Source organism: Kribbella sp. CCNWLW201 (assembly GCF_037203805.1).
Lineage (GTDB): Bacteria > Actinomycetota > Actinomycetes > Propionibacteriales > Kribbellaceae > Kribbella.
Genome location: NZ_JBBCBQ010000011.1, coordinates 1 through 230686, shown reverse-complemented (window position 1 = coordinate 230686; position 230686 = coordinate 1). Strand labels below are relative to the sequence as shown.

Annotated in this window: 212 protein-coding genes and 1 tRNA gene (1 of these 213 cut by a window edge); 116 read left to right on the top strand and 97 right to left on the bottom strand. The window is 67.1% G+C overall.

Going from position 1 to position 230686, the window contains the following annotated elements; all coding sequences use genetic code 11:
- From V9K99_RS35480 to V9K99_RS35460, 5 genes are all read left to right on the top strand, one after another.
- Window positions 1-777 carry the 3' portion of an ABC transporter substrate-binding protein gene (locus tag V9K99_RS35480; protein ID WP_337011965.1) on the top strand. The gene continues 72 nt to the left of window position 1, outside the view, so only the last 777 of its 849 coding nucleotides appear in the window; the start codon falls outside the window, past its left edge; it ends in the stop codon at window positions 775-777.
- A complete protein-coding gene (locus tag V9K99_RS35475; protein WP_337011963.1) occupies window positions 774-1601 on the top strand; it encodes an amino acid ABC transporter permease in 828 nt (275 codons plus the stop codon). Before V9K99_RS35480 ends, V9K99_RS35475 begins: the two co-directional genes overlap by 4 nt.
- Window positions 1601-2353, top strand: coding sequence for an amino acid ABC transporter ATP-binding protein (locus tag V9K99_RS35470; RefSeq protein WP_337011961.1), 753 nt, complete (start codon window positions 1601-1603; stop codon window positions 2351-2353). The genes V9K99_RS35475 and V9K99_RS35470 overlap by 1 nt, the downstream gene beginning before the upstream one ends.
- Window positions 2354-2478: 125 nt before the next feature.
- A complete protein-coding gene (locus tag V9K99_RS35465; RefSeq protein WP_337011959.1) occupies window positions 2479-2871 on the top strand; it encodes an ATP-binding protein in 393 nt (130 codons plus the stop codon).
- Window positions 2872-2947: 76 nt separating this feature from the next.
- Window positions 2948-3742 carry an RNA polymerase sigma factor SigF gene (locus tag V9K99_RS35460; protein WP_337011957.1) on the top strand — a complete coding sequence of 265 codons (795 nt, stop codon included), beginning with the start codon at window positions 2948-2950 and terminating at the stop codon, window positions 3740-3742.
- Window positions 3743-3796: 54 nt separating this feature from the next.
- Here V9K99_RS35460 and V9K99_RS35455 read toward each other — a convergent pair whose 3' ends face one another.
- On the bottom strand, window positions 3797-4207 hold the full coding sequence (locus V9K99_RS35455) for a hypothetical protein (RefSeq protein ID WP_337011955.1): 411 nt from the start codon (window positions 4205-4207) through the stop codon (window positions 3797-3799).
- Between the two features lie 494 nt (window positions 4208-4701).
- Here V9K99_RS35455 and V9K99_RS35450 point away from each other — a divergent pair, with 494 nt between their 5' ends.
- The gene (locus V9K99_RS35450) at window positions 4702-4953 is read left to right on the top strand and encodes a WhiB family transcriptional regulator (RefSeq protein WP_012922773.1); all 252 of its coding nucleotides are present in this window, start codon (window positions 4702-4704) and stop codon (window positions 4951-4953) included.
- A gap of 168 nt (window positions 4954-5121) precedes the next feature.
- On the opposite strand, the gene V9K99_RS35445 is transcribed toward V9K99_RS35450, so the two are convergent.
- Window positions 5122-6600: a sensor histidine kinase gene (locus V9K99_RS35445; protein WP_337011948.1), complete on the bottom strand. Its 1479-nt coding sequence runs from the start codon at window positions 6598-6600 to the stop codon at window positions 5122-5124.
- Window positions 6601-6704: 104 nt separating this feature from the next.
- Between V9K99_RS35445 and V9K99_RS35440 the strand changes: the two genes are divergently transcribed.
- Entirely contained in the window at window positions 6705-7610 is a 906-nt protein-coding gene (locus V9K99_RS35440) for a DUF2785 domain-containing protein (protein ID WP_337011946.1), read from the top strand.
- Here V9K99_RS35440 and V9K99_RS35435 read toward each other — a convergent pair.
- Entirely contained in the window at window positions 7597-8574 is a 978-nt protein-coding gene (locus tag V9K99_RS35435) for an endonuclease/exonuclease/phosphatase family protein (protein WP_337011944.1), read from the bottom strand. The two genes, V9K99_RS35440 and V9K99_RS35435, sit on opposite strands and share 14 nt — an antisense overlap.
- A 152-nt stretch (window positions 8575-8726) precedes the next feature.
- Here V9K99_RS35435 and V9K99_RS35430 point away from each other — a divergent pair, with 152 nt between their 5' ends.
- The 3 genes from V9K99_RS35430 (at window position 8727) to V9K99_RS35420 (ending at window position 11393) form a co-directional block, all read left to right on the top strand.
- A complete protein-coding gene (locus V9K99_RS35430; protein ID WP_337011942.1) occupies window positions 8727-9008 on the top strand; it encodes a DUF3311 domain-containing protein in 282 nt (93 codons plus the stop codon).
- A complete protein-coding gene (mctP, locus tag V9K99_RS35425) occupies window positions 9005-10660 on the top strand; it encodes a monocarboxylate uptake permease MctP (protein WP_442914774.1) in 1656 nt (551 codons plus the stop codon). The genes V9K99_RS35430 and mctP overlap by 4 nt, the downstream gene beginning before the upstream one ends.
- Before the next feature lie 115 nt (window positions 10661-10775).
- On the top strand, window positions 10776-11393 hold the full coding sequence (locus tag V9K99_RS35420; protein WP_337011940.1) for a DUF5317 domain-containing protein: 618 nt from the start codon (window positions 10776-10778) through the stop codon (window positions 11391-11393).
- Here V9K99_RS35420 and V9K99_RS35415 read toward each other — a convergent pair.
- Complete coding sequence (locus V9K99_RS35415) at window positions 11355-12629, bottom strand: HD-GYP domain-containing protein (RefSeq protein WP_337336421.1); 1275 nt, start codon at window positions 12627-12629, stop codon at window positions 11355-11357. The two genes, V9K99_RS35420 and V9K99_RS35415, sit on opposite strands and share 39 nt — an antisense overlap.
- Complete coding sequence (locus V9K99_RS35410; RefSeq protein ID WP_337011934.1) at window positions 12630-13982, bottom strand: HD-GYP domain-containing protein; 1353 nt, start codon at window positions 13980-13982, stop codon at window positions 12630-12632.
- Between the two features lie 261 nt (window positions 13983-14243).
- Between V9K99_RS35410 and V9K99_RS42815 the strand changes: the two genes are divergently transcribed.
- On the top strand, window positions 14244-14318 hold the full coding sequence (locus V9K99_RS42815) for a 50S ribosomal protein bL37 (RefSeq protein ID WP_369759046.1): 75 nt from the start codon (window positions 14244-14246) through the stop codon (window positions 14316-14318).
- Between the two features lie 343 nt (window positions 14319-14661).
- Window positions 14662-17103, top strand: coding sequence for a helix-turn-helix domain-containing protein (locus V9K99_RS35405; protein ID WP_337011932.1), 2442 nt, complete (start codon window positions 14662-14664; stop codon window positions 17101-17103).
- 13 nt (window positions 17104-17116) lie between these two features.
- On the opposite strand, the gene rsrA is transcribed toward V9K99_RS35405, so the two are convergent.
- The 5 genes from rsrA to V9K99_RS35380 form a co-directional block, all read right to left on the bottom strand.
- Window positions 17117-17395 (bottom strand): mycothiol system anti-sigma-R factor, encoded by a 279-nt coding sequence (rsrA, locus tag V9K99_RS35400; protein ID WP_337011930.1) that lies wholly within the window; start codon window positions 17393-17395, stop codon window positions 17117-17119.
- Window positions 17392-18006 (bottom strand): sigma-70 family RNA polymerase sigma factor, encoded by a 615-nt coding sequence (locus V9K99_RS35395; RefSeq protein ID WP_132207908.1) that lies wholly within the window; start codon window positions 18004-18006, stop codon window positions 17392-17394. The genes rsrA and V9K99_RS35395 overlap by 4 nt, the downstream gene beginning before the upstream one ends.
- A gap of 129 nt (window positions 18007-18135) precedes the next feature.
- On the bottom strand, window positions 18136-18768 hold the full coding sequence (locus V9K99_RS35390) for an alpha/beta hydrolase family protein (RefSeq protein WP_337011928.1): 633 nt from the start codon (window positions 18766-18768) through the stop codon (window positions 18136-18138).
- A gap of 52 nt (window positions 18769-18820) precedes the next feature.
- Window positions 18821-19621, bottom strand: a complete 801-nt coding sequence (locus tag V9K99_RS35385) for an SOS response-associated peptidase (RefSeq protein WP_337011926.1) — start codon at window positions 19619-19621, stop codon at window positions 18821-18823.
- A 130-nt stretch (window positions 19622-19751) separates the two neighbouring features.
- Complete coding sequence (locus tag V9K99_RS35380) at window positions 19752-20567, bottom strand: hypothetical protein (protein WP_337011924.1); 816 nt, start codon at window positions 20565-20567, stop codon at window positions 19752-19754.
- Between the two features lie 273 nt (window positions 20568-20840).
- On the opposite strand from V9K99_RS35380, the gene V9K99_RS35375 reads away from it, so the two are divergent.
- From V9K99_RS35375 to V9K99_RS35350, 6 genes are all read left to right on the top strand, one after another.
- Window positions 20841-23078 carry a sigma-70 family RNA polymerase sigma factor gene (locus V9K99_RS35375; protein WP_337011922.1) on the top strand — a complete coding sequence of 746 codons (2238 nt, stop codon included), beginning with the start codon at window positions 20841-20843 and terminating at the stop codon, window positions 23076-23078.
- Window positions 23079-23181: 103 nt separating this feature from the next.
- Window positions 23182-23628 (top strand): hypothetical protein, encoded by a 447-nt coding sequence (locus tag V9K99_RS35370; RefSeq protein ID WP_337011920.1) that lies wholly within the window; start codon window positions 23182-23184, stop codon window positions 23626-23628.
- Between the two features lie 226 nt (window positions 23629-23854).
- Window positions 23855-25144 carry an aspartate--tRNA(Asn) ligase gene (aspS, locus tag V9K99_RS35365; RefSeq protein ID WP_337011918.1) on the top strand — a complete coding sequence of 430 codons (1290 nt, stop codon included), beginning with the start codon at window positions 23855-23857 and terminating at the stop codon, window positions 25142-25144.
- Between the two features lie 155 nt (window positions 25145-25299).
- A complete protein-coding gene (locus tag V9K99_RS35360; RefSeq protein WP_337011916.1) occupies window positions 25300-26562 on the top strand; it encodes an ArgE/DapE family deacylase in 1263 nt (420 codons plus the stop codon).
- Between the two features lie 55 nt (window positions 26563-26617).
- A complete protein-coding gene (locus tag V9K99_RS35355; protein ID WP_337011914.1) occupies window positions 26618-29206 on the top strand; it encodes an ATP-binding protein in 2589 nt (862 codons plus the stop codon).
- 127 nt (window positions 29207-29333) lie between these two features.
- Window positions 29334-30047: an alpha/beta fold hydrolase gene (locus V9K99_RS35350; protein WP_337011912.1), complete on the top strand. Its 714-nt coding sequence runs from the start codon at window positions 29334-29336 to the stop codon at window positions 30045-30047.
- 12 nt (window positions 30048-30059) lie between these two features.
- Here V9K99_RS35350 and V9K99_RS35345 read toward each other — a convergent pair whose 3' ends face one another.
- Window positions 30060-30758 (bottom strand): GAF and ANTAR domain-containing protein, encoded by a 699-nt coding sequence (locus tag V9K99_RS35345; protein ID WP_337011911.1) that lies wholly within the window; start codon window positions 30756-30758, stop codon window positions 30060-30062.
- 247 nt (window positions 30759-31005) lie between these two features.
- On the opposite strand from V9K99_RS35345, the gene V9K99_RS35340 reads away from it, so the two are divergent.
- Complete coding sequence (locus V9K99_RS35340; RefSeq protein ID WP_337011909.1) at window positions 31006-31587, top strand: TetR/AcrR family transcriptional regulator; 582 nt, start codon at window positions 31006-31008, stop codon at window positions 31585-31587.
- Window positions 31588-31614: 27 nt separating this feature from the next.
- On the opposite strand, the gene V9K99_RS35335 is transcribed toward V9K99_RS35340, so the two are convergent.
- Window positions 31615-32439 (bottom strand): aminoglycoside phosphotransferase family protein, encoded by an 825-nt coding sequence (locus V9K99_RS35335; protein WP_337011907.1) that lies wholly within the window; start codon window positions 32437-32439, stop codon window positions 31615-31617.
- Window positions 32440-32523: 84 nt separating this feature from the next.
- Here V9K99_RS35335 and V9K99_RS35330 point away from each other — a divergent pair, with 84 nt between their 5' ends.
- From V9K99_RS35330 to rsgA, 4 genes are all read left to right on the top strand, one after another.
- Window positions 32524-33249 (top strand): DsbA family oxidoreductase, encoded by a 726-nt coding sequence (locus V9K99_RS35330; protein WP_337011905.1) that lies wholly within the window; start codon window positions 32524-32526, stop codon window positions 33247-33249.
- 46 nt (window positions 33250-33295) lie between these two features.
- Complete coding sequence (locus V9K99_RS35325) at window positions 33296-33874, top strand: DoxX family protein (RefSeq protein ID WP_337011903.1); 579 nt, start codon at window positions 33296-33298, stop codon at window positions 33872-33874.
- Window positions 33875-33956: 82 nt separating this feature from the next.
- Entirely contained in the window at window positions 33957-35228 is a 1272-nt protein-coding gene (aroA, locus tag V9K99_RS35320; protein ID WP_337011901.1) for a 3-phosphoshikimate 1-carboxyvinyltransferase, read from the top strand.
- Complete coding sequence (gene rsgA / locus V9K99_RS35315) at window positions 35228-36226, top strand: ribosome small subunit-dependent GTPase A (protein WP_337011899.1); 999 nt, start codon at window positions 35228-35230, stop codon at window positions 36224-36226. The genes aroA and rsgA overlap by 1 nt, the downstream gene beginning before the upstream one ends.
- On the opposite strand, the gene V9K99_RS35310 is transcribed toward rsgA, so the two are convergent.
- Window positions 36219-36710, bottom strand: a complete 492-nt coding sequence (locus V9K99_RS35310) for a hypothetical protein (protein WP_337011897.1) — start codon at window positions 36708-36710, stop codon at window positions 36219-36221. The two genes, rsgA and V9K99_RS35310, sit on opposite strands and share 8 nt — an antisense overlap.
- Before the next feature lie 304 nt (window positions 36711-37014).
- Here V9K99_RS35310 and hisN point away from each other — a divergent pair, with 304 nt between their 5' ends.
- The gene (hisN, locus tag V9K99_RS35305; RefSeq protein WP_337011895.1) at window positions 37015-37794 is read left to right on the top strand and encodes a histidinol-phosphatase; all 780 of its coding nucleotides are present in this window, start codon (window positions 37015-37017) and stop codon (window positions 37792-37794) included.
- On the opposite strand, the gene V9K99_RS35300 is transcribed toward hisN, so the two are convergent.
- The gene (locus V9K99_RS35300; RefSeq protein WP_337011892.1) at window positions 37778-38998 is read right to left on the bottom strand and encodes an RNA polymerase sigma factor; all 1221 of its coding nucleotides are present in this window, start codon (window positions 38996-38998) and stop codon (window positions 37778-37780) included. The two genes, hisN and V9K99_RS35300, sit on opposite strands and share 17 nt — an antisense overlap.
- On the bottom strand, window positions 38991-39338 hold the full coding sequence (locus V9K99_RS35295; RefSeq protein WP_337011890.1) for a YciI family protein: 348 nt from the start codon (window positions 39336-39338) through the stop codon (window positions 38991-38993). Before V9K99_RS35295 ends, V9K99_RS35300 begins: the two co-directional genes overlap by 8 nt.
- Before the next feature lie 115 nt (window positions 39339-39453).
- Between V9K99_RS35295 and V9K99_RS35290 the strand changes: the two genes are divergently transcribed.
- Genes V9K99_RS35290 through V9K99_RS35280 form a run of 3 tightly spaced genes read left to right on the top strand, consistent with a single transcriptional unit; the run spans window position 39454 to window position 42506 of the window.
- The gene (locus V9K99_RS35290; RefSeq protein ID WP_337011889.1) at window positions 39454-40740 is read left to right on the top strand and encodes a M16 family metallopeptidase; all 1287 of its coding nucleotides are present in this window, start codon (window positions 39454-39456) and stop codon (window positions 40738-40740) included.
- Complete coding sequence (locus tag V9K99_RS35285; protein ID WP_337011888.1) at window positions 40737-42086, top strand: M16 family metallopeptidase; 1350 nt, start codon at window positions 40737-40739, stop codon at window positions 42084-42086. Before V9K99_RS35290 ends, V9K99_RS35285 begins: the two co-directional genes overlap by 4 nt.
- A gap of 51 nt (window positions 42087-42137) precedes the next feature.
- Window positions 42138-42506 (top strand): DUF4190 domain-containing protein, encoded by a 369-nt coding sequence (locus V9K99_RS35280; protein ID WP_337011887.1) that lies wholly within the window; start codon window positions 42138-42140, stop codon window positions 42504-42506.
- On the opposite strand, the gene V9K99_RS35275 is transcribed toward V9K99_RS35280, so the two are convergent.
- Complete coding sequence (locus tag V9K99_RS35275) at window positions 42493-43299, bottom strand: DUF4190 domain-containing protein (protein ID WP_337011886.1); 807 nt, start codon at window positions 43297-43299, stop codon at window positions 42493-42495. The two genes, V9K99_RS35280 and V9K99_RS35275, sit on opposite strands and share 14 nt — an antisense overlap.
- 40 nt (window positions 43300-43339) lie before the next feature.
- A complete protein-coding gene (locus V9K99_RS35270; protein ID WP_337011884.1) occupies window positions 43340-43765 on the bottom strand; it encodes a CBS domain-containing protein in 426 nt (141 codons plus the stop codon).
- Between the two features lie 256 nt (window positions 43766-44021).
- Between V9K99_RS35270 and V9K99_RS35265 the strand changes: the two genes are divergently transcribed.
- Window positions 44022-45503 (top strand): PxKF domain-containing protein, encoded by a 1482-nt coding sequence (locus V9K99_RS35265; RefSeq protein ID WP_337011882.1) that lies wholly within the window; start codon window positions 44022-44024, stop codon window positions 45501-45503.
- A 73-nt stretch (window positions 45504-45576) separates the two neighbouring features.
- On the opposite strand, the gene V9K99_RS35260 is transcribed toward V9K99_RS35265, so the two are convergent.
- Together V9K99_RS35260 and V9K99_RS35255 are read right to left on the bottom strand one after the other, a co-directional pair.
- Complete coding sequence (locus tag V9K99_RS35260) at window positions 45577-46227, bottom strand: response regulator transcription factor (RefSeq protein WP_337011880.1); 651 nt, start codon at window positions 46225-46227, stop codon at window positions 45577-45579.
- The gene (locus V9K99_RS35255; RefSeq protein WP_337011878.1) at window positions 46224-47627 is read right to left on the bottom strand and encodes a sensor histidine kinase; all 1404 of its coding nucleotides are present in this window, start codon (window positions 47625-47627) and stop codon (window positions 46224-46226) included. Before V9K99_RS35255 ends, V9K99_RS35260 begins: the two co-directional genes overlap by 4 nt.
- 79 nt (window positions 47628-47706) lie before the next feature.
- Here V9K99_RS35255 and V9K99_RS35250 point away from each other — a divergent pair, with 79 nt between their 5' ends.
- Complete coding sequence (locus tag V9K99_RS35250) at window positions 47707-48390, top strand: hypothetical protein (RefSeq protein ID WP_337011877.1); 684 nt, start codon at window positions 47707-47709, stop codon at window positions 48388-48390.
- 109 nt (window positions 48391-48499) lie between these two features.
- On the opposite strand, the gene V9K99_RS35245 is transcribed toward V9K99_RS35250, so the two are convergent.
- From V9K99_RS35245 to V9K99_RS35230, 4 genes are all read right to left on the bottom strand, one after another.
- Complete coding sequence (locus tag V9K99_RS35245; protein ID WP_337011875.1) at window positions 48500-49327, bottom strand: carbohydrate ABC transporter permease; 828 nt, start codon at window positions 49325-49327, stop codon at window positions 48500-48502.
- A complete protein-coding gene (locus V9K99_RS35240; protein ID WP_337011872.1) occupies window positions 49324-50262 on the bottom strand; it encodes a carbohydrate ABC transporter permease in 939 nt (312 codons plus the stop codon). Before V9K99_RS35240 ends, V9K99_RS35245 begins: the two co-directional genes overlap by 4 nt.
- Before the next feature lie 33 nt (window positions 50263-50295).
- A complete protein-coding gene (locus tag V9K99_RS35235; protein WP_337011870.1) occupies window positions 50296-51693 on the bottom strand; it encodes an extracellular solute-binding protein in 1398 nt (465 codons plus the stop codon).
- A 181-nt stretch (window positions 51694-51874) separates the two neighbouring features.
- Window positions 51875-52918, bottom strand: a complete 1044-nt coding sequence (locus tag V9K99_RS35230; RefSeq protein WP_337011868.1) for a hypothetical protein — start codon at window positions 52916-52918, stop codon at window positions 51875-51877.
- 108 nt (window positions 52919-53026) lie between these two features.
- Here V9K99_RS35230 and V9K99_RS35225 point away from each other — a divergent pair, with 108 nt between their 5' ends.
- From V9K99_RS35225 to V9K99_RS35215, 3 genes are all read left to right on the top strand, one after another.
- Window positions 53027-53623, top strand: a complete 597-nt coding sequence (locus V9K99_RS35225) for a TetR/AcrR family transcriptional regulator (RefSeq protein WP_337011866.1) — start codon at window positions 53027-53029, stop codon at window positions 53621-53623.
- Between the two features lie 167 nt (window positions 53624-53790).
- A complete protein-coding gene (locus V9K99_RS35220) occupies window positions 53791-54633 on the top strand; it encodes an ABC transporter ATP-binding protein (protein WP_337011864.1) in 843 nt (280 codons plus the stop codon).
- Window positions 54630-57101, top strand: coding sequence for an FtsX-like permease family protein (locus V9K99_RS35215; RefSeq protein ID WP_337011862.1), 2472 nt, complete (start codon window positions 54630-54632; stop codon window positions 57099-57101). The genes V9K99_RS35220 and V9K99_RS35215 overlap by 4 nt, the downstream gene beginning before the upstream one ends.
- A 211-nt stretch (window positions 57102-57312) precedes the next feature.
- Here the strand turns inward: V9K99_RS35215 and V9K99_RS35210 are convergent, their stop codons facing one another.
- Together V9K99_RS35210 and V9K99_RS35205 are read right to left on the bottom strand one after the other, a co-directional pair.
- Window positions 57313-57927 (bottom strand): NADPH-dependent FMN reductase, encoded by a 615-nt coding sequence (locus V9K99_RS35210; RefSeq protein ID WP_337011860.1) that lies wholly within the window; start codon window positions 57925-57927, stop codon window positions 57313-57315.
- Between the two features lie 58 nt (window positions 57928-57985).
- Window positions 57986-58663, bottom strand: coding sequence for a DedA family protein (locus V9K99_RS35205; protein ID WP_337011858.1), 678 nt, complete (start codon window positions 58661-58663; stop codon window positions 57986-57988).
- 133 nt (window positions 58664-58796) lie between these two features.
- On the opposite strand from V9K99_RS35205, the gene V9K99_RS35200 reads away from it, so the two are divergent.
- Window positions 58797-59981 (top strand): sensor histidine kinase, encoded by a 1185-nt coding sequence (locus V9K99_RS35200; protein WP_337011856.1) that lies wholly within the window; start codon window positions 58797-58799, stop codon window positions 59979-59981.
- Window positions 59972-60631: a response regulator transcription factor gene (locus V9K99_RS35195; protein WP_337011854.1), complete on the top strand. Its 660-nt coding sequence runs from the start codon at window positions 59972-59974 to the stop codon at window positions 60629-60631. Before V9K99_RS35200 ends, V9K99_RS35195 begins: the two co-directional genes overlap by 10 nt.
- Window positions 60632-60660: 29 nt before the next feature.
- Here the strand turns inward: V9K99_RS35195 and V9K99_RS35190 are convergent, their stop codons facing one another.
- Window positions 60661-61338 (bottom strand): TetR/AcrR family transcriptional regulator, encoded by a 678-nt coding sequence (locus tag V9K99_RS35190; RefSeq protein WP_337011851.1) that lies wholly within the window; start codon window positions 61336-61338, stop codon window positions 60661-60663.
- 113 nt (window positions 61339-61451) lie between these two features.
- Between V9K99_RS35190 and V9K99_RS35185 the strand changes: the two genes are divergently transcribed.
- Window positions 61452-61829, top strand: coding sequence for a DUF4267 domain-containing protein (locus V9K99_RS35185; RefSeq protein ID WP_337011849.1), 378 nt, complete (start codon window positions 61452-61454; stop codon window positions 61827-61829).
- A gap of 173 nt (window positions 61830-62002) precedes the next feature.
- The gene (locus tag V9K99_RS35180; RefSeq protein WP_337011847.1) at window positions 62003-62308 is read left to right on the top strand and encodes an ArsR/SmtB family transcription factor; all 306 of its coding nucleotides are present in this window, start codon (window positions 62003-62005) and stop codon (window positions 62306-62308) included.
- Window positions 62309-62353: 45 nt separating this feature from the next.
- Here the strand turns inward: V9K99_RS35180 and V9K99_RS35175 are convergent, their stop codons facing one another.
- A complete protein-coding gene (locus V9K99_RS35175) occupies window positions 62354-62977 on the bottom strand; it encodes an antibiotic biosynthesis monooxygenase family protein (protein ID WP_337011845.1) in 624 nt (207 codons plus the stop codon).
- Between the two features lie 120 nt (window positions 62978-63097).
- On the opposite strand from V9K99_RS35175, the gene V9K99_RS35170 reads away from it, so the two are divergent.
- Entirely contained in the window at window positions 63098-63862 is a 765-nt protein-coding gene (locus tag V9K99_RS35170) for an AlkZ-related protein (RefSeq protein ID WP_337011843.1), read from the top strand.
- A 33-nt stretch (window positions 63863-63895) separates the two neighbouring features.
- Here the strand turns inward: V9K99_RS35170 and V9K99_RS35165 are convergent, their stop codons facing one another.
- The 4 genes from V9K99_RS35165 to V9K99_RS35150 all read right to left on the bottom strand — a co-directional run bounded on the left by V9K99_RS35165 (window position 63896) and on the right by V9K99_RS35150 (window position 68562).
- On the bottom strand, window positions 63896-64243 hold the full coding sequence (locus V9K99_RS35165; protein ID WP_337011841.1) for a VOC family protein: 348 nt from the start codon (window positions 64241-64243) through the stop codon (window positions 63896-63898).
- Window positions 64244-64245: 2 nt separating this feature from the next.
- Window positions 64246-65067 carry a MerR family transcriptional regulator gene (locus V9K99_RS35160; RefSeq protein WP_337011839.1) on the bottom strand — a complete coding sequence of 274 codons (822 nt, stop codon included), beginning with the start codon at window positions 65065-65067 and terminating at the stop codon, window positions 64246-64248.
- Between the two features lie 229 nt (window positions 65068-65296).
- Window positions 65297-66667: a ricin-type beta-trefoil lectin domain protein gene (locus V9K99_RS35155; protein WP_337011837.1), complete on the bottom strand. Its 1371-nt coding sequence runs from the start codon at window positions 66665-66667 to the stop codon at window positions 65297-65299.
- Window positions 66667-68562: a ricin-type beta-trefoil lectin domain protein gene (locus V9K99_RS35150; protein ID WP_337011835.1), complete on the bottom strand. Its 1896-nt coding sequence runs from the start codon at window positions 68560-68562 to the stop codon at window positions 66667-66669. The genes V9K99_RS35155 and V9K99_RS35150 overlap by 1 nt, the downstream gene beginning before the upstream one ends.
- A gap of 236 nt (window positions 68563-68798) precedes the next feature.
- Between V9K99_RS35150 and V9K99_RS35145 the strand changes: the two genes are divergently transcribed.
- Window positions 68799-70013, top strand: coding sequence for a ricin-type beta-trefoil lectin domain protein (locus V9K99_RS35145; RefSeq protein WP_337011833.1), 1215 nt, complete (start codon window positions 68799-68801; stop codon window positions 70011-70013).
- 96 nt (window positions 70014-70109) lie between these two features.
- Here the strand turns inward: V9K99_RS35145 and V9K99_RS35140 are convergent, their stop codons facing one another.
- The gene (locus V9K99_RS35140) at window positions 70110-71303 is read right to left on the bottom strand and encodes an ROK family transcriptional regulator (RefSeq protein ID WP_337011831.1); all 1194 of its coding nucleotides are present in this window, start codon (window positions 71301-71303) and stop codon (window positions 70110-70112) included.
- A 231-nt stretch (window positions 71304-71534) separates the two neighbouring features.
- On the opposite strand from V9K99_RS35140, the gene V9K99_RS35135 reads away from it, so the two are divergent.
- From V9K99_RS35135 to V9K99_RS35105, 7 genes are all read left to right on the top strand, one after another.
- On the top strand, window positions 71535-72584 hold the full coding sequence (locus V9K99_RS35135) for a LacI family DNA-binding transcriptional regulator (protein WP_337011829.1): 1050 nt from the start codon (window positions 71535-71537) through the stop codon (window positions 72582-72584).
- A 164-nt stretch (window positions 72585-72748) separates the two neighbouring features.
- Window positions 72749-74431 (top strand): ABC transporter substrate-binding protein, encoded by a 1683-nt coding sequence (locus V9K99_RS35130; protein ID WP_337011827.1) that lies wholly within the window; start codon window positions 72749-72751, stop codon window positions 74429-74431.
- 63 nt (window positions 74432-74494) lie between these two features.
- Window positions 74495-75532 carry an ABC transporter ATP-binding protein gene (locus V9K99_RS35125; protein WP_337009607.1) on the top strand — a complete coding sequence of 346 codons (1038 nt, stop codon included), beginning with the start codon at window positions 74495-74497 and terminating at the stop codon, window positions 75530-75532.
- A complete protein-coding gene (locus V9K99_RS35120) occupies window positions 75529-76509 on the top strand; it encodes an ABC transporter permease (RefSeq protein ID WP_337009605.1) in 981 nt (326 codons plus the stop codon). Before V9K99_RS35125 ends, V9K99_RS35120 begins: the two co-directional genes overlap by 4 nt.
- Window positions 76509-77522, top strand: coding sequence for an ABC transporter permease (locus V9K99_RS35115; RefSeq protein ID WP_337009603.1), 1014 nt, complete (start codon window positions 76509-76511; stop codon window positions 77520-77522). Before V9K99_RS35120 ends, V9K99_RS35115 begins: the two co-directional genes overlap by 1 nt.
- A 106-nt stretch (window positions 77523-77628) precedes the next feature.
- Complete coding sequence (locus tag V9K99_RS35110) at window positions 77629-78633, top strand: ABC transporter ATP-binding protein (RefSeq protein ID WP_337009601.1); 1005 nt, start codon at window positions 77629-77631, stop codon at window positions 78631-78633.
- 85 nt (window positions 78634-78718) lie between these two features.
- Window positions 78719-80116 (top strand): GH1 family beta-glucosidase, encoded by a 1398-nt coding sequence (locus V9K99_RS35105; protein ID WP_337009599.1) that lies wholly within the window; start codon window positions 78719-78721, stop codon window positions 80114-80116.
- A 684-nt stretch (window positions 80117-80800) separates the two neighbouring features.
- Here V9K99_RS35105 and V9K99_RS35100 read toward each other — a convergent pair.
- Window positions 80801-81109 carry an AzlD domain-containing protein gene (locus V9K99_RS35100; protein ID WP_337009597.1) on the bottom strand — a complete coding sequence of 103 codons (309 nt, stop codon included), beginning with the start codon at window positions 81107-81109 and terminating at the stop codon, window positions 80801-80803.
- On the bottom strand, window positions 81106-81786 hold the full coding sequence (locus tag V9K99_RS35095; protein ID WP_337009596.1) for an AzlC family ABC transporter permease: 681 nt from the start codon (window positions 81784-81786) through the stop codon (window positions 81106-81108). Before V9K99_RS35095 ends, V9K99_RS35100 begins: the two co-directional genes overlap by 4 nt.
- 67 nt (window positions 81787-81853) lie before the next feature.
- On the opposite strand from V9K99_RS35095, the gene V9K99_RS35090 reads away from it, so the two are divergent.
- Both V9K99_RS35090 and V9K99_RS35085 read left to right on the top strand, forming a co-directional pair.
- Window positions 81854-83131, top strand: coding sequence for an NAD(P)/FAD-dependent oxidoreductase (locus tag V9K99_RS35090; protein WP_337009595.1), 1278 nt, complete (start codon window positions 81854-81856; stop codon window positions 83129-83131).
- A 19-nt stretch (window positions 83132-83150) separates the two neighbouring features.
- Window positions 83151-83720, top strand: a complete 570-nt coding sequence (locus V9K99_RS35085; RefSeq protein ID WP_337009593.1) for an OsmC family protein — start codon at window positions 83151-83153, stop codon at window positions 83718-83720.
- Between the two features lie 76 nt (window positions 83721-83796).
- Here the strand turns inward: V9K99_RS35085 and V9K99_RS35080 are convergent, their stop codons facing one another.
- The 8 genes from V9K99_RS35080 to V9K99_RS35045 all read right to left on the bottom strand — a co-directional run bounded on the left by V9K99_RS35080 (window position 83797) and on the right by V9K99_RS35045 (window position 96417).
- Complete coding sequence (locus tag V9K99_RS35080) at window positions 83797-85344, bottom strand: alpha/beta fold hydrolase (protein WP_337009591.1); 1548 nt, start codon at window positions 85342-85344, stop codon at window positions 83797-83799.
- Between the two features lie 76 nt (window positions 85345-85420).
- Window positions 85421-87196, bottom strand: coding sequence for a bifunctional metallophosphatase/5'-nucleotidase (locus V9K99_RS35075; RefSeq protein ID WP_337009616.1), 1776 nt, complete (start codon window positions 87194-87196; stop codon window positions 85421-85423).
- 433 nt (window positions 87197-87629) lie between these two features.
- On the bottom strand, window positions 87630-89171 hold the full coding sequence (locus V9K99_RS35070; RefSeq protein ID WP_337009589.1) for an FG-GAP-like repeat-containing protein: 1542 nt from the start codon (window positions 89169-89171) through the stop codon (window positions 87630-87632).
- A gap of 92 nt (window positions 89172-89263) precedes the next feature.
- Window positions 89264-91321, bottom strand: a complete 2058-nt coding sequence (locus tag V9K99_RS35065) for an NPCBM/NEW2 domain-containing protein (RefSeq protein WP_337009587.1) — start codon at window positions 91319-91321, stop codon at window positions 89264-89266.
- A gap of 32 nt (window positions 91322-91353) precedes the next feature.
- On the bottom strand, window positions 91354-93378 hold the full coding sequence (locus V9K99_RS35060) for an alpha-galactosidase (RefSeq protein ID WP_337009585.1): 2025 nt from the start codon (window positions 93376-93378) through the stop codon (window positions 91354-91356).
- A complete protein-coding gene (locus V9K99_RS35055; RefSeq protein WP_337009583.1) occupies window positions 93375-94196 on the bottom strand; it encodes a carbohydrate ABC transporter permease in 822 nt (273 codons plus the stop codon). Before V9K99_RS35055 ends, V9K99_RS35060 begins: the two co-directional genes overlap by 4 nt.
- Window positions 94193-95137: a carbohydrate ABC transporter permease gene (locus V9K99_RS35050; protein WP_337009581.1), complete on the bottom strand. Its 945-nt coding sequence runs from the start codon at window positions 95135-95137 to the stop codon at window positions 94193-94195. The genes V9K99_RS35055 and V9K99_RS35050 overlap by 4 nt, the downstream gene beginning before the upstream one ends.
- Window positions 95134-96417 (bottom strand): ABC transporter substrate-binding protein, encoded by a 1284-nt coding sequence (locus tag V9K99_RS35045; protein ID WP_337009579.1) that lies wholly within the window; start codon window positions 96415-96417, stop codon window positions 95134-95136. Before V9K99_RS35045 ends, V9K99_RS35050 begins: the two co-directional genes overlap by 4 nt.
- A gap of 203 nt (window positions 96418-96620) precedes the next feature.
- Between V9K99_RS35045 and V9K99_RS35040 the strand changes: the two genes are divergently transcribed.
- Genes V9K99_RS35040 through V9K99_RS35025 form a run of 4 tightly spaced genes read left to right on the top strand, consistent with a single transcriptional unit; the run spans window position 96621 to window position 100040 of the window.
- On the top strand, window positions 96621-97343 hold the full coding sequence (locus tag V9K99_RS35040) for an SDR family NAD(P)-dependent oxidoreductase (RefSeq protein ID WP_337009577.1): 723 nt from the start codon (window positions 96621-96623) through the stop codon (window positions 97341-97343).
- Window positions 97340-98101 carry a FadR/GntR family transcriptional regulator gene (locus V9K99_RS35035; protein ID WP_337009574.1) on the top strand — a complete coding sequence of 254 codons (762 nt, stop codon included), beginning with the start codon at window positions 97340-97342 and terminating at the stop codon, window positions 98099-98101. Before V9K99_RS35040 ends, V9K99_RS35035 begins: the two co-directional genes overlap by 4 nt.
- Window positions 98098-99243: a galactonate dehydratase gene (gene dgoD, locus V9K99_RS35030; RefSeq protein ID WP_337009572.1), complete on the top strand. Its 1146-nt coding sequence runs from the start codon at window positions 98098-98100 to the stop codon at window positions 99241-99243. The genes V9K99_RS35035 and dgoD overlap by 4 nt, the downstream gene beginning before the upstream one ends.
- Complete coding sequence (locus V9K99_RS35025; protein WP_337009570.1) at window positions 99237-100040, top strand: hypothetical protein; 804 nt, start codon at window positions 99237-99239, stop codon at window positions 100038-100040. The genes dgoD and V9K99_RS35025 overlap by 7 nt, the downstream gene beginning before the upstream one ends.
- Before the next feature lie 5 nt (window positions 100041-100045).
- Here the strand turns inward: V9K99_RS35025 and V9K99_RS35020 are convergent, their stop codons facing one another.
- The gene (locus V9K99_RS35020) at window positions 100046-101920 is read right to left on the bottom strand and encodes a sialidase family protein (RefSeq protein WP_337009568.1); all 1875 of its coding nucleotides are present in this window, start codon (window positions 101918-101920) and stop codon (window positions 100046-100048) included.
- A 146-nt stretch (window positions 101921-102066) separates the two neighbouring features.
- On the opposite strand from V9K99_RS35020, the gene V9K99_RS35015 reads away from it, so the two are divergent.
- The 3 genes from V9K99_RS35015 to V9K99_RS35005 all read left to right on the top strand — a co-directional run bounded on the left by V9K99_RS35015 (window position 102067) and on the right by V9K99_RS35005 (window position 104816).
- A complete protein-coding gene (locus V9K99_RS35015; RefSeq protein WP_337009566.1) occupies window positions 102067-102696 on the top strand; it encodes a bifunctional 4-hydroxy-2-oxoglutarate aldolase/2-dehydro-3-deoxy-phosphogluconate aldolase in 630 nt (209 codons plus the stop codon).
- 52 nt (window positions 102697-102748) lie between these two features.
- Window positions 102749-103681, top strand: a complete 933-nt coding sequence (locus V9K99_RS35010) for a sugar kinase (RefSeq protein WP_337009564.1) — start codon at window positions 102749-102751, stop codon at window positions 103679-103681.
- A gap of 316 nt (window positions 103682-103997) precedes the next feature.
- Window positions 103998-104816 carry a poly-gamma-glutamate hydrolase family protein gene (locus V9K99_RS35005; protein WP_337009562.1) on the top strand — a complete coding sequence of 273 codons (819 nt, stop codon included), beginning with the start codon at window positions 103998-104000 and terminating at the stop codon, window positions 104814-104816.
- 362 nt (window positions 104817-105178) lie between these two features.
- Here V9K99_RS35005 and V9K99_RS35000 read toward each other — a convergent pair whose 3' ends face one another.
- The 4 genes from V9K99_RS35000 to V9K99_RS34985 form a co-directional block, all read right to left on the bottom strand.
- Window positions 105179-105511: a hypothetical protein gene (locus tag V9K99_RS35000; RefSeq protein ID WP_337009560.1), complete on the bottom strand. Its 333-nt coding sequence runs from the start codon at window positions 105509-105511 to the stop codon at window positions 105179-105181.
- A gap of 333 nt (window positions 105512-105844) precedes the next feature.
- Entirely contained in the window at window positions 105845-107314 is a 1470-nt protein-coding gene (locus V9K99_RS34995; protein ID WP_337009558.1) for an ATP-binding protein, read from the bottom strand.
- A complete protein-coding gene (locus V9K99_RS34990) occupies window positions 107314-108975 on the bottom strand; it encodes an FAD-dependent oxidoreductase (RefSeq protein WP_337009556.1) in 1662 nt (553 codons plus the stop codon). The genes V9K99_RS34995 and V9K99_RS34990 overlap by 1 nt, the downstream gene beginning before the upstream one ends.
- 94 nt (window positions 108976-109069) lie before the next feature.
- Entirely contained in the window at window positions 109070-110830 is a 1761-nt protein-coding gene (locus V9K99_RS34985) for a chitinase (RefSeq protein ID WP_337009554.1), read from the bottom strand.
- A 116-nt stretch (window positions 110831-110946) separates the two neighbouring features.
- Here V9K99_RS34985 and V9K99_RS34980 point away from each other — a divergent pair, with 116 nt between their 5' ends.
- Window positions 110947-111717 (top strand): class I SAM-dependent methyltransferase, encoded by a 771-nt coding sequence (locus tag V9K99_RS34980; protein ID WP_337009553.1) that lies wholly within the window; start codon window positions 110947-110949, stop codon window positions 111715-111717.
- Between the two features lie 34 nt (window positions 111718-111751).
- Here the strand turns inward: V9K99_RS34980 and V9K99_RS34975 are convergent, their stop codons facing one another.
- From V9K99_RS34975 to V9K99_RS34920, 12 genes are all read right to left on the bottom strand, one after another.
- Window positions 111752-112219 carry a hypothetical protein gene (locus V9K99_RS34975; protein WP_337009551.1) on the bottom strand — a complete coding sequence of 156 codons (468 nt, stop codon included), beginning with the start codon at window positions 112217-112219 and terminating at the stop codon, window positions 111752-111754.
- Window positions 112220-112410: 191 nt separating this feature from the next.
- Window positions 112411-112584 (bottom strand): hypothetical protein, encoded by a 174-nt coding sequence (locus V9K99_RS34970; RefSeq protein ID WP_337009549.1) that lies wholly within the window; start codon window positions 112582-112584, stop codon window positions 112411-112413.
- A gap of 265 nt (window positions 112585-112849) precedes the next feature.
- Window positions 112850-113446: a hypothetical protein gene (locus V9K99_RS34965; protein ID WP_337009548.1), complete on the bottom strand. Its 597-nt coding sequence runs from the start codon at window positions 113444-113446 to the stop codon at window positions 112850-112852.
- 335 nt (window positions 113447-113781) lie between these two features.
- Window positions 113782-114288, bottom strand: coding sequence for a hypothetical protein (locus tag V9K99_RS34960; RefSeq protein WP_337009547.1), 507 nt, complete (start codon window positions 114286-114288; stop codon window positions 113782-113784).
- Between the two features lie 327 nt (window positions 114289-114615).
- Window positions 114616-115290, bottom strand: a complete 675-nt coding sequence (locus tag V9K99_RS34955) for a Hint domain-containing protein (RefSeq protein ID WP_337009546.1) — start codon at window positions 115288-115290, stop codon at window positions 114616-114618.
- Window positions 115291-115324: 34 nt separating this feature from the next.
- Window positions 115325-115852, bottom strand: a complete 528-nt coding sequence (locus V9K99_RS34950) for an RHS repeat-associated core domain-containing protein (RefSeq protein ID WP_337009545.1) — start codon at window positions 115850-115852, stop codon at window positions 115325-115327.
- 575 nt (window positions 115853-116427) lie between these two features.
- Window positions 116428-116742 carry a hypothetical protein gene (locus V9K99_RS34945; RefSeq protein ID WP_337009544.1) on the bottom strand — a complete coding sequence of 105 codons (315 nt, stop codon included), beginning with the start codon at window positions 116740-116742 and terminating at the stop codon, window positions 116428-116430.
- Window positions 116743-116782: 40 nt separating this feature from the next.
- Entirely contained in the window at window positions 116783-117127 is a 345-nt protein-coding gene (locus tag V9K99_RS34940) for a hypothetical protein (protein ID WP_337009543.1), read from the bottom strand.
- A 334-nt stretch (window positions 117128-117461) separates the two neighbouring features.
- Window positions 117462-118424, bottom strand: a complete 963-nt coding sequence (locus V9K99_RS34935) for a hypothetical protein (protein WP_337009542.1) — start codon at window positions 118422-118424, stop codon at window positions 117462-117464.
- Window positions 118421-127006, bottom strand: coding sequence for a DNRLRE domain-containing protein (locus tag V9K99_RS34930; protein ID WP_337009541.1), 8586 nt, complete (start codon window positions 127004-127006; stop codon window positions 118421-118423). The genes V9K99_RS34935 and V9K99_RS34930 overlap by 4 nt, the downstream gene beginning before the upstream one ends.
- A gap of 57 nt (window positions 127007-127063) precedes the next feature.
- A complete protein-coding gene (locus tag V9K99_RS34925) occupies window positions 127064-129964 on the bottom strand; it encodes a S8 family serine peptidase (protein ID WP_337009540.1) in 2901 nt (966 codons plus the stop codon).
- A 155-nt stretch (window positions 129965-130119) separates the two neighbouring features.
- Window positions 130120-130482 (bottom strand): hypothetical protein, encoded by a 363-nt coding sequence (locus tag V9K99_RS34920; protein WP_442914762.1) that lies wholly within the window; start codon window positions 130480-130482, stop codon window positions 130120-130122.
- A 152-nt stretch (window positions 130483-130634) separates the two neighbouring features.
- Here V9K99_RS34920 and V9K99_RS34915 point away from each other — a divergent pair, with 152 nt between their 5' ends.
- The 3 genes from V9K99_RS34915 to ligD are packed head-to-tail and all read left to right on the top strand — an operon-like array spanning window position 130635 to window position 134022.
- The gene (locus V9K99_RS34915) at window positions 130635-131864 is read left to right on the top strand and encodes a helix-turn-helix domain-containing protein (protein ID WP_337009539.1); all 1230 of its coding nucleotides are present in this window, start codon (window positions 130635-130637) and stop codon (window positions 131862-131864) included.
- A gap of 10 nt (window positions 131865-131874) precedes the next feature.
- A complete protein-coding gene (locus tag V9K99_RS34910; protein WP_337009537.1) occupies window positions 131875-133002 on the top strand; it encodes a branched-chain amino acid aminotransferase in 1128 nt (375 codons plus the stop codon).
- Window positions 133003-133041: 39 nt separating this feature from the next.
- Window positions 133042-134022: a non-homologous end-joining DNA ligase gene (gene ligD / locus V9K99_RS34905; protein ID WP_337009535.1), complete on the top strand. Its 981-nt coding sequence runs from the start codon at window positions 133042-133044 to the stop codon at window positions 134020-134022.
- 84 nt (window positions 134023-134106) lie between these two features.
- Here the strand turns inward: ligD and V9K99_RS34900 are convergent, their stop codons facing one another.
- Complete coding sequence (locus V9K99_RS34900; protein ID WP_337009533.1) at window positions 134107-134715, bottom strand: TetR/AcrR family transcriptional regulator; 609 nt, start codon at window positions 134713-134715, stop codon at window positions 134107-134109.
- Window positions 134716-134799: 84 nt separating this feature from the next.
- On the opposite strand from V9K99_RS34900, the gene V9K99_RS34895 reads away from it, so the two are divergent.
- Entirely contained in the window at window positions 134800-136176 is a 1377-nt protein-coding gene (locus V9K99_RS34895) for an FAD-dependent monooxygenase (RefSeq protein ID WP_337009531.1), read from the top strand.
- Window positions 136177-136393: 217 nt separating this feature from the next.
- On the opposite strand, the gene V9K99_RS34890 is transcribed toward V9K99_RS34895, so the two are convergent.
- From V9K99_RS34890 to V9K99_RS34880, 3 genes are read right to left on the bottom strand one after another with little or no spacing between them, the layout of a single operon-like run.
- Window positions 136394-136792, bottom strand: a complete 399-nt coding sequence (locus tag V9K99_RS34890; RefSeq protein ID WP_337009529.1) for a hypothetical protein — start codon at window positions 136790-136792, stop codon at window positions 136394-136396.
- Between the two features lie 29 nt (window positions 136793-136821).
- Window positions 136822-137874: a substrate-binding domain-containing protein gene (locus V9K99_RS34885; protein ID WP_337009528.1), complete on the bottom strand. Its 1053-nt coding sequence runs from the start codon at window positions 137872-137874 to the stop codon at window positions 136822-136824.
- 51 nt (window positions 137875-137925) lie between these two features.
- Window positions 137926-138057 (bottom strand): hypothetical protein, encoded by a 132-nt coding sequence (locus tag V9K99_RS34880; protein ID WP_337009526.1) that lies wholly within the window; start codon window positions 138055-138057, stop codon window positions 137926-137928.
- Window positions 138058-138145: 88 nt separating this feature from the next.
- On the opposite strand from V9K99_RS34880, the gene V9K99_RS34875 reads away from it, so the two are divergent.
- From V9K99_RS34875 to V9K99_RS34835, 9 genes are all read left to right on the top strand, one after another.
- A complete protein-coding gene (locus V9K99_RS34875; RefSeq protein WP_337009524.1) occupies window positions 138146-138541 on the top strand; it encodes a MarR family winged helix-turn-helix transcriptional regulator in 396 nt (131 codons plus the stop codon).
- Window positions 138542-138641: 100 nt separating this feature from the next.
- Window positions 138642-140294: a purine-cytosine permease family protein gene (locus V9K99_RS34870; RefSeq protein WP_337009523.1), complete on the top strand. Its 1653-nt coding sequence runs from the start codon at window positions 138642-138644 to the stop codon at window positions 140292-140294.
- Window positions 140291-140593 (top strand): urease subunit gamma, encoded by a 303-nt coding sequence (locus V9K99_RS34865; protein WP_337009521.1) that lies wholly within the window; start codon window positions 140291-140293, stop codon window positions 140591-140593. Before V9K99_RS34870 ends, V9K99_RS34865 begins: the two co-directional genes overlap by 4 nt.
- A gap of 10 nt (window positions 140594-140603) precedes the next feature.
- Complete coding sequence (gene ureB / locus V9K99_RS34860; protein ID WP_337009519.1) at window positions 140604-140975, top strand: urease subunit beta; 372 nt, start codon at window positions 140604-140606, stop codon at window positions 140973-140975.
- Complete coding sequence (locus V9K99_RS34855; protein WP_337009517.1) at window positions 140968-142671, top strand: urease subunit alpha; 1704 nt, start codon at window positions 140968-140970, stop codon at window positions 142669-142671. The genes ureB and V9K99_RS34855 overlap by 8 nt, the downstream gene beginning before the upstream one ends.
- Window positions 142671-143702, top strand: coding sequence for an urease accessory protein UreF (locus V9K99_RS34850; protein ID WP_337009515.1), 1032 nt, complete (start codon window positions 142671-142673; stop codon window positions 143700-143702). Before V9K99_RS34855 ends, V9K99_RS34850 begins: the two co-directional genes overlap by 1 nt.
- The gene (gene ureG / locus V9K99_RS34845; protein WP_337009513.1) at window positions 143695-144420 is read left to right on the top strand and encodes an urease accessory protein UreG; all 726 of its coding nucleotides are present in this window, start codon (window positions 143695-143697) and stop codon (window positions 144418-144420) included. Before V9K99_RS34850 ends, ureG begins: the two co-directional genes overlap by 8 nt.
- A gap of 130 nt (window positions 144421-144550) precedes the next feature.
- Window positions 144551-145138: an urease accessory protein UreD gene (locus V9K99_RS34840; protein WP_337009511.1), complete on the top strand. Its 588-nt coding sequence runs from the start codon at window positions 144551-144553 to the stop codon at window positions 145136-145138.
- A 17-nt stretch (window positions 145139-145155) separates the two neighbouring features.
- A complete protein-coding gene (locus V9K99_RS34835; RefSeq protein ID WP_337009509.1) occupies window positions 145156-145788 on the top strand; it encodes a nucleoside/nucleotide kinase family protein in 633 nt (210 codons plus the stop codon).
- Here V9K99_RS34835 and V9K99_RS34830 read toward each other — a convergent pair.
- Window positions 145776-146516, bottom strand: a complete 741-nt coding sequence (locus V9K99_RS34830) for a TetR/AcrR family transcriptional regulator (protein ID WP_337009612.1) — start codon at window positions 146514-146516, stop codon at window positions 145776-145778. The two genes, V9K99_RS34835 and V9K99_RS34830, sit on opposite strands and share 13 nt — an antisense overlap.
- A gap of 87 nt (window positions 146517-146603) precedes the next feature.
- Between V9K99_RS34830 and V9K99_RS34825 the strand changes: the two genes are divergently transcribed.
- The 7 genes from V9K99_RS34825 to V9K99_RS34795 all read left to right on the top strand — a co-directional run bounded on the left by V9K99_RS34825 (window position 146604) and on the right by V9K99_RS34795 (window position 152282).
- Window positions 146604-147503, top strand: a complete 900-nt coding sequence (locus V9K99_RS34825; protein ID WP_337009507.1) for an ATP-binding cassette domain-containing protein — start codon at window positions 146604-146606, stop codon at window positions 147501-147503.
- Window positions 147504-147516: 13 nt separating this feature from the next.
- The gene (locus tag V9K99_RS34820; RefSeq protein WP_337009505.1) at window positions 147517-148290 is read left to right on the top strand and encodes an ABC transporter permease; all 774 of its coding nucleotides are present in this window, start codon (window positions 147517-147519) and stop codon (window positions 148288-148290) included.
- Between the two features lie 385 nt (window positions 148291-148675).
- Window positions 148676-148894 (top strand): hypothetical protein, encoded by a 219-nt coding sequence (locus V9K99_RS34815; protein WP_337009503.1) that lies wholly within the window; start codon window positions 148676-148678, stop codon window positions 148892-148894.
- A gap of 187 nt (window positions 148895-149081) precedes the next feature.
- Entirely contained in the window at window positions 149082-150311 is a 1230-nt protein-coding gene (locus V9K99_RS34810) for a sensor histidine kinase (protein WP_337009501.1), read from the top strand.
- Complete coding sequence (locus V9K99_RS34805; protein ID WP_337009498.1) at window positions 150302-150955, top strand: response regulator transcription factor; 654 nt, start codon at window positions 150302-150304, stop codon at window positions 150953-150955. The genes V9K99_RS34810 and V9K99_RS34805 overlap by 10 nt, the downstream gene beginning before the upstream one ends.
- Window positions 150955-151941, top strand: coding sequence for a proline racemase family protein (locus V9K99_RS34800; RefSeq protein ID WP_337009610.1), 987 nt, complete (start codon window positions 150955-150957; stop codon window positions 151939-151941). Before V9K99_RS34805 ends, V9K99_RS34800 begins: the two co-directional genes overlap by 1 nt.
- A 17-nt stretch (window positions 151942-151958) precedes the next feature.
- Complete coding sequence (locus tag V9K99_RS34795) at window positions 151959-152282, top strand: putative quinol monooxygenase (protein ID WP_337009495.1); 324 nt, start codon at window positions 151959-151961, stop codon at window positions 152280-152282.
- On the opposite strand, the gene V9K99_RS34790 is transcribed toward V9K99_RS34795, so the two are convergent.
- Both V9K99_RS34790 and V9K99_RS34785 read right to left on the bottom strand, forming a co-directional pair.
- Entirely contained in the window at window positions 152275-153360 is a 1086-nt protein-coding gene (locus V9K99_RS34790) for a flavin-containing monooxygenase (RefSeq protein ID WP_337009493.1), read from the bottom strand. The two genes, V9K99_RS34795 and V9K99_RS34790, sit on opposite strands and share 8 nt — an antisense overlap.
- Window positions 153361-153445: 85 nt before the next feature.
- On the bottom strand, window positions 153446-155014 hold the full coding sequence (locus V9K99_RS34785; protein ID WP_337009491.1) for a LuxR C-terminal-related transcriptional regulator: 1569 nt from the start codon (window positions 155012-155014) through the stop codon (window positions 153446-153448).
- A 414-nt stretch (window positions 155015-155428) separates the two neighbouring features.
- Here V9K99_RS34785 and V9K99_RS34780 point away from each other — a divergent pair, with 414 nt between their 5' ends.
- The 3 genes from V9K99_RS34780 to V9K99_RS34770 all read left to right on the top strand — a co-directional run bounded on the left by V9K99_RS34780 (window position 155429) and on the right by V9K99_RS34770 (window position 157487).
- The gene (locus V9K99_RS34780) at window positions 155429-156031 is read left to right on the top strand and encodes a helix-turn-helix domain-containing protein (protein ID WP_337009489.1); all 603 of its coding nucleotides are present in this window, start codon (window positions 155429-155431) and stop codon (window positions 156029-156031) included.
- 3 nt (window positions 156032-156034) lie between these two features.
- On the top strand, window positions 156035-156577 hold the full coding sequence (locus V9K99_RS34775; RefSeq protein ID WP_337009487.1) for a DUF6036 family nucleotidyltransferase: 543 nt from the start codon (window positions 156035-156037) through the stop codon (window positions 156575-156577).
- Between the two features lie 133 nt (window positions 156578-156710).
- Window positions 156711-157487, top strand: a complete 777-nt coding sequence (locus V9K99_RS34770; RefSeq protein ID WP_337009484.1) for an endonuclease/exonuclease/phosphatase family protein — start codon at window positions 156711-156713, stop codon at window positions 157485-157487.
- Here V9K99_RS34770 and V9K99_RS34765 read toward each other — a convergent pair.
- The 4 genes from V9K99_RS34765 to V9K99_RS34750 all read right to left on the bottom strand — a co-directional run bounded on the left by V9K99_RS34765 (window position 157484) and on the right by V9K99_RS34750 (window position 161918).
- Window positions 157484-158050, bottom strand: coding sequence for a hypothetical protein (locus tag V9K99_RS34765; protein ID WP_337009482.1), 567 nt, complete (start codon window positions 158048-158050; stop codon window positions 157484-157486). The two genes, V9K99_RS34770 and V9K99_RS34765, sit on opposite strands and share 4 nt — an antisense overlap.
- 33 nt (window positions 158051-158083) lie before the next feature.
- Window positions 158084-158998, bottom strand: a complete 915-nt coding sequence (locus tag V9K99_RS34760) for a WxL protein peptidoglycan domain-containing protein (protein ID WP_337009480.1) — start codon at window positions 158996-158998, stop codon at window positions 158084-158086.
- A gap of 58 nt (window positions 158999-159056) precedes the next feature.
- A complete protein-coding gene (locus V9K99_RS34755; RefSeq protein WP_337009478.1) occupies window positions 159057-160604 on the bottom strand; it encodes a metallophosphoesterase family protein in 1548 nt (515 codons plus the stop codon).
- Between the two features lie 117 nt (window positions 160605-160721).
- On the bottom strand, window positions 160722-161918 hold the full coding sequence (locus V9K99_RS34750) for a HupE/UreJ family protein (RefSeq protein ID WP_337009609.1): 1197 nt from the start codon (window positions 161916-161918) through the stop codon (window positions 160722-160724).
- Window positions 161919-162045: 127 nt separating this feature from the next.
- On the opposite strand from V9K99_RS34750, the gene V9K99_RS34745 reads away from it, so the two are divergent.
- A complete protein-coding gene (locus V9K99_RS34745; protein ID WP_337009476.1) occupies window positions 162046-162708 on the top strand; it encodes a hypothetical protein in 663 nt (220 codons plus the stop codon).
- A 47-nt stretch (window positions 162709-162755) separates the two neighbouring features.
- Here the strand turns inward: V9K99_RS34745 and V9K99_RS34740 are convergent, their stop codons facing one another.
- Together V9K99_RS34740 and V9K99_RS34735 are read right to left on the bottom strand one after the other, a co-directional pair.
- On the bottom strand, window positions 162756-162926 hold the full coding sequence (locus V9K99_RS34740; RefSeq protein ID WP_337009474.1) for a hypothetical protein: 171 nt from the start codon (window positions 162924-162926) through the stop codon (window positions 162756-162758).
- A gap of 138 nt (window positions 162927-163064) precedes the next feature.
- Window positions 163065-163946: an alpha/beta fold hydrolase gene (locus V9K99_RS34735; protein WP_337009472.1), complete on the bottom strand. Its 882-nt coding sequence runs from the start codon at window positions 163944-163946 to the stop codon at window positions 163065-163067.
- Between the two features lie 64 nt (window positions 163947-164010).
- Here V9K99_RS34735 and V9K99_RS34730 point away from each other — a divergent pair, with 64 nt between their 5' ends.
- Window positions 164011-164565: a TetR/AcrR family transcriptional regulator gene (locus V9K99_RS34730; RefSeq protein ID WP_337009470.1), complete on the top strand. Its 555-nt coding sequence runs from the start codon at window positions 164011-164013 to the stop codon at window positions 164563-164565.
- 718 nt (window positions 164566-165283) lie between these two features.
- On the opposite strand, the gene V9K99_RS34725 is transcribed toward V9K99_RS34730, so the two are convergent.
- Window positions 165284-165772 (bottom strand): DUF1269 domain-containing protein, encoded by a 489-nt coding sequence (locus V9K99_RS34725; protein ID WP_337009468.1) that lies wholly within the window; start codon window positions 165770-165772, stop codon window positions 165284-165286.
- A 439-nt stretch (window positions 165773-166211) separates the two neighbouring features.
- Here V9K99_RS34725 and V9K99_RS34720 point away from each other — a divergent pair, with 439 nt between their 5' ends.
- From V9K99_RS34720 to V9K99_RS34700, 5 genes are all read left to right on the top strand, one after another.
- A complete protein-coding gene (locus tag V9K99_RS34720) occupies window positions 166212-166523 on the top strand; it encodes a transposase (RefSeq protein WP_337009467.1) in 312 nt (103 codons plus the stop codon).
- Window positions 166520-167599 carry a tyrosine-type recombinase/integrase gene (locus V9K99_RS34715; protein WP_337009465.1) on the top strand — a complete coding sequence of 360 codons (1080 nt, stop codon included), beginning with the start codon at window positions 166520-166522 and terminating at the stop codon, window positions 167597-167599. The genes V9K99_RS34720 and V9K99_RS34715 overlap by 4 nt, the downstream gene beginning before the upstream one ends.
- Before the next feature lie 730 nt (window positions 167600-168329).
- Window positions 168330-168815 (top strand): hypothetical protein, encoded by a 486-nt coding sequence (locus tag V9K99_RS34710; RefSeq protein WP_337322851.1) that lies wholly within the window; start codon window positions 168330-168332, stop codon window positions 168813-168815.
- Between the two features lie 7 nt (window positions 168816-168822).
- Window positions 168823-171123, top strand: coding sequence for a caspase, EACC1-associated type (locus tag V9K99_RS34705; protein ID WP_337009461.1), 2301 nt, complete (start codon window positions 168823-168825; stop codon window positions 171121-171123).
- A 103-nt stretch (window positions 171124-171226) separates the two neighbouring features.
- Complete coding sequence (locus V9K99_RS34700; protein ID WP_337009459.1) at window positions 171227-171397, top strand: hypothetical protein; 171 nt, start codon at window positions 171227-171229, stop codon at window positions 171395-171397.
- Between the two features lie 226 nt (window positions 171398-171623).
- Here V9K99_RS34700 and V9K99_RS34695 read toward each other — a convergent pair whose 3' ends face one another.
- From V9K99_RS34695 to V9K99_RS34685, 3 genes are all read right to left on the bottom strand, one after another.
- The gene (locus tag V9K99_RS34695; RefSeq protein WP_337009458.1) at window positions 171624-173546 is read right to left on the bottom strand and encodes an ATP-binding protein; all 1923 of its coding nucleotides are present in this window, start codon (window positions 173544-173546) and stop codon (window positions 171624-171626) included.
- Window positions 173547-173722: 176 nt separating this feature from the next.
- Window positions 173723-174949 carry a hypothetical protein gene (locus V9K99_RS34690; protein WP_337009457.1) on the bottom strand — a complete coding sequence of 409 codons (1227 nt, stop codon included), beginning with the start codon at window positions 174947-174949 and terminating at the stop codon, window positions 173723-173725.
- A 463-nt stretch (window positions 174950-175412) separates the two neighbouring features.
- Window positions 175413-175970 (bottom strand): hypothetical protein, encoded by a 558-nt coding sequence (locus V9K99_RS34685; RefSeq protein WP_337009455.1) that lies wholly within the window; start codon window positions 175968-175970, stop codon window positions 175413-175415.
- Window positions 175971-176478: 508 nt separating this feature from the next.
- Here V9K99_RS34685 and V9K99_RS34680 point away from each other — a divergent pair.
- The gene (locus V9K99_RS34680) at window positions 176479-177693 is read left to right on the top strand and encodes a hypothetical protein (protein WP_337009453.1); all 1215 of its coding nucleotides are present in this window, start codon (window positions 176479-176481) and stop codon (window positions 177691-177693) included.
- Between the two features lie 117 nt (window positions 177694-177810).
- Here V9K99_RS34680 and V9K99_RS34675 read toward each other — a convergent pair whose 3' ends face one another.
- The 4 genes from V9K99_RS34675 to V9K99_RS34660 all read right to left on the bottom strand — a co-directional run bounded on the left by V9K99_RS34675 (window position 177811) and on the right by V9K99_RS34660 (window position 182402).
- Window positions 177811-179478: an AIPR family protein gene (locus tag V9K99_RS34675; RefSeq protein ID WP_337009451.1), complete on the bottom strand. Its 1668-nt coding sequence runs from the start codon at window positions 179476-179478 to the stop codon at window positions 177811-177813.
- 823 nt (window positions 179479-180301) lie between these two features.
- Window positions 180302-180865 (bottom strand): cysteine hydrolase family protein, encoded by a 564-nt coding sequence (locus V9K99_RS34670; protein ID WP_337009449.1) that lies wholly within the window; start codon window positions 180863-180865, stop codon window positions 180302-180304.
- 503 nt (window positions 180866-181368) lie between these two features.
- Window positions 181369-182031, bottom strand: a complete 663-nt coding sequence (locus V9K99_RS34665; RefSeq protein WP_337009447.1) for a hypothetical protein — start codon at window positions 182029-182031, stop codon at window positions 181369-181371.
- 119 nt (window positions 182032-182150) lie between these two features.
- Window positions 182151-182402, bottom strand: coding sequence for a hypothetical protein (locus tag V9K99_RS34660; protein ID WP_337009445.1), 252 nt, complete (start codon window positions 182400-182402; stop codon window positions 182151-182153).
- Window positions 182403-182569: 167 nt separating this feature from the next.
- On the opposite strand from V9K99_RS34660, the gene V9K99_RS34655 reads away from it, so the two are divergent.
- The 11 genes from V9K99_RS34655 (at window position 182570) to V9K99_RS34605 (ending at window position 192568) form a co-directional block, all read left to right on the top strand.
- Window positions 182570-182818: a DUF6284 family protein gene (locus V9K99_RS34655; protein WP_337009443.1), complete on the top strand. Its 249-nt coding sequence runs from the start codon at window positions 182570-182572 to the stop codon at window positions 182816-182818.
- Window positions 182815-183066, top strand: coding sequence for a hypothetical protein (locus V9K99_RS34650; protein ID WP_337009442.1), 252 nt, complete (start codon window positions 182815-182817; stop codon window positions 183064-183066). The genes V9K99_RS34655 and V9K99_RS34650 overlap by 4 nt, the downstream gene beginning before the upstream one ends.
- On the top strand, window positions 183063-184028 hold the full coding sequence (locus tag V9K99_RS34645; RefSeq protein ID WP_337009440.1) for a hypothetical protein: 966 nt from the start codon (window positions 183063-183065) through the stop codon (window positions 184026-184028). Before V9K99_RS34650 ends, V9K99_RS34645 begins: the two co-directional genes overlap by 4 nt.
- Window positions 184029-184047: 19 nt before the next feature.
- Window positions 184048-186315 carry a cell division protein FtsK gene (locus tag V9K99_RS34640; RefSeq protein ID WP_337009437.1) on the top strand — a complete coding sequence of 756 codons (2268 nt, stop codon included), beginning with the start codon at window positions 184048-184050 and terminating at the stop codon, window positions 186313-186315.
- Between the two features lie 247 nt (window positions 186316-186562).
- Window positions 186563-186895 (top strand): hypothetical protein, encoded by a 333-nt coding sequence (locus V9K99_RS34635; protein WP_337009435.1) that lies wholly within the window; start codon window positions 186563-186565, stop codon window positions 186893-186895.
- 14 nt (window positions 186896-186909) lie between these two features.
- Window positions 186910-187899 carry a DNA cytosine methyltransferase gene (locus V9K99_RS34630; RefSeq protein ID WP_337009433.1) on the top strand — a complete coding sequence of 330 codons (990 nt, stop codon included), beginning with the start codon at window positions 186910-186912 and terminating at the stop codon, window positions 187897-187899.
- Window positions 187896-188318, top strand: a complete 423-nt coding sequence (locus V9K99_RS34625) for an RRQRL motif-containing zinc-binding protein (protein ID WP_337009431.1) — start codon at window positions 187896-187898, stop codon at window positions 188316-188318. Before V9K99_RS34630 ends, V9K99_RS34625 begins: the two co-directional genes overlap by 4 nt.
- Before the next feature lie 22 nt (window positions 188319-188340).
- Complete coding sequence (locus V9K99_RS34620) at window positions 188341-189213, top strand: bifunctional DNA primase/polymerase (RefSeq protein WP_337009429.1); 873 nt, start codon at window positions 188341-188343, stop codon at window positions 189211-189213.
- Window positions 189210-190850, top strand: coding sequence for a YfjI family protein (locus tag V9K99_RS34615; protein ID WP_337009427.1), 1641 nt, complete (start codon window positions 189210-189212; stop codon window positions 190848-190850). The genes V9K99_RS34620 and V9K99_RS34615 overlap by 4 nt, the downstream gene beginning before the upstream one ends.
- 90 nt (window positions 190851-190940) lie before the next feature.
- Window positions 190941-191135 (top strand): helix-turn-helix transcriptional regulator, encoded by a 195-nt coding sequence (locus V9K99_RS34610; RefSeq protein WP_199237133.1) that lies wholly within the window; start codon window positions 190941-190943, stop codon window positions 191133-191135.
- Window positions 191132-192568 (top strand): site-specific integrase, encoded by a 1437-nt coding sequence (locus tag V9K99_RS34605; RefSeq protein WP_337009421.1) that lies wholly within the window; start codon window positions 191132-191134, stop codon window positions 192566-192568. The genes V9K99_RS34610 and V9K99_RS34605 overlap by 4 nt, the downstream gene beginning before the upstream one ends.
- Window positions 192569-192665: 97 nt before the next feature.
- On the opposite strand, the gene V9K99_RS34600 is transcribed toward V9K99_RS34605, so the two are convergent.
- Window positions 192666-192739 (bottom strand) — tRNA-Met (locus tag V9K99_RS34600).
- Window positions 192740-192855: 116 nt separating this feature from the next.
- On the opposite strand from V9K99_RS34600, the gene V9K99_RS34595 reads away from it, so the two are divergent.
- Together V9K99_RS34595 and V9K99_RS34590 are read left to right on the top strand one after the other, a co-directional pair.
- On the top strand, window positions 192856-193821 hold the full coding sequence (locus V9K99_RS34595; protein ID WP_337009419.1) for a GNAT family N-acetyltransferase: 966 nt from the start codon (window positions 192856-192858) through the stop codon (window positions 193819-193821).
- Window positions 193822-193936: 115 nt separating this feature from the next.
- Entirely contained in the window at window positions 193937-194521 is a 585-nt protein-coding gene (locus V9K99_RS34590; RefSeq protein WP_337009417.1) for a hypothetical protein, read from the top strand.
- 128 nt (window positions 194522-194649) lie between these two features.
- Here the strand turns inward: V9K99_RS34590 and V9K99_RS34585 are convergent, their stop codons facing one another.
- Genes V9K99_RS34585 through V9K99_RS34565 form a run of 5 tightly spaced genes read right to left on the bottom strand, consistent with a single transcriptional unit; the run spans window position 194650 to window position 200258 of the window.
- Window positions 194650-197631: a UPF0182 family membrane protein gene (locus V9K99_RS34585; protein WP_337009415.1), complete on the bottom strand. Its 2982-nt coding sequence runs from the start codon at window positions 197629-197631 to the stop codon at window positions 194650-194652.
- A complete protein-coding gene (locus V9K99_RS34580) occupies window positions 197628-198245 on the bottom strand; it encodes a PPA1309 family protein (protein ID WP_337009413.1) in 618 nt (205 codons plus the stop codon). Before V9K99_RS34580 ends, V9K99_RS34585 begins: the two co-directional genes overlap by 4 nt.
- A 43-nt stretch (window positions 198246-198288) precedes the next feature.
- Window positions 198289-199326 carry a YlbL family protein gene (locus V9K99_RS34575; protein WP_337009411.1) on the bottom strand — a complete coding sequence of 346 codons (1038 nt, stop codon included), beginning with the start codon at window positions 199324-199326 and terminating at the stop codon, window positions 198289-198291.
- Window positions 199323-199802, bottom strand: a complete 480-nt coding sequence (locus V9K99_RS34570) for a hypothetical protein (RefSeq protein WP_337009410.1) — start codon at window positions 199800-199802, stop codon at window positions 199323-199325. Before V9K99_RS34570 ends, V9K99_RS34575 begins: the two co-directional genes overlap by 4 nt.
- A gap of 30 nt (window positions 199803-199832) precedes the next feature.
- The gene (locus V9K99_RS34565) at window positions 199833-200258 is read right to left on the bottom strand and encodes a molybdenum cofactor biosynthesis protein MoaE (protein ID WP_337009408.1); all 426 of its coding nucleotides are present in this window, start codon (window positions 200256-200258) and stop codon (window positions 199833-199835) included.
- A 546-nt stretch (window positions 200259-200804) separates the two neighbouring features.
- Here V9K99_RS34565 and V9K99_RS34560 point away from each other — a divergent pair.
- From V9K99_RS34560 to V9K99_RS34550, 3 genes are all read left to right on the top strand, one after another.
- Window positions 200805-202106 (top strand): zinc-dependent metalloprotease, encoded by a 1302-nt coding sequence (locus V9K99_RS34560; protein ID WP_337009406.1) that lies wholly within the window; start codon window positions 200805-200807, stop codon window positions 202104-202106.
- Window positions 202107-202528: 422 nt separating this feature from the next.
- Window positions 202529-203095: an NUDIX hydrolase gene (locus V9K99_RS34555; protein WP_337322852.1), complete on the top strand. Its 567-nt coding sequence runs from the start codon at window positions 202529-202531 to the stop codon at window positions 203093-203095.
- 151 nt (window positions 203096-203246) lie between these two features.
- Complete coding sequence (locus tag V9K99_RS34550; protein WP_337009402.1) at window positions 203247-204044, top strand: ferritin-like domain-containing protein; 798 nt, start codon at window positions 203247-203249, stop codon at window positions 204042-204044.
- A 742-nt stretch (window positions 204045-204786) separates the two neighbouring features.
- Here the strand turns inward: V9K99_RS34550 and V9K99_RS34545 are convergent.
- Both V9K99_RS34545 and V9K99_RS34540 read right to left on the bottom strand, forming a co-directional pair.
- A complete protein-coding gene (locus tag V9K99_RS34545; RefSeq protein ID WP_337009400.1) occupies window positions 204787-205398 on the bottom strand; it encodes a DUF2064 domain-containing protein in 612 nt (203 codons plus the stop codon).
- Entirely contained in the window at window positions 205395-205802 is a 408-nt protein-coding gene (locus V9K99_RS34540; RefSeq protein WP_337009398.1) for a winged helix-turn-helix transcriptional regulator, read from the bottom strand. The genes V9K99_RS34545 and V9K99_RS34540 overlap by 4 nt, the downstream gene beginning before the upstream one ends.
- Before the next feature lie 106 nt (window positions 205803-205908).
- Between V9K99_RS34540 and V9K99_RS34535 the strand changes: the two genes are divergently transcribed.
- Entirely contained in the window at window positions 205909-206841 is a 933-nt protein-coding gene (locus V9K99_RS34535; protein ID WP_337009396.1) for an NADP-dependent oxidoreductase, read from the top strand.
- On the opposite strand, the gene V9K99_RS34530 is transcribed toward V9K99_RS34535, so the two are convergent.
- The gene (locus tag V9K99_RS34530; RefSeq protein WP_337009394.1) at window positions 206797-207546 is read right to left on the bottom strand and encodes a response regulator transcription factor; all 750 of its coding nucleotides are present in this window, start codon (window positions 207544-207546) and stop codon (window positions 206797-206799) included. The genes V9K99_RS34535 and V9K99_RS34530 overlap by 45 nt on opposite strands.
- Before the next feature lie 245 nt (window positions 207547-207791).
- The gene (locus V9K99_RS34525) at window positions 207792-208496 is read right to left on the bottom strand and encodes an A24 family peptidase (protein ID WP_337009392.1); all 705 of its coding nucleotides are present in this window, start codon (window positions 208494-208496) and stop codon (window positions 207792-207794) included.
- Window positions 208497-208768: 272 nt separating this feature from the next.
- On the opposite strand from V9K99_RS34525, the gene V9K99_RS34520 reads away from it, so the two are divergent.
- From V9K99_RS34520 to V9K99_RS34475, 10 genes are all read left to right on the top strand, one after another.
- Entirely contained in the window at window positions 208769-208954 is a 186-nt protein-coding gene (locus V9K99_RS34520) for a Flp family type IVb pilin (protein ID WP_337009390.1), read from the top strand.
- Between the two features lie 101 nt (window positions 208955-209055).
- On the top strand, window positions 209056-209235 hold the full coding sequence (locus V9K99_RS34515; protein WP_337009388.1) for a Flp family type IVb pilin: 180 nt from the start codon (window positions 209056-209058) through the stop codon (window positions 209233-209235).
- Window positions 209236-209436: 201 nt separating this feature from the next.
- Window positions 209437-209805: a TadE/TadG family type IV pilus assembly protein gene (locus V9K99_RS34510; RefSeq protein WP_337009386.1), complete on the top strand. Its 369-nt coding sequence runs from the start codon at window positions 209437-209439 to the stop codon at window positions 209803-209805.
- Complete coding sequence (locus V9K99_RS34505; protein ID WP_337009384.1) at window positions 209793-210899, top strand: TadE/TadG family type IV pilus assembly protein; 1107 nt, start codon at window positions 209793-209795, stop codon at window positions 210897-210899. The genes V9K99_RS34510 and V9K99_RS34505 overlap by 13 nt, the downstream gene beginning before the upstream one ends.
- A gap of 25 nt (window positions 210900-210924) precedes the next feature.
- A complete protein-coding gene (gene cpaB, locus V9K99_RS34500; RefSeq protein ID WP_337009382.1) occupies window positions 210925-211746 on the top strand; it encodes a Flp pilus assembly protein CpaB in 822 nt (273 codons plus the stop codon).
- A gap of 11 nt (window positions 211747-211757) precedes the next feature.
- The gene (locus tag V9K99_RS34495; protein WP_337009381.1) at window positions 211758-212933 is read left to right on the top strand and encodes an AAA family ATPase; all 1176 of its coding nucleotides are present in this window, start codon (window positions 211758-211760) and stop codon (window positions 212931-212933) included.
- Window positions 212933-214339, top strand: a complete 1407-nt coding sequence (locus tag V9K99_RS34490) for a CpaF family protein (protein WP_337009379.1) — start codon at window positions 212933-212935, stop codon at window positions 214337-214339. The genes V9K99_RS34495 and V9K99_RS34490 overlap by 1 nt, the downstream gene beginning before the upstream one ends.
- Window positions 214336-216291, top strand: coding sequence for a VWA domain-containing protein (locus V9K99_RS34485; RefSeq protein WP_337009377.1), 1956 nt, complete (start codon window positions 214336-214338; stop codon window positions 216289-216291). The genes V9K99_RS34490 and V9K99_RS34485 overlap by 4 nt, the downstream gene beginning before the upstream one ends.
- Window position 216292: 1 nt before the next feature.
- On the top strand, window positions 216293-217207 hold the full coding sequence (locus V9K99_RS34480) for a type II secretion system F family protein (protein ID WP_337009375.1): 915 nt from the start codon (window positions 216293-216295) through the stop codon (window positions 217205-217207).
- A gap of 6 nt (window positions 217208-217213) precedes the next feature.
- Window positions 217214-217867, top strand: coding sequence for a methyltransferase family protein (locus tag V9K99_RS34475; RefSeq protein WP_337009373.1), 654 nt, complete (start codon window positions 217214-217216; stop codon window positions 217865-217867).
- A 10-nt stretch (window positions 217868-217877) separates the two neighbouring features.
- On the opposite strand, the gene V9K99_RS34470 is transcribed toward V9K99_RS34475, so the two are convergent.
- The 4 genes from V9K99_RS34470 to V9K99_RS34455 all read right to left on the bottom strand — a co-directional run bounded on the left by V9K99_RS34470 (window position 217878) and on the right by V9K99_RS34455 (window position 222584).
- Complete coding sequence (locus V9K99_RS34470; RefSeq protein ID WP_337009372.1) at window positions 217878-218630, bottom strand: AAA family ATPase; 753 nt, start codon at window positions 218628-218630, stop codon at window positions 217878-217880.
- A gap of 121 nt (window positions 218631-218751) precedes the next feature.
- Window positions 218752-220518, bottom strand: a complete 1767-nt coding sequence (locus V9K99_RS34465) for a helix-turn-helix domain-containing protein (RefSeq protein ID WP_337009370.1) — start codon at window positions 220516-220518, stop codon at window positions 218752-218754.
- Between the two features lie 17 nt (window positions 220519-220535).
- Window positions 220536-221837, bottom strand: coding sequence for an MFS transporter (locus V9K99_RS34460; RefSeq protein ID WP_337009368.1), 1302 nt, complete (start codon window positions 221835-221837; stop codon window positions 220536-220538).
- An 18-nt stretch (window positions 221838-221855) separates the two neighbouring features.
- Window positions 221856-222584 carry a 3-hydroxybutyrate dehydrogenase gene (locus V9K99_RS34455; protein ID WP_337009366.1) on the bottom strand — a complete coding sequence of 243 codons (729 nt, stop codon included), beginning with the start codon at window positions 222582-222584 and terminating at the stop codon, window positions 221856-221858.
- Window positions 222585-222730: 146 nt separating this feature from the next.
- On the opposite strand from V9K99_RS34455, the gene V9K99_RS34450 reads away from it, so the two are divergent.
- Window positions 222731-224992 (top strand): FdhF/YdeP family oxidoreductase, encoded by a 2262-nt coding sequence (locus V9K99_RS34450; RefSeq protein WP_337009364.1) that lies wholly within the window; start codon window positions 222731-222733, stop codon window positions 224990-224992.
- On the opposite strand, the gene V9K99_RS34445 is transcribed toward V9K99_RS34450, so the two are convergent.
- A complete protein-coding gene (locus tag V9K99_RS34445; RefSeq protein WP_337009362.1) occupies window positions 224967-226142 on the bottom strand; it encodes an MFS transporter in 1176 nt (391 codons plus the stop codon). The two genes, V9K99_RS34450 and V9K99_RS34445, sit on opposite strands and share 26 nt — an antisense overlap.
- Before the next feature lie 112 nt (window positions 226143-226254).
- Between V9K99_RS34445 and V9K99_RS34440 the strand changes: the two genes are divergently transcribed.
- Complete coding sequence (locus V9K99_RS34440) at window positions 226255-226809, top strand: CGNR zinc finger domain-containing protein (RefSeq protein WP_337009360.1); 555 nt, start codon at window positions 226255-226257, stop codon at window positions 226807-226809.
- Window positions 226810-226930: 121 nt separating this feature from the next.
- On the opposite strand, the gene V9K99_RS34435 is transcribed toward V9K99_RS34440, so the two are convergent.
- Window positions 226931-229120, bottom strand: a complete 2190-nt coding sequence (locus V9K99_RS34435; RefSeq protein WP_337009358.1) for an MMPL family transporter — start codon at window positions 229118-229120, stop codon at window positions 226931-226933.
- A gap of 241 nt (window positions 229121-229361) precedes the next feature.
- On the bottom strand, window positions 229362-229898 hold the full coding sequence (locus V9K99_RS34430; RefSeq protein ID WP_337009356.1) for a M48 family metallopeptidase: 537 nt from the start codon (window positions 229896-229898) through the stop codon (window positions 229362-229364).
- 522 nt (window positions 229899-230420) lie between these two features.
- Between V9K99_RS34430 and V9K99_RS34425 the strand changes: the two genes are divergently transcribed.
- Complete coding sequence (locus V9K99_RS34425; protein ID WP_012922897.1) at window positions 230421-230579, top strand: DUF5679 domain-containing protein; 159 nt, start codon at window positions 230421-230423, stop codon at window positions 230577-230579.
- The last annotated feature ends 107 nt before the right edge of the window (window positions 230580-230686 follow it).

Sequence of the window (230686 nt, the reverse complement as noted above, 5' to 3'; positions counted from 1 at the left end):
ACGCTCGCAGCCTGTGGCAGCGACGAACCGAGCAGTAGCGGTGGAACCGAGGACAAGGCCGCCGCGGCCGGGATCACCCTGGTGAAGCCCGGCAAGCTGATGGTCTGCACCCACCTGCCGTACAAGCCGTTCCAGTCCAAGGAAGGCTCCGAGGTGGTCGGCTTCGACGTGGATCTCCTCGACCTGGTCGCGAAGGATCTGGGCCTGGAGCAAGAGGTCGTCAACATCGAGTGGGCCCAGGTCACCTCCGGTGCCGGCTTCAAGGCGAAGAAGTGCGACATGGGCATGGGCGCGATGACGATCACGCCGGAGCGGCAGGCCGCGATCAGCATCACCGACCCGTACATGGACGCCACCCAGGTGCTGATGGTCAAGAAGGACTCCGGCATCAAGGGCCTGGAGGACCTGAAGGGCAAGAAGATCGGCGCCCAGGCCGACACCACCGGGAAGAAGTACGCCGACGACAACAAGGCCCAGTTCGGCTACACGGTGATCCCGTTCCCGGACCTGGCGATCCAGACGAACAACGTGAAGTCCGGCCGGGTCGATGCCGCCATCAACGACAACGGCGTGCTCTACGACTTCGTCAAGGCGAACCCGGACATGGCGATCGTCAAGGAGTTCAACACCGGTGAGCAGTACGGCTTCGCCGCCCAGAAGGACGGCAGCGGCCCGAAGCTGGTGGCGAAGTTCAACGAGGTGCTGGCCAAGGCCAAGTCGGACGGTACGTACAACGAGATCTACAAGAAGTGGTTCGGGGTTGAGCCGAAGAAGTGAGCGCGCCCACCACAACCGACACCGTTGAGCGGAAGGGGCTGAGCCCGCGGCAGCGGGCTCAGCGCTCCCGCTGGATCCAGTACGCGATCCTCGTCGTCGTCATCGCGATCGCGGCGTTCGCCGCGGACTGGGGCCAGATCCGCGACGTCTTCTTCAAACCGGAGTTCATCAAGGGCGCGTTCCAGGACGGCCTGCTGACGGCGCTGGTGAAGACGATCGAGTACACCGCGGGCGCCTTCGTGATCGGCCTGATCGGCGGCACCGTGCTGGCGCTGATGAAGCTGAGCTCGGTCGGCCCGTACCGGTGGCTCGCGACGGCGTACATCGAGTTCTTCCGCGGCCTGCCGGCGATCGTGGTGTTCATCGCGTTCAGCCTGCTGCCGCTCGCCTTCGAGGGCCTGACGATCCCCTGGGATCCGTACGGCGTCGTCTGGCTGGCACTCGGGATCGTCGCCGCGGCCTACATGGCCGAGGTGGTCCGGGCCGGGATCCAGGCGGTCCCGAAGGGGCAGGTCGAGGCGGCCCGCTCGCTCGGGATGCCGCCCGGCCTGGCGACCCGGAAGATCGTGCTGCCGCAGGCGTTCCGGATCGTGCTGCCGCCGCTGACCAACGACCTGATCCTGCTGGTCAAGGACTCCTCGCTGGTGTTCATGATCGGCGTCGCCGCGGACGGGTACGAGCTGACCGGGTTCGGCCGGGACCTGGCCAACACCAACTCGAACCTGACCCCGCTGGTCACCGCCGGCTTCTGCTACCTGATCATCACCCTGCCGCTGGGTATCCTGGTCCGCCGGCTCGAGGCGAGAGGGGCGAGGACGCGCTGATGGCTCTGGTCGAGATCAAGAACCTGCACAAGTCCTTCGGCAGCAACCACGTCCTGCGCGGGATCGACTTCACCGTCGAGCAGGGCGAGGTCGTCTGTGTCATCGGCCCGTCCGGCTCGGGCAAGTCGACGTTGCTGCGCTGCGTCAACCTGCTCGAGCAGCCGCAGGAAGGGCAGGTGCTCGTCCGCGGTGAGGACATCACCGACCCGGACTGCCACCTGGACGCCGCCCGGCAGCAGATCGGGATGGTGTTCCAGTCGTTCAACCTGTTCCCGCACCTGTCCGTCCTGGGCAACTGCACCGTCGCCCAGACCACGGTGCTGAAGCGCAAGCCGGCCGAGGCGGACAAGATCGCCCGGGCCAACCTGGACCGGGTCGGCCTGAACGACAAGGTGACCGCGTATCCGGCCCAGCTGTCCGGCGGTCAGCAGCAGCGGGTGGCGATCGCCCGGGCGCTGTCGATGGACCCGTTGCTGATGCTGTTCGACGAGCCGACCTCGGCGCTGGACCCGGAGCTGGTCGGCGACGTCCTCACGGTGATGCGCAAGCTGGCGCTGGACGGGATGACGATGCTCGTCGTCACCCACGAGATGGCCTTCGCCCGCGAGGTGGCCGACCGGGTCGTGTTCATGGACGGCGGTGTCATCGTCGAGCAGGGACCGCCGGCCGACGTGATCGGGAACCCGAAGGAGGAGCGCACCCGCACCTTCCTGCGCCGCGTCCTCGACCCCACCCACGTCGAACCGACCTGAGATTCACCGCGAAGGCCCGGTCTTGTCCACAAGGCCGGGCCTTCGCCGTGCATTGACGGCTTCCAGAGTGGAAGATGTACGGCGTGGTGGGGCGATCGCCCGGCCCGACACGAGGGAGGCAGCGCGTGGGCAGCACCGGACGATCCGCGGAGGTCCGTCTGAGCATTCCGGCGGACAGTGCGTACATCGCCGTACCGCGGTCGGTGGTCGGCAACCTGGCGGCACGCAACGACTTCACCGTGGACGCGATCGACGACCTGCGGATCGCGGTCGACGAGGCGTGCGCGCTGCTCCTGCCGCAGGCGTCCGACGGCGTGCTGGACTGCGTGTTCGAGATCGACCCACCACAGCTGACGGTGCGGACCAGCGCCGTCGTACCGAACGGATGGCGTCCTGACACCACGTCGTTCGGCTGGACCGTGCTGACCGCACTGGTCGAGTCCGCCGCCGCCGAGACGATCGACGGCCGGCTCACCATCACCGTGACGGCAACCGCCACCGCCGCGGAGAAGCCGTGAGCGAGCGTAGCGAGCGAACAAAGGGTAGAGCACTGGTGTCAGTCGCGCCGGAGCCGAGCGCCAGCGAGGCGGAGGCGTGACTGACGAAAGAACCCTGGGCGAGCCCCAGGAAACCCCCGATCTGCGGACCCGGACGGCCGGCCTGTTCCGGGCGATGGCGGCCGCCGATCCGGGCGACCCGGCCCATATCGGCGCCCGGGACGGCCTGGTCTCGCTGCATATGCCGCTGGTGGAACACCTGGCCCGCCGGTTCCGCAACCGCGGCGAGCCGTACGACGACCTCGTCCAGGTGGCCACCATCGGGCTGATCAAGGCGATCGACCGGTTCGACTCCGATCGCGGTGTCGAGTTCTCGACGTACGCGACGCCGACGATCCTGGGCGAGATCAAGCGGTACTTCCGGGACAAGGGCTGGGCGATCCGGGTGCCGCGGCGGCTGCAGGAGCTCCGGCTGTCCCTGACTGCGGCGACGGCCGAGCTGACCCAGGAGCTGGGCCGTGCGCCCACCGTCGCCGAGCTGTCCGACCGGCTGGGCCTTTCCCCGGACCTGGTGATCGAGGGGCTCGAGTCCGCGAACGCGTACAACACGTTGTCGCTGGACGCGCCCGATCAGAACGAGGCGGACGCCACCACGGTCCTGGACGGCCTCGGCGGCGAGGACGAGGCGCTGGAGAGCGTGGAGTACCGGGAGTCCCTGAAACCGCTGCTGGCGCAGCTGGACACCCGGGAGAAGCGGATCCTGACGCTCCGGTTCTTCCGCGGCATGACACAGTCCCAGATCGCCGAGGAGATCGGCATCTCCCAGATGCACGTCTCCCGCCTCCTGGCCCGCACCCTCACCGAACTGAGAGCCGGCCTGCTCAAGGAGTGACCCGTTGCGTCCGAAGATCTGTGGCTATAGGCCACAGATCTTCGGACGCAACGTTCAGAGGACCGGGTGGTCCTTGGTGGGGTCGTCGGCGAGGGCTTCGGTGGAGGCCTTCTGGAAGATGCCGACCAGTACGCCGATGGCCGCCAGGGCGAGCGCGATCGCGACCGCCTTGGTGGAGCCGCCCCAGAAGCTGTACGCCACCAGGATCTGGATCAGCTGAGCGAACACGGCCGGCCCGCGGCTCCAGGTCGACGCGCGAGACAGGCCACGGGCGACGATCATCAGGCCCCCGCCGTACAGGATGAAGAAGGCGGTGGTGGTCAGTCCGAGGACCAGCCGGGAGCTTTGGATCGTAAATGCTTCGGCAATTCCGAGAACGACCAGCACGAGCCCTTCCGCAGCGACCACAGCCGCGGCTAGCTTGAGCGGTCTCGGTACGGCGGCAGCTGGGGGGTCGGTCGGCATGTCCGTCAGCTTAGGGCGTGTCTCCTGAGTCCGTGCAGCGTGATCTGCGCGGGGTGAGGAGACACTCCCTGGGTGCTCCGTGCCGAACTGTTTCGGGCGCGCGGGTCGACCACCCTGCTCTTCCTGCGTTCCCGCACGGGCCGCAGGAACCCCAGCCCCACAGGGATTTGAGGTCGCGCGTAACCCGAAGGCTGTTGGATCGGTTACTTGCAGTGAACGGGTGATTGCGGGAACGGTCCTCTGTCCGGTTACCGGACGGGGAGAACCGCTGCGCACCGGTTCGTAGTGTTAAGGAAGTGTTGTGATCTGATCGACAACTCCAGAACCCTTGTTTCACTCACCTGAGATTGGGAACATGGGCTTGTTCGTGAAAACGTTCACAACACCTCGCACCGCTACCCCCCGTGCGAAATGAACCACGAGTAAACCCGCGCTGAGTGGGCACAGACCAGGCTCACAGCGTATGACAACTACTGAGAGAGATGGGATCCGCCATGGATTGGCGCCACCGGGCCGTTTGCCTCGATGAGGACCCGGAACTGTTCTTCCCCATCGGCAACACCGGGCCCGCGATCATGCAGATCGAGGAGGCCAAGCAGGTGTGCCGTCGCTGCGACGTGCGCGAGCAGTGCCTCGCGTGGGCGCTGGAAGCCGGCCAGGACCACGGTGTCTGGGGCGGCCTGAGCGAGGACGAGCGCCGCGCCCTCAAGCGCCGTAATGCGCGCGCCCGCATCCGCACCGCCTGAGCAAGTACTTCGAGGCCCCGCGGACCATCCCGCGGGGCCTTTCGCTTTCCCCGCAGACCCGCCACGCCTTCGCCTCTGGTTGGCGGACCCACGAGAGTGTGGGTTGACTCACCGGATTCCGGTGTGCGAACCCACCCTCGGGTGGGCTGACCCACGAGAGGGAGCGGGTCAGTCCTTGACGGGGATGTCGAGGGTGACCTGGGTGCCTGCCCTGCCGTCGTGGCGGGGGCCGAAGTCGAGGGTGCCGTCGAGTTCGCCGATGACGAGGGTGCGGACGATGGACAGGCCGAGATTGCCGGACAGCTCCGAGTCGAAGTTCGGCGGCAGGCCATGCCCGTTGTCGAGGACGGTGACGTGCAGCCGGCCGACCGACCGCTCGGCGGCCAGCTCGATCGTGCCGCTCGCCTCTCCCCCGTCCCGGGACCGGAACGCGTGCTCGACCGAGTTCTGCATCAGTTCGGTCAGCACCATCGCCAGCGGGGTCGCGATCTCGGAGTCCAGTACGCCGAAACTCCCGGACCGCTTGGTCTCGACGGAGGTAGCGACCGTGGACACATCCGCGACCATCGCGGCGACCCGGTCGGCGACGTCGTCGAAGTCCACGTGCTCGTCGAACGACTCCGACAGCGTCTCGTGCACGATGGCGATCGACCCGACCCGCCGGACCGCCTCGGCCAGTGCCGCCTGCGCTTCCGGCACGGTGATCCGCCGGCCCTGCATCCGGAGTAACGCGGCGACGGTCTGCAAGTTGTTCTTGACGCGATGATGAATCTCCCGGATGGTCGCCTCCTTGGTGACCAGCTCCCGCTCCCGGCTGCGCAGCTCCGTCACGTCCCGGAGCAGGATCAGTGCCCCCACGTGCTGGGCCTCGGCGCGCAACGGGATCGCGCGCAGGAACAGCGTCGCCTCCGGGTTCTCGATCTCGATCTCCTTGGCGGCCCGCCCGGTCAGCACCGACGCGAGCACGTCGTCGACCTTGTGCCCGCTGTGCAGCAGCTCACCGGTGACGTCCTTCAGCCGGCTCCCGACCAGGTCGGTGACCAGGCCCATCCGCCGGTACGCCGACAACGCGTTCGGACTGGCGAACGTCACCATCCCGTGCCGATCGACCCGGATGCAGCCGTCGCCGACCCGTGGCGTGGTGGACAGCAGCCGCTCCCCGCCGTACGGGAAGATGCCGTCGGTGATCATCCGGGCCAGGTCCGTGGCGCTCTGCAGGTAAGCGATCTCCAGCCGGGACGGGGTCCGGACACCGAGCAGGTTGGTGTTCCGGGCGATCACCGCGATCACCCGGGTGCCGCGTCGTACCGGGATCGTCTCGACCCGGACCGGGACGTCGTCGCGCCACTCCGGGTCGCCCTCGCGGCAGATCCGGCCGCCGTCGTACGCCTGGTCCAGCAGGTGCCGGCGGCCGCGCGGGATGAAGCTGCCGACGATGTCGTCCAGGTACGCCGTCGGTCCGGTGGTGGGCCGCATCTGCGCCCCGGCCCAGAAGCCGAGGCCGTCTGTGTCCGGCAGCCAGAGCACGAGATCGGCGAACGACAGGTCGGCCAGCATCTGCCAGTCCGAGACGAGCAGTTGCAGGCGGTCCAGGTCGGCCTGGTCCAGGGTGGTGTGGTTCCGGGCTACGTCGGTCAGAGACGGCACGCCTCGATGCTACCGACGGCTTGTACCAGTACCTGCGGTGGTCCGCTCGACAAGTGGGTGTATGTAGGTGTTGATTGATCAGGCACGGATGAAAGGATGCTCGGGTGGAGTCGACGTACTGGCAGGACGTGATGGCCGCGGATTACGCGGTACCGCGCGACCGTGCGCTGACCGACCTCACCGAAGAGCTGGTCCGCGGCCTCGCCAGTACCAACCCGCAGGTCCGCGACGCGCTGGCGTACCCGACGCTGGCGACCTGGCTGGAGCGCGGCGTGTACGACGACCTGCTGCCAGGATTCGGTGACGGCCTGTGCGCCGGACTCGCGTACGGACTGGGTGAGGACGGCACTGACACCGTCTTCCGCCGGTCCTTCACCGCACTGACGCTGGCGGAGGTGATCCACCGCGACAACGCCGAGTTCCTGGTGCACGACGAGGTGGTGATGCGCTGGGGCGACCGGCTGGCCACCTGGCTGCTGCGGGAGCGCGACCTGCGCGGGTACGTGCCGGACTGCGGCTGGGCGCACGCCGTGGCCCACGGTGCGGACGCTATCGGCGCTCTGGCCCGGTCGCGGCACTGCGACGCTGGAGTGCTCCGGGCGCTGCTCGACGTACTGGCTGACCGGATCGTGAAGGACACGCAGTACCGCTGGGTGCACGAGGAGCACGACCGGGTCGCACACGCGGTGATGACGATCCTGCACCGGAACATGCTGACCAGCGACGAGTTGGAGCGCTGGCTGAAGCCGATCGCGGCGACCGCCGCCCAGCAGCCGTTGATGCACGAGACGCTGCCCGAGTGGCCGACTCCCTCGGTCTTCAACGCCCGCGGCGTACTGCACGTCCTGCTGAGTCAGCTGGCGATCGGCGTGAAGGGCTTTCCGATCCCGGGCGACGACGAACTGTTCGGCCGGCCGATCGAGGCCCGGGCCGACATGCTGCTGATGCTCACCGAGGCCGTGCAGGCCTCACAGCCCTACATCTACCGACCGGCCTCTACTCAGTCTTAGGTACGGCGATCGTCGCCACCACGGCCCGGTGATCGCTGCCCTCGATCGCGTACGTCGTGAAGCTGCCCGGCTCGAGCTGCCGGGTGAGCAGCACGTGATCGATCTGGGTCCGTGTCACCGCAGGCTGATCCGACGGCCACGTGCCGATCAATCCGCCGCCGGTCAGCGAAGCCACACTGCGACAGTTCCCACCGAGCGCGTGCCGGAAGTCCGCATGATCCGTCGTCGCGTTGAAGTCCCCCGCCACGATCGTCGGCGGATTCTGCGCACACCAGTGCCGCAGCACCTCGAGATCCTTCTTCCAGGTGGTCACCGCGGACGGCAGCGGCGGGAACCCGTGGTACGCGATCAACCGCACCTCCCCCAGGTTTCCGCCGGTGACGATGATGTGCCCGAACGTCGTCGCGGACCCGTCCTGGGTGAACTGCACCGCACCGAGTGACGACGACACCAGCACGCTCGTCGCGCTCTCCACCGCCGCACTCGGTTGCAGCGTGTAACCGTTGTAGGTAAGGCCTTGCAGGTGCGCGCGGATCTCCTCGCGGACGTCGGCCTGTGCCTCCGGCAACGAAACCAGATCGGGCTTGCGCTCCCGGATCACCTCGGCCACCCTGCCCGCATCGGCACCGCCGCCGAGCACGTTCGCGACCATGATCGTCAGCACCCGGGACCCGGCCGGCGGTGGATCCGCGTCGGAGAACTGCCGGGGAGCGGTCAACGCCGCCCCGGTCAGCGCGAGGATCAGCACGAGTACGGCGGCTATCCGCCATCCCCGCCGTACCAGCATCAGAATCCCCAGCACCAGAAGTACGGCCAGGCCCTGCGGGCGAAACGCCACGAGTTGCGCGAACGGGGTGACCTCGTCCAGGCCGACCAGCTCCGGATACAGCGGGACGGCAACGATCAGCAGGAACAGCACCGACAACACGACCCGCCGGATCAACCATGCGCGTTCGTTATCCATGAACCACCCTGAGCATCGCCTGTGTGATGTTACTTGAGCGATGGACACGTCCAGCGCCAAGGAACATTACACAGGCGATGCTTTAGATCTGGTCGCTTGTCCGGACGAACGGTAGCGTGCTCCGTTGCGCCTGTGTCCCGAGGAGGTTTGCAGTGTCCCGATTGTCCGCGGTCAAACCCGCGTACTGGATCTCCGGCGTCCTGCTGGCGATCGCGATCGTCGTACCGCTCCTGGTCTCCACCTATGCCAAGGACGAGCCCCGATTGTGGGGCTTCCCGTTCTTCTACTGGTACCAGTTCCTGTGGGTCTTCCTGTCCGCGATCATCGTCAGCATCTGCTACAAGCTGGTGATCACCGAGGAACGGAAGCGACGAGCGACACAAGGTCTCGGCAACCCGGACAAGCCGGGTACGGCGGATGGGGGCGACCAGTGAACACCAGTGTCGACTGGGTCCAGCTGATCATCGTCATCGTGATCTTCGGCGCCGTCACCGTGATGGGCTTCATGGCGGCCCGGTGGCGGAGTTCGGGCAGCCTCGAGAGCCTGGACGAATGGGGTCTGGGCGGCCGCGGGTTCGGCACCTTCATCACCTGGTTCCTGCTCGGTGGCGACCTCTACACCGCGTACACGTTCATCGCCGTACCGGCCGCGATGTACGCCACCGGCGCGATCAGCGGCTTCTTCGCGGTGCCGTACACGATCGTGGTCTATCCGATCATCTTCATCTTCATGTCCCGGCTCTGGTCGGTCTCGCACCGCAACGGCTACGTCACCCCGGCGGACTTCGTCGGCGGGCGGTACGGCAGCCGCGCGCTGTCCCTCGCCATCGCGGTGACCGGCATCCTGGCGACGATGCCCTACATCGCCTTGCAGCTGGTCGGTATGCAGGCAGTGTTCGAGACGATGGGTCTCGGCGGCGAGAACCTGCTGGCCAAGGACCTGCCGCTGCTGATCGCGTTCGCGGTGCTGGCGGCGTACACCTACTCGTCGGGCCTACGGGCGCCGGCGATGATCGCGTTCGTCAAGGACGGCTTGATCTACCTGGTGATCGCGGTGGCGATCTTCTACCTGCCGCACGTGCTCGGCGGCTGGGGAGCGATCTTCGACGCCGCGGAGACCAAGCTGACCGCGACCAACCCGGCCACCGGCAAGCCGGTCGGCGCGTTCATCCCGGGTGAGTCGGGATATTCGGCGTACTGGACACTGGCACTGGGTTCGGCGATGGCCCTGTTCATGTACCCGCACTCGGTGACCGCGGTGCTGTCGACCAAGAACCGCAGCATCGTCCGGCGGAACGCCGCGATCCTGCCGGCGTACTCGCTGCTGCTCGGCCTGCTCGCGTTGCTCGGCTTCATGGCGATCAAGGCGAACGTGAACGTCAAGGGCCTGGACGGGCTGACGAACCCGCAGCTGGCGATCCCGCGGCTGTTCGACCAGGAGTTCCCGTCCTGGTTCGCCGGGATCGCGTTCGCGGCGATCGCGGTCGGTGCGCTGGTGCCGGCGGCGATCATGTCGATCGCGGCGGCGAACCTGTTCACCCGCAACATCTACCGCGACTTCATCAAACGCGACGCCACCCCGGCCCAGGAGGCGAAGGTCTCCAAGCTCGCGTCGCTGGCGGTGAAGCTCGGTGCGCTGGCGTTCGTGCTCACGCTGGACAAGACGCTTGCGCTGAACTTCCAGCTGCTGGGCGGGATCTGGATCCTGCAGACCTTCCCGGCGATCGTGGTCGGCCTCTACACCCGGTGGTTCCACCGCTGGGCGCTGCTGGCCGGCTGGGCGGTGGCGATGTTGTTCGGCACCATCGAGGCCTACAACGTGATCAACCCGGCGACGAAGAAGCACTTCGGCGGTTCGCTGGCGAACGTCCCGTTCACCGACACCCAGTCCTACATCGCACTGACCGCGTTCGGGCTCAACCTGATCGTGGTCGTCGTACTGACGCTGGTGTTCCGGGCGCTGAAGGTGCCGGACGGCGTGGACAGCACGCACGCGTCGGACTACCGGGCCGACCAGGGCGACCCGGGTGTGAAGGACCTGCCGGAACTGCTCGACGAGGGCGGCGCCTCACCGGCCAAGTCCTAGTTCGTTGATGGCGGCCCCTTTCTTGAGGGGCCGCCATCACTCTTTGCTGCTATGTCGACACGCTGCGGGATCAGCTTGCCCGGGATTCCGGTGCGGGCGCGGCAGAATCGCGAGGGTGTTGCTGGTCCTCCTCGTCATGGTGCTCGCCGCGGGTGCGGCCTGGGCGACCGGCGGACGCTTCACCCAGTTGGCCGCCAACTCCCTGACCGGTCTGCATTGGCTGGCCGCCGCGGCGATCGGCCAGTTCCTCGGCTCCCTCGTCGGAGGTACGGCGTACCCGGTCGGCCTGATCGGCTCCGCGGTCTGCATCGCGGTCTTCCTCCGGCAGAACCTCAGCCATCCGGGCGTCGGCCTGCTCGCACTGGGTTTCTTCTGCAATGCCTTGGTGGTCGGCCTGAACGGCGCGATGCCCGTCGCGGCCGACGCCCTGGCCCGCGCCGGCGTCGGGCCCTTCGCCGGCGATCCACGCCACGAACTGTCCGACGCGTCGACCACGCTGCCTTGGCTCGGCGACGTCGTACCGGTGGCCCTCCCCGGCCTCGGACAGGCCGTCAGCCCGGGAGACGTCCTGATCGCCGCCGGTGCGGGCCTTCTGCTGTACGCCGGAATGGGCGGAACGCACCGTATACCGGCCGAAACCGCACCGGTGTGGGACGAACTGGTGCCCTGCGAGGGAACGCCCGCACTGCTCCGGCTAAAAGCGGAAACCCCGGCCGATCACCCTTCTGAGTGACTCGACCACGACCGGGTCGTACTCCGCGCCGATGCCCAGGCCGATCGACTCCATCGCCTTGCCCGGCGACTGTCCGGTCCCTTCGCCGACCAACTGCTCGTAGGCCAGCGCCACGTTGACGATCCCGCTCTCCACCGGGATGTCCGCGTTGTTGGCCCGACCGTGCCGGTACGGATCGTTCGAGTGCCGGACGATCTCGGCGACGTGATCCAGCACGCCCGACCGTTCGATGACCGAGGCACCGATCTCCGCTGCCCGCTGCCGCTCCGCCCGGGTCCGCAGCAACGAAGCCCCACCAGGACTGGGATCCGCCAACGCCAACTGGCCGACGCCCGACAACAAAGCGGCGTACTCCAACGCCTCCATCCGCGCCGGCGTCAGCCCCAGATCGTGGCCCAGGGCAACCGCCAACTGCGCCGTCCGCGCATTCTGCCCAGGACTGCTGAACCCCGCGATCTCCGTACTACGCGCCATCGACCGAACCGTCGTCCGATACGTCCGCTGCGCCGAAGCAAACCGCCGGAAAGCGAACTGCGTCAGGAACAGCGGAACGACGACCAGCGGCGGCCCCCACAGCCCGAGCAACGACGTGCCGATGGCCAGCAGGATTCCGCTGATCCCCATCGCCATCCCGATCCGGGCGGCGACCACGGTCTCGTCCCGCAGCGCGGCCGGGAACGGCTGGTTGAACCGCTCAGTCGCCTGCCCCGCTCCGATCAGCGCGTCCATGGTCGCGGCGGTGAGGACGGCGAGGAGCATCGCACCGGTCAGCGAGATGGCGTTGACCCACGAACCGTCCCAGTACAGGTCAGACGGCGTCACCGCCGAGAACACCGCCGCTGCCGCGGACACCGACAACACCCGCCGGCAGGAGACGATGATGTCCCAGCGCAGGCCGGCGAGGATCCTCGGCAGCACACCAGCCACCGTCGCCAGGCCGGTGACCGCGATGACCAGCGCGACATCGGGTGGTATCGAAACCTCCGGTGGCCGGAGCAGCGCATATCCCAACGCCGCACTGGTCGCGATGGGCGCCCGGTTGCGGCTTCGATCGACCCGGAATTGCACCATCTCGCCGATCGCCACCAGAACGCCGAAGGTGACGGCGTACGGCCATTCCGTGACACCCCGGCGGACCGTGAGGGCCAGCGCTGCCAGGCCCACCACGCCGCAGGCGAGCACGATGACGAAGCCGCTGCCCGGCCGTCGCAGCTCGGCCCCTTCTGAACTGTTCATCTAGGCATCCGGTCCGGCCGCCGAGCCGGAGGCACCGCCACCGCTGCCGAGGCTCAGGTCGTCGTGATCGATCGCCACCTGCACGCTGCCGTCGGGAGCGGGCTGGTCGGCCGCTGCCGCCTTCCAGCCATCCTTCCGGATCACCTCGACGAACGCGTCGACGAGCTGCGGGTCGAAATGGGTGTAGCGATCCTCGAGCAGGATCCGCAAAGTCTCCTCCACGCCCCGGGCCGGCCGGTACGAGCGGGTCGAGGTCAGGCAGTCGAACGCGTCGACGATGCCGATGATCCGGGCGAAGTACGGGATGTTCTCACCGGCCAGACCGGCCGGGTACCCAGTCCCGTCGTACTTCTCGTGGTGGTGCAGGACGGCGGACTTCACCTCTTCCAGGAACGGGATGTTGCCGATCAGCTCGACACCTCGGGCCGGGTGCAGCCGGATCGCATCCATCTCGGTGTCATCGAGCCGGCCCGGCTTCCGGATGATCCGGGTGGGCACACCGACCTTGCCGACGTCGTGCAGCAGACCGGCGTGCTCCAGCGCCGACTGCCGGTCGTCGGTGAGTCGCAGGTATCTGCCGAGCATGCCGACGCCTTCGCTGACCCGCTCCGAGTGTCCCCGGGTGTAGAGGTCCTTCGCCTCGATGACCTGGATGAAGGCCCGCATGGTCGCGGCCTGCGCGTTGCGCTCAGCCTCGTAGAGCGAGAGCGCCCAGCGGGCGACGAGAAGTGGGACGACCACGAGGAAGATCGCGCCGAACCCGAGGCCGGCGATCCAGACCACGGCGAGCAGCACACCGAGGAGTCCGTAACCCATCATCGGCAGCACGGTCGGCGCGGCGACCTTGCGGAGGAAGTCGAGCGGCGACGTGGCACCCCGATCCAGCCACAGCACGAGGCACATCAAGACGGCACTGACCGCCAGCCAAGTGATGATCGCAGCCGTCGCGGCAACCAGAGCGCGGCCGGGCGCATCCAAGACCTCGGTGCCACGGACATCGCCGGCCCAGACGAAGACGAGTCCGGCGGCACTGGCGCACAGCACGGCCATGGCGCCGTTGAAGACCCGCCGCATCAGGGGAAGGCGCCGGTCCTGGGTCAGAGGAAGCAGAACCGATACGACGACCGCGGCCGCCGGACCGGACAAGAGGAAAAGAGCAATGCCAACGACGTAGTCGAGCGAGGCACGAACCGGACCTACCTTGGACCGCAGCAGGACGCCGACCAGCAACAGCAGACCGAGCGTGATCGTGGCTGCGTCAGGCCGGGTATGAAACAGCGCGACAACGAGCGCGACGACAGCAATACCAGCACAGAACGCCACAGTCAGGCGCAACGGCCAGCGGCTGTTCACGCATGAACTCTAACGTTCACCACTCCCAAGCGTCACTACCTAGCACGACAGGTCACCTCCGATCAGCGGTCGCGTCTTGTGCCTTGCCGACGGCAAGGACACAGGGGGGCAGACAGCACATCGCTGACTCGTCATGATTTTGCTTCATCAGGCGCGCCGCGAAACACTGTAAGCCAGACCGTGACCCGCCGCACGACATGAAGGTGGGGGCATGGTATGAGAGACTGTGACTCTTTGCAGTTGTTTCAAGGAGGCTTAGGAATGGGCAAGACCGGACGCAAGCGCCGTGCACGCAAGAAGAAGGGCGCTAACCACGGTAAGCGCCCGAACGCCTGACAGTAGGCGGCTACAGACAGCGAGGACCCCGGCCAAAACCGGGGTCTTTGCAATTTGGTCACAGGTGACACCAGACCACCATTGCCAGAGGTTTCGTATTCGGAGCGTCCGCACCCGAATACCGAATGCAATGTTCAAACGATCGTTGGGGATTCCGCGTGTTGTGATCTCCGGCACTCCGCCGACACCAGCCAAACCGGTCAAGTCGCTGTTGTGGATAACGCCAGCGCGTAGTCGGTGGCTCCTCCTAGAGTTAGCTCCGACGTCCGGAACCGAACGTAGCCGGCCGGGACACGAGGAGTGAGGGAGGTGGGATGCGCTGACCACGGAGAGTCTGAGCGAGTTGCTGCGTCGGTATCGCACTCGTGCCGGCCTGACGCAGGCCGCCCTCGCCGACAAGGCCGGCCTGAGCGAGCAGGCGATCAGCGTCCTCGAACGCGGCACCCGAAGCCGTCCCCGCCTCGACACGATCCGGGCGTTGACCGCGGTCCTCGGTCTCACCCCGGCGGAGGCTGCGGCGTTCCAGGCCGTTGCGCGGAGCAAGGGCCGCAAGGTCCAGAGCGCCGTACCAGGTGCGGAGGCTCCGGCCCCGGTCGACTCCCTGCCGATGCCGTGGCAGCTGCCGCCGGCCGTCCCGGACTTCACCGGGCGCGCCGCGCAGATCGACGCGATCCTGTCGGCGCTGCGGGACCCCTCCGGGCGCAACGGCGCGGTCGGGCTGGTCACGGTGACCGGGATGGGCGGCATAGGAAAGACCGCGCTGGCCGTTCAGGCCGCACACAAGCTGGCGGCCAGCTACCCCGACGGCCACCTGTATCTCAACCTGCGGGGGTACGGTCCGGGCAAGCCGATGAACACCGGCGACGCCCTGCGGCAGTTGCTGCGTTCGCTGGCTCTGGACCCGCAACTGATCCCCGAAGGTGTCGAGGAGGCCGCCGGCCTACTGCGATCCCAACTGGCCGGTCGCCGGGTGCTCCTGTTGCTGGACAACGTGACCGACGTGGCGCACGTCATGCCGCTCCTGCCGGGCAGCCCGGGATCGGCCGCGATCATCACCAGCCGGGGCTCGCTGGCGGCCTTGGCCGGCGCGCGGCAGATCCGTCTCGACGCGTTGTCGGAGACGGAATCCGCCGAACTGCTCTCCGGAGTCATCGGGCCGGACCGGGTCGCGGCCGAGCCGGAAGCCGCTGAGAGCCTTACGCTGCTGACCGGCCGGCTGCCCCTGGCGGTCCGGCTGATCGGTGCCCGGCTGGCGGCCCGGCCGAGCTGGCCGATCAGCCACCTGGTCGACCTGCTTCAGGACGAGGGACGGCGGCTCGACGGCCTCGGCTCGGACGAAACCGGCGTACGGGCCAGCATCGCCAGCTCCGTGCGCTTCCTGGAGACCAGCGATCGCGGCCACGATCGCGAGGCCGCCCAGGCCCTGCCGATGCTGAGCGTCCTCGACGGCCCCGATCTGCTCACTCTCGTCGCCGCCCACCTGCTCGACGTTCCCGTCCGCCGGGCCGACGCCGTCCTCGAGCGCCTCGTCGATCTGAACCTGCTCGAGGCCGTCGCCCCCGAGCGCTATCGCTTCCACGACCTCATTCGCGCCTACGCCCGCGAGCTGGCCGACGAGGCCCTGACCCCGGACGACCGCGACGCCGGCCTCGAACGCGTGCTGCGCTTCTACACCAGCGTCGGCTGGGCCTGTCAGGCCGTCACCCACGAAGCGAGTCCGCGACTGGCGCTCGCGACCAGCCGGGTCAAGCCGATCCCGGCCTTCGCCGACATGGCCACCGCGCTGCACTGGTTCGACGAGGAACAGCGCAACCTGATGGACAGGTTCGCTCAGGCGTCCGCCTCGACGCTGGCCGGATCCGCCCTGTTCCCCGAGCTCGCCCTCGCGTTGTTCGGCTACAACGAGCCGCGCGGACGCTGGACCGAGATGCGCGAGCTGGGTCGTGGCGCCGTCGAGCTCGCCCAGCAGCTGAACCTGCCGTTGATGGCGGCCTGGCTCCAGCACGACAGCGCCATCCCCGAGGTCGAGAACGGCGATGTGGAGTCGGCCGTCGGCTATCTGTTCAAGGCACTGGCGATGTTTCGCGAGCAGGCCGACATGGTCGGTCAGGCCCGCTGCTGCTCCTCCCTGACGTACGTCCTCGGCCACATCGGCCGTGTCAGCGAGGCCTTGGAGTTCGGCAACGAATCACTGCGGCTCAGCCAGCAGCTCGGCGACACGACGCTGGAGGGCGTGGCCTACACCGCGGTCGGCGGGCTCTACAACCGGGCCGGCGATCACGCGCGAGCCGACGAAGCCTTCGCCCACGGCGCCGCGCTCGCGGAGAAAGCCGGTGACACCCGGTCTTTGTTCAAGCGCCACATCAACGCGGGCTTCTCGCACCTTCTGGTCGGCCGCTACAGCGACGCCGTTGTCAGTTTGCAGCAAAGCCTGACCCTGGCCGAGAAGTCCCAGAACGACATCGGCCACACCGAAAGTCATCACACGCTCGCACTGGCATTCGCGGCGCAGGGCGATTACGAAACCGCCGCGCGGCACGCCGAGGCCGGACTCGAGCTGGCCCGGCGCCTCGACAACCGGATTCGCGAGGGTCGTCTGCTGCTCGAACTGGCCAGGATCAAGGCTGCCGCGGGTGATCGTTCAACTGCTGTCACGAATGCCGCCGCGGCCGCGGTTTTGCTGACCGGAGTCTCCCCGATCCATGAAACGTACGCCAAGGATCTAAGCGCTCTGCTGCAGCGCGGCGATCCTTACACGTACACCTTTACCACGCACTCGATCTGAAATACCGGACGTGTCAGTCGGTGCTGGTGATGCGGGTTTCGACCTGGATTTGGGTGAGGCGGAGGAGGATTTTCTGCCGGAGCGCGTCGGGGGCGTGGTCGGAGCCGCAGGAGCGGTGGACCAGCTTCTTGACGCAGCGTTCCAGGTCGTATTCGTCCAGGCAGGGGGCACACTCTTCCAGGTGCTGCCGGATCTCGTCGGTGCTGGCGTCCTGGAGTTCGTTGTCGATGAACAGGTACGCCCGCTGCAGGATCTCGCTGCAATCGACGTCGTGGTGCTCGCCGCAGCTCACGACTCCTCCTCGGTTCCGGTCTCGTCGGACGGGATCAGGCCGCGGTCGCGCGCGTAGTCGCCGAGCAGGTCACGCAACTGGCGGCGGCCACGGTGCAACCGTGACATCACGGTGCCGACCGGCGTCCCCATGATGTCGGCGATCTCCTTGTACGCAAAGCCCTCGACGTCGGCCAGGTAGACGGCCAGCCGGAAGTCCTCCGGGATCGCCTGCAGGGCTTCCTTGACGTCGGAGTCGGGCAGATGCTCGAGCGCGACCGCCTCGGCCGACTTCAGGCCGCCGGGAGTGTGCGACTCGGCGGCGGTGAGCTGCCAGTCCTCGATCTCCTCGGTCGGCGACTGCGTCGGCTGGCGCTGCCGCTTGCGGTATCCGTTGATGAAGGTGTTCGTCAGGATCCGGTACAGCCACGCCTTCAGGTTGGTGCCGGGCGTGAACTGGTGGAACGAGCTGTACGCCTTCGCGAAGGTGTCCTGGACCAGGTCTTCGGCGTCTGACGGATTACGGGTCATCCGCATCGCCGCGGCGTACATCTGGTCGAGGAAAGGCAGCGCCTCGCGCTCGAAGCGCGCGGTTCGCTGCTCGGGTGTCTCAGTCGTGGTGGGAGTCGGCATCGTGATCGAGAATACCGGGGTCTTCCCGGTGTCCCGCGCCGGAGCCTCTCTCGTCGCCATCATGCCTGCCACAACACGCCCGGGCGCGGGGGCATTCCCGCTCAGAACCGGGGTCTCAGCCGCTGACCACTATCCGGACACTTCGCGGCTGACCCATTCGAACACGGCTTCGACCAGCACGTCGTACGCCTCCTGCTGGCTCAGTTCGGCCCGCTTCGGCACCTTGAACGAGTGCTCGGCCTCCGGTACGACGGCCATCTCGGTGAGCGGAGGGAATTCCTCGGGGGTCCCGAACGGATCCCGCTCCCCCTGCACCACCAGCGTCGGCAGCCCAGCGCCCTGCAACTCGTCGACCCTGGACTTCTCCGGCTTGCCGGGCGCGTGCAGGGGAAAGGCGAGAGCCAGTACGCCGGAAGCACCCAAGCTGCTCGCGGTCCGGCAGGCCACTCGGGCGCCGGCACTGCGGCCGCCGATCACCAGCGGGGTGCGGATCCGGAGCTGGCCGATGATCGCGATCCAGGCCTCGTCGAGGATCTTCGGCCCGGGTGCGAGTTTCCGCCCGGCATGGCGCCAGGGCTGCTCGATCAGGAACACGTTGATGTCTTGTTTCGGCAGCCGGGCGGCCAGCGCGGCGAGGTCACCCGACTCGATCCCGCCGCCGGCGCCATGACCGAGCGCCAGCGTCGCCACCGGCCGCCGGGCCCGATGCGCCACGATCCGCGCGTCCCCGTGCGGCGTCCCCACAATCCGTTCGTCGGTCACCGCCCCATCCTGTCATCACCCGGCAACGGATCGGCGATGTCCGCGCGGTGCGTCAGAAGAGAGTGGTTTCCTCCGGGGCGTCTGGCTTGTCGATGGGGTCGACGCCGTCCGGTGGGAGCGGATCGATCAGGTGGGGGCCGTTGTTCTTCACCGAGCTGACTGCCTTGGAGACGGCGTACGCCTCCAGCCGGCCGGGCGCGGCCGGCACCAGCAGGCCGAGGAGGTCGTCGGGGTCGGAGCTCAGTGGGTCGAGCCAGGCGTCGTACCGCTCCCGCTCGACCAGCAACGGCATCCGGTCGTGGATGCGGCCGAGGTCATCGGTAGCTGTCGTGGTCAACACAGTGCAGGTCCACAGCCAGGCCTCGTCCCGGTCCGGGTCCTCGACCGACTTGTCCCGCCAGATCTCGTACAGCCCGGCCATCGCGAGCACGCCGCCGTCGGCCGGGTGGATGAAGTACGGCTGCTTGACCGGCTTGCCGTTCACCTTCTGCTCGGACTTGTACCACTCGTAGTATCCGTCGGCCGGAAGGATGCAGCGCCGGGTCGCGAACGCCTTCTTGAACGCCGGCTTCTCCGCGACCGTCTCCATCCGGGCGTTGATCAGCCGGCTGCCGATCGAGGTGTCCTTGGCCCACGACGGCACCAGCCCCCACTTGACCGTGGTCAGCTTCCGCACCGTCTCGTCCGGGACCTCCCGGTTCTTCCGCTCGACCACCGCGATCACGGAGTCGGTCGGCGCGACGTTGTAGTTGTCCGGCAGCTCCTGCACGGACCCGCGCACATTCCCCGCCTCGATCTCGAACTCGACGACGAGATCGGCAGGGTCCCGGCTGGACGCATATCGACCGCACATGCGACCAGCCTAGTCAGCCCCACCGACAGTTGTGACGGACAAGCGGCGGCGGATCGCCCACCCCGTGATGGTCGATCCGCCGCCGGCCTATGCGTCCGGGCGCCCCCCTGTAGGCGTCCGGACGCAGGTCCTAAGGTCTGGCCAGTTCGTCGAGCACCCGCCCGGCCATGGCGTCGGTGGTCGGAAGTCCTTCGATCCAGATCCGGGCCAGCTGGGGTACGTCGGTGTCCAGCCGCCACTGGGTGATCAGGGTTCGTACCGTCTCGACCTGCTCCGGCAGGTTCGGCTCGCGGCCGACGAGCGCCGCCGCGCGGTGTGAGCCGACGCGACCGAGTACGTCACCGCCGTAGAAGACGATCCGCAGGCACTCCGCCACGTCGACCAGCCGGAGTTCGCGGTCGAACGGCGACGTCCCCGCCGCAGTGAGCGGCTCGACAACCACCAGTGCGTGGGTCTGCGGTACGGAAGTTCCACGGAACTCCGCCTCTCGATAGAGCTCGCCGAGGCGGGACCGCAGATGCGACAGGCTGGACAGCCCGGTCAGCGGGTCCTCGCAGGAGAGCGAGTGGAGATAGACCAAAGAGGCCTCGGCCCAGCTGGAACTGAGTGCGCGTACCGCGGCGAAAGCCGGCTCGCCCCCGGCGATCGAGCGGTACAACGCACTCAGCCCATCAAGTGCCTCGAGCAACGAGACTCCGTCGGCCGCCAACTGCCGGCCGACCTCGTCACTCGCAGGCACGACATCGGCACCGTCGTGGAGCGCCTCGGCGATCGCGAGATAGGCGCTGTGGTCGGTGCCAGCTGTGCCGTGCGAGTCCCTCCACTCGCACGGTTGCTCATCGGGGGACGACGCCTCCGGCCGGGTCCGGGCGGGCGACCCCGCCAGGTTCAGGGACTTGGCCGGACGCAGGTCGAACCGTCTGCGGATGTCCGCGAACAGCGACATGGCCCTCCTCGAATAGCCCCGTCAGTCTCCCGACCGGTCGGCCGGAAGCGTCGTTCCAGGAGTGAGACAGAGCACGCAAGAGTTCATGACGCGGATTCGCCAAACTTTTTTCGCGTAACTTCCGCGTAGGCGTCGTCGTCAGGAAAGGAGCACCGTTCCGCGTCAGGAATGATGCGCACAGCCGTCCCACGTGGGAACCTTGTTCCCGGCAACGGTGTGACGGACCGTGACAACGTTGCACGGACAGTCGTGACAGAGCCCGCGGGGAGACCGATGGAGACGCCGGAAGGACCGAGCGACGCCGAACTGATCGCGCGCGTCCGCAACGGCGATCTCGAGGCGTACGGCGAACTGTTCGGCCGGCACCACCACGCCGCCGAGCGGATGGCCCGCCAACTCGTCCCCGCCAATGACGCCGACGACCTGGCCAGTGACGCGTTCGCCAAGGTGCTCGACGCGCTGCGCTCCGGCGGCGGCCCCGACATCTCCTTCCGGGCCTACCTGCTGACGACGGTACGGCGCGTGCACGTCGACCGGATCCGGTCCGGCCGGAAGGTCCAGGCCACCGACGACATCGCGGCGTACGAACGGGAGCCGGAGACCTTCGACGACCCGACCGTCACCGGCTTCGAGAGCGGCGCAGCGGCCAAGGCGTTCGCGAGTCTGCCCGAGCGGTGGCAGGCCGTGCTCTGGCACACCGAGGTCGAAGGCGAGAAGCCCGCGGCCATCGCTCCCCTGCTCGGCCTGACCGCGAACGGCGTCTCCGCTCTCGCCTACCGCGCCCGCGAGGGTCTGCGGCAGGCGTACCTCCAGCAGCACCTGGCCGACGTCGCCGGTGACCGCTGCCGCTGGACCACCGAGCGCCTCGGCGCGTACGTCCGCGGCGGCCTGACCAAGCGGGAGAACCGCAACGTCCGCGAGCACCTGGACGACTGCGTGAAGTGCACCGCGGTCTACCTCGAGCTCGTCGAGGTCAACAGCGCGCTGCCGGCCCTGCTCGCCCCGGCCCTGCTGGGCACCGCGGGTCTCGGCTACCTGGCCGCCGCCTCCGGTGCGAAGGTCGGCCTGGTCGGCTTCTTCGTCACCGGCTGGAAGAAGGCAACAGAGAACAGCACCCGTACGGCGGTCGGCGCCGGAGCGGTCGTGGTCGTCGCGGTCGCCGCCGTACTGGCCGCGATGGCGCTCACCGGCAACGACACTCCCCCGGCGGCGATCAACAATCCGCCGGCGCAACAGCCGACCCAGCCGCCGGGCAATCCGCCGACGGTCCCGCCGGTGAAGCCGCCGACGGTCAAACCGCCGTCCGCGAAGCCGACCACGGCTCCGACCACCGCACCGACGACCGAACCTTCTGAGCCTCCGGCAACGACCGCGCCAACCCCGACGCCACCGGCGACGACGACCACCACGCCCACACCACCGGAGCCGACGACGCCGATCCTGGACGAGGGCCTGCTGACCATCAGCATGCCGGCGGGCGGCGGTGGGCCCGCCACCCGTGCTGAGGGGACCGCGGCCGAGGGCGTGCGGTTCGTCATGACGATCAAGGCCCCGGCGGCGAACGAGAAGCCCGTGGTCGTCGGCCTCAAGTTCGGCAAGGCGCTCAAGTGGCCGCTGAGCGGCAACCCGCGCGGCTGGACCTGCACCCCGGCGACCGGCACCTGTACGGCGAACAACTCGGCCGCGCCCGAGCCGCTCCCGGTCACCTTCGACGCCCCCACTGGCGGATCCGCGGCCGACCGGACGTTCACGGCTTCGGCGAAGACCGGCCGGTACTACGACGATGACTCCGAGACCCTGACCGCCCCGCCGCGGGTCGACGAGAACCTGCTGAAGATCGTCGCCGGCAAGCCCGACCCGGACGTCCACCACCGCATCCTGACCGTCGCTCCCGGCACGGACCGGCCGAGCGTGACGCTGAAGATCACGTACGGCGCCTCGCTCGAGTGGCCGATCGCGGCGAACCCGGCCGGCTGGAAGTGCTCGGCCAAGACCCAGACCTGTACGGCGCTCACCCCGGCCAAACCAGCTCCGTTGCCGGCGAACTTCGACGTACCGTCGGGTGGATCGGCGACTGCCAGGACATTCACCGTGGCCGCGCAGGCCGGGCTGGTGAGCGACACGGACTCCGAGGTGCTGCCGGGGATCCAGCTGGACGAATCGCTGCTGCAGATCATCACGCCGACGCCGCAGACCGACCCGAACCCGTTCGTCTACAACCGGTTCCTGAAGGTGAACGGCGTCGCGAACCGCCGGGTCACCCTGGACATCTCGTGGGGACGCAACCTGTTGTTCCTGTCCGCGCTCGACAAGGGCTGGACCTGCTCACGGTCGACCGACGTCCGGCGCGCGACCTGCTGGACCGACGACTACCGCACGCCGTTCAACTCCGAGTGGTCCGCGTGGCTCCCCGGCACCGGCACCGCCAACCAGATCACCGTCCACGCCCAGGTCGGCGGCCGCCAGGACACCGACACCGCCCAGATCCCGCCCTCCACGACACGGCGCTAAGACCCTCTGTCTCGCTACCGTCTCCGACGGTGCAGCCCTCTCCGGTTCTCGACTCCTGGTTGAAGCGACCCCACACTGTCGCCGCGGCTCGTTCACCGCCATCATGATCGGCGGCGTGATCGTCGTCGGCGGTCTGCTCCTCGTGTTCCTCGCCGGCGTGCTTCTCGTCAGTCCTGATTTTCTCCGCGGCTGGACGGGACCGGTGATCAGCACGGTTGACGCAGCCCGCGTCTTCGTGGTCCTCAGCCTTGTCACCGTCGGCTTCCCCGCCCTCGCCTGGGGCGGCCTGCTGATCTGGATCTCAGCCAAGGCGTACCGGGGCAGGAACTGGGCTCGGGTGATCGCCACCATCCTCCTGGCGATCGCTGCCTTCCTCAGCCTCCCCTTGGTGCTGCGGCACGACGCGAGCGGCGTCGAGGTGCTCCTCGGTTCGCTCGGGCCGATCCTCATGGCGATGTCAGTTCTCCTGTTCTGGTTGCCGTCGTCCAACGCGTGGTACCGGCAGAGCTCAGCGGAAATGGTTTTGCCGGAGGCCGGTCGCCGGCCGTAGGCTGATCGTGTTCGCGCTGACGGAACCGAGTAGCGCCGTACGCCATGTTCGAGAGAGTCGCCGGTTGCTGTGAGGCGATACATGGAGCGGTGGCGAAGACACTCCTGAGCGAAATGCACGGCAAGAGGCCGGGTCCGTCGGATCCGGTGAAGGTGTGGTGGCACCGCGAGATCCCCTTCGCCCACACCTCCGGGGTACGAGACACGACCTGGAGGTGAAAACAGCGATGCGCATTCTCAGCCATGAGATCCCCTCAGCAGTAGGCCAAACCGTCACGGTGGCCGGCTGGGTGCACCGAAGACGACGGCTCGCCGCCGTCAGTTTCCTGATCCTGCGCGACCGGTCCGGCCTGAGCCAGATCGTCGTGAAGGCGTCGGAAACCCAAGCATTACTGGACGAACTCGGTGAAGAGACCGTCGTCCAGGTGACCGGTACGGTCGCCGCCAACCCGCAGGCGCCGGGTGGCGCGGAGATCGTCGACCCGGTGATCGAGCCGCTGACCGAGCCGGCCCAGACGCCGCCGATCGAGCTCTGGCGTCCCACGGTCGGCGCGGGACTGCCCGTCGTACTGGACAACGCGCCGGTCGCCCTGCGGCATCCGGCGGTCCGGGCCGGCTGGGAGATCGCCGCGGCGGCGCTGCACGGGTTCCGCACGGCGCTGGACGGCCAGGGTTTCACCGAGATCCAGACGCCGAAGATCGTCGGTACGGCGACCGAGTCCGGAGCCAACGTGTTCGCGCTGGACTACTTCGGTGGCCCGGCGTACCTGGCTCAGTCGCCGCAGTTCTACAAGCAGACGATGGTCGGAGTGTTCGAGCGGGTCTTCGAGGTCGGCCCGGTGTTCCGCGCCGAGCCGCACGACACGGTCCGGCATCTGGCCGAGTACGTGTCGCTGGACGCCGAGTTCGGGTTCATCCAGGACCATCGCGACGTTCTCGCCGTACTGCGGTCGACCATTGCCGGAATGCTGGCCGCGGTGGGTGAGCGGGCCGGCAGTGCGTTGGAGCGGCTCGGGGTGGAGGTGCCCGAGATCCCGGTCGACGTGCCGGTGCTGCATTTCAGCGAGGCGCTGAAGATCGCCGGGGCGGACCCGGACGAGCCGGACCTTTCGCCGGCCGACGAGCGCGCTGTTGGTGCCTGGGCGCTGCGCGAGCATGGCAGTGACTTCGTCGCGGTCGAGGGCTATCCGATGGTGAAGCGGCCGTTCTACACGCATCCGCAGCCGTCGGACCCGCGCTGGTCCAACTCGTTCGACCTGCTGTTCAGGGGCGTCGAACTGGTGACGGGCGGCCAGCGACTGCACCGCTACAGCGACTACGTGGCGGCGTTGGCGGCGCGGGGTGAGTCGGCGGAAGCACCGGCGTACAGCTCGTATCTGCAGGCGTTCAGGCACGGGATGCCGCCGCACGGCGGGTTCGCGATCGGGCTCGAGCGGTTCGTGGCGCGGCTGACCGGCGCGGAGAACGTCCGCGAGGTCACCCTGTTCCCCCGCGACCTGCACCGGCTCACGCCCTAGTGGACACCACCAGTTAGGCCGTCGCAGACCTGAGCGTTGCCAAGAGCACCGGATTCAGCCGCGGGTCCGGCGGGCGAACTCGTCCGCCGGGCCCGACGCGGCCGGGTACGGTGCGGCCAGGTACGGCGCCGCGCGGCGGATGCTCGGGTGGCTCGATGCATGATGAGCTCATGGTGAGTGAGGTCGAGCGGCGGGTGCTCGCGGCGATTGACGATGATCGGATTGTCGACGATCTGCGGGAGCTCGTGCGGATCCCCAGTGTTGACGGGACAGCCGCCGAGGGCGACGTCCAGGCATGGTGTGCGGACCGGCTGTCGGGGCTCGGTTTGATTGTCGACAATTGGCGGATCGACATTCCTACGGTGAGCGCCGACACGACGTTCCCCGGGATGGAAGTGGCGCGCGACGAGGCGTGGGGGTGTGTCGGCGTCCTCGGCGGGGACGGGACGCCGGGGCTGATTCTCAACGGGCATGTGGACGTGGTGCCGGCGGGAGTGTGGCCGGACGGGAATCCGTTCTCGGCGCGGGTCGAGGACGGGATCATGTGGGGCCGCGGGACCTGCGACATGAAGGGCGGTGTCGCGGCGATCCTCGGCGCGGTCGCGGCGATCGTTGCCTCTGGCATCAGCTTGCGCAGGTCGCTGGCCGTGCACACCGTGATCGGCGAGGAGGACGGCGGCGTCGGTACGTTCGCGACCCTGCGCCGCGGTCACACCGGCGAGGCGTGCCTGATCGCCGAACCGACCGCGGGCTGTGTCATACCGGCCAACGCCGGGTCGCTGACCTTCCGGCTGGAGGTGCCCGGACTCGCGACGCACGGCTCGACCCGGACCCGCGGGGTCAGCGCGATCGAGAAGTTCGTCGTGATCCAGGCCGCGTTGCAGGCCCTGGAGACCGAGCGCAACCGTGATCCACACCCACTCCTCGCCCACCTCGACCTGGCGAACCCACTGTCCGTCGGCACGATCCACTCCGGCGACTGGGCCAGCACCGTCCCCGACGTACTCGTTGCGGAGGGCAGGTACGGCGTACGCCTCGGTGAGTCCCTGGCCGACGCCCGGACCGCCTTGGAGTCCGCGGTCGCCGAAGCCTGCGCCAAGGACGACTGGCTCCGCGACCACCCGGTCAAGGTCACCTGGCCCGGCGGCGCCTTCGCGTCCGGTCTCCTCCCCGACGACCACCCACTCCTCGCCGACACCCTCCAGGCCGCCACTGACGCCGGAGGCCCAACTCCGAAGGTCAAAGGCGCACCGTACGGCTCGGACCTCCGCCAGTACGCCGCTGCCGGCATCCCCACACTCCAGTACGGCCCAGGCGACGTCCGCTACGCCCACGCCACCGACGAGCATGTCCGTCTCTCGGAGGTCCTCCACACAGCCCGCGCCTACGCCCTCCTAGCCCTACGCCGCTGCGGCTAGCCCTCTCGTCTTTGCAGCTCCCTTGGCCCGGCCGAGCAGGTGATAGAAATCCCCCATGAAGCCGTTGCGGGGGCGTGCGGAGGAGCTCGGCCGGCTCCTGGACGCACTGCGGGCAGCTGAGGGCGGGACAGCATCTCTGGCTGTCGTCACAGGCGAGCCCGGCATCGGCAAGTCCGCTCTGCTGGCGGCAGCTGTCGAGCAAGCTGAGCGGCGTGGCTTCCTGGTGGCCAGCGCAGCAGCACACCAGACCGACAACATCAGCCCACTCGCCTCCCTCGCACCAGCCCTCAGAGCCGGCCAGCACGCTCTCATCGACACAGCCCAGTTCCTGGAGCTCGGAAGCCTCAACACCCAACCACTCTGGCTGGCCGAGCGCCTGGCCGACCTCATCGGCCGCCGCCTCGAGGGCACGTCCGCACTGATCGTGCTGGACGACGCCCAGTGGTCCGACCCCCTCACAGCCTTCGTACTGCGCGTGGTCATCGCCCGTCTCTCCACCACGAAGCTCCTCTGGCTCCTGGCGACCCGACCGACCCCCGGCGGCATGACCGACCAGCTGACTGAGGCAGTCGGCCCACAGGTCCCGGTGCACTCGATTGCCCTGACCCCACTCGCCCCGGACGCCATCCAGGACATCGCCGCAGACCTCTTGAACGGCCCAGTCGACCCTGCCCTCGCCGTGCAGCTGGCTGGTGTACAAGGCATCCCGTTCCTCGCCGAGCAACTCATCGCCGGCCTCTACCTCGACAACCCCGCAGACTCGACCGGTCCGCTGCCCACCGGCCTGGTCGAGGGCGTACGGCGTCGTACCAGCGGACTGAGTGAGCTCGGCCGCACCCTGGTGCGGACGGCTGCGGTGTTCGGCAGCGAGTTCCGGCTGGAGGACGTCGCCGTACTCATGGCTGAGCCGGTCGCCAAGTTGGCCGTGCCGTTGGACGAGGTGATCCAGGCCGGGCTGCTGACCGACTCCGGTTCGGTACTGCGGTTCCGCCACGAGCTACTGCGGTCCGCAACGCTGGCCGACGTACCGCCGTCTGCTCAGCGCGCACTCCATGGCGCCATCGCCGAGCAGCTCATCTCGGCCGGACGTGGACCGGCCGCAGCGGCTCCACATGTGGTGGCGGTCGCACAGCCCGGCGACGCGGCCGCAGTACACACCTTGCGTGAGGCGGCCTGGGACCTCCTCGCAACGATGTCGACGACCGCGGCCGAGGTTATCCAGCAGGCATTCGACCTGACCCTGGTCGACGATCCACTCCGGGCCGAGGTCGGTGACGACGTGGTCAGTGTCCTACTCGCCGCCCGCCAGTACGACCGTGCAAAGGCCTTCGCCGACGACCTGCTCAGCGGTACGGCGCTCTACCGCGGTCCCATCACACCTGACCTCCGGGCGTCACTCCGACTGCTGTTGGCCCCACAGCAGTGGGCAACCGGCCGACTGGATGTCCAAGAGCTCACCGTCGACAACGCAGCACCGCACCTCGCTGAGCGGCTGGCCGCCTACCGAGTCCTGACAGGCGCAGAAGCTCCAGGCACACCGGACGATCCCGAAGCGACCGCACTGCTCCAGGTCGCTGCCGCCGAGCGCGCCCGCGCCGAGGGCAGGTACGAGGTAGCCCGCGACCTGTACGTCGAGGCGCGGCGGGCAATCACTGATCTGCCAGACGCCCTGGTCGAGGTAGGTGAGCTCTACTGCCGTGCGGAGGCTGACGAGCTTCCGACGGCGTTGGAGCGCGTGCGCGAGTTGCTGAGCGCCGGCGACTCGTGGTCCGCACCTCAACTCGCAGTACTCCGGGCAAGGCTCGAACTGGCAGCAGGCAACCTGCAAGACGCGGAAGACGCCGCCAAGACCGGTCTGCGGTGGATGACCGACCTCCACGACACCACACACGCACCAGTCGCGCAGCAAGTGCTCGCCCTGATCGCTCTGCTACGCGGCCACCTCACCGAGGCCCGGGAACTCGCGGGGCACGATCCGACCATCAACGCGCTGCTCGCCATCGCCGACGGCGACACCAAGGCCGCCACCCGGTTGTACGACGTACCACTCGACTTCCCCCAACGGACCGACATACTCGTGCAGGCAGACGCCAAGGACCAGCTGGCCGCCCAGGCCGCGGCAACTGCCTCGACAGCCTTCCGGGGAGCTGCCGAGTTGGTGGCCGCTGGCAACGACCTGAAGAGGCTGGCGGCAGCGACAGAGCTGTTGCGCGAGGCCCACCGACCAGTGCTCCTGGCACGAGCCGAGGAACGCTACGGCCGGGCCGAACTCGAGATCGGCGACCGGGCGACCGGCATCGCGACGCTGGAGCACGCCCTCGACACCTTGACCACGCTCGGCGCCACCGCGCCCGCCAGCCGGATCCAGGCCGTGCTCCAGGCAGCCGGGGTACGGCGACGTCGCTGGGCCGCTGTGGCACCCCGTGCCGAGGAGGGCTGGGAGGCGCTCACCCCGATGGAGCGCCGGGTCGCGCTGCTCGTCGCAGAGGGCCACACCAACCGCTCGGCCGCCGAGGAGCTCGTCCTCTCCGCCAGCACCGTCGGCACCCACCTCCGCTCCGCCTTCGGCAAACTCGGCGTCAACTCGCGGGTCCAGCTGACCCGCCTGGTGCTGGAAAGGTTCAGTCCTCCCCCGAACGCATGAGTTTTGGGTGCACCCAGGCCGGCAACGGCGCGATCCGAGGCCGGCAAGTTCAGCTGTTCAGTCGATCCGCCGGACCGGCCGCACGCGGTTTCCTTCTTGCAACGTCAACCGAAGGAGATCGAGAACAATGACTGACAAGACCCCGACCGTCGTCCTGGTGCATGGTGCGTTCGCGGACGGTTCGAGCTGGTCCGGCGTGATCGAGGAGCTGACCAACCGCGGCATTCCCGCCCTGGCGGTGGCGAACGAGCTGCGCGGCGCCGGCATCGACGGCAGCCGGGTCGCCGCCCAGGTCCGCGAGATCGACGGCCCGGTCGTCCTGGTCGGGCACTCGTACGGCGGCGCCGTGATCACCAACGCCGCGAACCAGGCCGACAACGTGGCCGGCCTCGTCTACGTCGCCGCGTTCGCCCCGGACGAGGGTGAGAGCCTGCAGGATCTGCTCGGCAGCTTCCCCGCCAACGACTTCGCCTCCGGTCTCGTCCCGCACCAGCTGCCGACCGATGACGGCGGTGCGGAGACGTTCCTGAGCATCGCGCTGGACAAGTTCCCGGCACTGTTCGCGGCCGACGTACCGACCGCGGAGCTGCTGGGCCGGTTCCAGCGCCCGATCGCGGCCGCGGCCTTCGAGGAGAAGTCCGGCCCGGCGAGCTGGAAGAGCCTGCCGGTTCACGCGTTGGTGGCCACCGGCGACCAGGCGATCCACCCCGACGGCCAGCGCACGATGGCGGCCCGCGCCAACGCCACCACGATCGAGGTCAACGCCTCCCACGCCGTCGCGGTGTCCCAGCCAAAGGCCGTCGCCGACCTCATCGCCACCGCCGTCGAGGCAACTCGATAAGACGGTGACAGCTCAGCCGGGGAGCTGGCCGGTGTCGAGCACATGCTCGGCGACGTCGCGCAGTTTGGTGTTGTTGTCCTGGGAGTAGCGCCTCAAGATCTCGAAGGCGCGGACGTCATCGATGCTGAACCGTTCTCTGAGGATGCCGACGGCCTGGCCGATCCGTTTGCCGGACTCCACCGCCTCGAGCAGCGAATCGTGCTGTTGGGCCGAGGCGATCGCCACGGCGCCGTAGGTGGCGAGGCGAGGCGCTCTGATGTCGGCGGCGTCGAAGGTGTGCGGTTGGTCACCGGTCAGGTTCAAGGCGCCCAGGGTGGAGCCGCCCGCGTTGAGGGGGATGCTGAAGACCGAGCGGCCCCGAGGCGTGACTTCGCGACTCCACCGTGGCCAGCGGGTCTCAGCGGCGGTGTCCGGGACGAGAACGCTCAAGCCGGTCGAGATCGCCGTAAGGCAGGGGCCCTCACCGACCTCGAGCTGAGCGGTCAGTGCGGCGCGGGACGCGTGGTCGGTCGCCGCGGCCGGTGCGATGCCGGTACGGCGCTTCAGCGCGACGGTCGCGTGGTCGCATTCCAGGAACTCGACGGCGAAGGACAGGAAGCGATCGACGGTCTCTTGGGTGTCCGAGGCCTCGTACAGCTGGACGACCAGGTTCTCCAACCGGTCTTCGTCGGGCACGAACACCGACCTGGCGGCCGGGGGCACGCTGATCATCGGCTCTGCCCCGGGATTCGCCGATGGATCTCCGGGGACGGCTTCGGGGAAGTTCATTGGCTTCTCCAAGTCGGAACCGGGGCTCCATCCCGCTGATGCTCGTCCGGCACACCCACCGTTGGTGACGTGCTGTACCGGGTCAGACGAGGCCGGGAGGCTCCGACTGCCATCCACTCGGAAAGCAGATAGGAAGACAGCTCTTTCTACCTCCTGTCCGAGCCGAAGTCCAGGGCGTAGGGTGCGCAGCATGGCAGTCAATGGGATAGCGGAGCGCACGGCGTCACCACGGCAACGCATCCTGGACACCGCCTACCAGCTGATAGCGACCCGCGGTGTACGCGACGTCGGAGTCGAAGAGGTCATCGCCAAGGCGGGCATCGCCAAAGCAACGCTCTATCGTCACTTCCCGTCGAAGAACGACCTCGTCCTGGCCGTTCTCGAGCACCGCGAACAGGTCTGGACCCTCGGCCTGGTCGAAGCCGAAGCGCGACGGCGTGGCTATACACCGGAACAGAAGCTCCTGGCGGTCTTCGATGTGTTCGACGAGTGGTTCCACAGCGACGGGTTCGACGCCTGCACCTTCGTCAACGTGCTGCTGGAGATGCGTGCGACGCACGTCCTCGGCGAGGCCAGCATCCGCCACTTGAAGAACATCCGCACGATGATCGCCCAACTGGCCGCCGAAGCCGGCCTGCGCGAGCCCGAGGAGTTTGCCCGCTCCTGGCACATCCTCATGAAGGGATCCATCGTGTCCGCCGTCGAAGGCGACACCAACGCGGCCCGCCGCGCACAGGCCATGGCGGCCGGCTTGATCGACCGGCACCGCTGAACCGCGGCGCTGGTCGGCCGGCGTTGCTCAGCGGAGCCGCTCCAGGGTGCGGCGACCGGCGGGGCCCCAGGTCGGCTTTCCGCCGGGCAGGCCCTTGTCGCCGGCGTCGCCGACCGAGATGAGGGCGAGTGCCTTGACGACCGCCAGGCCGCGGGCGCGGGTGATCGTCGCGTCGTCCGCCACCTCGTAGGCCTTGAAGAAACGGTCGGCCGTGCCGTCGGGAAGCAGGATCCAGGCGGCGGCCAGGTCGACGGCGGGATCGCCCACACCCAGGTCGCCGAAGTCGATCACCCCGGTGAGCGTGCCGTCCGCGACGACGACGTTCGCGGGATGCAGGTCAGTGTGAAGCCACACCGGCGGCCCGGCCCAGTCCGGTGCCGCGACCGCCTCGGCCCAGATCTTGCGCAGGGCAACATCCTCGATGCCGGCCTCGTCGACTTGCAGACTCTTCAGCGGAACACCCCGACCCGGACTGAGCGGAGCATCGGCAGGCGCCTCCACGTGCAGCGCCCGCAAGAAGCCGGCCAACGTGTCCGCGGCCTCCTCGGCTCTGATCGGCGTACGGTCGGCCGGTTCGCCGTCGACCCAGGTGGTGACGAGCCAGGTGCGCGGGAAGCGTTCGGTCGGCTCGCCGAGCCGCTGCGGTACCGGCGCCGGCAACGGCAGGCGCGGCGCGAGCTCCGGCAGCCAGCGGTACTCCTTCCGCAGGAGCTCCGGTCCGCGCTCCGTCCGCGGCAACCGCACCGCCAACTCGTCGCCGAGCCGCCACATCGCGTTGTCCCAGCCTCCGACCACCTTGCGGAGCTCCAGGTCCGCCAGGTCTGGGTGTTGCTCCTGCAAGAGTCCGCGCACCAGTTGATCGTCCATGCGGCGTCAGACGCGTCACACCGGCGGCTGGTTGGGAATAGGTCCGGCACAACCGAGGTTGCCGCGAGCATGCGTATTGATGTGTGGTCCGACGTGGTGTGTCCGTGGTGCTACATCGGCAAGCGCCGCCTCGAGCAGGCACTGGCGGAGAACGGCGACCAGGCCGAGATCGTCTGGCACAGCTTCCAGCTCGACCCGTCGTCGACCAACGACGACCCCCGGGACCTGCCGACCCGGCTGGGTGAGAAGTACGGTCGCGGCCGCGAGTGGGGCGTGCAGGCCAACGCGCACGTGACCGAGATCGCCGCCGAGCTCGGGCTCGAGTACCACCTCGACCAGGCCAAGTCCGCCAACACCGTCGACGCGCACCGCCTGCTGCACCTCGCCCGCGAACTGGTCGACGCCGGCCAGGTCCCCGCCAACACCCAGGACCGCCTCAAGGAGCGCCTGCTGAAGGCCTACTTCACCGACGGCCTCCCGGTCGGCGACCACGCGACCCTCGCGAGCCTGGCCGAGGAGACCGGCCTGCCGGAAGACCGTGTCGCCGACGTTCTCGCGGGTACGACGTACGCCGAAGAAGTAGCCGCCGACCAGGCCCAGGCGCTGGCGTACGGCGCGAACGGGGTGCCGTTCTTCGTCATCGACGAGAAGTACGGCGTGAGCGGTGCACAGCCGGTCGAGGTGTTCCGCGAGGCCCTCCGCCGGGCGAACGCCGACCGCAAGCCGGTCACCCTGATCACCAGCCCCGGCACGACCGACGACGCCGCCTGCGGCCCGGATGGGTGCGCCATCTGACAGTTGGGTACCGGGAGTCACACAACTCTTGGTGTATGAAGGAGGCATGACTGTCGTGCGCGCACTGGCCAGGCCGTTGCTCTCGATGATCTTCGTCGTCCAAGGTGCGAATTCGATCCGGAACCCGGAGCCGTTGGTACCGAAGGCCCAGCCGGTGACGGACCGGTTGGTGCCGATGGTGAAGAAGGTCGCGCCGCCACAGATCGGTGATCGCATCCCCGAGACCACGGTCAACCTGGTCCGGCTGAACGGCGCCGTCCAGATCCTCGGCGGTCTCGCCCTGGCGAGCGGCAAGGGCCGGCGGCTGGGTGCCGCGACGCTGGCGGCGACGCTCGTTCCGGTGACCGTCGCCGGGCACCCGTTCTGGCAGGTGAAGGACAAGGAAGCCCGGGCCGTCCAGCGGATCCAGTTCATGAAGAACCTCGGCCTGCTCGGCGGGCTGCTGCTCGCGGTGGTCGACACCGAGGGCAAGCCGGGCGTCGCCTGGCGCGCCTCGCACGGCGCCCGGGCCGCCAAGCGCGAGACCAAGCGCGGCGCGAAGGCGGCCAAGCGGGAGGCCAAGCAGTTCGCCCACGACGCCAAGCAGGCCGCCCGGCTCGCAAAGGCGGAGCTCCACCTCGGCTGATCCAGACTCCGATACGCTCCCGGACAGCGCCCAGCTCCGGTGACGCTAGGCTCAGTGCTGAGAATCGAGCCGAAGGAGTGGGATGAGCGAGGAGCAGGGCTGGGCGGCGCCACGGGCGGAAGGACCGGTCAGTGGCCGGGTCACGGTGCCCGGATCGAAGTCGATCAGTAACCGTGCGCTCATCCTCGCCGCGATCGCGGACGGCCCGTCCCACCTGACCGGCCTGCTCGCGGCCCGCGACACTTCGCTCATGCGTGCCGCGCTCACCGCCCTCGGCGTCGGCATCACCGAGAACGGCAGCACGGTCACCGTCACCCCCGGCTCGCTCAAGGGCCCGGCGAGCGTCGACTGCGGCCTGGCCGGCACCGTGATGCGGTTCGTTCCGCCGGTGGCGGCGCTGGCCGACGGCGTGATCGAGTTCGACGGCGACCCGTACGCTCGCGAGCGCCCGATGCACGTCATCCTCGGCGCCCTGCGCTCCCTCGGCGTGCAGATCGACGACCACGGCACCGGCCGGATGCCGTACGCCGTCTCCGGCGCGGGCTCGGTCCGCGGCGGCAAGGTCACCCTGGACGCGTCCGGCTCCAGCCAGTTCGTCTCCGCCCTACTGCTCGCCGGCGCCCGGTACGACGAGGGCGTCGACATCCGCCACGACGGGAAGCCGGTGCCGTCGCAGCCGCACCTGGACATGTCGGTGGCGATGCTGCGCGAGCGCGGCGTCCAGGTCGACGACAGCGAGCCGAACCGCTGGGTCGTTGCCCCTGGCCCCATTCGGGCCCTGGATACCGCGATCGAGCCGGACCTGTCCAACGCCGCACCGTTCCTGGCCGCGGCCGTCCTCACCGGCGGAGAGGTCACCGTGACCGGTTGGCCGGCCGAGACCACCCAGCCGGGCGATCAACTGCGTGACATCTTCACCCGCTTCGGCGCCGAGGTGACCCGCACCGACGACGGGCTGACCGTGCGCGGGACCGGCCGGGTGCAGGGTGTCGACCTCGATCTGAGCGAGGTCGGTGAGCTCTCGCCGGTGATCGCCGCGGTGGCTGCGTTCGCGGACGGTCCGTCGTACCTGCGCGGGATCGCTCATCTGCGCAACCATGAGACGGACCGGCTGGCGGCGCTGGAGGCCGAGTTCAACGCGCTCGGCGGTGACGTGACGCAGACGGCGGACGGTCTGGAGATCCGGCCGAAGCCCTTGCATGGTGGACTTTTCGGCACGTACCACGACCACCGGATGGCGCACGCGGCCGCCGTACTCGGGCTGCTCGTCCACGGCCTGCAGATCGAGAACATCGGGACCACGGCAAAGACGCTGCCGGAGTTCCCCGAGCTCTGGTCGGGGCTCGTCAGCTGATGTCGCGGTACGACGAGGAGGCCCGGTACGACCGGCCGAAGCGCCGGACCCGGCCGCGGACCAAGGACCGCCCCTCGTACGACGACGCCGCCACCGGCTTCGTCATCACCCGCGACCGCGGCCGCTACACGTGCTGGGTCGAGCCCGGCGATCGGGTCGTCACCGCGATGAAGGCCAGGCAACTCGGCCGCAAGGGCGTGATCGTCGGCGACCAGGTCAAACTCGACGGCGACGCGAGCGGCGACGACGGCACCCTCGCCCGGATCGTCGAAGTCCTCCCCCGTACGACGCTGCTTCGCCGCTCGGCCGATGACGACGACCCGATCGAACGCCCTCTGGTGGCGAACGCGGACCAACTCGTCATCGTCGTCGCCGTCGCCAACCCTGAACCCAGGACCGGCCTGATCGACCGCTTCCTCGTCGCCGCGTACGACGCCGGGATGCGTCCACTGCTCTGTCTGACCAAGACCGACCTCGCCGACCCGGATCCGTTGCTGTCCATCTACCGCCCCCTCGGCGTGGAATCGGTCGCAACCCAGCAAGGCGGCGACCTCAGCGCTCTCCAGGAGCAGCTGGACAACCGCACCAGCGTCTTCGTCGGCCACTCCGGCGTCGGCAAGTCGACCCTGGTCAACGGGCTCATCCCGGGCGCGGACCGGGCGATCGGCGTGGTCAACGAGGTGACCGGTCGTGGCCGCCATACGTCGGTCACCGCCCTGGTACTGCGGTTGCCGGCCGGCGGCTGGATCATCGACACCCCGGGCATCCGCTCGTTCGGCCTGGCCCACGTCGATCCGGACAAGCTGATCCACGCGTTCCCCGACCTGGCCGACGTCGCCGAGGACTGCCCGCGCGGCTGTACCCATACCGAGACCGCACCCGACTGCGCCCTGGACGAGGCCGAGGGCGTCGACCGCGAACGCGTCGCCTCCTTCAGGCGCCTCCTCGCCAGCCGCGAAGGTCGTGAGAGTCCCCCACCGGCCGCAGAGGCTACTTAGGCAACTGCCCGTCCCAGACCGCCCTCGCACCCGCGTCACCGGTGCGGATGGTCTGCCAGATGACCAGTACGCCGATCACCACGACGGCCGCGCTGGTGAGCAGCTCCAGCGGCCTGCTCTTCGTTGCCTTCGCACCCTTTCCGTTGGCCAGCGCGGACGTGCCGCCGAGCAGCAGGAAGGCGGCGACGGCGATCACCGCGAAGATCAGGCAGTACCAGAACAGCAGGTTGCCCCGGTCCTTGTGCACCCGCACCGCCTGCTCCAGCGTCGGCACGGCGGCGACGAACGCCTCCCCGCTCTCCTTCGCGACGTACGCGAGGACCAGCGAACCGAGCCCGAGCAGCAGGGCCGGCCAGCGGAGCAGCCAGCGCCAGCCCGGCAGGACCGCGAAGGCGATCGCGGTGAGGGCAGCCACCGGCAGCACGATCACCGCGGCGTGAATCACCAGCACATGCAGTGGCAGGTCCCCGATGCGCTCGAACATTGACGCCTCCATGGCAGTCGTCGACGTGATCAGACACTAACTGCACGTTCAACGACCCCGTTCGGTTCAATCCACGCCGCAACCGTTCCGCAACCTTTGCGGACACCTGTGCCTCCTCGAGAGACGTTGGTGCGACTGGCGGTGGTCCAGTCGTTCGCTGGCAAGGCGGAGGAGGAGAGCAATGCGGAGCATTGCGCGACGACGACAACGCCGCCAGCGGGCGTCTGGGGCGCCGCCAGGCGTGCCGAACGTTTCTTGAGGAGGCACTACCCCGTTGAGCGGGCGATCAGGCTAGCCTTCCGGCATGCCTTCGCACACGGATGACCTGCGGCTCGCCCACATCCTGGCCGACGACGCGGACTCGACCACGATGGACCGCTACAAGGCGCTCGACCTGCACGTCGCCACCAAGCCGGACCTCACCCCGGTGAGCGAGTCGGACAAGAAGGTCGAGGATGTAATGCGCAAGACGCTCGCCCGGGCCCGGCCGCGGGACGCGTTCGTGGGCGAGGAGGACGGGACCTCCGGCTGGGGTGTGCGCCGCTGGGTGGTCGACCCGATCGACGGCACCAAGAACTACATCCGCGGCGTCCCGGTCTGGGCGACGCTGATCAGCCTGATGATCGAGGACCAGGTGGTCGTCGGTGTGGTCTCCGCCCCGGCCCTCGGAAAGCGCTGGTGGGCGTCGTACGGCGACGGCGCCTGGACCGGCCGCGCCCTGCACTCGTCGCAGCCGTGCCGGGTCAGCGACGTGAGCAAGATCGAGGACGCGTCCCTGTCGTACGCCTCCCTCAAGGGGTGGGAGAAGCTCGGCAAGAAGAACCAGTGGGCCGACCTGATGGACTCCTGCTGGCGGACCCGCGCGTACGGCGACTTCTGGTCGTACATGCTGGTCGCGGAGGGCGCCGTCGACATCGCCGCCGAACCCGAGCTCAACCTGTACGACATGGCCGCGCTCGCCATCATCGTCGACGAGGCCGGCGGCAAGTTCACCTCGGTCGACGGCGTCCCCGGCCCGAACGGCCCCAACGCCGTCGCCACCAACGGCCGCCTCCACGACGAGGTCCTCAAGCGCCTCGAGTAATCCGCCGTACCAAGAAATCAGCCTCGACACCGTTGCTGGTGAACGCCAGCGCCTCTTCGTAGGCGGCGACGGCCTCCGTCCAGTTGCCGGTACGGCGCAACAGTTCAGCGCGCGTGGATGCCAGGTAGGGGTAGGTGGCGAGCGTCGGGTCGTCGGCCAACGAGCGGAGCTCTCGCAGCGCGGCCTCCGGACCGTCGACGTAGCTGAGGGCCACCACGCGGTTGAGTGCGACGACCGGTGACGGCCAGCGGGCCAGCAGGAGGTCGTACAACCCGAGGATCTCCTGCCAATCGGTGTCCTCCCACCGCTCCGCCTCGGCATGCACGGCAGCGGTAGCAGCCATCAGCCCGAACCGACCCACCGGCCACCCCAAGGCCTCATGCACCAGGGCGAGGCCCTCCTCGATCAGCGACCGGTCCCACACAGAACGGTCCTGGTCCTCCAATAGCACCAACTGCCCGGCAACGTCGACCCGGGCAGCCTGCCGCGCTTGCGTCAGAAGGAGCAACGCGAGCAGCGCCGTAGCCTCACCGCTGTCCGGCAGCAGCAGTCGCACCATCCGCGCCAGATCAAGCCCACGCTGCGCCAGGTCCGGCCGTGACAGCTCCGCCCCATCCGCAGCCGTGTGCCCGGCCGTGTAGACCAGGTGTACGACGTCCAGCACCGCGTCGATGCGCTCCGGCAGCTCGGTCAGCCGCGGGATCCGGTAAGCGATCCCCGACTTCGAGATCTTCTGCTTCGCCCGGGTGATCCGGGCCTGCATCGCGGTCTCCTTGACCAGGAACGCCTTCGCGATCTCCGCCGACGACAGCCCGCACACCAGCCGGAGCGTGAGCGCGATCTGCGTCTCCTGCGCCAGCGCCGGATGGCAGCAGGTGAACACCAGCCGCAACCGGTCGTCCGGGAACACCTCCGCGCCGAGATCGTCGACCGGGTCCGGCATCAACAGCGGCAGCTTCCGCTCCGCCACTCCGGCCCGGCGCCCGAGTTCCAGCGCCCGGCGAGTGGCAACGGTCGTCAACCACGCACCCGGCCGCCGTGGGATGCCCTGCTCCTGCCAGTGCACAAGGGCCTTGGCGTACGCGTCCTGCACACAGTCCTCGGCCAGATCCAGGTCCGCCGCCACCCGGGCCGTGGCGGCCAGAACGAAGGCCCACTCACTCGAATGGGCCTCCGCCACAGCCTGGGCGACCGAGTCATCCACCGTTGATGATGGGCCGAACCTCGACCCCGCCCATCGGCGCCGGCACCTGCTTGGCGATCGCCAGCGCCTCGTCAAGGTCGGCCGCCTCGATCAGGTAGTAACCGCCCATCACTTCCTTGGTCTCGACGAACGTCCCGTCGGTGACCACGAACCCGCCGCTGCCGTCGGAGCGGATCGACGTCGCGGTGTCGCTCTCACCCAGCTGAGCACCGCCGCGAAGTGCGGCCCCGTTGGCCGCGGCGAACGCCTGGTGCCGCTGGTGGTTCGCCTCGGCGACCGAAGGGTCGGCAGCCGCCCACGCCGCCTCGTTGTCGTAGATCATCACCAGGCACTTGCCCACTGATGTCACCTCTCGTGTGTCGGTCTGAATCCAGCATCTACCACTCCGATGCGCGAGCCTGGGCGAGATCGACATCTCAACGCGAGGAATTCGCGGACCACGTAGGGTGGCTGGCATGCCCTTGACCTACCCCATCGCCGAGCAGACGCTCGACAACGGCTTACGGGTCGTCGTCAGCTCGGACCGCGCCGTACCGATCGTTGCCGTGAACCTCTGGTACGACGTCGGATCACGGCACGAGCCGGCCGGACTGACCGGGTTTGCGCACCTGTTCGAGCACCTGATGTTCCAGGGGTCACGCAACGTCGCGTCCGGTCAGCACTTCAGCCTGCTGGAGACCGCCGGCGCGAGCCTGAACGCGAGCACCTTCTTCGACCGGACCAACTACTTCGAGTCGTTGCCCAGCGGCGGACTCGACCTGGCCCTGTGGCTCGAGGCCGACCGGATGGGCTACCTGCTCGACGCGGTCAACCAGGAGAACCTGGACAACCAGCGCGACGTGGTGAAGGAAGAGAAGCGGCAGAGCTACGACAACCGCCCGTACGGCGACTCCTACGAGCGACTGGTCAAGCTCACCTTCCCGGCCGACCACCCGTACGCGCACATGACGATCGGCTCGATGGCCGACCTCGACGCCGCCTCGGTGGAGGACGTGCACGCGTTCTTCCGCAAGTACTACGGCCCGAACAACGCCGTCCTGACCATCGTCGGTGACGTCTCCGAGGAGGACGCCTTCGACGCGGCCAAGCGGTACTTCGGCCACCTGCCGGCGATCGCGAAGCCGCCGGCCGCCCCGGACGGGACGATCGGCCCGCTGACCGACGTACTGCGTGACGACGTCGTCTCCGACGTACCGTCCGACCTGATCACGATGATGTTCCGGCTGCCCGTCGACGGGACGCCGGAGCTGGACGCGGCCGGTCTCGCGCTCGACATCCTCGCCGCCGGTCAGAGCGGCCGGCTGAACCGGCGCCTGGTCCGTGACGAGCAGATCGCGCAGTCGGTGTCCGGCGGCGCGCTGCCGCTGATCGGCGGGGTCTCGTTCGGCACGCTGACCGGGATCGCCTCCGACGGCGTGGACCTGCAGAAGGTCGAGGACGCGCTGCTCGAGGAGATCGAGAAGCTGGCCGAGGGCGGGATCACCGAGGACGAGCTGGCCACCGTTCAGGCGCAGGCCGAGCGGGACTGGCTGGAGCAGCTGGCGACCTGCGCCGGCCGGGCCGACGAGATCTCCCACCACGCGCTGCTGTTCGGCGACCCGAACCGGATCAACACCCGGATCGACCAGGTCCGCGCGGTGACGGTGGAGCAGGTCCAGAACGCGGCATCACAGTGGATCCGCGCTTCCGGCCGCGCCCAGGTGACCTACCGCCGTACCGAGACGGCAGGAGAGCAAGCATGAACCAGGTTCTGACCACTCCGCCGTCCGTCGGCGCTCCCCGCCCGTGGAAGTTCCCGGACGCGATCACCACCACGACCGCCGCCGGCACCCCGGTGCACGTCTTCGACCGCCCCGGCCAGTACGTCGCCACTGTCCGGGTGACGATCGCGATGCCGCTGATCGCCGAGCCGCGTGAGGTCGAGGGCGTCGCGACGATCATGTCCCGGACCCTCGACGAGGGCACCGAGCTGCGATCGGCCAACGAGTTCGCCGCCGCTCTCGAGCGGCACGGAGCGGCGTACGGCGTGGATGTCAGCTCGGACGCGCTGCACGTGGAGATCTCGGTGCCGGTGTCCCACCTGGCCCCGGCGGTGAAGCTGCTCGCCGAGGCGGTCACCCGGCCCGCGTTCAACCAGGCCGATGTCGGCCGGCACGTGACGATCCGGCTCGGCGAGATCAACCAGGAGCGGGCGAACGCCGGCTACCGGGCCCGCGAGGCGTTCGCGGCGAACCTGTTCGACCAGTCGACGCGGCGGTCCCGCCCGACCGCCGGTACGCCGGATACGATCCGGCCGCTGACCAACGTGCGGGTGGCCGAGTTCTACCGCGACAACATCGGCCCGGGCCGGGCCCAGATCCTGTTCGCAGGTGACGCGACCGGCGTGGACGTGGCCGGGATCATCGACGAGGCGTTCGGCGGCTGGACCTCCGCGTCCGGGCCTGCGGTGGACACACCCGAACCGCTCTACATCCCGGGCGATCGCGTCGTACTGGTCGATCGGCCGGGGTCCGTGCAGAGCCAGCTCCTGATCGGCTGCGCCGGTCCGGACCGCCGCGATCCCGCTTGGGGCGCGGCCGCGGTCGCGAACCACGTGGTCGGCGGCACGATCACCTCGCGCGTCGACACCGTGCTGCGCGAGGAGAAGGGCTACACCTACGGCACGCGGACCAGCTTCGCCGCGCCGCGCAAGGGCGGCACGTTCAGCCTGGGCGGCGCCGTCCGCACCGAGGTGACCGGCGCCGCGATCAGCGACGCGCTCCGGATCCTGCGGGAGGCGCGTGACGGGCTGACCGAGCTGGAGGTCCAGGAGGCGAAGGACAGCCTGATCCGGACCGCCCCGCTGCGGTACGAGCAGGCCGACTCGGTCGCCCAGCAGGTCGGCAGCAACATCGCGAACGGCGTACCGATCGGCTTCGCCGACACCTACCTGGCCCAGATCGCCGCCACCACCGCCGACGAGGCCACCGAGGCCTACCGCCGGTACGTCGGAACCAACGGCCTACTGGTCGTCGTCGTAGGAGAAGCGAAGGACGTCCGGCCGCAGCTGACCCAGCTGGCGATGGGCGACCTGATCGAACTGAGCTGACGGCCTGCCCTCCTCTGCTCAGTACCCGGGGGCACTGAGCAGAGGAGCAGCATGTCGTTCACGGATCGTCCCACCGACGCGACGGACCGGACCCACACCTTCTGGTCGCCGTCATACCCGCTCCAGCCCGGATTCCCGAACCAGCCCGCGTACGGCATCCTCCGGGACCACTCGCAGGCCACCGTTTCCCTGGTGCTCGGCGCGATCGCGCTGTGCACCGGCCTGCTGGTCGTCTCGCCGGTCGCCTGGTGGCTCGGCAGCCAGGCCCTCGCCGAGATCGACGCGTCGCCCGGCGTCTACAACAACCGGGGCATGGCCCAGGCCGGGCAGATCTGCGGCCTGATCGGGACCGCTCTGCTCGGCCTCGGCCTGCTCTTCGTGCTCGGGATGGTGTTGCTGGCCTTCGCTACTTCGGTGTGACCAGGCAGGTCGCGCCGCGGTCGCCGAGGCTCCAGCCGGTCTCGATGGGGTGCAGGTAGATGATGTCCTCGTTGTCGGCGAGCTGCTTGCCCGTCGCCGTCCACCGGTCGACGCAGCCCTTCTCCGCGGCCGTCTGGACGGCGGTCAGCCCCGGCCACTTTCCCGCGGGCAGCTCGAACACGGCGAACACCTTCCCGCCGTTCGGCTGGTCGCAGGGCACCAGCTCGAGATTGCGGACCTCCGCGGCCTCGCTGATCGATTTCACGCAGTCACCGACGCGGAGCTTGTCCGCTCGGGCGTTCTGCGTCGTGGTGACCTGACCCGAGGCGTCCCGGTCCGGCTCACCGTCGCCGAACACGGCCGCCAGTACGACGAGCCCGACCAGCCAGACGCCGGAGATGACCAGGCCGGCGATGGCCAGCCCCTTGCCCTTCTGGTTCTTCTTGGGGATCTGGGCGAGCGCGACGACGCCCAGGATGACGCTGATCAGGATCCCGCCGATCACCCCGAACACGAGCGACAGGATCGCCGGCACGCTCGTCTTCTGCGGGCCGGTGTACTGCTGGCCTTGGTACGGCGGTTGGCCCGGGTACTGCTGACCCGGGTACTGCTGACCCGGGTAGGGCGGCTGGCCTGGGTACGGCGGTTGACCGTACGGCTGGCCGCCGTACCCAGGGCCTGGTTGTGCGGGCCCCGGCTGCTGCGGTGAGCCAGGGTAGGGAGGCCCGGCGTGCGGAGGCTGCCCGGACGACGGCGTACCGGAGTCCCCGCCCGTGGGAGGTGTCGGTTCCATGGACGGACTGTAGACCTCTGGCGGCGCCTACGCGGGGGATTTAGCGGCTGATGTAGTTCGACAGTTGCTCGCGCTCGAACTCGAGCTCGCCGATCCGGGACTTGACCACGTCGCCGATGCTGACCAGACCGGTCAGTGCACCGTCGACCACGACCGGGACGTGCCGGATCCGGCGGTCCGTCATCAGCCGCATCAGGTTGTCGATGTGGTCGTCCGGCGTACAGGTGTGGACCTGGGACGTCATGATCGAGCTGACCCGGACGTCACCCGCGTCCGGGGTGCCGTTCATGAGCCGGACCACGTCCCGCTCGGAGACGATGCCGGCCACGGAGGTTCCGTCCGGGCTCACCACGACGGCGCCGATGTTGTGGTCGGCCAGCAGGGCGAGCAGTTCGGTGACAGTGGCTTCTGGGGAGATGGTGACGACCTGGTTGCCCTTGCCGCGCAGTACGTCGTTGATCTTCACGGAGCCTCCTGCAAATCGAGGGACCAATACCCAAAGGTAGCGAAACCGGGCCCGAAGCGGCAGCCCTCGAACTGCGCATCGTGACCATCCCGTGCCGTGCCCGGCGCCTCCCCCGCCGGTGCCTCCGCCGCGAGCGTTTAGGTGTTTGAACGCTCAAAGGGACTTTGGTCCCTGGCCTGGGCGGAGATTGTTACCTAGCGTTACCGCCAACTGGTGTGCGCGGAGGGGTGCACATCAATCACGGGGAAGGCAACACATGACCAAGCACGGCACGATGGCGCGGCGAGCGGCCACGGGGGCGGCAATTGCCGCGGCCGCCGCCCTCACTGTCAGTGGCATCGCGCACGCTGACAACATCAACGACACGGTGGAGGGCACCGCCAGTGTGTCACTGGTCGCCGGCGACCCGGCGTCGACCGGATCGGCCGACGTCCGGGTGGTCGCCAACAGCGGGGACAGCGAGCCCGGCTGCAACATCGATCCGGGCGAGCAGTTCGTCATCACCTTCATCACTCCGGCCGGTGTGACCGCCTCGCCGGCGGCGCTGAGCTTCACCGGCTGTGGAGTGGCCCAGACGGTCAGCTTCACCGCCGCGGCCGGCGCGGTCGACGGCACCGTGACCGCGACGATCAGCACCAACACCACCGGTTCCGGGACCTTCAACAACAACGTCCGGATTCCCATCGACGTGACGACCCCGGTGGTCGTCGACCCTGACGGCGACAACGACGGCGTACCGGACGCGTCCGACAACTGCCCGGCGGCGGCCAACGCCGACCAGGCCAACGCGGATGGCGACGCCCTCGGCAACGCCTGCGACCCGAATTCCTACGCCCCGGCGGCAGCCGCGGCACCGGCCGACGGGAACGGCGACGAAGGCTCCGCGCTGACTACGGCCGGCGCCTTCACCGATGCCGATGGCAACCAAACTCTGACGATCAGCAAGGTGAGCGGCGCCGGAACCGTCACCGACCACGGCGACGGCACCTGGTCGTGGTCGCACAGCACCACCGACGATGCGACCGGCAGCGTGGTCGTGCAGGCCAGCGACGGCGAGCACGCCGCTGCGACCGAGACCTTCGACTGGACCGCGTCCAACGTGGCACCGACGGTCGGCCCGGTCACCGCGACGAGGATCAGCGCCTGCGCGGTCTCCGTCAGCGCACCGTTCACCGACCCGGGCACCGGCGACACCCACACCGCCGCCATCTCCTGGGGCGACAGTGCAACGACGGTCGCCGACCCGGCCACCGCCGCGGTCGCCGGCACCCACACGTACGGCGCGAACGGCACCTACACGATCGGTGTCTCGGTCATGGACGACGACGGCGGCAACGACGCGGCCACCGCGTCCTTCGCCACCCAGAACACGCCCAGCGCGATCATGCAGCCGATCAACTCCACCGGAACCAAGAGCGTGTTCAAGCTCGGCAGCACCATCCCGGTCAAGATCACGGTCACCGGTTGCGACGGAGCCGCCGTCTCGACGCTGACCCCGACCGTCGCGTTGTCCAAGCTCGACGCCACGCCGGACGGCACGCTGAACGAGACCGCGCTCGAGACCGTGGCCACCAACGGACTGCAGATGCGTTGGTCGGACACGCAGTACATCTACAACCTGTCGACCAAGCTCAGCCAGCACACCGGCGCTGCGCTGACGGCGGGCAGCTACAAGGTCACCGTCTCGGACAGCAGCTTCACCAGCGCTGTCTCGGCGCAGTTCGACCTGCGGAAGTAGGACTTCGGGGAGGAGCAGACCGATCGTGTGGGCGGCGGGGAGGGGGAGCCGCCCCCACGGTCGGTCTTGGTCGTCACGACCGGTCGTCGCGCAGCAGGTCGATGGCCGACTGACGGTCCTTGACGCGAAGCTTGCGCAGTACGGACGAGATGTGCACCCGGACCGTGGTCGGCGACAGGAACAGGCGCTTGGCGACGTCGTCGGTGGTCAACCCTTCACCGAGCAGGGCCATCACCTCCCATTCGCGTGACGTCAGCAACCCGGCCGCCTTCGATCGCCGGCCCAGCCGCCGCCGGCCCGGCTCCCGGAACTCGTCCAGGATGCGGGCCACCAGCGACCGCGGGATCGCGGCCTCGCCGGACAGCACCCCGCGCAGCGCGGCGGGCAGCCGATCGGGGTCGGTGTCCTTGAGCAGGTAGCCGGACGCCCCGGCCCGGAGCGAGTCGAACAGATCGTTGTCGTCCCGGGAGACGGTGAGCATCACGATCGCGATCTCCGGCAACAGCCGGGCGATCTCCGCCGCGGCCCGGATCCCGCCGCCGGGCATGTGGATGTCGAGCAGGACGACGTCCGGCTGGTGCTCCTGCGTGAACCGGACGGCCTCCGGTCCGTTGGCTGCCTCCGCGCACACCTCGAAGCCGCCCGCCTCCAGGGCCTGCCGGATATGCGCCCGCAGCCGCGGATGGTCGTCGGCCATCACGACCCGATGCGGTTCCGGGTTCACCACCTGATCATCACCGTCGTCCCCCTGCCTGGCCGCGAGCTGAGTTCGAAGGTCCCGGGCAGAGCCTCCGCACGCTCGCGCATACTGATCAGCCCGAATCCGGTCTGCCGCACCCCTGGGTCGAAACCGGCCCCGTCGTCGGCGACCCGCAGATAACTCCCCTCGGCATCGCGGCCCAGCTCGAGCTTGACCCGTTCCACCCTGCCATGACGTACGGCGTTCAGCATCGCCTCCCTCGCGATTCGGACAAGCGCGTGCCGCTGCGGCCGGTCGACCACGATCGACTCGTCCAGCTCCAGGTCGAGGGTGACGCCGTACCGCTGCGCCACCTGTTCGACGGCGCGGTGCAGCACGAGACCGAGCGGCTCGTTGTCCGGCCGGCCGAGTGCCTCGAGCATCTGCCGCGCCTCGTCGAGCGCACGTTCGCTGGCCCCGAGGACCCGCTCGACCCGTGGCCGGTCCTCGACCGTGAAGGCCGCGATCTCCGAGCGGATGTAGCCGAGCTCCTGCAGGACGCCGTCATGCATCTCGCGGGCCACCCGCCGCCGGTCCTCGGCCACCGCGGCCTCGGCCTGCGCGGCCCAGTGCCTGCTGATCTCCCGGCCGGCGGCGATGAGCAGGAGGAAGTAGGAACCGGTCCGCAGTACGTCGCCGCTGTACAACCAGTCAGGGTGATCCGAAGGAAAGATCAGGTAGTTCAGCCGCGCGAACGCACCCAACGCGCACGCCGGACCGAGCCAGCGCAGCAGTACGTCGTCTCGACTTCGTGCCTGGATGGTGAACGCCACTGCAGCCACGGCGAAACAGGTGAGCGTCACGATCTGCGCGACCAGCAGAGCCGCGTGCCCGTCCGTACTCGAGGAGAACCCCGCGCCGCCACCCAGCGCAGCCCGCGGCAGCGAGTCCCTTCGCCACGACAACACCGCACCGAGCACTGCTACCGCCACGACAACCGGCGCGAGCGCCCAGTACCGCGAGCCGCGAAGACGAGCCGTGCGGCCTGGGAGCAGGGCGGACGCTGCGATCAGCAACGTTCCGAGGATCCGCAGGGACGGCGGCAGCCACAAGCCGACCGGGCCTACCGGATCGGCCTCCACGAGCGTGACACTGAGCAGCGCGTTCGCCGTTCCGAGCAGCGTAAGTCCCTGCAGCAGCAGGAGATCCTGCCACTTGTTGCTCCGCCGGAACCGCCCATAGACCAGGTAAGCAAGCAGCAGCGCGACGCAGGCGTTGACGGTCTCGAGCACGAGATGTGCGGCCGGGCTCTGATACCCGAACACCAACTCCCGCCCACCCACGGCCACCGCCACCGCGGCCACCCCGACCACGAGCACCACAAGCGCCACGGGCCCACGCGCCGCACTGAACCCGATCCACCTCCGGGCAACCACACCACCCATGGTCACAGACCGTACGCCGAACCGTCACTCCCCGAAACCCACAACCCAACCGACACCGGAACCTGCGTAGGGTGCATGGGTGAGCTCAATCGTTCCGGGTCCGCAGAAGAAGCTCGAAGAGGAGATCACCGCGGCGCGCTCCGGCGCCAAGCCGCTCAACGCCGGTGACCTCAACCCGTCCGCGCCGCGGCAGGAACAGCTCGTCGGCCTCGACGACTGGCCGCCGACCGTACGGAAGGTGGTCGAGGCTGACCACGACCGCGTCACCGCGTTGGCCAGCAGCCGGCGGAAGACCGCCGATCTCGCCCTGCCCGAGGTCGTCCACGGCCTGGACGAACTGCTCGACCAGATCGCCGAACGCCTCCAGGCCGACAAGCCCCGCCTACTGCGCAAACCCGCCGCCACCGAGGTCCCGCTGGACGACGTAGCAGAGCTCCTCGGCATCCCGCCCGACGACCTCGCCCCGGCACCCGGCAGGGCCGAACGTCGCACGGCCCTACGCACGATCAAACAACTCCGCGCTCAGCTCAAGGAACTCGAGACCTCACACGACCACCCCCGTCTCACCCGCCTGGTCACCTTCGTCGTCCGACTGTCCCTAGTCCTCGACCGCGTCCCGGAAGCCACCGGCCCCTTGGCGCCGATCGCCCTCGACCGCTACGCCAACGCCACGCCAGACACCCAATGGGACTGGACCTTCCAACAAAAACTCACCTTCTGGCAACAAACCCACAAGACCCTGCCAACGAGGTCCGACAACTGACCAACGCGCCGCCCGCAACCCCGATCGGTCACACCGGTCCGCGCGCGCCGCCGGAGGCGGCCGACTAGGCGGCCGCCTCGCAGCGGTGTCGTTTGCTCGGGCCGTCGTACTAGCCCTTGATGGCGCCGCCGAGGGCGAAGGCTCCGCCGAGTTTCCTGCTCAGCAAGAGGTACAGCAGGAGGACGGGCGTGGTGTAGATGAGGGAGTACGCCGCCAGTTGGCCGTAGTTGGGTTCGCCGTACTGGCCGAAGAAGGTGAAGATGCTGACCGAGGCGGGGAGGCGTTCCGGGGAGAGCAGGAGCATGAACGGGACGAAGAAGTTGCCCCACATGCCGATGAAGGTGAAGATCAGCACCACCGCGATCCCCGGCCACATCAGCGGCAGCACGATCCGCCGGAGCGCCTGCATGTTGCTCGCGCCGTCGACCCAGGCCGCTTCCTCGAGGGAGATCGGCACGCCGTCCATGAACGTCTTGGTCAGCCAGATCGCGAACGGCAGCGCGCTGGTCGCCATGAACATGATCGTGCCGCCGAGCGTGTCGACCAGGTTGAGCTGCACGAACAGGCCGTACACCGGCACCATGACCGCGGTGATCGGCAACCCGGTGCAGAACAGCACGGTCAGCAGGAACGGCCGGTTGAACTTCGACTTGAAGCGGGACAGCGGGTACGCCGCCAGCACCGCACACACCATCGTGAGCAATGCCGCACCACCACACAGCACCACGCCGTTCAGAACGGGCCGGTACGTCGTGTCAGTGTTCAGCACCGCCCGGAAGTTCCCCAGCGTCGGGTTCGTCGGGAACTCCACCCGCAGCCCGGCGGTCCGGTTGATCGACGCGAACAGCACCCAGAGCAGCGGCAGAACGAACAGCACACCAATCGCCAGCAGGATGAGGTTGGCGGACAGCTTGCTGATCCGGTCGCGGGCAATCATGCGGCCTCCGAGTTCAGTCCACGCAGGTAGATCAGCGAGAAGACCGCGCCGATCAGCAGCATCACCAGGGCGATCGCCGTACCGTAGCCGATCTGGGAGAAGCTGAACGCCTGCTCGTACATGTACAGCGGCAACGTCTGGCTCTTCGTCCCCGGGCCGCCGCGGGTCATCGCGTAGATCAGGCCGAACACGCTCAGCGTCTGCAGCGTGATCAGCATCAGGTTGGTCATGATCGCCCGGCTGATCATCGGCAGCGTGACGAACAGCAGCCGCCGTGCACCCGACGCACCGTCCATCTCGGCCGACTCCTCGATCTCCTTCGGTACTTCGCTCAGCGCCGCCGAGTACACCAGCATCGAGAACGCCGTACCGCGCCAGATGTTGGCCAGCGAGACCGCGATGATCGGTGCCGCGTACAACCAATCCTGGCCGGGCAGGCCGACCGCGTGCAGCATCACGTTCAGCGTGCCCTCGTCGTTGAAGAACGCACTGAGCAGGTACGCCGCCACGACTTCGGGCAGCACCCACGCGCCGATGACCGCCGTACCGACGAAGTTGCGGACCACCTTGGTCGACTTACGCATCAGCAGCGCCAGGCCGAGCCCGAGGGTGTTCTGGCCGATGATCGCGGAGATCAGCGTGAACACCAGGGTCAGCCAGATCGCGTTGGTGAACGCGCCGCTGCCGAAGGCCTTGCGGAAGTTGTCCAGGCCGACGAACGTCACGTTCGCGGCACCGGTGCCGGTGAGCGCCATGTTGGTGAACGCGGCGTACAGGCAGTAGATGATCGGGCCGGCCAGGAAGACCAGCATCAGTCCGATCGCCGGTGTCAGCGGCAACATCTTGAACAGCTGGGCCGCGCGCGGCCGCCCGTTCCGCCCGGACTTGCCGGACGGAGCGGGCTTGGACGCGGTCGGGGCGACTGTCGTCGTCACAGGGGCAGTTCCTTCGTCAGACGGGGACCGGGGCTACTGTCCGCCGCTGTCTGTGGTCGTCTTGTCCTTGCCGACGATTCCTTCGACGGCTTCGTCGTAGTTCTTCGCGGCATCGTCGGTTGACGACTGCCCGGTCATCACCGCCTCCATCGCGGTGATGATCTCGTTGGAGACCTTCGGGTACTCGGCGTACGCCGGCCGGTACACGGTGACCGAGACCAGGTCGGTGAAGAACTGGGTGCTCTTCGCGGACGACTTGTACGTGGGGTCGGCGGCGACGTCCTTGCGGACCGCGATCTGCGCGCCCTCGGTGGCGTACTTGGCCGCGTTCTTCTGCGTCTGCAGCGTCTTGATCAGGTTCCAGGCCGCGTCCGGGTTCTTCGACTTGGCCGGGATCGCCCAGGTCCAGCCGCCGGAGAGGCTGACCTTGCCCTTGCCGCCGCCGTCCTGCGTCGGCATCGCGGTCTGGCCGAGCACCTCACTCCACTGCGGCCACGGCTTCGCACCGGTCTTCTGCCAGTTCCCGTAGATCCAGGAGCCGTCCAGCGCGATGCCCAGCTTGCCGCCGGGCAGCAGTTCGGTGCCGACCTTGCTGCCCATGTTCGGGTCCAGCGCCTGCTTCGGCGTCGGCGCGATGCCTTCGGTGTAGATCGTCTTGATGAAGTTCAGCGAGTCCTTGAAGCCCTGGCTGCCGACGACCCACTTCTGCTGATCGTTGTTGTACAGCGTGTCCTTGGTGCCGTACAGCAGCATCTCGAAGCCCTGCATCGCGGAGGCCTCACCCATCGGCTTACCCGAGTACACGTTCATCGGGATGACGCCGGGGACCTTCTGCTTGATGGCACGAGCGGCGGTGAGCACGTCGTCCCAGGTCTTCGGCTGCCAGTCGGTGGGCAGTCCGGCCTTGGCGAAGATCTGCTTGTTGTACCAGAGTGCACGCGTGTCGGTTCCGTCCGGGACGCCGTACGTCTTGCCGTCGAGCGCCTTGGCCGCACCCTTGGCCGTGTCCTCGAACTGGCTCCACTGGTCCCAGTTCTTGATGTAGTCGTCGAGCGGCCGCAGGTAGCCGGCGGTGATGTCGGAGTTGATCAGGAACGTGTCCTCGTAGACCACGTCCGGCGCGGTGTTCGGCGACCGCATCATCAGCTGGAGCTTGGTGTAGTAGTCGTTCTCACTGGCCACGATGGGCAGGATCTCGACCTTCGAGCCGGGGTTCGCCGCCTCGTACTCGGCCTTGACGCCGGCGAGGAAGTTCTTCATCACCGTGCCCGGGCCCCACTGCTGGTACGCGATCTTGATGTTCGCCGGACCGGCACTCTGCGAGCCGCCGGCCTCCGGCTCTTTGGTCGTCGACCCCTGGCTGCAGGCCGAGACCGCCAGCAGCAACGCCGTCACCGCGGCGGCTGCTTTGAAACGTTTCCTTGTCACCATCACGTCCACCTTCGGGCAATCGTTGTCATCCCGGCACCCCGACCCACAACCGCTGGGCCTCTCGCGACCGTAGGAGGCCGGAGGCGCCGAAGTCAATGCTTGACAGACAACGTTGTCGCGGTTTCCACGCGGTGACGCGGTGACCGGCATGTAACGATACGGTCACCGCGCTGTCATACATTCAGACAGTAACCGGCTTCGCTTCGTGACGGGGGTGGACGACGCGCTGGGCCTTGAGCGCTCCCAGACCACACAGGGTGAGGCCCGCCAGCAGCCAGCAAGCCAGTACGACGAGGGGCCCGCCCGCTCCGGCGCCGTCGAAGAAACTCACCGAGCGAAGCGCCGTACCCGCGGCTCCCGGCGGAAGCAGTTGACCCAGCGCGCCCCAGCCGCTCGGCAGCATCTCGGGCGCACTCGTCAGACCGGACAGCGGGTTGCCGAGCAGCATCATCACGGCCGCACCGAGCGCGAGCCCCGCTCTGCCGAGCAACCATTCCAGTCCGAGCAACGTGAGACTGACAGCCGCGATCGACAGTGCGATCACACTCGAGTTGGCGAGGTAGCTGCCCTCGAAGGACCCGAGCCAGAACTGCAGTACGGCGGCCAACGCGAGACCCCCGGTGATCGCGAACGTCACCGCACCCACCATGCGCTTCGGCCCGCTTCGCACAAGCTGGGTCAGCAGGGCTGCCGCGATGATCCCGCCGAGCACCAGCGGCAGCGCACCCGCGGCGAGCCCGGCACCACGCGGGTCGTCCGCCGGCAGCGGTACAACGTCCGTCACCTTCGCCGGCGCCTCAGGAGACAGCCGCGTCGACAACTGGGTGAGGATCTGCGCGACCGCGGGACCACCGGCCGACGCGGTCAGCACCTCCGGCTGCTGCGGGTCGAGCACGATGGCGCCGTACACATCCCGATCCTCGATCTTCTGCACCGCGGCAGCCCGATCCGGTACGGCGGTCAGCTCGAAACCACCGGGCATCGCTTGCTCGAGCCCCTTCGCGACCTGGGCGACAGCCGCCTCGGGCCCGACGACAGCGAGCGGGACATCACGAGGTTCGGAGCGCGCCGCCGGCCACGCGAACGCGATCAGCAACACGGTGAGCAGCGCGGTCAGCAGGGTGACGACCGCGACCAGCGGCGGCCGCTGACGGTTGTCGGCGGCGTGTTCGGGGGTGTGCTCGGGCCCGTGATCGGGGTGGTGCCCGGTCAGCTGAGCGGACATGGTGGACTCCTCGTTTCCCTAAAACCGAATGACCGTTCTTTATTGCTTCGAGCGTGGACCAGAGAGTGGCGACTTGTCAAGAACGGACATTCGTTTTATGTTCCGGGCATGCCGAAGGTCACCGAGGAACATCGCCTGGCCCGCCGTCAGCAGATCGTGGCGGCGGCTCGCCTGTGCGTGGTCGAGCAGGGTTTCCACAAGACGACGATGGCCGACGTGATCCGCGAGTCCGGTCTGTCCGCGGGTGCCGTGTACGGGTACTTCAAGAGCAAGGAGGAGATCGTCGCGGCCATCGCGGAGGAAGCACTCAGCTCGGTCGACGAGCTCTTCGAGAAGATCCTCGCGACCGAGGAGCCGCTGTCCCCGCTCGCCGCCCTGGAGACCGCGCTCAACCACATCGTCTCGGTCGCCGAGCGCCCCGGCGGTGACGTCACCAAGGTCGCGATCCAGGCCTGGGGCGAGGCGCTCCGCAATCCCGCGATCATGGCGACCGCGCAGAGCAAGTACACGCAGCTCCGCGGCCACTTCGAGGACGTCGCCCGGCGCGCCCAGGCCGACGGCACCGTGGACGCCTCGGTCGATCCTCGCCACATCGCCCAGGTCCTCTTCGGCATCCTCCCCGGCTTCATCCTCCAACGCCTCCTCATCGGCGACGTCTCCCCCGACTCTTACACGGCCGGACTGCGCGCACTGCTCCACCCCTGAGCCGTTGCGTCCGAAGATCCGTGGCCTATAGGCCTCGGATCTTCGGACGTTGTGAGACGGAGGTGGAGTTTCGTCCACCTTGGGGGGCGGTCCAGCACCATGGGGGTTCCGGCTCGCGCTCCGTAGCGTCATTGGCGTCCACCTGAAAGACGCAAGGAGCCGAACGCATGAGGCGCAAGAGCGAAGTTGTCCGCAGGACCGATCACTCGGTCGTCCTGCACGACGTACGACGGGTCTACGGCCGTGGCGGGAACGCGGTCACCGCCCTCGACGGCATCTCCATCAGCTTCGCCTGCGGCACCTTCACCGCGGTCATGGGTCCCTCCGGCTCCGGCAAGAGCACCTTCCTGCACTGTGCCGCCGGCCTCGACCGCCCGACCTCGGGCACCGTCCACATCGACGACCAACCGCTTGCCGACCTCAACGAACGCAAGCTCACCGAACTCCGCCGCGAGCGGATCGGTTTCGTCTTCCAGTCGTTCAACCTGCTGCCCGCACTGACCGTCTGGCAGAACGTCTGCCTGCCGCAGGAACTCGACGGCCGCCGCGCCAATCGCCAGGCCGTCCGCGAGGTGCTCGACCGCGTCGGCCTCGGCGACCGCCACAAGCACCGTCCCGGCGAACTCTCCGGCGGTCAGCAGCAGCGCGTCGCGATCGCCCGTGCCCTGGTCGCGCAACCTGCGGTGATCTTCGCCGACGAACCCACCGGCGCTCTCGACACCCAGACCGCCGCGGACGTCCTCGAGTTGCTCCGCGAACCAGTCCGCACCCAGGGCCAGACGGTCGTGATGGTCACCCACGACCCGGTCGCCGCCTCGTACGCCGACCAGGTCGTCTTCCTGGCCGACGGCGTACTGGCCGGCAGTCTCACCGCCCCGACGGCCGAGCAGGTCGCCGACCGCATGACCCACCTCGGCGCTCGCGCCCGGATGGACGCCATCACTCGCGCTGCCCGCGTCGCCGATCTGGCCCGCGCCGGCCGTTCGCTGCCCGAGGCGGTAGCCCGATGATGCGCCTGGCTGTCCGCACTCTGCGGTTCCGCAAGGGCGGCTTCATCGCCACCTTCGTCGCGGTCGTCTTCGGTACGGCGATCGTGATGGCGTGCGGTGGTCTGATGGAAACCGGCATCCGCTCCAACGTCGCACCGGAACGCCTCGCCGCCGCACCGATAGTTGTCACCGGCAAGCAGACGCACCTCCGCCCCGGCGCCGAGGACGCAACCCCACTGCCCGAACGCGTCGGCGTCCCTGCGTCTCTGGTCTCGAGAATCCGTTCTGTAGAAGGCGTTTCGGCCGTGATCGGTGACTACACGTTCGCGGCCGTCGCGCCGGGTGTCACCGAAGGCCACAACTGGTCGAGTGCGGGCTTGGCGCCCTATCGGCTGACCTCGGGCCATGCGCCTCGGGCCGGTCAGGTCGTCTCCACAACGTCTGATTCGAAGGTCGGCGATCGCGTCACCTTCCTGATCAAGGGCGAGCCCGCGACCTTCACCGTCAGCGGGCTGGCCACCGGCCCGGCGGGGCACAGCTTCTTCTCCGACCGCGACGCCGCCCGGCTTGTCGACAATCCGACGAGATTTGCGGACGTCGGCGTACTGGTTGCCCCTGGCACCTCTGTCGAGGCGGTGAAGGACCGAATCAAGGCGCTCGACGGCGGGATCACCGTCCACGCCGGGATCGACCGCGGTCTGGCCGAACACCCCGGCACGGATGCGCAGCGGGTCGCGTTGATCTCGATCGCCGGCTCGTTCGGCGGTATCGCGACGATGACGATGATGTTCGTCGTCGCCTCGACGCTGGCCCTGTCCGCTCAACACCGCGAGCGCGAGTTCGCCCTGCTCCGCGGCATCGGTACGACGCCAGGTCAGGTACGGCGGATGATCCTCGGCGAGGCCCTGCTCGTGTCGATCCCGGCCGTGCTGCTGGGCGCCGTACCCGGCACCTTCCTCGGCCGCTTCCTCTTCGACGAACTCGGTTCGCACGGAGTCGCGTCGCCGTTCATCGAGTTCTCCCAGGGCTTGATCCCGTTCGCGGCCGGCGCGGGAGCCGCCGTACTCGCGACCATCGGCGCTGCTCTGATCGCGGCCCGCAGGTCGGCCAAGATCCGCCCGGTCGAGGCGCTGATGGAGGCGTCACTGCAGCGGAAGTGGTTCAGCTGGGTGCGTCTGCTCTTCGGTCTGCTCTTCCTCGGCGGCGGTCTGGCTCTGCTGATCGTCACTGCGACAGTGATGACCGGTCCGCTCGCGGGTGCGACTGCCGGCCCGTCGATCCTGTGCTGGGCGATCGGTGTCGCGTTGCTCGGCCCGTTCTGGACCAAGGCCGTCCTGATGCTCTGGCGATGGCCGGTGCAGGCCCTGACCAGGGTCAACGGACGGCTCGCGATCCTCAACGTCACCGCGCGATCGGTGGCTATGTCGGCCGCGGTGATGCCGGTGATGCTTGCCGTCGGCATCTCGACCGCCAACCTGTACATGCAGACGACGCAGGTGCACGCCGCCTCCGAAGCCTTCACGCGGGATCTGCGCGCGGACGCCGTACTGGTGTCCGAAGCAGGCCTGTCAGCTGAGCTGCTGACGCAGGTGCGGGAAGTGCCTGGGGTGGCGAGCGCTTCGGCCTTCATCCGCAGTACGGGCGTCATCGACGAACCGCGCAACGCTCCCTTCGACGAGGAGGGCGCGCCTCTGCTGGGGGTGGACGCCCAAGGCGCCAACGGTACGGCGCCGGTCCGGTTGACCGCTGGATCACTGTCCGGCCTGGTTGGGTCGACGGTGGCACTACCTGAGTACGTGGCAACCAAGATCGATCGCGGTGTCGGCTCGGAGATCACCATGACGCTCGGCGACGGAACGTCGGTGAACTTGCGGGTGGTGGCGTTGTTCGCGGCCGAACGTGGCTACGAATCCATCGTCCTTCCTGCTTCACTGCTCGCTGCTCACACGACGGACGGTCTGACCAAACAGATCCTGGTTCGTTCGGAGTCTGGCAGCGACGTACGTCCGGCTTTGGCTGCGCTCGCTGCCAAGCACCCCGGCGTACAGGTCGCGGACCGCGACACCCTGGTTGCCTCGAACGCCGAAGACCTGCAGACACAGGCCTGGATCAACTACATGCTCGTCGGCATGCTGATCGCGTACACGGCGGTCTCGGTCGTCAACACCCTGGTGTCGACCACTCTCCGCCGGCGCCGCGAGTTCGCCCTTCAACGCCTCACCGGATCCACCCGCGCGCAGGTCCTCCGCATGCTGACCACCGAAAGCACCCTGGTCTGGCTGACCGGTATCACTCTGGGCACCTTGGTAGCCCTGGCCTGCCTGCTCCCCTACGCGGCCACTGTCTCGGACTCGTCTCGCCCCACCGGCCCACTCTGGATCTACCTGGTGATCGTAGGAGCCGCAGCCTTCCTCACCTTCGGCTCAACCCTCCTCCCCGCCACTACCACCCTCCGCCACTCCCCCACCCAACCCACCCACGCCGACTGACCAGACCGGTGGGTGTTCTCAGCCGAGAGCACCCACCGGACTCTTACTCGCCAAACACGCGAGCAGCAACGCAATCGGATCCCCCGGCAACTGCACGCTCATGCAGACCCAGGCCCAACACCGACAGCAGCACGATCACACACACCCACGCGGACCACATAACCGTCGGGCGACCATCACGACACGGCTCTCGCTGCCGTGCACTGTCCTGCTACTGGGCTGGGGTTGGCTCTGCGACTGGTTGCAGGGCGATCGTGGTGGCCTGGACGATGCCGGCGTTGTTCCGGAGCCAGCCGGACAGCACCACCTGCAGATCCTCGAGGTCCCGCTCCTCCAGGATCACCCCGGGCACCGGCACACTCGCACCGAGCTCCGCCAGCACCGGCCGCAGATGCTGATCCGCCAGCAACTTGTGGCTCGGCGCGGCCGACACCGTCACCGGCACCACCACCGCACCCGCCAGCGCCTGTGGCCGCAGTACGTCGAGGAAGCTCTTCAGCAACCCCGTATAGCTCCCCTTGTAGACCGGCGTCGCGACCACGATCACGGACGCCGACGACACCAGATCGACCGCGTTCTCCAGCGCCGCCCGCTCCTCCTCGCCCGCGCTCTCCCCCTGGAAGATTGCCGGCGCGAAGGTCACCAGGTCGACCAGTTCGTCGATCCGGTACGGCGTACCGAGCTCAGACGCGAGCAGTTCGGCGACGGACGCGGCCGCTACCGCCGTCCGCGAACCCGCCCTGGGGTTGCCCACGACGGTGACGACAGACTGCGGCCACGCCGGCGGATCCGGCACGACCTGCGGTTCGAACGCGACTGAGGGCATCTGACCCAACTCCTGAGCTTCGGCAGTGATGGATCGAGCGTAACCAAAGTCGAGCGCCTTACTTGACTTTCTCAGATTCCGAACGCCTGGCCCTGACCTTGACCGCCACGAACCACCCCACAGCCGCCACCGCACCCGCGATCACGAACCATTGCAGGACGCCCACCGAGGACTCCACCAGATGCCACCGCTCACCGAGTTGGTACCCGGCGACGATCAGCGCTGAGTTCCAGAGCATGCTGCCCATTGCCGTGAGCGTCAGGAAGAGTGGCACCGACATCCGCTCCACTCCGGCCGGCACCGAGATCAGGCTTCGCACCACCGGCACCAATCGGCCGATGAGCACCGCCTTCGGCCCGTGCCGGGTGAACCAGTCCTCGGCCTTGTCGACGTCGTCGATCTTGACCAGCGGCAGCTTCCCCGCCAGCGCTCTGGTCCGATCACGGCCCAGCCCCGCACCCACGCCGTACAGGGCGAGCGCACCGACGATCGACCCGATCGTGGTGAACACGATCGCGCTGATCAGGCCGAGGTCACCGCGGCTGGCCGCGAATCCGGCCAGTGGCAGGATCACCTCGCTGGGCAGGGGTGGAAAGAGATTCTCCAGCGCCACCGCGAGCCCGGCACCCGGCGCACCGAGCTTCTCCATCAGGCTGATCGCCCATCCGGCCACACCTCCGGTCGGTTCCTGCGTCGCCTGCAGCGCGGTCATCATCACCTGATTCGTCGTGAACATGCCGACGACGGTAGGCCCGCGAACCGAGTCCGCACATTGAGGCAAACCGCCGTCTTTCGAAGGGGTTTTCCACAGTACAGAACTGCGGAAAACCACAGTTTCTTCTTGCTCTGTGCCCATTACTCTTGCGGGCATGCAGCAACGACACAGCCTCCCCCGACGGAGCATCGCGACCCTGGCGGGTCTGATGTCCGGCGCGCTCACGGGTGTCGTCGAGCTGCTGTTCGTGCTGTTCTCAGCGCTCGCGCTCGTTCCGGTCGTCGCAACCCCGCGTCTCCGGCGCTCGGTGGAGCGCTCCATCCATCGTTGCGCACGGCAACTTGCGGCGATGGAGCGGCGCCGCCTCGCCACCTTCCACGACATCCGGGATCTCGGTCCGTACTCCGACCGTTCTGCGTACGACTACATCCTCAGACGCTGGGCGATCGGCGGACTCGGTGGCCTCGTGGTGCTGTTACTTCTGTACGGGCTCGTCGTCGCGGGGACGATGATCAGCGCCTGGGCCCTGGGCGGGAGCTGGGGCTTCATCGAGAGCGCCGGCCGGGTCAGCACCGCGACGCTGCTGGTGGCCGCGGTCCCCGGCGCCCTGCTGCTGTACTTGAACGTGATGGGCCTCATCGGCATCGTCGACCTGGACGCCCGGCTCGCCCGTCGCCACCTGACGCCGTCCGTCGAGGAGGCGCTCACCCGCCGAATCTCGGAGCTGGCCGTCAGCCGGGCCGAGGTCGTCGAGGTGGTCAACGACGAGCGCCGCCGGATCGAGCGCGACCTCCACGACGGTCTGCAACAACGACTGGTGGCTCTCGGGCTCTTGCTCAGTCGCGCCCGGCGTACCCGCGACCCCGATCGAGCCGCCGAGTTGGTCCGTCAGGCGCACGAGGAGTCCGAGCAGGCGTTGGCAGATCTCCGCGAGGTCGCGTGGCGCGTGTACCCGACAGTGCTGGATCATCTCGGCCTTCGCGACGTACTGGCCGTCCTCGCCGAACGCTCCAGTATCCCCGTCCACCTGCACTACGACTTGCCGAGCCGTCCGCCCGCCGGCATCGAAACAGCCGCCTACTTCGTCATCTCCGAAGCGCTCACCAACGCCACGAAACACTCCACCGCCAACCAGATCGACATCACCTTGACCCGTCCCGTACAGACAGCCGGGCTGCTCACGGTCACCGTCGCCGACGATGGCCGCGGTGGCGCCGATCCGAGCGGGCGCGGACTCACCGGCTTGGCGGGCCGGGTAGCCGCCAGCGACGGACGGCTCACCATCACGAGTCCGCCCGGCGGACCAACGACGATCCACGCGGAGTTCCCATGCGAGTGATCCTGGCCGAGGATTCGACCCTGCTCCGCGAAGGGCTGGTCCGCCTGCTCCTCGAGGAAGGCCACGAGATCCCGGCAGCCGTCGGGGACGGCGACGCGCTGGTCGCCGCCGTCCGTGCGGCGGCCGACTCCGGCTCGTTGCCCGACGTGGTGTGCGTCGACGTCCGGATGCCACCGACCCACACCGACGAAGGGCTTCGCGCCGCAATCGCCATCCGCGAGAGCTGGCCGTCCGTCGGCGTTCTCGTCCTCTCGCAGTACGTCGAGAAGTCGTACGCGAGCGAGCTGATCACGTCCGGCCAGGACCGGATCGGCTACCTGCTGAAGGATCGGGTGATGCGCGTCGAGGAGTTCCTCGAGGCTCTCGACCGCGTCGGTTCAGGCGGTGTCGCCCTCGACCCCGAGGTCGTCCGCCAACTCCTGTCCCGCACCACTCACACCGATCCCTTACAGAAGCTCACGGCCCGCGAACGCGAAGTCCTCGCCACCATGGCCGAGGGCCACAACAACACCAGCATCGCCAAACGCCTCTACATCACCCCGAGCGCCGTTGAGAAACACGCCAACTCGATCTTCGACAAACTCGGCCTGACCCACACCCCCGGCTACAACCGCCGCATCCAGGCCGTCGTCACCTACCTGACCACCTAGTGGCGTGACTCAGATCCTTGGCCTGCCCCTCATGGTGTGGTCGGCCCGCTGGGAGTGCCGGCGATCTGAGTGATGAGGAAATCCAGCCGTTCCTCCTGGCCGGCCGGGGGGATGCGGCCGCTGTCCGATAAGACGGCCATGCCGTGCAACGCACTCCAGATGACTTCGGCGAACAGTTCGCGTCGTTCGTTGTGTGGGTCGAAGCAGTTGACGAACTCGTCGAAACCGGCCCGTAGCGGGGGCGGTGTCTCGGCGCTCGCGAACTTCAAGTCGGTGGGCAGCACGAACATGGCCTGATACAGGGCAGGTCGCTCCGTCGCGAACTCCAGATAGGCGCGGCAGACGGCGCGCAGCGCCTGCCCCGGCTCAGCTGCCGCCTGACCCGGCTCGGCTGCGGGCTGATCCGACTCGGCCGCGGGCTGACCCGGCTCGCCTGTGGGTTGACCTGACTGGGTGGCGGCCAGGCGCGCGCGGCGCAGGTGAGCTGCGAGTTCGCCGAAGCCGTCGATGGCGACGGCGGTCACGATGGCGTCTTTGCCGTCGAAGTGGCTGTACAGCACCGGCTGGCTGTACTCGACGCGTTCGGCCAGCCGTCGCGTCGTCACCGCCTCCCAGCCTTCGGCCTCCGCGAGTTCGCGCGCGGCGGTGACGATCAGCCGATGACGGTGGACGCGTTCACGTTCACGGCGCTCGTTGATGGCGGACATGACGACATCCTAGCAGCGCTAGACATTCTGTCGAGGACAGAGTTATCGTTGCTATCACTGCTAGCGCCGCTAGGAAGTCCTGCGGACTCCGCCACCGAGAAGGGAAGCAACCCATGCTCACCAACGTCGCCTATGTGCTCGCCGGACTGATCGGCGCAGGCATCATCGTCATCGGCGCCCGCGCTCTCTGGACACCGCAGGCCGCAGCCGGCTTTGGCATCCCCGGCACGCCGACCGACAACCCGAACTTTCAGGCCTGGCTGTCCGTCAAGGCGGTGCGCGACATTGCCTCGGGTCTCTTCGTCTTCGTCCTCCTGGCTGGAGCGACGCCCCACCTGCTGGGCTGGTTCATGCTGGCCGCGACCGGCATACCCGTCGGCGACGCGCTCATCGTGCTGCGCAGCAACGGACCCAAGGCCACCGCGTACGGCGTCCACGGGGCCACCGCCGTGGTGATGCTGGCGGTCAGCGTGCTCCTGCTCGTCGCGTGACCCTTTGCCACGCCGCCGGCGGCCACCCCACGGTCAAGCGGACGCTGCCAACCAATGGGATAGGCAGGCGCCGTCCCACAGACCATGAGTGGCACGAACCTGCTCGGATTCTGCCGTGAACTGCCGTCGCGGAGAGCGGTTCAGGGGGTGTGAGAGCGGGTTATATTCCTGGTATGGCAACTACGTTCGAGGTTCTGGCGGAGCCGCGGCGGCGGGAGATCCTCGACCTGTTGCGGGCCGGGGAGCGACCGGTCGGGGAGCTGGTGGACCAGTTGTCGTTGAGCCAGCCCGCGGTGTCGAAGCATCTGAAGGTACTGCGGGACGCCGGGCTGGTGGAGGTACGGCAGGACGCCCAGCGGCGGTGGTACCGGCTCCGTCCCGCACCGCTCGCGGAGATCGACGCCTGGCTCGAGCCGTACCGCGACCTGTGGCGGTCCCGCCTGGACGCCCTCGAAGCCCACCTCGAAACGATGGACTGACGACGGCCCGGACCGTGGTCCGGGCCGTGCTGGGCGATCGGGGTGTCAGGTGAGTTCGGGGACCCGGAGATGGGCGATGGCGAGTTCGAACTCGCAGACGTCGAGGACTTCGGCGCCGGCTTCCTTGGCGGTGGCCGAGCGCATCGAGGCGGCGGCTTCGCGGTTGCTGTCCATCGCCTCCTGACTGTCGTACGTGACCGAGGAGACCGCGCGACCCGTGGCGCGGTCGACCAGCAGACTGGCACTGCAGAAGCCGGCCAGGTCCTCGAGCCTCGGCAGTGACGCCATCTTGTAGACGTCGATCGCCCGGTCCAGGCTGGCCGGGTCGACCTTCACCCAGGTCGCACGAACGCAGGCGCCCTCGGCAGAGCGGTGGTCACGGTGCAGTACTGCGATCTCCCACTCCTCGACCTTCGGGCTGCCACCGCCCATCGACTGAGTGACCCGCTCGCGGATCGGGCGGAGCTCCTCGTCGGAGGCCCGCATCGCCTCCTCCGACTGCCAGGCGCTGGTGGCGATGCACCGTCCCGACTCCCGGTCGGCGAGCATGGACAGCCCGATACAGCCGTCCATCTCCAGGATCCTGGGCATCACTTCGTCACGCAGCTGCGCGATGCCGGCGTCGATCGACCCCGGCTTGGCGTTGATCGTGGTGGAACGCGCGTACACGGTCCACCCCCTTACCCATCAGGGCAGCGCCCCGATAGCGCCACCGGTCGCAACCCACATTGCTCCGCTCATCCGCACCTGGCAATGCCCCGCGCAACGCACCGATGATTGACTGGCCCGATGACAGAGCTCGGTCAGGCACGCGCTACCCGCTGGTGGGTCCGGGGACGACGAATCGGGTCGATCGAGCGGGCCGGGGCGTTCGTCGACGACGTCGGGTTCGCGTTGTTGTTTCCGGCACCGCGTGCCGTCGTACCGTCACTGTGGGAGGCGGTAGCGGGCGAGGACGCGGAGCCCTTCGGCGCCGGGATGGGGAAGAACGAGCAACGCGTCTGGACCTGGAAGGACGAACTGCCCCGCAGAGGTCTTGCCTGGTACGGCGCCTATCTCGGCGGCCGTGGCACCTTCCTCTCACCGGAGCTGCTCCGAGCGCTCTACCCGGCCGCGGGCGACCCGAGTGACCACCAGTCGCTGCAACTGTCGCCGGCGGCCCACGAGATCGCCAAGGCCATCACCGACGAGCCGTTGCCGAGCGCAACCCTGCGCGCACTGATCGGTGACAAGAGCCGCTACCAGCGCGCGATCACCGAACTCCAGCGGAATCTGCTGGTCACCAACGCAGGCGTGCACGAGTCCGGATCCGGCTGGCCCGCGGCCGTGATCGCGCTGACTTGCGAACTGTTCGACGTCGGCGGCGGCACCGATCACGCCTTTGCGACCGAGCGGTTTCTGGACACCATGCTGGAAACCACGCCAGGCGAGCTCGGCCGCGCCTACCGTTGGCCGGTGCCACAGGCCCGAGCCCACCTGAACGAGTTGGTCGACGACGGCCGAGCCACTTTCGACGGCACCAGGTACCGCGGACCGCTCGACGGAGCCAGGTAGCGAGGACCGGTCGGCGGCTCCCGGTTGCGATCCTTAGCGGATCTCGGCGAGGTCGAAGAGGTTGCCTTCGGGGTCGGCGAGGGTGACCCAGTGGATGCCGTACTCGTCGTACTCGTCGAGCCGTTTGCCGCCGAGGCCGACGAGCCGGTCGACCTCGGCGGCCCAGTCCTTGGTGGCGAGGTCGAGGTGGATGCGGTTCTTGCCGTTGCGGCCTTCGGGGACCTTGATGAACATCAGCGCCGTACCGGTGTCGCCGGACACGGTGGCGACGAACTCGTTGCCGTCGTCATCGACCTTCCGGCCGAGGACGTCGGCCCAGAACGCGGCGAGGGTGTGCGGGTTGTCGCTGTCGAAGGTGACTTGCTCGATGGAGATGGACACGTTCAGCCTTTCAGTGCAGGGATTCGCTGGATCGGCCAGCAGATCTCGGTTCGCCAGGCGGCCGGGTCGTCCACGTCGCCCGGACTGACGACGTACAGCTCCCGGATCGGCCCAGGTGCGACCTCGCAGTGTTCCGCGACGTGGCTGCCGAGCGCGCCGTAGCTGCGGTCGAAGTCGGTGAGTGGTCCGGTGTGTACGGCGATCGCGAAGAACCCACCTGGGATGTCGACGAGTTCGACGCCGTCGGCCGGTTCCTGATCCGGTGCGACCGGGAGGAACGCGACCACCTCGCCGGCGTCCTCGGTGAAGAAATCGTCGCTGTACGTCGCTCCGGACGTGGCCGTGATGCCGTGCGTCTCAGCCACGGCCCCCAGCCGGCGGAAGACCTGATCGCACCAGGGGCCGATCTGCTCGCGTTCGACCTGATCGCGGACGCCGTACGCACGGAACGCGGGGATGAAGCGGTAGTCAACGTCCAGTGCCGGTTGCCCAGGGGTCAGCATCTCGCGCAACGAGGTGACGACGTCGCGGGTGTGCGCGAGCTCCTGCTCCATCCGCTCGAGGTGCGTGCGGAGGGTCTCCTCGCGCCGCGAGTCGTCGGTCGTCTCGACGAGCTCGCGGACCTCCGGCAGCGGCATCCGGAGCTCCCGGAGTCGCCGGATCAGCAACGCCGTCTCGACCTGACTGGTCCCGTATCGCCGGTAGCCCGAGGTTGGGTCAACCGATGCTGGGGCCAGCAGGCCGATGTCGTGGTAGTGATGCAGCGTCTTCACGCTGAGATGCGTCAGGCGGGAGAACTCCCCCACCGTCACCAGTGCCGCCATGCCTGAACTCTCCACCCTCCGGTAGCCGGAGGGTCAAATCAAACACGAACCGGCCCCGCGACGCTGCACGCCGCGGGGCCGGTGAACGAGATGAAGCGGGCCTAGAGGTCCCCGGGGGGTGGCGAGGCTCCCGGACTGGTCGGGCCCCCGGGCTGGTGGAGCTTCCGGGGTGGGGTCCGGGGGCGGTGGTTGGTGGGGCGGGCGGTGTGGGCTCGCCCCACCGGGGGGGTCAGCCGCGGTAGCGGCCTATGACCTTGGTGTAGTCCCAGAGTTGCTGGGGTACGCCGCTGCAGCTGTCGGCCGGGCCGCCGGTGCACGGGCGGTCCCGGTTGACCGACCAGAAGGTGAACCGGGCCAGGTGGTGCTCGGAGGCGTAGGCCAGCATCGACTCGAAGTCGGATAAGTTGACCCGCTCGCCGGCGACGTCGGTCAACCCGTTCATCGACGAGATGCCGATCTTCCGGTACGCCGCGTCGTCGCTCAGCCCGTACGCCGCCTTCACCTGGTTCTTCAGTCCGTCGGCCGCCTGCCGGGTCAGTGCACCCATGTTGGTCGACCCACCACCGAAGTCGAACGGCATGATCACCCAGCCGTCCAGATTCAGCCCGGAGGCCGCGCCGCGCCGGATCAGGTCCTGCCCGTTGCCGTCCGGCCCCGACGTCGTCGTACCGAAGGTCAGGTACGTCGCGATCCCCGGGTTGTTCTGCTCGACGATCTTCAGCGCGTCGATGACCCGCTGCCGCACGGTCGCGTTGCTGAACTCGGTCGCCTCGATGTCCACGTCGAACGCCTTCAGCGACAGCGCGTTGATCACCTTCTGGTACGCCGCCGCCAGTTCACCCGCGCTCCCGCAGCTCTCACCGAGTTTGTTCCCGGACCAGCCGCCGACCGAGACGACGACGTCACCGCCGTTGGAGCGGATCGTGTTGATCGCCTGCTGGTCGACGCCGCCGGTCAACGGACGCTGACCGTCCCACATCGGGTTGCAGTACCCGTTGGACAGGATGAACGCCATCGTGAACCACTTCACCCCGGTCGCGTTCATCACGGTTGCCGGGTTCGGCGGGCTGCCCCAACCCTGATACAGGTACGGCGCTGCCGCCATCGGCGCACCACCGGTCGGCGGCGGCCCGTCATCGGCAGCCGGGACGTTCCACTTCTGGTTCGCGGCACCGGTGCACGACCACAACTGCAAAGGCGTCGCGTTGGCCGAATTGTTGCCGGTGACATCGAGACACTTGTTCGCCTGCGGGTTTACCAGATCGCGCGCGGACGTGTAGGTCCACTGCTGAGCAGCACTCCCGTTACAAGTCCATAGCTGGACCCGAGCACCGTTGGCCGTCGAACCACCGCTGACATCGAGACACTTGCCGAGGGCACGGATCGTCCCATCACCCGACCGGCTCCACGACTGCGCGGCCGTTCCGTTGCAGTCATACAGCTGTACGGCCGTCCCGTCCGCACTGTTGGCACCGGCAACATCCGCGCACTTCCCGGCCAGCCCGGTGATCGTCCCGGTCGCAGCCTGCGCGGGCCCTGCCATGACCAGCAATCCCGCACCGACTGTCACCGCCGCGGCAAGAGCCGCTGCCCGGCGCATCAGACGGTCCACTTCTGGTTCGCCGCACCCGTGCAGGTCCAGATCTGCAACGGTGTCGCGTTCGCGGAATTGTTGCCGGTGACATCAAGACACTTGCTCGCCTGTGGATTCACCAGATCACGTCCTGACGTATAGGTCCATTGTTGTGCGGCACTCCCGTTGCACGAATACAGCTGCACCCGAGCGCCATCGGCAACGGATCCCGCGTTCACGTCCAGACACTTGCCCAGGGCCCGGATCGTCCCGTCACCAGGCCGGGTCCACTGCTGAGCCGCCGTACCGTTGCAGTCATAAAGCTGTACGGCGGTCCCGTCGGCACTGTTGGCTCCGGCAACATCGATGCACTTGCCGGCCAGCCCGGTGATCGCCGTACCCGTGCCACCGCCGCTCTGCGAACCCGACCACGTGAACGTCGCCGAGGTCTTGGTCGGCAGCGTGTAGATGAACGACTGCGATCCCCAGTTCACTCGCACCGACTGCGAGCTGCCGGTCGTGTTGAACGCGATCAGCGCCTTCGACCCGTCCGGGTTCTTCCAGGCCACGTTCTTCACCGAGTTGTTCGCGGACGAGTCGATCCGGACCGCGCCCGGCTTCACGAACTTGGTCAGGTGACCCATCGTGTAGTACTCGACCGTCTTGTCCACCTGACCGGCTCGACTGCCACCGCGCTGCACCGTCACCAGACCTGTGCACACGTTGCAGCCGGCACCGACATACGGCAGGTGGTTCTGGTCGAGTGCGAGGCTCCACTTCACCCAGGACTTGCTCCAGTTGCGGGTGTAGTCGATCAGGTTGTTCATGTCCTCGACCTGCTGGTTCGCGATCCAGGTCCCGCCCGAGTGCTCGGTCATGTAGTGGTTCACGGTCGGGTACTGGTTGTGCACCTGCGTCTGCAGGTTCACGTCGCCGCCGTACCCGTGCCAGGCGATCCCGCCGAACAGCGGGTCGTTCCGGAGCGCGGCGTCGGCCAGCGGGACCGAGCCGAGGTCGTTGTAGTTGCCCCAGTTGTAGTCCAGGATCATCACCTTCGTGGTGATGCCGGCTGCCCGGAACGCGGGGATCAGGTGGTTCTTGGTGAACTCGAGCAGGCCGGAGCCATTCCAGTTCATCGACGCGTAGCCGGTGTCGTCGGTACCGCAGCAGGTCGGCTCGTTCTGCACCGACACGTAGTCGATGTGGTTGCCCTGGGCCTCGTTCTGCTGGACGTACTTGACGAAGTACTGGGCGTACATCGGGTAGTACTCCCACTTCAACCAGCCGCGGTTGGTGAACTTGTTGTTGTCCTTCATCCAGGCCGGCGAGCTCCACGGCGCGCCCTTCACCTTCAGCGCCGGGTTCAGCTGCTTGGCCTGTTTGGTCAGCGGTACGACGTCCGCCAGGTCATGGTTGATGCTGAAGTCGTTGAGATCGCAGCACGTGTCGTCGTACGAATAGTTGAACCGGGCCAGGTCGGAGGCGCCCATCGGGTTGCGGGTGAAGGCCAGCCCGATCCCGTTGACCGGGTCGAACAGATCCTTCATCACCTGGTTGCGAGTGGTGGCCGTGATCGTGTTGCTGCTGTTCAGCAGCCAGGCGGCGCTGTCGGTGAACGACGCACCGCCGCCTTCGAACGACTGGTACGTCGTGTTCTCGTTGACGGTGACGATCTGGTTCGCCGTACCTCCGGCCGGGCCGAAGTTGACCGGCGTCTGCTGCTGCAGGCCGCGAGTGACGTTGCGGCCGGCCGAGTCGTTCGTGGTGGTCAGCCAGATGTTGACCTGCTCACCGGCGGCCTGGGCCGGTGGCGGATTGCCGACAGTGAATCCGATGGCGGCGACGCACGCAGCCGCAACCGCGGCCGGCAGGAGGCGTCGTCGCCAGGGGCGGACGCGACGAAGTTCCCTGTTCGCGGGCATGGGGCGGTTCTCCCTTGTTCTAAAGGGTTCTGAGGACAGCGGGGAGTTGACGGCGTCTGCCCGCGCCGCAACAGGTGGTCACCACGAGGTAACCATCGGTGAATCCGCCTGTCAACGCTGAACCCGAACTTTTTTCACGTCTTTTATTTAGTCCCGACCTTGACGTGGGAGCGTTCTCACACGAGGATCCGGCCGAGCCCTGTCTCCCGACCGCCCCCGCGAGAAATGAGGCATCCATGAAGCGTTCCCGCATCACGGCGCTCGTCGCAATCGGCGCAGCACTCCTAGGCGCCGCCCTCCTGCAGTCCCCGGCCACCGCTCAACCTGAGTCCGCCACGGCGACCATCTGGGAGGACAACTTCGACGGCCCGGCCGGCCAGGCACCCGACCAGTCCAAGTGGCGCTACGACATCGGCGGCTCCGGCTGGGGAAACAACGAGCGCCAGTACTACACCAACAGCACCCGCAACTCCGCCCTCGACGGCAACGGCAACCTGGTGATCACCGCCCGCCGGGAAAGCGGCGGCCACCAGTGCCACTACGGCACCTGCGAGTACACGTCGGCCCGGTTGCTCACCGCGCAGACCTTCACCCAGACGTACGGCCGGTTCGAGGCACGGATCAAGATCCCCAGGACACAAGGGATCTGGCCGGCGTTCTGGATGCTCGGCGGCGGCAACTGGCCGAACGACGGCGAGATCGACATCATGGAGAACATCGGCCGCGAGCCCGCGACCGTGCACGGCACGATCCACGGACCTGGGTACGCCGGTGCCGGTGGCATCGGTGCGGCCTACAACCATCCGAACGGGTGGGCGTTCGCCGACGACCTCCACACCTTCCGGGTCGACTGGGAGCCGAACGCGATCACCTGGTTCGTCGACGGAGTCCAGTACCAGCGCCGGACCCCGGCCGACCTCGGCGGGAACGCCTGGGTGTTCAACCACCCGTTCTTCATGATCATGAACGTCGCGGTCGGCGGGAACTGGCCGGGCTACCCCGACGGGACGACGGTCCTGCCGCAGACGATGACGATCGACTACGTCCGCGTCTCCACCCTGGGCAGCACTTCAGGTGGTACGCCGATCACCGGCCTGGCCGGCAAGTGCGTCGACGTCGCCGCCGCCAACACCGCGGACGGTACGCCGGTCCAGCTCTACGACTGCAACGGCACCAACGCCCAGCAGTGGACCCGACCGGGTGACGGCACGATCCGGGCCCTGGGCAAGTGTCTCGACGTGAACGCGGGATCCGTTGCCGACGGCGCCAAAGTCCAGCTCTGGACCTGCAACGGAAGCGGTGCCCAGCAATGGGTCTACACGGCCGCCCGGGACCTGGTGAACCCACAGGCGAACAAGTGCCTCGATGTCACCGGCAACAACTCCGCCAACGCAACACCACTCCAAACCTGGAGCTGCTCCGGCGCAGCCAACCAGAAGTGGACCGCCTGATCCCGCTCTGATGGGTTGGCCCACTGGAAGGTGGGTTGGCCCACCGGAATCCGGGTGGGAAACCCACACGCTGGTGGGTCAGCCCACCAGAGGGAGCTAGCTCCGCGACGGCACAACGCCGCCGTCGCGTAGCAATCGGAGCACCGGCAGGGTCGCGGCGCCCAGTGCGACCGCGTCCCTGCCGAGCTCGCACAACTCGATCGACACCTGCGCGTACGGCTGACGCAACGCGTGCTCACCGACCGCCTCGCGCAATCGCGGTAGATACCGCTTCCCCAGTAGCAGTCCGGCCCAGCCGCCGAGCACGATCCGCTCCGGGTTGACCAGGTTCACCAGGTTCGCGACTCCGGCGGCCAGATACCCGACCGTGTCGTCCACGATCGTTGCCGCGACTTCCGACGTACCGACGGCGTCGAGCAACTCGACGAAGGCCGTCTCCTCGTCGGCGGCTTCCAGAACACCGCCGGCCTCCCGATACCGCTCGAGGATGGCCTCGGCACCGACGTACGCTTCCAAGCATCCGACCGCGCCACACCGGCACCGGCGACCGCCGTACGCGATCGTCATGTGGCCCCACTCGCCTGCACTGCTGCGAGTGCCGCGGTAGCTGGATCCGTCGGCCACAAGGGCCGCGCCGACACCGGAGCCGATCAGGGCGACCACTGCGTCCGTCGCACCGCGGCCGGCGCCGAACCACATCTCCGCCTGGCCGAGCATGTTCGCACCGTTGTCCACCTCGATCGGGATATCGGTGCCCTCGGCAAGCATCTGCCGCAGCGGTACGGCGTCCCACCCGAGTGTCTGCGCGTCGACGACAGCGTTGCCCTCGACAACGCCGGCGACCGCGACACCGAGACCGAGGATCAGGTCGGGCCGTACGCCGGACGAGGCGATCACCGCCATAAGCCCTTCCAGCACGTGTTTCACGACCACCGCGGGCGTCGGTGTGTCGATCGGATAGTCCGCTTGAGCAAGCACCGTCATCGAAAGGTCGAACAACTCGACCCGGACCCGTGTCTCGCCGACTTCTGCGCCCACGACGTACCGGAATGTCGGTGAGACTCGCAGCAGGATGCGCGGCCGGCCGCCCTCGGAGTCGACCGAGCCGGCCTCCTCGACGACACCTTCGGCGATCAGTTCGCTGACCAGGTTGCTCACGCTCGCGGCACTCAGTGACGTCCGGTGACCCAGTTCGTGCCGGCTGAGCGGACCCTCCCGGTAGATGGTGGTCAGCAGCGCCGACCGGTTGGACCGCCGCATGTCGCGCACAGTGGTCCGCCGAACGTCCATGCCTTCTACCCCTACCTGGTCCGGCCTCAGGCAGGCCGCTCACGCAGAGTTCATCACGCCGTACCGGCAGGCCGGAAGACTGACCTTTTTCCAGGTCATGAACTAAGTGGTGATTCGTTACCGTTCCGTGATTGACGGTTGCCGACGCCCTCGGCTTCACTCTACGGAACCGCTTCCGAAACCGGTTCCGGCCTCAGCTGGAGCCAACACCCGCCCGAGGGGAGCAGTGCAGTGTCGATCACCATCGCCGATGTCGCGGCGCGTGCCGGCGTCAGCAAGACGACCGTTTCGCGCGTCCTCAACGGCAAGGGCGAGCTCGACCTGCGGACCGCCGAGCGGGTTCGCCAGGTGATCGCAGAGCTCGGCTACGTGCCGAGCGCCCGCGCGGTCGGGCTGGCCCGCGGCCGGACCCGGATCGTCGGCATGCTCGTCCCGTCACTGACCTGGCCCTGGATGGGCGAGGTGCTGCAGGGCGCCGTCGACGTGGTCGAGAGCGAGGGCTACGGGCTGCTGCTCTTCACCTTCAACCGGGGTGAGGAGTCGATGCACCAGTTCGCGTCCCAGGTCTCGGCCCAGTCGTTCGACGGCCTCCTGGTGATCGAGCCCGAGGGCACCCTGACCTACATCGAGCAGTTGCACGCGCGCGGCCTGCCGGTCGTCCTGATCGACGACCGCGCCAAGCGCCCCCAGTTCCCGTCCGTCGCCACCACCAACCGGGCCGGCGGTGAGTCCGCCGCCCGGCACCTGCTGGAACTCGGCCGGCACCGGCCGCTGGTGATCACCGGCGTCGAGCGGTTCGGTTGTACCCACGAACGCCTGGACGGCTTCCGCGACACCTACGCCGAAGCCGGCGTCGAGCTCGACCCGAAGCTCGTGTTCGAAGGCGATTTCACCCACGAGAGCGGCCGCCGCGGCGTGCAGTACGCGCTCGACCAGCGGCTCGAGTTCGACGCGATCTTCGCCCACAACGACCTGTCCGCCGGCGGTGCCATCCAGGCCGTCCGGGAGTCGGGGCGGAACGTGCCGGACGACGTCTCGGTGGTCGGGTTCGACGACATCCCGTACGCCGAGCACACCGAGCCGCCGCTGACCACGGTGCATCAGCCGATGCGCCAGATGGGTCAGGCGGCGGCCCGGATGCTGATGGGGTACTTCGGTGGCACGCCGCTGCCCGAGGACCCGCAAGTGCTGCCGACGACGCTGATCGTCCGCGGCTCAACCGCCCCGAAAGTCAGCCCGAGGCCGGCGCCGAAACCCGCCCCCAAGCACCGGCGTCACTAGAACTCCGGCGGCGGGGCAGCTGCCCCTGTCCCGCCGCCGGTGAACCCCCCGATATCGATCCGTTAAGGCGTCCGCTCTTCCCATGAGAGCGTTCTCACGCCACGATGCACCTGCCCGCGCGGCTCAGGCGCGAGCATCCGCCAACAGATTCACAGGAGGAACCGATGCGAGCACGACGCACAGTCGCGCTGGCCCTCACGGGCCTGCTCGCGGCAGCCACCCTGGCTGCCTGTAGTAGCGGGGACGGGAACACCACGACCAGCGGATCCAGCAACGCCGCGACGGTGCTGAACGTCGGCATGCCGAACGGCCCGCAGACCGAGAACCACAACCCGTTCCTCGGCTCCTCCTCGGGTGCCTCGCTGGGGTACCGGTGGATGATCTTCGAGCCGCTGGTGATGATCAACGGCATCAAGCCGACCGAGCCCGGCAAGCCGTGGCTGGCGACCGAGTGGAAGTGGGACGCCAACTTCACCAAGCTGTCGTTCACCATCCGCGACGGCGTCAAGTTCTCCGACGGCAAGCCGATGACGGCCGAGGACGTCGCCTACTCGTTCCAGTTGCGCAAGGACAACGAGGGCCTGAACCAGGACGCCATCCCGTACGGCACCATCACCGCGTCGGGGAACAAGGTCGACCTGACCTTCACCCGGTCCCAGTTCGTCAACCAGAACAAGATCCTGACCGTGTTCGTCGTACCGAAGCACCAGTGGTCGACGTTGAAGGACCCGTCCCAGGACACGCTGAAGAGCCCGATCGGCACCGGGCCGTACACGGTGAAGTCGTTCACCCCGCAGACGACCACGCTGGTCGTGCGCGACTCGTACTGGCAGGACCTGCCGAAGGTGAAGGAGCTGCGCTACACGTCGTACAACGACAACAACGCGCAGACCACCGCGCTGTCCAACGGCGCGTCGGAGTGGAGCTTCGTCTTCGTCCCGAACGTGAAGGCCGTCTACCAGGACAAGAACCCGAAGCACCACAAGCTCTGGTTCCCGGCGAACCTCGGTATCCACGGTCTGTGGATCAACACCACCCGCAAGCCGTTCGACAACCCGGCGCTGCGGCGGGCGATGGACAAGGTGATCAACCGCGACGACATCTTCATGCAGGGTGAGGCCGGTTACTTCTACCCGAAGGTCGAGTCGATCACCGGTATCCCGACCCCGGCCGGTGAGTCGTTCATCGCGCCGGAGTTCAAGGACAAGAAGCACTCGGTCGACGTCGAGGCCGCGAAGAAGGAGCTGACCGACGCCGGCTTCAAGCTCGAGGGTGACGTCCTGAAGGACCTGACCGGCAAGCCGGTCACGATCACCCTGACCGACCCGGCCGGCTGGTCCGACTACATCACCGACCTGGAGATCATCAAGGACAACCTGTCCACGATCGGGATCAAGGCGACCGTCGACAAGGCCAACCAGGACGCCTGGTTCAAGGCGTTCGACGAGGGCAACTTCGACGCCGGGATGCACTGGACCAACGGCGGCGCGACGCCGTACGACATCTACCAGAACATCATGGACGGCAAGATCCTGAAGCCGGTCGGCAAGGGTGGGGTGAGCGGCAACTACGGCCGGTTCAACAGCCCGGAGGCGACCAAGGCGCTGGACCAGTACGCGAACGCGACCGACGACGCGACGCGGACCGCGGCGCTGAACACGCTGCAGAAGATCATGGTCGAGCAGATGCCGGTGATCCCCACCTCGGCCTCGAACGTCGGCGGTCTCTACAGCACCAAGAACTGGGAGGGCTGGCCGGACGAGCAGAACCAGTACGCGCCTGCGCAGCCGACCCAGCAGAACGCGCTGCAGATCGTCCTGAACCTGAAGCCCGCCGGCACCCAGTAACTGCCTGGCCGCGGCGCCGGGTGGCCCCGGCGCCGCGGCTGCCATGATTGGAGTCCGAACACCATGACGGTGACCGACACCGAGGTGGTTCTCGAGGCCGAGGGCCTCACCAAGCATTTCCCGGTACGGCGGGGAGTCCGCGACCTACTCACCAAGGACCGCAAGGTCGTGCACGCGGTGGACGACATCCGGCTCACGTTGCGCCGGGGCCGGGTCACCGCTCTCGTCGGTGAATCCGGCTCGGGCAAGTCGACCGTCGCCCGGCTGCTCGCCCAGTTGTACAGCCGTACGTCGGGAGACATCCGGCTGCACGGTGAGTCCGTCACCGTGAAGGGCGGCCGCAAGTTCCGCGCGTACTGCCGCCGGGTGCAGATGATCTTCCAGGACCCGTTCGCATCGCTGAACCCGACGCACACCGTCCGGTACCACCTGACCCGCGCGCTGAAGATCCACGGCCGGGCCGGCAACAATGCGACCGAGCTCGAGGAGAACCTCCGCGATCTGCTGCTCCGGGTCCAGCTCACTCCCCCGGAGCGCTACCTGGACAAGTTCCCGCACGAACTGTCCGGCGGTCAGCGCCAGCGGGTGTCGATCGCCCGTGCCCTCGGCGCCGATCCCGAGGCGCTGCTGGCCGATGAGCCGGTGTCGATGCTGGACGTGTCGATCCGCCTCGGCGTACTGAACCTGCTGCGGGACCTGAAGGAACGGCTCAACCTCGCCATCCTCTACATCACCCACGACATCGCGTCAGCCCGATACTTCGCCGACGAGACCCTGGTGATGTACGCCGGCCGGATGGTCGAAGGTGGTGACTCGGAGACGGTCACGCAGAACCCGGCCCACCCGTACACCCGGCTGCTGATCGAGAGCGCCCCCGATCCGGACCGGCTGGACCGGGTCGGCGACCTCCAGACCGAGGAGGATCGAGGCAGTGGCGAGCCGCCGAGCCTGATCGCCCCGCCGACCGGCTGCCGGTTCCACCCGCGCTGCGTGCACGCGATGCCGAAGTGCACGACCGACCTTCCGCCGCGCTTCGAGCTGCCGACCAATCACGGGCATTGGGCGGCCTGCTGGCTGTACGAGGAAGGAGCGGCGAAGTGAAGTTCCTGCTGCAGCGGATCGCGTTCTACCTGTTCACCGCGTGGGCAGCGCTCACCATCAACTTCTTCATCCCGCGGATGATCCCGGGCGACCCGGTCACCTCGCTGATCAACAAGTTCCAGGGCCAGCTCAGCACTGAGGCGATCAACTCGCTCTACGTGCTGTTCGGCCTGGACAAGAACGCCGGCCTGTGGAGCCAGTACGTCGACTACTGGGGTCAGGTGTTCCGCGGCGACCTCGGGTTGTCGTTCACCTTCTTCCCCACCCCGGTCTCGGAGATCCTGAGCCAGAGCCTGCCGTGGACGATCGCGCTGGTCGGCATCACCACGTTCGCCAGCTTCATGATCGGTACGTCGCTCGGCGTGCTGGCCGGCTGGCGACGCGGCTCCTGGCTGGACGGACTGTTGCCGGTGACAACATTCCTCTCGTCGATCCCGTACTTCTGGCTCGGTCTGCTGGCGATCACGCTGCTGGCCGGCCCGGACAGCATCTTCCCGTCGTCCGGCGGTTACGAGCCCGGCCTGGTGCCGTCGTGGAACGGTGAGTTCATCGGCAGTGCGATCCAGCACAGCCTGCTGCCGGCCGTCACCATCCTGATCTCGTCGGTCAGTGGTTGGATCCTGAGCATGCGGAACATGATGGTGACGGTCGCCTCGGAGGACTACATCACCGTTGCCCATGCCAAGGGTCTGCCCGAGCGCCGGGTGATGGTCAGCTACGCGGCCCGCAACGCGCTGCTGCCGAACGTCTCCGGCTTCGCCTTGTCACTCGGCTTCATCGTCGGCGGCACGCTGCTGGTGGAGATCGTCTTCTCCTACCCGGGCATCGGCTACAACCTGTTCCAGGCGGTCGGGGCGAAGGACTACCCGTTGATGCAGGGCATCTTCCTCGTCATCACGCTGTCGGTCCTGGTCGCCAACCTGATGGCCGACATCGCCTACCTGCTGCTCGACCCGCGGACCCGGAAGGAGGGCTGATGACAGCCACCATCGCGGCGGTGACCCCCGCCGAGACCCCGGTCGCCGCCAAGCGCCGCCGGTTGAGATTCGTCGCCAACCCGAAGGCCGCGACCGGCCTGATCGTGCTCGCGTTCTTCTGCCTGATCGCGATCATCGGCCCGTGGATCGCGCCGTACGATCCGTCCGCCCGGAGCAGCGACCTGATCCAGCCACCGTCCGGCAAGCACTGGTTCGGTACGACGCACCTCGGGCAGGACATCTTCAGTCAGGTCCTCGTGGGGACGCGGGGCGTGATGTTCGTCGGTCTGCTGGCCGGCATCGTCGCGACCGCGTTGTCCGTCCTGATCGGCGTCAGCGCCGGCTTCCTCGGCGGCGCCGCCGACGAGAGCCTGTCGGCGTTGTCCAACGTCTTCCTGGTCATCCCGGCGCTGCCGCTGATCATCATCGTCGCCTCGACGATCCCTTCGGCCGGCGATCTCATGGTTGCCTTGGTCATCGGTCTCACCTCGTGGGCGTGGGGCGCGCGAGTGCTCCGGGCGCAGACGCTGTCGTTGCGCCGCCGCGACTACGTGGAGGCCGCGCGGGCAACCGGTGAGAGCACCTGGCGGATCATCACCGCCGAGATCATGCCGAACCTGACCGCGATCATCGCCTCCGGATTCGTCGGCACGGTGATCTTCGCGGTGATGTCCGAGATCACCCTGGCCTTCATCGGGATCTCCACCATCTCCGAGTGGAACTGGGGCACGATCCTGTTCTGGGCGCAGAGCCAGCAGGCACTGGCCCAGGGCGCCTGGTGGTGGTTCGTCCCAGCCGGTCTGGCGATCGCGATCCTCGGTACGGCGCTGTCGCTGATCAACTTCGGGATCGACGAGTTCGTCAGCCCGCGGTTGCGCAGCAGCGGTCACACCCGGGTCAAGACGAAGGACGGTCACTCGGTTCGGATGCGAGTCGGGTTCACGCCGGTGCTCGGCAACAAGGCCGGTCCTGCGACTCCCGTCGTACGCCGAAAGAAGGAGGAGGCCGCATGACTGTACACATTGCCTCGCTACCGCTCGGCGGGTCATCGGGCTGGAACTCCCGGCCTTCCCTCGTCGCTCCAGTCGCTTCGCTCCTCAGTCCAGGCCGGGAGGCCCAATGACCAGGCCAGTGCTGGAGATCAAGGACTTCTGCGTCGACTACGGTCTCGGCGACGAGGCTGTGCAGGCGGTCCGCGATGTCACGCTCACCCTGCATCGCGGTGAGGTGCTCGGGCTGGCCGGTGAGAGCGGCAGCGGCAAGTCGACCCTCGCGTACGGCGTCACGCGGCTGCTCCCACCGCCGGGCGTCATCAGTGGTGGGTCCGTCGTCTACCACCCGCCGAGCGGTGACGCGTACGACGTGATGGCGCTGACCGACCCCGAGTTGCGGGCGTTCCGGTGGGCCGAGACGTCGATCGTGTTCCAGGGCGCGATGAACTCGCTGAACCCGGTGCACAAGGTCTCGACTCAGATGCTCGACGTGATCAAGGCGCACGAGCCTGGGTTGACCCCGCAGGCCCGGACCGCGCGGGCGAAGGAGATGCTCAAGCTGGTCGGGATCTCGGCCGACCGGATGGACGCGTACCCGCACCAACTGTCCGGCGGGATGCGGCAGCGGGTGATGATCGGGATGGCGCTCGTCCTCGAACCGCAGATCGTCATCATGGACGAGCCGACCACCGCGCTCGATGTGGTGATGCAGCGGCAGATCCTCGCCCAGCTGGTCGAACTGCGCGAGCGGCTGGGGTTCTCGGTGCTGTTCATCACCCACGACCTGTCGCTGCTGGTCGAGTTCTCCGATCGGATCGCGATCATGTACGGCGGCCGGATCGTGGAGGAGGCGCGGTCGGCGGACCTGTACAAGGACTCGTTGCATCCGTACAGCGAGGGGCTGCTGAAGTCGTTCCCGGCGTTGCGCGGTCCGCGCCGGGAACTTGCCGGGATCCCCGGCTCACCGCCCGATCTGCGCGGGATGCCGGCCGGGTGCTCGTTCCATCCACGCTGCCCGCACGCGTTCGACCGCTGCTCGGAGGAGATCCCGATCCTCGGCGTCCCGTCCGCCCGCAACGATCCCAGCCGTTCCGTCGCCTGCTGGCTGCCGGGCCGCGTTCCGGTCGGCTGATCCCATCCCCTTGCGTCCGAAGATCCGTGGCCTATAACCCTCGGTTCTTCGGACGCAAGACCACCACTTCTGCGAAGAGAGTCAGATGAGCACAACTTCTGTTTCGGGGGACGCCGAACTGATCGCGGGCCTACCGGCCGGATTCCGGTGGGGTGTCGCGACGTCGGCGTACCAGATCGAGGGCGCGGTCTCCGTTGACGGGCGGACGCCCTCGATCTGGGACACTTACTGCCGGGTGCCCGGTGCGATCGACAACGGCGACACCGGCGACATCGCCTGCGACCACTACCACCGGATGCCAGCCGATGTTGCCTTGATCAAGGAACTCGGACTGGACACGTACCGGTTCTCGGTCGCGTGGCCGCGGGTCCAGCCGCGCGGGAAGGGCCCGGTGAACCCGGCCGGGATCGCGTTCTACGACCGGCTCGTCGACGAACTGCTTGCCCAGGGCATCGATCCGTGGGTGACGCTGTACCACTGGGATCTGCCCCAGGAGCTCGAAGACGCAGGCGGCTGGCCGGTGCGCGACACGGCGTACCGGTTCGCGGACTACTCGATGCTCGTCTTCGACGCGTTGAGCGATCGCGTCGACACCTGGACCACTCTGAACGAACCGTGGTGCTCAGCCATGCTCGGCTACGCGTACGGCGCACATGCGCCAGGCCGGCGTGAGTACCCGGCGGCTCTCGCGGCCGTGCATCACCTCCTGCTCGGGCACGGTCTCGCCACAGTCCGGATGCGCGAGGCGGCCCCGCGCAAGGTGGACATCGGGATCACGTTGAACGTGGCAACGGCGTACCCGGCCTCGCCTGCCGACGCGGACGTGGATGCGGCCCGACGCGCCGACGGTATGGGCCGGCGGATCTATCTCGATCCCTTGGTTTTCGGGCGCTACCCCGCCGACGTGGTCGCCGACCTGGCTGCTGAGGGTGTCGAGCTCCCCGTCCTCGATGGCGATCTCGAGCTCATCTCGGCGCCGATCGACGTACTCGGGGTGAACTACTACTTCAGCCAGAAGTTCACCGGGTACGACGAGGACGGCCGGACCGTGGACGACGACGGCCGGCCGGTCAGCCGCACCATCCCGCTGGACAAGCCCCGCACCGCGATGGACTGGGAGATCGTCCCCGAAGGCTTCACCGACCTCCTGCTCAGCATCGCCCGCGACTACCCCGGCCTCCCGATGGTCATCACCGAAAACGGCTCCGCCTTCGAAGACACCCCCGACGAGTCTGGCTTCGTAGCCGACGAGGACCGCACCGCCTACTTCACCACCCACCTCGCCGCCGTCGCCGAGGCCATCCGCCAAGGCGCCGACATCCGTGGCTACCTAGCCTGGTCCCTGCTCGACAACTTCGAATGGGCCTACGGCTACGCCAAACGGTTCGGCATAGTCCGAGTCGACTACCAAACCCAAACCCGAACCCCCAAACAAAGCGCCCTCTACCTCAAGGGCTTGGCCCAACAACACCGAGCCCAGTAGCCCACGCCGCCGCTCACCCGACCACACCGGCGTGGTCCCGGCCACCCTGGTCGGGACCGCGCCGGCGCTACGCTCGGCTCCTACGTCGCGAGCACGCGCCTGCTGAACCGCCTGTCGCCAGGAACAAGCAGGTGTGAGAGCAACGGCGGAGTTGGCCAACCGCCGGCCCTGCGCTCCCACCACCTCCTGCGCGGCCAACGCCGTGGTACCGGGCACCGTTGCCGGGACCACGCTGCTGCTTAGCCCGCTCTACGTCGCGTGCACGCGCCCGCTCAACTGCTTCGGCATTGTCGGAGTCGAGGTTGATGCGAGCGTACCGAACGACGGGTAGTAGTCGACCCCGGCGAGCTTCGGTCACGAAGTCCAGGCGGGGAGCCGACGGCTTGACCCGACCACTACCCGTCCTTCGGTACGCACAGCGTCGTGAACATGTCGTCCCAGTGGCCGAAGACCGTGGTGCCGTGGCCGTCGCCGCCACGGACGGTGAAGGTCGACTGGGGGATACGTTCGGCGAACCACTGGCCGCCTCGGCAGCCGCGGCACCGAGTCTGGCCTGCAGCCGACCCGACGGCGTGCCGTGGTGAAAGACCACAGGCGTCCCAGCGCGATCGCCGCCCTCCCACACCTCAACAACCCGCCGCCCCGGAAGAACAACCTCCCGCCCCGCCATAAGCCGAGGGTAGTTCACAAGGTCAGGATGAGTACGGCGGCGACGCCGAGGGTGCAGGCGATGGAGATGTTCCGGGTGTGAAAGGCCACCACGGCGATCGTGGCTCCGGCTCCCAGGAGTACGGCGGCGTCGAGCGGCTCGGCGTCGCGGACCAGGGCGATGAGCTCGACCGCCACGATGGCTGCGAGCACTGCCGGTGCGAGGTACTCGAGGTGGTTGTGCAGGCGGGCCGGCAGGCGGTCGGCGGGCAGCAGCGTGATGAACGCGATCCGGAACACCCAACTGACCGCGCCGAGCACCAGCATCGACACAAGCGCGATCATCGCCGTACCGCCGATCCGGCCATCACGCCCGCGATCGCTCCACAGACGATGCCGAGCTCCGGCCGAACAAGACCAACCACAGCGGCCACGAGTCCCCCGGCGACTGCGGCCGCGACGGCTGGACGGTTCGTCAGCCGAGGCGCCAGCATGCCCAAGAACATGGCAGTTCCGACGAACACAAGGTGCGGCAGGTCAGGCAGAGCAGGGCCGGCGACCATGCCGAGGGCAACCGACGACGACCAGACCACCAGAACGAAGGACCCGAGCCAGCCCCAGTACCGTCGGAACGTCCGCAGGTCGAGGTCCGGCCGGGCGTTCGACAGCAGGTACGTCTGGTCGATGAGGAAGTGCGGTGCCAGCCATCGGAACCACACCGGCTGACCGCTGAACCGCCGCGCCAAGGACGCGCTATACAAGAGCAGTCGCGAGTTCACGAGGGCAGCCGATGCAACGACGACTGCCAGCCCGGCGCCTTGGTCGACCAGCGTGACCGCGGTCAGTTGAGCACTTCCGGCGTACACGACTGGTGCACCGACCAGCCCGGGCAAGGCGCCGAAGCCGAGCAAGGACATCGTTACGCCGAGCGTCACGCCGAACGCGACCAGGCCGAGTGCGATCGTGACGGTGTCGCGCAGCGCGAGCACAGCCGGCGACTCCTTGATCAGTACAGACTTCATGACCACAACGGTCCGCCCGCGGCCACCCACCGGCTTGGCGGCCGAGCGGCGGAATTGTGGAGAAATCGTGGAGACCGCACCTCCATCCGGCCTCCACCTCGCCGCCAAGCTTCCGGCCGCGACCCGTCGCAGAGTCGTCTCCATCGGAAGACCGGGGAGTTGGGGGCGGATCATGTACGACGTAGTCGTGGTCGGAGCGCGGTGCGCTGGAGCGGCCACCGCGATGTTGCTGGCGAGGATGGGCCACAACGTCGTGATGGTGGACAAGGCGCGACTGCCGAGCGACACACTCTCGACGCACGGACTCATTCGCGGCGGTGTGGTCCAGCTGCACCGCTGGGGACTGCTCGACCGCGTCTTCGCGAGCGGAGCGCCCGAGGTCACGCACGTGAAGTTCGCGATCGAGGGCGACACGAAGGTACGGCGAATCAAGGAACGCGCCGGCGTGGATGTGCTGGTCGCCCCGCGCCGCCACGTGCTGGACAGCTTGCTCGCCGAGGCCGCGCTGGAGTCCGGCGCGGAGCTGCGAACCGGCGTCACTGCAACCGGTCTACTGCGCTCAGACGACGGACGCGTCACCGGCATCACCGGCCGGTCCGCGAACGGCGACCGGGTCGAGTTGTCCGGCCGCATCGTCGTCGGAGCGGACGGTCGCCGGTCACGGATGGCCGAGTACTTCGGGGCTGAGACGCTGGAGCAATTCATCTCGCCGTGCGCGGTCTTCTATACGTACGTGACCGTTCTGCGCTCGGACACCTACGAGTTCCACATCGCACCGGATGCCTTCGCCGGCGTCTTCCCGACCAACGACGGCGAGGCGTGTGTCTGGCTGATCCGGCCGACCCCGCTGCTGGAGTCGATCCGTACGGCGGGCTCCGAACGGACCGCGGCGTTCGTCGAGCAGCTCGAACTGCTCGTGCCCGACCTCGGCCGGCGAGTCCGCGCCGGCCGCGTTATGGCACCGCTGCGCGGGACCGCTGATCTACAAAACTATCGTCGACAATCCTACGGTCCAGGGTGGGCGCTTGTCGGCGATGCCGGCTACCACCGGGATCCGATCACCGGCCACGGCATCACCGATGCCTTCCGTGATGCGGAGTTGCTGGCCGCCGCGATCGACGACAGCCTCCGCGACGCAACGGACGAGCCGGCCGCGATGACGTCGTACCAGGAAACCCGTGACGCGATGGCGCGCGAGGTCTTCGGCCTGACCCGTGGGCTGACCGCCTTCCCACCGCCAAACCGCTTCGTCGAGCTGCAGCTCCAGCTCAGCGAGGCACTCGAGCACGAGGCCGACCGGCTGGCCTCGTTTCCCGGCCGCGAGGCCACCAGTTCAGCCGCCTGATCCGGAAAGGAACAGCACCATGACCACCACCGCAACCCGCAGTCCGCGCAACGGCGTGGACACCCCGACGCTCTTCGCCACGCTCGACGCGGTCAAGGCACAGCCGGAGATCGCCCGCTTCCAGTTCCGCGCCACCAACCGGTGGATCAGCGGCACCCACAATCGCGGCACGATCAACGGGTACTACGGCGCCGGACAGGAACACGAGCGCCCATCAGCCTTCACCTTCGACGCGGACCACCCGCCGGTCCTGGTCGGCAACGACAACGGCCCCACCCCGGCCGAGTACTTGCTGCAGGCACTGGCCGCCTGCCTCACCAGCGGTCTGGCGAACATCGCCGCCGCTCGGGGCATCGACCTCGAGGAGGTCACGTCGACGGTCGAGGGCGACATCAACCTGCTCGGCATCCTCGGCCTCGACCCGGAGGTGCGCAACGGATACGAAGCGATCCGCGTCGTCTTCCACGTCAAGGGAGACGCCGAGGCCGAGAAGCTGGCCGCCTTGGTCGAGCAGTCGCGCATGCGCTCGGCCGTGTACGACGTGATCACCCACGGCGTCCCGGTCACGATCGACGTCGCGACCGGCTGATCCCCACCGGCCGCCACTCGCACCTCGGGTCGCGGTCGCCACCGGCCGGTCTGCCCTTCCCCGGGCAGGCCGGCCGTCATTGCGCGGCGACCGCGCGGAACACCGGTTCGCCACCATCGACTGCAGGCTCGGTCACGACACCCGAGCCCGCCAGCAGGTCACGCACGCCCGGCGTAAGCCACAACGACCCCGGCGCGGCCTTGTCGGCCAGGGAGATGGCGACCTGTACGCCGTACGCGTCGAGCTCGATCTCGTCCCGCGGGACCTCCGCGATCGCGACCCCGAGCTGGTCGGCGCCGTGCAAGTGTGCGAGTCCGGCGCGCACTGCCGTGGCGGGACCGTCGAACAGCACCACCGTCCGGCCACCCCGATCAGAGCACCGGCGTCCGCCCGCTTCCACCAGTCTCGATGCCAGGTCACCGACTCGTGGTCCGGCCGGCGCAGCCACGGCGGCAAGAGCCAGCGGGCCGGCTGCCGGCGCAGGCAGGTCCCGCACGAACCGCTCGATCGGGTCGAGGATCTGGTCCGGGTTCCCGGAGACGAAATGGTCGGCACCGTCCAGCAACTCCAACCGTGCGCCCGGAATGCGCTCGGCGATGTAGTGGGCTCCTCCGACATCGATGAGCGCGTCACCGACCCGATGGAGCACCAAAGTCGGTACCCGAACCGCAGGCAAGGCGTCCCGCACGTCCACGAGCGAGTTCATGTCGAGCAGCGCACGCACGGTCGACGGCGTCGCGGACGCTCGCATGCGCTGGGCCCACCACCGCTGCATCGGTACGTCGGCCGACGGGCAGCGCATCCGCATGTCCGCCTCCCAGTCCCACCGGTTCACCAGCTGATCGGTGTAGACCCTCCACACCTCCTGGGTCTGCGCCCACGGATAGTCCTCCGTCCAGACCCGCTTGGCGTAGCTGCCGTACAGGACCAGTCCCGCGACCCGCTCGGGATGGGTCGCCGCACACAGGATCGCCATCGGCCCACCCTCGGAGTACCCGACGAGGACCGCCCGGCGCGATCCGACCGCGTCCATGACCGCGAGTACGTCGTGCATCCGCGTCTCGAGGTCCGGCAGACCCGATGGCCGATCCGACATCCCGGTGCCGCGCTTGTCGAACCGGATCAGCCGGCCGAACGATCCCAACCGGTGCAGGAAGTGCGCATGCCGGGGATCGCCCCAGTCCAGCTCGAGATGCGACACGAACCCCGAGATCAGCACGATGTCGAGCTCCCCGCCGCCGGTCACCTGGTACGCGATGTGGAGACCGTCGCTGACGGTGTAGCGGATCGGATCGATCGCCCGGAGCTCGGCCCGTGCCTCGACCGGCGCCACGAAACGGTAGCCCCGGCCGTGCAAGGTGCGGATCAGCCGCTGACTGTGGCCGTCGTCCCCGAGCGCCCGCCGTACCTGCTTGATCCGGCTCGTCACCGCCGTCTCGCTGACGAACCGCCCACCCCAGACGGTGTCCATCAGTTCCTCTTTCGCGACCACCCGGTCACGGTGCGAGACCAGATAGGCGAGCACATCGAACGCCTGCGGCTCCAATGGCACCGGCACACCGGCCCGGCGTACCTCGAACAAGGCCGGGTCGAACTCCAGGTCTCCGTCGAACGCGAGCACCACATCTCGACTATGCCACCGGAACCCCTCGTTCGGCCCGGGCTCGTGAACGAGTTGTCCTCGAGCCCGGGCCGAACGGTCAACCCTTCTGAGTCATCCGGGTGAGCGGCGCCGGGGTCAGGGTGTTGTGGGTCCTGAGGTAGTCGGCGAAGGTCTCGTGGTCGGTGTTGTTGCGAACCGGGTTGGTGTAGTTCGCCTTGAACGCCGTGTACCCGTCTCCACCGATGACCGTGTAGGCCAGCGTCGCGACGCGGTAGGTCTTGCCCGGGTCCAGCGCGACACCGTCGATCTTCACGTCCGCCGGGTCGACCCGATCGCCGACTGGACGGCCGGCGTCGTACGAGTAGGCGACGTTCCCCGACACCGCGAGCGGCGCGAACTTCACCGTCCCGTCGGCCTGGGTCTGCCACTGCTGCTCGAGTACGGCGTCCAGCGCTTCACCGGTCAGGCTCACGGTCAGGACCGGGTTGCCGTACCCGTAAGCCTCCCACGACTCACCGAGCAGCACCCGGCCGTCGGCGTCGCCCGGCTTGTTGCTGTTCGCAACCAGGAGGTCGCCGCGCAACGCCGTACTGCCGACCGCGGGCTTGGCGGCGACCAGGCCGAGGTCGGCGGGGCCGTTCCGGCGGGCGGTCCACAGGTGTACGTCGGCCGCCAGGTCAGCGAAGGTGCTCTCGCCCGCGGCGTTCGCCGTACGCGTGAAGTCACCGGTGATGGTCGCGACGGGCTCGGCGTATTTGCGGGCTCCGGCGGTTGTCCAATAGTCGACAATCCTCTGGAGCTTGGCGTCCGGGGTGACGTCGCGGGTGACGGGATGGTTGGTCGACGTGGTCTGATCGCGGAGGACCTCACCGGTACGGCGGTCCAACTGCAGGTTGATCTCGTTGATCAGCCGGCCGTGGTTGGCCGCCTCGACCACCGGGCGCGGGTTGCCGGCCGGGTCGGGGATGCTGCAGTTGAACGCCGTGTGCCAGTGACCGGTGACGATCGCGTCGACCTCCGGCGTCACTCTGCGAGCCAGCTCGATCGCCGGACCGCTCGGGTTGACGCAGTCATTGTACGTCGCCGACGCGTCGGTCCCGCCCTCGTGCATGTTCAGCACGATCGCCTTCACGCCACGCTTCGTCAGCTCCGCCGCGGCCGCGTTGGCCGCCTTGAGCGGTTCGAGAGCCTTCAGATCCGGCTGGAACGACGTCGAGCCGACAGGCGTGTCGGGGACGGTCAGGCCGATGAAGCCGACCGGATACGAGCGGCCGTGGTCCTGGACCCAGCGGATCGTGTACGGCGCCACGATCGTGCGGCCCTTGGCGTCGACGATGTTGGCCGACTGGAACGAGAAGTCGGCACCGTGGAAGCGGCGGCCGGTCGAGTCGGTGAAGCAACTGTCCACGCCGATCGTTCCGAAGCACTTGCCGTTGGCCATGTGGTCGACCAGGAAGCTCTTCGACACGTCGAGCTCGTGGTTGCCGACGCTGTCGAACTCCACCCCGAGCGCGTTCATCACCTCGATGGTCGGCTCGTCGGCATGGACGTCGACCTCGAACGGCCAGCCGGCGAAGCTGTCGCCCGCGGCGAAGAAGACCGAGTTCTGCTTCCCGGCCCGGAGATTCTTCAGATGCGTCGCCAGGTACGCCGCTCCGCCGACGGTGAGCTGTTGACCGTTGGGCCCGGCGATGGTGCCGCCGTCAGCCGGCGACGGGGGCCGCAGGTAGCCGTGGAAGTCGGTGATCGAGACCAGCTGCACCGGTACCGATGTGGTAACAGCGTCCGCGGACGAGCCGAACGCGGCGGGGCTCAGGCCGGCCGCGAGCACCGCGGCGAGGGCGGCGGCGCGGGCACGTCGGGGGCGAAGCATGCGCACAAGTGTCTCCTCAACTGTCCGGACAAGCATTTTCCGACAAGATGAGACTGCCCTACGATGAACGCCGCGTCACCAGCAAACGGCGAGTCGCCGAATCCGGAAAGAATCTGCCCACCCGGCCCTGAGACACCCCCTGCCCACCACCCCGGCGATCTGATCAAATACCAAGGTGGTGGCCGGCGGTCCCGCGAAGCCGCCGGTCACCACCCACCGGGGCGACCCCCAAACTCAGTGGTCATCCCCTCAGTTCGGGGGTTGCCCACCGAGATTCCGAGTAGGCAACCCCCAACCCCGACAGTCATCCCTCCAAACCGGGGGTTGCCCACCGAGATCGGGGGTTGCCCACTGAGATCGGGGGTTGCCCACCGAGATTCTGAGGGGGCCACCTCCCAGCTCAGTGGTTATCCCCTGGGATTGGGGTTGGGGCTCAGCTGTTCCAGCCGGAGCCTTCGAGGGTGCGGGGGCCCAGGGCGTTGGGCTTGCCGGTGTAGAGGTACATCTGGCCGGTGGTGTTGAGGACCGTGATCAGGTCGGGGATCTTGTCGCCGTTCAGGTCGCCGACGCCGGTCAGCGAGCGCATCCCGTTCCACCCGCCGGTGCCGATCTCGACTCGCGCCGTACCGCCGGAGAACGACAGGCCCTTGTAGAGCCACAGCTTCCCGGTCTTCGAGTCGACGGCGACGAAGTCCGGCTTCCCGTCGCGGGACAGGTCGCCGACCGCGGTCAGCTTGGTCAGCCCGGCCCACTTGCTGCCGATCTGCTTGCGCGGGCCGAACCCGTTCGCCTTACCCGGGTACGCCCACAGGATGTTCGTCGCCTTCTCGATCGCGACCAGGTCCCGCTGCGAGTCGCCGATGATGTTCCCGATCCCCATCAGGTCCCGCATCCCGTTCCAGCCGCTGCCGGCGACCAGCACCCGGGTCGAACCGGACATGCTCGGCCCCTTGAACAGCCACAGCTTGCCGGTCGACTTCTCGACAGCGGTCAGATCCGGTACGCCGTCACCCGTCAGGTCGCCGACCGGCGAGAGCTCGGTCATCGCGTTCCACCCGGTGCTGAGCTTGACCGCGCTGCTGCCACCGGAGAACGCGCCTTTGCCGTTGTTCGTGTACCGGTACAGCGCCCCGTCCTGACGGTCGACGGCGACCATGTCGTCGAGGCCGTCACCGCTCAGGTCACCGGCGTTCGTCAGGTCCACATCGGAGTGCGCGGACACGTACGACAGGCCGTACTGCTGCATCGTCTTGTTCAGCGCCGCGGCCGACAGCGTGTGCGTACCGCCGGTCGGCTTCCACGGGTCCCACACCGTCAGCGTCTTCTTGTTCAGGTCGTACCCGTAGACCAGGATCGCGTGACCGTAGTGCCCGCTCATCCCCTTGTTCCAGGGCAGCTTCTCCATCCAGACGCCGATCTTGGGCGCCCGCTTGAGGATGCCGATGTCGTGCGCGGCCCAGTTCAGCAGGTTGGTCGCGCTGTCGGTGGTGTTGGTGTCCCAGACCGAGTACCCGAGCGGGTTGACGTAGCTGTTGATGACCGGCAGCGCGGTCTTGTCGTACGTCCCGGATGTCGTCGTACCCATCTTCTTCGCGAGCGTCTGCTGGGTGACGTTCACTCCGAAGGTCCCGAGGCTGACCGCGCTCGACGCCGGCACGCAGTTGTAGTTGGTGCTCTGGTAGACGCCCTTGATCTTCAGCTTGCCCGTAGTCGGCAGCGCAGCGACAGCGGTCTGTGGCGTCGCCATCGCTGCCTTCCGGGGCTGCCCGGCAACGGTTGCGGGTTGCATCGACCCGCTGGCGATCATGGGCGCGGCGGCCGCGACGTCCTCGGTGCTCAGGGCAACAGAGCCGGTCTCCGGCGGCGTCTCCGCCCCCGCCTTCGTGTCCGCCGTCGCGACGTGCACCACGCCGCCGACGACGAGCCCGAGGCTCACCACCACTGCACTACCGAGCTTCAACTGCCGACGCGTCATCCAGTCCTACCTTGGCGGATCGATAAACAGACGCCAACCCAAACACACCGAAGGGGCAGACCGGTCACCGGCCTGCCCCTTCGGATCGTGACTCAACAGGTAGCTGTCGGAGCAGCCCAATCGGCGCGATCGTTGTAGCCGCCGTCTCCCGCATCGCCGACGAACAGGTCGAGTACGCGTACGCCGGTCAGGTCCACATCGACCGCCTTCGGGTGGTCCCGATCGACCACACCGCTGTCGTACAGAACCTTGCCGTCGCCAATCACCTGGAACGTCGCCGTGCCGCCTTCCGGCCCGACGTTGCGCACGGCATCGTCGATCCCGACGGTCCCGGTCAGCCGGGTGCACGCCTTGCCCAGGTAGTACCGGACGGTCGACGGCGAGGCGACACCGATGCCTGTCGGGTACGTCGTCCCGACCAGGCTGATCGGGGATCCGCCGCCGACGCTCTCGTCCACGGTCGGCGACATCCAGCCGCTGGTGGCGCTGATCCAGTCGTGGTGGGACAGCGCGACCGTCCCGTCCGGGGGCTCCGGTGCGACCACGACCGGTGACACGGTCGTCTGCCGCTGGACGCCGTACCCGATCGTCTCGTACGACGTCGACGCGGTGAGGCTCGCGGATCCGGGTGCGGCGCCGGCGGGGAGCTTCACGGTGAAGGCGAAGGTCGCCTGCCTGCCGCCGGCAAGGTACGTCGGTGCCGCGGTCAACGACTTCACGGTCCACCCGGTGCCACCGGCAACAGTCACGGCCGGCTTGAACACGGGTACCAACCCGTCGTTGCGGACAGCAACCTGAACGGTCAGTTCGTCGCCACCGGCAACCACCGGCGCGACACCCTCGGGTTGCGGGTCGATGCCGACCTTGGTCACCTGCGGGATCCCCGCGGTCACATGCGGGATCCCGGGTACGCCGGTGGCCGGCGTCACCCGGAAGAGCGCCGTACCGTGAGCCGGGACGGCCGCGCTGATCGTGCCGGCGCTCTCGGTGACGGAGTTCGTCCAGGCGTTCTTCAGCGTGAACCGCGCACCCGACAGACCGACCGCGGCGGCCGTCGTGGTCAGCGTCTTCGCGCTGTCACCACGGTTCAGCAGTACGACGGCACGCCCGCCGTCCGCGAGTCGCTTCACCCAGGTCTCCGTCGTACCCGCCGCGCCGACTCGAACGGCCTGGACCGCGGCCCGGTCCTGGTTGATCGCGATGACGTCAGGATCGGTCAGGGTGGCGATCGACGTCGCGCTCAGCTTGCGCACGTCGCTGCCGATGACGAGCGGCGCCGCGGCCACGGCCCACAGGGTGAACTGGCTGCGGAACTCCTCGTCCGACATGCCGAGCTCGGGACCGAGGTAGTCGGGATCGCTGAACGCACCAGGCTTCACCACCTCAGGGTGCCGCGCGTTGGCGTCGTAGTTGCGCAGTACGTCCTTGAACTTGATGTCACCGAGGAAGCCGACATCCGTGTAGGTTCGCCACGATTGCGCGATCCCGGGCGCGTACGACCACGAGTTGATCGACTGCTGGGACTCCGGATAGTTGCCCCAGTCCGGCGAAGTGACCGGGTTACAGAGGTTGAAGATCATCGGCCGGTGGCTCGCGTTGTTCCGAAGCGCCTGGGCGAACTCGGTGAACACCGTCTTCGGGTCGAGGTCCGCCGCGATACCGCAGAGGTAGTCGACCTTGACCGCATCGAAGCCCCACGCGGCGAACTGGTCCGCGTCGCGCTGGTAGTAGCCGCCACTGCCGAGCCCGCACTTGCCGGGGATGTACGGACCGGCGTCGGTGTAGATGCCGGCCTTCAGCCCCTTGCTGTGGATGTAGTCGACGAGCGGCTTCAGCCCGTTCGGGAACTTGGCCGGATTCGGCTGCAGGTCGCCGGCCGCACTCCGCGGTACGTCGGCCTGCCAGCCACCGTCGAGCCAGACGATGTCGTAACCGGCCTTCGCGAGACCGCGGCTGACCAGTGAGTCGGCCACGGACTTGACCGAGTCTTCGGTGAAGTCACCGCCGAGACCGTAGTACGTGTTCCAGCCCATGTACGGCGTCGGGCTGAGCACGTCGGCCTGTGGCGATGCATTGGCTGTTGTGGCGGTGGTGACGAGCGAGGCGGTCACCAAAGCCGCCGCGATCACCCCGCCGAGAAGTCGCTTCATCTGTTGTCCTTTGCTGCCGTTGAGCGGAACGGTCAGTCGACTGCTTCGACGACCAGGCAGTTCGAGTCGGTCGATCCGTCCCAGCGGACGCCGACCTGCAGCAGATAGCTGCCCGGGTGGATCTCATCGCCCACCCGGTAGTTCGTCGCGGGATCCAGCTGGACGAGCGGCACGCGTCGCGGCCTGGTCGGCAACGTCCCGCGTACGTTGCCGTCACCCGTCTCCCACAGAAAAACCACGGACCGTTCGGCGCCGACGTACTGCAGGCCGGCGCTCAGTTCATGGACGTTGCCGTTGACAACCACATCGCGGATCGTCTTGTACTGCGCGATGTGTCGTTGTGCCGTCTTGAGTTGATCGTCGGTCCACCGCGAGAGGTCGGCGCCGATCCCGAGCACACCCGACATCGCCACGTGGAACCGGAAGTCGAGCGACCGCTCGCGGCCGTCATGGGTGCCGACGGCATCGGTCACCCACGAGCTCATCAGGTGCGGCGCGTAACCGGTCAGGAATCCCCGCTGGATCCTGAGCCGATCCAGCGGGGCAGTGTTGTCACTCGGCCACAGCGTATCGACCCGGGCGGCCATCCCGAGGTCGACCCGTGCGCCGCCGCCCGCGCATCCCTCGACGTACACGCCGGGATGCTCGGCCCGCAGCCGGTCGAGGATCGCGTACAGGTTGGCGACGACACGACCGTCGAGGTCCCGCCGCTGATCGCCCGCGTCGAGCCGCGGCCGGTTCGCGTCCCACTTCAGATAGCTGATCCGGTACGACGACAGCAGTCGATCGAGCGTGGTCCAGATGAACTCGGCCACGTCGTCGCGACTCAGATCGAGCAGCAACTGATTGCGGACCAGGAGCGGCTCACGACCGTCGGTGCGCAGGATCCAGTCCGGATGCTCGGCCGCGAGAGCCGATCCCGGGCTGACCGACTCCGGCTCGACCCACAGCCCGAAGTCCAGCCCGACGTCCTCGAGTTGCGCGATGAACGTGTCGAGGCCATCCGGGAACTTGGCCGGGTCGACGTCCCAGTCGCCGAGTCCGTGGCGATCGTCGGTCCGCCCGGTGAACCAGCCGTCGTCCACCACGAACGTCTCCACGCCGATGGACGCAGCCCGCTTCGCGAGCTCCAACTGGTGTTCGGCGCGGACGTCGAACTCGGTCGCGAACCAGGAGTTGTACAAGACCTTCGGCGTACTTTGGCGGGAGAAGGATCGCTGATACTCGTGGAAGACGCGCGCCACGCCCTCGGCTCCCTCGACGCTGCACGCCCCGACGGCCTTCGGTGCGACCCATGACTCCCCCGGCGCCAGCTTGAGGCCGAGGGTGGACGGAGCTCGGCCGGCCTGAATCCGGGTCTGCCCGGTCGTGTCCACCTCGGCCGACATCTCCCAGGACCCGGTCCATGCCAGTTGGACGCCGTACCCGCCCACCGAAAGGAACGGTGAGTAGGAATGGCCGGTGATTCCCTGGTGACTCCCGATACAGAATCGTCCCCGGTCGAGGCTCACCTCGCCCTGCTGGAACTCGCTGTTCCACTCACCCCACAGATAGCGGACCGGCCCATGTGTCGGGATGACGAAGGCGGCGGAGTCGTGCCGATGCAAGGTGAGCTCTTCGGAGCTGTCGTTGTGCACCGACACCCACCGCTCCACCACATCCCCGACCATCCGGTAATGCAGCACAACCCACACCGACCGCACATCATCGACAAACTCCAATTGCAACTCCCCACCCGAGCGAGGGGCATCCGCAGGTTCAAGCGTCCTCGCCGGGGTCTTGGCTGCTCCGGCGAAGACTGGGCGGAGTTCGTCGGAGCCGTCCGGACCACTCACCACCAGCTCAACGGGAGCGCCGTACCGGACTCCTCGGACGGCGTACTCCAGCGGCTCCACGTCCGCGCGAGGAAGGAAGTGTTCAGTGCCGACCGGGGCAACCGTAGAAGGGCCTTCGGCAACCGTATGTGGGCCCCAGGCAACCAGCTCTGCCCACCGGCCGTGGTCCGGGACGCCGACGACATACGACGTGGTGGCACCGCGCAACGTCCAGGTCTTCACTTGACGGCTCCGATCGCGAGACCGCCGACGAAGTGCTTCTGGAACCGGAGGAACACGGCGACGGTCGGGACCGCTGCGATGACAGTGCCGGCGGCGATCACGTTCCAGGACGAGACGAACAACCCTTGCAGACCGAGAAGCGCCGGCGTGACCGGCATCTTCTCGCCGGAGCGGATCACAGTGATCGACCAGAGCAGGTCGTTGAAGATCCAGGTGAACGACAGCGCACCGAGCGCCGCCAGCGCCGGCCGGGTCAGCGGCAGGATCACACTCGCGTAGATCTTCCCCGGCCCGGCCCCGTCGATCGTCGCCGCCTCCTGGATCTCCCGCGGCAGATCCCGCATGAACCCGTGCAGCACGAAGGTGTAGAACCCCAGCCCGAACCCGACATGTACGGCGATCAGCGCGATGAGTGTGTCGTAGTACCCGATCAGTTCCACGAACCGCGAGATCGGGATCAGCAGGATCTGCGGCGGCAGCAGGTTCCCCATCAACATCAGCAGCAGCACGGTCCGCCGGAACGGGATGTTGTACCGGGCCAGCCCGTACGCCGCCAACGACGCGAGCCCGAGACTCAGCAGCACCGCCGGGATCGTCACCAGCAGACTGTTGATCAGGGCCCGGAACTCGTCCGCGTCCTCCCACGCCGATTTGTACGTCGAGAACGTGAACGAATGCGGCAACGACCCGAGCCCGTTCGCGGCGACGTCGTCGAAGCTGCGGAACGAGATCACGATCACCCAGAGGATCGGCGCGACCCACAGGAACGAGATAAGCCCCATCGCCACGTGGTAGCCGGACGTCTTGAGGCGATTCATGTCTCCTCCCGGAAGGCACGGATCAGGTAGCCGAGGATCACGGCCAGTGCGAGCAGGAAGATCACCACGGCCAGCGCGGACGCGTAGCCCAGCTGGGTGGATTGGAACGCGGTCGAGTACATGTAGGTGCTGAGCAGCTCGGACGAGTGGTACGGACCGCCCTTCGTCATCGACCAGACGATGTCGAAGGATCTCAGCGAGTCGATCACGATCACCGACAGCACGACCGAATTCACGCCCTTGAGCTGCGGGATCGTCACGTACAGGGTCCGCTGCCAGGCACTCGCGCCGTCGACCTTTGCCGCTTCGTAGAGCGCGGGGTCGACCGCCTTCAGGCCGGCCAGATACAGCACCATCACATAGCCGATCTGACGCCACAGGGCCGGCACGATGACGGCGTACAGGGCGGTGTCGGGGTCGGCGAGCCACGGCCGGACGAAGTCGCCCAGGCCGATGGTCCGCAGGATGGTGTCGACCAGTCCGTCCGGCTGGTAGAAGACACGCCAGATCAGCGCGGTGACAACCAGCGAGAAGACGACCGGGGTGAACAACGCGGCGCGGTAGATGCCGACGCCGCGGCGCTCCCGCTGCAGCAGCAACGCCATCCCGAAGCCGCCGATCACACTCAGCCCGCCGAACAGCACGAGCCAGATCGCCGTGTTCTTCAACGCGGTCCGGAAGATCGGATCCGACACCATGTCGCTGAAGTTCCCGAACCCGACGAACGTCGGCGCCGACAGCCCGTCCCAGTCGGTCAAGGCCAACCAGAACCCCTGCAGTGCGGGCCAGAACACCCACACCGCCTCGACCGCGAACGGCACGAAGACGAACACGAGGATGAGCGGCGAAACGCGTCGCGGCCCATTTCTCGGCGTACGGCGAGGTCCGGCGGCCGGACCGTCACCGGTCCGGCTGCGCGGCTCCACTGCTGTAGCGGTCACGCCTTGAAGACCTTCTCGGCCGCGGTCTGCCAGGTCTTCAGGATCTGGTCGATCTGGTCCGGCTTGTCCAGGAACTTGGTCAGTGCGGCGTCGGCGGTCGGCTGGAGCGCGTCACTCGAGTCCCGGTTGAAGAACTGGGTCAGCTCCGCCGCGCTCTCGATCATCGCCTTGCCCTTCTTCACCAGCGGCGTGTCGGCGGCCTTCCCGTCCGGGTTCGCCGGGATCGCCGTACCGGAGGAGTTCTGCACGTAGATCTCCTGCGCCTCGGCCGTCGCCAGCCAGGTCATGAACTTCTTCACCGCCTCCGGATCCTTCGCCTTCTTCGACGCGAAGTACCCGTCGGTCGGCGCCTCTTCGGCCACGGGTACGGCGGGATCGATGATCGGGAACTGGAAGAAGTCGATGTCGTCCAGCGCGTCCTTCGGTGCCGAGTCGGCGAAGAACGTGCCGATCAGGAACATCCCGGTCTTGCCGCCCAGCAGCGCCGACGTCGCCTCCTGGAACGGGAACGACTTGCCCTTCGGGTCGAAGTACGGCAGCACCTCGCGCCACTTGGTGAACACCGCCTTCACCTTCGGGTCGTCGAAGCGGCCCTCGCCGGCCAGCAGTTGCCGGTGGAACGGCGCACCGTTGATCCGGATGTTCAGGTAGTCGAACCAGGCCGACGCGACCCACGGGGTGTCGCCGAGCCCGATGCCGATCGGCGGGATGCCCTTGCTCTGGATCGTCTTGCACACCTGGACGAACTCGTCCCAGGTCTTCGGCGGGGTGACGCCCCACTTGGCGAAGTTCGACTTCCGGTAGAACATGCCCCACCAGTAGTAGCTGGTCGGCACGAAGATCTTCTGTCCGTTGCTGCTGGTGGACAGCGTCTGCATCGACTGCGGGTAGTTCTTCAGGCCGTCCCAGACGCTGGTGACGTCGAGCAGCAGGTCCTTCTTCGCGTACGAGTCGGCGACCGAACCGGCGTACCAGGTGTAGACGTCCGGCGGGTTCGCCGAGGTGAGGTAGGTCGGCAGCTGGGTCCGGAAGATCTCCGACGCGACCGTGTTCAACTTGACTTGAGATCCGCCGGTTTTGTTATAGGCGGCAACGAGTTTCTCCATCGCGGCCTTGGCCTGCTCGCTGGAGAGATTCGACTGCAGCGCGAGCTCGCCGGTGGCCGCGCCGCCGCTGCCCGGACTCTGCGTCGAGGTCGCACAGCCCGGGACCAGGGCGGCTGCCCCGAGCACTCCGAGCCCCTTGAGGAACGTCCGCCGATCTGCTGCCAGACCCGTCATGCCAACTCCTGAAATCGCCTCGACGGCCAGATCTGAGTCGGGCCGGCCGAGTGAGTGGTGTGTTGCCGACGATCTTGCGGCGAGGGCTCGCAGGTGTCAATATTAATTCGTAAATTACGAGCAAATCGCTTGACGTGACGATGAGGTCACGGTCAACTGGTGCCTCGTTCATCGGTGCAAAGAGTTGGCTCGAGGAGGCGCGGGTGCGGTTGGCGGGGCGGGTGATCGTGGTGACCGGAGCCGCGTCGGGGATCGGTGCTGCCTGTGTCGAGCGGCTGCTGGCTGACGGCGCTTCGGTGGTGCAGGTCGACGTACAGCCGTGCAAGGAGGTGCCGGGCCGCGCGATCGCCGTACTGGGTGATGTCGCGGCGCCCGAAACCTGGGCCGAGGTGCGGTCACGCGGCCGCGACGAGCTCGGACCGATCGACGGATTCGTCAGCAACGCGGTCTTCGTCGACGTGAAACCGGCCCACGAACTGTCGCCGCCGTCCTGGCAACGGCAGCTCGACGTCAACCTGACCGCAGCCTTCCTCGGCTTCCAGTCCCTGTACGACGACCTCGCTGCCGGATCCGGCTCCGTCGTACTGGTTTCGTCGGTACACGCACTGGTCGGCCTACCGGGACACCCCGCCTACGCGGCGACCAAGGGCGCCCTGGTTGCGCTCGGACGCCAGCTCGCCGTCGAGTACGGCGGCTCCATCCGGGTGAACACTGTGCTGCCCGGCCCGATTGAGACCGCGATGTGGGACCGTGTCGATGCCGAGGGCCGGGAACAGAGTGCGAAGGCCACGGCGGTCGGCCGGCTCGGGCGGGCGGACGAGGTGGCACAGGTGGTGGCATTCCTCTTGTCGGAGGAAGCGTCGTACGTGACGGCGGCCAGCCTGGTGGTCGACGGTGGTTGGTCCGCGGTCAAGGACTCGGCATGAGGGAGAGCAGTGTGACGGGGATTCAGCGCGGTGTGCCGCGGGGACTGCACGGCCAGATCGTGCAGGTGATGGCGCAGCGCATCCTGTCCGGGCAGATCCCGGAGGGCGCGACCATCAACGTGACCGAGCTCCAGGCCGATCTCGGCGTCAGCCTGACCGCGGTTCGCGAGGCGCTCAAGGTGCTGACCGCGAAAGGGCTCGTCGACGCGCGGCAGAAGCGCGGGACCTTCGTCCGGCCGCGGTCGGACTGGAACCTGCTCGACGCGGACATGATCCGCTGGCACTTCGACGACGACGTACGACCGGAGCTGCTCGAGGAACTGCACGAGGTGCGCGGGATCGTCGAGCCGGCCGCGGCTCGGTTGGCCGCGCTGCGTGCTGAATCCGCGCACTTGGAAGCGTTGGATGTGGCGATGGCCGCGATGGAGTCGGCTACCGACGACCATGCGGCGGTGGCTGCGGACTTGGCCTTCCACCGGGCGTTGCTGGCGGCAACGGGGAACGAACTGCTGACCAAGATGGAAGTGATCATGGAGACCGGGCTGGCCGATCGCGACCGGCTGGTGCACAAGGTGAAGCCTTCGGACGACCCGGTGCCGAGTCACCGGCGCGTGCTGGACGCCATCCGCTCTGGCGACCCGGCTGCGGCCGAGTTGGCCATGCGTGAGCTGCTGGCCAAGGCCGCGGAGGACTTGACCGAGGTGCGTGGATCGTCGGCGTCTCGCGCGCGGGCGGCTGGGCGGCGGCGTCGCTCGTGAAGATCGAGAGGATCGAGACGTTCCTGGTTCCACCACGCTGGTTGTTCTGCCGGATCGAGACGAGCGACGGCGTCGTCGGCTGGGGCGAACCCGTGGTCGAGGGACGGGCCGAAGTCGTCCGGACCGCGATCGAGACCCTGTCGGAGTACCTGATCGGCCAGGACCCGTTGCAGATCGAGCGGCACTGGCAGGTGCTGTCGAAGGGCGGGTTCTACCGCGGCGGACCGGTGCTGAGCAGCGCGGTCGCCGGGCTCGACCACGCGCTGTGGGACATCGCCGGCAAGGTGTACGGCGCTCCGGTCGCATCACTGCTCGGTGGACGGGTGCGCGATCGGGTCCGCGTGTACGCATGGGTCGGAGGTGACGAGCCGGCGGCGGTGGCCGACCAGGTCTTGGAGCAGGTCGAGGCTGGGATGACCGCGGTCAAGATGAACGGGAGCGGGCGGATCCAGCCTTCGCCATCCGTTGCCGAGATCAACGACATCGTGTCCCGATTGAGCGCCGCCCGGGGTGCCCTTGGCGATACGCGGGACGTTGCCATCGATCTGCACGGACGGGTGAGTGTTGCCGGGGCGCGGCGGATCCTGCGTGCTGTCGAGGAGCTGCAGCCGTTCTTCGTCGAAGAGCCGGTGTTGCCCGAGCACATGGTGCACCTGTCCGAGGTGGTCGGCGCCTCGACGGTTCCGGTCGCGTTGGGCGAGCGGCTTTACCACCGCGCTGATTTCGTCGGGCCCCTGAACGCCGGGGTCGCGGTCGTTCAGCCCGATGTTTCGCATGCGGGTGGGATCTCGGAGCTTCGCCGGATCGCGGTGCTGGCGGACACGCACGGTGCGATGGTGGCGCCGCATTGTCCGCTCGGGCCGATCTCGCTGGCGGCGAGTCTGCAGGTCGCGTTCGCGACGCCGAACTTCCTGATCCAGGAGCAGAGCCGGGGTATCCACTACAACGTGACGAGCGATCTCACGTCGTACGTGACGGACCCGACACCGTTCACCTGGGTCAACGGTCACGCCGAGTGGAATCCCCTGCCCGGCTTGGGAATCACGGTCGACGAGGCCGCCGTCCGCACCGCCGACAAGACCGGGCACGCCTGGCGCAACCCGGTCTGGACCCACGAAGACGGCTCCTTCGCCGAATGGTGATCATCGACGCGGCCGACGGCGGCCGGTGGAAGTCACTGCAACTGATCGACAGAGAATGGCTCTGGCAAGGCCCCGGTCTTCTGAGTGGAGCCCGCACCAATCACTCAACGTTCACCGACGCCGGTGGCCTCGACGAATGCTTTCCCACCGTCCGCGGCACCCCCGATCACGGCGGTCTGTGGAACCAGCCGTGGGACAACTCGGTCAGCTACGGCGAGGCCACCCTCACCCGCACCTTCACCGAGCCCGCACCGACCCCTGCTGGCCCTTTGCTCGACCAGGTCACCGTCGACTACCACCTCCAAGCACCACCCGGCTACCGCTTCATCTGGGCCGCTCACGCCCTGCTGGACTGTGCAGTCGGAGCGGCGGTGCTGGCACCCGTCGGCACGACCTGCCGGCTCTACCCCGAAGCCGCTCCTCTGTTGCCTTCCGCTTGGCCGGCCGACGCCCCTTGGGTCGCCGCCACCTGGCCGACCTCTCTTGAGTTGGACACCTACGGGCCGTCCGACGGGACCGCCGTCGGCGCCATCTTGATGGACTGTCCGGCCGTCTCTGTCCGCGACCGCGGTGCCGTCTTGACGTTCGACCTGAGTTGCCCGGGGCAACCAGTCTCCACCGCGTTGTGGCGTAACCAGGCCGGCTTCCCGGACGAAGCGCCGTACCGGAGTCTCGGCGTGGAGCCGATGCTCGGCCGCGTCTTCGACCTCGCGGAAGCCGGCCCGGGTGACGCGGCCGTCGTACCGGCGAGCGGTGAACTGGCCTGGCGGTTGACCGTCTCCGCCAGGCCGGTCTGATGCAGCTATCCGAGCGGCAGATCGAGTACGACGTTCGCCACCGCGGTGCTGTTCGTCGTACGGATGCTGTTGAGCTCGGTCGCGGTCAACGCCCGCTTGTAGATCCGGACCTCGTCCATCGAGCCGTCGAAGTGATGCGCGCCGTCGAGCCGCTGGCCGACGTACATCTTGAACGGCCGCGCCGGACTGACCGACCCGGCCGGCGCGGTGACACTGGCAGCCTGGACCCCGTCGACCCAGATCGACAGTGTGCCGGCCTTGCGTTGGAGCGCGACGTGGTGCCAGGCGTTGTCGTTGTAGGCCTTGGTCGTGGCGACGGCCGCGGTGTTGCCGTTGGTTGTGATCAAACCGCGGATCCGGCTGTCGGCTGGTTCGGCGCGCAGCCAGAACTGCGAGAACTCGTTCATGTTGTAACCCCAGAAGATCGCCTGGTTCGCCGTACTCGCGCCGTACTTGATCCAGGCCATCGCGGTGAAGTCGCCTGCTCCGACCGCGAGCGATTCGGCGAACGGCAGCTGGATCGCGTCGTCGACCCCGTCGAGATCCCGCGCCTGCCCGAACTTCCCGGCAACCGAGGTGGTCCCGCCCCGCAGATAGCTGTTGTTGCCGAGCCCGGAGACGTCGGGCGTCGTCGTACCGAGGGGTGCGTCCGGGTGGCCGATGTCGGTCTCGGTGAACCGGGCGAAGCGGATCTGATCACGTGCGTCGACCGTGCCGCCTTCGTACAGCAAGCCGATCTCGCCGGTGTCGAGGATCGCCATGTCGGAGTACCCGGACCAGTCGCTGGTGATCCTGGTGCCGTCGGCAACGGACTGCCAGGTCTTACCCTCATCGAAGCTGGATCGGATCGTCATGTACCGGCGCCGATCGGGATCGGCCGGAGCCGCGAACAGGATGCGGTTGTACTTGTCGCCGCGGTCGGTCGCGCGGAGGCGCTGCAGGGAGCTTTGCACGACCGGCGTCGTCAACCCGGCGATCGTCGCGTACGGTGCCGCGTACGTCTGGCCGCCATCGTTGCTGACCGCAAACATCCGGCTGGCGCCCGAGGTTCCCGCGTTGTTGCGGGCACCGGCATAGATGCCACCGTCAACCTTCTCGACGACGCTGATCTCCTGCGGCACGGCGCCGTCAGTGCGCAGATCGGTCGCGCCCTTGTGCCAGGTATCGCCACTGTCGTCGCTGTAGACGAGTTGCCCGGCCTGACCACCGTCGCCGTTGTCGTAGTTGGTCCCGGCGACCAACCGGCCCGCATGCGCGCCACGAGTCAACTGGATGCCGTGCACCGGCCCGGTCGCGTACCAACCCCAGGCCGGATCATCGATTTGATCACCGATATTTCTCGCCGTACTCCAGGTCCGGCCGTCGTCATCACTGACCTGCACGTACGGGGTCCTGGGCCGGGTCGTCGTCCCCGGATCCATCGTGCTGAGCAACACGATCCGACCTGTCTCATTGTCGACAATCGGCGCCGGGTTGCCGCGGGTGGCCACCGCATTCGGGTTGGAGTCGGTCCCGGAGAGCACGGTCTCGGTCGGCGACCAGGTCCGTCCGTCGTCGTCGGATCGGCGCATCACCAGGTCGATCTCCTGCGAGTCGGCACACCAGGCCCGCCGCGCCTCGGCGAACGCGAGCAGTGTCCCGGCTTTGGTCTTCACGATGGCGGGGATCCGGTAGCAGCCGTACCCGGCGTCCCCTTTGTTGAACAGCACGGTCTGGGTGATGGCGGCCGGCTCGAAGGCCTGCTGAGCGGACGCCTCGGTCGACCGGGCGGAGATCTCGGTCGACGAGCGGGCGGAGGTCTCGGTTGGTGGTCGGGCTGCGGCCGGCGTCGCGGGGATGAGGAGGGCGAGGGCGATGAGGAGTGGAAGACGGGTGGGCATGGGCGGATGCCTCCAAGCGAACAGAAAGTAAACAACGGGGCGGGTTGTTCACTCCGTAATTTATCCACTTCATCCCGTCCAAAACCGACTATATCGGACGTCCTATGTATGGATCGATCCAATAGCGTGGACCCGAGGAGGAACCCATGGATCTGCTAGCCGAACTGCGGCACCGCAAGGTGCTCGCCATCATCCGCACCGACGGCCCCGACCGCGCCCTGGAGTGCATCCACACCCTGGTCGCCTCGGGCATCACGGCCCTCGAGGTCTCGCTCACCACTCCGGGCGGCGTCGAGGCGATCGCCAAGGCCCGATCCGAGTACGACCCGTCCATCCTGATCGGCGCGGGCACCGTCATCACCCCCGCCCAAGCCGACGAGGTCGCCGCTGCCGGCGCAGGCTTCGCGGTCACCCCTGCGATCACCCGCGGCGCCCACCGCAGCGTCGAACTCGGCCTCCCCCTCCTCTGCGGCGCCCTCACCCCGACAGAAGTGGTCGCCGCTCTCGACCTGGGCGCCACCGCGGTCAAGATCTTCCCCGCCAAGGTCTACGGCTCCGGCTACCTCCGCGAACTCCGCGCACCACTCCCGGACGCCCCACTCATCGCCGTCGGGGGCGTCGACGCGAAGACCGCCCCCGAATACCTGGCCGCCGGCGCCCTGGCCGTAGGCGTTGCCTCTCCCCTGCTCGGCGACGCGGCCACCGGCGGCTCCCAAACCGAGTTGGCCGCCCGAGCCGCGACCTTCCTCGCCGCTGTAGACGCGCCCCGCCTCTGACGGATGCGATGACTGCAATTTGCCCTACCGACGGCCACGACGGAGCAGACCGATGACCGACCTCCTCACCATCGGCGAGACGATGGTTTCCCTGCGGACCACCCGCCCGATGCGGCTAGGCGGCGATGCACACCTCTCGATCGCCGGCTCGGAGAGCAACGTCGCCATCGGCCTGTCCCGCCTCGGCCACCAGGCAGCGTGGCTAGGTGCCGTCGGCAACGACGAGCCGGGGCGACTGATCCAGCGCACCCTGCGCGCCGAGGGCGTCGACACCAGTTGGCTGCGCTTCTCGGACGAGTCGTTCACCGGGTTCATCGCATTCGACCAGCCGTCGCACGACATCACCCGCGTCAGCTACCACCGCCGCGGCTCGGCCGGTTCCACACTGACCAGCGCGGAGTGCCTCGAGGCTTTGCAGGCCTCGTCGCCACGCCTCCTCCACGTCACCGGCATCACCCCGGCCCTCTCCGACTCCACCCGCGCCGCGACGCTGGACGTCGTACGCGCGGCTGCGGAGTCCGCCGTACGCGTGTCCCTGGACGTGAACTACCGCGCTCGCCTCTGGTCACGGGCCGAGGCAACTGCGCTGCGTGAGCTACTTCCCTTCGTACACACGGTCTTCGCCTCGGACGATGAACTCGACATCCTCACCGACGCGTCCGAACCAGTCCGAGACCTGCTGGACAGCGGCATCGCTGAAGTCGTCGTCACCGCGGGCGGCAAGGGCGCCTGGGCCCACACCGCCGACGGCACCATCCACCGCCCCGCTCTCCCGGTCACCGTCGTCGACAGCATCGGCGCCGGCGACGCCTTCGTCTCCGGCTACCTCTCCGCCACCCTCGACGACCTCTCCCCCGAGTCCCGCCTCGACTGCGCCACCACCTCCGGCGCCTTCTGCGTCACCGCCACCGGCGACTGGGAATCCCTCCCCACCCGCGACGACCTAACCCTCCTAACCCACACCCAAGGCACCGCCCTCCGCTAACGCGGCGCCGTCCGCCCACCCGGCCCAACCACGCCCCACTGCCCCCCACAACACCGGGCATGCCAGCCCCGCCACACGGCCCCCGGCACCGCGGCCCCGCGCGCCGTTGCCCAGGCATTCGAGCTCCGCGCGCTCGGCCGCCCGCGGACCTAACGACAGGAGGTACTCCCCTCCGACCAGGCAAGCGCCGAGGCGCCGAGCGTGAAACCGCCCGCCCTCGGGCAACACCTCCTGTCGTTAGGTCCCCCGACACGCCTCTGAGTGTCCGGTGACCTGCGGCTGGGCCAGAGTGGAGGATCGGCTGGAGGGAGCTGGGATGCGGAGTACGCGCCGGACCTTTCTCGGCATGGCGGTTGCGTCAGCCGTCGGCTCACAAGTGCTGGAGGCCTCCGCCACTGTCACAGCCGACGAGTACCCGTCGAACACCGCGCTGTACGCCGACCCGTCCTTGACGGAAGGTGTCGACTACGCGCGCCGGTACCGCAGGCACCCGTGGTTCGACGACCACCTCACCGAGCGGTACCCCATACAGCGCACGGCGATCCTGGCACCACACGGAGGCGGCATCGAGACCGGTACGTCGGAACTGTGCCTGGCAATCGCCGGCTACCACCCGGCCGATCTCGCACCCACCTCGGCGAACGGGCCGTTCCACGACTACTGGATGTTCGAGGGCCTGCTGTCCACCGGCAACACCCGGCTACACGTCACCTCCACGAACTGCGACGACACCGTCGCCCGCGCCGTCGCCGCCGGCTCACTCAACGCCATCGGCCTCCACGGCTGCAAACCCGAACAAGCCGACCTCCCCGCCGGCACCCAGGCCGTCCTCGTCGGCGGCCGTAACACGGCCCTCAAGTCCCGCCTCCTCACCAAGCTGTCCGCCGCCGGCCTCCAAGCCATCGACGCCAACTCGGTCCCCGACCTCAACGGCGACGAACCCGCCAACATCGCCAACCGCACCCTCCTGGCCGCCGGCGCCCAACTCGAACTCACCACCCCACTCCGCCAAGCCATGTTCGGCACCAACACCAGAGCCGACCGCAAACACACCACCCTCCCCCTCTTCTGGACCTTCACCACCGCCACCCGATCAGCAATAACCACCCAAGAAGCCACCCAACCCACCCCCTAAGCGATCGCCCGAGTGGATTCTGGGCGGCATACGGCACCGTCCGCACCCCCGAACCACGGGTTAGCCCGCACCACCGCACCACCGGCCGACACCACCGGCCAGCTCCACACCCACCCGCACCACGGTTTACCCCGCATCACCGGTCAGGCGCGCACCGCACTCGCGCGTTAGGCCCGCACGAGCGCACCACCGCCAGGGCACCCATGACGGGTCCGCCCCGCACACCGCACCATCGGCTGGCACCACCGCACAACACCACCGAGCAGCTCCACGCCCACCGCACGAAGAGTTACCCCCGCACCGCCGCACTACAGGATTGCCGGGGCGCAGGGGCGCCGGGGAGGCTGTGGTTGGGGTGACGGTCAGTGGGCGTCGATGATCTCGGCGTTGGTGGCTGAGGCGTTGGCGGTCAGGGACCATGCGGCGGCGGCCTCGGGGGATTGGGCCATCGGGAAGGCGGCGGCCATCGACTGGAAGGAGTCCCAGCACCAGGTGTCTGTGTAGGTGCCGTCTTCCCCGCGTACGAGCCGGGTCGAGGTCAGACCGGGGTGAGCCGCGCGGATCGTGTCGATCACCGTGGCGCGGCGCTTGATGAACTCGCGCAGGTCGGCCGGATCAACGGTGTACGTGTGAATCCGCGCGACTCCCGCGGCGACAACCGTGTCCTGCTCTGCCGGCAACTGAGACGTCTGCATGATCTCCTCCTCGAGTTTCGGGTACGTCCTGTTGACGGATCCCAACGAGGAGGTGTGACACGGCTTCATGCGTCCACCGCCGACTCGTCCACGAACATCGACAAGCGAGCGGGTACGGCGGACGTGGGAGTGGAAGCCACGATCGGATTACGTCCGAAGCCGGACCGGTCGTGCGCATCCGCGTTGAGCCGCCCAGCGATCGTGGGGAGCCGGGCGCTGGCCCCAGCCCGGCGGGCGGACCGACTGGAAGTCGGGCGCGTCCGCGTGCAGCAGCCCCCAGCAGCACCGGGCACCATCGCGGACAGCGGGCGCCGGCGCGCCTGGTGGGACGGATTAGCTGAGGAGGTCGGCTTCGGATTCCAGTTCTTTGTCGGGGTCGAGGGGGAGGACGATCTTGAAGCGGGTGTCGCCGGGGCTTGATTCGACGCGGAGGTCGCCGTGGTGCTTCTTGACCACGATGCGCCAGGAGATGTCGAGGCCCAGGCCGGTGCCTTCGCCGATGGGTTTGGTGGTGAAGAAGGGTTCGAAGATGCGAGGGCGGATCTCCGGTGGGATGCCCGGTCCGGTGTCGCCGATCTCGACGACCGCGTAGGCGCCGTCCTTCTTGGTCCGGATCGTCAACGTGCCCGATCCGCCCATCGCGCTGACCGCGTTGTCGACGATGTTGGTCCACACCTGGTTGAGCTCGGCCGCGTACGCCGGGATCGGCGGCAGATCCGGATCGAAGTCCTTCACCACCTCCAGCCCTTGCAGCTTGCCCGACATCATCACCAGCGTGGACTTGAGCAGCTCGCGCAGGTCGACGATCTGGTACGGCGCCCTGTCGATCTGGGAGTACTGTTTCGCGGCACCCACCAGCGTCGAGATCCGGGTGACGGAGTCGTCGATCTCGTTCATCAGCGACTCGGTGTCGATCGTGTACATCAGCCACCGAACCGCACCCTCGAGGTACGTCGGCCCGACGGCGGTCAGCACGTCCTCCATCCACGGCACGTCCAGACCGGCCGCAGCCAGCACCGGCGCAACATCCCAGCTCGCCTGGACGTCGTGGTCGTCGAGCCAGTCGGTCAACGAGTCCTCCGCGTCGGAGAGCTCCATCGGCGACAGCTCTTTCGCCTTGGACTTCTCCAGCCGCTCGACCGCCGCTTCCTGCAGCTCCACGATCTTGTGCAGCTTGGTGGCATCCAAGGTGCCGTCGGCAAGCATCGCCAGCTTCGCGCGCATCCCCGCGACCCGTTGCCGCAAGGTCGCCGCCGCCCGGACCGCCGCGGCAGCCGGGTTGTTGAGCTCGTGCGTGAGGCCCGCCGACAAAGAGCCAAGGGCAAGCAACCGCTCCCGCTCCCCCACGGTCTCGTTGGTCCGGCGCGCCCCAGCCACGAAGCCCTCGATCAGGTGCACCGCCATCGGGAACCAGGTGTGCATCATCGTCGCCATCGTCGCGGCGTCGATGACGAAGAACTCCGACGGCTCGGTCACCCGCATCGTCGCGGTGTAGTTCTTCCTCCGGTCATCGGCTCCGAAGAACGCCGAGAAGGCACCGGAATACACCCCGCGCTGCCCCGTCCGGTTGATCTCCACCTCTTCGCCGTGCAACAGCTTGCAGAGCCGGAGTTCACCGGACAGCAAGATGTAGCAGCAGGTGGCCGGTTCGCCTTCGGCATAGACGATCCCGTCCTGCACCGATTCGACGTACCCGGCATCGGAGAGCCACTGCAGTTGCTCAGCGGTCAGCGACTCGAACAGGAAGAGCGTGCGCAGCTCGTCGGGAGTCAGCCGTCGCGGTTCCTCGGTTTCGACAGTCATCAGAGCATCTCCAGGTATCGGTGCACCAGTGTCACGGCCATCGCTCCGTCGCCGACCGCGGAGGCGACCCGCTTCACCGACTCGGCCCGAACATCCCCGGCGGCGAACACGCCCGGCATGCTCGTCTCCAGGTGGTACGGCTCCCGCTCCAGCGTCCAGCCCGGCGGCCTGCCACGCAGGTCCGGACCGGTGAGCACGAACCCGCGCTCGTCGCGGAGCAGCTCACCCGGCAACCAGTCCGTCCGTGGCGCAGCACCGATGAACACGAACATCCATTCCGTGTCCACCTCCCGGCTCTCTCCGGTCACACTGTTGTGCAGGATCGCCCGTTCGAGGTGGTCCGAGCCCTTGCAGGAGACCACCTGCGTACAGGTGTGGACCTCGATGTTGTCGATCTCGTCGATCTGATTGATCAGGTACGTCGACATCGTCGCCGTCAGCGATGGTCCTCTGACCAGCATATGCACGCGTTTGGCGTGCCTGGAGAAATACACCGCGGCCTGGCCGGCGGAGTTCGCCCCGCCGATGATGTAGACCTCCTGGCCGGCGCAACTCGGCCCCTCGGTCGTCGCCGAGCCGTAGTAGATGCCGCGGCCGCACAGGTCGTCGACACCGGGGGCGTCCAGGGTCCGGTACGACACGCCGGTCGCCAGGATCACCGAGTGCGACGAGATCTCGCTGCCGTCCGAGAACAGCAGCCGCCGCGCGGACCCGAGCGTCTCCAGACCGACCACTTGACGCGCGGTCAACAGCTCGGCGCCGAACCGCACCGCCTGCCGACGGGCCCGATCGGTCAGCTGAGCGCCGGAGACACCGTCCGGGAAGCCTAGGTAGTTCTCGATCCGGCTCGACTGCCCTGCCTGACCGCCCGTCGCCAACTGCTCGACCAGGACGGTCCGCAGCCCTTCGCTGGCGCCGTACACAGCCGCGCCGAGCCCGGCCGGGCCGCCGCCGACGACGACCAGGTCGTAGAACTCCTTGGCCGGCGCGGTTGACAGCCCGACCTTGTCGGCCAACTCGGCCTCGCTCGGCGCCACCATGACGGTGCCGTCAGACGTGATCACGACCGGAAGGGTCGCACCGTCCACGCCTGCTGCCTCCAGCAGACGTTTGCTTTCGTCCTCGTCGACACCGAGCCAGCGGTACGGCACCGCATTGCGGGCGAGGAAGTCGCGGGCGGCGAAGGACGGAGCGGACCAGCGGTGGCCGATCACCCGGGTCTCGTCGGTGGACGGCTCCGGGGTCGACTTCCACAGGTCGAGCATCGCGTCGACCACCGGGTAGAGCTTCTCTTCCGGTGGGTTCCACGGTTTCAGCAGGTAGTGGTCGAGGTCGACCACGTTGATGGCCTGGATCGCCGCGTCGGTGTCGGCGTACGCGGTGAGCAGGACGCGGCGGGCCAGCGGGAACAGGTCCATCGCGGCCTCGAGGAACTCGATTCCGGACATCTGGGGCATCCGGTAGTCGGCCAGCAGCAGCGCGACCGGCTCGCCGCGCAGCTTGAGCTCGCGCAGCGCTTCGAGCGCCTGCGGGCCGTTTTCCGCCCGGACGATGCGGTTCTCCTCGGCGTAGCGGCGGCGGAGGTCACGGGCGATCGACCGGGAAACACCGGGGTCGTCGTCCACGGTGAGGATCACCGGGCGGGTCGTTGACGCTGTCATGCCTCCTTCTTACCAGCGCCGGACCAGGTTTCGTGAAGGGTATTTTCCACACACTTTCGCTGAGGTTTCCCGCAGTACGCACCTGCGGGAAACCTCAGGGCAGGGCCGCGAGGTACGGCGCGTGGCTGTTCTTGAACTCCCAGCCGTAGTACCGATCCCAGTTGATCGACCACGTCATCAGCCCGCGGAACGCCGGCGACGCCCCACCGCGGAGGCTGTAGCCACCGCAGTTCTGGCCCTTCACCAGGCAGTCGAGCGCTTGGTGAACGGCTGCCGGGGCGGTGTAGCCGTTGCCCGCGCTGACCGCCGCCGGCAGTCCGAAGGCGATCTGGTCCTCCCGCAGTCCGGGGAAGGTCTGGCCGGTGCTCGCGACCGGGAATCCGGCCTTGATCATGTCGGTCATCGCGATGTGGAAGTCCGCGCCGCCCATGTTGTGGTACTGGTTGTCGAGCCCCATCACGGGACCGGAGTTGTAGTCCTGGACGTGCAGCACGGTCAGTGCGTCGCGCAGTGCGTGGATCACCGGCAGGTAGGACCCGGTCCGGTTGTCGCCACCGCCCGCGCCGCCGTAGAACTGGTACCCGACCTGCACGAAGAACGTCTCCGGCGCCATCGTCAGCACGAAATTCGCGCCGTACTTCGCCTTGAGCGTCTTCAGCGCCGCGATCAGATTGACGATCACGGGCGTGGTCGGGTTGCGGAAGTCGGTGTCGCCCGCGTTGAGGTACAGCGAGTGCCCTTCGAAGTCGATGTCCAGTCCGTCGAGGCCGTAGCGGTCGATGATCGCGCTGACCGAGTTGACGAACGCGTCGCGCGCCGCGGCGGTGGTGAGCTGCACCTGTCCGTTGGCGCCGCCGATCGAGATCAGCACCTTCTTCCCGGCCGCCTGCTTGGCCCGGATCGCGCTGATGAACTCGGCCTCGCTCTCCACGTTCGGGCACTCGGCGACCGGACACCGATTGAACCTGATGTCGCCTGACGTCACCGACGTCGGCTCACCGAACGCCAGGTTGATGATGTTCCACTCGGCCGGTACGTCGGCCATCCGCACGTACCCGGACCCGTTGGCGAAGCTGGCGTGGAGGTATCCGATCAGCGCATGCTTCGGCAACCCCGTGCTGGTGCAGCCACCGGTCGTACCCGTTGTAGCTGTGGACTTGGCCGACTCACCAGTGCTGTTGTACGCCGCCACCGAGTAGGTGTGACTGGTGCACGCCCCGAGCCCACTGATGGTCGCGGAAGTACCAGTGACGGTCTGTACGACGCTGGAGCCTTCGTAAACGCGGTAGCCGGTCACTGTGCCAGTGGATGCGCCCCAACTCAGCGAGATGCTGCTGTTCGTCGTACCGGCGACTGACGGCGTACCGGGAACACCGGGCCCGGACGGATTGCCGCCAGGACCGTCAAGACTGATGTCATCCGCCTGGTACGCCGGTTGGCCGTACCAGCCATGCACATACACCTGCACCGACGTCTGACTCGCACCCGTCGTGAAGGACACACTCAACTGCGTGTAGCTCGTGGCAGACGGCGTCCACGTGGACGAGCCACCCGTGACACCCAGGTAGACGTAGGACCCACGCACCCAGCCCGACAAGGTGTACGCCGTACTGGGCTGCACCGCCACGGTCTGACTGCACTGTGCGTAGTCAGAACTCGACACAGCCCCGTTGAGCGCATAGCCACCACTGCGAACCGGACTGCTGACAACAGAACCTCCAGAGCAGGTCCAGCCACTCAGCGACCCGGTCTCGAAGCCTGGGTTGGTCAGCACGTTCGCCGCCTGCGCAGTCTGTGTCCCACCAATCAGCAGCAAGAGCAGACCAAGGACGACAGCGAGACACCGTGAACGCATGGCGGACCTCCCGGGGCGGTTGGGTCCATTTAGTAGAGACGCTCCATAACTTCCGGGTCAATCCACCAACCCGTCGGATTCCCGCCCCTGTCCGAAAGCCGCCTACGGTTGGGCCCATGAATCAGCTCGACTGGGGCCAGGGCCGATATGAATCGACCGCTGCGGATCTGCTGCCGGCGGCGCGCGAACTGGTCGAGGCGGTCCGGATCCAGCCAGGTGAGCACGTAGTCGACGTCGGCGCCGGTACCGGCAACGTTGCCCTCCTGGCCGCTGGCCTGGGCGCCCGCGTGACTGCGATCGAGCCGGCCGCCCGCCTCCGCGAGGTGATCGGTGCGGCTTCCCGCGACCTCACGGTGGTGGACGGCACCGCTGCGTCGATCCCGTTGCCCGACGGCTCGGCCGACGTACTGCTCTCGAACTTCGCCGTCATCTTCGCCCCCGACGCCAAGGCCGCCATCGCCGACCTGGCCCGCGTCGCGGCCCCGAACGGCCGCATCCTTCTCACCGCTTGGCTCCCCGGTGTCTTCGACGAACTCATCGGGATCCTGGCGAACGCGGTCAAGGAGGTGACCGGCGGCGGTCCGATGGAGGGCCGCATCGACTGGCACGACCCCAAGGTGCTCTCCACCCTGCTGGAACCACACGGCTTCCAGCTCTCCACCGCCACCAAGGACCTGACGATCACCACCGCCTCCGCCGAGGATTACTGGTCCACCCGAATCGCCGCTCACCCCCTCGGCGTCGCCACCCTCCCCCTCCTCGAACAGGCCGGCGTACTCCCCGACGTCCGCTCCCGCATGCTCAGCCTGATCGCCACCAACTGGACCACCCCCACCGGCGAAGTCCATCTCCCCGCCCAATACCTCCTAGCCACCGCCACCCGCTGACACCCGCCTGTCCGGCTGTTTCTCGCCAGCGGTACTACGAGCGCATCCACGTCCGCACGAATTGCGCGCATTCCGGGGAGGCGATGTCCAGGACATCCAGACACGCCTCGGTCACGACACCGGGACCCGTGAGGCCCTCACGTACGAGCAACCACCCTCCGGGTGCGGCCTTCTCAAGGCATCGTCTGCCTAGGTCGTCATCTCGGTAGCTGGTGGCCCGCACCAAATGGAAGAGCAGGTCCAGGATGGCGATACGCACATGTTGGGGACGTTCATCGAGCAGAGATGCCAACAGCACTGAGATGGTGGGTTCAGCCGCGCTGAATATGTCGTCCTGCGCGAAGACGTGGTTCTCCATGGTCTCCCACAGGTCGCGCCTCCCGTCCACCGGGCTCTCAGCAACGAACTCGGCCAACTGCCGGCCGAATCGCGACGCAGGGCCGTCGAGCAGTTGATACCTCGACCAGTCCACCGCCCCAATGACCACGTCTGCGACGGTCATCTCACCTCCTTCAACAACTCCTCAGACGCATGTCTTCACTCGCGAAGACACGATCAGCATTGCGATTGCCTCGCTCGCTGCAATACACACGCCAATCACCTTCACTGCCGGTGCGACAGCATGCACCCACGTGCCGGACCTATTGACTGCACCACACTCGACCCACCGAATGCCGGCGTTTGGCAGACCCGCTACTTCTTCGAGACCATCGAGATCCCGCCTAGCGCAAGGGAGAACATCCGGGCGAGCGCCATCCGTATGTCCGGGTCCCGATCGAGCCGCTCCAGCGATTCGAACCTCGCCGGATCAACGTCGATGGTGACAATTCCGCCAGCACCCCCGACCTCCACGGTCGAGAAGAGCATGAGACATCGGTAGGCACGCAAAGCCCCTCCTCGCTCCTCGCGCATCAGAGACTGGAGGATGGCGAAGTCTTCCTTGACCTGGTGCGGAGCGCGTCCACGGAGGTCCACCGAGTCGCCCAGCCCCGGTCCTCCGCCTCCAGTTGGATCTCGATCAGCGTATCGAAACCGATCTGGCAAACGCGGAAGATGGGATCACCGAGTGAAGGCCGAGTACCGAGCCGGTCGAAAGCTCCACCGCTCGTCACAACCTCGGGAACCGGAATGGTCATTCGAGGAGCGTCCTCATGAAATTCTCTAGATCGACTGGATCAAGTTTCTCGGCCATGGCTTCGGCAAGGCGCCGGTGAAAATCGGATCGTAACCCGCCGTCATCCCAAACGTCGCCACTGAATTCGCGCAATAGGACGGCCTCGAAACTCGCCAACGCCGAAATGAACGCGGCCATGGTCTGCGCGACCCGATGTGGCTTCCACTCGCCGGCGCCATGTCGCGCAAAGTACACCGGAAAACCGGACTGACTTATGTCCACGAAGAAGGGATCCCCGAACACCGCGGCAATGACGACCCAGTCGCCGGACCATCCTGGGAGCTGGCGACGCTCCGGACCGCTCCATCGGTAGCCGTCCTGTGCTGCGGCAAGGTCCACGACCGAGAAGATGAACAGTTCCTCGACGACCCATGGGATCGAACTGTTCGGTGCTTGGCCGGCAGCGGCGTAGGCGGCTGTGAAGTCCCGTGGCAACCCCATGTCCCGAGTTGGCTCAGTGGTGTCATTGGGGTCGACCTGCTCCAACTCGAATTCGAGCCCGCACGAGGTCACGACGCTCCGGAGCGCATCAAAGGCCGCTGTCAAGTCGCCCATCCGTCAACTTCCTCCAACTCGTGATCAGCCGTCACCTCCAAGACATCACCAGCATCTCGATCAAGACGCTCGCAACACCCTCCGTCCGCTCAGGACCGTGCAGATCGAGGTCAGCGTGCACATCCTCACCGCAGGCACCGAAGATCACCACCGATGCCTGCGACCTCCTCGACCGGCTCCCACTGATCAAGGCGCCGGGGCACTAAAACTCAGGACTGACGTTGCCGCCAACTACTGTCCCACCTACCGCAAAATCCCCCGCCAAGACGCACCTGACGGAGCTTCAAGTTAGCTGCTGCTATCCAACGCGAGGGTTGCGGGTTCGAGCAGCGAGGCTATACGTCACCCTCCAGCCAGCGTTTGAACGGTGCAACCTTCGACAGTTCTGAATTGATCATCTTCAAACCTCCGGCGAAGTCTTCGGCCAATTTCGAGAGCATCGCAACTAGCTCACTCTGCGTAATGGTCTCGCGCTCTGGCCTTGGAACCCAATTGGTCCGCGACTCGCAGTGAATCATCACGAGATCCCCGATTGGTCGGAAGATCAAGGTCCTCTCGATGCCCTGCGAGTAAAGGTCCACCTCGACTTCGCGACGTTCGCGCACACCCGCCAGAAGCGGCGGGAACTGCTCCATGAAGGCAGACAAGTCATACGCGACATCGAGCGGCCACTCTTCACTCCCGAAGCCGCCAATGTGGAATGTGCTGCCTCCAGCATCAGAGAGGGCGCTACACGCCTCCATGACGAGGGTCTCGAAATCGTCCCCCGGCTCTAGGCCGGCTGAAGCAGAGGCTAGAGTGCCTGACGGCACGGCTGGATCGAACGACACGGAGAAGCTCATCTCTCCAGCCTCCTAGTTCGGGCCAATGATCGGGAATCCCGTCCTGTACAGTCCATTTGGACTCGGGACGATGGTAGCTGCCCGCGCTTGGATGATACTCCCGTCCGGCATAATTACCTGCCCCAACCCGTCCGGAATGCGCACCGACCTGGGCCTGGCTCCTTCGACATGGAGTCCCTTCAAGAATTCTGCAGCGGCGTCATTGTCCAGCCACTGACCTTGCTGATTCCCAGTGCTACGAGCGCGATCGGTCATAGCCTTCGTGTTCTTCGCCCCGGCACCATGAGTCGTGAATGTATGGCCCCACGTTTTCACGCTATTGGAGGCTCAGTTTATGCATCTGTTGTTGTGCACGAGCACTGGAGTCTGACCCGCCAGCACATAGTACGTGTGGAGATCGTCGACGGTGAGATTGTAGGCGGTCAGGTCCTGCTCGCTGATGCCTACGCTCGCGACCGCGATACGACGACCGTCGGCGCTGACCAGGATGTCGCCGGCAGTGAGGTCAATCGCGTCGATCCATGCGCCCCGGTTGGCGACCCAGAAGGGGTGGCGGTCGGTGGCGTCGATCGTCGTCCCGTTCGCGAGCCGGACGGCAACCATCGTGTGCGGTCCGGAGTGGCGGATCAGGTCCACGACCTTGCGTGGCCCGCGCTCCCCGGAGAGCGGGTCGGCTGCCATGACCATGTCGCCGAGTTCGATGTCTTTGATCGGCCTTTTGGTGCCATCAGCCATGAGGACGAGCGTGTCGCCGGTGAAGCTGTTCCCCACTCGGCAGGCGTCGGCGGCGTTGTCTGAAAGCCTTCCAAGCTTGCCGACCTTGAGGGGTGTCAGCGACGCGGCTGTCCACGCACATGGCGTCAGCCCGAAGTTCGCGGCGCAGTCCCCGAGATCCTTCCCGCCAGTGAGTTCGGCGAGGAGTTCCAGGTATTCGGGCAGACCAGTCTTGTCGAACTCTTCCGCTGCGAGCCTGAGCCCAGCGATGGCTGGGTTGACGCCCATCTGCGCGACATCCGGATGGCCTGCTGCTCTTGGCTCACGCCCGCTGGCAGGCCGAGGGACTCATTGATCTCTCGACCAACGTCATTGGAACCGGGGTCGTGCTGCCACCGGTCGAGCCGGTAGTGCCTGGCGCCGTGATAGTAGGCGTCTCGTGGGGTGCGAACCGGTCGTCGCCTTCCTCGATGGCGTAGTGGCCGGTGAGTTCGATGCGGCTGATGGGGTTGCCGCCGGCGAACACGTAGCGGTTGGCGTTGCACGGGTCGAATCCCAGCGCCAGGTCCTTCAACGCGCCGTTGTACATGTCGCGACTGAGGAACCGGTTGAGGCCTGGGTTGTATTCGCGAAAGCCCATGTCGTAGGTGCCGGTGGCGCCGTCGAAACGCTTGCTGTTGAACCGGTAGGGGTTGACGATGTCGGCGTCAGCAGCCGGGTCGTCCATGATCGCGTCGTCGCCGGTGATGCCGGTTTTGTCGGCCTGGCCGTAGGCGATGTAGCGGTACGTCGACGTGGTCTGGCCAATGGTCGCGTCGGTCAGGGTTTCGACGTCGCCGTGCGGGTTCACGCCGTAGAACGACTTCCCCGACTCGTGCCGTCGGCCCGGGGAGCCGACCAGGCAGAGATTTCGCCGTTTGCACCGTCGCCGTAGGACATGGATACCTTCAAGGCCCCGGTGCCGTCTCGCTCGCTCCTCCTCGATGGCGAACTGGTCAGCCAGGCAGAGGAAGGTGTAGTGGGTGCTGACCGACGCCGCTGCGCCGACCTTCTCCGGCTACGACGTCACCCCGGTCTAACGCGTCATTGGTCTGATTCCGCGTGAACAGCACCGTGCCTGCAGGGGCGAACTTCTGCTGACGGACCAGCCCGTCGTACACGATGACTCGTTGCTCGCCTTCCCAGCCCACCACCTGCGGCCCCCACCTCGGCAGAGCCACCCGGCAGCAAATAGTCCAACTCCACCCGAATCCCACGCGCCGACTTCAGCCGGGGTCGCCTCGTCCGCCGCCGACATCACGTCAGTCATCCCCTGCGCTATTCCCACGGCGTTCCCTTCCAAATCGCGTACCCCGCGAACCCCAGAACCGCTAGGCAGGGAGACCCGTCAACCACGCAGGATACTGGGTCACCAGCATCGGGAGGTCAGTCGCCGATGAACACTAGACTCCTTTGCGGCTTGGCGCGGCTAACCTTGCAGAGCCTTAACAACTCCACAACGAACGCGTCAGCGACACTCGCGGACTTCAAGCATGGCGCTGCCTTCTGAATCTCATTTTCCAGCAGCTCACACTGAAGATAATTCAATGACGTGTCACCATAGGGATCCAATGTGCCCATTATCGGAAAATCAATCGACCGGAATCCAGACCGCACGGGGTTGAAATTCTTGTCGGCAACTACCTCCTCCACGATCAGCCCATTCTCCTCAACGACTCTAACCAAGAACACCACAGCCATCTACTCTCTCTACCCAGTCAACTTCTGTCTTTCCGGTTCCCTACGGCGCCCCTGGATGCATGGTTGCAAGATCTCCGAACTCGAGGAAGTCATCCTCGTACGTCTCGCGTCCGCCGGTACGAATCACCGTATAGATACTGGTGTCGACGCCATACACGTCTTTTCCAATGACCCTGCCTGCATCGATGACATACTCGATCCGGCCTGTGTCTGCCTGACGTCGACCGATGGCAGTCGTTGTCCTTTGAGCCAGCGCGAGCAGATCTTCTCCTTGGCCAAATATCGACTTGCCAGCACTCAGGTTACCGCCAGGCATGTGGCGTGGAATCACGTGCTGTTCGATGCGGTACGCATCCTCCTCGATGCAAAGATTGTGAACCAACACAGGCGAACCACCAGCGATGACATAGTACGTGTGGATGCCGTCGACGGTGAGGTTGTAGGCGGCGGCGACGTGCTGGGAGCCGGGGCCGGATGCCGATGACGCGTACGAGTTGGCCGCTGGGGGTGAGTAGTTGGTCGCCTTGGTCGAGTTGGTCAGCGCGTTGGAACTCGTGGTCGGTGGGCCGCGTCAACGTCGGCGTGCGGGCCGCATCGAACTTCTGCTGACGCACCAGCCCGCACCTGGTCCCCGCATCCCTTCCCAGCTATGCCAGCATCGCATCGACGCGACGATCAGATCGCGCATCAGGTCGAATGTGCAGACCAACAGGGAAGGGCTAGCGGCGTGGGGCCTCGTAGATCAGCTTGAACCGGTTGAAGTCGTCTGGCCAAGGCGCGTCTGCGGGCAGCACCGGCGCCAAAGCCTCGAACACCTTGCGGACCGCCTCACCCTCGTACTCCGACAACCGCGGCGTCGCCTGCACCACGGCCCCGCCTGACGGCAACTCGATCGCGCTCGCAAACGCTCCACTCCTGCGGACCGCCTCGATACCACCCAACCGCTGCAGAACGCCGGCCGACGTGACCGTCACCCACGAATAGCCCCGGACCTGGGAGTCGGACAGCGGCAGCGTTTCGTCCGGGAAACTCGCTCTCATAGCCTCGAGCGGCGTGCGCGTCCCGGCATCGATCGCGTCATCGGCAAGGAATCCAAACACCGCCGGCCATCGCTCGGCCTGCGCGAGCAGAAACTCCCGCCATGCCTCAGGCACCTCGTCCGGAATCGGAGCGGTCTCCCCCAACGTGCCCACAGCGTAGGTAGCGTCCAGCCGCAGCCACTGCCGCGCTTCCGGAGGACGTTGCCGGTAGGCCGAAATCGTCAGACTCGGAGTCCCAGCATGACCGAACCTGTTCAAGGTCGAGAACTTCGCCGACATCTCAACAGACACATCCGCCGCCTGCGCCAAGAACCGTTCCCAGTTCTTCGGCGACCAGGCACGCAGCGACTTCGACAACCGCCGCTCGCCCTGGCCGATCACCAACAACGAACACCACCGCGAGCCAACCGGCCCAAACGGTCCACCCGCCGGATCACGCAACCCCTTCGACGGCAAACCTCCTGCCGGCAGCGCGGCCATAAACTCACCCGCAAGCCGCTCCACCGCCGCCGTGAACCAGTCCACCACCCGCGGCCCCACCTCGGCAGAACCACCCGGCAGCAGATAGTCCAGCTCCACGCGAAACCCACGCGCCGACCTCAACCGGGTCGCCTCGTCCGCCGCCGACATCCCACCAGTCATCCCTGCGCCATCCCCGCCGGTGTTCCCTTCCACAGCGCGTACCCCACGAACCCCAGAACCGCCAGTATGCCGCCGGCCGTCTGACCGGTCGTCTTAGGATCGAGTGTCGGCAACGACCGTGGTTCATCCTCCTCCTGCTTACTGAACGTCGAGTTCCTGACGCCCCGCAGCTTCACCGAGTAGGGATCGTCGCTGCCGTAGTCATACAGTTCCACTCCGGGCTCCTCAATCTTGGACTCGACGGTGATCAGCTCCTTCGGATTCGATCTATTAACTCTTTGTCGCGGAGCCAGTTTGTATCCGGCTTGCACCCTGTATCCGCTACCGAGCTTCTTCTGAAGATACGTGATGTAGTTGTCGACCTGCGCCTTCCCGTCAGCCTCGGCGTCACCCCCGCCATGCTTGACCTCCCAGATCCACACATCACGCGGGCGACCATCGGACCTTGCCGGGCCAACCTGCACCACATCTGCGTATCCGTTCTTATCACCGGGATTTGCAAACGACCCACCCGGGATCGAGTTGTCCGTCCGAGAGGTCGTAACTACTCCCCGCTCGGGACGCTCCAACCGGATTTGGTCGGCGGTCGCGTCAACGGCGGTCTCGTGCCGTTCGGTCCACACATCCCAGTAACGGGCCTTGTCCCCGTTCTCGAGGATGGCGTAGTGGCCGTCGAGTTCGATGCCGGTGATGGGGTTGCCGCCGGCGAAGGCGTAGCGGTTGGTGTTCCACGGGTCGAATCCCAGCGCCATGTCCTTCAGTGCGCCGTTGTACATGTCGCGACTGAGGAACCGGTTGAGGCCGGGGTTGTATTCGCGGAAGCCCATGTCGTAGGTGCCGGTGGCGCCGTCGAAACGCTTGCTGTTGAAGCGGTACGGGTTGACGACGTCGGCGTCCTGGTTGGCGTTGCCGGTGATGGCGTCGTCGCCGGTGGTGCCGGTTTTGTCGGTTTGGCCGTAGGCGGTGTAGCGGTACGTCGACGTCGCCTGGCCGGTGGTCGCGTCGGTCAACGTCTCCACGTCACCGTGGGGGTTGACGCCGTAGTACGACTTCTTCGTCGTGGAGGTGTTGACCGGGGTGTCGACGAGGGAGAGGTTTTCGCCGGCGGCGCCGTAGGCGTAGGACTTGGAGACCTTCCAGACCCCGGTGGTGTCCTTTTGTTCTTCGATCGCGACCTGGTCGGCGAGGCCGACGAAGGTGTAGCGGGTGCTGATCGACTGGGCGGTGCCGACCTTCTCAGACTGGAACGTAACCCGGTCGAACGGGTCATAGGTCTGGTTCCGGGTGAGCAACGCCGTGCCGGCGGAGTCGAACTTCTGCTGGCGGACCAAGCGGTCGTAGCCGTCGTAGGCGTTCTGCTCCACCACCTGCGCACCGACATCCGTCGTCGTCGAGCGACCGAAGAGGTCATAGCGGTGGTTCATCGTGGTCGCGCCCGACACGGTCTTGACCAGGCGGTTCCGGTCGTAGGTCATCGTCGACGTCGTCGCACCGATCGTCTGCAACGTGACGTTGCCGGCAGCGTCGTACTCGTAGTACTCGTTGTCGCCCTTCTCCACACCGGTCTTCGTGATCCGTTGCAGCTTCCGCGACGGCGTGTAGACGTAGGCCGATACCTGGTCGATCGTGTCGGTCGAATTCGGGCGATCGATCCTCTCCACATCCTGGGAGCGGTCGCCGTCAGCGTTGTACCTCAGCGAATGCGACGACACGATCTGGTTGCCGTTGTTGGGACTCTTCTCCACCAGCGTCCGCAGCAGACCGTCCTCGTGGTACGTCTGTGTCGTGATGTTGCTGTTCGGCTTCGTCACCGTCGACCGCAGACCCCGCGGATCGTAGGTGTACTGCCACGTGTCCAAGGACGACGTCGGCGTCGCACCCGCCTTCACCGTATCGACCAGGTTCCGGACATCCCACGTGTACGCCGTGTACCGCGACACACCCGGATTGGTGCCATCAGCAATACGCTGGGCGTACGTCGACAACGGGTTCGAGTTCAGGTCATAGGTGTAGTCGGTCTTGCTCTTCTCCGCCCCACTCTTCAGCTCCTGCACCTGCGTCGTACGCGCCAAACCATCGGTGGTCACCTTGAACGTGTCGGCCAACGCATTCGGGTTGTTGTCCTTGACCTCCGTCTGCTGACCATTGGCGTCGTAGCTGTAGGTGAACGAACGCGACTCCACCGGGTTGGTCGACACCAGCTTCACAGCATCGGCGACGACCACACCCGACGTCGCAGGCTTCAGTACGACGGTTTTCGCGACACCACCCGGGAAGCTGTAGTTGCCCAGGTTGATCCACGGGTTGGCCGCAGTACATGCCTTCTGGTCGACCGTCTTGGTCGCCGCGCCGGTGGAGTGGTTGATCGTGTACGTCGCAGCAGTCGTCGAGTCGGTCCGGACCGGGCAGCTCGCGTAGACATCGAACGAGCCAGCAACATCAGGCATCACCCGCCAACTGAAGCTGTCATTAGCCTCCGGCGTACCCACCGCAGCCGCGCCATGGGTCCGGTAGTTGGCGCCCTGTGTGTTGGTACCGCCCGTGACTGTCGCCCAGGTACCAGTGAGAGCCGTCTGCCAGACGTCGGCGTTATCCATCACGTCGACCGGCTGCTGGGCAGCGGTGTCAGAGCGCGACTGCATCGCGCCATCGGGGTAGAAGCCCCACGACTGCGTGCGCTTGGCGTCATCGCCCGGCACGGTCATGGTGCGATTCGTCTGCTGCCCGAGCTGGTTGTAGTCGTAGTTCGTGTTGATCTGCCACGGGTCCGTGGTGGTCTTGATGTCGCCGGACTCGTAGTAGGTGAAGTTCGTCCACTGCGTGCCCGAGCTACCGAACGTCGGCTCGGACTGCGCCTTGATCTCGCCGGTTGAGAAGTACTGGATGAACGTACTGGACGGCGTCTTGTAGATCGCGTCCGCGGCGTTGAACGGGCTCTTCTTCTGGACCGGCCGGTTGTTCTTGTCGTAGACGGTCTCGGAGTACAGGCCGCTCGGCTGCGTCTGACGGTTGACGTTGCCGGCCTCGTCGTACGTCAGCCTGGTGACCCGATCCTCCTGATGCGCCCCGATCGGGGTGTGCGGGACGTGGATCGCGATCGGCTGACCGGCTTCGTCGTACTCGGTCCACTTCCTGTGACCCACCGCGGTGATCTCAGCCGTCACCAAGCCGTCAGCGTCGTACTCCTTCTTGCTGGTGTACCCGGCCGCGTCGATGACCGCCGTGACCCTGTGGTTGAGGTCGTACACCATCTTGGCGGTGTAGTCAGTGGCCGGAGTCGCATTCTTGTTCGGGTCAATCTCGGTGATCTGGTTGCCGACCAGGTCGTACTCGAATGTCGTCGTCGGCGTCTTCGTCGAGCCGTCGGTGTCGACGAACGGCGTCTCCACCTTGAGCACCTGACCGACGCGGTCATAGCTGTACCTCGTCACGAAGTCGTCAGGCGTGGCGGTCGAGGCGACGCCCTTCGGCGCGGTCTCGATGAGAGGGCGGCCCAGCGCGTCGTAGGTGTAGGCGATCTGGCGGCCGGTGGTGTTGTTGTCCGGCAGGGTCTTGGTCAGGACGTTGTCGGCGGCATCGAAGGTGTACGACGTGACCGCACCGTTCGGCGCGGTCTCCTTGGTGACGTTGTCGTTGAGGTCGTACTCCGTCGCCTTGGTACGCGTCTCGGTGCCGTTGTACGGCGTCGTGATCGCCTTCGGGCGGCCGAACGCGTCGTACTCTGCCGTGGTGACCCGCGGGAAGTCGTCCTCGACCCGGATGACGTTGCCCCGGTCGTCGTACTGGAAGTCCGTCTCCGCCAGCAGCGGATCAATGATCTTCCTCGGATAGCCGTTGGCGTCGTAGGTCTGGTACTGGGTCACGTTGCTGCGGGCGTCGGTGGCCGTCGCCAGCGTCCCATTCGGGTTGTAGTTGTACGTCGGGCCGTAACCGCGACCGTTCTTGACGGTCTTGACGTTGCCGTTCGCGTCGTACGTGAACGTGTCCGTGCGACCGGCTGCGCTGGTCTTGGACTTGAGCACGGTCGGGCGCGCACCAGTGGTCAGGGTTTCGTAGGTCAGCACGACGCCGGGCAGCCCGTTCTTGACGGCCATCGCGTCGCGGACCTTGAGCGGATATCCAGTAACTGGGCTGTACTCCCACGTCGAGACGGCACCGTTGGGCTCCTGGAGCCGGATGACGTTGTGGTCGCTGTCCCACGCCAGCAGCGTGGACTTGGTACCACCCGATGCGTTCTGGTTCGCATCCAGGATGCTGGTCGTGCGGCCGTAGCCGTCCATCCGGTACGTCGTCACCGACGGCGTACTCCCGTTGACATCGGTGACCGTGGCGACGATGTCCTTGGCGACGGATCCGTCCGGGTCGGCGTACGAGAAGGTCGTGTTGTTGCCGCGACGGTCGGTGTAGTTCTTAGGCCACAGGGTGTACGTCGAGTTCTCGGTCGACGTGTAGTACTGGACCTTGGTCTCGGCGTTCCGGGGATCCTTGATCGAATTCAGCTTCGCGTTGCCGTTGGTCGACGTGTCGGTGTAGCCGAGCAGGAAGCTCTTCACCGGCGCACCCGCCCCGAACGTCTGCGTCGCCGGGTCGAACGAGCCGCCGTCCTCGAGCTTGGTCAGCTGGTGCGACCCGTTGTAGCTGAACTTCAGCGCCCGGCCGGACAGGTCCCGGATCCAGACGAGTCCGGCGCTGTCGTATCCCAGCGTCAGCACGATCCGTGCGGACGCGTCGGTGACGGACGTCAGTCGGCCGTTGGTGTCGTAGTTGAACGACAGGGTGTTGCCGTTGCGGTCAACGACCGAGGTCTGCCGACCGGTGTCCTGGTTGAAGTAGAACCGGGTGCCATCGGGTCGGCTGAACACCCACTGATGAGCCGCGTCGGCGGTGAGATCACGCTTCAAGTCGAGTGACACGCCCGCCGGTCGCGTGTAGGTCAGGAGACTGGCCGACTCGGTCGCCAGCTTGTACGTGTGCGTCGTACCGTCTCCGTCGACAAACGTCATCAGGTTGTTGACGCTGCCTCCGCTCGGCACCGAAAGCCTGCTGCCCAGCCTCGTCAGCGTTCCCGGCTGCACGGAGAAGCCGAAGCCGGCGCCTGCGTCAGTGACGTCCATGCTGTTGTAGGCCAGCCGGACGAATGCCGACGGTCCGATCGACGGGTTGGACATCGCGTCGTACGACCACACTGCGTTGCCGCTGTACAGGTTGGTCAGGAACTGCGAACCTGCGCCGGTCTCCTCGCCGGTGTACGACAGGAACTTCTCCAGACCCAACTGGTTGGACGTCGGATCCTCGACGTACCGGTCCACACACAGGAACCCAGTGGTGACGACGGCACAGCCTTGGGTCGGCCGGGTGGTGTTGGACGACGGCGGATTCGTCTTGGAGAACCAGTCCGACCCGGTCCACAGGTCCAGGTACAGGTCGTACGCCAAGCGCTTCGTCCCTGTGTCGGAATTGATCGGAGTGCGGATCGGAAGCGTGAGCGGCACTGCCTCCCCCGGTGCCAGCGCTTTGTCGAGTGCGACGAAGTTGCGGTCGCCGGATACCGTGATGTCCGTCGTGCTGCCCGGCTCGGTCCAGCGGTACGACAGCTGCAGACCTGCGGGCCAGGTCGTGTTGGACGTGTTCGTCACGATGACTGGTGTTTTGATGGTGGTGCCCGGCACGAACCGCTCTGGGATCTCCTCGGCCTCGTAGGTCTGGGCGTCGTTCTTCAGCAGAGACTCGACCCAGAGGCGCGGGCGGAACAGGCTGTCCGGGGACTCACTGTTGGTGATGCTGAGCAGTTGCTGACTGGCCGGCTCGTCGCGCGTTTTCAGCACGAAACCGTGATTGTCGCCGGGGTTGGCAACCCATGCCTGGACCTTCGCGGTCAGACCGGTCGAAGCGAACGTCAGCCGCTGCGGGTCATCGGTGGGAGAAACGGAGCCCAGCTGCGTCGACTCGTAGTCACCGCCAGGTGTGGTCCAGTCGATCGTGGCGTCGGCCTGGTTCCAGGTTGCCTGCCCCTCGACGAAGTTCCGGGTCAGCGCGTGCAGGTCGAAGTCGGCCTGGCCGCTGCCGGATCCATAGTTGGAGTACAACTCCACCCGGGCGTCGGTGACCTTGGTTCCCTGCTTGATCGCCCTGGTGTCGAACGCGAACACCGCGCGCTCGTCGCCGTACGTCGGATGGTTGTTTCCGACCTGCAGCCAGTAGCGGGTGGTCGTGCCGCCGCTGTCGTCGGGACGGGAAACCACGAGGTCCGGGTGCAACGCGCTCAGCGTCGTGTCGGAGATGTCGCCCGAGAACGACCGCATGATTCGGCCCTCGCGTGGCGTCGTCACGGTCTGCACGTTCGAGGCCGCGCGGCCGTTCTGCGCACCGTCGCCGACTGTGCGCGCCACAACCCAGTAGTTGTACGTCGCCGGCTCAGTCGCCGTCGACGGATCCGCCGACTGATCGGTCCACGACGTCACGTCGGACGGCACGGTGCCGACGAGCTTCGGATTCTCCGGATCGCTGCCGTCGAAGTACTCGCCGACCGGGTCAGTGCAGCGTCCCGCAGGCAACGTTCGGCAGCCACGGAAGATCTGGTACTCGACCAGGTTGTCGTTCTCGCTCGTGGTCGGGTCGACGTACTTGTTCCACTTGAGCTCAGGGCCGTCTGCATTGATCGTCGACGGTGCCTCGAGGGTGACGCCGGGCTCGCCGTAGGTGACGACCAGGTTGGGGCGAGCAGCGGTCTCACCGCCGTACGTGTCCTCGCTCGCGCTGTAGTACAGGCCGCCGATAGGGCCGCTGGCGGTCTCGTCGACGGCCTTGAGCATCACCCCGAAGTTCTCCGCCGGGGTGTTCACCCACGACTGCACGTAGGTGCCGAGGGCGAACGAGTGCGACAGGTCGCGCTGGCCCGGGAGCTTCGTCTGAGTCGAGTATTCCGTCCAGCGAATCGCATCCGCGATCGGGGTAGTCGCCGTCGAACCCGCCTGGCGCGTCATCTTCACTCGTGCGGTCTTGTCCTGCGCGGTGTGCACCGTGCCCAACGAGTACCACGCCCCCGCCGCCGCACCGACCGTCTGATCCCACTGGGTGTTGAGCGTGCCCGTGTCACCGGTGATGGCGACTGCCGGCTTGCCGCGATAGTCCGCCTGGAAATAGAACCCTTCGACCAGGTAGTCGCCGGCGCTCGGCACCCGCGCATCCCAGGTGAACGAATCCGGCGGGGTGCCGTTGATACCGTGCGGCGCGTACGACAACCGGCCGCCGACCGCGCTCGTGTTGGCCTGGTCCTTCCACAGACCCTCGTACGACGTCGACGTGAGGTCCTGGTCGTCCACCACGACCCTGTTGGTGGCGTAGGTCCCGTTGAACGACGTGTTCATCGACGACCAGGTCGCGGTCGCCTCGGACCAGGCCTTGGTGGCCTTCACCGCGGCAAACGGCACCGTGGTGGCATCCGAGCCGAACGACGCGCCGTAGTGCAGGTTCAGGTCGGCCGAACGAATCGCCGTACCGGCGGGGATCATCGACGTGTCGAACTTGAGCAGGCCGCGCCAGGTGTTGCGGCTGGCGTCATCCCCGACCAGGACCGACGGATGTGTGCCGTACGTGGCAGCAGGGCTCGCCTCGGAGATCGACGTGTCCTGGGCCGCGGCCGGATCGGGTACGACGACGATCGTCGGGTCGATCACGACCGGGAAGACGCGCTCCTTCGCCTTCAGCCAGGCCAGATCCGGCTTCAAGGTGAGCAGCGACTTTCCGCCCTGCTGGGTGATCGTCTGCGTGATCTTCTCCGAATAACCGGGCTGACCGAGCCGGTTCTGCGCCGAGGAGTCGGACATGTTCGGCGCCGGGATCACATACTTCGGCAGCTTGTCGTCGGTCTTCTTGAAGAACCCGATCGACCCGTCAGGCTGCGCCTTCGCAGTGAGGCCGCTGGTGTGCAGCTCGAACGTGTACTCACTCGCCACATCGGCAGCCGTCGTGAGGACAACGTCCTCCTTCACGCCGGTGCGGGACACGTAGTAGCGCACATCCGCCGTACCGAACACATCAGCGAAGCCCACCGAAGAGCCCTTCACCGTCGGCGTCAGCTTCCGCCTTTCACCGGCCGCACCCAGACTGATCGACGCTCCATCGGCCTCAAAGGTCAGCAGCCGGTCGCTCGACTTCCCGAACCGCGACCGGAAGGAGTTCTTGGCGTTCTCGAACGAGTCCTCGCCCGCGCCGGCGGTGACCTTCGTGTCGATGTCCTGCCACTTGCCCTTGGAATCCTTGAAGTGCACCGGCTCCGCCGACAACACGGTCTGCGTCGTCCCGTCGGACATCACGTAGCTCTTCGACGACTCGGTCCGCTTCCAGTCCTGCTCGCGAACGCGAGCAGGCTTTCCGCCGGCCTCCACCGCGGCCGACGAGACCTTGCCCAGCCGAGCAGGTGCCGGCGGCGCGAGCGGACCCGTCACAGCGTTCTTCACCTGCGGTACGGCGGCTTGCACAACCTGCGGTGGATGCGCCAGCGCGGCTGCAGGCACCGCTACGGACGTGGGGAGGGACAGGACAAGGGCAGACGTCAGCAGCGTGCGGGCGGCGCGGCGCATCGACACTCCAGAAGTGGGCGGAAGAATTCGGCGGGGAACGGGCGCGTCAGATACTGCTCAATTGATGGTGAGGATCTTGTTCGGGGTGAACGCTTGGGCGTGATCGGCGTCGGCCGGGAACCAGACCCGGTAAGCGATCTGGCCACGAATGCTCGGCTTGATCCCGAACGCGTACGCGCCCGAGCTGCTCAGCTTCACCGAGGCGATCGACGTCCAGGTCTTGTTCGAGTACTGCTGCAGGTAGACCGGCTTGCCGTAGTGGGCCGGGGCGACGTACCCGGAGAATTTCGTGGTTCCGCCGAGCCGGATCGCCGACGGAGCCAGCGCCGCCGAGATCGTCGGCGTGACCTGCACGGTGATGTCGGCGGACCGTGTCCCCATCAGGTCGGTATTACCGGGAAAGGTCAGCATGTAGACCGACGACACCGCCGGCTTGTGGGCGATCGACAGCGTGCCGGTCGAGGACGTCTTCAGTGCTGCGAGCAGCTTGAAGGTGGACACGTTCTTCGGCCGCACATACACGTTGACCGGCAGACCGGCGTACGCCTTGTTGTCGATCCGCAGCGTGCTGCCCTTGATCGTGACCGACCCGCCATAGGTGATCAGCGTCGAGGTCGTCGCGATCCCGGACTTCATCCCGAGCAACTGCTTGATCGCCACCGGGGAAACCTTGCCGCTACGGTCCTTCACCCAGGCCGCGTACGTGTACGTCGTGTTCTGCGCGAGCCCGGTGTTCTTGATCGCAGACGCAGTACCTGCGTACACCAGCGTGCCCGTGGTCAACGTCGGCACCGTGCTCCCGGCGTTCCGCCGCACGATCACCTGATCCAGATCCGACATCACCGGTAACTTCCAGCTCAGGTTCGCCGCCAGATAAGCACCACTCGCAGCGAACTCCGGCTTCGTCGGCGCCAGATCGGCCGTCGTGAACAAACTGCTGAACGGGACCAGGTAATTGCTGTTGGCATCCTCAACGGGGCCGACGACGATCCTGTACGGCGTGTTGTCGAGCAGCGGCGTGGTCGGCGTGATGGTCGCCTTCCGGGTCGTCTCGTCGTACGCAACCGTGGCTCCGGCCTTGGAACCGGTCTTGACGTTCTCCACCCACACCGTGGCGGGTGTGACGGTCTCTGCCAAGACTGCCTGTGCGAACGTGACTGATGGCTTCGTGTCCACCGGCGCTCCGCCCGACTGATCCGCAGGCAGCGCGTCCAGGACAGGGTAGGCATTCATGGCGCCGCCGACGTCATTCGCGGTGCAGTAGTAGATCTCAAAGTTGTAGCTGCGACTGTCGCGCGATCCGTTGTAGTTGCGGACCGTGAAGTAGGACGTGCCGGCCGGCAGATCGACAGCGAAGCCAACGCCCAGCCGCGCCGGCTGCTCCATGCCGTTGCCGTCCACCGACGGGCGGGGGGACTCCTTGCGTCCCAGCGGCTTGAGGGCGGGGTTGTACACCGACAGCACCGGTCCGAAGTTCTGTGCGTACTGCTCCGAGTCGTACAGCGGTCCGGCGACGTCGATGCACACGCTGCTCGGGGTTGAGGTCGTCACCTTGTACCAGTCGACGTCGCCCTCCGTGCCGATGTTTCCGGACGCTGATCGGCTGATGTCGATCGCGGTCGCGCGGGCCGGCTGGTCGTCAGTGTCGGCGCTGCCCGGAGCGAAGTCCGGGGCCCACGTGCCGCCGAGGGCGTAGTACGCGTCGAGGATGCCGGCGCCGTAGTACGGGTCGGTGCCGCGCGGGCCGGCGTCGCGGGCGGTGGCCTTCAGCCGGGCTATCACCTGGGCCGGTGTGAGCGACGGCCACTTGTTCCGGACCAATGCGGCGACTCCGGCGACGATCGGGGACGCGAAAGACGTGCCCGACAGGCCGACGAAGTACGGCTGGTACCCCACTGGGGTCTGCGCCCGGGGCGCCGTGCTGGCGAGGTCGTAGCCCGGGGCCGCAATGTCGACGGTGCTGTTCCATGTGCTGAACGAGGTCAGCACGCCGTTCCGGTTGACGGCGCCGACCGACAGCACCTCCGGATACGCCGCCGGGTACTGCGGGAACTCACCGTCTCCGGTGTTGCCCGCGGCCGCGACCACCAGCACGCCCTTCGCGACCGCGTTCTGGATCGCCTCGTGCAGGAGCGGGTTGGGCCTACTGGCGTCGAGCGACAGGTTGATCACCCGAGCGCCGTACTTGACCGCCCAGTTGATGCCCATGATCAGTTTGCCGTCGGAACCGTAGCCGTTGTCGTCGAGCACCTTCACAGGCCGGATCTTCGCGTTCCAGGCCACGCCGGCGACCCCGATGCCGTTGCCGGTCCCAGCCGCGATGATGCCCGCGACGGCCGTGCCATGGCCGTCGCCGTCGATGGGCGCCAAGGCGGTGTTGAAGGTGTTGTACCCCGGCAGCAGGTGCCCGGCCAGGTCCGGATGACCGGTGTCGACACCGGTGTCCAGTACGGCGACGACCTGGTTGCCGGCCGACTTGCTCAGGTCCCAGGCCTGGTTCATCCGCACGGTCGGCAGGTACTTCTGGTAGTTGGTGTAGTAGAGGTCGTTCGGCGTGGCGGACTTCCGCCGGATGTAGTTGAGGGAGGCGAGCTCGACTGCGGGGTCGGCCTTGACCTTCTTCAGCAGGTCGGTGGCCTTCCCGTTGCTGCTCACCGTGACGACGTCGTCGGCGACCGGGCCGCTGGCCGTACCGCCGGCCTTGGCCAGGGCAGCCTTGCGGGCCCAGCCGGTCGCCTTCGGCTTGAACTTCACCAGGACGGACTTCGCGTCGTACTCGGGTCCGGTCGCGGTGCCGGGGCGGAAGCTCGCCTGGATCGGGCGTGGTTCGGCGGACAGCTCTGCGGTGCCGGCCGAGCCGGTCACCGCCACCAGTGTCGCCGCAACCATTGCCGCAGGCAGACCCAGGCGCACCAGTTGGGCAGGGCGGAACGTCACCAGTGGGCGGGCGCGGCGCATTGACACTCCAAAGCTGGGCGGAGATCCGGCGCGCCCCGAGCAACACCGGTGAAGACAGGAAGATTTTTATCCTTCCAACACGCACCGGCGCAAGCCCGTTGCAGGTTGTTGCAAATCAAGGGAAGCCTTACGAGGAAGGCCAAACGGTCGTTTGTCTATGGACCGCAGCTGAGGCAGGGCCAGAGTTGACCGCAGCGGGAGCACAGGCCGTCGATGCCTGGTGCAGGTAGCCACACGGTGTTCATGCGCTCTTCATTGCTTGGGGGCGGTTCGGTGGTGGTGATGGTGGGGAGTAGCCAGTGGACCTGGGTGCGGCCGCCTGCGCCGTGGACGGCTAGCAGTGAGTCGATGCCGCCGTCCCAGGTTGTCGTGCTCGGCCAGCGGCCGCGCCACCGGACTGCGACAGTGCCGTCGGACCACTCCACGCCCTCGGCAAGTGTGCCGGTCCCGCGCACGCCGGATGCATCGGTGTGGCGTACCAACCGGAAGAGTCGCGCCTGCCGCTGCATCGTGTTCACCTCTGAAGCCTTGCTCAGCAGGTGCTGCCCACAACAGGTGTGGTCTGTGGGCTGTGTGAACAGCCCACACCCCCACAGACGCTTCTGAGCTGTTGGAACGCGGGTTTTGTCGGCGAGGCCTTGTACTGTCTCCGGCACGCACCGCAGTACTAGTGAGCGGGGGTGATCCTGTGGCTGAGGCGGCGTTTGGGGCGCAGTTGAGGGAGTGCAGGCAAGCGGTCGGCTTGAGTCTGCGGCAACTTGCTACGCGGGTCGGCTACGACCACAGCTACTTGTCGCAGGTGGAGCGCGGTCAACGACCGGGCTCTGCCGAGCTGGCCCGGCTCTGCGACCGTGAGCTCGGCACCGGCAACGAGCTGGCCGGCACCTTCGCACAGCGGCGCCGGGCGACGCCCGCTGCCTCCGCGCCAGGTGATCCGTCGGAGGTCTTGCGGCCGGGTGCTCCGTTCGAGGCACTCCGCCCGGCTGATCCGTTGGAGGCGGCCTGGCATGGGTTCGTCGCGGCATTTGGTGGCACGGCTGCGTCTGCTGCGCTCGGAGACTTCCGGAGCGTTCCGCCGGCTCGCCTGCTGCCGGAGCTCATCACAGATCTCCGCATGGCGTCCGCCCAGTCCGCGGTCGTTGCAGCGCAGCTGAGCGTGCTCACCGCACAGACCTTGACCGCTCTGGGGCAGCCGACCACCGCAAGGCGTTGGTGGCAGGCGGCCCGGGCTGCCGCGGACAGCTCGGCGGAGTCCGCTGTGCAGAGCTCGGTGCGGGCTCTGGAGGCGATCAGCGGGCTGGCTGAGCGGCGATCGCCGGTCCAACTTCTCGAGCTGGCCGACGAAGCGGTCGCGAGTGGCGGGGCCGTGGTGCAGGCGCACGCTGCCCGAGCGTGCGTGCTGGCGGAGCTGTCGCGACAGGGAGAGGCTCATCGGGCGCTGCAGGAGTTGATCGGTGTAGCGGATGAGTTGCCCACGGCAAGTACGTCGTGCGGTCCGCTGGACGACTGGGCGCCGTACCAGGTGCACGGCGCTGAGGGGCGGGTGTGCGCGAGTCTCGGGTACGGCGCTGCCGGGTGTGTGCTGTTGGCTCGGGCGATCGAGCTGTGTCCCGAGGACTGGCTCGGTGAGCGGGCCCGGCTGCAGATGGGGCTGGCAGAGTGCCTCGTGGTCGACGGAGAGGTCGCGGCGGGTGTCGCACAGGCCCTGCGGGTGCTGGTCGAGCTGCCGGATGAGTGGCACACCTATTACTTGTACGACGACGCCGCCCGGGTGCTGAGCGCCGTACGCACTCGGCAGCCCGGGATGGCGGCGACTCTGCAGGAGCTCCTTCGACGTACGCCGTACCTGGACAGCCGGAGTGTGGGCACTGGGTCGAGCTCACTCCGGAGACAGGGGTAACGTGCCGGGAGTGAGTAGTGAAACGGCAGTGACAGACGTGTGGGAATTTGCGGTTGAGCTGCGCAGCGATCCGGCCACTGCGGAGGCTCGGACGGCTGTGTTGGCCAAGCCTGCGTTCGGTCAGGAGTTCACGGACCACATGGTGGTGGCCAACTGGACGGCAGACCGTGGTTGGCACGACCAGAAGGTGACTGGGTACGCACCACTCCAGGTGAGCCCGGCGGCCGCCGTACTGCACTACTCGCAAGAGATCTTCGAAGGGCTGAAGGCGTACCGGCACGCGGACGGGTCGGTGTGGGCATTCCGGCCCGATCGGAACGCCGCACGGTTCAGCGCGAGCGCTGCGCGGCTCGCGCTGCCGCAGGTGCCTGAGGACGCGTTCGTCGCGGCGCTGCGGGCGCTGGTGACGGTCGACGAGCCATGGGTGCCTTCCGCTGACAGTGGCGAGACCAGTCTGTACCTCCGGCCGTACATGATCGCCACCGAGGCGGCGCTGAGCGTGCGACCGGCCCGTGAGGTGCTGTTCGGCGTCATCGCCTCCCCTGCGGGTCCGTACTTCGACACCGGTCCCAAGCCCGTGTCGATCTGGCTGACGACCTCGACCATCCGCGCGACGCCGGGTGGAACCGGTGCGGCCAAGTGCGGCGGGAACTACGCGGCCAGCCTCGCCGGTCTGGCCGAAGCCGTCGCCAACAACTGCGAGCAGGTCGCCTTCGTCGATGCGGTCGAGCACAAGTGGCTCGAGGAGATCGGCAGCATGAATATGTTCTTCGTGTACGCCGACGGGCGCATCGTCACGCCTGAGCTGTCCGGTTCGATCCTCGAGGGCGTCACCCGGGCCTCCGTGCTCGAGCTCGCCGCTGACCTCGGTCACTCGGTCGAGGAACGGCAGGTCTCCGCGGACGAGTGGAAGGACGGCGTCCGCAGCGGCGAGATCACCGAGGTGTTCGCCTCCGGCACCGCCGCCGTGATCACCCCGATCGGCCGGCTGGCCTGGCCCGACGGCGACCTGACCATCGGCGATCACTCCGTCGACTACGGCGTCGGCCCGGTCACCAAGTCCATCCGCTCCACCCTCCTGGACCTGCAGTACGGCCGCATCCCCGACCACCGCGGCTGGCTGACCCGGCTGGCTTAGCTGCTGCCGGTTGTCCCCGTCGGCGGCTAGGTTGAGGTCATGGCTGAGTCCAAGGCGGGGAAGGCTAAGACTCCGGCGATCGAGCTGGAGGTGGGTGAGCGCACGGTGCGGATCTCCAATCCGGACCGGGTGTACTTCCCCGCGCGCGGCGAGACCAAGCTGGATCTGGTCAAGTACTACCTGTCCGTCGGCGACGGGATCGTGCGGGCGCTGCGAGAGCGGCCGTGCATGCTGCACCGATTCCCGGAGGGGGTTTCCGGGGAGAAGGTGCATCAGAAGCGGCTGCCGCATGGCGCACCGCCGTGGATGGAGACCGTGCGGGTGAAGTTCCCGCGCTACAACCGTACGGCGGACGAGCTGTGCGTCACCGAGATCGCGCACGTCGCCTGGGCGGTGCAGATGTCGACGGTCGAGTTCCACCCGTGGAACTCCCGCCGCGCCGACACCGAGAAGCCGGACGAGTGGCGGATCGACCTGGACCCGATGCCGGAGTGCCCGTTCGATCGGGTCCGCCGGGTCGCGCACGTCGTACATGAAGTGCTGGACGAGCTCGGGGCTGTGGGGTATCCGAAGACGTCTGGCGGGTCGGGGATCCACGTGTATGTGCGGGTCAAGCCGGAGTACGGGTTTTCCGACGTACGACGGGCTGCCTTGGCGTTCGCGCGAGAGGTCGAGCGGCGGGCACCGGATGACGTGACGACGACGTGGTGGCGCAAGGATCGCGATCCGAAGAAGTTGTTCGTCGACTACAACCAGAACGCCCGGGATCACACGATCGCGAGTGCGTACTCGGTCCGCGGGAATCCTGAGGGGACCGTCTCGACGCCGATCCGGTGGGACGAGATCGACGACGTGGATCCGAAGGCGTTCACGATCCAGACGGTGCCGGCCAGGTTCGCCGAGCTCGGCGACCTGCACGAAACCATCGACGACAACGTCTACACCCTCGACACCCTGCTGGAATGGGCCGAGCGCGATGAACGCGAAGGTGCGGAGGAGCCGCCCCCGCCGGAGGAATAGCAATATCCACCGGCCCGTCGCACCTGATCCTGCCGGATTCCGCCGTACTAAAGCCGTTGCCGACTTCCGCCGTACGACGTACTCCTACTTCCCGCCGGTCAGGCCGTGGTGGAGGAGGTTGGTGAGGGTGTCGATCGCGGTTTCGTCTGAGATGGTGCGGCCGTCGGAGGGGTTGACGACCAGCCAGGTGTAGGCGAAGCCCTCCATCAGGGCTGTCATGGCCGAGAGCTCGACCAGCGGATCGGCCGGCGGGTTTGGCAGGTGGGCGAAGTGCTCGATCATGTGCGCGTCGTCGTCGGCCATGATCCGCTGCAACCTGCGGCCCAGCGCGGGATCCACCATCGAGGCCTGCTTCACCGCGACCATCTCCGGCAGGTGCTCGCGGTAGAACCGCCAGAACGCCGCGACGTGCCAGCGGATCGACGAGATCTTGCTGAAGTCCGGGTCGTGCCCGGCGTCGTCGAACACCGCCTCATCGGCCGCCGCGAGCATGTCGGTGAGGAGCGCCTCGAGCAGCTCCTCCTTGCTCGCGAAGTGGTTGTAGAACGATCCCGTCGCCCGGCCCGCGGCCGCGGTGATGTCGGTGATCTTCGTGTTCAGGTATCCGCGCTCGGCGAACACCTCCCGGGCCGCCTGCTTCAACGCCGCCTCGGTCCCGGCCGCCCGTTCCCGGCGGCTCACCGTGTCCGTCACCAGAACCTCCTTGACACCGAACCCTAGCCACCTCCATAGTGAATCCAGATTCAGTGAATCATGATTCACCCAAAGGAGACAAGGATGACTGTTCTGATTGCGGGCGCGGGTCCGACCGGCCTGACCCTGGCGATCGACCTCGCCCGGCGCGGCATCGCCGTACGACTGATCGACAAAGCAACGCAGTACTTCGAGGGTTCGCGCGGCGACGGGTTGCAGCCGCGGACGCTGGAGGTGTTCGACGACCTCGGTGTGGTGGACGAGGTACTGCGTCAGGGACGGTCGCTGCCGCTGATGCGGATCTACCTCGACGGCAAGGTGGCCGACGAACGCCGGATGGCCCCGATCCTGGAGCCGACCCCGGACATCCCGTACCCGAACGCGTGGATGCTCGGCCAGTCGCGCACCGAGCAGATCCTGCGCGACAAGGTTGCGGAGTACGGCGTACGCGTCGAACTGGACACCGCGATCGTCGGCTTCACGCAGAACGCCGACGCGGTGACGGCCGAACTGTCCACCGGCGAAACGGTCGAAGCGCAGTACCTCGTCGGCGCGGACGGCGGCCGGAGCTTCGTCCGCAAGCACCTGGGGATCGCGTTCGAGGGTACGACGGACGAGTCGATCCGGATGCTGCTCGGCGATGTCGCGGCGGACGGGCTCGACCACGAGTACGGCTACTGGTTCGCTCAGGCCGCGAACCCTATTGCTGGGATCGCGCTGACGCCGCTGGCCGGTGGGGACCAGTTCCAGTTCGGTGCGCCGCTGGACGACGAGCACGTGGACCCGTCGGTGGAGACGTTGCAGGAGTTGGTGGATCGGTACGCGGGTCCGGGCGTGGCCAAACTTCGTGATTTGACCTGGTCGACCGTTTGGCGGCCGAATGTCCGGCTCGCCGCGCAGTTTCGGGTGGGCCGGGTCTTCATCGCGGGCGACGCCGCGCACGTTCATCCGCCGACCGGTGGGCAAGGGCTTAACACGGGAGTGCAGGATGCGTACAACCTGGGCTGGAAGCTGGCCGACGGGCGTGAAGAAGTGCTGGCGACGTACGAGCCCGAGCGTCGTACCAACGCGATGCGGGTGCTGGGGATCAGCGAGGAGCTGATGCAGAAGCATGTCGACGGCGACGAGAGCGCGATGGAACGCGGCGAGAACACCCGCCAGCTCGACGTCTCGTACCGCTCACCGTCCGACAGCAGCGCCATGACCTCAGGCGACCGAGCTCCGGACGCACCGCTGGTCGATGCTGCCGGCAACAACCTCCGCCTCTTCGACCTCCTCCGCGGCCCGCACTTCACCCTCCTGCGCTTCACCCCGACCACACCATCGACCGGTGAACACACCGTTGACGTCGTACGCCGGGATGCTGCCGACGGGACCTACGCGTCACCGGAAGCCTTCGACCACTACCACGCCGAGGACGGCGTCGAGATCCTCATCCGTCCAGACGGGTACCTCGCCTGAGCGCGGTGGCGGATCGCCAGGCCATCACATTGGCCGCGAGTGCGAGCGAGCCCCGCTGGCGGACGTCCGGGCGCGTCAATTGTGATGGCCTGGCGGTCCGGGATGGCGGACCTGAGCCACTCACTAACCACGGGTGGCCCGGACAGATCACGCTCGAACCGAGGCGCCAGCGGCGACGGACGGCCGGGTTGGTGAGTGCGGCAGGTCCGCGGGTTGCTCAGTCCTGGTCGGAGTACCGGCTCGCCAGGAACTGGACTGCTTTTGAGTTGGGGAGCACTTGTTCCTCGGCGTCCGCCGGCACTCCCCCGCCTCTCGGGTCCTCGGCTGCTCCGACCCATTGGCGGACTGCCTCGGCCGGGGACATGCCCTTGTCTCTCGCTCGTTTCAGCCGCCCGAGCCAGGTGCCTTGGGCGTCGAAGCCGGTCTCCCCCATCCCATGTCGAGGGATGAACCCGGCCGTGTCGTCGTCGGCTGCCAGGCCGGCCCACACATAACCCAGGAGCTCCCCGTCGAGCGTCACCGGGTAGCAGCAGACGAGGGTCTTCGACACTCCGAAGAACTCGGTTCGCTCGAGCGTCCAGGGGCTGAGGTCGCCGAATTCGGTGGGCCGTCCCATGGGCGGTATGTCGGACAAGGCCCCTCCAGCTACGCGATCTGTTCCTGGATCTTGAACTCGAGGCCGTCGGCGGCGGCCAAGTAGACGTCCTGGTCGACGAGGTTACCGTCGAGCCGCATCAGGCCGCGGGGACTGTCGTAGAAATGGCCGGTGGGCAAGGCGGCCGACATGGCGATCGATCCGCTCACCTCACCCAGGCGGGCGAGGAAGCGGATCGCTTCGTAGCAGGATTCGCCGACTGCATTGAGGGCCGGGGCATAGCGGCCGAAGCGCGTGTAGTACTGACTGGCGAACTCGCCGCTTTCGACGGTCTGCAAGCCATCGAAGTAGGCCGCTGCCGCATAGACACCGTCGTTGGCTCCTGGGCCGGCGCCGAGGAGCGTGTTCTCCTCGATCGCCGGGCTGAGGCGGAGTAGCTTCTCGCTGAGACCGTGGCGGGCGAACTGGCGGTTGAAATGTACGGCGTCCTGACCCATCAGGAGCATGATCACGCCGTCGGCCTTTGTTGCCTTGAGGTCGTTGATGACCGAACTGAAGTCCGAAGTACCGAGGGGGACATACGCCGACTGGACGACCTCGGAACCTGTTCCCTGTAGGGCTTCCTGGGCTACCGATCCGGTCACCCGCGGATAGACATAGTCGTTGCCGACGACAACCCAGCGGCGGGCGCCGTGGTGTTCGCGGAGCCAGTGCGTTGCTGGAAGCAACTGGTTGACCGGGCGTTCGCCGAGCATGAAGACGCCCGGGGTGTCGTCGCTGCCCTCGTGCATCGCCGCGAACGCGTAGACGACGCGCCCACCGATGCGCCGCGTCAGGGCCACGCGTACGGCGGAGATGTGCCAGCCGGCGACCGCGTCGACTCGGGCGGTGTCGACCAGCCGTCCGACCTCTTCGGCGACAATCTCGGGTGAGCGGCCGGCGTCGACCTGGACGAGTTCGACCGGGCGGCCGGCGATGCCGTTTCGTGCGTTGAGTTGCTCGACGGCGAGCTGACCGCAGGCCAGGCAGGACGGTCCGTAGATCCCGGTCGGGCCTTGCAACGGCACCACGAACGCGATCGACACCACGTCGGAACGCCGCACAAGCACCTCCTCGCTCACCCAACTCCACCGATGCGCGGCACCCACGTCCGCTCACCCAACACGCCGCTCCTTACCCCGGTACGTCGTACTGCGTACGTCGTACTGCGGGGGCGTACCGGTTGAGCGTCGTACGTGTGGCTCTGCGGCGCAGCCGTCGTACCAGTTGGTGAGACGGGTGCTCACCGGCAGTCTGCCCAGTGTGGCGCATGTGGAGGCGGATCTCCGAGTGCTGGGCTATATTCCCAGCACCTACAACCGGGGAGGAGTGCGGATGCCGTTCAGCCTGCTCCTGAGGCTCAAGCAGACCGAGCGCCGGATCGAGCTCGGTTTGCAACCACTGCTCGACGAGTTCGGGCTGACCATCGAGCAGTGGCGGGTGATGTCGGTGCTGCACGACGAGCCCGGTCAACCGATGTCAGTCCTGGCCGAGGCCGCCGTACTGCCGGCTGCCAGCCTGACCCGGCACGTGGACAAGCTGGTCGAGCGCGGTCTGGTCCTGCGCCGCATCCACCCGGACGACAAGCGGCGGATCGTCACCGCCCTGTCCCCCGTCGGCGGGACCGTCGCCGATCGCATCGCGGCCGCCCAGCGCGACCTCGAGGCGAACCTCGCGGATTACTTCCAGATGGAAATACACGAACGTAGCGGTTCGGCAACACAGCGGTAACAACCCGTTCCTAGGTTCCTTCCATTCGGGTGCATCCCGGCCAGCAGCGTCGCCGGTCGTCGGAGCACCGCTCGCCCGAAGGTGCCGCAGGAGTTCCGCCATGACTGTTGAACCCTCGCTCGACCACCGCGCCACCCCCGAGTCACCGACACAAACCGCCGCGACCCGCGAGACGCTGGAGGACTACACCCTTCGGTTCGCGCCGCGCAGCTACCGCAAGTGGTCGACCGGCGTCGTCGCCGTCTCGGCGCTCGGCGGGATCGCTTATCTGGCCGACTTCGCGATCGGCGCGAACATCGGCATCTCGTACGGAACCACGAACGCGCTCTGGGGAATCGCGATCTTCGCCGTGGTGATCTTCGCGACCGGCCTGCCGCTCGCGTACTACGCCGCGCGCTACAACATCGACCTCGACCTGATCACCCGCGGCAGCGGATTCGGCTACTACGGCTCGGTCGTGACGAACGTGATCTTCGCATCGTTCACGTTCATCTTCTTCGCCCTCGAAGGCTCGATCATGGCGCAGGGGCTCGAACTCGGGCTGCATATTCCGGTGTGGCTCGGCTATGCCGTGTCCACGCTGGTGATCTTTCCGCTGGTGATCTACGGGATGAAGGTGCTGTCGACGCTGCAGGTGTGGACGACACCGCTGTGGCTGATCCTGATGGTGCTGCCGTTCGTGTATCTCGTCGTGTCGCACCCGGATTCGGTGTCGACGTTCTTCGACTATCGCGGTCAGAACAACCAGGGCACGAATGTGGGTTCGATGCTGCTCGCGGCCGGTGTGTGTCTGTCGCTGATCGCGCAGATCGCCGAGCAGATCGACTACCTGCGGTTCATGCCGCCGAAGACGCCGGAGAACTCCCGTCGCTGGTGGACCGCGATGTTGCTGGCCGGGCCGGGCTGGGTGATCTTCGGCGCGATCAAGCAGGTGATCGGGCTGTTCCTCGCCGTTTACCTCATCGCCAACGTCGCCGACGGGGCGTCGGTCGCCAACGAGCCCGTGCACCAGTTCCTCGAGATCTACGAGGGATTCATGCCCGGCTGGCTCGCGATGACGCTGGCCGTCGTACTGGTCGTGATCAGTCAGGTGAAGATCAACGTGACGAACGCGTACTCCGGTTCGCTCGCCTGGACGAACTCGTATACGCGCCTGACCCGGCATTACCCCGGCCGGCTCGTGTTCCTCGCCTTCAACCTGGTGATCGCGCTGGTGCTGATGGAGGCGAACATGTTCGACTTCCTCAACACCATTCTCGGGTTCTACGCGAACTGCGGGATGGCGTGGATCGTGGTCGTTGCCTCCGACATCGTCTTCAACAAGTACCTGCTGAAGCTGTCGCCGAAGGAGCCCGAGTTCCGTCGCGGCATGCTGTACGCCGTCAACCCGGTCGGTTTCGTGTCGATGGCCGCGGCCGCGGGTGTCTCGATCCTGGTGTTCTTCGGCGGACTCGGCGACACGATCAAGCCGTACTCACCCCTCGTCGCGATCGGTCTCGCTCTCGTTCTGCCGCCGATCCTGGCCGTTGTTACCCGCGGTAAGTACTACCTCCGCCGTACCGACGACGGGCTCGACCTGCCGATGTACGACGAGCACGGCAACCCGTCAGGCGCCGTACTCACCTGTCATGTGTGCCGGCAGGACTACGAGCGACCGGACATGACCGCGTGCCAGACCCACGACGCGGCCGTGTGCTCGCTCTGCCTCAGCACCGACAAGGTGGCCGACCACGTCCTCCCGGCCGCGCCGTGAACTTCACACCCGCCGAAACCGAGAAGCTGCTGCTCTCCGTGGCCGGCATGGTCGCCCGCGACCGGCTGGCCCGGGGAGTCCGGCTCAACCACCCTGAGGCGGTCGCGCTGCTGAGCACCTGGGTACTCGAGCGCGCCCGCGAAGGCGCCCGCGTCGCCGACCTGATGGAACGCGGCCGCACCGTCCTCACCCGCGACGACGTCATGCCCGGCGTCGCCGACCTCCTCACCGACGTCCAGATAGAAGCCACCTTCCCCGACGGCCGCAAGCTCGTCACTATCCACAACCCAATAATTTAAGGGGGAATCCATGACGAGCAGGATTAGACTTAGCAATGAAGGACAGGGGGCGGGCGACGGCGCGAGCGTCACCTACGGACCCGGCGCCGTACGGGTCGCTCCCGGCACCATTCAGCTCAACGCCGACCGGACCGACGACGAACGCCAGACCCTGGTGATCATCAACACCGGCGACCGTCCCGTGCAGATCGGCTCCCACCTGCACCTCCCGGACGCCAACACCGCACTGTCCTTCGACCGCGAAGCAGCCCAGGGCTACCGCCTCGACATCCCATCCGGCACATCCCAACGCTTCGAACCAGGCGCGTCTCGCGAGGTGGCTCTCGTGGCATTGAGAGGCAATCGGCTGGTGCCGGGGATCCAGGTGAAGCGCGATGGTTGAGATTTCGCGAGCCGCGTATGCGGCGTTGTACGGGCCGACGGTGGGGGATCAGGTTCGGTTGGGGGATACGGATCTGTGGATCGAGGTGGAGCGGGACCTCACGGTCGGGGGTGAGGAGGTTGTGTTCGGCGGGGGCAAGTCGATCCGGGAGTCGATGGGGCAGGGTACGACGACCCGGGCGGAAGGTGCGCCGGACACCGTCATCACGAACGTTCTCGTGCTCGACTGGTGGGGCATCGTGCGGGCGGATCTGGGGATCCGCGACGGGCACATCGTCGCGCTCGGGCGGGCGGGGAACCCGGACATCGCGGACGAGGTGCATCCCGAGTTGCGGATCGGCCCGTCGACGGATGTGATCGCGGGTGAGGGGCGGATCCTCACCGCGGGCGCGATCGATTCCCACGTTCATCTGCTCTCGCCGTCGCAGCTGCATGAGGCGCTCGCCACCGGGATCACCACGATCGTCGGCGGCGGGACCGGGCCGAGCGAGGGATCGAAGGCGACCACGGTTACGCCGGGCGCTTGGCATCTGGAGCAGATGCATCGGAGCCTCGATGCGTTCCCGCTCAACGTGTTGTTGCTTGGCAAGGGGAACACGGTGAGCGCCGAGGCTCTCGCCGAGCAGGCGCTGGCCGGCGCAGCCGGGTACAAGGTGCACGAGGACTGGGGTTCGACGCCGGCCGCGATCGATACGGCGCTGCGGGCCGCGGACGAGTGGGGGCTCCAGGTTGCCCTGCACGCGGACAGCCTGAACGAGGCCGGGTTCGTCGAGTCCACGCTGCACGCGATCGCCGGTCGCGGGATCCACGCGTTCCACGTCGAGGGCGCGGGTGGTGGGCATGCGCCTGACATCCTGTCGATCGCGTCGTACCCGCATGTCATCCCGGGGTCGACCAACCCGACGCTGCCGCACACGGTCAACACGGTCGCCGAGCACCTCGACATGCTGATGGTCTGCCATCACCTCAGCCCGGACGTGCCGGAGGATCTCGCGTTCGCCGAGTCGCGGATCCGGGGGACGACGATCGCGGCCGAGGACATCCTGCACGACCTGGGCGCGTTGTCCGTCACCTCGTCGGATGCGCAGGCGATGGGCCGGATCGGCGAAGTGATCACGCGTACATGGCAGGTCGCGCACGTGATGAAGGGCCGGCGTGGTGCTCTCGGTACGAGCCTGCCGGCCGACAACGAGCGGGCTCGGCGGTACGTCGCGAAGTACACGATCAACCCGGCGGTTGCGCATGGCATCGATCACGTGGTCGGCTCGGTGGAGGCCGGGAAGCTGGCGGATCTGAACCTCTGGGATCCGCGGTACTTCGGGGTCCGGCCGAGCCTGGTGATCAAGGGCGGCGCGATCGCGTGGGCCGCGTTGGGTGATCCGAACGCGTCGATTCCGACTCCGCAGCCGGTGCTGATGCGGCCGGCTTTCGGGGATGCGATCGGGGCGGATGTGTCGTTCACGTTCGTCTCCCCCGCCGCGCTGGACGACGGGTTGGCTGAGCGACTGCGGTTGCGTCGGCGGCTGCTCGCCGTACGGCCGACGCGGGAGATCGGCAAGGCGGACATGAAGAACAACGACGCATTGCCGACAATCGACATCGATCCTGAGACGTTCGCGATCAAGGTCGACGGGGACCTGGTCGAGCCGGCGCCGGCCGAGGTGTTGCCACTCGCCCAGCTCTACGCGATGTTCTGATGAGCTCGCCTGAGGTGGTCGCGTTGATGCTGGCCGACGGCCGGTTGCCGACCGGCGGGCACACCCAGTCCGCGGGTCTCGAGCCGGCCGTCCGTGCCGGGTTGGGTGCCGACGGCAAGCAACTCGCCGACGTCGCCGCGTACGCCCGGGATCGTCTCCGCACCACCACCCGAGTCGAGGCCGCCGTCGCCGTACTCGCCCGCCACGTCACCGTCTCCGCACCTCATCCGGCCGATGATGCATCGCCGAGTCGTGGATCCCTGCTGCAAAACCTGCCCACAACCGACCGAGATCCACGACTGAGTGATGACTCGGTCGGGGGCGAGGACCGAGGAGCCGCGGCGGCGGCCGCGAGTGCCGGCGGTGGGGCGGCGGGGTTGAGTGGTACGGCGGGACAGTCGCGGCTCGGGATCGCGGAGGAAAACGCGGGCGCCGGCGGTGGGGATGCAGGGTTAAGCGGCACGGCGGGACAGTCGCGGCTCGGGATCGCGGAGGAGAACGCGGGCGCCGGCGCCGGTGGCGGGGCCGCGGGGGTGAGGGGTGCGGCGGGATGGTCGCCGTGCGACGCGGATCGGCAGCTGATGTTGGGGGTGGTGGAGGGGGCTTGGGCGGCTCGGACGCCTAGTCGGGTTTTGCGGGGGGTGTCGCGGCGGCAGGGGCGGGCGTATTTGCGGTTGGCGGCGAGGGTTTGGCCGGACGTTCTGCGGCATCTGCGGCCCGACAGCGAGGTTGCTCGGCCAGTCGTGGTGGGGGTGATCGGGGGTGTGACGGGGTTGTCGGCGGAGCAGGTTGCGCGGTTGGTCGCGTACGACGACGTGCAGACGGTCGTGGCCGCTTCGCTCAAGTTACTGCCAGTAGATCCGGCCGATGCGGCGAGCTGGCTGGGCGGATTGCAGGACGACATCGAGCGGCTCGTCACCGACGTCGCGCCGCTGACCGAGATCGACAAGATTCCGGCGGACGGGGCGCCGCTGCTCGACGTACTCGCCCAGAACCACGCCACCGAGAGAATGAGGTTGTTCCATGCATAACCACGGGCATGACCACGGCACGCGTTCCTTCCGGCTCGGGGTTGCCGGGCCGGTGGGGACTGGGAAGAGTTCGTTGATCGCGACGGTCTGCCGGGAGTTGGCGGACGAGCTTCGGCTCGGCGTGATCACCAATGACATCTACACCGACGAGGATGCGCGGTTGCTCCGGTCGGCCGGCGTACTCGAGCCGGAGCGGATCCGGGCGGTCGAGACCGGCGCTTGCCCGCACACCGCGATCCGGGACGACGTGACGCCGAACCTGATCGCGGTCGAGGATCTCGAGCGGGATTTCGCGCCGCTGGACGTCGTACTGGTGGAGTCCGGTGGTGACAACCTGACCGCGACCTTCTCCCCCGCGCTGGTGGACGCGCAGATCTTCGTGCTCGATGTGGCGGGTGGTGGGGACGTTGCGCGGAAGGGTGGTCCGGGGATCGCAAGGGCGGACTTACTCGTAGTAAACAAGACGGATCTCGCGCCGTACGTCGGTGTGGACGTCGAACAGATGGTGAAGGACGCCGAGGCCGCGCGGGACGGGAAGCCGGTACTCGCGCTCTCCCGCAACGACCCCGCATCGGTCGCCCGGCTGAAGGAATGGGTCCTGTCGATGACGGCTGTCGTCCGCGGCGGCGGGCACACTCCCGTCGACCCCGGACCGATGGCGCCGCATTCCCACGTCGGCGAGAACGGCGAACTGATCTCGCACACTCACGCGCACTGACCTTCGCGAGAGGTCGATGCGGAGAGGAGTGCGGGGCGGAAGGAGGTGGGTGGTGGCTCGGGTTGAGGTTGTGGCGGATGCGGTTCGGGATCGCTGTGTTTTGAGCAGTGATCAGATATCACCGCGACGGTTGGCCGGGCCGGCGGGCGTCGTGCGGATCGCGCTGGTCGCGGCCGGGGCGTTGCTGCTGGCCGGGGATCAGGTGCGGATCGAGATCGCGGTGTCCGGGCCAGTGCGGGTCGAGATCATCGAGACGGCCGGGACCGTCGCGTATGGGATGCGCGGCGCCTCGGCGCGGTGGGACGTCGACATCCGGCTCACCGACGGAGCGAGTCTGCGATGGTACGGCGAACCGTTCGTCGTCTCCGCCGACGCAAACGTGACGCGATCGACCGTCGTACGGATGGATGAGGGGTGCACTGCTGAGCTCAGGGAGTCGCTCGTACTCGGGCGGCACGGCGAAGTCGGCGGCGCACTGCAGACGACGATGCGCGCGTGGATCGGCGACGAGCTCACCCTGGCTGAAGACCTCGACCTGTCCCCCGAGGCTCGCGGCGGTTGGGCGATCATGCACACAGCCCGTTGCCTGGACACCGTCACCTCACTCGGCTTCCGTCTGCCGGAGGACGCTCAGACCTTGCAGCTGGAGGGGTGTGGTTCGATCGCACGGCGGTTGGTCCACGAGCAACACGAGAGCGACCTCCAGCGAGCGCACTGACCTCTTAGGATCGTTGGGTGCAGACACTGGACTCGGCCTCCGCGTACGACCGCGCCGTCGAACTCGCCACCCAAGGTCGGCGTTCCATCCTCGGCATCACCGGGGCGCCGGCGGCCGGGAAGTCGACGTTCGCCGAACAGCTCACGGCGAAGCTGGTCGCGGACGGCCACCGGGTCGCGCTGGTGCCGATGGACGGGTACCACCTGGCGCAGTCCGTGCTGGAGGAACTCGGGCTCGCCGAGGTCAAGGGGGCGCCGCACACGTTCGATGGGTACGGGTTCGTTGCCTTGCTCAAAAGGTTGAAGGAGGCACCGGACGAACAGATCTGGGCGCCGCGATTCGACCGCGGGCTGGAAGATTCGATTGCCGCCAGCATCGGCATCGCGCCGGACGTCACACTGGTCGTGACCGAAGGCAACTATCTGCTCTTCGACGAGATGCCGTGGGCAACGATCCGGACGTTGCTCGATCAATGCTGGTACGTCGAGGTGCCCGAGCAACTGCGGCACGACCGCCTCGAAGCCCGTCACCGTCACTTCGGCCGCTCCCCCGAAGAGGCCCACGAACGCACCTACGGCACCGACGAACACAACGCCCGGCTGATCGCCGCAACGGCCCCCGCGGCGGACGCAGTCATTCAGCTCGTCTGAGACATTCGGTCGATGAATCCTGCAACGCCGTCCAGGTAGAGCTGGAGGCCGAAGTCGAAGTCTTCGTCGGACTCTTCGGTGAAGGCGGCGACGGAATCGAAGACGCCGGCGTCCAGGACCCGGGCCAGGGCAGGGAGTTGCCGCGGGTCGACGACGCGGGCCAGGATCGCGCCGTACCGCCTGAAGGCGTCGGGGTTGTCGGCATAGCCGGCGGCCAGGTCGAGGGACAGCCGGATCTCGCCGTGGACGTAGGTCATCAGGCCCATCACCACACCGATCTTGGCCTCCTCCGGCAGGCCGGTGTCCTTCAGTGCGCCGAGGGCCGAGTCGAACCAGGCGAGGTTGTTCGGCCCGGCCGGGGGGCCGGAGATCGGGAGCTTCGAGTACCAGCGGTGCTTGCGGACCGCGACCAGAACGCCCTCCGCCCAGAACGTGAGGCCGGTCCGCCAGTCGACGCCCTCGGGCAGTGGCTCGGGACGTTCGAGCGCGGCATCCGTCATCAGCACGAGCAGTTCGTCCTTACTCTTCACGTGCCGGTAGAGCGCCATCGTCGAGTTGCCGAGCCGCTCGGCCACCCGCGCCATCGATACCCCGGCCAGCCCGTCGGCGTCGGCGATCTCGATCGCCGCCCGGGTGATGTCCTCGATGGTCAGCGACGGCTTCGGCCCGCGCCGGCTGCCGTCCCGTAGTCGCCACATCAGCGCCACGTCGGCCGGCAACTCGCTCATCTCCACCGCCTCAGTCTAGGGGGTGTGCAGACATATAGCGTACCTGCTACGCTATTTAGCGTATCGAGTACGCAGTAAGGAGGGGACATGATTGTCGAGGCAACCGGACTGCGGAAGTCGTTCGGGGCGACCGAGGTGCTCACCGGGGTCGACCTGCGGGTCGACGAGGGGTCCGTGCTCGCCCTGCTCGGCCCGAACGGCGCCGGCAAGACCACCATCGTGCGGATCCTGACCACGCTGACCAGGCCGGATGCCGGCCAGGCCACCATCGCCGGGTACGACGTCCTGCGCGAGCCGGCCCAGGTCCGCGGCGTGATCAGCCTGACCGGGCAGTACGCCGCGGTCGACGAGAACCAGACCGGCCGGGAGAACCTGGTCATGGTCGGCCGGTTGATGCATCTCGGCCGGCCCACCGCGCGACGCCGTACCGCGGAACTGCTGGAGCGGTTCGGGCTGACCGAGGCGATGGACCGCCGGGTGAAGACGTACTCGGGCGGGATGCGGCGGCGGCTCGACCTGGCGATGAGCCTGATCGCGCAGCCGCGGGTGATCTTCCTGGACGAGCCGACCACTGGGCTCGACCCGGCCAGCCGGTCGACGATGTGGGACGCGATCGGCGAACTCGTCCGGGACGGCACGACGATTCTGCTGACCACGCAGTACCTGGAGGAGGCGGACCGGCTGGCCGACCGGATCGTGCTGCTCGACAAGGGCGGGATCGTTGCCAGCGGCACCGCCGACGCACTGAAGGCCCAGATCGGTGGCGAGCGGATCGAGCTCCGGTTCGCCGACGAAGTGCAGTTGCTGAAGGCAACCGGCGTACTGGACGGGGTGTCCGATCAGCTCGTGCTGAACATTCCGTCTGACGGTACGGCGGCGCACCTGCACCACGTCCTCGACGTACTGCGGGACAACGGGCTGCAGCCGGAGCGGGTGTCGTCGCACCGGCCGACGCTCGACGACGTCTTCCTTGCCCTGACCGCCTGAGGAGTTTGATCACATGTCACACCAAGGAGCTGGGGCCGCGGTGTCCGACGCGGTCACCATGATCGACCGCAGTGTCCGGCTGATGCGCCGGAACGTGGACACGCTGTTCGTCTCGATCCTGTTGCCGCTGCTGATGATGGCGCTGTTCGTCTACGTCTTCGGCGGCGCGATCAGCACCGGCACGGAGTACATCAACTACGTCGTTCCGGGGATCCTGCTGCTCACCACCGGGTACGGCGCCTCGAACACGGCGATGGCGGTCGCGGACGACATGAACAGCGGGATGATCGACCGGCTGCGGTCACTGCCGATCCGCAGCTCCGCCGTACTGACCGGGCATGTTACTGCGAGTATCGCGCGTAACGCGGTGTCAACGGCGATCGTCATCGCTGCCTCGCTGGCGATGGGTTTCCGGCCGGTCGCCGGCCCGGCCGACTGGCTGGCCGCGATCGGACTGATGCTGCTTTATGTCCTCGCGCTCTCCTGGCTCGCGGCCGGGCTGGGCGTGATCGCGAAGTCGGTGGAGTCGGCCAGCACACTGAGTTTCTTCATGTTGTTCCTGCCGTACCTGAGCAGCGCGTTCGTCCCGCCCGAGACGATGCCGTCGTGGTTGCAGCCGATCAGCGAGCACCAGCCGATCACGCCGGTGATCGAGACCGTGCGCGGCTTCCTGATCGGGACGCCGATGGGAAACAACGGCTGGATCGCACTCGCCTGGTGTACCGGTCTGCTCCTGTTTTCGGTGACGTTGGCGACCACGTTGTACCGGCGCCGAACGAGCCGGTGAGCGCAGTTTTCCTGCCGTTCGCCGAAACACGGTTGGCGAAGTGCGGCTTTGGTTCGAACATGACCCCGCGCCCGGGTTACGGTCTAAGTCCCCCCCAACGTGTGGTGGTCCCACTCCCCCCGGGACCCACACGGACAAGCGCCCCGATCTCTGATCGGGGCGCTCTGTTTTGCCCTGCAGATCATGGCGATTCCGGACTGTACCTCTATCCGACGGCCGGCAGTGCGAGCAGGCCGCGGAGACCTCGACGCGGCCGGAGCTGAACCGCGTCGAGGCAGGCGTACGTGTCGGTGGACAACGGACCAAAAAAACTTGTCGAGGTGATGTCGAATTCGGCCGGCGTGGTCCGACGTATCAGTGAGAGCGACCAAAGGAGAGGGTCAGAATGAACACCACCACCGCCACCGTAGGCAGCGCCACCACCACCATGATCGTCACCATGCTTGCCGAGGGCAGCCCGGTCTGGTTCGTCGCCGGCATGGTCAAGATGCGCAACCACGACGTCTACCTGATCGGCCGAGCACACGGCTATCCGGACAAGGCGCAACTGCGCCGGGCCATCTGGGCGCAGAAGAACCGCACCCGCGTCCTGCAAGCTGCCTGACACACTCCTTCAGGCCGCTCCACAAGACACCGTCAGCCGCTGCTGCCCACCCGGGCGACAGCGGCTGATGTGTGTCTGGACGTCCGGATGGGTGGGGCCAGACCCACTTCCGGCCCGATCTCACCAGAACCGCTTTCCGCGTGGTGCACAGTGAAATCACTAGCCGTAGCGAGGAAGAGGGTTTCTGATGTCGTGGGTGAAGAGTGCCTGCGTGGGGTTCGTCCGGGCGTGTGCCGTCGCGGTGGTCACCATGCTGGTTCCGGTGGTGTGGGCCGTGGCCATCACCGTGGCGAGTTGGTGGGCGGGCAACCCATGGTCGTGGATCCCGCTGTTCGTGCTGGCCGCTGTCGGCACTCTCGCCCTGGCCCGGCCGGTCTGCCGGGTGGTCCGTGCCCTCGTCGCGCAGTGGACGGGGACCGTGATCCCGGCCGGTTACCAGGAGGTCGGACCGGTGACGCAGATGTCCACCGGGTACTGGTGGAACGGCTCGTCGTACTCGCGCACGAGTAAGGAGGCTCGCGAGGATCAGGAACTCAAGCTGCGGTTCAAGGATCCCGCCAACTGGCGTGACCTACGGTTCGTGGCGATCGCGCCGTTCGCCGCAGGGCTGGTCGCGGCCATCCCACCGGCCGGCCTAGTGATCGCAATCTATGGCTTCTCCCAGTCGATGCCGCTGCAAGCAGTCGCGAGCCTGGTCGTGGCGATCGCGAGCGCGCCGTACGCCTGGCGGCCGATCGAGTCGATCGCCGTACGGTTTCTGCGCCCGTCGGCGGCGATGGCGCTGGCGGACCGGGTCGACGAGCTGACCGCGCAGCGGGCAGATACGACGGTGGCGCAGGCCGCCGAGATTCGCCGGATCGAGCGGGATCTGCACGACGGAGCGCAGGCTCGGCTGGTCGCGCTCGGGCTCTCGCTGGCGACCGCGGAGAAGCTGATGGAGACCGATCCCGACCAGGCCAGGCAGCTGCTGCGAGACGCACGAGTCGGTGCCGCCACCTCGCTGACCGAGCTCCGCGAACTGGTCCGAGGCATCAACCCACCGGTGCTGAACGAGCGCGGACTCGTCGATGCCGTGCGCGCTCTGGCGATGGACGTCCCGCTCGAGACAGCGGTCAACGCCGAGGTCGAGCTCAGCCTGGATCCGCCGATCGAGTCCGCCCTGTACTTCGGTATCGCCGAACTACTCACCAACGCGATCAAGCACGCACACGCGTCCCGGGCACAGATCGCCATCGCCCGGGACGACACAGCGATCGTCGTCGAGGTCGAGGACAACGGCCGGGGCGGCGCCGAGGTGAACGCCGCGGGCGGACTCTCCGGATTGCGCCGACGCCTCGCGGTGTTCGACGGCACTCTCGATGTCACCAGCCCGGCCGACGGCCCGACCCGTGCGAGGATGACGGTGCCATGCGAATAGTCGTCGCCGAAGACCTCTACCTCCTGCGGGACGGAATGGTCCGCCTCATCGAGGCCTACGGGCACGAGGTGGTGGCGACCGCGACCACCGGTCCCGAGACCCTGGGCGCGCTGCTGAAGTGGCGGCCGGATGTCGCCATCATCGACGTTCGGATGCCGCCGACCCAGTCGGACGAGGGCCTCAAGGCAGCACTCGCCGCCCGCCGCGAGGTGCCCGGCCTGCCGGTCCTGATCCTGTCGCAGCACGTCGAACAGCTGTATGCCCGCGAGCTCCTGGCCAACGGCGCCGGCGGCGTCGGCTATCTGCTCAAGGAGAGCGTGTTCGAGGCCGATCAGTTCATCGACGCACTCGAACGGGTCGCGGCCGGAGGGACCGCGATGGACCCGGTTGTCGTCACCAAACTCATGTCCAACTCGAACCAGCGGATCGGCAAACTCACCGAACGCGAACACGACGTGCTCGGACTGATGGCCGAGGGCCTGTCCAATCAGGCGATCCGCCAGCGGCTCTTCCTCAGCGAGAGCGCGATCAGCAAGTACACGACGTCCCTGTTCGGCAAGCTCGGCATCACCGACGACGACAACAGCAACCGGCGCGTGCTCGCCGTCCTCACCTACCTGGGTCTGACTGGACCTGGCTCATGATGGACCCGGTGAGCGTCGTCGACTACCACACGGCTGGGGAGCCGTTCCGGATCGTGACGTCGGTGGAGGTCCCCGGTGCCTCGGTGCCGGACCGGCGGGTCTTCGCCCAGTCGTCGCCGGAGGTTGATGCGGTCCGGCAGCTGCTCGTGAACGAGCCGCGCGGGCATGCGGACATGTACGGCGGATTCGTTGTGCCGGGCAATGATGACGGCGCGCACTTCGGCGTGCTGTTCTGGCACAAGGACGGGTACTCGACGGCCTGCGGACACGGGACGATTGCCCTGGGCACCTGGGCAGTCGAGAGCGGCCTGGTGCCCGCTTCGCCTGATGGAGTTACGGATGTGGTGATCGACGTACCGTCCGGACGAGTGGTTGCCCGGGTCACCTGTGCCGGTGGCGTGGTGTCCAATGTTGCCTTCCGCAACGTTCCGTCGTACGTCGCCGGGCGCGGTCTGGAGGTGTCGACCTCACGTGGGGATGTGGTCGCCGATGTGAGTTTCGGTGGCGCGTTCTATGCGTCCGTCGCGGCGTCGTCGGTCGGGCTCTCGGTGACTCCTGCCTGCTATGCCGACCTGATCGCCGTGGGGCGGGAGATCAAGTGGGCGCTGGACTCGCAGGCCGTCCATCCTGTCGATCCGCGGCTGAACGGCATCTACGGGACGATCCTGTACGACGACCTCGGTTCATCGGACAGTGGACCGCACCAGCGGAACGTCGCGATCTTCGCCGACGGGGAGGTGGACCGGTCGCCGTGTGGCTCGGGTACGTCGGCACGCCTTGCGCTGCTGTACGACGAGGGCCGGTTGAAGGACGGGCAGGTGCTGCGGCACGAGTCGATCGTCGGCACCAGCTTCCTCGGGCGGGTGGTTGACGTGGTCGACGATGGCGTGATCACGGAGGTCGAGGGGGCGGCGTACCGGACCGGCACCGCCACGTTCACCCTCGACCCCCGCGACCCGCTCGGCACCGGCTTCACGCTGCGTTGAGCACTACCATCGGGCGCATGATCTTCATCACCGCGAAGTTCCGTGTCCAGCCCGAACACGCCTCGAACTGGCCCTCGATCGCTGCCGAGTTCACCGCGGCCACCCGGGCCGAGCCGGGCTGCCTGTGGTTCGACTGGTCGCGGTCGATCGACGACACCGACGAGTACGTCCTGGTCGAGGCGTTCGCCGACGACGACGCGGCCACGGCCCATGTCACCTCGGACCATTTCAAGGCCGCTCAGCAGCAACTCCCGCCGTACCTCGTGGAGACCCCGCGCATCGTCAACTTCAAGCTGCCCCAGGACGACTGGTCCGAACTCGGCGAACTCGCGGTCAAATAGCTGTTGAGGTCAAGGGCTGTGTGACCCGGCTGGCGATCTGGCGGACGACGTACGCGGCGTCCTTGCCGACACCGCCGACGGTGTGCGAGTTGAACATGTACTGGAACTCCTGACCCAGCACGTACAGCCCCGGCTGCCCGGTGACACAGCCCCGCTCGGTCGCGATCCGTCCGGTCGAGTCCAGGCCGGGCAGGTCGATCCAGCCGAAGTCGGGCCTGAATCCCGTGCACCAGATGACGTTGGCGACGTCCAGCAGTTCGCCGTCCTCGGTCTGCGGGCGACCGTCGACGACGCCGGCGATGCGCGGGACGCGTTCGATGCCGACGGCAATGAGGTCTTTCTCCTTCTGCCGGATCAGGAACTCGCCGTGGCCCTCGAGCGCCTGGGCCTGCACCTTGCGGCCGGGCTTCTTGTCCTCGGTGAGGACGTGCTCCCACATCCACCAGATCAGCGGGAACAGCAGCTTGCCCTGCCAGCCGCGCATCTCGATCGGGAGGTAGCCGACGTTCCGGCCGGACAGCAGGACCTTGTGGGTCTTGCCGACCTCGACCCCGATCTCCGCACCGGAGTTCCCCGCGCCGACGATCAGCACGGTGCCCGGCTGCAGCTGTCCGGGGTTGCGGTAGTTGCCCGTGTTCAGCTGGACGATGCCGAGTGAGAGTTCACCGGCGAAGTCCGGAACCTTCGGCACTCGGTGTACGCCGGTCGCCAGGATGACGTTGTCCGCTTCGAACGACTCGGTCCCGGCGGTCACGCGGTACCCGTTCCCCTCGCGGAACAGCCCGTCCACCCGGGTGCCCAGGCGGATCGGGAGCCCGAACCGTTCGGCGTACCCCTCCAGGTAGGCGACCATCGCGTCCTTGGACGGGAAGGTGTAGCCGCCGCCGAACTTGACCCCGGGCAGGCAGTTGCGGCTGGCCGGTGTGAAGAGTGCGAGCGAGTCCCAGCGGTTCAGCCAGGACCCTCCGACCCGGTCTGCCGCATCCAGGATGACGAACGGCTTACCGCGCTGGGCAAGGTGATACCCGGCCGACAGACCGGCCTGTCCCGCCCCGATCACCACTGTTTCGTACCTCATGGCTCCTCCTTCGGTTGTCTCGAAGGTAGGAATTCCGGCCGCTTCGCCGCGTCGGCGAAATCACCCAATGGGCCGAATGGGTACCTCAGACGAGCTTGTGCTCGAAGCCGTAGGCCGTTGCCGCCGACCGGGACGAGACTCCGAGCTTGCCGAAGATGTTGCTGATGTGCCGATCGACCGTCCGCTCGCTCAACACCAGCCGGGCCGCGATCGCCCGGTTGGTGGCTCCGGTGGCGACAAGCCGCAGTACCTCGATCTCTCGCGGTGAGAGCAGGCCGTCCGGCCGTCTGTGGCCGGTGACCGCCCCCAGCTTCTCGAGAGTGGCGATCGCGGCCGCTGTCTCGCGGTCCGCGGACTCGTTGTCGCCCAGTGCACGGCAGGCATCCGCGATCAGGAGTCGCGTGCGAGCTTCCTGGTACGGCGCTCGGAGCTCGACCCACCGGCGGAGGGCAGCGCGGGCCGGTCCCAGTGCGGCATCCGGTCGGCCCTCGGCTCGCTGGATCATCGCGTGGGCCTGTTCCTGGAGCGCGTGCACGATAGTGGTGCGGCATTTGTCTGCGAGCTCGATGAGCCTATCGGCGGCGGTGGTCGCCGCTTTGAGGTCGCCTGACGCCAGCAGGATCTCGGTCGCGGCGAACAGGATCTCCACCCGCTTCGAGTCGTCCTGCGACTCGGAGAGGCAGCGGCGGATCATCGCGGCGGCCGCTTGCACACTGCCCTGCTGCAACCGGAGCAGAGCCAGTCCCGGCTGGGGGTCGTAGCCGAGCCGACTCGCCTCGGTGAAGCACTCCTCGGCATCCGCAAAGTGTCCCTGCAGCCGGTCGAGGTCCCCTCGCACGTACGCCGCACAACCGGCGGCCCACAAGTCGATGTCTGCTGTGCTCACACCGGCCAGGTCCTTGCGAGCGTCGGTCCAGGCGCCACGCAGTTGCTTGAGCTCAGCCCGTCGTACCTTGCACTCGCCGGTGAAGTTGCCCAGCTCAGGCTGGCTGTCGCACCAGCGCGTCATCGCGACGGTCCACTCCTCGGCGCGCCGTAGCTCGTACACCGTCCAGCAGCCGGTGATCGCGCCGCAATAGATGATGCCGGTCACCATCGGCGAGAGCGAGCCGGAGCTCAGCTCGACCATGGCCTCGTCCAGCTTCGCCAAACCGTCCGCCGTACGACCGGCCTCGAGGAGGAACAGCCCCTGCTGGTGCAGCGCCAGACCGACCAGGTCCCTGCTGCCGAGCCGGCGACCGTCGGCCACCGCCTCACTGCTGATCGCCACCGCCTGATCGACGTCTTCTGCCGCGAAGGCCTGGCTCATCCTCAGGAAGGCTGCGGGTACCGAGTCGGTCCCGTCCTCCTCGATCAGGCGGGCAGCACGCGCCAGCCAGCCGCCACCGACCACCACGTCACCGGCGACCATCCTCTGCATGCCGGCCCAGAGCGCTGCGCCTGCTGCTCCGACCAGGTCGCGTTGGGCGAGCAGCTGCTCGTAGGTGCGCTCGCGGATGGCGTAGTACTCGTCCATGCGCCCCAGCAGCATCGCCGCGACGGCGTACCGGTCCAGGTCGGCCGCGTCCAGGGTGTCCGCGGCTGCGAACAGCTCATACGCCTGCGCCCACGCGCGTACGTCGTACGCAGTCCGGGCCTCGGCTAAAGCGTCCACGTGCCCAGTATCAGCTGCCCTGCTCGATCCGCCACTGCTCTTCGAGCCCGTCGAACCAACCTGGAGTCCCCTGGGTCAGCACAGCCTCCCTGGCGCCGACCACACCTCTCACCCGCTCAGCCACCTCAACTGCCTTTTCGTGGGGCGCATAGATCCCCCAACACCAGGTCATCGGCTTCGCTCACCGAAACCCCCAAGGCACCTCACAAGGCCCGACATGCTCCGCCACCGGACATAACACCCGCTCGATCGGCCCCTGCATTCCTAACACCTCGTCAACCCCGCCGAACGCCCGGATCGTCACCTCAGAAGTCATCACCATCCGAAGCTACCGAGCCCTCACGGCCCGGCACATCAGGGTTTCCAACTGCCCAAACCCTCAGAGTGACGTATCAGATTTGATACACTGAGCTCGTGGATGCAACCGCGTACGAGAGAGCAGAGGTCGTCTCCGGCCTGCGCTCCGCGCTGGCCACGTCAGGTCTCAACCAGGAGGCCTTCGCCCGTCTTCTCGGCACATCACGACCGCGTCTGTCGGCGTACCTGAACGGCAGAACGATGCCTTCGGCCGCCTTCTACCTCCGAGCACTCCGGACGGCCGCCGCTCTGCGGAGCGCACGACTCCACGGCTGGATGACTCCCGACGCAACCGCCACAGAGGTCAACGAGGCCCTGGTTGCCGGCGACAACACCTGGGCCTTCAAGTTGATCATCCAAGCCCGCGATCACCTGGCCACGATGCTCGACGCCGACGACCCAGCGGCCGACGCATGGCTGCTCCGGAGCCGGTCGATTTCGGATACGCGGTACGACGCCCTGCTGGCGGCCCTGGTCGCCCACGAGTTCGAGCAGCACGACGCGGCCCGTATGCCGGCCTGGACCGAGACTCCGCCACTGAGTACCGACTGGATCCAGCCGAACCTGCGCCGAGGCGTCGACTGGACCCGCACCCACACCCCCGCCTGGCTGTCCCGACGCGGTATCTACATCTCCACCCACGACCTCGAGACCGCCTGACCCATGCCGTCGAACTTCACCGCACCGGAGATCCGGCGACTCCTCGAGCTCCTGGAGAGCGAGCTCGCATCCCGCGGCACCGCCGCCACCATGTACGTCGTAGGTGGCGCTGCGATCGCCTTGTCGTTCGACACCAACCGATCGACCAAGGACATCGACGCCACTCTGGTCCCGGAAGGGGCAGTGCTGGAGGCCGCCCGAGCGGTGGCGGAGGCCGAGCACCTACCGCCTGACCGGATCAACTCCGACGCGGCTGCCTGGACACCAGTGCTTCCCAAGGGAGCACTTCGCGCACCGAACCGAGCAGGCTTGCAGGTGGTCGTCGCGAGTCCAGAATCCCTGCTGGCGATGAAACTGGTTGCCTCCCGCAACCGTGACATCCCGGACATCAAGCTCCTGGCCGAGGCGATCGGCCTCAAGGACCCAGTTGCCCTCGCCAACCTGGTCCGCGATCAGTACGGCGACGACCAACTGGAAGCCGTTCCTGGCGGCTACGAGGACGTGCTCGTCTGGTGCCGCACCCTGAGCAGCCAACTGTGGCCGTGACTTCAATCGGTCAACTGACCATCGCGTCGTTCAACACCTGGGGGATGCCGGTGATGGGTTCGGCGGTTGAGCTAGTGCCCTTCTCCCGATTTCCAGCGGGATCTACGCTGACTCGGGCTACGACTGGAGGACTATGAGCCCCGACCTGACCCGGCTGACCGTTGCCTCACTCAACACCAGGGGAATCCCGATCGTCGGCTCGCGCCTCGGCGAGCGGTACACGGCGATCGCCGAAGTGTTCGAGGGCTCCGATGTGGATGTGGTCAACTTCCAGGAGGTCCTGACCTACTACCACCTCCGGCGATTGGTGCGGTCGATGCCGTCGTACCGCTTCGTGAGCTACCGGCGCTCGGTGGCCGGGCCAGACGGTGGCTTGGTGACCGTGTCGCGGATTCCGGTCACTGGGACCGGCTACCAGCGGTTCCCGATCCCGTCAGCCGGTGAGGTGGCCGGACTGCCGCGGCTGTCCCGGTTGAAGGCGTCACTGAAGGGGTCGCTGGCGACCAGGCTGGCGCGAGTCAGCATCGTGAACACCCACCTGCTGGCGAATCGCGACGGCGACTGGTCGGAGACGAACCGCTTCTGGAGCCTGCACCAGAGTCAGTTGACTGCGCTCGGCCGGTACGTCGGCGCAGTGCAGCAGCCCGCGATCGTGTCCGGCGACTTCAACGTCGCCCGCGACAGTTCGCTGTACCGCGATTTCATCCACGACACCGGCCTGCTCGATGCCTTCGGCCACGACTGCCCGCCGACGTTCCATCCGGCCTACCTCGAGCCCGGCAAGTCCTCACACTGCATCGACTTCCTGCTGCTCTCGGACCCGTCGATCACCGTCGAGACAGCGGAGCTGACGTTCACCAGCGGGGATCTCTCCGACCATCTCGGGCTGCAGGTACAGGTCTCGTTCTAGCGCCCGCGCTCGTCGCCCTTGTCCCGGTTCAGTTTCGCCATCGTCCGATGGGCGGCCGGCAGGACGTGGTGCTTGATCGCCTGCGCGGCCTGCTTCGGCATAGCTTCCAAGGCGCCTTCCCAGGTGCGCTTGGCCGCGATGAAGACCGGATACTGCCGCTTGCGGGCGACCATGTACTGGCTGAACACCTCGCAGTCGCGCTCGCTGAACCGGCTGACCGCCCGGCCCGATTTGATCGCGTCCGCCAGCCCGACGATCTTCGGCACGTCCTTCTTCCGGATCACGCCGCCGACGGTGCCAAAGGTGTGCAGCAGGGTGCGCGGGTCGAGGGTGTTGATCTCCTGACCGAGCAGCGTCGCCTTGCCCGGCTCGAACAGCTCGCTCGGCACCGGGAACTGCAACCTCCGGTGGGTGAGATAGGACCGCTCCGCGCTCGGCCGCCAGTCGATGTAGGCGTCGATGGTCTCGATCGTGACCGGGAACGCCTGCGTCGACAGAGCCTCTGCATACGCGCCGACCTTGTCGGCGCAGTCGCGCGGCACCAGCAGATCGACGTCCGGCATCCCCCCTGTCGATTGGCTGGCCACTGTAGTCGCCTACGGGGCTACTTTTGCGCGGCGCCGTCGTACCAGAAGCACGACGGCAACCAGCACCACTGTGAGGATGAGGAAGAGCCACCAGGGGGTGGTCCAGGCGTGGGCTGTGGCGGTGAGGGGGGTAAGGGAGCCTGTTGAGCCTGCTGCGTCGGTGAGGAGTGGGAGGAGGGTGACTGTGCCGGTCACTCGGAGGGCTGGGGTTACGCCGTGGATGTCCGTGGAGACCTTCCAGCTTTCGCCGGGAAGTAGCTGTGGTGAGGCTTGTTGATCCGACTCGACTCGCCACTTCCCGAAGGGTCCTGACACCGCGGTCGACGGCCGAGCGGCCAGGATGGCGTTGCCGGTGTTGCGGACGGTGTAGGTGACTGTGGCGTCGCTGTGGCCTTTGTAGTGCACCTTCAGGTCGTCGACCGACAAGCCTGGCTGGAGGTCTCCGCTGACCCGCAACTGGATCCGGATGGCCAGTCGCCGGTCCACGTCGGTGCCTTGCTTCAGTGAGGTGACGATGCCTCCCAGGTGGTCGCCTGGCTTGGCATCGGCGGGTACGTCGATGGTGAACGGCACCTGCACCGACTGCCCCGGTGCGACCTTCACGCTGGCCCGGTCCGCGTGCGCCCAGGCCCCAACACCGGTGGACTTCGTGTCGGGAGTCAGGAGGTCGAGCCGGCCGTTGTCGGTCGTGTAGGCATCAGCGGCGTACACAGCGAGTTCCAGCGGGGTCCTGCCGCGGTTGACGACCATGAGGCCGTCCTCGACCTGTCCACCCGGATTCACCGTGTAGCTGTAGTTCTGCCGCTCGGAGCCGAAGCTGTTGGCCGCCGTACTGACAGACCATGGGACATCGTCGTCTGCTGCGGCAGGTGTGGCTGTGAGGGCGCTCAGCAGCACGACAGCGGCTACAAGGGCTTTGAACATCAGGCTTCCTTCTAAGAGCAGGTGGGGTGGGCAGTTACGCCCACCCCCACCTGGTTGATCAGCTCACGTCGGTGAGCGTCACGACACCTTGCTGGGTCTTGCTGACCGTCCAGTCGTACTGACCCGGACCGGGCTGGGCTTGGCCATGGCCGCTGTACGGGTGGACGACGACCTTGTCGACCAGCGAGCCAACCGGCTTGGCCGGAGTGGCACCGCTGTCCGGACCGCACCACGAGACCTTGCCGAGCTCGACGGCGGCGTTGGGAGCGGTACACGTACCACTACGCACGTTCTCCACCACGAGCTTGTTCTTCTGCACCTCGACCTTGACGTAGGTCCGCACGTGCTCCTGGTTCTCAACCGAGTTCGCCCAGTGGTTCTTGGGGTTCAGCGGGTCCGGACCGTAGTTCGGGTCCTGGGTCGTGTCAGGAGCGGTCAGGTCGTAGTACTTCGAGCCGGACGCGGAGTTCGCCGTCACGTAGATGACGCCGCCAGGTCCCTGCACCACCTGGGTGGCACCGGGCTGCTCGGCCGGGTTCGCCTTCTTGCCGTTCTTGATCACGTAGCTGCGCGAGTAGCTGTGGTCGTGACCCTGCAGCACCAGGTCGACGCCCAGCTTCGAGAACGCCGTCGGGAAGTCCTGCCGGCGCTGCTGGTTGTCGGCGTCGTTGGCGTGGTCGGCCGGCGAGTAGATCGAGTGGTGGTACACGAGGACCGTGTACTTCGCCTTCGCGCCGTGCTCCTTGACCACCTTGGTGACGTAGTCGACGTGCGCCGCGTCCGCGTTGTTGGCGTAGGCGTTGCTGTTCAGGTCGATGAACAGCACGTCCTTGTAGACGTACCAGTAGTCGCCACCGGACTGCGTGCTCGGGTCCCCCTTGTAGAAGGCCGCCGAGCGGTCGGTGTTCGGAGTCCAGAAGTGCTGCTCGTACGCCTTGCCGCCGACGTCGTGGTTGCCGATGGTGGCGGCCCACGGATACTGGCGGAGCTTGTCCGGGGCGAGGAACGCGTCCCACTGGGTCTCAGTGTTCGCGGACTCGACCTGGTCACCACCCGACACCAGGAGCTCAGCCTTCGGGTTGGCGGCGAGTGCGACGTTCAGGGTGTCCGCCCAGCCGGCGCCGTCCTTCGCGACGTCGCCGGACGAGCCGATCTGCGGGTCGCCGAAGAACAGGAAGCTGTAGTCACCGTCGAAGTCCTGCGTCTTGAACGAGTACGTCGGACTCCAGCTACCCGCCGTACCGACGCGATAGGAGTACGACGTGTGCTCACGCAGGCCGTTGATCGTCGAGTGGCCGTTGTAGCCGCCGTTGACGCTGTTGGCGGCGACGGTGGCCGGGAACGTGGTCGCGTTGGCCGGGAACCGACCGTGCACGAGTCGCGAGGTGGGAGCGACCTGCACCACCTGCGCGGCGCTGGTCGGGGCGTACCAGCTCACGACGCGCTGCGACTCGTTGGCACCGACGCCGAGGACGATGCCGGTGGGTGTTACTTGCTCGGCGGCGTGGGCGGCGCCCACTCCGCCTCCGAACGCCGTGGCGGTCACGACGACCGCCGCAGTGACGCACGTGGCCACACGGGTCCGTGCCCAGTTGATGAGCTTCATCGAGTGTCCGTCCGTTACTAGAGACGAGTTGAGCCAGACAGGCCCATCGGAGAGCGTCTGCCTCCCTGGTGGAGGACGGGTGAACACGGGTTTACCACCCGCGCTACAACTCCCGACTCAAAGCCGCTGCACAAACCAGACCAGACCAGCTACGGACACACCGGCCGCGATCGCGCCAGTGGTCCACAGTGCGACAGTCGGCGCTGCTCGACGCAGTAGGGCGAGCGGAGGGAAGGTGAGTGCGATCAGCGTCAACTGCACGGTCTCGATACCCACGTTGAACACCAGCAGCGACCACAGCAGCGTCCAGGACCAGGCCTGCTGGATCCCCAGCGCACCGGCGAAGCCGACACCGTGGACGAGCCCGAAGCAGAACACCACGCCCAGTCGGGTCCATCCAGCCCGGTCCAGGCTCACATGACTTCGGCTACTGGTCTCGAGGTCGGTGGCGAGCCGTCCACGCCGCCAGAGCCGCCACAGGTGCCAGAACGCGACGATGGCGATCGAGAGCGCGATGACCGGCTCGATGAACGACGGCGACACGTGAACCACGCCGAGCGCGGCAAGAATGAAGGTGACCGAGTGGGCGAGGGTGAAGGTCGTTGCCGCCAGCACTATCTCGCGCAGCCGGCGTGACCCGGCGATCAGCGCCAGCAGGAACAGGATGTGATCGAGACCGGTGAGCAGGTGCTCCGCCCCGAGCCGGAAGAACTCCCAGAACCGCTCAGTCCAAGACTGGCGTGTGGAGAACGACGGGTGCTCGGAGTCGAGCGCACTACTGCCCTTCCGCAGGTCGAGGTCGTAGGTGACGATCGTCTTCGTACCACGCACGTACTGCTCGCTGTCTGGGAACAGGCCACTCCGCACCTCGTGCGAGTCGGCCGCCTCGGCGCAGCGGTAGTCGAGGTCCATGAACGCGTACGGCACGCCCTCACGCTGGTCGATCCTGAAGTCGCCTTGCTGCGTCGCCGTACAGGCCTGGCCGCCGGCTGTGACTCCGAAGCGATCGGTCACGTACTTCTGGACCGAACCTGCGTACGTCTTGAGCGCTGCGGCCTGCTTGACCGAGTCTCCGGAGTCGAACGCCGCGGTGCCGGCCTTGAAGAGGCGATCGTTCTTCTCGTAGTCGGCGGCCGACACAACGAGCAGGTCGTACTCGAGCCCGAGTTCGGCCCGGACGTGCCCCGTCTCGGGTGCGGTCAGGTCGACGTACACGGTGGAACTGAAGCCATGAGCTTGAGCGGGTACGGCGCTCAGCAGGAGAGCCAGTGCGGCAGCTATCAGACAGGCGCACCGGCGGACGAAGGCCAGCATGGAGCGCACGCTGCTCCTGTTCGGTGAACGCTTGTATACCCCTGGGCGAACGCTGGACATCTCCCTCTGGGAGCAGGGCGCCGTGAGGTAGGAAGGGTGCGGCTCACCCTGATGGAGGACGATCCCCTTGCTACTTCGGCCTGCCCGGGCTGGTGCTGTCGCGCTCGCGATCGTGGTCCTCGCCGGCGGCTGCAGCACCGACGACTGGTCCCGCCCACACGCCGCACCGACACCCATCGGTTCGCTCGGTCCCGGCTTCGCTCCTGCGGCTCCGCCGTCACCGGAGGCGACGATCACCCCGAGCCCTGGCTCATGGAACGACGTACACCCCTCCAAGGGCTACCGAGTGGTCCTGCTGACCGCCGGAGACGATCCACAAACGCAGACCCTGGTCAGCGCCGTACGGGTCTGGGCCAAGCAGGAGCACGTCAGCCTCAAGACCGTCGCTGCCACGGCCTCCAACCAGTACGTTGCCAAGATCACCGAAGCGATCGACCTGAAGCCGGACCTGATCGTCAGCGCCGGCAACGCGCTCGTCGATCCCCTGGCCCTGGTTACGGCCAGCCACCTCGACCAGCAGTTCCTCCTCATCGGCGCCGAACTCGCCGAACCCACTGCCAACGTCACCGCGGCCGACTGGCCCGGCGCCTCCTACCGCGGCGAAGGCCTCGGCATGTCCTCCGCCTACAACCCCAACTCCTTCACGCCGGAGCGCGCGACCGCCGCGGTCCAAGCCGGCACAGCCAGCGTCCTCCACGGCCTCACCGGCATCGTCATCTGGCTGACCTAGAAAGCGCCCGAGATCTGTGGTCCCGGGCGCTTCCTGGCAACCGTTCGTCAGCGGCGACCCCAGCGACGGGTCGCGCCGATACCAGCCAAGTGAAGTGCGACACACAGAAGACCAGCAGTGAGCAGTGTCTGCGGCGTGAATGCATCGCTGGCCTGGACGTTGGCCCAGTCCAGGATGAGCGCGAGGCCGAAGATGATGGCGGCAATGATCGCGAACATCGAATGCTCCTTGTCGGGAGGCGGGCGGATACCCAACCGGTACCCACCGCAACTCCCCGCACAAAACAGAAGGCCCGGACCTGTTGGTCCGGGCCTTCTTCCGCAGCGGAGGCAGGATTTGAACCTGCGACCTCTGGGTTACGAGCCTGCTCGTTCGAACCAGTCGAGCGCGAGGTCGGCGACCGCGGCGGGGGCGTCGTCGGTGATGAAATGCGCTGCGTCGTCGACATAGGCGAACTCGACGCGATCGGCGTACCGCTCCGGATTGCGGCAGACACGCTCCAGCTCCTCCGCCCAGGGGTGGTCGCGGCGGCCGAATGCGACGAGGGTCGGAACCGTGAGCCGCCGGCGGCGGTAGACGCCGCGGGCCAGGCGCATGGCTTCGGGCAGGACCATGCCGCGGGTGAGCGTACGCACCGCGCCGTCGATGTCGGGACGGCGCATCGGGGCGAGGTGGGCTTCGATGACTGCGTCCGACAGCGGGTGGGCGACGTACTCCTCGGAAAAGACTCCGCGCAGTGAGGCGCCCGGGCGATGCCAGATGAACGGGGGCAGGTGCCGGAAGCCCGGGAGGAGCTTGGGGCTGAACTTCATGAAGGCCGGCGGCACGGAGAGTTGCACCGCTGTTCGTACCCGCTCGGGGTGGTCGTAGGTCAGCTGCAACGCGGTGATGGCGCCCATGTCGTGGGAGACGAGGTGGGCGCGTTCGATGTCGAGGGCGTCGAAGAGGGCGAGCAGGTCGTGGAGCCGGGTCTCGCGTTCGATCCGCGGATCGTCGGCCTCGGTCCAGCCGGCCCCGCGCAGGTCGGGAATGATGACGCGGTAGCCGCCTGCGGCGATGACCGGAGCTGTGGCGCGCCACTGCCACCAATGCTGGGGAAATCCATGCAGCACCACGACCGGTTCGCCCTCGCCGATGGCGGCGACGTGAGTATGCAGGCCGGGCGTCTCGACGACGAGATGGTCGAAGCCGGTGGCCTCTGGCAGCGGCGGCGACCAGGCCGTGGCAGGCGTGGACATGGCGACCCCCCTTCGCGCGGTGCAGATACTATGTTCATAGTAGACCTCTCGGAAGGGGGTGTCGATGCCGGCGGCTACCCGCGAGCGCGGGCTCGAGGCGGCCGTGGAGTTGCTCGGCGCGGAGGGCGTGCGCGCGTTGACCCATGCGCGGGTCGATGAACGAGCAGGGCTCCCGCCAGGGTCGACCTCGAACTGGTTCCGCACCCGCCGGGCGCTGCTCGCCGGTGTGGTGGACTGGATCGCCGAGCGCGAGCGCGCCGATTTCGACCCGGCCGCGATGCCTGCGATTACGGGAGTCGACGAGCTGATCGAGGGCTTGTGCGCCATGACCGAACTGCAGGCCGGGCCGTTCGCCACGCGCACCCGCGCACGCTACGCCCTCTTCCTCGAACTCGCCGGCGACCCTGAGCTTGGCGAGCAGCTACGGCGGCAGCGCCGCGAGTTCGAGCGGTGGACCGAGCAGATTGTGATCGCCGTCGGCATCCCCGACCCCGTGCCGGCGACGAGGGCCCTGATGGCACTCTGCGACGGGCTGCTCCTCCACCGGCTCACCGTCGACCCCACTCTCGACATGCGCCCCGCCATCCAACGCGCAGTACGCGCCCTCGCAGACTCCTGACCTGACACGGATCGGGGCACAGACGACAGGTCAGACCCATACACCAAAACGAAGGCCCGCACCTATTGGTCCGGGCCTTCTTCCGTAGCGGGGGCAGGATTTCAACCTGCGACCTCTGGGTTATGAGTAGCCCCACGGGTGTCTCAGAAGCAACAAGATGTGTCAGCGTACGCAGATCCCAGGCCTGACCGGTGTCTGATACGTCTCATTCAGCTCATCACATCCGCCGACTCTCCGGTGGGCTTGGGTACAGATCTGGGTAAGGATCGAGCACATCAGACCGCTTCCATGCCATTCACACCTGGCGACCGGACGACGGGCGGCGAGTACCTCGGCATGGTCCGTCCATGTGCCCGGCAGTCCGGTGCGGTACCGCACCGTTGTCACTCAGCTAGTCACTCAGAGGGCGGTGGCTCGGAGGTCGGTGCGCCGACCTCTGGCCCCTCAGCCGCCGACTGACCAGATGCGCCAACGCTCCGGGAACGCACCAGCCGGTACTCCGCGGTCTCCACCGCCTCCGGCACCTCCACCACCTCCGGCCCCTGCCTCGCCCACGCGTCGTGTTGGTCGCCTCTACCGTCCCCCGCTCGAGTTCACCATGCCGACGGAGGCCACCGGATCGTCGGTCCACGACGACCGGAATGCAGAATCGCGGCCGCCGGCGGAGTTTCTTGGGGTGCTGCGGTTTCCTGAGGCTGCTCAGCGGGGCGGCTCGGTGCTACTTGCCGCCGAAGGTCTCCAGCAGGACCTGACGCTCAGCCTCGGTGAGGTTTGTGTCGATCAGCTTGCTGTGCATGCCGTGGAAGCGTTCGCCGACGCGGTCGAGGTCGCCTTCCTCGGTGACCGCGAAGAGCGCCGAGGTTCCTGGTGTCACCTCGGTGCGGATCTTGTGCAGTTGCTCCTTGGTGATCCCGGCGTCCTGTGTCATCTTGCTGATCGCGCCGATCGCGGCCCCGGCCACGCCACCGATCACGGGCACGAAGAAGAGGGCACCGAGGAGGACTCCCCACAAGGCCCCCCACCCGGTTCCGCGCCAGGTTTCCTCGTGGCTCTGCTTGGTGGTCGGATGCGATTCACCTTCGGGCCACGAGACGACCGCGTGGTCGAGGATCTTCACCAGCCCATCTGCCTCACAGCCCTTGAGGATCGAGGCCGCGCCCTCAGCACCATCCGGACTGTCGAACTTCCACACCGTAAAGGCGGCCATGGTGCACTCCTTGCCTTCAATCAAACCGAGCGCGCACGGTTGCTGCGCTGTTCTTGTCCAGTTCGCGGCCAGGGTGACGCTGGCCCACGCGCCTGCCGCACCCCATTGTCGCCGCCAGCAACCGTGGCAACGTCACCCCGCCGGGATGAATCTGACAGCCAGGCGCATAGCTCCACGCGGGCCGATTCAGCTGCAGTTGCCCAGGCGCCATAGTCACTCGGGTCATGCGAATGGCCGGTCTCCCTTGCGGGAAACCGGCCTCTGACCTGCGGTGGAGCTTAGGGGATTCGAACCCTGACCTCTTCCATGCCATGGATTTCCCCTACGCTGCGGACGCCTTGGCCAAGATGCCTATGAGTCCACTGACGTCCGGTGTGGGCCCGACCCGTTTTGACGGACATCCGAGATCAGGAGCTTGTGCTCCGGAAGGATGTTCATCATGGAGTCCATAGGCAAGAAGAAGCCGCGGCCTCGTCGTTCGTTCACGGCTGAGTTCAAGGCCGAGATCGTCGAGCTGTGTCAGCGCGGCGATCGGTCGGTTGGTCAGGTCGCGAAGGACTTCGATCTGACCGAGACCGCGGTGCGGGAATGGCTGAAGCAGGCCGAACGCGATGCCGGCACCCGCATCGACGGGTTGACCACGAGTGAGAAAGACGAGTTGGCGCAGTTGCGGCGGGAGAACCGCCGGCTGCGCGAGGACGTCGAGATCCTCAAGCGGGCCACGGCTTTCTTCGCGAAGGAGACCCGGTGAACTGTTACCCGTTCATCGAGGCGGAGAAGCAAGGCGACCACAACGTCAAGCGGGCGTGTGAGTTGCTGCAGGTCTCCCGTTCCGCCTACTACGCCGACCGCGCCAGCGGCCCCTCGGTGCGCGAGCAGCGTGACGCCGAGCTGACCGGCAAGATCATCGAGATCCACGACGAGTCCAGCCACACCTACGGCTCGCCGCGAGTCCACCGCGAGCTCCGATCCCAAGGCGAGCGGTGCTCCCGCAAGCGGGTCGTCCGGCTGATGCGGGCCGCCGACCGGCACGGCCGCATCCCGCGACGATGGAAGAAGACCACGATCCCTGACCCGGACGCCCCCACCCGCCCGGACCTGATCGGCCGCGACTTCGGCATCGACCTCGACCAACCCGGTCAGCTGGACCGCCGCCGGTGTGGCGACATCACCTATATCCACACCTGGCAAGGCTGGCTCTACCTGGCGCTACTAGATCGCTACGACGGCATGTGGGTACTCGCAGCAACTACCGGCATGAGGCGATCTGAATTGGCCGGAGTCGAGCGCCAGGGCGTCGACCTGGAGAACGGCGTACTGATGATCGAGGACACGCGAGTTGTCGTCGCCGGGCGAGCACAGGCGTCCGATGGCAAGTCCGAGGCGAGTCAGCGAGAGATTTCGCTCGACGCCTTCACTGTGCGCCATCTGAAGAGGTTCATCGATCAGATGAACCAAGAGCGAAAGGACTTCGGCAGGAGGTACCCGAACCACGATTACCTGATGGCTGGACCGGAAGGCCGACCGCTGCACCCCGACACCATCACCGCGCGGTTCAATCGCCTGGTCGACCGGGCAGGCGTACCGCGCATCCGTCTGCACGACGTCCGCCACACCTACGCCACACTGGCCCAGGACGCAGGGCACAACATCAAGACGCTCAGCGAGCGGATCGGCCACGCAGACGTGACCGTGACAGGGAAGATCTACACCCACAAGTCGCGGGGTACGGATCGAGTCATGGCCGACGCCATGGGCGCGATGATCGAGCGTCTCGCGGCCCAGAACGAGGCCTCCGAGACGGGCCGTGGAAGCGAGGTTGGGTAATGATCTGGGTAATGACGGCACCGAAACGGACCGCGAGCCGCCCGAGTGAGCATCAGAGTACGACCCAAGCTCGCCAGGTTCGGTAGATCACAGCGAGGGCAAACGCGCAGGTCAGACCCCGTATAACAAAGCGAAGGCCCGGACCTGTTGGTCCGGGCCTTCTTCCGTAGCGGGGCAGGATTTGAACCTGCGACCTCTGGGTTATGAGTAGCCCTGACGCCGTCTCAGGGACCTCACCGTACGCCAGGTGACGAGGCCGCCCCATCCGCGAGCCGGTCTCAACCGTCTCATGGATGGCGATCCGATCGACCACCTATCAGGACATCTCGGTCACAGATCTGGTCACAGATCGACGGCTTCCATGCCATGGATTTCAGCCATGGCATGGTCGGCTTGGTGCCCTTCGCTTGGGTCCACACTCATCCACTCCAGTCCGGTAAAGAGTGCGGTCGTTGCCTCCCGTTTGCCTCCCGAGGTGGAGACTGTGCAGGGTGACTCCCTGTCGGTCTGCAGATCCAGCTAGGTGACCAAGCCAACGCCCGGCCGGGCGTGATCGCGACCCCCGCCGAATCGTCGCCGAGCGCCTGATCTGCTTCGCCGATGCTCTTACCAACACGGCGTCGGCAGGTGTGGTCGCGCTCTCGGAGAGGCTCTCGCGCGAGCTCCACCCGTGACGGTGTCACCCGTGTCGCTGTGCAGGCGAGGCTTCTTCTTGCTCCACGACACTCCTATGATGGAAATGCCTTGCGGACCGACCGCCCTGATCTTGGATGCCTGTCATAACGGTCAACTGGACCGGATGACAGTCTCAGTTCGCGACATTGACGTTGAGCAGGGGTGGGCCATGGCGGCCATGCAGTTGACGGTTGCGATCGCGGGCGGCGCCGATAGCGACGCCGAGGAGGTGGAGCGCCTCACTGCACAGCTGCGCAGGCGGCTGTTGGATCTCGAAGTCGCTACTGTGGAACCCGTGCTCACCGACGACATCCCGTCGGGGGCCAAGCCCGCCGATGCAGTGACGCTGGGCACACTGGCCGTCACCCTGGTGCCAGCGGTCTTGCAGGCTGCGCAGTTGGTCGAAGCCTGGTCTAGGCGGCATCCGCTCCGCAGCGTGAAGCTCACGCTCGGGAGCGACTCGATCGACCTAATCCGCGCCTCGTCCGACGATCAGCAGAGGCTTGTGGAGCACTTGACCAGCCGGCACACGGCGGGATGACGCGGTCATGGGAAACCGCGAGGCACTAATCGTCGCGACGGGGACCTACCAGGACCCAGGACTGCGACGACTTCGCTCTCCTGCACAGGACGCCACAGCGCTGAGCCGGGTGCTGAGCGACCCAGGCGTGGGTGACTACCGCATCTGGACGGTAGTCGACGAGACCGAATCCACGATCCGGCGAGCAATTTTCCGGTTCTTCGCTGACCGGAGCAGGGACGACGTGCTGCTGCTCCACATCTCGTGCCATGGAATCAAGGACGACGAAGGCCGGCTGTACTTCGCCGCGACCGACACCACCAGGCAGGCCCTGGAGGTGACCGCGGTTTCGGCGAAATTCCTCAACGAGCGGATGGAGCGCTGCCGCGCTCGCTCCATCATGTTGCTCTTGGACTGCTGCTACGCGGGCGCGTTCGCCACAGGCTCCAAAGGCGACGAAGGGGTGCACCTGAAGGAGGAGTTCGAAGGCCGCGGTAGGGCAATCCTCACCGCCTCAAACGCAATCGAGTATGCGTGGGAAGGCGAGACACTGTCCGGCCAGGGCAAGCCTTCGGTGTTCACGTCCGCGATTGTTGACGGGCTGGAATCGGGGGATGCGGATCGCGACGGCGATGGGAAAGTGTCCCTCTACGAGCTGCATGAGTACGTGACGGAGCGCATGCTGGCGGCCACGTCCAAACAGACACCACTGAAGTGGGAATTGGGCATTGAGGGGGGCCTCTACGTTGCTCATAGTCCCCGGGCAGGCACTGCACTTCTCCACCAGGTGCTGCAGGTGCTGGAGCATCCCCTGGCGGGGGTCCGTGCCGGTGCGGTCAGCGAATTGGCGAAATTGCTGCAGAGCAACCAACCTGGTGTCAGGCGAGCGGCTCGCGATGCACTCGAGCAGTTGCTGCACCATGACGATAGCTTCATGGTGCAACAGGCAGCGGGCCGGGCACTCAATGCGCGTGACGGCAGCAATGCTGACGTTCCCATACGATCGGAGGACGATTACGAGGGTGAGCATCGGCGGTCTGGGAGACGGCTCGATGATGAGGAATCGACTCCGGAGGTGGCGCGTGAGCGGCTCGACGCTGATCGCGCCATCCCTTCCGAGACACACCTAGAAGCACGACCGGAGCGCGAGGCAATGATCGCCCGAGAGATCGTTCGATCGATGCTCGGAAGGGGCTATTTGCGTTCTTTAGGGTTCAGCCCGGACGGGAGTTGCTTCGTCATCGGCGGGAATACCAGCACCCGCGTTTTCGACATCCGGCGGCGACAAGAGATTGGCCGGATGCCATTCGGAGCGGGGTTGCCCTTCTCGTTTAGCTCGGACGGGAGTCGTCTCGCGACTGCGCCCTCCTGGAGTATCGTCGTCCTCTGGGACGTCAGGAATGGTCGAGAGATCGCCCGACTGAGGCACAGGTCCCAAGTTTATGACCTCAGTTTCAATTCTGACGGCAGCATGCTCGTAACTGCCTTCTCCATGGGCAAAGAGGCCGCCGCCGGTGGCGAAGCGCGCCTGTGGGACGCGTCGAACGGTCAGCAGCTTGCGCGTTTGAAGCACAAAGGCAAAGTTTCCCGAGTGGCTTTTAGTCCAGATGGGAATCGCATCTTAACTGGAAGCAGCGACAAGTCGGCGGCCCTCTGGAACGTCTCGAATGGCCAGATCGCCGCCCGACTGAAACACCAAGCTGCGGTTCGCTCTGTACGTTTCAGTCCCGATGGCAACCGCATCTTTACCGGGACAGGATTCATTGACCGTCTTTGGGACGCCGCCGACCAGCGCGAGATCCTCCGGGTCAAGTATCAACACAGCCAAGACTTTCCAGGAACGTACGTCAGATGGGATACACGCCGTTTCGCCTTCAGCCCGGACAGCACCCGTCTCGTCACTCTGGGCCTGGACGAGGGTGGCCAACTTTCAGACGCGATAGACGGTCGGGTGATCGCGTTGGTGGACCATCGGGATGCTCACGAAGTTGCGTTCACTCCTGACGGAGGACGGTTCGTCACCACGGGCAGTGAAAGTAGCCGCATATGGGGCTCGCACGATGGACGCGAAATCCGGCGGCTCGAACATGCCGCTCGACTTCTTGCCGCTGGACCCAGCGGCACTTGGCTCGCCATCGACAGTGACGACGGTATACTCCGACTCTGGAACGGGGAGGACGGACGGGAGATCGGCCAGTTGCAGCACGACGGTGCCGCCCGCCTGCTGGGGGTTGCGCCCGATGAGAGTTGCGTTGCCACCCACGAAGAAGTGAACGGTGGCTCGTGCATGCGCTTGTGGCAACTAAATCCCGCTGGGCTTGAATCCTGACGGCCGGGGGCCATGGTCCGGTCCTCGACGGCGATGACTGCGCGGTAGCAGCGCATGACCGATCTGATCCGACAGGACGTCGCAGCCGGGTCGGCGGTCTGCCGTGGCCGTGGCCTGGGAGAGCGACTCCGACCACGAGATCGAGGACCCAGACGACGCGCTGCTGGCGTTCTCGGACCGGCCCAACGGAATCGCCGTTGAGGCGGGAATTGAGACAGAGTCGGGCGCGTTCTCGTGGCTCACTCAGGAAGACCACGGCGACGATCCTGGATGACGCGGGCCAACGTGCTCGACAGATCGCGGATCAGCTCGGGCACGCGTGGCCGTCGATGACACAGGACGCCGGCGAAGCCGTCACATGCTCAACTCTGAACCGTGACGGCCGGGCTCCGTGCCTGGAACACCCGCCCGCCTCGGCATGAAAGCGAGCAACCAACCGCGCCCAGCAATATTGAGAGGACTGGCCCGACGCTGTGACCTACCCCGGGCCGGCAACCTCCCTACTTCAGGCGCTCGATGAGAGTGCGCACGGCTATCACTGCGATCGTGTCCTCGCCGGCAGAGTCCAGGCTCGCAATGTGCGTCACGCCTGCGTACTGACTCTCATCCTCGTCGGCCTCAACCACATGCATGGTGAGTCCTCCAAGTGATCGAGATTGTCCCACGACGTCCCAGCAGATCAGCCAGCGAATGTCTTTCCAATCCTTGAGGTCTCTCACCAGGTCGTGCAGCAACTCAAACGGATCGAACTTGAACTCTGCGATTCCCTCGCGCTGCCGCTTGGGGATCTGGGAGTCATCAACCGGGAAGGCATCTCTGACCACATCGGCGACTGCTTTAGCGTCGTAAACCAGGTATGAATCGTATGCGTAAGAGCCGCTGAAGAAGACCGGCGAGAAATGGGCGAGGATGCCGATCCCACGGAGCTCATTGAACAGGGCAACGACATCTTGCTCTTCGGTGGGCTCGGTCAGATACCGAATTTCGCCCGAGGCCTTCGCCAACTGGACGGGGAATGGCTTCTTCCTGCGCTCCGCAGCACGATGCAGCGGCTCGTCATAGTCAATCGTCCGGCCGGATCGCGTCGTCGGGAGGAGAAACACATCGCCCTGCTTAGCAATGTCCTCCGACACGGGATTCTCAAGCACGGCAAGAAGCTCAAGGATCTCCGGCGGATAGTCCTTCCGGCCAAGATCTGGCTCTACGCGTTCGAGATGAACAACGACCCAGATTCGCTCCACGTTGAAGCCTCGGTGACTGAGACTCAAGTCCCGCTGCCAAGACGAGATCATGGAGTCAGTCGCGACTCGGATGCTAGGTGCGATCAGCTTGCGATTCTTTGGGATACTCCAGCTCTCCGACAGAGTGTCCTTAAAAGCCGCACTGAATCCGGCGAGAGCATATGCAGTGACGCTGTGTTTGCGAAGCTGGGCCTCAACCTCGGCGTCATTCGTGATCAAATCACCTTGGATGCGGTCAGCTTTTCCCTTCAAGAGCTCCACAAGCAGGTCTGTATTGTAGAAGCGATACGCCGCTTGGTGTTTGCGCGTCCACTTCGCCGGCGGTTTGGTCGGGGGGGTGTTGGCGAGATACTTGCCAACATCGAATACTTTCACGCCAGATTTCAGCTTCTCATGCGGGAAGCGAAATGCCGCTCTAAGCTCCTTCGAGACCAGAATCCCATCGGGCGTTCTATAATCAAGCTGAGCATCGAACACCGGCGCACCGGGGGCAGCCGACCGAGGATAGAGCCCAATCGCCGTCTGGGCTTCCAGCACCGACCCGGCATATTCCGGCGACGAAAATGTGCGGTAAAGACTCTTCGGCTCTGTCTGCTCACCTACCTGGACCGTAACGACCGTGCCAGGTGCCCGCAGAAGCCCCTCCTCATCCTTCAGGTCAAATATCTCAGCCACCGGAAAATCAGTCTGAGCACTGTCTTCCAACCACTGTCTCGCATTCTCCATGCGTACCCGATAATGCTCATCTACGGTCCTGCACTCGGCTTCGAAGAAGTTGAATCCGTACGCCAGGAAGGTCAACCCGACCCCCTTATGCCCCCGGGATCGACCTTTGCGAAACAGCTCGGCTTTCTCAGTTACGTCGGGAGCCAGCAACGTCCTTATCGAAGCCTTCGAAATGCCCCGTCCATTATCAGCGACCGAGACCTTGCCATTCGCGCAGTCGATCTGGACGGTCACCCTTCCCCGCTCGATAGCCTTCTCCCGCACGGCTTCGTCGATCTCATCGACCGCATTCTGCACTGGCTCAGCGAGAATGTCCGCAGGGTGGTTATAGCTCTTGATGATGTTCCGGACACGCTGCTTGATCGCCCCAGAGATTACCTGCGGATCTGCTGCCTCAAGCGGATTAAACTTCTGACTCAAGACCTCGCCCCCCTCTTCGAACACTTCCCAGCTCACGATCTAGTCGGGTCAGAAAGAGCCTAGCGTCTCCCACAGCCGCGTGGGGCGCAGGTGGTTCTCGTACCAGTGGCGCCGCGGAGACCTGAAGGCTCTGGGACTTGCGTACTAGTCACCCTGGCAGCCCGCCTGCGTCGAGTTCCCCGCCGTCGCCTGCGCAGTTCCCGCAGTGGCGCTCACTCCCGAGCGCCAAGGAAGCTGTGGACTCGATGCCAGGCGAAGTAAGGCTCGCGCGGCAGCGTCCAAGCTGGTGCTATGAGGCCGTCGTACCGACTCAGATCGACCGACGCCGTCTCGTCGCAGAGCAGCTCACCCCTCGCGCTGACTGCTAGGTATCCGTGTTCGTACAACGCGTCACAACCGAGCGTGCAGGCTGGCATCGCGACGTTGAACAGGTCCCGCCGCTCTTCGTCCGTGCACTCCCGACGTGGCTTCACGTGCGCTGCAGCTAGAAGTTGCTCGGGGAACGACCGTCCACAGATTCCGCATTGGTGCAGGCGATTCGGATCCCCAGTTCCGATCCCGATCACTCCACGAAGAAATCGCTGTTCGCGACGGTAGGACCGGATGGTCATGCCGTCGGTGTCACCAGAAAAGGTCCCCGTCCACCGTGCGTACCGCTGCGGGTCCGGCCCCAAGGGTCCTTCTTGATCCGACTCGAGATTGTCGACGACAAACCCCATGGCGCGAAGCGGATCGGCCACCGAACGCCTGTCGCCGCGCAGCGGGCCAGCTGAGTCGATGCCCTTGATAGTGCGCGCACCGCGGAGGATGGCCATAGCATCGAACTCGCTGCCGCCTTCGACTATGACGTACTTCTGCGCGGGCCTGCCGCCGTACTTGTCCATGAAGGCATCGCGGCCGATCCGCTGCCACTCATCGAGCGCTGCCGTGACGTCGGCGCCGGTGAGTCCGTCAGACACGGCTGAGCGCCGTGGAAGACTCGACCGCACCACCTGCAAGATCTCCTCGATCTGAGCCAGATCAACTTGCGTCGGGCCAACGAAGGTCAGCCGGATTCGCTTCCTCTCGTTGCCACCGCGCGCTGCGGTGGAGCCGATGTTGCCCTGCGGTCGAGTGATCGCCTTGCGGAGAAGGTCGAAGTCTGCGACTTCCCCAAGCTGAATCGGATATGACCACGGAAGTGGCTGAATCCGCCTGTCGCGCGGCGTCAGCGTACGTGTGTTCCGCGAGTCGACCAGGACGTCCTCCAGCACGGCGTCGACCATGGCGAGTCGTCGCAGCAGCGTTTCGAGAGTCAGCGGGTAGTCGCGGTTCCGGGACCTCTGAGTGCCGCTCATCCCGCCGGCGCTATCCAGCGTCACGGCCAGTCGCCCGTTGCCAATCGCCTCCAGGTCGAGTTCGGCGTCGAGCGTTTCGCCGTGCTCGCCAGCCAGTTTCATGCCTCGCTCACCTGTGCCCTTTCTTCCGGCGATCCGGTGGCCTTCCGACGCGGCGCCCTCCCATTGCCTGCTGGCTGGGCCAGGGTCCGCGAGGGTGACCCCACCCGGATCTGGGAATCAGTCTGGCACGGCTCATCGCCGCCGGCGGCGGTTATCCACAGGATCGGGCCGCCGACCTGCGTAATACTGAGCGACGAGGCCTACGGAGGTGCTGATGTCCGAGCCGGTGCCAGCGGTGCGCTCGAAGCCGGGTGAGTACTTCCTTGCGGCTGAGCACGTCGAGGTCGAGCTCCAGTTCCGGTACGGCGACGCGGTGTACGAGGTCACGAGCGAGCCGAAGCGGTGTGGGGTGCAGCGTGGACGGCGACGGTCCGGCAGATCGAGGGGCGGCGTCCGGGGATTGAGTTCAGGGCGAATAGCCGATCAGGATGAGCGCCCCTGCGGGAGGGTGGGACGCACCTGATCAGGGGCCGGCGCGTACGCCAGCGCGGGGACGCCTGCGGCGGCGGCCTGCGAGAGCAAGCGGAGGCCGCGTGTCCTCATTGGCCTCCAGCTGAATCCGTCGCTCCTGCGCCTCGGCGAGAGCGCGGCCGCGTTGCCACAAGCTAGCCAGCGCGCCGGCACCTGCCGCGATCGCAACGCAGCCGAGTACGAACAGCCAAGCGAGCACCGTGGGCCAGAACGTCATTCTCTTCTGCCACCCCTGCATGACGACCTCGGCTGCGTACTTTTCCTGCGCATCGACACGAGAGCAGTAATACTCTTCCGCCTCCTTGTCCGCGCTGGTGAGACACTCCCGCCTGAAGTCGTCGGCGCGCACCACCTGCATGTTCGCGAACGTATCGAAAGCCGAGCGTGCCTTGTCGATCTGAGAGTCTGCGTACAACAGCACAACCGCCGACGCTGGAATGGTGACGCCAATGATCGTCATCACCGTCGTCGTCACCAGGACGGCGAAGTCGTAGCGCCGCTGCGCGGCCGCCTCCTTGAGGCGCGCCCGAACGAGTTCCTTACTTACCATGTTCCCCACCAACTCGCCGCGAAGTGTTCCCGATCAGACGATGACAGGTCGCGGCCGGTTCCGCCGAGATGCACGGGCGGCGGGACGCACACGAATGCCAAGGGCTCGCACGCCGTCCTGACCTAGGTCAGCAGCAGCCAAGCGGCCACCTGCCCGGCCAGCAGCCCACTCCCCCAGTGACGACGATAGCCCCACAGATCCATTTGGCCTCCTCAGTCAGCGCGTCGAATAGTCATGCCGTTCTCAGATCGCAGGTAGCAGCGACAACGCTGAGTCGCATCAGTCCCTTGCCGTAGATGATCGCATCGGCGCCGCCGGGCTGCCTCCGGCTGCCAACCTAGGTCGACCGGATGGACCCCACGACACACCAAGGTCGCGCGAGCAATCGACATGCCCAGCGCCAGCAGAATTTGGTGTCGGCGCCAGGCTTGAGCCGCGTACAGTTTCCGAGGTGGCGTCACCCCAATTGCCAGGTCAACCGCCTGCCGAAGTCGTCAGCCTGCTCATGATGCAGTGGATCCTCAAGCTCGCGTCAGCGGAGCTTGGATTGACGCAGTACTCCATGTCCGGTCAGCCTTCCCGCTCAGCTGGAGTGCAGGACTCATGGCAGTTCACAGGATCAGACGGCCGCGGATTTCGTCTGACGCTCGACGAGCACGCCCAACTGTGGGTCCTCGACGTTGATGCCGGGATCGACAGGGCTTCGGTCAGGAGCATCTTGGATAGGGCTGGAGAGAACGCTCGTAACCTCGACTACGGGGGCGACGTATGGTATGCATCCGAGCTCGTATCAGAGGAGCCCGATATCGTCGGCAGGGCAGCGCAATTCGCCCGCGTGCTCGGAGACCAAGTCAGGATTGACGGTGAGCGGCGTCTCTCGGACAGAGTCCTCCTGAATTTCACTGTCGATTCGTCGGATCAGCCACCAATCTTTGTTCCGCGCACCCGGATATCAGTGGGCATCTGCGTCCAAGGACCTGGCTCTGGTCCGCTCAGCGCCAAACTGGCGGCGGGCGTCCTTGAGGCGACCCGATTGATCTGCACATTCGCCTTAGGCAGGCCAGTAGCACCGCCGATTGCCGGACCGATCCCCGCTTCCGTTTCCGGCCGACTTCAAGGATTTGTAGACAAGCGCTCTGACGCGAGCATTCTGACGCTGGCACGCGACTCCACATCGCTTGACTTGTTTGGCGAACTCCCATTGATTGGCGGATTCGACGCTATGCAGAAAATTCGCGGGTCGCTTGTTGCGTACGATGCTGCAATTCAACAGTCAAACACTGACGTCGCGACGATCTTGTTCGTCTCGGGAATGGAGGCGCTAGCGGTCCCCAACGCTCCTTGGAAACTAGACAGACCGGTAGCCAGGTTCGTTAACGCCGTCCTCGACCTATGCCCGGGCGCCGTGGACGACGCCCTAGCACACGCGAATATGGAGGCAGGGTTTAGCTTTACGCCACGAGGAAGCATCAGTCGTCGCCGGCGTGAGCTAATCTCGCAGATCTACAATCTAAGATCTGCACCAGTTCACTCAGGGCCGGCCATGTTCGCATTGAGTCCGATGACGGCCGTGGGTTCGCCTGGATCGATGCGAGTAGCGATCCTGTCAGAACTACACAGGAAGATGCTCCTGGAGTACATTCGGGCGCCGCGATCCTTTCTCATCGGCCATCCGCTGATCTATCCGGCTGCGAATTCCCAGGGCGCCGAGAGCACCGCCTGATCGCAAGCCGCAGGCGATCCGGTGGCTCCACCAGAGTCCACCGTCGCCTGTTTCTGGACAGGACGGTTGCCACCCTGCCTCCATCCCGTGGCACCGTTCGGCACCCGTGCGCTCTTCCTACGGCAGGGCCGCGGTAGCCGAGCGGACTTTGGCCTCCTTCTTGACGGCATCGGTGAACGACTGCGTCTTCACAACGTCTCGCGTCAAGACCTCACCGGCCAGCACCGAATCGACCGCCTCAATGGCGACCTTGAAGGCTGCTACCGCCTTATCATCGGACCAAAGGACATCCGCAATCTTGTTCGCGTACTGAACTGCCTTGTTGGCCGTCATCAATGGCATCTCTGATCCACCGACGATGTACCTCACAGCCATCAGCAAATGGTAGCGCGCGGGCTTGTAAGACACGGGGACCAGATTGTTCCTGAAGAGATATTCGAGCTTGTAATACCCGTATGCTGACGCGTAGTACGGTTCGAGCTTGTGCGTCTCGACGAAGATCTTCGTCCCAACCTGGCTCCGCAGATCGGAATAATACCGCGCAGCACGATGAGGATCGTCGAGATACATGGCAGCAAACGCCCTGACCTGTTGCGTCTTGCCGATTATCCTTACCTTTTCAATACCATTCACAGACGCATACTGCTTCGAACGACGCTCGTAATACAGACGTTTCTTGTCGGGATAGGCGTCGTAGAGCGCCTCTAGCTTCTTCTGGAACGCACTGAGAGCATACAGGTCATCTTCAGTGACTTCAGTCTGTCGATTTGTTGCAGTAATGATCGAATTGATGATCTCTTCATCCGAAGTTGAGATCACTTTCAGGGGAACATATATATTCTCGCCCAGGTCATCTTTTGCATCAAACAGAACATGACTGGTCTGACAACCGTTGACAATCTGGTAGTCGGTGACGACGAACTTATTCCCAATCGTAGTTAGCCCTCTGGTGACTACCGTCACACCGTTGTTCAGTACAGCGAAACGCTGCTGGCCGGCCGCGTCCTTCAGTGTTTCCTTGATCTCCAGGTTGACCGAATTGTTCCCTTGGAAATCCCTGACATTGTCATAGAACAAGGGCTTTCGTATATTGCCGTCCGAGTCGGTGATCAAGGACATGTACTCTTTGACCGGCAGCACACCAAGGTAGGCCTCAGTCACGCCGTCGATCTCTGGCAGCAGAACCTTGCTGGCGAAAGTAAAATCGACGGTCACATTGTTTCGACTCTTCTGATACGCCGCTTGGATCTCGTCGGCGCCATACGGCTCGAATACGACCTTACTGAAGAGGCCAGTCGCCATTAGCCGTTGCCGGCGCGCCTCGATCTTCGAGGTCAGATAGAGATCATTCGTCCATTGCCCGGTCGTAACAAACGCGAGTTCAGCGACAGGCTTCTGGCGCTTGAACTTGACGCTGTGATCGTACAGCCAGGTCATTACTGCCCGGGCTGCGATTATGTCGTCAGACATCGGAAGGGTCGGGTTCTCAGAGAAGAACTCATCGACTCCATCCATGAACGACGCGATCTGCTCTCCACTGAAGCTGCTGCTTGTCTTGGCCTGAACAAATACGAACTTCACATCGAGAAACCCATTTAGACCCAGAAGATCTTCGGCCTCGTCAATAGTGTCGATCAACACGCCATTAACCATGATCGCTAGCCCATCAATGCCGAGATCATCTTCACCACCGACATGCACTGACGACGTATCAAACTCATCGTCGTGCATCGTGGAGATGACACAGAAGGCGGCGAAATACTCAAACAAGTCAGATTCGGACATCTCAGCGAGAGACTGTTCACTGTGGAATGTGCCCAGGTACGACTTCGTAACCCTATCCATTGATACCCCCTTTACAAGCGACACCAAGTGTCGCCTCTCCCCCGGCCAGTGTCTGTGCGGCGCAGACATGAGGCCCTTTGCAGTCGCAACGATGCTGCGACCGATCAGGAGCATAGCGTGACCCACGGATGCCGATGGCGCCCTGTGGATACCGGGCAACGCCTCCCGAGTCCCCCGTCATCCTGGTTGTGTGCGACCTCGGGCAAGGTCACGAGTCAGGACCCGTCACGCCGCCAAGTGTCCGGCGACGGGGACTCCAGCTCGCAGACCACCTGAGGTTGCGCAACGGCCCCAGGTGAATCGAGCGGATCTGCTGGCCTCAGGATGCGGCAGGTCTCAGATCACTGCCTGGACACCAGCAAACGAGGCCCGTGCGGTCGCGGACTCTCGCAAGCCACTCCCCCTTGTCACGCACCCACACGTCTACGTCGCCCAGCAGCTCCCACGAAACGGCCTCCACCGGACGCGGGGCACCCCATCGAACTGCGTCGATCTGGTGCCCCGCGGCCACCCGGGCGTTCAACTCGTCTGCTAGTTCGAGCGCAGCCGATTCCACGAGGGCCGCCGGTGTACACCACTCATCAGCGGTTGAGTCGTACACACCGAAGCCGCCGGCCTCAGATCGGCGGATCGAGAACCTGTCCTGAGCCATCTCAACAGTGTCGAACACATGTTCGATACTTGTCCAATCGCCGCCTCGACCTCCTAGCGAGCCGCACTACCACCGTTCAGATCAGTGCCGGCGCTTTGCGTTGCCTACTACTCATGCAGACGCGGCGTTCGCGTCCGGAATGAAGACGTCCTGAGCCTGGACGAGCTGGTCGCGCCCGATGAACCGCCCCGTCACTAGAAGCCCAGCCTCGTGCGCCACTTCGCCCGCATGGCTGTAGACCAGGTCCTGAACCACCCATGGGACTAGTCCAAGCTCGAAGGCGTCCACGGCCGTCTTTAGGACGCACGACTCCGTATCGAGGCCAACGACGACGACGTGCTTCCATCCGTGGCGACTGACCAGCTCTGTGCCCTCGTCGTTGAAGAGTGAGTACGTCGGCTTGTCCAGCACGGCAACCGCACCTGACACCATGTCCGCAAGCTCATCGACGATCTCTGTTTCTGGCGTTCCCGGCATCATCGCGCTCCATCGGATGAGCTGTTCAAACAGGGACTCCGGGTAGTTGATGAACCGCGTCATCACGTACGGCCGACCGGCCGCTGCCCACTCTCGCGTGAACTCGGCGATCCGGGGAACGACGTGCTCTGATTGCGGCGATACGAAACCGTTCTGTACGTCGATGAGGACGAGAACGCTGTCGTCAGCGGGGATCACGTTGTTGCCTTTCTGCGGAGTCCTTCAGGATTTCAAGGGTGGCGTTGAGATGATTCTGAAGCTCGCTGGATTGAAGGATCGTGACTCTCATTGCGACATGTTGCGCGGATTCACGGGGCCGGGAATTGGTGAGTCTCGATGTCATCCCGCGAAGCCAGCGCCAATCGTAGCCAGCCGAGACCTCAGGATCGCGTCCGGCCTCGATCTGCGATCGAATGTGATGACAGAAGCACCAGAGCGATTGAACGATGATCTCGAAGTCGACGATCGTTTGTTGTGGCAACCCCCTACGTCCCTCTAGCGGGTGATACGCGACTGATGACCAACTCGCGTACCCATAGGAGATCCCACTCACGCCAAATTCCAGGATTCGCGGATCAGAGAAGCCGTCTCGCATGAATGCCTGTTCGACTAGTTCGGCGTGCGGTCGCGAAGGCTCCTCGTCGCCATGATCCAACAGAGTTTTCTGAGCGCAGAGCAGTCTCAGCGCGGTGACAAGCTGTTCACCCTTCCATTTCGGAGTGGGCACCCCAGAACGCGCTGAAGATGTACTCAGGTCCGGATTGTGATGCACCAAGTAGCAACTTCATGTGCTGCTCAGCCCAGTCGAGTTCACGAGGATATGACCCATGACGCCAAACGGCGACATCCGCGACCGACTCTTTACTCAGCGGTTCCCTGATGTGATAGACGAGGCACCCCCACGGAAACCCATATAGGGTGCATTCACCGCGCGGATGATCGACCTTGGTCGACCAGCATTCGACCTGCTCAACAACCGTGAACTCGACCGTGAGCGTGTTTGCTAGCTGCGCAACAGTCTCGGGTCCAACGTAGACTGGGGAGAATTTGTTGCTTGCGAGATGGAACTCCGACGCGGCTGACTCTGGCGACTCCGCTAATCCGCCGAACAGCTCGTGTGGCGAGCATTCGAATGCCGCGCAATAGAGCCGCAAATAGATCGTGTCCGTGACGTGACTTTCACCCGTCTCGTGTCTATAAATAGCCTTCTCCATCGCACCCCGGGAAGGAATGCTCAGGCCAAGCTCACGACCGATTCTTTCGAATTCGGCGGCGAGCCTGCCTCTCCCCCATCCCTTCGCTTGACGCTGCTGGAGCAGCACGCCATTGCGAGCTGAGATTGGCTTTGGGGCGGTGGTGGACATCGGTCACGTCCTCCCATGTCCAGGGACAGCGGTCATGTCCAGATCCGTCCGCCCCTGTCGACTACTGACAGTGCCTGTCTGGCGACAAGCTGAGTCGCATGAACAGCAAACTCTCGACCTCATCGGGGCTCCGTGGCGTTCGCACGTCGCTTCGGACCACGCGGCGCCGGCGGGATCCCTTCAGCGCGAGCAAGTCGGCGGACGTAGGCCGATGTGAACGGCGACAGATCCTCGACCTCGTTGGGTGTAACGCCCGCTCGGAGGGCTGCAAGAGCAGCAGCGATGACCGCCTTCCGCGCCTCCTCGTGAGCGTTCTCCGTCTGCCGGTAGAGGCGGGTTGCGTCAGCGAGCTCTTCCCGTGCGTCAGTCACACCCCCATGATATCGGACCACACTTGCGAAACCTTGGGAATCGGCGCTACGGTAATTCGACACAGAGATTCGAAATACGGATCTGAAACAACAAAGTGACGCCCCGGCGGCTGCAACCGCCGAGGCGTCTGGGTCGCGCTAGTCCATCGAAGAGGAGCACAACCCCAATGAGCATCATCCACCTGTCGGCAGTCAGCAGCGAGGAGCCGTCCGCTGAGGACTTGGCCGGTATCGAGCGGGAGTGGCCGTTGATCGCGGCCGAGCTGGACCTGTTGGATGCACAGATCGCGTTCATTAACGCGGGTCCGTACGCGTCGACGCTGGAGACGCGGCGGGTCCGGCGGGCCGAGCGCCGGGTCCTGGAGGTTGGCCGCGAGCTGGCCGACCGCGAGACCGCTACTGACGGTGCTGCATGAACCGCCGTCTGATGACCCTGGAGCAGAGCTGGGCTGACCGGCTCGGGATCGAGACCACCGACGCGGTGGGCGACGAGCTGGCCGCGCGGTTCGAGCACCTGTCGCGGTTCGTGCTGGCTGGCGAGATGCCCCCGGCCGGTAAGCCGGTGTCGGCTGAGGCCGCGACCGCGTACGGCGAGCTGTGGGTCCTGGCTGGGTTCCTGGCCGACGCCCGCCACGCCCTGACCGGCGAGGGGGTGGAGTGGTGAGCGCCCTTGAACAGGCTTCGGACAAGGCGCCGGCGTCGGCCAGGCCGAACGCGGTCGACCGGCTGCGCACGACCGCTGCCGAGGCATCACAGGTTCGAGCGCTGTCGACGCATCCGGACGTGGTGGCGCTGCGGGTGGAGTCGGTGCGGACGCAGGTTGACCGGTGCATGTGGGTTGGGATCGTGCTTGGTCTGGCGTTCACGATGGTCAACGTTCAGGCGTTCGCTGCACAGGGTGCCGTGTTGTGGTCGCTGCCGTGGTTCGCGGCCTGGTTGCTGGACCCGATGGTGTCGCTGGTGCTGATCGCGGTTCTGCGTGCTGAGCAGATCACTGCCCGGTATCAGGTGAGCGACCACACGCGGTGGATCGGGCGGACGAAGCGGTTCGCGTTCGCCGCGACGTACGCGATGAACACGTGGGCATCCTTCCGGCACGGCGACCCGGCCGGGATCGTGCTGCACTCGGTGCCGCCGCTGCTGGTGTTCTGCGCTGCCGAGACCGCACCGGTTCTGCGGGACCGCCTGACCGAGGCCGTGTTGCGGGCTGAGCGAGCCGCCGCGCTGGCCAACCCGGAGAGGGCATCTCACCGCCTCGACACCACCCCGGAGACACCCGCACAGGCCGCCGCCGTTGAGAGGCCGGCGAAGCCCGCTGAGGCGATCGAGGCCACCCCGGCACCCAAGCCCCAGCCCAAGCCCTCACGGCCGGGCAGGAAGCCCGCCAAGACCGGCCGGAAGCTGCTGGCCGACTACGTCACCGAAGCCGTGGCCGCGATCGAGCCGGGTACGGCGGCCGACGACATCACGCCGGCGTGGGCGCGGCACACGACCGGTTGCTCAACCGGCCTGTCCGCGAAGGTCGCGGCTGCTGTCCGCGACGAGCTGACCACCACTGCTGACAACCCGCAAACGAGCACTGACGGCACGGACGCGCCGGGTGCAATCGCCCGCGTCGCGGCCTGATCGATAGGAGCGAGACGGCATGGACAACGTGCACAAGCTTCACCCCGACCACGACCACGACGACGCCGTGCAGGACACGGTGCAGGACGTTGCACAGGGCATCATCCGTGTGCCCGCCGAACGGGTCGACTCCGACGGCGTTGCCGACATCACCTCGGCCGATGACGACTCCGAGGCCGTGATCTTGTCCGATGAGGAGTCGGCTGAGCTGGATCGGCGCCTGGCGAACCGTGGTGCGCTGGTGCGGCGGGCGGTGACGACCACGCAGGTGGTGGCGCGCGCCTCGAAGACCGTCGCGACGCACGACAAGACCAAGACCGCGAGCAAGCTGGTGCTGCGCGAGTCGTTCACGGTCGTGCAGGGCCTGGAATCGTGGGCGAAGCGGGCGTGGGACGCGTCCACGATGGGTGTCTATCGGCGCCAGATCAAGGCCGCCGAGTCGGTCGGCGATCGCGAGGAACTGAAGCAGTGGACCGACCGCAAGGAGTCCGCGACCGACCGCCGGCACAAGCGCCTGATGGACCTGCCGAAGCTCGCATGGGGTGTCTTGAAGGTCACGGTAGCGATGACGATCGGGGTGCCGTTCCTGGTGCTGCTGATCGCGATCCTGACCAAGGCGACCGGGCACGGCTCGTTCACGGGCGTATGGCTGGGGTTCTTCGCCCTGATCGGGTTCCTGATCGCGGCCGGCGCCCTGATCTGGTCCGGGGTGTCGATCGCGGCACCGTTCCTGATCGTGATCGCGGCCTGGCGCGAGGGCAAGCGCCGCGCCGAGCCGCCGGCGTGGCTGGTCACGACCGCCGATACCGAGTGGGACGCGACGATCGATGAAACCACGATCGCGCGGGCGCTGGAGGCGCTGCGCATCCCGGCCATCACGCAGTACCTGAAAGCTGGTCTGAAGATTCAGTTCATCACCCCCGCGAGGGTCGACGGACGCGGCACGCACGCCGTCGTGCGGCTACCCGCCGGCGTGACGGCGGACAAGATCGCGCGCCGCCGTGGCGACCTCGCAACCGGCCTTCACCGGGCAGCGAAGGAGGTGTGGCCGACCACCGGCACCGAGGCCGGGATCATGGATCTGTGGATCGCGGACAAGGGCGCACTGGCTGAGGGCGCGGGCGAGTACCCGCTGATCAGCGGCGGGCTCGTGGACGTGTTCAAGGGCGTACCCGCGGGCAAGACGCTGCGCGGTGACGCGCTGGTGGCGCCGGTCATGGAACGCAACACGATCGCTGGCGGTATGCCGGGGCAGGGCAAGTCTTCGGCGGCGCGGGCGGTCATGATCGGCTGCGCGCTCGACCCGACCGCCGAGCTGCGGATCTGGGTGCCGGACGTGAACTACGACTTCGAGGTGTTCAAGTCCCGCTGTTCGAGCTACATCATGGGCGCCGACGACGATTCCATGAAAACTATCCGCGACCAGCTCGTGAACGTTCATGAAGAGGTCCAGCGACGCGGCGAACTCCTGCTCCGGTACGAGGTCCCGTCCGTCACTCGTGAACTCGCATCGGCCGATGTCGGGCTGCACCCGCTGGTGTGCCTGCTCGAGGAGGCGCACGTGGCGATCCAGCACGGCACCTACGGCAAGGAGATCGCGCAACTGCTGGTCGACATCGTGAAGCTCGGACGCAAACGCGGCATTCACATGATCGTCTCGACACAGGCACCCACGAAGGACTCCATGCCGCGCGACGTGACCCGCAACTGCTCCAACGGGATCGCGTTCGCGGTCGGCGACCACGTCGCCAACGACGCCCTGCTCGGTCAGGGCGCCTACAGCGCTGGCCACCGCGCGACCGAGCTGATCCCCGGCACCGACAAGGGAACCGCCGTCGTGAAGGGCTTCACCGGGGAGCGGTCGGAGATGTTGCAGTGGTACTACCTCGACGTTGCCAAGGGCAATGACCAGGTCACGCCGCTGATCCAGCGGTCCCTGGACGCGATCGCCAAGCTCGGCAAGACCGTCCCGGACTCCCGCCCCGTGCAGATCGAGACCCGCGACCTGCTCTCGGACCTGGACGAGGTCCTCGGAGACGACCCGCGCCCGATCGCGGACGTGCCCGCGCTGCTGAAGCGGCACGCGCCGACCTGGACGCCGTACCAGGGCCTGACCGGGAAGGCGCTGCGGGAGCTGCTGGAGCGCGAGCACGGGATCAAGGTGCCCTCGACCGGGAACCGCTATCCCCTCGACCCGGTCACCGTCCGTGACGCGATCGTCCGGCGCGAGCAGGACGCCGGAGACACAGACGAGAGCGGAGAGGACGCCGGGACGCTAGCGAGTTAGCCCCACACCAGGCGTCGGAAACCGCCTTGAACCGGGCACTGACCAGCGGTTTCCGGCCCTCGGTTAACTCGCCTCACTCGCTAACTTTCCGCAGGTCACGGCCACATAGACGCATCGAAGGGTCGGAGTTAGGAACCTAACCCGATCACCGGCACCTAACCGTCCCACCTCACCGAACCAGGCAGACACCCGCAGGGTCGTCGCCTCGGCTCGTCACACCCTCAAGCGACTACAGAAAGTGATGATGATGTCTGATCCTGTTCATGCGGTCTTGCTCGGTGGGTCCGGGCTGATCCTCACCGCGACCGCGACGATCGCGGATGCCGCCGGCAAGGCCGACGCGCTGAGCCGCCCCGAACGGGTCGCCGTTCTGGTTATCGCCGGACTCGTGCTGACCGGGCTCTATCTGCTGGCGTGTGCGGTCTGGCCGTACGCGAACTGCGAGCGCTGCGCCGGGTCGGGCAAGTCCCGGTCCCCGTCCGGGAAGAAGTTCCGCAACTGCCCGCGCTGCAAGGGCGCCGGCCGCCGCGAACGCATCGGACGCCGCCTGCTCAACCACATCAACCACAAGAACCGCTGACGGAGGAGAGCGCCGTGACTGCATCCATTGAGCCGCTGCATTTGGTGTCGCTGTGCGCCGGGATCGGCGGTATCGATCTCGGGTTTCACCGCGCCGGAATCCCCACCGCTGCCGCTGTCGAGATCGACGCCCAGGCGCGGGGTGTGCTGGCCGACCGGGTCCCCGGAACCGTCTTGTTGGAAGACCTCACGGAGTTGAGTGCTGATGACCTCACAGCAGTTGGAGTTGTTCCCGACCGAACCGTCCTCGCTGCTGGGTGGCCCTGCCAGGGGAACTCATCTCGCGGCCGTCGTGCGGGCTTGGACGACCCACGCTCGGGTCTGTGGGTGCACGTTGCGCGACTGCTGGGTGAGCTTCGTCCGCGTTGGTTCGTTGGGGAAAACGTCCCTGGTCTTCTGTCCGTCAACGACGGCCGCGACTTCGGGACCGTGCTCGCGGACCTGGCCGACCTCGGGATGGACTGCGCGTGGCGGGTGCTGGACGGTCGCGGTTTCGGAGTACCCCACCGACGCCGCAGACTCGTCCTTGTCGGACATTCTGGAGACCGGACCGCACCTGTCCGCGTACTCCTTGAACCCAACCGTTTGTCGGGGGATCCTCACCCGCACTGCGAGGCGACGCCGGAACCTTCCGCCGGCGCTCCGTACGGCGCTGGAGGCGGTCGCTGCGACCGCGACAACACAGCCGATCGAGGCGGCCTGACGACCTGGGCGCCGCCGTATGCGCACTCGCTGGTCAGCCATGGCGGCAACGACAAGCAAGACCCGTCGATGGTCACCTACGTTGTCCAGTCCCACACCGGGCCGCGCCGTCTGACACCGCTGGAGAGTGAGCGGCTACAGGGGTTTCCGGACGGCTGGACCACCACCTCCAACGGCGTCCCGCAGGGCGACCGCGACCGGTACGCCCAGCTCGGCAACTCGGTGGCCGTCCCGGTCTTCGAGTGGGTCGCAAGCCGTATCGCCGCCGTCGACCACGCGAACGCGGACGGGGTGGCGGCATGACGGAGGCACTGGATCGCGCCACGCTGCACCCGGCCGCGTCGCGGTGGATCGAGCTGTGGAACGGCCAACAGGTCCTCGGCTGGGACCACCATGGGACGCCGGTGTTCCGGTTCCGGTGGGCGCCGGCAGGGCTGGCCACGCGCCGTCAGCTCCGGGCGATGCGGATGTGTCCGGGCGGTCAGGAGCCGTATGCGCTGCTGGTCTGGCGCAACGGCAAGCGCTGGGCGTGGCTGTACCGGCTCGACCTTGCGAAGCCCTCCCGGACGCCGTCCCCGGCACAGCTCAACGCGCTGGACAAGGCGATGGAAGCCCGCCGTACCTGCGGGCTCTGCCGGACCGTCACTGAGTACTGCATCCCCACCTCGGACGGCCGCTGCATCGACTGCATCGACGCCGCCAGCTACCCGACCGCCGCCTAGCCAACTCGAGGAGGTACCACCGATGAACGACCTGCTGACTGCCGCTGTCGCCGCGACCGAGCGCGGCTGGTCGGTGTTCATGCTCGGTCGCTCCAAGCGGCCGGTTGCCAACTGCGACGACTGCCGAGACAACCCCCACGACCCGGCGACCTGTGGGCACCTGACCTGTCACGGGTTCTACGCGGGCACCACCGACCCCGACCGTGTCGCGCAGATCGTGACCGCCGTACCCCATGGGCAGCTCGCAGTACGGACCGGTGCCGTGTCCGGGCTGGTGGTGGTCGATGTGGATCCCGCGCACGGCGGCAGCGCCAGCCTGGGCGAGCTGGTGGTGCACCAGGTGGTGCCGCGCACGCTGTGGGTTCGCACCGGCTCGGGTGGTGTGCACCTCTACTACCACCACCCCGGCCGCGAGATCCCGTCACGGCCGATGCCGAACCGGGCCGGGATCGACATCAAGGCAGACGGCGGCTACGTCGTGCTTCCGCCGTCGATCCACCACCGCACCCACCAGCCGTACCAGTGGGGCGCGGGGCTGGCGGAGCCGGTGGAGATGCCCTCCGCGTTGATCGGTGCGTGCCTGCCCATCGCGCCGGCCGTCTCCACCGCCCGTCCGACCGGGCCGATCAGCACCACCGAAGCGGGAGGCATCTCCCACCCGGAGCGGCTGCTAGACGCTCACCTGGACGCGGTCCGGCACGCACCCGAGGGCAAGCGCCGAACGACGCTCTACGGCGCCGCGAGAGGCGTTGCGCGGATGGTCGCGGCCGGTGCGATTAGCTACACCGATGCCGTCGTCGCGCTGACCGACGTGGGACAGCAAGCCGAACAGACCGCCCGCGAAATCCGAGCCGCCATCGCTGGCGGGTTCCGTGCCGAAGGGATCGCCGCGTGACCGCCGAGCTGCCCGACTGGCTGCCACCCCTGCCACCGCTCACCGAGCCACCCGACGACCCGTGGGACCCGGTCCCGCCGACGCCAATCCGACCGGCGCTCACCGAAAACCGTGCTCGGGATCCGCAACGCGATTTTTCGGCACCGGTCGCCGTACAGGGGTGGGACGGTCCGCCGGTGCCGCTGAAGACCAAGCGGCTCGTCCGCCCCTTCCCCGTACAGGTCTTCCCCGGCTGGCTCGCTGATCAGGTCGACGCGGTCGCGGAAGCCACACAGACCCCGGTCGACCTGGCCGGGTCCGTGGCGCTGGCCTGCCTGTCCACGGCCGCCGGCGGCAAGGTGCTGGTTCGGGTCACCCGATCGTGGCTCGAACAGGTCAACCTCTACACCGTCACCGCGCTACCGCCCGGGTCTCGGAAGTCGCCGGTGTTCCGCGCCATGACCGCGCCTCTCTCCGATGCTGAGGACGCCCTGCGGGAGATCGCGGCAGAACGTCGCGTAGAAGCCGAGCTGGCCGCCCGGATCGCGGCGGCCCGCGCCGAGGACCTGGCCAAGAAAGCCGAACGCGCCCAAGCCAACCCGCAAGAGGCACTGGCCGACGCGACCGCAGCCGCCAAGGAAGCCGCGGGCATCGCCGTACCCGAACTGCCCCGGCTGATGACCGACGACGTAACGCCCGAATCATGCATATCGCTACTCGCCACCCACGGCGGCCGAATGGCCGTCCTGTCCGCCGAAGGCGACGTGTTCGCCACCCTCACCGGCACCCGCTACTCCGCACAACCCAACCTGGGCGTGTTCCTCAAAGGCCACGCCGGCGACAAACTCCAAGTCGACCGCAAAGGCCGCGAGTCAGAGACGGTCGAGCGACCCGCGCTCACCCTCGGAGTCACCACGCAACCGGGAACCCTTGCAGGGCTGGCGGCACAGCCAGGCTTCCGGGATCGCGGCGTGCTGGCGCGGATCCTCTACAGCGTTCCACCCAACACCGTGGGCAGCCGCAACAATGAAGCCGAACCCGTCCCGGAACACATCGAAACGACGTACCGCGACGCACTCAAAACCCTCGTACTTGTCCTGGCCGACCACGACCAACCGCACCAACTCGACCTCGAACCCGAAGCCGGACAAGTCCTGCTGGACTTCCAGAACTGGCTGGAACCACGACTGCACCCACAGACCGGACAGCTCGCCGGCATCACCGACTGGGCCTCCAAGCTCGCCGGTGCCGTCGTCCGGCTGGCGGCCGTGATCCACATCGCCCACAACTTCCACCACGGCTACGCCCGCCCCATCACCGCAGACACCATGCGCGCCGCCGAAAACGTCGGCCGCTACTACCTCGACCACGCCCTAGCCGTCTACGACCTCATGGGCCGATCCGACCCCGACCTCGACGACGCCCGCGAAGTCCTCACCTGGATCACCAAACACGGACACCCCACCTTCACCCGACGAGATGCCCTCCGTTCCCTCCAAGGCCGCACCCGATTCGCCACCGCCGCCGACCTCGATCCCGCGCTCACTCTGCTCACCGATCACGGCCACATCCGTCCCAAGACACCCGAGACGACCGGCAAGCGCGGCCGCCCCTCGACCGCCTACGAAGTCCACCCCGCAATCCTCGCCACCCCCTGACAAAAGTGACAAAAACGACAGAACCCCCATTCTGTCAATTTTGTCAATTTCGTCAGGGCCTCTCGACCGACTGAAGGAGACGCACCACCAATGATCGACATCGCCACCCTCCCGGCCCTGATCTCTGTACCGAAGGCAGCCCAGCTCATCGGGCTCAGCCGTGCGAGCGCCTACCGATTCGCTGCTACCGGCGAGCTGCCTACGCGTCGTCTGGGAGGCCGGGTCTTCGTAGTCACCGCAAAGCTTCAAGCGTTTATCGACGGAGAGGAAGTACAGGCAGCATGAGCCGCCGGAAGATCCCGGGCATCACGGTCTGGCAGCGCGGGAACACCTGGGCGTATCGGGTCGAGCTGGAGCCGCATCCGCTGACCGGCGCGCGACAGCGCCCATACCAAGGCGGCTTCGCAACGGAGGAAGACGCTCTGGAGGCTGCAATCGAGGCGAAGAAGCGCGCCGAAACCGGCCGCTCTGTCACCGCCAAGAAGATTCGCGTGGCCGCCTTCATGAACGAGTGGCTCACTGCTAACGAGGACAACCTCAAACCGACAACAGTGCAGAACTACCGCGACAACATCGATGCGTACATCGAACCCGTCCTCGGCACACGTTGGCTCGGTGAGCTGACAGTGCCAAGAATCAACGCCTTCTACAAACACCTACGGGACAACGGACGACGGAAAGGCGACGGCAACCATCGAATGTACGAATTCTGGCTCAGTCATCAGTCCGACAGGGACGGCGCAGGGCCGACCCCAACCGACATCGCCAGGGCGTGCGGCACGAACTACAGCGCCGCCCGCGAGGCCGTACGCCGATACCGGCGCGGCAGAGTGCCAGGTGAATACTCCGCCGGTCTGAGTGTGAAGTCGATCCGCAACGTCCACGTCGTAATGCTGCGGTCGCTCGCGGACGCGGTGCGCTGGGGCTACCTACACACCAACCCGGCCGCGTTCGCGGTACTCCCCCGAGAAAGGCGGCGCTCCACGCGGAAGCGTGGAAACATCTGGACAGTCGAACAGCTCGGAGCCTTCCTGCGCGTAGCTCTACAGGACCGGTACGACGGAATGTGGTTGCTGGCGGCCACAACTGGAATGCGCCGATCGGAATTGGCCGGCGTCCAGCGGTCCATGCTCGACCTGGACGCAGGAACACTCACCATCGAAGACACCCGAGTGGTGGTGCGCGGGCGAGCTGTGGAGTCTGACGGTAAGTCCGCCGCGGGCGAGCGAGATATCGCACTCGACACCTTCACCCTGACCTACCTACGCCGGTACCTCGAACGTATCAACGACGAGCGAGACGCATTCGAGGGGAGCTACCCGAAGCACGACTACATCATGGTTGGACCCGAGGGACGCCCGCTGCACCCGGACACCATCACAGCTCGATTCAATCGGCTTGTCGACCGTGCCGGTGTTCCCCGGATCAGGCTGCACGACGTGCGTCACACCTACGCGACGATGGCTCAGGATGCCGGACACAACGTGAAGATCCTGAGCGAACGCATCGGCCACGCGGACACGTCCGTCACGATGAAGATCTACACTCACCGGTCACAGGGCATCGACCGCCCGCTCGCCCAGGCGATGGGGGTGCTGATCGCTCAGGCGGCGGGCATCACAGAGCCAGATCCAGATCCGCTGGTCACAGATCTGGTCACAAACCGCCCGGACACAGACCCCGATGACGGAGACCCACCCCTCGCAGTCGTCGGCTGATGAGGAGCGCTGAGCCGAGCGGCGACGGACAAAACCCCAGGTCAGACCCCACATAGCAAGACGAAGGCCCGGACCTGTTGGTCCGGGCCTTCTTTCGTAGCGGGGGCAGGATTTGAACCTGCGACCTCTGGGTTATGAGCCCAGCGAGCTACCGAGCTGCTCCACCCCGCGTCGTTGTGGTTTTAGCTTAGTGGATCGGGGCTGAGCAACCAAATCGGTTCCCGGTGTGGCTCCGGGTAGACGAAAAACCCGTGTCAGCGGCGGGCGGTGCGGCGTACCGTCCGGGTATGTCCAGACACGTCATTCGCCCGTTCGCGGAGGCGGACCTGCCTGCGGCGGCCCGACTGCTCGCGGAGCGGCACAAGGAGCATCGGAAGCGACACCCTCTGCTGCCTGCCGAGTACGAGGACGAGCAGGTCGCTGTGGTCGAGGTCACGGCTGTATGGGAGAGCGAGAGTGCTTCCGGCGCCGTACTGGTCGAAGGGGACGAGCTGACCGGCTACGTGCTTGGTGCGCCCAAGCCGTCGCCTACCTGGGGTCCTAACGTCTGGGTCGAGGCTGCTGGCCACGCTGTCCGTGAGCCTGAACACATCCGCGACCTCTACGCCGTTGCCGCTGCCCAGTGGGTGGACGACGGCCGGACGGCCCATTACGTGTTGGTGCCGGACGACGCTGAGCTGGTCGATGCCTGGTTCCGACTGGGGTTCGGCTCGCAGCATGCGCATGCTCTCCGTCCGGCGCCGAGTACTCGCCTGGAGGCACCGGCTGGTCTAGCCGTACGACGTGCCACGCGCGACGACATCGCCGTACTCGCTGAGCTGGACCTGGTACTGCCACAACACCAGGGACGGTCGCCGGTGTTCTCCGCTGGGGAGCTACCCACGTTGGAGGAGGCGCTCGCCGACTGGGAGGAGTCGATCGACGACCCGGACTATGCGACCTTTGTCGCCGAGTACGTCGGTCGCGTGATCGGCTCGTCGGTCGGGTGCTCGCTGGACAAGTCCAGTGCGCACAGCGGGTTGGCTCGACCGGACAACGCTGGGTTCCTGGGCTTTGCCGCCGTACTGCCGGAAGCACGTGGTCGTGGGGCCGGCCGCGCATTGGGTGAGGCTGTGCTGCAATGGTCCGCCGACACCGGTTACACGTCCGTGGTGACTGACTGGCGGGTGACGAACCTCCTGTCATCGCGGACGTGGCCGAAGCTCGGTTTCGAGCAGACGTTCCACCGGCTGCATCGCCTGATCGGCTTCTGACGGTCTTTTCCACAGGTTCGAAATCGCGCGCCGGGAAGCGCGGCGATCGGTGCAACTTCTAGGGCAAGAAGACGTTGTGCAGCAGGCACGGCGTCGACGCCCTCAGGAGGCAGCCATGTCGCGTTCTTCCCTTGGTTCCCGAGTCGTGCCGACGACCCGTCGTATCGTGATCGGGAGCGCGGTCGTCCTCGCCTCACTCGGCGCCTGGACGACCACCACGGCCGCGGCGAGCGGTGTCGAGCCGCGATCCGGGTACGCCGTGGCTCCCCCATCGACCGAGCAGAGGGCATGCACCTTGGACGGCTTCGTGATCGAGCACCTTCCCGGCGGGATCGGTACGCCGACCGACTTCGAATACGAGTGGGAGGACGTCCGCTTCCACAGCCGGGTCTGGGAGACCGGGCCGGATCCCGAGGGCGCCTACAGGGTGGACCTGACGGTGAAGACGATGCGTGGCGAGAAGCTGACGGATCTCGAAGCGCTGAAGGCCTTCCTGGCCGAGTACGAGGAGAAGGATCCGGAGAGCTGGGAGCTGCGCCCGGTCAAGGTCGGTGAGTACGACGGCCTGCTCGGGGACGACGAGGTGTTCTACTTCGTCTCGCCGGGAGTCGCGGCCGAGGTGTCACTCGATCGGGGACGCTTCTCCGAACAGGACCTCCTCGACACGGCGGCCGGCTTCCATCCGGAGGCGACCACCTGATGCAGTGAGCTCCGCCCCGATCAACTGCGGCGATCCGGTGCTGTGGGCAACGGGTGCTTTGGGCAATGAAGCGGGGCGGCGACGCCGACGGTTGTCGGTGTCACCGCCCCGGGTAAGCAGCCGGTGGGTCAGCCTGTCGGCGAGGTCGGCGGGCTCGATGGTGCCGGCGTCGTCGGTGTCGTGGTCGGCGTACCGCTGGGAGCCGGAGTGGTCGGCGTCGGCGTGGCTCCCGCTGCCACGGCACGGTCGATCGCCGCCTTCATCAGGCCGACCTGCTTCTGGTATTCCGCGAGGTCGCCGGCCTTCAGGGCAGCGTCGGCCGCCGCATACGCTGCCTGTGCCTGCGCCAGTGCCTGCTTGACCGTCTGGTTGGGCTGGTTGGGCTGGTTCGGCTGGTTGGGCGGCGGTGGCTCACCGGTGTTGACGTCGGCCTTGAATACCTTGTCCAGCGCCTCCTTCAGGGTCCCGCCGTACGCGACGTTGTCGCCGAATGCGACGAGCACATACCGAAGCACCGGATAACTACCGGGACCACTCGTCCGGACCGAGTACACGGGCTGGACGTAGAGCAGACCGCCACCGAGGGGCAGCGTCAGCAGGTTGCCGAACTGGGCTCTGGCGCCACTGGTCGGCTGGTTGATCGGCAGCAGCGCGGTTCTGATCCCGTCGTCGGTCTGGAACTTGTTGAACACCTGTCCAGGACCAGGGATTTGCACATTTCCGGGCAATCGGAGGATCCGGAACTTGCCGTAGTCCGGCGAGGTCGCCTCGGCATCGACGGCCATGAACGCGGTCAGGTTCTCCCGCTCCGCGTTCGGCACGTACACCGAGGTCAGCGAGAACCTCGGCTCGGCCTGACCGGGCATCCGCAACGAGAGGTAGAAGGGAGGTTGTTTGATTTGAGCAGACGCATCGGCGCCGGCGGAGACCGCGGTCGGGTCCGCCGGGACGCGCCACAGGTCGCTGTTCTGGTACCAGGTGGTCGAGTCCTGCACGTGGTACTTGGCCAGCAGGTCACGCTGGACCTTGAACATGTCCTCCGGGTACCGCAGGTGGGACATCAGCGCGGGCGAGATGTCCGAACGCGGCTTGACCGTGTCCGGGAACGCCTTCATCCACGTCTTCAGCACCGGGTCGCTCTCGTCCCAGGCGTACAGCTCGACCGAACCGTCGTACGCGTTGACGACGGCCTTGACCGAGTTGCGGATGTAGTTGATCTCCTCGCTCGGCTGCTGCGCGATGGTTCCGCGGCCGGTCGTGGTGTCCCGGGTGCTGTCGTCCAGGGCGACCTTCTCGGAGTACGGGTAGTTCGCCGAGGTGGTGTAGCCGTCGACGATCCAGACGACCTGGCCGTCGACGACGGCCGGGTACGGGTCGCCGTCCGGGGTGAGCCAGGGCGCGGCCTTCTCGACCCGCTCGCGCGGGCTGCGGTCGTAGAGGATCTTCGAATCGGGGTTCACCCGGCTGGACAGCAGGATGTTCGCATCCCGGAACTTGGTGGCGTAGAGCAACCGGTTGAAGAACGAGCCGACCGGGACGCCGCCCTTGCCGGTGTAGGTGTTCAGCGTCGGGTCACCGCCGTTCGTGCCCTCGGGCGTGTCGAGCTCGACCGCCTGACCACCCTTCGGCCCGCCGACGATCGAGTAGTCCGGGGACTGCTCGCCGAAGTAAATCCGCGGTTCGTACTTTCCGAGCTGTCCCTCCGGCGGCAGGCCTCCCTCGGACCACACGGGCGCACCATCGACAGCCCGCTGGTTACCGTTCGCGGCGACGACGCCGAAGCCGTGGGTGTAGACGGTGTGGTCGTTGTTCCAGTTGCGCTGACCGGCAGGCAAACGGTCGACCTGCACCTCGCGGACCGCGATCACGGTGTCCCTGACCTCGTTGCCGATCTTGTACCGGTCGACGTCGAGGTCGGTCGGGAACGAGTAGAAACCGCGGACCTGCTGCAGCTGCTCGAAGGCCGGACCGACAACACTCGGGTCGATCAGCCGGATCCCCGGCAGCACCTCGGCATCGGCAGCCAGATCGGTCGGGGTCGCCGTCGACTTCGCCGGGTAGTTGATGACCTGGGTGCCCTCCAGGTCGTACGCCTGGCGCGTCGCCTCGATGTTCTTGGAAATGTACGGCGCCTCACGCACCGGCTCGCTCGGCCGGACGCGCAACTGCTGCAGGGCCGCCGGCCACAAGGCACCGAGGAGGATCGCCGACAGGATCAGGACGACGGTGCCCACGCCCGGAAGCAGCCAGGTCTTGCGTACGACGTTGGCGAAGAACAACCCGGCACACAGCACCGCGATGACTGCCAGGATCTCCTTGCTGGGCAGGACGGCGTTGTCACCTGTGTAGGAGATACCGGTGAACAAACGGCTTTCCGACGTCGTCAGCCCGTAGCGGTCCAGCCAGTAGCTGAACGCCTTCAACAGGACGAGCAGCCCGAGCAGAACGGAGAACTGCACCTGCGCCGCACCGGAAGCCTTCTGGCCCTTCGCGGACGGGCGGAAGCCGCCGTACAGGTAGTGGGTGATGATCGCCGCGACCAGCGACAGCAGCACGATCGAGTAGCCGAAGCCGAGCAGGACGCGCAGCCACGGGTAGTCGAAGACGAAGAACGCGATGTCCTTGTTGAAGTGCTTGTCGGTGACGCCGAACGGGGTCCGGTTCCGCCAGGCCAGGAAGACCTTCCACTCCCCCGACGCGGCCGAGCCGCCGAACACCAGCATCAGCGCCGCGACCACACCCACGGCGATCTTCCCGCGCTGCTGCAGCATGTCGCCGTACCGCTCGAAGCCAGGGCTCGGCGACGGCGCGAGGGCGACCCGCGGCCGGGTGCGGTACGCGACGATGATGTTCGCGACCACGGCGGCCGCCATCAACAGGCCGACCACCACGAACAGCAGCACCCGGGTCCCGAGGACCGTGCTGAACACGGAGCCGAGGTCCACCGAGCGGTACCACAGTCGCTGGGTCCAGACGTCGGTGAAGACGCTGAACAGGATGAGCAGGACGATCAGTGTGGCGATCGTCGGCAGCAGGGCCCGGGGCCGTCCTCCAGACGTTCGCCGGGTTCGCCGCGGCTCCTCCGGCATGTCGTAGACGCCGTCACTCATGATCGGTTCTCCTCGTCGTCACTCATGCCGTCGACCCCAGGACCTTCGCCCGGCCGGCTGTCGACCGAAGGTTCGAATGTCAAAGACAGTACTTCGCACAGCGTGGGGACCAAGTCGGCGCCGGTCAGGACGGCGCTGTCCTCGTCGTGTGAGCGCAGCCGGACGGCCCCGAACCGGTCGCCTTCGCGCAGGACCGCGGCGACCATCCGGACCTCGTGGCGGCGTGGATCGCTGCCGGCCATCCGGGCGAGCTCGGCGTCGGATTCGGCGCTGGAGAGACCGGCTTCGGCTGAGGCGGGCAGGACGACTCGCTCGATCGCGAGGGCACAGCCGCTGACTCCGTCCGGCCACTCGATCCGGCCGAGTGCGTCGGCCAGGTGCTCGTCCTCGAGACCACCGGGCAGTTCGCCCTGGGCGACCGGGGTCAGCGGCTGGGACGCGTCCTCGGCGCCGAGCTCGGCGGCCAGTTGCGGTTCGGCGCGGAGCAGTTCCTCGGTCGGGACCAGCGCGAAAAGCTGCGCGGGCTGGTCCCAGCCCGCGCTGCTGACGTGCTTCTCGATCTCGATCACCGCGCGACTGAGCGCGTCGGGAGGCAGAGTGCCTACGGAATCCATGCCGCCAGATCTCCCCTTCGGCCGGCCGATACGTTCAGGTGGTTCACGGCGTACATGTCGGGACTGCTCCGGTTCCATCGCCGATGGCCTTCAGGGCGCTGATCGCCTCGTTCAGAGTGGTGATCTTCACCAGCTGGATGTCCTTCACGTCCGCGTGCAGTGCGGCCTCGCAGTTCGGCCCGGGGACCAGGAACACGGTGGCACCGTCCTCCTTGGCACCGGCGATCTTCTGCTGGATCCCGCCGATCGCGCCGACCTGGCCGAGTGCGTCGATCGTCCCGGTGCCGGCGACGTGCTTGCCGGCCAGCAACGCGCCCGGTGTCAGTTTGTCGTAGATGGCCAGCGCGAACGCCGTACCGGCACTCGGGCCGCCGATGTCCTGGCCCAGGTTGACCGTCACCTTGACCGTCGATTCGACGCCGATGGTGATGCCGACCATCGGGCGGGTGGCCTCTCCCGGCGTGGCCGCGGTCTTCAGCTGCACGGTCTGCTCGGCGTTGTCGCGACGGATCAGGAAGACGACGTTCTCGCCCACCTTGTGCTTGCGGACGAGCTCGCCGACCTGCGGGACCTGCGACACCGTCACTCCGTCGACCGCGAGAACGACATCGCCCGGCTTCAGCTTGCCGTCCGCCGGGGTCTCCTTCCCCACCGTCGAGACCTTCGGGTGGAACGGCACCTTCGCCGCCTGCAGAGCGGCCGCGATCGCGCTGTCCTGCGATCCGGTCATCTCCGCCGTGTTCTGCTCCTCGACCTCGTCGGCGCTCGTGTCCGGCGGGTAGATGATGTCGCGCGGGAACAGGTCGTGATGCGGGTCGAGCCAGTTGCGCATCGCCTGCGGCAGGGTGAGTTCACGCTCCGGAGACGTGACCGACACTGTGGTCAGGTCGAGCTGGCCGGAGGTCGGGAACGTCTCGTGCCCGGTGATCTCGATGACCGGCTTGCCCTTCGACTCGCCGAGGGTGTCCCGCACCGGCCCCGGGCTGAACGAGACGAACGGCACCGGGAAGGCGGTGACCAGCCCGAGCGAGATGACGAGCACGATGATCGAGGCGACCAGCGTGGCGGTGCGACGTGTCACGAACCCTGCCCTGCGATGTTGGTGGAACCGAACGTCTCGGCCGAACCGAGCTTCCTGGTCACGGCAAGCGCCCCTGCTGATTCCAACGCGCCAGCAACCCCAACCGTCCCGGATCCACCGAATCCAGTCCTCCCGGCACCACTCGCCGTACCGGTCGCGCGGAATTTCGCGGCGCTCGAGGTGCGGGTGGAGCCTTGGGGATCCGGAGGGGTGGGGTTCGCGGCCGACTCGGATCTCGGCGTGGGTGAGTCAACTGCCGGGTTCTTGGGGGTACGGCGGCGGAGTCCTCGGCGGCGTTTCGGGGTTGCCCGTGGTCCCGGCGCGGCGAGTGCTTCGTTGAAGCGGCGGAAATCCTCGACCGATGCGAAGGCACCGCCGGACCGGCGCGGTCCACGGCTCCGCCCGCGCCACGCTGCCCAGCACATCGCCAGGAGCGTGGCGACCAGCGGGAACGCCAGCCACGCCAAAACCTTCATCCGGCCACCTTCATGCGCCCAGCGTACGTGTCAGTGAGCGCCGACCCACTCGCTGGCACCGTCGCTGAAGTGCTGGTGTTTCCAAATCGGGACCTCGGCCTTGAGATCGTCGATCAGCCGCCGGCACGCGGCGAACGCGACATCGCGATGCGAGGCCGCCACGGCCACGATCACGGCGGCGTCGCCGATCTTCAGGTCCCCGGTCCGGTGTACGGCGGCCAGCGCGGTCACAGCGGGGTCGTCGCAGACACGCTGCGCGACCGTCCGCAGGTGCTCCAGCGCGTCCGGGTGAGCCTCGTAGCTCAGCCGGTCAACCGGCTTCGCGTCGTCGTGGTTGCGCACAGTACCGATGAAGAGAGCAGTCCCACCGGCGGTCGGGTCAGAGACAGCGGCCAGCACTTCCTCGCTGGACAGCACACCCTCACGGATGTCCAGCAGCCTGATCGCGTCGCTCATCGTCCCTCACTCCCACCGGGAAACCACCCCACAAATACCACGCCAAACCCCCACCCCCTCAATTCTCTCTCGACCTCCTCCCCACCCCACCCCGCCCCCGCCCCTCATCTCCACCATCCGCCCTACCTCTGACCCACCCCTCACCCCCGTCCATCCACTCCCCACCCACAGTTCCGGCCCGCCCACACCCACTCCACTCACCCGCGGCCCCGGCCCGCCGCACCCGCAGCACCTGTCGGCTCGGACCGCGCCGTACCGCATCCACTCCGCACCTGCCGGCGGCGACTCCGCCGTACTCGTGTCCACTCCCCGACTGCGGATCCGTCGTACGGCCCGCAGCTTCGCGGTCGGCGCCCGGTCGGTCGGATGCCCTACGCCGGCTGCGGCTGCCGCGTCAGGAGGGCTGTGGTGTTGGGGGCTCGGGGAGAAGTCAGGGGTCTGCCAGGGGCTAAGTGGAGGGGTAATGCGTTCGCCGGAGGCGGAACCGGCGGGTGGAACCAGTACGTTGGAGTAGTACGCCCCACCCGCACAGGAAGGCCCACTCCGATGAGCGACGAACCGGACAACCCGTTCAAGGGAACTCCGTTCGAGGCCATGTTCCAGCAGTTCTCCGGAGCGGCCGGCGCGGGCGGCGCCCCCGACCTGAACGCGATCTTCGCCCAGGTCCAGCAGCTGCTCAGCGGTTCCGGCGACGGCAAGCCGGTGAACTGGGATCTGGCCAAGGACATCGCCCGCAAGACCGTCTCCGCGGGCGGCGACCGATCCATCACGCCGACCGACTCGGACCGGGTCGCGGACGCGGTCCGGCTGGCCGAGCACTGGCTGGACGAGGCGACCACTTTGCCGGAGGCGTCCACGACTTCCGCGGCCTGGAGCCGCGCGGAGTGGGTGGAGAACACCCTGCCGGTCTGGCAGACGATCGTCGACCCGGTCGCCGAGCACGTCGCCGGTGCCATGGGCAACGCGCTGCCGGCCGAGGCTCAGCAGCTGGCGGGGCCGATGGCGGGCATGCTGCGGCAGCTGGGTGGTTCCATCTTCGGTGCGCAGGTCGGTCAAGGGCTGGGTGAGCTGGCCGGCGAGGTCGTGAGCTCGTCCGACATCGGACTGCCGCTCGGGCCGACCGGACAGGCCATCCTGCTCCCGGACAACGTTGCGAAGTTCGCTGAGGGGCTGGGGCTGGCCGACGAGGACGTCCGGCTGTACTTGGCGCTGCGCGAGGTCGCCCACCAGCGTCTGTATGCCGGGGTGCCGTGGCTTCGCCAGCACGTACTTGCCGCAGTGGCGGACTACGCCGCGGGCATCGAGGTCGACACGGGCAAGATCGAGCAGGCGATGTCGGGCATCGACCCGCAGAACCCGGAGGCCATGCAGGAAGCCCTCGCGGGCGGGCTCTTCGAGCCGGAGGACTCCGAGCAGCAGAAGGCGGCTCTGGTTCGGCTCGAGACCGCGCTCGCGTTGGTCGAGGGCTGGGTGGACGACGTCGTACGGCAGGCCACGAAGGACCGGATGCCGGCGGCTGTGCAGTTGGCGGAGACGGTACGGCGGCGTCGGGCCGCGGGTGGTCCGGCGGAGCAGACGTTCGCCACGCTGGTCGGCCTCCAGCTCCGGCCGCGGCGGCTTCGCGATGCGGCGAACCTGTGGGCTGCGGTACGCGATGCGCGCGGCGTCGATGGTCGCGACGAACTCTGGTCGCACCCCGACCTCCTGCCGAGCGCCTCCGACCTGGACGACCCGATCGGCTTCGCCCAGCACGCCGGCGAACTGGCCGACATCGACATCACCGACTTCCTCCCCGACGAAGGCACCCAGGAAGGTGACCAGGGCAACAACCCCGACACCCCGAAGTAAACCGCCTGACCTCCGACCGGGACGTAACGGCCCCTTGAGGCGTTGGGGCGGGGGCGTTGCGGCCTCTTGACGGGTTGGGTTGGGGGGGACGGCGTGCGGCCCCTTGACGGGCGGGGCGGGGGCGTCCGATCCCTTGACGGGTCGGGGACGGTGTGCGATCCCTTGACGGGCGGGGCGGGCGCGTCCGATCCCTTGACGGGTTGGGGGGACGGCGTGCGGCCTCTTGCGGCGTTGGGAAGAGGGCGCGCGGCCTCTCGTGCGGTTGGGGCGACGGCGTACAGCCTCGGGTTGACGGGACGGCGTACAGCTTCGTGCGGTTGGGGCGACGGCGTACAACCTCGTGGGTTGACGGGACGGCGTACAGCCTCGTGGGTTGACGGGTGGGCGTGCGGGGTCTTGAGGGGGTGGGGGAGACTGGCGGGGTGCTTCTTGGGGATGCTGTGCGGACGTTGGAGGGGTGGGGTGCGCCTGATGGGGTGCAGGGGGAACTGCGGGCGCATTACCTGCGGCATCTGGGTGAGCGGGCGGATGGGATGTGGCGGAGTTGCCGGCCGGAGCATGTGACGTCGAGTGCTCTGGTGGTTGATGCGTCGGGCAGCCGGGTGCTGCTGACGTTGCACAAGGTTGTCGGGCAGTGGCTGCAGCTCGGTGGGCATTGCGAGGTCGGTGACACGACGCTGGCGGGTGCTGCTCTGCGGGAGGCTGCGGAGGAGTCCGGGCTGACGGGGCTGTCGATCGACCCCAGTCCGCTTCAGTTGTCGCGGCATCAACTGTTGGCTGGTGGGTGCGCGGGTGCGTTCCATTTGGATGTTCAGTTCCTGGTGACTGCCACCGAGACGACTGACTTCGTGGTCAGCGAGGAGTCGGAAGACCTCGCGTGGTTCGCGATGGACGCGCTGCCGGCCGGGGCAGACCACACGGTCGAGGATCTGGTCGGCAGGGCTCGGCAACGACTTGCTCTTGTCTCAGGTGGAGATATCCGCGGTTGATCGAGGCGGGCGACTGCCCGGAAACCGCCGTACGCACGTGGCGGGGTCCTGGTCGGCAACGTGATGACGGAGTGTCGGTGCCGCGCCGTAGGCTCGTTGTCACTCGTCGGATCGCGGCCATCCGGTCGCCCCAGTGTGCCGAAGGATCTCCGTGAGCTTCGACATCGATCACTACGCCCAGACCTCGACCCGCATCCGCTGGGACGACCTCGACATGGCCTCGTTCGAGACCCGGCCGCTGTCCGACGACACGTTGCGCTGCCTCAGCTACATGAGCGACGTGGAAACCCACACGGTCTGCTACCTGCGCGATCTGCTCGTCACACCCTCGCACGCCGATCCCGAGGTCACCGTCTTCCTGACGATGTGGAACCTCGAGGAGTACTGGCACGGCGAGGTGCTGGACGAGGTGCTCGAGCGGCACGGTGTCCCGACCGGGCCTGAGCACACTCGCGCCGTGCGTTCCCGGCTCGGCTGGCGTGACCGGCTGGCGCCGATCCGGCAGTCGCTGCTGGCGAACGTCGTCGGCGAGGACTTCATCGCCACCCACATGGCGTGGGGTGCGATCAACGAGTGGTGTGCGCATTCGGCGTACACGCGGGTGATCCAAGCCGAGAGGCATCCGGTACTGACCGAGATCCTGAAGCGGATCGCCAGGCAGGAGACCCGGCACGTCGCGTTCTACAACAGCCAAGCGCGGGATCGACTGCTGCGTAGCAAGAAGGCGCAGAGGATCGCCCGGTTCGCGCTGTCGAGGGCGTGGGGCATCGTCGGCTCGACGATCATGCCGCCGGACGAGGTGAAGCACATGCTCACCTATCTGTACGGCGGTGAGCAGGGCCTGGCCGAGGTTCGCCGGATCGACGCCAAGATCGACGCCCTGCCCGGCCAGCAAGGGCTGCACATCGTCGAGAAAGAACTGATCAAGTACGGCGTCATCCCCGCCTGATCGCCGTAGCTCTATCAGTTGCTGAGGGCATGCGTTTGTGCGACTGATGCAGGCGGCCGCGGGCCGGCCGGCTGACCGACCCGCGCGCCACCAAACGGTCCTCCAAGAAGTCCCGTCCTACTGCTGTCCCCGTGATTCCCCGCTGCACTGCGATCCCCGTGATCCCCCGCCGTACTGTAGCCCCCCGTGTTTTCCCCCCGCCGTACTGCGATCCTCGTGAATCCCCCGCTTTACTGCTGTTCCCCAGGTGTCCCCGTCGAACTGCAGCCCCCGTGGTTCCCCGCCGTACTGCGATCCCCTGGATCCCCCGCTTCGCTGCAGTTCCCGGTTGTCCCCGTCGAACTACAACCCCGTGAATCCCCCCCGTTTTACTGCGATCCCCGTGATCCCCCCGCCGTACTGCTACCCCCGTAGCTCTGCTGTCCCCCCGCCGTACTGGTGTCCTCGGACTGCCGGTCCCCGTCACCGGCAGCACGTCCCGCATCCCCGTGAGTTCCCCGTATCTGCCCACTACTGCTTGTTGTTGCCCACTCCCCCCGTCGTGCCGCGATCCCCGTTCTCGCAGCACGTTCCAACTGGTGCACTCCCCCATGAAGTCCCCCGCAGCACCGCATTTCAGCCGTCCCCCGCTGGTGTCGGGTACCGCCCCTGAACGGCATCGACACCAGTGCGGCGACGGCTGAACATCCCCCAGAAGTTCCCCGCTGCCTGATGAACGAGCGAGTTCGAGGAAGGTGACGGGTCAGGGGTGACGAAGTATGGAACGGGTCGCGTCCCAGCCTTCGAGGCCGGGATCCAGTCGCGCTATGTCAGCAGCCGATTGCAATCTGTGCCAGCCAGGCCCGATAGCCACGGCGTGACGGCGAGGCTTGACGGACTCGAGGTCGGACAGGCGAGTGTCGAAGGTCGGTGCGGCAGCCACGACCCAGTCGGCGGTGGGCACGTTGACTCCGATCGCCGCGAGCGTCCCGTCCTCGGCCGGGGTCACCGCAACGTCGGCGTTGCTGAGCGCACGAAAGAGCTTGCCGATCAGCAGCCCTGGCAGGTCCGGTACGTCGTGGCTGACGGCGACCACCGCAGCAGCCGGCCCAGCCAGAGCTACCGCATCCAAGACCGGACGTGCAGCATCAACGGCATAGACGGATGTCCCAGGCCAAGTGAGAGCGCCCACCTCAGCCACAGCCGCGTCATCACCACCCGCAACGGCCACGGTCACGTCTACCCGGTCCAGCGCGGCCAGCACTTCGTACGTGTCCTCAGCCAGCGCGAGCCGCCACGCCTCGGGGTCCCGGCCTGGTGGCGCCCAACTACCGCTGGCAGGCACGACCATCACGACCACTCGTCGATCCGTCACGCTGAGGCGCTCACATCGTCGTACTGGCTGCGGGCGGCGGCCACCTGTGGCATGTGGTTCTCGGCCCAGCCTTTGATGGACGCGATCAGCGGCAGCAGGGTCTGGCCTAGCGGAGTCAGTTCGTAGTCGACGCGGACCGGTACGGACGGGGTCACCGAGCGACTGAGCAGGCCGTCCCGTTCGAGGGAGCGCAGGGTCTGGGTGAGCATCTTCTGACTGACGCCGGCGATGCGACGGGACAGGTCCGAGTACCGCTGCGGGCCGTCGGCGAGCGCGGTGATGATCAGCGTCACCCACTTGTCGCTGATCCGGTCGAGCAACTGTCTGGCCGGGCAGGCGGCCAGGAACGCGTCGTACTCGCGGGCTGCGTCCTCCCGGCGCTGAGCGGCGGTACGCGTCGGCATGGCTCTCCTTACCGTGCGGTACGCACTTCGAAGTACCTACTTCCCCGCAGAGAGTAGCTCTCCGAGAGTGAGGTCACCAACAACCACTGCGAAGGAGAGAAAGACTATGCGCGCACTCGTGGCCCGGCGGCTCGACGGGCCCGACGCCCTCGAAGTGATCGAGACGCCGATGCCGGAACCGGCTCGCGGACAGGTCCGGATCAAGGTGGCCGCCGCCGCGGTCAACCCGGTCGACGTTGCGGTCAGCAACGGCAAGGCGGTCCAGTACGGCGTGACGGCGCCGCGCGATCAGTTCGGTCTCGGCTGGGATGTCGCCGGGATCGTCGATGCAGCCGGCCCAAGCACAGACATCCCACCGGGTACGCCGGTGATCGGGCTGGCGGACCTGCTCGGGCAGTCACTGAAGACGCATGCGGAGTACGTCGTACTCGACGCAGATGCGGTCGCACCGGCACCAAAGGATGTCGACCTGATCCAGGCGTCCACCATCGCACTCAATGCCCTGACAGCGCTGCAAGCACTCAAGGCCCTCAACACGAGCCCTGACCAGACACTGCTCGTCACAGGCGCGGCCGGCGGCGTTGGCGGGTACGCGGTCGAGCTCGGCAAGCACCTAGGCCTCACAGTGATCGCCAGCGCGGGCAACGAGGACGAGGGCCTGGTACGACGCCTTGGCGCGGATCACTTCGTGCCACGGTCGGTGGACCTGGCAACCGCAGTACACGCGATCGTTCCAGCCGGCGTGGACGCCCTGGTGGATGCCGCGGTACTGGGCATCGCAGCCCAGGAGGCAGTCCGCAACCGCGGCAGGCACGCACACGTGCAAGCAGGACCCTGCCCACCCCACCTCCGAGGCATCACCGTCGAGCAGATCTTCGTCCACGCGAACCGGGCCGAGCTGGCGGAGCTGGTGCAGCTACACGAGACCGGAGCGATCTCAACCCGCGTTGCCGGTACCTACTCACTGGACGAGGCTGCAGCGGCGTACGAGCAACTAGCGAAGGGCGGCGTACGCGGCAGGCTGGTCCTGGTCCCGTGAACTAGGCGACGCGAGGAGCTCCGGCTTGATCAGGCCGAGGCGGAGGGCGGCCATTATCGCGTTGGCGCGGTTGGTGGCGCCCAGCTTCTCGTAGAGCCGGGACACGTAGGTCTTGGCCGTCGAAAGGCTGACGAACATCGTGCCCGCGATCGCCGCGACCGAATGGCCGGCGACCAGGAGGGACAGAACCTCCTGCTCCCGCGGACTGAGCGCCATCCCCTTGGCTGCAAGGGCGCCGACAACTTGAGCAGGGCCGCTTGCAGGCTGCCCGCCGGCGACGTGGCCGCGGCGCGCCAGCGCGTGCATGAGGCCGGTCGCGGTGAACGAGGCCGCGGCCACCGCGGCGTGCCGGATCGCCCCGAGCACCTCGGCGTTCGGGGCGGTCTTGCCGACGAAGGCGGACACGCCGGTCTCCAGGGCCCGGAAGAGTACGTCGTCCTCCGCCTGAGCCGTGAGTACGACGATGCCGAGCTCGGCGTGGCGGTCGCGGAGTTCACGGGCCAGGCGGAGTCCGTCGGCATCCGGCAGCGCGACGTCGAGCACCACCACGTCCGGATTGGTGGATGCGACGAGGGCCGGCGCGTCGGCCGCCAGGCCGCATTCGCCGACGATGGTGATGTCGGCATCGGTGCTGACGAGCCGGATCAATCCGTATCTCGTCAGCGTGTGGCCGTCGACGACGACGACCGAGATCGAGTTCTGCATGGCCCTTGCCCCCCGTGAGATCTCTCCCAACGCCCCCCAGGCGGAGAGTGACTGAAGTCACCTACTGTCACTATGATCGGTTCCCGCGTACACGCCGTTACGCAAAACTTGCGGGTGCTTTCCACCCATCTAGTTGAACGCTTGGTGACCAAGTTCCAGCAGGTGTTTCAGCACGGTAAGTAACAACAAGCCGGGGCGGCTAGGGACTTTGGACCCTAATTTCGCACCCGTCAGGCGCGGAAGGATCAGGCCGAGGCGAGGATGGCGACGAGGGCGCCGGTGAGCATGAACGGGCCGAAGCTGATGTCGTGCTTGAGCGTGATCCGCCGTACGGCGAGGAGCACGAGGCTGACCAATGCCATCAGGACGAAGCCCAAGGCCGCCCCGGTGAACACTGCCGGCCAGCCCAGCCAGCCGAGCGCGATGCCCAGTCCGCCGGCGAGCTTGATGTCGCCGCCGCCGAGCTGTCCCCGGCTCGCGAGCGCAAGGATCAGGTAGCCGCCGCCGAGCGCCACTCCGCCCAGCACCGCGCGGAGCAACTTCGCCGGGTGTCCGTCGACCAGCGCCGCGAGTCCGAACAGGGCGATCAGCCCTGGATACAGCGGCAGGGTCAGCCGGTCAGGCAGCCGCTTGACCGCGATGTCGATGGCCCCCAAGGCCACCCCCAGCGCCCCGAGAAGCGCGAACGCGGCTGCATCGGGGAGACCGGCGAATCGGCCCAGCAGCAAGGCAAGCACCGTGGCGGTGACCAGCTCGAGGACGAGCGGCACGCCGTACCAGCTGTGACAGTGCGCGCAGCGGATCCGTCCGCTGACGGGCGTCGCGCACCGCGGGCACGCGGTACGGGCAGACTCGCCGGACGCAACCGACAGCCGGAACACGGTGCTGCGCAGCACCATGCCGGCGACGAAGCCGATCACCCCTCCGGCGACTGCCCACGCGATGTTCATACCGGCGAACGTAACGACGCCCTGGCCATCCAAGGAACCAGGCGGCCGCAGAACTGACCGACCGGCGACGGATGCCGACCGTTCAGCCGACAGTGTCGGCCAATCGCCCGACAAGGGTGTCGTCCGGTGTCGTCCATCGGCCATCGCTTCTGGCCGAATGACCGATGCCGCGACAAGGCAACGATCCAGCACAGTTCCGGTACCGAGCGGCAAAGCGTCGTTCGACCAATCCGGTGGAGCACGACGCCCGCCGACCGAACAAGGAGTTCCACATGCTCAACTACCTGACCACCCACCTGCAGTCCTTCACCAAGCAGCTGCGGCGCGACGAGCGCGGCGCGACCATGGTCGAGTACGGCCTGCTGGTTGCCCTGATCGCCGTCATCGTGGTTCCCGCGCTGCTGATCCTGGGCCCGGCCATCTTCGGCCTGTTCAACGGTGTCGCCGGCAACCTCTGATCGTTCTGGGCGTCGGCCAATCCACTCAGTCCGATCGCGTGGGTGGTGCGGCCCGGCCAGTCCGGCCGGGTCGCCACCACCCCACACAGGGAGGAGTTTCGATGCTCCATCTCGTGGGGTTCGGCAGAGCTGTTGTCCGGTCGGTGCGTCACGACCGTGGCGCGACCATGGTCGAGTACGGCCTGCTGGTGGTGCTCATCGCGGTCGTCGTCGTACCAGCTCTCATCGTCCTCGGCCCGGCAGTCGCCGCTTGGTACACGGGCGTCATCGGCAACCTCTGAAAGCCCCGGCTGCCGGCGAAAACGCAGGCTGCCAACGAACGCATCTCATCAATGGGAGAACTCATGTATCCGAGACGAGGGACCCGCGGCGGGGAAACTCACCACGGCCGTGTATCCCGCATCCGGCCAGCGGCATGGGTACGCCGCACGTCCCCCTCGTCGGTACATGGGGGCAGCAGCGCGGACCGCGGCGCCGCCGCTGTGGAGTTCGCGCTTCTGCTCCCCTTGCTGCTGCTGATCGTGCTGGGCATCGTCGACTTCGGCCGGATGCTCAACGCACAGGTGACTCTCACCCAGGCCGCACGCGAGGGTGCTCGACTCGTCGCGCTGGGGCAGCCGAACGTGCCGGGCCGGACGCAGGCCGCCGCGACCGGGCTGAGCCCAGTGGGTGTGGCGATTCAGTCAGCCTGCCCCACCGGCGCCGGCCCAGCCAGTAACGGCGCTGTCCAAACCAGCTACACCTTCCAGTTCACGCCCGGGCTCGGGTACGTCGTCAGCCTTTTCGGCGGCTCCGGCTTGAGCGGCCAGCTCACCTTGACTGCCCAGGGAGTCATGCCATGCGAGACCTAGTCCCGCCGTTCATCCGGCCGATGATGCGGCTGCTCGGCCGCGACGACCGAGGCGCCTTCGGCGTCCTGGTCGGCATGCTGCTCGGCAGCGGCGTGCTACTCGGCATGGCCGCCCTGGTCATCGACGTCGGCACGCTGTACCAGGAGCGCGCGGAGTTGCAGAACGGCGCCGACGCCGGTTCGATCGCGGTCGCCAAGTCCTGTGTCATCACCAGTTGCGCGCCCGGTACGGCGACCACCTACGCCAACCTCAATGCCAAGGACGGCGTGTCGGCGGTGACTCTGGTGTGCGGCTACGACCTCAACGGCGGTCTGGGCGGCTGCCCGGCGTCCTCAGGCGCCATCTACGACTGCCCGAGTGCTCCGGCGTCCGGCACGAACTATGTCGACGTACACACCGCCACCCTGACCGCCGGCGGTTCCTCGCTGTTGCCCCCGGTGTTCGCTCGCGCGCTGGCAGGAAACGCCGGCTACCAGGGCAGCACGGTTCTCGCCTGCGCCCGCGCGATGTGGGGCCCGGCCATGCAGAGCTCGAAGTCGCTCGCGATGACGCTGTCGCTGTGTGCATGGACGCAGGCCACCGGCGGCACCCCGCCGACCTTCGGCACCGATGTCCGGATCTTCGTCCGCGACGCTCCCAACGCGCCCACGTGCGACGGCCTGAGCAGGCCCGGTGAATTCGGCTGGTTGGACGACGTCGGTGGATGTACGGCGGAGATCGACCTGACGAACAGTGGATACGCCACCGGAAGCGACCCGGGCAAGAACATCTCGCAGGCGTGTCAGGACACGTTGAGGTCGTACCTCGCGAGCGGGGCCCCGATCTTCATCCCGATCTTCGACACGACGACGGGTTCGGGCAGCGGCGCCACCTATCACCTGGTCGGTCTGGCCGCCTTCATCCTCACCGGCTACGCGAACATGAACCCGCTCAAGGACGAGATCCCCTCCGGTTTCAGCAAGGCGGACTGCCCGAACGGGAAGACGACTCCGTCCTGCATCTTCGGACATTTCACCCAGGCACTGGTGCCCGTGACCACCACCGTCGGTGGCGGCACCTACTTCGGTGCCACCGCCATCAAGCTCGCCGGCTAGCTGTGCCTGCGGAAGAGAGAGAACAATGAAACGTCGGGTCATAACCATCGTGCTGGCGGCGACGCTGGCCATCGTCGGAACGCTTGCCGTACTGGTCTATGTGCTTCGCGCGGACGCCCGCGCGGTGGCCGGGCAGCAGGCAGTGACCGTTCTCGTGGTCGACAAGGCGATCCCGTCCGGAACCACGGCCGCCGAGGCCAAATCGAAGCTGCGCAAGGAAACACTGCCGGCCTCCTCGGTGGCGTCCGACGCTCTTTCGGAGATCACCGCGGAGCAGGACGACCTGGTCACCTCGGCCGATCTCAAACCCGGCCAGCTGCTGCTGGGATCGATGCTGGTGTCGGAGGCGCAGGCCACCGGCGACCTCACGATTCCCGACGGCAAGGTGGCGGTCACGATCACGCTCTGCAGCCCGGAGATGGTGGCCGGCAACGTACGAGCCGGATCCGAGGTCGCGGTGTTCGGCACCCTCGTCACCGGTGGCACCGGTGATGTCACCGCACAGCCGAACTGCACCGGCCAGCACAAGCAGCAGGTCGGCAAAGGCATCGGCAACACGCGCGTCGTGATTCCGAAGGTGAAGGTGCTCTCGATCGGCCCGGCAACCCCGCCCACTCCGAAGGATGACGCCAAGGTCACCAACACCACCTTGGCGGCGAGCACTGCCGGCCCTCAGCAGGACATGACGCTGGTCACCTTCGCCGTCAATCAGGACGACGCCGAGCGCCTGATCCTGCTCACCCAGACCGGTCTGCCGTACCTGGCGTTGCTCGGCCCGTCCGCCACGATCAAGCCCGACGACCACATCGTTCCGCAGTTCCCACCGCCGCCGGCGAAGAAGAAGTAAGGAGAACCGCGATGACCATCCTTTGCCAGCCGGCACCGTGGCCGGACGAACTGACCTCGAGCATCGGCGACGGCGTACGGCCGGTCGATGACCTCAGCGCCGCGCTGCAAGCCCTGAGCGACGACCCCGACGAGGACCTGGTCGTGATCGGACCGGAGACCGAGACCGTCGAGGCGCTCCGGTTCACCGAGCACCTGCGCCTGGAGCGACCGACCACCGGCGTCATCCTCGTGCGCGAGTACGTCGACGTCGTACTGCTCACCGATGCACTCCGAGCCGGCGTACGGGAAGTGGTCACGGCCGGCGACCACGTGGCGTTGGCCGCTGCATGCGAGCGTTCGCGTGCGCTGTCCGGACATGTGCGGGCCGAGGTCCGTACCTACGAGGAGCCGGAGCCGACTCATCACGGCAAGGTGGTCACGGTCTTCGCTGCCAAAGGCGGTTGCGGCAAGACCACCATCGCGATCAACCTCGCCGCGGCGCTGGCCGCCGGAGGAGTGCACCGGGTCTGCGTGCTGGACCTCGATCTCTCCTTCGGCGATGTGGCGATCAGCGTCCAGCTCGAACCAGTGCGCACCATCAGCGACGCGTTGACGATGGCCGGTCACCTCGACACGACCGGCGCGGCTTCGCTGCTGACGTCGTACGGGCCCGGGCTGGACATGCTGCTGGCGCCGGTGACGCCGGGCGATGCCGAGAAGATCCCCCCGGCGCTCGTCGGCGAGCTGCTCACCGTCCTGCGCGGGATGTACGACTTCGTCGTCGTCGACACCCCGGCCCAGTTCAGCGAGCACGTGCTCACGGCGATGGATGCCTCCGACCACCACGTGCTGCTGACCACACCGGACACGCCGGCGATCAAGAACCTGCGGATCGCGCTCGACATGCTCGACCTGCTGTCCTACCCGCGCGACATCCGCTCGGTGGTGGTCAACCGCTCCGACTCGAAGGTCGGGCTGTCCTCGAGTGACGTCGACCGCGTGGTGCGCAACCCGATCAGCGCTCAGGTGCCATCCAGCCGCAACGTTCCGATCTCCATCAACAAGGGGACCCCGATCGTGATCGCGACGCCGACTCATCCGGTCAGCCAGGCGATCACCCGGTTCGCCCACGAACGTCTGCTGAGCCAGCCCGCTCCGGCGCGGCACAAGGCCTTCGCCGGACGCCGTGGTGCGGGGAGGCGATGATGAACCTGTCCGAACGGCTGGCCCAGCGGCAAGCGGGCATGGACCAGCAGCCCCAAGCGCCTCGGCCCGCGCCCGCCGGCGCACCAGGCCCGATCGCTGCGGTCCCCCGCCGCGCGGCGCGCAATGCCGACCCCTTCGCGGGCGTGAAGCGCAGCGTCCACCAGGGGCTGCTGGAGGCCTTGGGGCCCAAGCTGTACGACGCCCACCTCGACCAGCGCGAGCTCGAACAGCGGGTCACCCAAACCCTGCAGGCAGTACTGCAGCGCGACGACACCCCGATGACCGCCGCGGATCGCTCGCGGGTCGCCCAGGAGGTCGCCGACGAGATCCTCGGACACGGGCCGCTCGAGCCGTACCTTCGTGACCCCGGCGTCTCCGAGATCATGGTCAACGGCCATGACCAGATCTACGTCGAACGCAACGGGCGGCTGGTCGGGGTCGATGCGGCCTTCACCGACGAGAGTCACCTTCGCCGTACCATCGACAAGATCGTGGCCCGGGTCGGCCGGCGCGTCGACGAGTCCAGCCCGATGGTGGACGCCCGCCTGCCAGACGGCAGCCGGGTGAACGCCGTCGTTCCGCCGATCGCGCTGGACGGATCGATGCTGACGATCCGGAAGTTCGCCGCCGACCCGTTCACCGCCCACGACCTGATCTCTTTCGGTACGCTCACCGCACCGGTCGCCGAACTGCTGAACGCGTGCGTCCACGGCCGGCTGAACATCCTGATCGGCGGCGGCACCGGCTCCGGCAAGACGACGACGCTGAACGTGTTGTCCTCTTTCCTGCCCGATGACGAGCGCATCGTCACGATCGAGGACGCGGCCGAGCTGCAACTGCGGCAGGACCACGTACTGCGGCTGGAGTCGCGGCCGTCCAACGTCGAGGCACGCGGCGAGATCGCGATCCGGGACCTGGTCCGCAACGCGTTGCGGATGCGTCCCGACCGCATCATCATCGGCGAGGTCCGCGACGGCGCCGCCCTGGACATGTTGCAGGCGATGAACACCGGCCACGACGGCTCCATCACCACCGTGCACTCCAACGCGCCGCGCGACTCGCTGTCCCGGCTGGAGACCATGGTGCTGATGGGCGGCGTCGACCTGCCACAGCGGGCGATCCGCGAGCAGATGGCCTCCGCGATCGACCTCATCGTGCACCAGACCCGGCTCAAGGACGGCACCCGCCGGATCACTCACATCACCGAGGTGAACGGCATGGAGGGTGAGGTCATCACCCTGCAAGACCTGTTCCTGTTCGACTTCCATGCCGGAGTCGACGAGCACGGCCGGTTCCGCGGCTCGCTGCGGTCCACCGGCTTGCGCCCGGGGTTCCTCGACCGGCTCGCGGACCGCGGCATCTACCTGCCGCCGTGGATGTTCGGCCTGGAAGAGGTCCCCCGATGACGACGCGACGGAACCGACTGCTCGCCGTCACGGGTGTCCTGTTCGCGGGCTTGGCGGCGGTTGTGCCGGGCGTCGCCCAGGCGGACAGCACCCCGTCGGCCCGGATCGACTCGGTGCAGGTCAGCCCCGGTCATGCCAGCTTCGTACTCACCACCGCCAACGTCCCAGGAAAGCTGGACTCGCGGACCGTCAAGGTCCAGGCGGGCACCACCGAGTTGGCCGCGCGCGTCACTCCGGTCGGCAGCACAACGACTACGGCGGCACCACCGCGCGCGGTGATCATCGTGCTGGACACCAGCGGCTCCATGGCCGGCTCTGGGATCACAGCCGCGCGTCAGGCCGCACTGAGCTACCTGGCCAGCCTGCCGAACGACGTACAGGCGGGTCTGCTCACCTTCTCCGACCAACCTCGGCTGGCCGTGCGGCCCACCACCAACCGCACCTCGGTGCGCAACGCACTGGCTCGTGTGCAAGCCACCGGCGAAACGGCGTTGTACGACGCGGTCCGCTCAGCCGTTGCGACGCTCGATGCCGCCCGGCTCGGTGCATCGGCCCAGCGCAGGCTGGTCGTGCTGTCCGACGGCGTGGACACCTCCAGCAAGGTCGCACTCACGGCGGTCACCCGCCAACTTGCCACCGAGCGCATCCCGGCCGACGTGGTCGCCTTCCGGTACGGCGACGGTGACGCGTCCGCAGCACAGCGAATCGCGTCAGCCGCGGGCGGGCGGGTACTCGCCGCCCAGAGCGCCAGCGAGTTGACGGCGGCCTTCGCTGCCGTAGCGCGCAACTTCACCGCACGTGCGAACGTCGACGTCACCGTGCCGGAGGCACTGGCCGGCCGTCAGGTCATGCTGCGCGTCACTGTCGGTTCGGTCAGCGCAAAGACCTCGGTGACCTTCGCCGTGGTACCTCCGCCACCTGCTACGGCCTCGCCGGCGCCACCGAACACTGCAGAGCAAGGCAGCGCCCACCGAACGTTCTGGTCCTGGCAGCTGTTCGCCTTGCTCGGCGGCGTCTTCGTCGTGGTGTTGCTCGCAGTGGTTCTGTTGCGTTGGCAGGGCGTCAGAGAGGACGCGGCACGCCGATTGGTGCGGCAGGTCGGTCACTACGGACCTCGTCCCGACGTTCAGCAAGCGAACCAGAACGAGAGCGCTGCCGCGCGGACGGCGGTCGGATTCGTCGGCCAGGCGCTGCGCTCCAGCGGCGCCGAGCAAGGACTCGCCCGCCGACTCGATCTCGCCGCTGTGATGCGCAAGCCGGCCGAATGGGCGTTGCTGGCCCTGTGCGGCGGCGTGGCCCTGGTGGTCGCATTGATCCTGCTCGGCGTCAGCCCGCTGCTGAGTGTGCCGATCGGGCTGGTCGCCTGTTGGCTCATCCAGCACCTGTACCTCAGCTTCCGGATCGGGCGGCGTCGTGCAGCCTTCGGTGAGCAGCTCCCGGATGTGCTGCAGCTGATCGTCGGATCGCTGCGCTCCGGGTTCTCGCTGGCACAGTCCATCGATGCCGTCGTCCGCGACGGCACGCAGCCCGCGGCGAGCGAGTTCTCCCGCGCGCTGGCCGAGACCAGGATCGGAGTCGAGCTCGAGACCGGGCTCAACCGAGTCGCGGACCGGATGGAATGCGGCGACCTGCGCTGGGTGGTGATGGCCACCAGGATCCAGCGGGAGGTCGGCGGCAACCTGGCCGAGGTGCTGAAGAACACGGTCGACACCATGCGCGAACGCGCGCAGACCCGCCGCCACGTCCGCGCCATCAGTGCCGAGGGCCGGTTGTCCGGTGTCATCATCGTCGGCCTGCCGATCGTGCTCGGTGCGTGGCTGACGTTCAGCAAACCGCAGTACATGAATCCGCTGTTCACCACACCGGTCGGCCTGATGCTGGTCGCGGGCGGTGCCCTGCTGATCATCATCGGCGCCTTCTGGATCCGCGCCCTGGTCAAAGTGGAGGCGTGAGATGACCACAACCTTGCTCTTGATCGGTGGGCTCACCGCCCTCGGCTTCGCCGTGGTGCTGGCAGTCGTCAGCATCACCGCGCGACCTGCCGAGGACGGCGTGGCCCGGGCGCTCGCCACGATCGACAGTCACTACACCCGGCATGCGGCGGTCGAGGCCGAGCCCAAGCGTGATGCGTTCGCAGCACTGCCCGGATGGTTGCGGGTCATCGCGGTGCGCCTGTCACCATCGGGCATCGGTACGACGCTGCAGCGCCGACTCGACCTCGCCGGCAACCCTTCGGGGTGGACGCCTGACCGAATCCTGGCCGCGAAGGGTCTTGGCCTCTTCATCCTCGGCGGGGCCGGCGCACTGTACGGGTTGCGCACGATCGGCCTGCTCATCGTGGGCGGCGCCGTGGCCGCGACCGCCGGCTTCTTCCTGCCCGACATCCTGCTCTACAACGCCGGCGCCAAGCGCCAGGAGAAGATCCAGAAGGCCTTGCCCGACGCGCTCGACATGCTCACGGTCTGCGTCGAGGCAGGGCTCGGGTTCGACGCGGCGCTGGCGCAGGTCGCCCGCAACACCACCGGCCCGTTGGCCGCGGAGTTTTCCAGGGTTCTGCAGGAGATCCAGATCGGAAAGTCCCGTTCGCAGGCCCTGCGCGCGATGACCGACCGGACGACCGTGCCCGAGTTGCGATCGTTCGTGTCGGCCCTCGTGCAGGCGGGCGAGCTGGGCATCACGATCGCCGACGTACTGCGTGAACAGGCCAAGGAGATGCGGTTGCGGCGCCGGCAGCGCGCCGAGGAGAAGGCGCAGAAGGTGCCGGTCAAGATCCTCTTCCCGCTGGTGTTCTGCCTGTTCCCGTCCATGTTCATCGTCATCCTCGGACCGGGTGCGATCAGCATCGCCCAGGTCCTGTTCAGAAAGTAGCCCGCCATGACCATCCTCAAGCCCGACCACCGCCGGATCGACGCCGGCCGCCTGATCATGGTGCCTGCGGCAACGATGATGCTGGTCGTCGACGCCATCGTCCTGGCGCACGCGGACGGCACCGGGATCACGGGCACGCTGCGGTGGATCGGCACCGCCCTGGTCGCAGCCTTCTACGCGGTGATCATCTGGGCGTATCTGCGCCGCGGACCCGCGAAGGCCACCAGCAAATCGATCACTGCTCACGTCGCAGCGATCACCGCAACCCTGCTGCCGTTCGTCTTTCCGTTGCTCAACAGCGCTACGGTCACCACCAGGCGGGTGCTGGTCGCCGACGTCCTGCTGGTCGCCGGCACGGCCTGGGCGGTCTGGTCGCTCGTCACCCTGGGCAGAAACCTGTCGGTCATCGCCCAGGCCCGCGAAGTCGTCGAGCACGGTCCCTATCGCTGGATCCGGCACCCCTTGTACACGGGCGAGATCGTCTCCTCGCTCGGTCTGGCCATCACCGCGGGCACCACAGCCGCAGCCGGCGCGTGGCTCCTGCTCGTCGCCCTCCAGGTCTACCGCGCCCGAAGCGAGGAGCAAGTCCTGATCGGAGCGCTGCCGACCTACGCGTCCTACCGCACCCGGACCGCCGCCCTACTCCCCGGCGTCTTCTGACCGGTCGAGATCATCCGGGCGGGGGCTCGTGGGTGTATTGGCCGCTGACAGCTTCGGCGAGCTGGTGGATTGCTTGGCTGATGGGGTGGTTGGGGTAGGCGAAGGCCAGGGGTTCACCGCGATTGATTGAGGCTGGTACGTCGTTGCAGTTCGGCAGACTCAGTGCGGTCGGGGTTCTGAGGAGTTGGTTGACGTCGGCGGGTGTGAGGCCTGCTCGGGGGTCTGACTTGTTCAGGACGATGGAGCGGGTGCTGGCGTCGTACAGGAGGTCCAGGGCGTCGAGGGTGTGGCGCAGGTTCCTCAACGCCGGCCGCTCGGGTGTCGTGACCAGCACCTGTTGGTCCGCCGCGTCCAGCGCCGTGAGCACCATCTGGCTGAAGCGCGCTGGTGTGTCGACCACGATGAAGTCGTAGAGCGCGGGGAGAAGCCTGAGAAGAGCCCTGACCAGGGCGTGCGGCAGATGTGCCGCCTCGCCGGGACCGTCAGGTGCGAGCACGCAGTCCAGGTTCGGCCGGAACGTCGTCATGAGGGCAGCCACGTGGTCGACGGTCACGTCGCCCTCCCACTGCAGGGCATCCCGCAGGCTGCGTTCCGCACGAAGGCCGAGGACGCAGGCGTCGTCGCCGTACTCCAGATCGAGGTCGACGAGGCAGACGCGCCGGGTACCGCGGGCGCACAGGGTGACGGCCAGGTTGGTCGCGACAGTCGTTTTGCCGCAGCCGCCCTTGGTCGCGAAGACCGTGATGATCCGTCCGTTCGCCATGTGGCATCCCCAATGCCTACAGTGCTTCCTCGTCTCAAGCGTGCCTGAGCGCCAGAGCTCGTCACATCGGGTGAACGGAGGACAGAGCGGATCGTGGTGTCGGCCGAACGGCTGACAAGCCTCAGCCGAGTGCGGCCCGCAGACGGAGTGCGACCTGGAGGTCGAGGGCACGGTCGGGCTGTTGCCAACCGTCGCCGAGGAGGGCCGTGATCCGGTCCAGGCGTTGCTGGACGGTGTTGGGGTGGATGTGTAGAGCTGTGGCGGCTCTGGTTGGGCTCTGGCTTGCCGCGAAGTACGCGCGCAGTGTCCCGACCAGATCGGTGCCGCGCTGGTCGTCGTACTCGATCACTGCACCGAGGACGTGTTGCACATGAGCCTGTACGTCGACCTCGGCCGCACCGACCAGACCGGCGACACCCAGGTCGTCCGGCGTCGCGGACTCACCACTGCGGCCGAGCCGCTGCATCGTGGCGACCAGGTGGACCGCCTGTCGGTGTGAGCCGACCAACGAGTCTCCCCATGCGGCCGGGCCTGTCACTCCGATGGTGACTCCGGTGCGCTTGGCTACCTCGGCCAATTCACGAGCAACCGTTGGAGCGTCGGTCCGACTGATCAGGAGCACCAGGTCACCGCCGTACGGACCAGATAGGACCAGCTTGTCTTCCAGTGGCGCCGACAGCCGAGCTCGTACGGCGGAGTGGTCGCCACGGCAGACGGCTACGACCAGGCGATCGTGACGACGGTTCGGAGCGAGCAACCGGAGTCGGTCGGTCAATGCCCTCGGATCAGCGCTGCCACTCAGTACGTCGGACAGGAGGTCGGCCTGTGCGCGTTGGGACTGTTCAGCGGCTTGGCGACGGAAGAGCAGCACCAGGGCGGTGACAACGGCTGCACGCTCGACGATTCGCTGGTCCGCTCCGGACAGGTCGTCGACACCGCCGATCACCAATGCACCCAGGCGCTCGCGTTTCGCGGTCGCGGCCACGACCCAGCAGTTGCCGATGCGCGTCAGCCGGCCGGACTCGGACTCCTGCCACGGTACGGCGGCGCCGTCAGGCGAGCCGGCCACCGCCAGTTCGTTGCCGACCGCATCGACCAGGACGACCCACACGTCCAGGAGCTCGGCCAAAGCGGCGGCGATCGCGTCGACGTCACCGCCGGACAGGACGATGTCGGCGAAGCGGTCGTGGGCGGCAGCCGCGTGCTCGGCCCCGGCGTGGGCCTCGGACAGCTGGTCGAGCGCGGCCTCGGTCTCGGCGGCCGCGCGGACCTGGACGATGGTCACGGCCGCGAGGGCAGCGAGTGAGCCGAGCAGCGACACCTCTTCGCGGCTGAACGGCCAGCGCGTCCGGTTGGAGGCGAACAGTACGCCGACGAAGGCTCCGTCGACGATGAGCGGCGTACCGCAGATGGCGACCAGGCCCTCCTCGCCGACCGCACTGTCGATCGGCGTGGTGTGCCGGAAGCGGCGGTCGGACGGGTAGTCGGCCGTCCAGTACGGCTTGTAGGTCTCGGCGACCAGTCCACCGAGACCTGCACCGAGCGGGAGCCGCAGCTGCTGGAACGCGGCCGACACCGAGCCGTCAGTCGCCCGCATGTAGGTGTCGCCGCGCGCCGGGTCGTACAGGGTCAGATAGGAGACATCCGTCCCGATCAGCGTGCGGGCGCGGTGGACGATGGTGTCGAGTACGCCGCCCGGGTCGCGGGCCGAGGCGAGTTCGCGGGCGACGTCGACCAGGGCGGACAGCTCGGCCTCACGCCGCTTGCTGGCGTCGATACCGGCCCGGATCCGCAGGGCGAGGTCCCGCGCGACGGCGTCCTCGCCCGCCGCCCGGGCCAGCTCACTCCCGGGCGCGTCCTCGGCCAGCAGCCGTAGCAACTCCTCCACGTTCGCGATGATGCCACCTACACGCTGGTCAGGTCCCGACGATGCGTTTCAGAGTACGACGTCACCGCTACGATGGAGATGACCGCGCACGCTGCGACGTACACGGCGATCGCGTAGCCGGAGTCGTACGCCTTGAGCAGGGCCACCGCGATGAACGGGGCCAGACCGCCGGCGATGATCGACGCGAGCTGGTAGCCCACCGAGACACCGGAGTAGCGGACCCGAGTGCCGAACAGCTCGGTGAAGAAGGACGCCTGCGGCCCGTACATCGCACCGTGCAGCACCAGTCCGACCGTCACAGCCAATGTGGCGAGCAGGAAGTTCTTCGTGTCCACCAGGGCGACGAAGATAAAGGCCCAGACACCAACACCGATCGCACCGATCAGGTACACCGGCCGACGACCGATCCGATCGGACAGCGCACCCCACAGCGGGATGGCGCAGAAGTGCACGGCCGCACCGATCAGTACGGCGTTCAGCGCGAACGACTTGCCCAGCCCCAGCTGTTCCTTGGCGTACGTCGCGATGACGATGGTGAAGATGTAGTAGCTGACGTTCTCCGCCATCCGCGCGCCCATGGCCGTTAGCACCTCACGCGGGTACTTGGTGATCACCTCGAGCAGCGGCAGCTTGTCCGTCGGCTGCTGCTTGGCCTGTGCCTCCTTGAACACCGGCGACTCCTCGATCCGCAGCCGCACCCACAGCCCGACCAGCACCAGTACGGCAGACAGCAGGAACGGAATACGCCAACCCCACGAGTTGAACGCGGCGTCCGACTGGAACGCGGCCAGGCCGGCCAGTACGCCGTTGGCGATCAGCTGACCCGCCGGAGCACCAGCCTGCGGCCAGGACGCCCAGAAGCCACGCCGTGCCGGATCACCATGCTCCGACACGATCAGTACGGCGCCACCCCACTCACCACCGAGTGCGAAGCCCTGGATGAGCCGCAGCACGGTCAGCAGGATCGGAGCCAGCGCACCGACCTGTGCGTACGTCGGCAGCAGGCCGATGGCGAACGTCGCGAGCCCCATCATCAGCAGGGACAGCACCAGCAGGTTCTTGCGGCCCAGGCGGTCACCGAAGTGGCCGAACACGACTCCACCGATCGGACGGGCGAAGAACCCGACCGCGAAGGTGGCGAAGCTCAGCAGCGTCCCGGTGAGCTCCTCGCCCTTGGGGAAGAACAGGTCGCCGAACACCACCGACGCGGCCACGCCGTACAGGAAGAAGTCGTACCACTCGACGGTCGTGCCGACGAGACTCGCGCCGACCACCCGGACGATCGGCGTACGGGTCTTGACCGGTTGTGTTGCTGTCATGACGGACTGTCTCCTGAGCTAGTGGGCGGTCCAGCCGCCGTCGAGTACGAACGAGCTTCCCGTGATGGAGGCGGAGGCCGGGCCGCACAGCAGTGCGACCAGCTCTGCCACCTCGTCCGGCTCGATCAGCCGCTTCACTGCGACTGGCTCGAGCATGACCTTCTCCAGCACCTCTGACTCGGACAGGCCGTGGGTGGCCGCCTGATCCGCGAGCTGCGCGGTGACGAGCGGCGTACGGACATAGGCCGGGTTCACGCAGTTGCTGGTCACTCCGTGCGACGCACCCTCCAGTGCGACCACTTTGCTGAGCCCCTCCAGCCCGTGCTTGGCAGACACGTACGCCGCCTTGAACGGACTGGCCCGGAGGCCGTGCACCGAGCTGATGTTGATCACTCGGCCCCATCCTCTGCCGTACATGTGCGGCAGCGTCTGACGGATCAACCGGAACGGCGACTCGAGCATGAGTCGAAGGATGTAGCTGAACCGCTCCGGTGGGAACTGCTCGAGTGGTGCGACCTGCTGGACCCCTGCGTTGTTCACCAGGATGTCCACGTCCTTCGGCAGGTCCGTGAGGCTGTCCAGATCTGCCAGGTCCGCTACCACCGTCTGCACTCCCTCGAGTGCCTCGAGGCCGGCAGCGTCGTAGTCGACGGCAATCACCTGTACGCCGTCAGCCGCCAGGCGCCGGGCGCACGCGGCGCCGATGCCGGACGCAGCTCCGGTGACGAGGGCTCGACGGGTCTCCATGGCCGACGACTGTAGAAATCAGCGTGCCGCCGCACTATGGGCTACAACCACATAACCCGGTGGGGTGCTGTGGCTGCGGGCCCCACTTGTCCACAGTCACGACTATCAAAGCAGCGCGTGATGATAGGTGGACCTATCGTGGAGACATGGTCGATATCGAACAGCCGAAGAAGAAGGCCGCCGGCGTCCCCGCCGTGCTGTCGTCGTTCAAGTTCGGTCTCCGTGAGATGGGCCCGGTCCGGACCGGCAAGGTGTTCTTGAAGATGAACCAGGACGGCGGCTTCGACTGCCCGTCCTGCGCCTGGCCGGATCCCGACCACAAGCGCAAACACGCCGCCGAGTTCTGCGAGAACGGCGCCAAGGCGGTCGCCTGGGAGGCGACCCGCAAGCGGGTGCCGCGCGACTTCTTCGCCACCCACTCGATCGACCAGCTGAACGAGATCTCCGAGTTCGAGCTCGGCAAGCTCGGCCGGATCACCGAGCCGCTGCTACTCCGGGCCGGCGCGACCCACTACGAACCGATCGGCTGGGAGGAGGCGTTCCAGGTCGTCGCGCGACACCTGAAGGGCCTCGCCGACCCGGACGACGCCGTCTTCTACACCTCTGGCCGGACCAGCAACGAGGCCGCGTTCCTCTACCAGCTGTTCGTCCGCGCCTACGGCACCAACAACCTGCCCGACTGCTCGAACATGTGCCACGAGTCCTCCGGTACGGCGCTGTCCCGGGTGATCGGCAGCGGCAAGGGCGCGGTCACCCTGGAGATGCTGGAGGAATCCGAGCTGATCGTGGTCGTCGGCCAGAACCCGGGCACCAACGCGCCCCGGATGCTCAGCCACCTCGAGATCGCGAAGCGGAACGGCGCCGAGATCGTCTCGGTCAACCCGCTGCCCGAGCCCGGCCTGATGAACTTCAAGAACCCGCAACGCCCCAGCGGCTGGGTCGGCAAGGGTACGACGCTGGCCGACCAGCACCTGCAGATCCGGATCGGCGGCGACCAGGCGCTGTTCCTTGCCGTCGGCCACCTTCTGCTCGAGGCCGAGGCGGCCAACCCGGGCACGGTGCTGGACAAGGCCTTCGTCGACTCGCACACCAGCGGCTTCGAGCTCTACGCGAAACACAACGCCGAGCTCGACTGGGCCGCGGTCGAGCTGGCGACCGGACTGCGTCGTACCGAGATCGAGGAGTTCACCCAGCGGTTCATCAAGTCCAAGGCGACGGTGATCTGCTGGGCGATGGGGCTGACCCAGCACCGCGAGGCGGTCGCGACGATCAGCGAGATCGTCAATGTGCTGCTCCTGCAGGGAAACATCGGCAAACCCGGCGCCGGCCCGTGCCCGGTGCGCGGTCACTCGAACGTCCAGGGCGACCGGAGCATGGGGATCTGGGAAAAGATGCCGGACGCCTTCCTGGACCGGCTCGACCACGAGTTCGCGTTCACGTCGCCGCGAGAGCACGGAGTCGACGCGGCCGCGACGGTGAAGCGGTTGCGGGACGGGACGGTTCGGGTGTTCTTCGCGATGGGCGGGAACTTCGCTTCCGCCACGCCTGACACCGAGGTCGTGCATCGCGGGTTGCGGCAGTGCGATCTGACCGTGCAGGTGTCGACGAAGCTGAATCGGTCGCACACCATCACCGGTCGCGAGGCGCTCATCCTGCCGACCCTCGGGCGGACCGATCACGACCACACGGCAGCGGGTCCGCAGTCGGTGACGGTCGAGGACTCGCAGGGTGCGGTCCACCTGTCCACCGGCAACCTGATTCCACCCGGGCCGGAGCTGAAGTCCGAGATCGGGATCATCTGCGGGCTGGCGCGGGCAGTCGTACCTTCGGTCGGAGAGATTCCGTGGGCGGACTTCGCCGACGACTACAGCCTGATCCGGCAGCGGATCGGGCGGGTGGCCGACGGGTACGAGGATTTCGAGGAGCGGTTGCGGGCCAACGAGGGCGGGTTCCTGCTGGCGCACGCGGCCCGGGATCGGCGCGAGTTCCGGACGTCCGACGCGAAGGCGCAGTTCACCGCGAACGACCTGAGCTGGCTGCCGACCGCGCCGGGCCGGCTGTTACTGCAGACGATGCGCAGCCACGACCAGTTCAACACGACGATCTACGGGCTGGAGGATCGCTACCGCGGCGTGCACGGGACCCGCGAGGTGGTCTTCGTGAACCCGGACGACCTGGCCGAGCTCGGGTTGAAGGACGGCGCGTACGTCGACATCGTCAGCGAATTCGAGGGAGTCGAGCGACGGGCCTCGGGGTTCCGGCTCGTCTCGTACCCGACCGCGCGCGGCTGCGTGGCGGCGTACTACCCGGAGACCAACGTGCTCATGTCCGCCGACGACCTGGCCAAGGGCAGCAACACCCCGGTCGCCAAGGGCCTGACCGTCAGATTGGAGCCAGTCGCCTCCTGAACCACGGCTGAAGCACGGCCAGGACGACGGCCACCGCGGCGCTGGAGAGCCACAGACCTTCGGGACCTACCGACTCGAGCAGCCAGGTGACGGTCAGGGGCGCGATCGCGGTCGCGATTCCCCAGCTGAGGCCGAAGACGGCGAGGTAGCGGCCGCGGGCGTGCTCGGGTGCGAGCCCTGAGGCCAGCGTTAGGTAGCGAGTCAGGAGGAACAGGTCGCCCAGGCTCCACAGCACCGTCGCGATCAGGAAGACGGTGAGGCTCTGCGCGAACGCGCAGACCAGCAGACCGACGGCCAGAAGTCCGTAGCCCGCTGCAATGGAGCGGAAGTCGTCGAGGTGCTGCAGGCGGAGCAGGCGCTGGGCGACGATCAAGGTGACCGCCGATACGGCCAGGACGAAGCCGGTGCCTGATTCCGGGAGGCCCTGCTCCAGCAGGGTGAGCGGTAGCCCGATCACCAACTGCATGTAGATGGTGGCGAAGACCGTGCCGCTGGCCAACAGGAGCAGGAGTCTGCGGTCGCGCCACACCGCGACCACGGTGGTCTGTTCGCGCGTTCGTCGTACGTCGGCTGGGAGCGCGCGGGCGACGAGGATGGCACAGGCTGCGCACGTGACCGCGTCGGCGACGAACAGCCAGCGCAGGTCCCAGTGGCTGAGGGCAGCTGCGAGGAGGCCGGCCAGTACGCCAGCGGCAGCCATCGCGGCGCCGAGCAGCCCGTACGCCGTCGGCCGGTCGGCGGGGTCGGTGAGATCGGCGATCGTTGCCTGGCTGGGTGGTTCGTAGATCTCGAACGCCAGGCCGAGCAGCACGGTGGCGATGATCGCGGACCAGAGCTGGCCGGAGACGGCGATCCAGGTCTGCGCGACGGCACAGCCGGTGAGACCGAGGACGATCGTCCGGCGACGGCCGAGCCGGTCTGCCAGCTGGCCGCCGAGCAGCCGGGACGGGATCGTCGCCGCACCGAACAGGGCCAGGATCAGCCCGGTCTCACTCAGCGACGCACCGAACTCGACGGTCAGCACGACCCCGAGGAACGGCAACGTGAACGCCCCGATCCGGTTGATCGCCCGCGCCACCACCAGCACCCACACCGCGCCGGAAAGCCCGGCAACGCCTCGACTGGGGTCACGAGTTGCGGCAGTGGTCACGGGGGTCTCCTCTCGCGTGACTGTCTAAAGCGATATGGTTAGTCACGCGAGATCGACTGTACGGAGAGAGCTTGTGACTGGTCAAGTGTCTTTTGATAGTCACGCACGAAGTGTGCTGGCTGCTGCTGTGGAGTACGTGAACCGGCTGACGCCCGGCTACTCCGGCGGCTCCCCCGTGGCCGCGCCCGCGGACGAGTCAGCTGCCGTGGCGGAGGCGCTGGCCGCGATCGGGTACCCGCAGGCCGCCGTACGCCGTACTGACGCGAGACGGCTCGCGGCTCTCGCGGGACGGATGCGGATCGTGTTCGAAGCGGCCCACACGGGAGACCTCGACCGGGCCGCCGAGGAAGTCAACGCGCTCCTGAAAGACACCCACTCACGGCCTCAGCTCGACCGAGGCAAGGACCGGCCGTGGAGTCTGCACTTCCACGGGCCGGACGACGAATTGGCCAACGGCTGGGCGGCCGGATGCGCGGCCGGCCTCGCCATCGTCCTGGGCAGCGACCTGGCCGGCCGTCTCGGTGTGTGCGCGGCACCGCAGTGCGACCGCGTCTTCGTCGACTCCTCGCGCAACGCTCAGCGCCGCTTCTGCTCCCCCCAATGCCAGAGCCGAGTCAAAGCAGCCACCCACCGAGCCCGCCAGCACCCACCTAGCAACGAATCATGAGAGTGGGGTTGCTGGGTCCTGCCCGCTCCTCTCACCCGACGAAGGACGCTACCCGCGGACATCACCATCCATAGACGTCAGCGCCCCACCGGAGTGGGGCGCTGAGGTCGTACGGGAATTGTCAGCCGACCGGGGTGAGCTCGCGTTCCTCCTCGACCGGGGCAACTGGGGCCGAGTGCTTGGCGGTCTTGCCGCGGAGCCACTTCGGCGCCCACCAGTTCGCGTTGCCCAGCAGGGTCATGAGGCTCGGCAGGACGACCGCCCGGATGATCGTCGCGTCGATCAGGATCGCGACCGCCAGGCCGACACCCAACTGCTTCATGTCCAGCGTGCTCAGGGTGGCAAAGACCGCGAAGACACCGATCATGACGGCCGCCGCGCTGGTCACCACACCCGCGGAGCCGGTGATGCCTTCGGCAACGGCCTGCTTGGTCGGCACGCCGCGAAGCACCGCCTCGCGGATCCGACTGACGACGAACACGTGGTAGTCCATCGACAGACCGAACAACACCACGAAGAGGAACAGCGGCAACCAGGAGACCACCGCACCGTTCGATCTGAAGTCGAGGATGCCTTCAGCCCAGGTGTTCTGGAACACCGCGGTCACCACTCCGTACGCCGCTCCCGCACTCAGCAGGTTCAGGAAGATCGCGGTGACCGCGACCACCACGGACCGGAACGTCACCATCATCACGATCATCGTCAGCAGCAGCACGAACCCGATCACCAGCGGCAGCTTCTCCCGCGTGTGCGCCGCATAGTCGACGTCCGCGGCCACGAAGCCACCGACGGCGTACTCGACTCCCGGTACCTTGCCGACGGTCTCCGGCATCAGTTCGTTGCGGAGCTTCGTCAGCGAATCGCGGGCTTCCTGGCTACCACCCTCGTACGGCGTGGCGACCTCGAGCACCGTGACCGTGCCGTCTTTGGAGACGCGTGGCTCCTCCAACCCGTCCTGTGCGTACAGCTTGTCGCTCTGAGTCCGCTGGACCAGGTCGGCCAGCGCGGCCTTCACCGCCGGCTGCTGGTTGGCCGGAGCGCGTACGGCGACCTCGTGGCTGGTGCCCGTGCTCGGGAACGCCGCGGTGAGCCGGTCGTACGCCTTTATCACCGCGGTGTCGCGCGGCAGATCCTCGGTGCCCGGGAACTTCAGCGTCATCCCCAGCGCCGGCGAGGCGACGGCGAGCAGCGCGGTGACCGAGACCAGCAGGGTGGCAACCGGGTGCTTGAGCGCCGGCTTCAGCATGGCCGGCCAGAAGCGCGGCTTCGACTTGTTCGCCGTCAGCCGCCAGACGAACGGGATCCGCGGCCGGTCCACCCAGCGACCGAGCTTCGCCAGTACGGCGGGGAGCACCGTCAGCGAGCCGACGACGGCCACCGCGACAACCAGGATCGAGCCGACCGCGAAGGACGAGAACACCGCGTCGCGAGCCAGGAACAACCCGGCCATCGAGATGATTACCGCGACACCGGAGACGACGACGGCATGACCCGACGTGGCCGCGGCGATCTCGACCGCGTCGACGTGACCGCGACCCTTGGCGCGTTCCTCCCGTTCACGGCGGAGATAGAAGAGCGAGTAGTCGACGCCGACCGCCATCCCGATCAGCAGGATCACACTGTTCACCGCGTCGACCGCGGGCACCAACTGCGAGGCCGCGGCGGACAGACCGATCGCGGCGGCGACGGCGGACAGCGCGAGCAGCAGCGGCACCGAGGCCGCGATGAGTGCGCCGAACGCGACTAAGAGGATCGCCAGTGTCACCGGCAGGCTGAACATCTCCGCGCGCTTGAAGTCCTTGCCGAGCGTCTCGTCCAGAGCCTTGCCGATGGACAGGCCGCCGACCTCCTCGATCCGGAGGTTCGGATACTGCTGCTGGACCTGGGCGGTGGTGTCGAGCAGCGGCTGTACTCGGTTGTCATCGGTGCCGTCCTTCAGGGTGACCCTGACGATCAGGGCGTCTTTGTTCGGCGAGGGCATCGGCTGAGCGACCTCCGCGACCCCACCGAGGGCGCGCATCCGCTCGATCACGACGCCGGCCGCCTTGGCCGCCTCGGCCTGGTCGAGTGTCCCGGACGGTGCGGTGATCAGCACGCTCTCCACATCCGGGTCGGCGAAGTTGCCGGACTTGACGATGTTGTCGGCCCGGGTCACCTCGCCGATGTCTCCTTCGCCGTCGGACTCCTTGGTGCCCGTTGCGGAGCCGAGTGCGAAACAGGCGATCACGAGGACCACCCACATCGCGATCGCCCGCCACGGATGGGTGGCACTCCAGCGCGCCGCCCGAACCGTGATCTGTCCCCTGGCCATACGTTCCCTACCCCTCTGCGCCACTGCGGCGCCCCACTCAGCGCGCTACCTGGCGAGGCGCTGGCTATGGGTCAAAAGCCTCGCTGGAGGAGGGTGATCGCCACCATGCAGGAAGCCACCGAGTTCACCCTGAGGAAAACCCCACCCCTCCCCTGCGGCTTTCCTCACCCCGGTGGGGGTGGGGCCGGGGCTTACTGCCGCAGCGTGAGCGAGCGGGTGCGGACAGCTCCCAAACGTGGAGCTAGAAATCCTCGAGGTTGAGGGAGGAGGCTGCCGAGATGCCCTCCAGATAGCCTTCGGCGCGCTCGGCCTTGGGGTAGCGGTGGACCAGCGCCCAGAAGGCCGCGTTGTGGGCCGGCTCGATCAGGTGAGCCAGCTCGTGGATGAGGACGTAGTCCACCACCCAGGCGGGCATCGACTGCAGACGAGTCGACAACCGGATCGATCGGTCCGCCGGAGTGCACGATCCCCACCGTCTGTTTTGGTTCGAAACCCACCTGACTGACGCAGGTTCGGGCACTTCGGGGAGGTGGCGACACGCGAGTTCGTGTGCTCTGGCCAACAATTTTTCGTCCGACACGCGGGAGCGGCTGCGCTGCTTCTCCAGCCGCGCCAGCATGGTCTCGACCCAGCGCGCCTCCTCGGCGGCCGACAGCCGGTCGGGCATCAGCACGACCACCCGCTCGCCGTCGCGGTAGGCGCTGACGGTCCGCTTGCGCCGCTTGCTGCGACGGATATCCACATACGGCGGGATCGGGCGCGGTGGAGAGTCGGCCATGGCTCAGAAATGTACCCCCCGAATCCGACAACTTTCTTCCGTCCACATCCTGTGCATCGACGTTTCCGCAGGTCAGACGCCGAATCTTGGGCCTGCTGACTCCGGTTGTTCACATCCTGTTCCCCCACCCGTCCACAGTGCCCGGCGGCGCGTCCCACAGGTTGCACACAGGGTTATCCACAGGGGTGGACAACAGGCCCTTGCCTGCGCCGCCCGCGCCTCCTAGCGTCGAGGTCAGCAGGCTCCCGGATCGCCTCCGGGGCCGTTCGGAGGGGAAGCCGAGCGGTTCCGAAGGCGGACTCCCGGGAGCCTGCTCTGTGCTGCCGGACAGTTCGGAAAAGGCTTTCCTCGGGGGGATCGAGCGGCGCGCGGGCCAGGAGGTGCGCTTGAGCGTGCGCCTGGCTGCCGTAGGGTGAATCCCGACTGGGCCGAACGGCCTACGGCAGGACGGTCTGCCGTTAGCATCCACGACAACCTGGGGCGAGATCCCGGGCTGGTATTCAGAGCAAGGAGAGGGCCCTCATGGCAGAGACCTGGAGCGGCGAGTTCTACTGCGTCAAGTGCAAGGCCAAGCGCACCGCCGACGGCGAGGTCAAGGTCAACGACAAGGGCACGCGCATGGCCAAGGCCAAGTGCCCCGAGTGCGGTACGAACCTGAACCGGATCCTCGGCAAGGCCTGACGCACCAAGTCGTAGGGGCGGGGGGGGGCCCCCCCCCCCCGCCCGCCCGCCCCCCCCGAGGGCACCGGCCGCGGTGCCCCGGACGCGTAACCCGGACGTGCCCGGGC

Bases quoted from the DNA above. Each gene is read 5' to 3' on its own strand.
- V9K99_RS35385 (WP_337011926.1), bottom strand. From the start codon at position 19,621: ATGTGCGGTCGATATGCGTCCAGCCGGGACCCTGCCGATCTCGTCGTC.
- V9K99_RS34855 (WP_337009517.1), top strand. From the start codon at position 140,968: ATGGTTGAGATTTCGCGAGCCGCGTATGCGGCGTTGTACGGGCCGACG.
- V9K99_RS34810 (WP_337009501.1), top strand. From the start codon at position 149,082: ATGTCGTGGGTGAAGAGTGCCTGCGTGGGGTTCGTCCGGGCGTGTGCC.
- V9K99_RS34685 (WP_337009455.1), bottom strand. From the start codon at position 175,970: ATGGTAAGTAAGGAACTCGTTCGGGCGCGCCTCAAGGAGGCGGCCGCG.
- V9K99_RS34515 (WP_337009388.1), top strand. From the start codon at position 209,056: ATGCTCCATCTCGTGGGGTTCGGCAGAGCTGTTGTCCGGTCGGTGCGT.
- V9K99_RS34800 (WP_337009610.1), top strand. From the start codon at position 150,955: ATGGACCCGGTGAGCGTCGTCGACTACCACACGGCTGGGGAGCCGTTC.
- V9K99_RS35070 (WP_337009589.1), bottom strand. From the start codon at position 89,171: ATGACGCGTCGGCAGTTGAAGCTCGGTAGTGCAGTGGTGGTGAGCCTC.
- V9K99_RS34730 (WP_337009470.1), top strand. From the start codon at position 164,011: ATGCCGGCGGCTACCCGCGAGCGCGGGCTCGAGGCGGCCGTGGAGTTG.
- V9K99_RS35000 (WP_337009560.1), bottom strand. From the start codon at position 105,511: ATGCAGACGTCTCAGTTGCCGGCAGAGCAGGACACGGTTGTCGCCGCG.
- V9K99_RS35310 (WP_337011897.1), bottom strand. From the start codon at position 36,710: ATGTTCGAGCGCATCGGGGACCTGCCACTGCATGTGCTGGTGATTCAC.
- V9K99_RS34610 (WP_199237133.1), top strand. From the start codon at position 190,941: ATGATCGACATCGCCACCCTCCCGGCCCTGATCTCTGTACCGAAGGCA.
- V9K99_RS34490 (WP_337009379.1), top strand. From the start codon at position 212,933: ATGAACCTGTCCGAACGGCTGGCCCAGCGGCAAGCGGGCATGGACCAG.
- V9K99_RS34570 (WP_337009410.1), bottom strand. From the start codon at position 199,802: ATGAAGGTTTTGGCGTGGCTGGCGTTCCCGCTGGTCGCCACGCTCCTG.
- V9K99_RS34605 (WP_337009421.1), top strand. From the start codon at position 191,132: ATGAGCCGCCGGAAGATCCCGGGCATCACGGTCTGGCAGCGCGGGAAC.
- V9K99_RS35455 (WP_337011955.1), bottom strand. From the start codon at position 4,207: ATGCCGACCGACCCCCCAGCTGCCGCCGTACCGAGACCGCTCAAGCTA.
- V9K99_RS34935 (WP_337009542.1), bottom strand. From the start codon at position 118,424: ATGACTGGTGGGATGTCGGCGGCGGACGAGGCGACCCGGTTGAGGTCG.
- V9K99_RS35125 (WP_337009607.1), top strand. From the start codon at position 74,495: ATGACGGTGACCGACACCGAGGTGGTTCTCGAGGCCGAGGGCCTCACC.
- V9K99_RS34770 (WP_337009484.1), top strand. From the start codon at position 156,711: ATGAGCCCCGACCTGACCCGGCTGACCGTTGCCTCACTCAACACCAGG.
- V9K99_RS34725 (WP_337009468.1), bottom strand. From the start codon at position 165,772: ATGGCCGCCTTTACGGTGTGGAAGTTCGACAGTCCGGATGGTGCTGAG.
- V9K99_RS34690 (WP_337009457.1), bottom strand. From the start codon at position 174,949: ATGAAACTGGCTGGCGAGCACGGCGAAACGCTCGACGCCGAACTCGAC.
- V9K99_RS35275 (WP_337011886.1), bottom strand. From the start codon at position 43,299: ATGGAACCGACACCTCCCACGGGCGGGGACTCCGGTACGCCGTCGTCC.
- V9K99_RS34495 (WP_337009381.1), top strand. From the start codon at position 211,758: ATGACCATCCTTTGCCAGCCGGCACCGTGGCCGGACGAACTGACCTCG.
- V9K99_RS34435 (WP_337009358.1), bottom strand. From the start codon at position 229,120: ATGGCCAGGGGACAGATCACGGTTCGGGCGGCGCGCTGGAGTGCCACC.
- V9K99_RS34620 (WP_337009429.1), top strand. From the start codon at position 188,341: ATGAACGACCTGCTGACTGCCGCTGTCGCCGCGACCGAGCGCGGCTGG.
- aspS (WP_337011918.1), top strand. From the start codon at position 23,855: ATGCGCATTCTCAGCCATGAGATCCCCTCAGCAGTAGGCCAAACCGTC.
- V9K99_RS34675 (WP_337009451.1), bottom strand. From the start codon at position 179,478: ATGTCCGAATCTGACTTGTTTGAGTATTTCGCCGCCTTCTGTGTCATC.
- V9K99_RS35115 (WP_337009603.1), top strand. From the start codon at position 76,509: ATGACAGCCACCATCGCGGCGGTGACCCCCGCCGAGACCCCGGTCGCC.
- V9K99_RS34460 (WP_337009368.1), bottom strand. From the start codon at position 221,837: ATGACAGCAACACAACCGGTCAAGACCCGTACGCCGATCGTCCGGGTG.
- V9K99_RS35140 (WP_337011831.1), bottom strand. From the start codon at position 71,303: ATGGACGTTCGGCGGACCACTGTGCGCGACATGCGGCGGTCCAACCGG.
- V9K99_RS34735 (WP_337009472.1), bottom strand. From the start codon at position 163,946: ATGTCCACGCCTGCCACGGCCTGGTCGCCGCCGCTGCCAGAGGCCACC.
- V9K99_RS34755 (WP_337009478.1), bottom strand. From the start codon at position 160,604: ATGAAGCTCATCAACTGGGCACGGACCCGTGTGGCCACGTGCGTCACT.
- V9K99_RS35470 (WP_337011961.1), top strand. From the start codon at position 1,601: ATGGCTCTGGTCGAGATCAAGAACCTGCACAAGTCCTTCGGCAGCAAC.
- V9K99_RS35200 (WP_337011856.1), top strand. From the start codon at position 58,797: ATGCAGCAACGACACAGCCTCCCCCGACGGAGCATCGCGACCCTGGCG.
- V9K99_RS35415 (WP_337336421.1), bottom strand. From the start codon at position 12,629: ATGAACAGTTCAGAAGGGGCCGAGCTGCGACGGCCGGGCAGCGGCTTC.
- V9K99_RS35035 (WP_337009574.1), top strand. From the start codon at position 97,340: ATGAGGGAGAGCAGTGTGACGGGGATTCAGCGCGGTGTGCCGCGGGGA.
- V9K99_RS34595 (WP_337009419.1), top strand. From the start codon at position 192,856: ATGTCCAGACACGTCATTCGCCCGTTCGCGGAGGCGGACCTGCCTGCG.
- V9K99_RS35450 (WP_012922773.1), top strand. From the start codon at position 4,702: ATGGATTGGCGCCACCGGGCCGTTTGCCTCGATGAGGACCCGGAACTG.
- V9K99_RS34650 (WP_337009442.1), top strand. From the start codon at position 182,815: ATGAACCGCCGTCTGATGACCCTGGAGCAGAGCTGGGCTGACCGGCTC.
- V9K99_RS35265 (WP_337011882.1), top strand. From the start codon at position 44,022: ATGACCAAGCACGGCACGATGGCGCGGCGAGCGGCCACGGGGGCGGCA.
- V9K99_RS35055 (WP_337009583.1), bottom strand. From the start codon at position 94,196: ATGAATCGCCTCAAGACGTCCGGCTACCACGTGGCGATGGGGCTTATC.
- V9K99_RS34955 (WP_337009546.1), bottom strand. From the start codon at position 115,290: ATGGGCGTCAACCCAGCCATCGCTGGGCTCAGGCTCGCAGCGGAAGAG.
- V9K99_RS35210 (WP_337011860.1), bottom strand. From the start codon at position 57,927: ATGCCCTCAGTCGCGTTCGAACCGCAGGTCGTGCCGGATCCGCCGGCG.
- V9K99_RS34975 (WP_337009551.1), bottom strand. From the start codon at position 112,219: ATGACCGTCGCAGACGTGGTCATTGGGGCGGTGGACTGGTCGAGGTAT.
- V9K99_RS35155 (WP_337011837.1), bottom strand. From the start codon at position 66,667: ATGCGCCGGGCAGCGGCTCTTGCCGCGGCGGTGACAGTCGGTGCGGGA.
- V9K99_RS35085 (WP_337009593.1), top strand. From the start codon at position 83,151: ATGACCACCACCGCAACCCGCAGTCCGCGCAACGGCGTGGACACCCCG.
- ureG (WP_337009513.1), top strand. From the start codon at position 143,695: ATGCATAACCACGGGCATGACCACGGCACGCGTTCCTTCCGGCTCGGG.
- V9K99_RS35245 (WP_337011875.1), bottom strand. From the start codon at position 49,327: ATGATTGCCCGCGACCGGATCAGCAAGCTGTCCGCCAACCTCATCCTG.
- V9K99_RS34980 (WP_337009553.1), top strand. From the start codon at position 110,947: ATGAATCAGCTCGACTGGGGCCAGGGCCGATATGAATCGACCGCTGCG.
- V9K99_RS35395 (WP_132207908.1), bottom strand. From the start codon at position 18,006: ATGCCGACTCCCACCACGACTGAGACACCCGAGCAGCGAACCGCGCGC.
- V9K99_RS34635 (WP_337009435.1), top strand. From the start codon at position 186,563: ATGTCTGATCCTGTTCATGCGGTCTTGCTCGGTGGGTCCGGGCTGATC.
- V9K99_RS34520 (WP_337009390.1), top strand. From the start codon at position 208,769: ATGCTCAACTACCTGACCACCCACCTGCAGTCCTTCACCAAGCAGCTG.
- V9K99_RS35010 (WP_337009564.1), top strand. From the start codon at position 102,749: ATGACCGACCTCCTCACCATCGGCGAGACGATGGTTTCCCTGCGGACC.
- V9K99_RS34960 (WP_337009547.1), bottom strand. From the start codon at position 114,288: ATGAGCTTCTCCGTGTCGTTCGATCCAGCCGTGCCGTCAGGCACTCTA.
- V9K99_RS35230 (WP_337011868.1), bottom strand. From the start codon at position 52,918: ATGTCCGCTCAGCTGACCGGGCACCACCCCGATCACGGGCCCGAGCAC.
- V9K99_RS34530 (WP_337009394.1), bottom strand. From the start codon at position 207,546: ATGCAGAACTCGATCTCGGTCGTCGTCGTCGACGGCCACACGCTGACG.
- V9K99_RS34945 (WP_337009544.1), bottom strand. From the start codon at position 116,742: ATGGCTGTGGTGTTCTTGGTTAGAGTCGTTGAGGAGAATGGGCTGATC.
- V9K99_RS35145 (WP_337011833.1), top strand. From the start codon at position 68,799: ATGAAGCGTTCCCGCATCACGGCGCTCGTCGCAATCGGCGCAGCACTC.
- V9K99_RS35110 (WP_337009601.1), top strand. From the start codon at position 77,629: ATGACCAGGCCAGTGCTGGAGATCAAGGACTTCTGCGTCGACTACGGT.
- V9K99_RS35330 (WP_337011905.1), top strand. From the start codon at position 32,524: ATGCGTATTGATGTGTGGTCCGACGTGGTGTGTCCGTGGTGCTACATC.
- V9K99_RS34790 (WP_337009493.1), bottom strand. From the start codon at position 153,360: ATGAGGTACGAAACAGTGGTGATCGGGGCGGGACAGGCCGGTCTGTCG.
- ligD (WP_337009535.1), top strand. From the start codon at position 133,042: ATGGCTGAGTCCAAGGCGGGGAAGGCTAAGACTCCGGCGATCGAGCTG.
- V9K99_RS35290 (WP_337011889.1), top strand. From the start codon at position 39,454: ATGCCCTTGACCTACCCCATCGCCGAGCAGACGCTCGACAACGGCTTA.
- hisN (WP_337011895.1), top strand. From the start codon at position 37,015: ATGCCTTCGCACACGGATGACCTGCGGCTCGCCCACATCCTGGCCGAC.
- V9K99_RS35015 (WP_337009566.1), top strand. From the start codon at position 102,067: ATGGATCTGCTAGCCGAACTGCGGCACCGCAAGGTGCTCGCCATCATC.
- V9K99_RS35130 (WP_337011827.1), top strand. From the start codon at position 72,749: ATGCGAGCACGACGCACAGTCGCGCTGGCCCTCACGGGCCTGCTCGCG.
- V9K99_RS35255 (WP_337011878.1), bottom strand. From the start codon at position 47,627: ATGGGTGGTGTGGTTGCCCGGAGGTGGATCGGGTTCAGTGCGGCGCGT.
- V9K99_RS35095 (WP_337009596.1), bottom strand. From the start codon at position 81,786: ATGAAGTCTGTACTGATCAAGGAGTCGCCGGCTGTGCTCGCGCTGCGC.
- V9K99_RS34985 (WP_337009554.1), bottom strand. From the start codon at position 110,830: ATGCGTTCACGGTGTCTCGCTGTCGTCCTTGGTCTGCTCTTGCTGCTG.
- V9K99_RS35345 (WP_337011911.1), bottom strand. From the start codon at position 30,758: ATGATCAGCGTGCCCCCGGCCGCCAGGTCGGTGTTCGTGCCCGACGAA.
- V9K99_RS34815 (WP_337009503.1), top strand. From the start codon at position 148,676: ATGAACACCACCACCGCCACCGTAGGCAGCGCCACCACCACCATGATC.
- V9K99_RS35215 (WP_337011862.1), top strand. From the start codon at position 54,630: ATGATGCGCCTGGCTGTCCGCACTCTGCGGTTCCGCAAGGGCGGCTTC.
- ureB (WP_337009519.1), top strand. From the start codon at position 140,604: ATGACGAGCAGGATTAGACTTAGCAATGAAGGACAGGGGGCGGGCGAC.
- V9K99_RS35100 (WP_337009597.1), bottom strand. From the start codon at position 81,109: ATGATCGCGCTTGTGTCGATGCTGGTGCTCGGCGCGGTCAGTTGGGTG.
- V9K99_RS34540 (WP_337009398.1), bottom strand. From the start codon at position 205,802: ATGCCGACGCGTACCGCCGCTCAGCGCCGGGAGGACGCAGCCCGCGAG.
- V9K99_RS35185 (WP_337011849.1), top strand. From the start codon at position 61,452: ATGCTCACCAACGTCGCCTATGTGCTCGCCGGACTGATCGGCGCAGGC.
- V9K99_RS35325 (WP_337011903.1), top strand. From the start codon at position 33,296: ATGACTGTCGTGCGCGCACTGGCCAGGCCGTTGCTCTCGATGATCTTC.
- V9K99_RS34750 (WP_337009609.1), bottom strand. From the start codon at position 161,918: ATGCTGGCCTTCGTCCGCCGGTGCGCCTGTCTGATAGCTGCCGCACTG.
- V9K99_RS35235 (WP_337011870.1), bottom strand. From the start codon at position 51,693: ATGGTGACAAGGAAACGTTTCAAAGCAGCCGCCGCGGTGACGGCGTTG.
- V9K99_RS34820 (WP_337009505.1), top strand. From the start codon at position 147,517: ATGTCACACCAAGGAGCTGGGGCCGCGGTGTCCGACGCGGTCACCATG.
- V9K99_RS34535 (WP_337009396.1), top strand. From the start codon at position 205,909: ATGCGCGCACTCGTGGCCCGGCGGCTCGACGGGCCCGACGCCCTCGAA.
- V9K99_RS34565 (WP_337009408.1), bottom strand. From the start codon at position 200,258: ATGAGCGACGCGATCAGGCTGCTGGACATCCGTGAGGGTGTGCTGTCC.
- V9K99_RS35045 (WP_337009579.1), bottom strand. From the start codon at position 96,417: ATGACGGGTCTGGCAGCAGATCGGCGGACGTTCCTCAAGGGGCTCGGA.
- V9K99_RS34965 (WP_337009548.1), bottom strand. From the start codon at position 113,446: ATGGGCGACTTGACAGCGGCCTTTGATGCGCTCCGGAGCGTCGTGACC.
- V9K99_RS34795 (WP_337009495.1), top strand. From the start codon at position 151,959: ATGATCTTCATCACCGCGAAGTTCCGTGTCCAGCCCGAACACGCCTCG.
- V9K99_RS35020 (WP_337009568.1), bottom strand. From the start codon at position 101,920: ATGCCCACCCGTCTTCCACTCCTCATCGCCCTCGCCCTCCTCATCCCC.
- V9K99_RS34430 (WP_337009356.1), bottom strand. From the start codon at position 229,898: ATGGCCGACTCTCCACCGCGCCCGATCCCGCCGTATGTGGATATCCGT.
- V9K99_RS35220 (WP_337011864.1), top strand. From the start codon at position 53,791: ATGAGGCGCAAGAGCGAAGTTGTCCGCAGGACCGATCACTCGGTCGTC.
- V9K99_RS35380 (WP_337011924.1), bottom strand. From the start codon at position 20,567: ATGTCGCTGTTCGCGGACATCCGCAGACGGTTCGACCTGCGTCCGGCC.
- V9K99_RS34825 (WP_337009507.1), top strand. From the start codon at position 146,604: ATGATTGTCGAGGCAACCGGACTGCGGAAGTCGTTCGGGGCGACCGAG.
- aroA (WP_337011901.1), top strand. From the start codon at position 33,957: ATGAGCGAGGAGCAGGGCTGGGCGGCGCCACGGGCGGAAGGACCGGTC.
- V9K99_RS35355 (WP_337011914.1), top strand. From the start codon at position 26,618: ATGAAGCCGTTGCGGGGGCGTGCGGAGGAGCTCGGCCGGCTCCTGGAC.
- V9K99_RS34680 (WP_337009453.1), top strand. From the start codon at position 176,479: ATGCAGTGGATCCTCAAGCTCGCGTCAGCGGAGCTTGGATTGACGCAG.
- V9K99_RS34760 (WP_337009480.1), bottom strand. From the start codon at position 158,998: ATGTTCAAAGCCCTTGTAGCCGCTGTCGTGCTGCTGAGCGCCCTCACA.
- V9K99_RS34850 (WP_337009515.1), top strand. From the start codon at position 142,671: ATGAGCTCGCCTGAGGTGGTCGCGTTGATGCTGGCCGACGGCCGGTTG.
- V9K99_RS34720 (WP_337009467.1), top strand. From the start codon at position 166,212: ATGGAGTCCATAGGCAAGAAGAAGCCGCGGCCTCGTCGTTCGTTCACG.
- V9K99_RS35105 (WP_337009599.1), top strand. From the start codon at position 78,719: ATGAGCACAACTTCTGTTTCGGGGGACGCCGAACTGATCGCGGGCCTA.
- V9K99_RS34740 (WP_337009474.1), bottom strand. From the start codon at position 162,926: ATGTTCGCGATCATTGCCGCCATCATCTTCGGCCTCGCGCTCATCCTG.
- V9K99_RS34925 (WP_337009540.1), bottom strand. From the start codon at position 129,964: ATGCGCCGCGCCCGCCCACTGGTGACGTTCCGCCCTGCCCAACTGGTG.
- V9K99_RS34710 (WP_337322851.1), top strand. From the start codon at position 168,330: ATGATGGAAATGCCTTGCGGACCGACCGCCCTGATCTTGGATGCCTGT.
- V9K99_RS34970 (WP_337009549.1), bottom strand. From the start codon at position 112,584: ATGCTCTTCTCGACCGTGGAGGTCGGGGGTGCTGGCGGAATTGTCACC.
- V9K99_RS35340 (WP_337011909.1), top strand. From the start codon at position 31,006: ATGGCAGTCAATGGGATAGCGGAGCGCACGGCGTCACCACGGCAACGC.
- V9K99_RS34640 (WP_337009437.1), top strand. From the start codon at position 184,048: ATGGACAACGTGCACAAGCTTCACCCCGACCACGACCACGACGACGCC.
- V9K99_RS34990 (WP_337009556.1), bottom strand. From the start codon at position 108,975: ATGACAGCGTCAACGACCCGCCCGGTGATCCTCACCGTGGACGACGAC.
- V9K99_RS34930 (WP_337009541.1), bottom strand. From the start codon at position 127,006: ATGCGCCGCGCCGCCCGCACGCTGCTGACGTCTGCCCTTGTCCTGTCC.
- V9K99_RS34455 (WP_337009366.1), bottom strand. From the start codon at position 222,584: ATGGAGACCCGTCGAGCCCTCGTCACCGGAGCTGCGTCCGGCATCGGC.
- V9K99_RS34425 (WP_012922897.1), top strand. From the start codon at position 230,421: ATGGCAGAGACCTGGAGCGGCGAGTTCTACTGCGTCAAGTGCAAGGCC.
- V9K99_RS34450 (WP_337009364.1), top strand. From the start codon at position 222,731: ATGGTCGATATCGAACAGCCGAAGAAGAAGGCCGCCGGCGTCCCCGCC.
- V9K99_RS34995 (WP_337009558.1), bottom strand. From the start codon at position 107,314: ATGACTGTCGAAACCGAGGAACCGCGACGGCTGACTCCCGACGAGCTG.
- V9K99_RS35435 (WP_337011944.1), bottom strand. From the start codon at position 8,574: ATGGATAACGAACGCGCATGGTTGATCCGGCGGGTCGTGTTGTCGGTG.
- V9K99_RS34505 (WP_337009384.1), top strand. From the start codon at position 209,793: ATGCGAGACCTAGTCCCGCCGTTCATCCGGCCGATGATGCGGCTGCTC.
- V9K99_RS35375 (WP_337011922.1), top strand. From the start codon at position 20,841: ATGGAGACGCCGGAAGGACCGAGCGACGCCGAACTGATCGCGCGCGTC.
- V9K99_RS34585 (WP_337009415.1), bottom strand. From the start codon at position 197,631: ATGAGTGACGGCGTCTACGACATGCCGGAGGAGCCGCGGCGAACCCGG.
- V9K99_RS34590 (WP_337009417.1), top strand. From the start codon at position 193,937: ATGTCGCGTTCTTCCCTTGGTTCCCGAGTCGTGCCGACGACCCGTCGT.
- V9K99_RS34580 (WP_337009413.1), bottom strand. From the start codon at position 198,245: ATGGATTCCGTAGGCACTCTGCCTCCCGACGCGCTCAGTCGCGCGGTG.
- V9K99_RS34470 (WP_337009372.1), bottom strand. From the start codon at position 218,630: ATGGCGAACGGACGGATCATCACGGTCTTCGCGACCAAGGGCGGCTGC.
- V9K99_RS35025 (WP_337009570.1), top strand. From the start codon at position 99,237: ATGGTGATCATCGACGCGGCCGACGGCGGCCGGTGGAAGTCACTGCAA.
- rsgA (WP_337011899.1), top strand. From the start codon at position 35,228: ATGTCGCGGTACGACGAGGAGGCCCGGTACGACCGGCCGAAGCGCCGG.
- V9K99_RS34665 (WP_337009447.1), bottom strand. From the start codon at position 182,031: ATGTCCACCACCGCCCCAAAGCCAATCTCAGCTCGCAATGGCGTGCTG.
- V9K99_RS34830 (WP_337009612.1), bottom strand. From the start codon at position 146,516: ATGAGCGAGTTGCCGGCCGACGTGGCGCTGATGTGGCGACTACGGGAC.
- V9K99_RS35150 (WP_337011835.1), bottom strand. From the start codon at position 68,562: ATGCCCGCGAACAGGGAACTTCGTCGCGTCCGCCCCTGGCGACGACGC.
- V9K99_RS35205 (WP_337011858.1), bottom strand. From the start codon at position 58,663: ATGTTCACGACGAATCAGGTGATGATGACCGCGCTGCAGGCGACGCAG.
- V9K99_RS34560 (WP_337009406.1), top strand. From the start codon at position 200,805: ATGAGCGACGAACCGGACAACCCGTTCAAGGGAACTCCGTTCGAGGCC.
- V9K99_RS34480 (WP_337009375.1), top strand. From the start codon at position 216,293: ATGACCACAACCTTGCTCTTGATCGGTGGGCTCACCGCCCTCGGCTTC.
- V9K99_RS35195 (WP_337011854.1), top strand. From the start codon at position 59,972: ATGCGAGTGATCCTGGCCGAGGATTCGACCCTGCTCCGCGAAGGGCTG.
- V9K99_RS34475 (WP_337009373.1), top strand. From the start codon at position 217,214: ATGACCATCCTCAAGCCCGACCACCGCCGGATCGACGCCGGCCGCCTG.
- V9K99_RS34485 (WP_337009377.1), top strand. From the start codon at position 214,336: ATGACGACGCGACGGAACCGACTGCTCGCCGTCACGGGTGTCCTGTTC.
- V9K99_RS34625 (WP_337009431.1), top strand. From the start codon at position 187,896: ATGACGGAGGCACTGGATCGCGCCACGCTGCACCCGGCCGCGTCGCGG.
- V9K99_RS35225 (WP_337011866.1), top strand. From the start codon at position 53,027: ATGCCGAAGGTCACCGAGGAACATCGCCTGGCCCGCCGTCAGCAGATC.
- V9K99_RS35370 (WP_337011920.1), top strand. From the start codon at position 23,182: ATGATCGGCGGCGTGATCGTCGTCGGCGGTCTGCTCCTCGTGTTCCTC.
- V9K99_RS34895 (WP_337009531.1), top strand. From the start codon at position 134,800: ATGACTGTTCTGATTGCGGGCGCGGGTCCGACCGGCCTGACCCTGGCG.
- V9K99_RS34890 (WP_337009529.1), bottom strand. From the start codon at position 136,792: ATGGGACGGCCCACCGAATTCGGCGACCTCAGCCCCTGGACGCTCGAG.
- V9K99_RS35350 (WP_337011912.1), top strand. From the start codon at position 29,334: ATGACTGACAAGACCCCGACCGTCGTCCTGGTGCATGGTGCGTTCGCG.
- V9K99_RS35005 (WP_337009562.1), top strand. From the start codon at position 103,998: ATGCGGAGTACGCGCCGGACCTTTCTCGGCATGGCGGTTGCGTCAGCC.
- V9K99_RS35190 (WP_337011851.1), bottom strand. From the start codon at position 61,338: ATGTCCGCCATCAACGAGCGCCGTGAACGTGAACGCGTCCACCGTCAT.
- V9K99_RS34655 (WP_337009443.1), top strand. From the start codon at position 182,570: ATGAGCATCATCCACCTGTCGGCAGTCAGCAGCGAGGAGCCGTCCGCT.
- V9K99_RS34525 (WP_337009392.1), bottom strand. From the start codon at position 208,496: ATGAACATCGCGTGGGCAGTCGCCGGAGGGGTGATCGGCTTCGTCGCC.
- V9K99_RS35065 (WP_337009587.1), bottom strand. From the start codon at position 91,321: ATGAAGCGACTTCTCGGCGGGGTGATCGCGGCGGCTTTGGTGACCGCC.
- V9K99_RS35075 (WP_337009616.1), bottom strand. From the start codon at position 87,196: ATGCTTCGCCCCCGACGTGCCCGCGCCGCCGCCCTCGCCGCGGTGCTC.
- V9K99_RS35170 (WP_337011843.1), top strand. From the start codon at position 63,098: ATGACAGAGCTCGGTCAGGCACGCGCTACCCGCTGGTGGGTCCGGGGA.
- V9K99_RS34765 (WP_337009482.1), bottom strand. From the start codon at position 158,050: ATGCCGGACGTCGATCTGCTGGTGCCGCGCGACTGCGCCGACAAGGTC.
- V9K99_RS35160 (WP_337011839.1), bottom strand. From the start codon at position 65,067: ATGGCGGCACTGGTGACGGTGGGGGAGTTCTCCCGCCTGACGCATCTC.
- V9K99_RS34870 (WP_337009523.1), top strand. From the start codon at position 138,642: ATGACTGTTGAACCCTCGCTCGACCACCGCGCCACCCCCGAGTCACCG.
- V9K99_RS35360 (WP_337011916.1), top strand. From the start codon at position 25,300: ATGCATGATGAGCTCATGGTGAGTGAGGTCGAGCGGCGGGTGCTCGCG.
- V9K99_RS34705 (WP_337009461.1), top strand. From the start codon at position 168,823: ATGGGAAACCGCGAGGCACTAATCGTCGCGACGGGGACCTACCAGGAC.
- V9K99_RS35180 (WP_337011847.1), top strand. From the start codon at position 62,003: ATGGCAACTACGTTCGAGGTTCTGGCGGAGCCGCGGCGGCGGGAGATC.
- V9K99_RS35285 (WP_337011888.1), top strand. From the start codon at position 40,737: ATGAACCAGGTTCTGACCACTCCGCCGTCCGTCGGCGCTCCCCGCCCG.
- V9K99_RS34805 (WP_337009498.1), top strand. From the start codon at position 150,302: ATGCGAATAGTCGTCGCCGAAGACCTCTACCTCCTGCGGGACGGAATG.
- V9K99_RS34775 (WP_337009487.1), top strand. From the start codon at position 156,035: ATGCCGTCGAACTTCACCGCACCGGAGATCCGGCGACTCCTCGAGCTC.
- cpaB (WP_337009382.1), top strand. From the start codon at position 210,925: ATGAAACGTCGGGTCATAACCATCGTGCTGGCGGCGACGCTGGCCATC.
- V9K99_RS35280 (WP_337011887.1), top strand. From the start codon at position 42,138: ATGTCGTTCACGGATCGTCCCACCGACGCGACGGACCGGACCCACACC.
- V9K99_RS34875 (WP_337009524.1), top strand. From the start codon at position 138,146: ATGCCGTTCAGCCTGCTCCTGAGGCTCAAGCAGACCGAGCGCCGGATC.